The sequence below is a fragment of the Hoyosella subflava DQS3-9A1 genome (genome assembly GCF_000214175.1).
In the GTDB taxonomy this organism is placed as follows: Bacteria; Actinomycetota; Actinomycetes; order Mycobacteriales; family Mycobacteriaceae; genus Hoyosella; species Hoyosella subflava.
Genome location: NC_015564.1, coordinates 1,611,708 through 1,842,393, shown reverse-complemented (window position 1 = coordinate 1,842,393; position 230,686 = coordinate 1,611,708). Strand labels below are relative to the sequence as shown.

Sequence of the window (230,686 nt, the reverse complement as noted above, 5' to 3'; positions counted from 1 at the left end):
TTGAACGAGATAGCGCGCACCGAAGACAAGCACCCACACCCCGGTCGCAAGATCGTAGTACCGCAGCGCGGTCCGATTTCGTCGCCAGGCGGTACCGCGCTCGTTGAGGAAGCTCCACAGGACGCCGACCAGGGGCCAACGCACCAGGACCGACAGCAAAAAGACCGAGCCGTACACGAGGCTCGTGTAGATACCAAAGAGGAAGAAACCCCGCGCCTCCCCTGTGCGGTGCGCGATGAACGCACAGATGCCCACGCCGATGAAGCCGGAAATGGCGGGCTGGATGGCGTCCTTGCGCACCATTCGCCACACCAGCACCGCCACCGCCGCGCCCAGCGCGACCCAGATCGCGGCGGTGAGGCCAGCGATGGTGTTGGTGACGATGAAAACCACGATGGGCACCGTCGACTGGATGAGACCACTGACCCCACCTAGCTGGTCGAGCCGTGACTGCTGCTGATCGAACACACTATGAGGGTGCCACATCTCGGGCACACCGCGCGCCATCCGATCGGCCGAACTGCAAGACAAGGCACGATAGACAGGTGTCCAACGCACAAGAATGCCAGCCTCAAGCCCCAGACAGGGTGCAAGCGGACGTCGCTGTGCTACTTCCAGGCTCGGGGTCTCGGGCGGATTTTGTCCGGAGAGCCTTCGGACCCGCGCTCGCTGAAGCAGGAATCCCGCTAAGAGCGGTGCAGCCGGACCCACGGCGACTCATTGCATCGTCGCTCGAAGCGCTCAGTCACGCGACTCAGGGCGGCCGTCGCGTGCTCGCTGGGGGCGTGTCCATCGGCGCTGCTGTCGGCGTGCTTTGGGCATCCCAGAATCCGCATAGCGCTGCAGGCGTGGTCGCCGCATTGCCCGCCTGGACCGGTTCTCCCGACGCCGCGCCGGCCGCGCGAAGCGCCCGCCATACTGCCGCGCTGCTCCGAGAGCACGGAATTGACTCCGTAATCAGAGAAATGCGCGCGTCAAGTCCGGACTGGCTGGCAGATGAACTCGAGGCTTCGTGGCGAGATCAGTGGCCCGCGCTTGCCGACGCACTGGACGAGGCGGGCCGGTTTGGCGCTGTGACCGGCGATGTGCTGCGCTCGGTGTCGGTGCCGGTAGGCATCGCCGCGGCTCCGGACGACCCAGTACACCCGTGGGAAGCGGCCACACAGTGGCATGCACAGCTCGCGCGGGCGCATATCACCCCAGTCACTCTCATTGACGCGGGCCGTGACCCAGCGATGCTCGGTCACGGCTGCCTCAACTCACTGCGGGCGCTCGGCGCCCTCTGACGCATTACCCGCGTCCGCTTCGCCCGATTCCGGAGAATCTATCACTGGCGCTGCCTGTTGGGGCGATTGCTGCGGAGATTGCTGGGCTGCGCTAGCTTTGGCCGCCTGCATAGCCTGCTGCTGCTGCATCGCCGCTAGTTGCTGCTGGAGCGCCTTAGGCAGCGTGATTGGCAACGGTGTACGGACAGGGAGCGGCGCGTCACCGCGGGAGACGATGGTGCCCGACAGTACTTCGCGCGCCGTTCTGGCGAGATCACCGTTATGCACGCCTGCCCCCGGGGGTCCTGCGGCTACGAGCCGGATCATCCAGCGTGGCCCATCTACCCCGATGAAACGGATGTCGGCAGACTTCGTTACCCCGGTCACTTCCGGTCCCCACGGGCCAGAGTCGGTCGTCACCTCAGCGCCGTCGCGACGCAACGACTCGCTCAGTTCGCCCGACACCTCCCGCCACATTCCCGACGACCGTGGTGCCGCGTAGGCGGCGACGGTAATCCGGCCGAACTGGGTGGCGAGGTGAATACCCTGCACACCACCGCTTTTAGCCATCTCGACCTGGACCTGCGCACCTGCGGGCAGAGGCAAGGAAAACGCTCCGAGATCGAGGCGCTTCTCACCTGCTGCAGGCTGCTCGACCTCGCCCGAGTCGAATGGACCGTTCGAGCGGTCGGATTCACGACTCCCCGGCACATCGCCTTCGCTTATCCCCGTTTCGGGAGGCGCTTCTGATTCGGGGTTCACTTCTGAGTTTTTGTTGCGACGAAGAAAGCCCACTTCACTTCCCTTCCTGATGCCTCGCGCGCAACCCGGTGAGGCGCACACGCCGCGAGTTATGCATCGGCAGCCAGACTTGCGTGTCCACCACTCGAGCCGTAGCCACCGTCGCCCCGCGCTGTTTCGCCCAGCGACTCGGCTTCCACGAACGCGGGAAGTTCCACCCGCTGCACCACCAGTTGCGCGATCCGATCTCCGCGCCGGACGTGTATGGCCGTGCGGGGATCGTGGTTGATGAGACAAACTTTGATCTCACCCCGGTATCCGGCATCCACAGTACCTGGGGTATTCACGATCGAGAGACCGGTGCGAACGGCGAGACCCGACCGGGGATGAATGAGTCCAACAGTGCCCTCCGGGAGGGCAATGGCAATGCCAGTCCCGACGAGAACACGCTCGCCGGGTTCGATCGTCACGTCAATCGCCGAGAACAGGTCGGCTCCAGCATCGCCTGGGTGAGTTCGCGATGGGAGCGGCAAGCCCGGATCGAGCCGCACTACGGGGATCGCTAGATCAGTCATGTTTTCGGTGCGCACGTTCGGCGAGACTACTCTTATTCTCGTGCCCGAACACGCTTCACAGTCCCCCAAAGAACAAACGCAGGCGGAATTCACCGAGCAGCTGTGGGTCCCTTGGTGGTGGTGGCCCCTAGGACTTGTTGCATCTTCCCTGGTAGCAACCCAGTTTGCGCTAGGCATCAGCGCTCTGCCCGCCTGGCTGCCCTATGTGATCCTCGCGCCTGTCCCGCTCTGGGTGCTGTGGTATCTCTCCCGTACCACGCTGCGGGTTACTCACCACGGGCCAGAAGGTCCCGCGCTGCACGTGGGGGACGCTCACCTCCCCACGAGCGTCATTGCCCGGACCGCGGTGATCCCGCCCTCAGCGAAGCGGGCAGCAATGGGTCGGCAACTGGACCCAGCGGCGTACGTTCAGCACAGGAACTGGGTGCGGCCAATGGTGCTTGTTGTCCTCAACGACCCTGAGGACCCCACGCCCTACTGGCTCGTCAGCACCCGCCGCCCCGAACGTCTCGTTGAGGCAATCGACTCCGCCATCCGCCGCTAATTACTGGCGGGCCGAGCAGCGCGACGCTCGGCGCGCCGACGCACGTCGGTTCGCTCACCTGTTCCTCACGGCGAACTGGTGTGACTCACACCCGTCACTGGCGAAGCCGTCAGATGCAATCCTGGCACACCAGCGGACCGCCCTCACTGCTCGCAAGCCGGCTTCGGTGGAAGACCAGGAAGCACTGCGAGCAGGTGAATTCATCGGCCTGCTTCGGGATCACCCGGACCGAGAGTTCTTCACCGGAGAGGTCTGCCCCAGGAAGTTCGAAAGACTCGGCAGTGTCCGAGTCGTCGATATCGACAGCTGACGATTGAGCCTCACGGCGCGACGTCAGCTCGTCCAGCGAGTCCTCGGACAAGTCGTCCGCTTCGCTGCGCCTCGGCGCGTCGTAATCAGTCGGCATTTACTTTCATCCCCTATCCACGTGCGCTGTTACCAGGCGCTTGTGCCATATTCTCAATAACACGCCGCCGCGACCGGACATTTCCGGCCAGGCCCTCGAGAGGGACTGCTCCGGCAGGCGGGCACAGAGTACGTGTGCGGGTGGGTAACGTACCAGTCGGGCATTTTATGCCCGACCTCAGCGCCCTGTGGTTTGTGACATACCTCTCACATCGCGCGTCGCCGAGAACAACCAGCCGCCAGACAATAGCGAACCTACCCAGAACTCCGACGGCAAACCGACAGGGTGCAACCAAATCGCTATTCTTCTGTTCCCCGTGCACGCTTCCTCCGGGCGCTTTTCTCGAAGGCTGCGGTGGGCCGCACCGCGACTAGCGCAATTTTCCCGGCCTGTCGGCATGCCACAATGCAGCCGGGCGCAGTCTAATGGCTAGACTCCCCCACAACGAACTGCGCTGCAGAGTTGTTCCGCTTAAGGAAGGACCCACCAGACTGTGGTCTCGCTGATCACCGAAGGGCACGCCACCGATCCCCACGGCAAGCCGTACAGGCGCCGACGGCCCCTGCCCATCCTCATCCTTGTAGCTGTGCTGGGCGCCGCGGCAGCGATCGTCTGGATTCAGGTTCTTTCGATTGAGAAAGCGCCCGTCAGCGCGATTGACTGCAATGATCCGCCACCCGGATCGCCGCCCCTCGGAGAACGATTCGCGAGATCTGAGATGGTGAAAGTTCCGCCCGCCCCATTGCCCCAGACTCAGGTGCGGGTCTTCAACGCGAACGGCGAAGCTGGTCAAGCGTCGGCGGTAGCGGCCCAACTCAGCGATCTCGGCTACGAGTCAGCTCCTGACGTCCAGGCTGGGAACGATCCCATTTACACGGATCAGAACCTTCAGTGCCACGGTCAGATCAGGTTCGGACCTGGAGGTCTCGCCGCCGCGAGCACGTTGTGGCTGGCAGCCCCGTGCGTCGAGCTCATCGAGGATGAGAGGGGCGACGCTACGGTCGATCTCGCACTTGGTACCTATTTCCGGAATATCTCCCCGTCACCTGACGCTGAGCTTGCACTCCAACTGCTCCGCGGAGGCGACGGCCCGGAGAAGGAGACCATCGACCTGGCACGTGCAGCACTTTGCTGAACGGGTGCTATAGCGGCTCTAGCGCCCCTTTGTCCTCGAGCAGGCTCAGGAACTCCGTCGCTATGCCCGGAGCCGCAGCAACGGTGACGTGGGACGTCCCGGACTCCGTGGCTGCGGGTACCTTGACCACGGCGCCAGCCTCGGTCGCGATCAGACTCCCCGCGGCCCAGTCCCACGGATTCAGGCTGTGCTCGTAGTGCGCGTCGACCTGACCCGATGCCACCATGCACAAGTCCAGGGCCGCTGACCCGATCCTGCGGATGTCGCGGACCACAGGGAGGATCGAGGCGACAAGTTCACCCTGCCGGCGCCGGTGTTGCGCCGAGTATGAGAAGCCTGTGGCAACGAGGGCGTGGCTCAGGCTGGTTTCTGCGCTGCAACTGAGGGGATCGGCAGCACCGCTGCTTCCCTGCCGACATGTCGCGCCCTGCCCGGTCGCAGCGGAATAAAGCAGGTCCGCCGCGACGTCGACCACTGCGCCCGCAACCGACCGCCCGTCAATCTGCGCGGCGACGGACACCGCATACGCGCGGATGCCGTACATGAAGTTAACTGTTCCATCGATAGGATCGACCACCCAGCGGACGCCGACAGTGTCCTTCGCGTCCCCGCCGCCTTCCTCACCAAGGATCGCGTCGTCGGGACGGTACTTGCGCAGCAGCTCTCGGATGAGCTGTTCCGATTCCGAATCGACGATAGTGACCGGGTCCGTAGGCGTGGATTTCGATTGCACGGCACCGGTGGCGACGCAGCCGCCTGGGGCGCCAAACACTTCCGGCCGACGCCGCCGCACGAACGCGGCAGCTTCCATAGCTACTTCTTCGGCCACAACACGGAGATCGGTTGCGAGGTCGGCGATGTTGCTGTCTTCCGGCACGCGTCCATCGCAGCACATGCACGCCTTCCGCGCCACCGAGGGCGCTAAGGTGACACGAGTACTAGCTGGTGCCAGCCAAACCGCAGCAAGGGGGCGCACTAATGCACACCGAGCCACAGACACCGTCCGCCGACAGCCCGCCACCCCGGCTGGGTCTGGGTGTTGATATCGGCGGCAGCGGCGTCAAAGGTGCCGTCGTGAACCTTGAAACCGGAGTGCTGGCCACTGAGCGTATCCGGATTGACACCCCTCAGCCCGCGACCCCCGGAGCGGTCGCAGCAACTGTGGCGGCGATCGTGAAGGAGTTCGACTGGGACGGGCCCGTTGGCGTCACCGTTCCCGCGGTCGTCAAACATGGCGTGACATACAGCGCCGCAAACATCGACCCCACATGGATAGGTACGGACGCTCGGGCTCTCTTCACAGCAGAACTCGACGGGCGGAAGGTCACTGTCCTTAACGATGCCGATGCGGCGGGACTCGCCGAACAGAAGTTCGGATCTGGCCGTGACGAGAACGGCCTCGTCATCCTGTTGACTTTCGGGACAGGTATCGGTTCAGCGCTGCTCTACAACGGAATTCTGATTCCGAATAGCGAGCTGGGCCATCTGGAAGTCGGCGGAAAAAAAGCGGAGCACCGTGCCGCGGCATCTGTTCGTGAACGCAATGATCTGAGCTGGACGGACTGGGCCGCGGAGGTATCCACCGTGCTCAGCACCTACGATGCGCTCTTCTCCCCGGACCTCTTCATCGCGGGCGGCGGCGTGAGCAAAAAAAGTGACAAGTGGATCCCGCTCCTGACAACGCAAACGCGCATCATCCCAGCCCAGTTGCGTAACACCGCGGGAATCGTGGGCGGGGCCGTTGCCGCATATTCGGATTAATCGGGCTTTTTGGGAGGCTCAACGCCGATCGCTCACTCGTCACTCTCGCAGGATCGTTACAATGGAACGCGGCCTGTTCACTGCGGGCCACTCCGAAGGACTTTCCGCCAGCACGGTTCTCCCGACGAACCTGGCTCAACGCCGCACGACGAAGTCACGAAAGGGCGTACGTGGCATCTACCGAGACCCCGGGCACTGCCGGCTCAGATTCCGACTCTGGGACTGGTGCAGTTACCGCTCCCCAGCGCACTGCAGCCCGCAAGGCCCCCGCTAAGAAGTCGCCAGCGAAGGCCGCCAAGCAGGCGACTGCCGCGAAGACTGCTCCCGAGCAAGCAGCCCAGGAGGAGGCGCTGACCGCTGGCACGGCACCTGCTGCCGAGAACGGCGCAGCGGCTCCCGCTAAGACAGCGCGCCGGGCAGCCAAGAAGACGACACGTTCCGAGGGCGCCACGAAGAAGGCGCCGCGCAAGACTGCGCAAAAAGCTGCACCGTCGGCAACCGAACCCGCATCCGTCGATGCTGATGCCGAGGCAGAAGAAAACGGTCTTCCCGATATCGAACCGGGCGAGGACTTAGCCGACGCGGAGATCGAACTCAGCGATGCGGAACTCGACGCGTCGGACGCCGCGACTGCCGCGCAGGGCCGCCGCCGCCGCAGCCAAGCGCCGGATAAGGACGAGAAAGATCCGTCCGGGGACTTCGTCTGGGACGAGGAGGAGTCGGAAGCCCTGCGCCAGGCGCGCAAGGACGCCGAGCTCACCGCCTCCGCGGACTCCGTTCGTGCTTACCTGAAGCAGATCGGCAAGGTTGCACTTCTCAACGCCGAAGAGGAAGTCGAACTCGCCAAGCGGATCGAAGCTGGCCTCTTCGCGGCAGAGAAAATGCGCCGATTCGCCGAGGCCGGTGAGAAGGTAGCGCCGCCGCTGCGTCAGAACCTCAGCTGGGTGGTGCGGGATGGAAACCGTGCGAAGAACCATCTCCTCGAAGCAAACCTCCGGCTCGTCGTGTCGCTGGCAAAGCGATACACCGGCCGCGGAATGGCCTTCCTCGATCTGATTCAGGAAGGCAACCTGGGCTTGATCCGTGCAGTCGAGAAATTCGACTACACGAAGGGGTACAAATTCTCGACGTACGCCACGTGGTGGATCCGGCAGGCCATCACCCGGGCCATGGCCGATCAGGCTCGCACCATCCGTATACCGGTGCACATGGTCGAGGTCATCAACAAACTGGGCCGCATTCAGCGTGAACTTCTGCAGGATCTGGGTCGCGAGCCCACTCCTGAGGAACTCGCCAAAGAGATGGACATCTCCCCGGAGAAGGTCCTCGAGATTCAGCAGTATGCTCGCGAGCCCATTTCGCTCGATCAGACGATTGGCGACGAAGGGGACAGCCAGCTCGGCGACTTCATCGAAGATAGTGAAGCCGTCGTCGCTGTCGACGCCGTGAGCTTCACATTGTTGCAGGATCAGTTGCAGTCGGTGCTTGAAACCCTTTCTGAGCGCGAAGCCGGTGTGGTGCGGTTGCGATTCGGCTTGACAGACGGCCAGCCCCGCACACTGGACGAAATTGGGCAGGTGTACGGGGTGACCCGTGAGCGCATCCGGCAGATCGAGTCAAAGACCATGTCGAAGCTGCGTCACCCTAGCCGCAGCCAGGTGTTGCGGGACTACCTCGACTGATTTCCTGGTTAACGCCCGGACAACCATTAGTTGTCCGGGCGTTTACTGTTGGATAAACCACATCCGGGCATGATGCGGGAACAAGATGGTCGCCCCGTTCGTATATTCGGGTAAGGGATGCGGGTTATGGCCCTGAGCCACGGACTGACCGCGTGTCCACACACAGGGAGCCTCCGGGCACCGGAATGGAGGAGACATGACCGCAACAGCGACCACCGTCCGGCTAACTGCGACTGATCGCTGCGACCGGTGCAGCGCCCGTGCCCGGGTAATGGCGACACTCCCGTCGGGCGGCGAACTCCTCTTCTGCAACCATCACGCGAATGAGTTCCAGCCAAAGCTCACGGAACTTGAAGCCATCGTCGCGGTAGCAGCAGACGACGACTAGAGGTCCCAACCGCCAGAAACGTTCACAGTGGAGCCCCGATCGGGGCTCCACTTTTTTCTTCCTGAACTGGCTACCAGTTGCGTAGCAGCGCGATCCGGTCACGGATCTGCTCTGCAGTCGCCATAGCCGTGGGCGGGCCCCCACATGTCCTGCGCAGCTCACCGTGGATCGTGCCATGCGTTTTGCCCGTACGGTGGTGATGCAGTGCAACCAGCGTGTTCAGTTCCCGCCGCAGGTGCGCGAGCTGCTCGGCGGTCGACTCGCTTCGCTCCGGCACGGGCCCGGCAGCATCCGGCTCTCGCACTGGCGCAGTTTCCTGGGCCCGCTTCTTGATCTGACCGCTCTGACGCTGCTGCAGCAGCGCGCGCATCTGGTCAGCGTCGAGCAGACCGGGCAACCCTAGATAGTCGGCCTCTTCATCACTGCCCGCAAACGTCGCGGTGCCGAACGACGAACCGTCGTAGATCACCTGATCTAGTTCGGCTTGTGCCCCGAGTGACGTGAAGGCTTTTTCGTCTTCCCCTGGTTCATCCTTCTGCTGGTTGGCCTGCGCAAGGAGTTCGTCATCAAAGCCCTCTTTATCGCGGTGGGGCTTGCCGAGCACATGGTCACGCTGAGCCTCGAGCTTGCTCGCCAGATCGAGAAGGACCGGCACTGATGGCAGGAAGACGCTCGCCGTCTCCCCTGGTGTCCGGAGCCTCACAAAGCGTCCGATGGCCTGCGCGAAGTACAGCGGCGTCGAAGCGCTCGTGGCGTATACCCCGACAGCGAGTCGGGGGACGTCAACGCCCTCCGACACCATGCGGACCGCGACCATCCACATGTCGCCGCTCGCGTTGAACTCAGCGATGCGGCCTGACGATGCAGGGTCGTCCGACAGGACGAGGACAGGCTTCTCCCCTGTGATCTCCTCAAGTGCCTGCGCATACGCACGGGCCATTGTTTGGTCGGACGCGATGACCAGTCCACCTGCGTCCGCCATGCCGCGTGCGCGTAACTGACCGAGCCGAGTGTGCGCCGCAGAGAGTACGGAGGGGATCCAGTCTCCGTTCGGGTCGAGGGCGGTGCGCCACGCCCGGGCGGTTTGTTCCGCATTAAGCGGCTCCCCGAGTCGCGCGGCGAACTCCTCGCCCGCGTTGTTTCGCCACCGGGCTTCACCCGAGTAGGCGAGAAACACCACTGGGCGCACCACGCCATCGCCGAGAGCGTCTGAGTACCCGTAGGTGTGGTCTGCCTTGGATCGCGAGAGACCACCGCCCTCCGGTTCATAGGTAACGAAAGGGATGGGACTGTCGTCGCTGCGAAACGGTGTTCCGGTGAGCGCAAGGCGCCGCGTCGCATCCGAGAAGGCCTCATGCATGGCCTCACCCCAGCTTTTCGCGTCGCCCGCGTGGTGAATCTCATCGAGGATCACAAGCGTCTTGCGGTTTTCGGTGCGGACGCGATGCTTGAACGGGTGCGACGCGACCTGCGCATAGGTAACAGCGACACCGTGGTAGTCGCGCGAGGTCTGCCCGGTCGAGTTGCTGAACCGCGAATCGATCGAGATTCCGAGCCTGTGCGCGGCATCTGCCCACTGATGCTTCAGATGCTCGGTGGGCGCGACGATCGTGATCTGGTCAACGGTGCGGTCCTCGAGCAGTTCAGCGGCGACGCGCAGGGCGAAGGTCGTCTTACCCGCACCAGGCGTTGCCACGGCCAGGAAATCCCGGGGCTTGGTTGCCAGGTACTTCGTCAGAGCGCGCCGCTGCCAGGCACGCAGCGTCACCACTGACGCCCTGACGCCGGACTGCACCGTTTCCGCCTGCACACACACTCCTTGTCAGCTCACACTTTCGCCGCAGACTCTGCGCGGCAGTCACGTTGCACGCTAGCCGCAGCGCCGCACACAGAACGAACATGGTCTCATCACGTGGGCACCACCACACTGGCGCAGTGGGCGGGACGCTAGCGCGACCCATATTATTTCACCGGACCGCCTATCCTCCGCCGCAGACACGACAGACCGCTTCCCCGCTCTGCTCCGGCCCGTCGAGCATCCTAGAGAGGCCATGAGCGAACAAGAAACGCCAACACGCGGTGACGGCCCCGCCCGGGCCCACCGCTGGCACCCGATACGCCGCACCGGTCAGGTGATCGGGCGTACCACGGTGAAGGCATGGGACGACTCGATCTTTTCCCACTCCGCCACCGCTGCTTTCTGGCAGGTGCTATCGCTGCCGCCCCTCTTCCTCGGGGTGCTCGGGATGCTTGGGTATGTCGGCGACTGGTTCGGCCCGAACACAATCGATATCATCGAGGGCAAGATCATCACCTTCAGTGGCGCCGTGTTCAATGAGAGCGTCGTTGACCAGATCATCCAGCCCACCGTCAACGATGTGCTCGTCCGCGGCCGCCTCGAGTTCGTGTCCGTGGGCTTCGTGCTGTCGCTGTGGGCGGGTTCCTCAGCGATTTCCGCATTCGTCGACGCAATCGTGGAGGCGCACGGCCAGAACGAGCATCGCCATCCGGTGTGGCAGCGCCTTTTCGCGCTGCTCCTCTACGTCGTGTTTCTATTCCTCGCGGTCTTCACCATGCCACTCGTTGCGCTCGGACCTGCGCTGATCATGGACCTCATTCCTGATTCGTGGGATCACCTGGGTTCGGAGATGGTGCGCACGTTCTACTACCCGGCGGTTGCGGTTCTGCTGCTGTTTGGCCTGACCACGCTCTATAAGGTCGCGCTGCCCCGCAGCTTGCCGTGGCACAGGCTCCTTGCGGGCGCGGTCCTCGCCGGTGTGGTCTTCTACGCGGCGAGTACCGGCCTGCGCGTATACCTCGGAGCGATCACACGAACCGGTTACACGTATGGCGCACTGGCAACGCCAATCGCGTTCCTGCTTTTCGCGTTCTTCCTTGGCTTTGCCATCATGCTGGGCGCGGAGTTCAATGCGACGATCCAGGAGATCTGGCCGGCACGCGCGACACGAATCGAACAGGTGAGGCGGTGGCTCGCGAACCAGGCGCAGGCAGCATCGGAGCGTCCCGACGAACAACGGCCCGTCACGTCTCAGTTGCTGCGGCTCGCGTCCGGGTCGATCAGAGTGGTCACCGATCAGCCGGCCAGCGAGCTGCGCAGCCACCATGGCAGGCACGAGGCTGATCCGGCTGAGGACGACGAAGTGGTCGAACAGCTCAAAAAACCCTAGGGCGTTCCCGCATGGAGCGCCCCGCCGAGGCAAGCGCGCCTCGCCCACCTCTGAGCGACAATCTATCCGGGAATCGCGATTGTCGCTCAGAGGTGGGCGAAGCAGAACTCGAGCCAGGTGGTCCAGCTATTGCGAGCGCATACGCTCATAGATCTTTTTGCACTCCGGGCACACAGGCGATCCAGGTTTGGCTGACCGGGTGACGGGGAATACTTCTCCGCATAACGCCACGACGTAGTTACCTGTCACGGCACTTTCTGTAATCTTGTCCTTACGCACGTAGTGGAAGAACTTGGGTACATCGTCGCCGGTTGTCTCATCGGTCCGCGTATCGGGACGTTCCTTCGTTTCGGTGCTCACATTCCTAATAATGCCGTACTCGGATTCGAGGCCGAAGTGGCTTCGTTCTCACCGGAGTGGGAGAGTAGAAGCATGACGAATCATCCGCGCAGTTCCCAGGGCGGATTCTTCACCGGGGACGAATCCACGGCGAAGGCATTTGGCAAGCCTTCCAAGCCGTTGCTGATCACGGGCGCAACAGAGTCGTTCGAACAGCAGCACCGGGCCAGAGTGCGGAAGTACACGATTCTCATGTCGTTCCGCATCCCCGCATTGATACTTGCGGCGATCGCCTACTCGGTCACGGGCACTGGCTGGGTTCCCCTGCTTATCATTGCGCTGTCGATCCCTCTTCCATGGGTTGCTGTCCTCGTCGCCAACGACCGTCCGCCCCGGCGGAAAGGTGAACCAGACCGCTACGACGCGCGCAGGCGCGCCATCAAAGAGGAGCAGCGCGCGATCGAACAGCAAAAGCACGAGACAATCGACGGGTGACGCACGAAAACACCACTGCGGTCTGGACCACGCTGCGCGAAGTCTTTGAGAGCATCAGTTTTACTGCCGACGGCGTGATCGAGGTTCTAGGCGACTCCGGACTCGCTGCGCTCGACCGGGGTGAGCCTGGAGCAGTCCGCCGATACTGCCGTGATGCCGGGCAACTCGGGTTGCTCATCAGGTACTTCATGCTCGGCGATCCGCTGCCTGCAGACGATGTCATACACGCCCTCGCCCCTCTTAGTGCGCGTGAGCTTATTCGTGCGGGCCTCTTCGCGCCGAATGAGGCAGGGGTTGCGGAATCACCAATCGATATCCGTCCACTCGACACCGGCAGCGGTACGCGTTGGATAGTTTCGGACTTCGACGCGTCGATGAGCGACCGTGAACTCAGTACGGATCACGTACTCGGCGTCGGTGCAGCTTCCCTGTCGCTCCTGAGGGCAACCCCGGTGGGGCCCGCAGAGCGAGTCCTAGATCTGGGAACTGGCTGCGGGATTCAGGCAGTCCACGCCGCAACCTACGCGGGCTCGATCACTGCCACAGACATCAGTGCCCGCTCGCTCCGTCTCGCTGAAGCAACCTTCGCGCTCAACAACATCGATGTCGACGTGCGCGCTGGCTCGTGGTTCGAACCCGTCGAGGGTGAGCTCTTCGATCAGATCGTCGCGAATCCGCCCTTCGTAGTCAGCGGACCGTCCGTGGAACTCACCTACCGTGATTCGGGTCTGGAACTCGACGGTGCGAGCGCTTTGGTGGTCCAGAAGAGCGTCGAACATCTGCGGCCTGGCGGCACTGCCGCTCTGCTCGCATCCTGGGTGCATCAAGAGGGGGCCGATTGGCGTGCCCGTGTCGCGTCGTGGTTGCCCGACGAGGGTGTCGACGCTTGGTTCGTCCAGCGAGACATCGCCGACAAGGATCTCTATGTGTCCACCTGGCTTCGTGACACCGACGTTGACTTGCGCACTCCAGCAGGGATCGCTCGCCAGGAACAGTGGCTCACACATCTCGACCACGCAGGGGTCGATGCGATCGGTTTCGGGTTCGTCTTTCTGCGTCGCACCGACGCACCTTCCGACATTCTTTGCGAGGACCTACGCCACTCGTTCGACGACCCTCTCGGCGATGAAGCGTCTCAATACCTGCAGCGCGTCGCATGGTTGCGGACACATGACCTACTGACCGAACGCCTGGTCCTGAATCCCAACAGCGCGCTGGAACGAGTGTCGGTGCCCGGCGCAGACGGCTGGGATTCAGTGGTGACGCGCATTCACCGCACAGAAGGGCCACGCTGGCAGCACGAGATAGACGATCTCGGCGTGATGCTGCTCGGGGGTCTGCGCGGCGTTGAGGGCCTGCCCTTCGGCGACGTGCTCGAACTGCTCGCGGCGACGACTGATGAGGCTTCGGAGGAGATGGTGGCCAGCGGCCTCGCGCTCGCGGAGGCGCTAATCCGGCACGGCATCGTCCTCCCTGCAGAAATCTTCTCCAACCGAGGTGGAGCAGCGTGATCGCCGTGATCTCTCGTGTCACTCGAGCGTCTGTCACCGTGGCCGGCGACGTCGTCGGTGAAATTCAGTCACCTGGTTTGCTCGTGCTCCTCGGTGTGGCACGCGACGACGGGCCGACGCAGGTGTCGATCATGGCGCGCAAGATCGCCGAACTGCGAATCCTCCGCGACGAGAAATGCGCGCTGGACATCGGGGCACCGGTATTACTGGTGAGCCAGTTCACGCTCCTGGGAAATACGAAGAAGGGCCGCCGTCCATCCTGGATCGCCGCCGCAGCACCGGACGAAGCTTCGCAGCGTTACAGCGAAGTCTCCCAGGCGCTGCATGCACAGGGGCTGAAGGTCGAGCACGGGGCGTTCGGGGCGGACATGGCGGTCGAGTCTGTCAATGACGGGCCGTTCACCGTACTCGTGCACACCTGAGGCGCAGTCAGCTCCGCAACTAGCCAGTAACTTTGGTTCCGCAGAGGACGCCATTCTCAGCAACTTCTCAGTTCCGAGGAAGATCAACGCAGGTCAGCGTCACCGCACACGAGAGTACCCGGGAACTTTTTCCGGGGTTCCGACCGTTGTTGTTATGTACGACAATCGATGAGGAGGCACGCAATGACCAGCCCCGCGACCACTCGCCGCAGGAATGGAGCTACGGATCTCACCGCAGCTGAGCTTGATTCGCAAAGCCCCGCCGCTGACCTTGTTCGTGTCTATCTCAATGGTATCGGGCGCACAGCACTCCTGACGGCTGCGGACGAAGTGGAGCTGGCGAAGCGCATCGAAGCAGGCCTCTACGCGACGCATATCCTGCAGACCGCACCGAAGCTGACTCCTGCGAAGAAGCGGGATCTCGCCTATATCGTCCGTGACGGGCAGAAGGCTCGCAGCCATCTGCTCGAAGCGAACCTCCGTCTCGTCGTCTCACTAGCGAAGCGTTACACCGGGCGTGGTATGCCGTTGCTGGATCTCATCCAGGAGGGCAACCTCGGGCTTATTCGCGCGATGGAGAAGTTCGATTACGCGAAGGGCTTCAAGTTCTCGACCTATGCGACGTGGTGGATCCGGCAGGCCATCACCCGCGGCATGGCCGATCAGAGTCGCACCATCCGGCTCCCAGTACACCTTGTCGAGCAGGTCAACAAACTCGCTCGCATCAAGCGTGAGCTGCATCAGCAACTCGGCCGCGAAGCGACAGAAGCAGAACTGGCGCGTGAATCCGGCATCCCACAGGAGAAGATCCAGGATCTCCTCGACCACAGCCGCGACCCGGTAAGTCTCGATATGCCCGTCGGAAATGACGAAGAGGCTCCGCTTGGCGACTTCATCGAAGACTCCGATGCGACTGACGCAGAGACCGCAGTGATCACACGACTGCTGCACAGCGACATCCGAACGGTCCTCTCCACCCTCGATGAGCGGGAGCGCCAGGTCATCACCTTCCGCTATGGGCTCGAGGACGGCCAGCCTCGCACACTCGATCAAATCGGCCGGATCTTTGGACTTTCGCGCGAGCGGGTCCGTCAGATCGAACGCGAGGTCATGACGAAGCTGCGCCAGGGTGATCGCGCGGAGAAGCTGCGCGGTTACGCGTCATAACCACCTGTTCACGGCGCGGGACAGACTTGTCGGGAGTCTGGCCCGCGCCTTCGTTTCTCTATCGCAGGCGCCGTGCGCCTGCTGCGTTATCGAGGTCAAGGTACGCGACCTCCTTGCCGATGCGGATCTGAGCGCCGATGACGGACGCTCCCTCCGGCGCCGCGAGAACTGGGTGAAACAGCAATTCCCGCACCTCGGGCAGATCGACCGCGAGGGCCGACACACGCTGGCCCAGTTCAACAAGAGCAGCTTTATTCGCCGGCGGTGCTCCGCGGATACCGTCGAGCAGTGGCGAGGCCTTCGGCGCATTGATGAGGGCGCTGGCCGCTTCTTCAGTAAGCGGCGGTACCTGATAGGCGCGGTCGCCGACTAGCTCGGAGATCACACCCGCGAGCCCAAAAGTAATGAGGGTGCCGAATGAAGGGTCATCCTGGAGGCCAAGTGTGCAGCCGATCCCCTTCGCTGCCATCTTCTGCACCCGCACCATCGATGACCCGGTTATCTCGGCGATTGCCTCATACGCCAGGCGCACCGAAGTTTCCCTCGTCAGGTCCAGGCGAACGCCGAGCAGGTCAGTTCGGTACTGCCACTGCTCCCCGACCGCTTTGACAGCGACGGGAAATCCCAGTTCGCCTGCGGCCACGATTGCCTCTTCCGGGCTATTTACGTCGCGGAACGGGACGACCTCGATTCCGTAGCATTCGATCAGGCGGTTGGTTTCCTCGTCAGTGAGCCAGCGGTGACCTGAGACGGGCAGCCATTTCCGGATCATGTCTCTGGCCTTGTCCGGATCCATCCCGTCTGGCCGCACGACTTTCGATACCGGCTGATTCCGCCACCGCGAGTACCGCCACGCGCGCGCGAGCGCCGCCACAGCGCGCTCCGGGCCAGGGTACGACGGTACGGAACCGCGCAATGGCGCGCCGCTGTCATCAAGGACAGCGAGTTCGTTGGGGATGCCTTCGCTGCCCAGGAAGGTTGTCAGCAATGGTTTCGCCGCTCCCCTCGCCGTCTCACGCAGCGCTGCCGCGTACGGCTCCGCCGGCACCGCGACGGGCGGCACGAAGACTGCGATCACGGCGTCGACGTCTTCAGAACCCAGCGCTGCGGAGATCGCGCTCGCAAATTCCGAGGGCGTTGCGTGCGGTCCGACGTCAACCGGGTCCGCCGCGTCGAGGCCCTCACCCCGCGCCGCATCAACGGTGAGGACACCGAGTGCAGTCGAGTTCCCGACCACGGCCACGCGCGGCCCGCCCGGCAGCGGCTGGTAGCCGAACAGCAACGCGCAGTCGAAAAGGTCGGAGATGCTCGAGACCTGCACGACACCAGTTTGTTCGAACAATGCCGACACACTTGACTCATCAAGCGCGACACCGGTCGCGGCCAGCGCGAACGGTGCGGCATGCCGTCCACTTTTCACAGCGACAACCGGCTTGCTTCGCGCGACGCGGCGAGCGATGCGCGAGAACTTCCGCGGGTTGCCGAAGCTTTCCAGGTACAACAGGACCACGTCAGTTTCAGGATCAGAATCCCAATACTGGAGCAGATCGTTTCCCGAGAGGTCGGCGCGGTTTCCTGCTGAGACGAAGGTGGACAAGCCGAGCTGACGGCGCCGCGCGGTGTCAAGAATTGCGATACCGAGAGCGCCCGACTGACAGAAAAATCCGATTCGCCCCCGCGGGGGCAAGATGGGCACGAGGGACGCGTTCATCGCGACAGCGGGGTCGGTGTTGGCAACGCCGAGCGCGTTCGGGCCGATGACGCGCATCCCGTGCGCTCGCGCCGACTGCACGAGTCGACGTTCAGCATCGACACCATCGAGGCTGGCCTCACTGAACCCCGCCGACACGACCACGAGCGCCTTGACTCGTTTAGCGAGACAATCGTCGAGCACTTCATCGATCGCGGGTGCTGGTACAGCAACCACGGCGAGATCCACCTCATCCGGGATATCACGGACCGTCGGATAGGCGCGCACACCTCGAACCGACACCCGATCCGGATGGACAGGAAACACCGGACCCGTGAAGCCCGCGGCAAGAAGGTTTTGCAGTACCGCGCCACCCACTTTCGACGGATCGGTTGATGCGCCGATCACGGCGATCGACCCTGGGTGCAGCACGTTGCGGACGCTGCGCGCCTCAGACATGCGTTCCCGGGAATCACGGACGGTGAACCGCGCCTCCGTTGGATCAATGTCGAACGCGAGGTGGGCGACGCTCCCGTCGTAGCTGCGTGAGACTTCATACCCAGCTTCTTTGAAGACAGCGATCATGCCGCGGTTTTCCGCGAGCACTTCAGCCTCGAACCGTGTCAGGCCGTTCTGCGCTGCCGCGTCGGCGAGATGCTCAAGCAGAATCGAACCGAGACCTCTACCCTGGTGCGCATCGGCAATGACGAAAGCCACCTCAGCGGAGTTGTCTGTCCCCGAGTAATGGAGGCTTTCGTACAGGCCCACACCGATGATGTCATCCCCGAGTATGAGTACGAACGAGACGCGATCGCGGTGGTCGACGTTCGTGAAATGCTTGACGTCGCGATCAGACATCCGCGGGTACGGACCGAAGTAGCGCAGGTAGCGTGTCCGCTCTGACAGGCCCGCGTGGAAGCGGACGAGCGCATCGCTGTCCGCGGGAGTGATAGGGCGCAGGTGTACCACGCCACCGTCAGCGGCAAGCACGTCGGCTTCCCAGCTGACCGGATAAGACGGTGGTACGCGTGTTTCAGGCAGGTTCTCAGTCACGTGGGTCATCCGGGTCGAGGCCGAGCAGTGGGAACACTGCACGACGGGTTTCGAGAATGGCACTGTCAATTCGCGCTAGTTCACGCTCGGCGCTCGGGGGCCCGGTAACCGGACCGACCACGGAGCCGCTCCACCGGTCGAACTCCACTCTGCCCTCATCGCCCATTCGCTCCGGCGGTCTGATATCGGGCGCGAAACCCCTGGCCCGCTCTTTCCACGAGTCCGGTATCGCCGTCGCAGGATCGATATCGATACCAGCAGCCAGCGCGATGAGATGCGTCCACGATCGTGGCACCACGCGGATCAGCCCGTAGCCTCCACCACCGACCGCGAGCCACCTTCCCTCGCAGCATTCGTCCGCGAGGTCGCGCATTGCACGGAACGCGAGCCGCTGGCCGTCGACTGTGAGTGCGAGGTCCGCGAGAGGGTCCTCGCGGTGGGTGTCCGCTCCGCACTGACTCACAATGATCTGTGGTTCAAAGGCCCTGATGGCACCAGGGACGATCGCATGGAACGCACGTAGCCACAGCGAGTCTGGGGTGCCCGGCAACATCGGCACATTGATAGACGTCCCTTCGGCCGCTCCGTCGCCCAATTCCGCTGGCCATCCGGTTCCCGGCCACAGCGTGGCGGGATGCTGATGCAGTGAGATCGTCATGACCCTCGGGTCGTCGTAGAACGCGTGCTGGACACCATCCCCATGGTGAACGTCGACATCGATATACGCGATCCTGGTGTATCCATGATCAAGCAGCCAGGAGATCGCGATCGCACAGTCGTTGTAGATGCAGAAGCCCGCGGCATAGTTGGGCATCGCATGGTGCATACCGCCCGCGATGGAGACGACCCGCCGGGCCAGGCCGGAGTGAATCTGATGTGCCGCGGCCAGCGTGCCGCCTGCGACGATCATGCCTGCGTCATGCATCGCCGGGAAAACTGGATTGTCATCATTGCCGAGCCCGTGTGCCAGGCCGATGAGGCGGTTCTCCCGGTGCGTGCCTGAATCTGGTGCTGAGACCTTCTGCACGGCAGCGAGATAAGCGGGCGTGTGGACCCGGAGCAACTCCTGCTCGGAGGACCGATCCGGACGGATTATTTCGCTTTCCGCCAGAATTCCAAGGGACTCAGCCAAATCGATTGTCAGCTCAAGGCGGAGGGGGTTCATCGGGTGCGACTCACTGAGCCGGTAGCTGAGGAACTCCGGCGTCCAGATGACGCTGTACGGAACGGGTTCCGGGTGCTGCCTCATAGTGCTCCACGCTACTGCGCACTCAGGAATTGTGCGGCTTTCCGCACCGTTTCGATTGGGGCACGGCACGTAGATACGACCTCCGTTAGCGGCGCGTTGCGTCCACAGGGCACCAGGAGCCCCCAGGAAGGTTGCGGTAAAGGTAAACTCGCGTTCGACAGAGGGGTGTGAGAGTGAGAGAACTAGTTGACACGACGGAGATGTACCTCCGGACCGTCTACGAACTTGAAGAAGAGGGCGTGGTGCCGCTGCGCGCCCGCATTGCTGAGCGGTTAGATCAGAGTGGCCCAACTGTTAGTCAGACAGTCGCGCGTATGGAGCGGGATGGACTCCTGTCCGTCGCTGGAGATCGCCATCTGGAACTCACGCCTAAAGGGCGAGAACTCGCCGTCGCGGTGATGCGCAAGCACCGGCTCGCTGAACGGCTGCTCGTCGATGTCATCGGGCTGAAGTGGGAAAATGTGCATGCTGAGGCGTGCCGCTGGGAACACGTGATGAGCGAAGATGTAGAGCGGCGCCTCGTTTCGGTGCTGAACCATCCCACTACGTCTCCGTATGGCAACCCCATCCCTGGGCTCGAGATGCTCGGCCTCGATCTGCCATTCGAGCAGGAGCCCGCACTCATCAGGCTTTCCGATATCCCGCAAGGCACGTCAGTGCATGTGATGATCCGACGGCTCGCAGAACATGTCCAGGTCGACACAGAGTTGATTGCCAGGCTTCGCCACGCGGGCGTGGTCCCCAATGCTCGCATCACGGCGCAGGCATATCCGGGTGGAATCCGTATCACCACGCCGGGTCATGAGGGTCTCGACATCTCTGATGACATGGCGCACGCGATCCAGGTGGAGAAGGTCTAATCTGTGAATCTCCTCGTCACTGGCGGTGCCGGTTACGTAGGCAGCGTCTGCGCCACCGTGCTCCTAGAGCGGGGCCATCACGTGGTCGTCGTCGATGACGTGTCCACGGGAAACCGGGAAGCGGTACCCGAGGGCGCCGTATTTGTGGAAGCAGATGCGGGTCAGGCAGCCGACGAGATCTTGAGTGGCGGATGTAGCGGCGGCGCTTTCGAAGGTGTGCTCCACTTCGCGGCGAGGTCACTGGTCGGCGAGTCGGTTACCGACCCCGATCTCTATTGGCATGGGAATGTTGTCACCACCTTGTCGATTCTCGAAGCGATGCGCCGCCATTCGGTGCCACGCCTGGTGTTTTCTTCGACCGCTGCGACCTACGGTGAACCCGCCACCGTACCGATCACGGAGGACTGCCCCACGCAACCGACCAATCCGTACGGCGCTTCGAAACTCGCGATCGACCATGCGATTACTTCGTACTGCCACGCCTATGGGCTCGGTGCGACCAGCCTGCGGTACTTCAACGTCGCAGGTGCGTACCGCTCGGCTGGTGAGAATCGCGTCGTCGAGACGCACTTGATACCGTTGATTTTGCAGGTAGCGATGGGTTTCCGGGACAGCATCTCAGTCTTTGGTTCCGACTGGGAGACACGCGACGGTACGGCGGTAAGGGACTACATCCACGTTCTGGACCTCGCCGAAGCTCACCTGCTCGCGCTGGACGCCTCCCAGCCAGGCAGGCACGGCATCTATAACCTGGGCTCAGGCGAAGGGTTTACTGTCCGCGAGGTTATCGAAGCCTGCCGCCGCGTGACCGGTCGTCCCATCCCCGCGAAAGATGCTCCACGCAGGCTCGGTGACCCTGCCGTACTTGTCGCGTCGAGTGACCGCGCGATTACGGAGCTCGGCTGGTCGCCGAAACATACCGCTATCGACAAGATAGTCAGTGATGCGTGGGAGTTCACGCAGCAACTCGGCGATCGCGCACACGCTGCACGAAGTTCCTAGCGTCACCCAAACGGACTGGCCTCCACCGCACCCTCCGTCAGAGGCGGGAGTTCCGCTCCGATTTCCGCCGCGAGGTCCCAGCCGATAGTTGCGATCTCAGCGACTTGACCAGGTGGGAAGCCGACGCAAAGCGCCGATAAGAGCATGTTCGCCATTTTGTGGTCGGGTTCCGATTCGAGTGCAATATCGAATGCTGCCCCCGCACGCGTTCCTTCACCGCGCACGTACGCGGAGTATCCCAGCAGAACAGCAGCCTCCGCGCGCGCTGGCGGAGGCAAGGTGCGTGTCAGATCTAGCCAGAAGTGCTCAGCCTCGTCCGCAGAGTCGGTGAGGGCGAGTGTGAACAAACAGTCGCGGACAGGCACGCGCAGGAGCGCTTCTCCGAACGCCGCATACTCAGCATCGTCAAAACATGCTCCGGACGCCATCGCAGCAATCGCCGAGAGCAGCGTGTCCAGCCGGTCGCTGTCCGTATCCGATCGCGCTCTGCGCGCCCCGTCAGCCGGGACCGTCATCATTTGGTCAATCCTGTGCATCCGGACGCCATCGGCAGTATCCAGTTCGGCAATCATGTCGGCGCGACTTCGCTGAATCACGCGCCCGGCGACAACGAGTTCGGCTGCCACCTCAGAATCGCGCGGGTCGGTGAGCCACCCCGCGTCCTCCACCGGGAAATGGCTGAACCACCGCTCACCCGCTTCGATACGCGCTGTCATGTATGCCGCGCCCACCGAAACACCGGCTTCCTCGAGTCCCGCGCAAATCCACGAGGCCAACTCCGCCTTCACAAGCGGTGCGATGGTGCTGATAACTGTGACAAGTGCTGTTGCAACTTCGTTTCGATAGCAGAATTCACGGAACGAGGCGAGCATCCGTTCGACGGATTCCCAGTCTGGGGTGCCCCCTGTCTCGAGGGGGATGTCCGCGCGAACAAAGCCCTTCATGTCTGTGTTGCGCGGTCCGCCCATGCAGATCACCACCACAGATTCCTCTGGGTAGTACCCCAGCAACGCTGGCAGTGCACTCAGCAGCTCACTCGGGTGGGTTAACCGAACATGTGGACGCGCACGGCGTGAGGAGCTGCCGCGCTCGGCGGAGCCTGATTCTGCTGGCTGCAGGTGATGGGATGTCATGGACACAGCATGCTGGCGCCACGGGCACCGCAACATGCCCCATCCTGGGAATGTGGACAACCCACTCACCTGTGGAAAACCAGCGCCAACAGCCAAGGCACGCACCTCAGCTGTCAGCACCTCGTGGTAATAGGCGAGAGACTCGCTGGGCTACCCGGTCACGCCTGACCGGACTCGCTCTACCGCATTCATAAAGAGAACGTGAAGAAGGGTGCTGTCAGGATCACCGTCGGCAAATTGAGCACCGATGGCCATGATGCGGTAGTCCTCCACCTGGGCGGCGAGGATTAGTTGCGTGCTGCTGGTGCCGACGTCCGCCCGGCTGACGGTCCTTGAGTACGCGAGCGCGTCGTCCCCATTCACTGGCGGCGGCGGAAGCAACTTCGTGCTGATGTCGGTGACACTGCCCGAGGGGTCGACAGCCTTCGCGAACCGGCATTCTGCCAGGAGATCTTCCACTGCCGAGAGTGGCTCGTCCGTCTTACTCAACGTAAAGCTGAGTGACGAGCCGCCGTCGTATGCAGTAGCCGTGCGCACGATCACGGACTCGGCTGGCTCGCCCACCATACAGTTCTGTGGCGTGAGCAGAGTCCCCCGTGGCACCCCCGCGAGTGACGCGAGGACGCGCTGCGCCGCCGGACCGCTGCGGTCACTCATGACGTACGGATCCGGGAACGCCGACACGGGCAGCATGAGTGCCCACAATTCCGGAGCAGCCGGGTGCTCATCGTCAAGCTGAACGAACTGGATCCTGTCCGTATTCAGCGGCACCTCGACGGAAGTGCCGACTGTTCCCTCACCATTGTTTGAGGGATTCGGCTGTGCTGCCGCGCCGGCACCCGCGGTGAGCGACACCACCGAAACGATCAGTGTCACACCGGCCGCGGCACTAACGAAGCGAAGACCGCTGCGAGTGAATCGTGGAATCGAACTCATGACCCTCTACCCCTTCCGAATCACCGAGTTACGCCCGGCTGCTCCGGAGCCAGTTGGCTCTGGGCTGCACAGACCACCTAGTGGTTCTGCCTGCTCACGAAACGGAACCGGCGGTTCGCGGAAGTACACGGCACAAGCCAGCATTCCCAGCGCGCTCCCCTGGTGCGCGCTGTACTGCTCACTGAATTTTACTGCCGTGCAGTTACTTCCGCTTGCTCCCTCACTCCCTGATCTTATCCGCCACCGCAGTATCAAACTCGGGCAAACTAGGCTCCAGCCTTGTCATGCGCCGTCTCGAATTGGTTGCGAATTGATCACTAACCGACGGCTTCGAATCTGTGGAAACATCTCAGCCCCGTCGTGCGTTCTATGAGGTAGCAAGTTGAGTGCCGAGTGGAACACATGGCACCGATCGCGAGATACTGCTGGGGCACGCGGCAGCGCTTGGATGCGCTGCCGCGCGCTATCTGGCACAGGGTCCGAAAGGGGGCACACGGTATGGATGATCAGGCACGGATCTATGAGCTCGAGTTCCCAAGCCCGCACATTGAGGTCAGCGCCGATTCGACGCTGGTGCTCGTTCACGGGCTTGAAGGATTCGCCGACGCTGGGCAGGCAGTACGACTGGCAACTGACCACCTGCGGCAGAGCCTCGAAACAGAACTCGTTGCGTCGTTCTCCGTGGACGACCTGGTTGACTACCGCTCGCGCCGCCCACCGATGACGTTCACGTCGGACCATTTCTCTAGCTACCAGGCGCCGGAGCTCAGCCTGTACGCGGCCAAGGACACCAACGGTGTACCGTTCCTGCTGCTCAGCGGAATGGAACCAGATTTCAAGTGGGAGAAGTTCACCTCGGCTGTGCGGCTGCTCGCCGAACAATTTGGAGTGACTCGCAGTGTGGGGCTGTCCGCCATTCCGATGGCGACGCCGCATACTCGGCCCCTGGGAGTCATTGGACATTCCTCCAACCCCGGCGAGGTGCCGGCCGAGCAGCGTCTGGGCACCGAGGTTCAGGTACCTGGCAGCGCTTCGGCGCTGCTGGAATACCGGATGGGACAGCATGGCTTCGATGCCCGTGGCTTCTCCGTCCATGTGCCGCACTATCTGGCGCAGTCACCGTATCCCGCAGCTGCGGTAACGCTGCTCAAGCACCTCAGTGACGTAAGTGGGCTTTCGGTTCCTCTCGCGGCGCTCGAGGAGGCTGCCGCGGATGTAACCCGGCAGGTCGAAGAGCAGGTTGAGGCAAGCCCCGAGGCGGTCGCGGTGGTGCGTGCGCTTGAGCAGCAGTACGACATCGGGGCCCGGCAATCGGAGGAAACTAATCTCCTGGCCCTCGACGGAGATTTGCCGTCAGGTGATGAACTTGGTGCGCAGTTCGAGCAGTTCCTCGCCGAGCAGAACGCCGAGAGTGACGATGCGGGTGGCCCGAGCCCCGAGGACGACGATCGCCTCGACTAGCGCGATCACGCCCGAGGCCTCACAGTAGGTGATTGTGAGCGCATTCTTGCAGCAGCCTGGTCAGCACGCGGTACCGCGTCGTGATGTGTACTCGCGGATCGAAATGGAGGTCCAGCAGCCCGCGCGAATCTTCGCTCAGATCGCGGTCGCTGAACATCCCGGCGCGGAACTGACCGAGAAGCTCGTCATCACTCGCGATGGGCAACCGATCGAGCCGCAGGTCATTCAGACCCCCCACCGTGGGCGGCTGCATCGGTTTCGTTCTCACCCTGGCCACGTCGTGATCGAATACTCGGCGTCGATTACCGGGCAAGCTGACACGGTGGCCGCCGAACCACTCGACGATGCGCTGTATCTGCGGCCAAGCAGATACGCGGAATCGGACGAGTTGCTCGCCAAGGCATATGAAGAGTTCACCGGTGTCAAAGAGCCACGTGCGATCTTCAGCGCGATCACCGAATGGGTCTCAACGCACCTTAGCTATGTGCCCGGTAGTAGCGGCCCCTCCGATGGCGCTGGCACCACGCTCCTGCATCGGCAGGGCGTGTGCCGCGACTACGCACATCTCACCACGGCGCTGTTACGTGCGCTTGACGTGCCCGCGCGGGTTGTCGGCGTCTACGCCCCAGGCATCAGCCCGATGGACTTCCACGCTGTTACCGAGGCACTGGTCGACGGTGAGTGGATCGTCGCCGACTCGACTCGGCTCGGCCCGCGACAAAGCATGGTCCGGATGGTCACTGGCCGTGACGCGGCCGACACTGCATTTCTGTCGACCTACGAGGGTTTCGTCGACCTGAAATCAACACGCATACTCGCCACCGTCGATGGCGATCTCCCCGTTGACGACCACACAGCCACGATGCAGCTCAGGTAAACGGCCGCGCGCGGCGTCACACCGCCGCAACGGAGCTGGAACACAGTGTTACCACCCTCCGGAGTTGTAAATCGGGCCCAACGCGCTACCGTGTGAAGTGCTCCGTGCCGTACAGCCGCGTTGGTCCGGCCTGTGCAGCCCAACGAGGAGGAGGACCTGTGGCCGCCCTGCCCTTTCGCGCTCTGCGACCGGTTCCCGACGCGGAACCGACGGTGTCGTACCGCGTTATCCACGGTTACCGCCGCGCCTACCGGATCGCTGGCAGCGGACCCGCAATTCTGCTTCTCCACGGCATTGGTGACAACTCGTCGACGTGGACCGACATCATCCCGCACCTCGCAAAGTCCTTCACCGTCATCGCCCCTGACCTTCTCGGGCATGGGCTCTCGGATAAGCCGCGGGCAGATTATTCGATCGCTGCATACGCGAATGGCATGCGTGATCTGCTCTCTGTTCTGGAGATTGACCGTGTCACCGTCATCGGTCATTCACTCGGCGGTGGCGTCGCCATGCAGTTCACCTATCAGTATCCGCAGCTCGTAGAACGACTCATCCTGGTCGGGGCGGGAGGGATCACACGCGACGTGAGCCCCCTGCTCAGGCTGGTATCACTGCCGGGAGCGGCCAAACTGATCGAGATTTTCCGTCTCCCCGGAATTGTGTACGCGGTAGGCGCGCTCGGCAAAGCGCTGAAGCCCATGAGCCCCCATTTCCACGACACTCCGGATTTGCTGCGCATACTTTCGGATCTGCCGGACCCCGTGAACCGAGCGGCGTTCTTACGGACTCTGCGTTCCGTTGTTGACTGGCGAGGGCAGGTCGTCACCGGTCTTGACCGCTGTTATCTCGCCGAAGCGATGCCTGTTCAGATCATCTGGGGTGAGCACGACAACGTCATTCCGGTCGCTCACGCCCACCTCGCGCACGCCGCCATGCCAGGTTCCCGCCTCGAAATCTTCAAGAGTTCCGCGCATTTTCCCTTCCATGACGACCCCATGCGGTTTCTGTCGATCGTGGAAGAGTTCATCGCGTCCACAGCTCCACATACTTTCGATAATGTGCGCTGGAAGCGGCTCCTCAACCGCGGGATCAGCGATTCATCGATCATCGGCAACTCGTGGACCCGCTCCGCCGTTTTCCACGCGATGGGCAGTTCCGAGCGAAGCGCGACGTAAGCTCCGAAGCAGCTAGCCTAGAGCGGTGCTGCTTCCTGACGAGATCCCCAACCAGCCCGAAGTCATCTACGACGCGTTCGAAGCGTGGGCTGGTGAACAAGGTCTCACACTGTATCCCGCACAGGAAGAAGCGCTGCTGGAGATCGTGTCGGGTTCCAACGTCATCCTCGCCACACCAACCGGCTCTGGCAAGTCACTCGTGGCTACGGCAGCGCACTTCACCGCCCTTGTCCAAGGTTCGCGCACGTTCTATACCGCCCCCATCAAAGCACTGGTCAGCGAGAAGTTCTTCGCCTTGTGTGAGGTTTTCGGCGCCGAAAACGTCGGCATGATGACTGGCGATGCCGCCGTTAACGCTTCTGCCCCAATTATCTGTGCCACGGCAGAGATCCTCGCCAACATCGCGCTCCGCGAAGGCGTCGACGCCAATGTCGGACAGGTAGTGATGGATGAATTCCACTTCTACTCAGAACCTGACCGTGGGTGGGCGTGGCAGGTCCCGCTCATCGAGCTCACCGGTGCGCAGTTTCTGCTGATGTCCGCCACGCTCGGCGACGTGAGCTTCTTCGAGAAGGACCTGAAACAGCGTACGGGCCGCAACACGGTGCATGTGACGGGCGCGGAACGCCCAGTGCCGCTGGTGTTCTCCTATGCGATGACGCCGATCCACGAAACGATCGAAGAGCTCGTTGGCACCCATCAGGCACCGGTCTATGTTGTTCACTTCACGCAGGCGGCGGCGCTTGAACGCGCCCAGGCCCTCACCAGCATCTCCGTGGCGAGCCGCGAGGATCGTGACCGAATCGCCGAAACAATCGCGGGCTTCCGGTTCACCACAGGTTTCGGGCGAACCCTGTCACGGCTCATCCGGCACGGCATCGGGGTGCACCACGCGGGGATGCTGCCGAAGTACCGTCGGCTCGTCGAACGTCTCGCTCAAGAGGGGCTCCTGAAGGTGATCTGCGGGACAGACACTCTCGGCGTTGGCATCAATGTTCCCATCCGAACAGTGCTCTTCACCGGCCTGACAAAATTCGATGGCACACGCAACCGGATGTTGCGTGCGCGGGAGTTCCACCAGATCGCGGGGCGTGCAGGCCGAGCGGGATTCGACACCACGGGCAGCGTCGTCGTTCAGGCACCTGATCACGAGGTAGAGAATGCACGAGCGCTAGCCAAGGCAGGGGATGACCCCAAGAAGCGCCGGAAGGTACAGCGCAAGAAGGCTCCCGAGGGTTTCGTCAACTGGAGCAGTCAGACATTCGAGAAGCTCGTCGCAGCGGAGCCAGAGCCACTCGTGTCACGTTTCCGCGTCACAAATGCGATGCTGCTGAACGTCATATCGCGGCCTGGCAACTGCTTCACCGCGATGCGGCACCTGCTTGAGGACAACCATGAAGCCCGCCCTGCCCAGCGCAAATTGATCCGCCGCGCAATCGCCCATTATCGGGGTCTTCTCAACGCAGGCATTGTGGATCGGCTTCCCGAACCGGATGAGCAGGGCCGCTGGGCTCGACTCACGGTCGACTTACAGCGCGATTTCGCGCTGAACCAGCCGCTCTCGCCTTTCGCGCTGGCAGCAATTGAACTGCTCGACCGAGATTCACCTACATATGCTCTCGATGTCGTTTCGGTCATCGAGAGCACACTCGACGATCCGCGCACATTGCTTCTCGCTCAGCAGCACGCAGCACGCGGCCAGGCAATCGGTGAAATGAAGGCCGACGGTATCGAGTACGACGAGCGCATGGAACTGCTCGAGGACATCACCTGGCCCAAGCCGCTTGAAGAGCTTCTCTTCCCAGCGTTCGAAATGTACCGAGCCGGGCATCCTTGGGTAGCGGAGTTCAGTCTTTCCCCGAAGGCTGTCGTGCGTGACATGGTCGAAAAAGGCATGACGTTCTCCGACTTGATTTCGACGTATAGCCTGAACCGCTCAGAGGGTCTCGTCCTTCGCTATATCGCTGATGCCTACCGAGCACTGCGCCAGACGGTCCCCGCTGATGCTCGCGATAGCGAGCTCGAGGACCTCACGGAGTGGCTCGGTGAGCTGATTCGTCAGGTCGATTCCAGTCTGATCGACGAGTGGGAGCAACTGGTCAACCCCGATGCGAAACCAACAGATCAGCGCGCTTTCACAGACGACTCAGCGCGCCCGATAACCGCGAATTCGCGCGCGTTCCGGGTAATGGTGCGAAACGCCATGTTCCGCCGAGTGGAGCTCGCTGCTCGCGGACGGTGGGCCGAGCTTGCTGACCTGGGCGACCTCAGTTCGGAAGAGTGGGCCTCGTCATTCGATCCCTATTTCGACGAGTATGGCGACATCGGAACTGGCCCGGCCGCACGCGGACCCGCACTTTTTCAGGTCGCAGAGCAGCCGGGGCGGTGGGAAGTCCGGCAGATACTCGATGACCCCGAGGGCGATCACGGGTGGGCGCTGACCGCCGCGATCGATCTTGCGGAATGCGATGCTGCGGGTGAAGTTGTCATCGAAGATCTCGCGATTGTGGCGGGATGATCCGCGAGGCGATACCGGATAAGTCGAGAACTGTTGCCCACCACGGCCACTGATGAGGCGTTGTGCAGGATTGCGGCGAGGACGGGTGAGAGTGCGCCTGCTGCGCTGACCAGCAGTCCGGCGGCATTGACGGTAATCGCCATCCCGTAGTTCTGCCTAATCACGTCGACAGTATGGGTGCCGAGTTCACGGAGATCGATGAGTCTGCGTAAATCGTCTGTAGCTAACGCGATGTCCGCCGTTTCCACCGCGACGTCAGTTCCTGAAATCCCCATAGCTATGCCGATATGGGCGCCTGCGAGGGCGGGCGCATCGTTGGTTCCGTCGCCGATCATGGCGACCGTGTGACCTTCCCGTTTGAGGCCCTCGATGAGATCAAGTTTTTCGTCCGGCATCACGCCCGCGCGCCACTCGCGGATACCGAGTTCGCGCGCGACAGCGGCCGCGGTGTCGGGGTGATCACCGGTCAGCATGATGACGCGTTCGACACCCGAAGTTCGAAGCGCATCGAGGACGCCGGGCGCTTCGGCGCGCACCTCGTCCCGCAAGCTGACAAGCCCCACAAGTTCGCCATCGACAGCCAGCAGGAGCGGTGTTTCCGACCCTGACCGCAGGCGCGCCACCCAACTGAGAGCTTCCTCGCTGACTTTAACGTTCTCATTTTCGAGCAACGCGGGGCTGCCGAGCAGCAGAGTGCGGCCATCAGCCCAGGTGCGCATGCCGAGGCCGACGAGCACTTCGCACTGCTCGTGCGGTGGGATGACAATGCGTCGTTCTTCGGTGGAGCGGATGACTGCCTGTGCGAGCGGATGACGCGAGTGAATTTCAGAACTCGCTGCGTAGGCAAGGACTTGGCTGGGATTCCAGTCAGGATGGAAGCTCACGATGTTCGTCACGACGGGCCGGCCGACGGTCAGCGTCCCCGTCTTGTCGAAGACGATGACGTCAACCTTGCCCGCAAGCTCGAGGTGTGACCCGCCCTTGATGAGGATCCCACGGCGCGCACCGTTGCCGATAGCCGCAGAAATTGCGGTGGGAGTGGAGAGACCAACCGCGCACGGGCACGCGATCAGGAGCATCGTCATCGCGCGCCGTACGTCTCGCGTCAGTACGAGCGTTGCGCCCGCGAGCAGGAAGGAGGCTGGCACGAATCGGCGCGAGAAGGTTTCGCCGACTGTCTGGATCGGGGCGCGATCCGATTGAGCCTGCTCAACCCGGCTGATGATGCGGCCAATCGCGGTGTCCTTGCCGACAGCGCGCGCCTCGACGACGATCTCGCCCCGCATCAGAACCGAGCCTGCATGCACGACCGCACCCTTACCCACGGTCGCGGGAAGTGGCTCACCCGTTATCGCGGATTGGTCGATGATGCCGTCACCGTCGATGATCACACCATCAACGGGCAGCGCGATGTGCTCATGAATGACGACACGATCCCCGACTCGCACGGTATCGATATCGACTCGCACTTCCTGACCATCGGGCGTCTGGATCCACGTTGTGTCTTGCGCGCCGCTCAGCAGATCGGAGATCGCCCGGCGTGTGCGCCGAAGTGTCAGGTCCTGAAGGTATTCGCCGATGTTCAGCAGCCACAGCACTGTAAGTGCCACGACGTTCTCACGCAGCAGGAGACTTGCTACGGTCGCTGCCGAAACCAGCGTGTCCGTGCCGCCCACGCGGGACTTCGTCAGCGAACGGACCGCGCCCTTGAGGAAGGGGTAGCCAGTGACAATCGTGACTCCGGTAGCGAACGTGCGACTGGCCGGTCCCAAAACCGGTGGGCGCCTCAAGACATATCTGCGGATCCCGAGCAGCGCAAGGGCGGCACCGCCCAGCGCCATCCGTGTGAGGTCTCCAGTGCTGACCTCCGCGGAATATGGAGCGCGCGGGGGCGCGGCATGGCGTTCGACATCGCTGGTTTCTGAGACTGCATGGAGGATCGTTTCAGCGTCAACGCGATTCGCCGAGTACCACACGACGAGCGATGACGTTCGAGGGTATACGTGAACCGCGCGTACACCGTGCACGACCTCGACTGCATTCTCAACTGCAACCGCCCGCGCCGGACTCCGGTACACCCACGGAACGGTTACGCGCATGCGGCCCGCCGAATTCGATCGGATAACCAGCCCGTCAGCTGGCGCGTGCACCTCTGCCGAAGGATCGCCCATCATCACGCGTTAGTGCGCGTGACCGTGGCCCGCGGGGTGGCTCGGTGGGGGCGGGGCTTCCTCCCCCACTCGGCCGCGGGCCTCGGCAACGATGTCGGCGGCCGTGAGACGCACGTTCTCTGCGCCTTCTTCGGCCTTACGCGCGCCCTTGATGCCCAGCGCCGTTGCGGAAACTGCGATCTCACGGGTGGGTGTCTTTTTGGCGACCCATCGAGCGCCGTTGTATGCCGCGACGCCGACAACACCAGTGACGACCGTTCCCAGCGCCTTTCCGAGTAACACGCCGTGAATCACGATGCCTCCTTACGGTCCTGCTCGAGATGTTCGGGACCTCGCCTTGATTCTGCCCCATTCCGGCGGGTTTGTGGCATGAGAGGGATAACTGGGGCGCAACACCGCCTCCAGCAAGACCGACGGATGACGGCTACGTCCATCGGGCAGTGGTGGCTTCACCCTCGCGGCAGGTGAGTGAATTTCATCTTGACCGTCGAATCGGTAGGAACGCCGACATCAAGCTCTCGCCCACGTCTCGCCCAACTTCCCAGAGAACCGGGTCGGCACCGGTCGAGAACGACCTCGCTGTCGCCGGATTACCTCTGGATGGCATCGACAGGCGGATACGGCCCCGCGATGTGCAGCGATACACACATATCCATCCAAAACCTTGGTGAACGCGCCGAAGCTCACCGGCCGGTGTTCCCTGGACCGATCCGGCTCCACATCCGCAATTGGTGCTAGCAGCCAAACTGCTGGTCTGCTGACGCAAGGCCGGGATCGAGGCCTGGCCTCGCTCAGATCTTGTTGCCGTGATATTGCCCACAGCAACAAATACCTTGGACACCTTGACCCATGTTTATTACCTGGGACATGCTGTCTCAATAAGGATGCGCGTTCAAGCGCAAGGAAGAATCGGGGACTGCAATGGCGCAGAACCATTTGACTCACTCGTCGCCTTGCGCGATCGGCCACAAGTTCCAGCCGAACGCGAGCCGCGTAGCGATGCCAGTTTGCGGCCACGTCCAGTTGTCGGACGCATCGGCACTCATCCCCCACCGTCCTCGGGAACAGAGCGAATTCCCGCGCAGCCGCCGCGGCATAGACTCACCGGTTTCAAGGAGCTTCGATGACAAGCACTGGCCGGAAAACTTCGATTACGTCGGCAAGAAGGTCGTCGTGATCGGTAGTGGCGCAACCGCGGTCACGCTCGTTCCGGCTGTGGCCGACGACGCCGCGCACGGGTTTCCTCAAGGAGCTGCGGCACCGAGCGCTCGCGGACGGCGTGCTCGAACTGACCCGCGGCTGACAACCACCACACATTCAGACGAAGGAGACACAAATGACTCTCACCGATGAACAGGTATACGCTGAGCGACTTCAGACTCTGTCCGAAGGTTCCGTTCACATCAGCTTCGACCCTTACAAGGACATCGACTGGGACAACCCGGACTGGGCCGTCGACCCCACCGACACCCGATGGATCCTGCCGAAAGTCGACCCGCTTGGCAGCCACGCATGGTATCTGTCACAGCCAGTTGAGAAGCAAATTGCGATCGGAATGTGGCGCCAGGCAAACGTCGCCCGCGTCGGACTGCATTTCGAGCAGCTGTTAATCCGGGCCTTTATGCAGTACATGGTCCGCCTCGAAAACAACGACCCGGCGTTCCGGTACATCACGCACGAGGCTGCCGAAGAGTGCAACCACACCCTGATGTTCCAGGAGATGGTGAACCGCATCGGCGCAGACGTGCCCGGCATGGACCCGATCAGCCGCAAGCTGACCCTTGCGATCTGGCCCGCCGTGTCGTTCTTTCCCGAGTTGTTCTTCGTGATGATCCTCGGCGGTGAAGAGCCGATCGACCACCTGCAGAAGGAGATCCTTCGCGGCGGCGACACGATTCACCCAATGCTCACCCGGATCATGCAGATCCACGTGGCCGAAGAGGCGCGGCATATTTCGTTCGCACACGAGTACCTCAAGCTCAACGTGCCGAAAGCGAACTTCGCCAAGAAGGCAGCGCTCTCGGTGGCTACTCCAATCGTCATGCGGCTCATGGCCGAGATGCTCGCGGCGCCGCCAGCGCAGTTCCGCAGGGAATTTGACATTCCGGACTCGGTCATCGAGGAGCTCTACTGGAACAGCAATCAGGGAAAGGACACGTTACGGCGAATCTTCGCCGATGTCCGTGCACTGTCCGAGAACATCGGGCTCATGAACCCCGTGGGGCGACTCGCCTGGCGGCTCTGTGGCATCGACGGCCGCGCATCGCGCTACCGAGGCGAACCCGGCCGCATGCTCGCCAAGCGTGATGCCTTCACCGAGTTGCCCAGAACGGCTTAGGGACGCTCCGAAATTCTCAGCGCACGAGAGGGGCCGAATCCAATGGATGATATTCGAATTGATGCGCCAGCCGGGACGATCGACGGCGCATTCGAAAAGCCGGACGGTGAGGGACCGTGGCCGGGCGTAGTGGTGGTACACGACCTACTGGGATTGAGCACTGACGCTCGCAACATTACCCGGCGGTTCGCCGACGCCGGGTTCCTCGCCGTTGCACCCGACCTCTATGCACGAGGCGGCAAGGTCCGTTGTGTCCAGAGGGTGATGCGCGAGATGCTGATGCGCCGAGGCAACGCCGTGGACGACATACTCGCCGCCCGCGACGCGCTCACCGCGCGCCCGGACTGCTCCGGCAAGGTCGGGGTCGTCGGATTCTGCCTCGGTGGAGGATTCGCACTTCTCATGTCTCCTAAAGGTTTCGGTGCTGCAGCCCCGTTCTATCCGTCCATCCCGCCGCTGTACGACAGCGTCGTTACGGGTGGTTGCGCGATCGTCGCGAGCTACGGAAAGCGTGATCCTCTGAACCCTGGCAACGCTGGCCGGCTCCGGACAGTGCTTGAGCGCAAGGGCATCGAGCATGACATCAAGGTGTATGCCAACGCTGGCCACAGCTTTGCTAACGATGTTCCAGTGCAACCGGTCGCCAGGATCGTGGGCTTTGGATACGACGCCGAAGCAACCGAAGACGCGTTCGCACGCACCTTCGCCTTCTTCCACAAGCATCTCGCAGAAAACTGATGGCCGTAGAGCCCCAACCTGCCAACCGCACATGCAGTCTCGCTTCACTAACCTGACCAAATCACTCTCAATCGACGAACGGAAGTTGGCCGGGACCGACCGAAAGCTAAGCATGGGCTATCTGAAGGAGCTCACCATCGCACTCCTTAAGTCCATTCCGACCGTGCACGGACTGCCCACCACCGGCTGGTGCGCGTCCCCACTGCGATGGGCTTACCGGCACTTCCACTCCGATCTGACCCGACTCGTGCTCGGCAATCGCTGTGCAGACGCGGTAGGCGGGGTCTTCGAGTTGCTCGACATGTCACGGTTTGCCGCAACGCTCGTCGCGCGGCACCCTGTGTCTCCATTTGGAGCCGGGCGCTACCACCCTGAAGCCAGCTGAACCGAACATAATGCTCGAAGAGAGGAATGCACATGAGCCGGAAACCGTGGAGAGTGAGCGACGAGGTGCTCACGCGGGCCGTCGAACTGAATAGAGACTCGCTGACAGTCGACATGCATACGCATGGGCGGAGCATTGTGCCCGAAGCGCTGCGCATGGCCGCCGAGCGCGTCTTCCCGGTTCCTCGCGACCCCTTGGCGAATCTCGCCGCAGGGGCAGTGAATGTCGCGGTCGTTACGGCCATCGGGGACCCGATCGGGACGGCATGGCGTCCCCGTTCAGCGTGGAGCGGGGTGCGCGAGCAGCTTGCGCGCGCACGCGGTGAAGGCGCTGACGCAGCGATATCGGTTATCACGGAGGCTGTCAGCCTGCCCGCTGCCGATTCGACTGTCATTGTGCTCGGCGTCGAAGGCTCCGACGTCGTGGGTGACGATCCTTCTCGGCTGAGCGAACTGCACGAGATGGGTGTGCGCCTGCTCGGCCTCGTCCATTACCGCGACAACGGGATTGGTACCATCAGCACGTCTTTGGCCGGCAAGAGGGGAAGCCGCGCCGTTCGGTCGGGCCGCAGGACAGCAGGCCTGACGCCCTTGGGCAGGGAAGTCATAAGTGAGATGAACCGACTCGGCATGGTCGTGGACCTGGCTCACGCTGACCGGGCCACCACGATCGCCGCATGCGAGCAGTCGAACGCGCCTGTGATCAGCTCTCACACTGCAGCGGCGTCAGTGAAAGAGTTCCCCCGTTACATCGGCGACGACGAGGCCGAGGCCATCGCTGACACCGGTGGACTTGTCGGCCTGTGGCCGATGCGGTTGCGTGACGCCGCCATGGTCGACTTGGACGATTTTGCCCGCCATGCGTCGCATCTGGCAGACCTGATTGGCCCGGAGCATCTCTGCATCGGGACGGACATGAATGGCGTGGTGAGTTATGCCCACGGATTCGGTGGCTCCAAAGACTTCCCCATGCTTGCGGCCGCGCTGCTACAAGCAGGGTTCGCGTCAGGTGAGGTCGCTGCGATTCTGGGAGCCAACGCGCAGCGCGTGCTGGCCAAGGTGCTGTCAACTGGGAACGGTACGCCGTGACGCACAACCGGGCATGATCGCACCACATCACGCAACTGACAGCACCCTACGCGCTGATTCCCGCAGTCAGGATCGACGCGAGTTCCCGATAGGCGCGGGCATCGTCGAGTCCCGTCGTCTGACGCACTCCACCCTGCTGGATACGCACCATCATTGTGGCGACCAAGTCGGCGGCGAATGCGGCGTGTACGTCCCGGAACTCGCCGGCGGTAACGCCTTCAGTGATCAGCGCCTGCACGCGCCGCGCGGCAATTCTCGTATTCTGCTCGTATACCTCGCGGGCTGGAGCGAACGCATCGAGATCTGCCATGAACTGATCTGACGCGGGCGTGAGCACGGCTCCCACACCAGAGAGGTATGCGACGATTCTGTCGCGCGCTCCCCTGACGCCTGTGATCTGCGCTTCGATGCTGTCGGTAGCTCCGCGGAAGTAGTGCACCGTGACGGCGCGGACGAGTTGCTCTTTGCTGCCAGCCAGTGTGTAGAGCGTCGACTTGGAGCAGCGCAGCCGGCCAGCTATTTCGTCCAGCGTGAGGTGCGCGAAGCCCTCTGCGAGGAACAGGGCAAGCAACTCGTCGAAAAGCTCGCTGCGCCGCTTCGTCGCGAAGCTAGAGGGCCGGTTCATGAGGCCAATAGTACTGAGATGCCTGTTGCAGTACTAGTTTGTTCGCAGTACTGTAGCTCGTAACACAGTACTACTTCGCGTTCCAGGGGTGATTTCGTGGCAGTCGACCGACTTTTGCCAACAGAAGAAGCACGAGACCTCATCGCGCTGACTCGCGATGTTGCCGACAAAGTACTCACGCCCCGTGTTGATCAGCACGAGAAGACCGAGACCTACCCCGAAGGGGTCTTCGCTACACTCGGCGAAGCCGGACTGCTGAGCCTCCCCTACGCGGAGGAATGGGGCGGCGGTGGCCAGCCGTACGAGGTCTACCTGCAGATGCTCGAAGAACTCGGGGCGCGCTGGGCCGCCGTCGCGGTCGCCGTCAGTGTCCACAGCCTCGCCTGCCACCCCCTCAACGCGTTTGGTACCGACGAGCAGAAGCAGAAATGGCTGCCGGAATTGCTGGGTGGCAGCACAATCGGCGCCTACAGTCTTTCCGAGCCCCAGGCTGGCTCCGATGCATCCGCGCTGGCATGTAAGGCCACACGAACCGACGGCGGGTACATCATCAACGGCGCCAAAGCCTGGATCACCCATGGCGGGATCGCCGATTACTACAACCTGTTCGCACGCACCGGTGAGGGTTCGCGCGGCATCTCGTGCTTCCTGGTCCCCCGGGACACCCCCGGGCTTACCTTCGGTAAACCCGAGGAGAAAATGGGCCTGCACGCCGTGCCCACAACAGCGGCACACTACGACGACGTGTTCCTTCCGCACGAGTGCCGTATCGGAGCGGAAGGCCAGGGACTGCAGATCGCCTTCAGTGCACTCGATTCCGGTCGGCTCGGAATTGCCGCTGTCGCAACAGGACTAGCGCAGGCCGCTCTTGACGAAGCGGTTGCGTATGCGAAGGAGCGTCAGACTTTCGGCAAGCGCATCATCGACCACCAAGGTCTGGGTTTCGTTCTGGCCGATATGGCAGCGGCGGTGGACTCGGCACGGGCCACATATCTCGATGCTGCGAGACGCCGCGACGCGGGACTCCCGTACTCGCGCAACGCTTCTGTCGCGAAGCTTGTCGCCACCGATGCCGCCATGAAGGTCACCACCGATGCTGTCCAGGTGTTCGGCGGGTACGGCTACACGCGCGAGTTCCGCGTCGAACGCCTCATGCGCGAAGCGAAGATCATGCAAATCTTCGAAGGCACCAATCAGATTCAGCGACTGGTGATCAGCCGGTCACTCGCACAGTAGTTTCAGCGATACAAGGAAGGCCCTCCATGACCAATCCGCAATCGAGCGCGGCGGAATCTCGCACTGCTGTCATCGTCGCAGGCGCGCGTACTCCTACTGCCCGACTGATGGGTGCACTCAAAGACTTCACCGGCGCCGACCTCGGAGCGGTCGCGATCTCGGGTGCGCTGCAGAAATCCGGGGTCGCTCCGGCTGACGTCGAATACGTGATCATGGGGCAGGTACTGACCGCCGGTGCAGGACAGATGCCTGCACGCCAGGCTGCCGCAAAAGCCGGAATTCCCATGAGTACGCCTGCGCTCAACATCAACAAGGTGTGTCTCTCTGGCGTTCAGTCGATCATCCTCGCGGACCAATTTATCCGGTCCGGTGCATACGACATAGTCGTCGCCGGAGGTATGGAGTCCATGAGCCAGGCACCGCACCTGCTCCCCCGCTCCCGCGGGGGGTACAAGTATGGGGACGTCACAATGATCGACCACATGGCGTTCGACGGCCTCCACGACGCGTTCACCGATCAGCCGATGGGTCTTCTCACCGACGCCGGCACCGCCGACAGCATCTCGCGAACCGAGCAGGACGAGTTCGCTGCTCGGTCGCAACAGCGCGCGGCCGCGGCCTGGGAGAACGGAACATTCGACGAAGAGGTCGTTCCCGTCGAAATCCCCGGCCGGAAGGGCACAAGCACCTGGCTCTCGCGCGACGAGGGCGTGCGCGCCGAGACCACCGCCGAGAGTCTCGCGAAACTGCGGCCAGCGTTCAGCGCGAACGGAACCGTCACGGCGGGGAATGCGTCCCCCATTAACGACGGCGCATGCGCGGTTGTCGTCATGAGCAAGCAGCGCGCCGAAGCGCTGGGGCTGACCTGGATCGCCGAGATCGGTGCACACGGAATGGTGTCCGGGCCTGACTCTGGCCTGCACACGCAGCCGTCCCGCGCGATCGCTGCCGCGTGTAAGGCGGAGGGAATCGATCCGTCGGACCTCGACCTCATCGAAATCAATGAGGCCTTCGCCGCGGTAGGAATCGCTTCGACCCGTGACCTCGGCGTCGATGCGGAGCGGGTCAACGTCAACGGCGGGGCGATCGCAATTGGGCATCCGATTGGCATGTCCGGTGCCCGAATCGCCCTGCATCTCGCACTGGAACTGCGCCGCCGCGGCGGCGGATCCGGCGCAGCAGCACTATGCGGTGGTGGCGGACAGGGTGACGCACTGATCCTGCACGTGCCAGCGGTCTAACGGCGAAAGGGAGAGTTCGTGGATATCAACGGTTCTGTCGCGGTGATTTCCGGTGGCGCGTCCGGTCTTGGACACGCCACCGCGAAAGCGCTGAACAAGCTCGGCGCTAAGGTCGTCCTGCTGGACCTGCCCTCGCCCAGGGGTGACGACGCGGCACGTGAGATCGGTGACGGCGCGGTCTTCATTCCCACCGACGTGACGTCTGCCGAGCAGGCTGAGGCTGCCATCGGTCAGGCAGCCGAACTGGGAGACATTCGTGTTGCGGTCAACTGTGCCGGTGTCGCGACTCCCGGTAAGGTACTCGGCCGCAGGGGCGTACTGCCGCTCGAGGACTTCGAGCGGGTCGTGCGCATCAACCTCGTCGGCACTTTCAACGTCATCCGCCTGGCGGCTGAGAAGATGTCCAAGACCGAGCCGATCAACGGTGAACGTGGCGTCATCATCGACACCGCCTCTGTTGCCGCTTTCGACGGCCAGATCGGCCAGGCCGCCTACGCTGCCTCCAAAGGCGGCGTCGCTGCTCTGACGCTTCCCGTTGCGCGTGAGCTCGCGAGCCACCTCATCCGTGTTGTCACGGTTGCACCTGGGATCTTCGAAACCCCCATGCTCCTCGGCCTACCCGAGGAAGCGCAAAAGTCGCTTGGTCAGCAAGTCCCCCATCCTTCGCGGCTCGGGAAACCCGGCGAGTACGCGGCACTCGTCACCCACATCATCGACAACCCGATGCTGAACGGCGAAACCATCAGGCTCGATGGCGCGATCCGGATGGCGCCGAAGTAAGACACCGGCACAATTGATGCGTGGCTACCTTCACGGACGCACTCCTTGCGCGGGCGCTCGTCTGCGACGGTGGTCTCGCCACAGCACTGGAAGCGCGCGGCCACAACCTCGCTGGAGGGTTGTGGTCCGCGCGTTTGCTGTTAGACACCCCCGACGAAATCGCAGCCGTGCATCGCGCCTTCTTCGCGGCCGGCGCCGACATCGCGATAACTGCGAGCTACCAAGCCTCGTTCCGCGGTTTCGCGAACTGCGGCATCGGCCGGCGCGGGACGGAACGTCTGCTGCGCCGCAGCGTCCGGATCGCAGCTGACGTACGGGACGAGTTCGGCCGGGGATTTGTCGCGGCGTCGATCGGCCCCTACGGTGCTGCAGCTGCCGACGGGTCCGAATACAAGGGGCGATACGGGCTGAGCGTTCGGGAACTCCGTGCGTGGCACCGACCGCGATTCGAGATCCTGGCCGACACGGGTGCTGACGTGCTCGCGGTTGAGACTATCCCCGACCTTGACGAGGCCGAGGCACTGGCCTCGTTGATTTCTGAATTCAGGGTTCCGGCCTGGCTGAGTTACACCATCGCCGGTGCAAGGACTCGTGCCGGGCAGCCCGTGTCCGATGCTTTCGAGGTGGCGTCTGAGATCGACTCGATCGTGGCGGTCGGGGTCAATTGCTGCGCTCCCGCCGACGTAATCCCCACAATCGATACCGCGCAGCATTCTGGTAAGCCTGTGATCGTCTATCCGAATAGCGGAGAAGGCTGGGACGCGGAGGCCGGGCGCTGGACCGGAAAATCCGAATTCAGCGTCAAGCTGGCGCGCCAATGGGCTGCCGCCGGTGCGCAGATTATCGGGGGTTGCTGCCGGGTTGGTGCGGGTGACATCGCGCAAGTGGCGAGTGCGCTCTCCCGTCCCACATGACAGGCCCATCAGTTGGGCGCTTTGGTTGCCGACTTCAAGGGAGCGAAAACGCGCGAGACGTTTGACGTATGCCCTTCCGTCAGTGGAGTCAATCTTCTGAACTTGATTCTTCCGTTCACGGCCGACGCTTGGGCATACCTCAGATCCTTCAGCACATTTCGATCGCCGTGACACCGAGCCGTTATCCTTGTCGAAGAATGAATCCCACATCGAGCCAGGCAGACGCCCACAAGGATCTGCCCTCACGTCACGAGCTGCGCACACTCCTCGATTCGCTCACCCTTCGAGATGCGCATCGACTTCACCAGCGGCTTCGGCATGCCAAGAACGCCGCTGATCGCTCGAAGATTGCGGCGGCCGCTCAGAAAGCCCAGCTCCGTGTCAGTGCCCGGCATGAAGCTGTACCCACCATCTCCTACCCACCTGAACTACCAGTATCAGAACGCCGCGATGACATCGCCGCCGCTATCCGCGACAACCAGGTAGTGATCGTCGCGGGCGAGACCGGATCCGGTAAAACGACACAGCTCCCCAAGATTTGCCTCGAACTCGGGCGCGGAATCCGCGGGACCATCGGCCATACTCAGCCGCGCAGACTCGCCGCCCGCACAGTGGCAGAACGCATTGCAGAAGAGCTTGACTGCGATCTAGGCACCGCAGTCGGCTACACCGTTCGCTTCACCGACCGCGTCTCCGAAACCACGCTCGTGAAGCTCATGACGGACGGCATTCTTCTCAACGAGATCCAGCGCGACCGGATGCTGCGCAACTACGACACACTCATCATCGATGAGGCCCACGAGCGCAGCCTCAACATCGACTTCATTCTCGGATACCTGAAGCAACTGCTGCCCCGCAGACCCGACCTGAAAGTGATCATCACTTCGGCGACAATTGACCCTGAGCGGTTCGCCGAGCAGTTCGCGACCGACGGTGTACCCGCGCCTATCGTCGAGGTCTCCGGACGCACCTACCCCGTCGAGATTCGCTATGAGCCCTTGACTGAGGAGCGACAACCGGATGCCCGCGACGATGCAACAGGCGGCAGCAGGACGACCGTGGAGAAGGACCCGGTCGACGCTATCTGCGATGCCGTTTCCGAGCTGTTGAGAGAAGGCCCCGGTGACATTTTGGTCTTCCTTTCGGGAGAGCGCGAAATTCGGGACACGGCCGACGCTCTGCACGACCGGAAGCTTCCGCGGGTCGACGTTCTTCCCTTGTATGCGCGACTTTCCGCCGCTGACCAGCATCGCGTATTCACCAAACACTCCGCGCGGCGTGTTGTGCTTTCCACCAACGTCGCCGAAACGTCGCTGACAGTTCCCGGCATCAAGTACGTCATCGATCCCGGTTACGCGCGTATCTCACGGTATTCGCTCCGGACCAAGGTGCAGCGACTGCCAATCGAACCGATATCGCAGGCATCGGCACGCCAGAGAGCAGGGCGTTGCGGGCGCGTATCCGACGGGATTTGCGTGCGCCTCTATTCTGAGCAGGACTTCGACGACCGGCCACTCTTCACCGATCCTGAAATTCTGCGCACAAACCTTGCTGCAGTAGTCCTGCAAATGGCGTCACTTGACCTCGGCGACGTCGCGGACTTCCCTTTCATCGATGCACCCGATCCGCGCAGCGTGCGAGACGGTGTCCGACTTCTCGAAGAACTCGGCGCCCTCGCCAAGCCCGGGGGCGGAAAACGTGGCCACACGCTCACCGAGGTAGGGCGCCAGCTTGCCGCGCTACCCATCGATCCCCGGCTCGGGCGCATGCTGGTCGAGGCGCACGCCAGTGGCTGTCTGCGTGAAGTGCTCACTGTAGTGGCAGGACTTTCGATTCAGGATGTGCGAGAACGCCCGAGTGAACAGCAACAGAAAGCTGATGAACTACATCGGCGGTTCGCTGAGTCAGGCTCCGACTTCCTTGCCTACCTCGACTTGTGGAATTACCTGCGTGAGACAAGGACCGAACTGTCGTCCAGCCAGTTCCGGAAACTTTGCCGAGGCGAGTTTCTGCACTGGCAGCGTATCCGCGAATGGCAGGACCTCCGCGGCCAGCTGAAACAGATCTGTTCCGGGCTCGGCTGGTTGCAGAATGAGAGCCCCGCGGCACCAGACACTGTCCATCAGGCCCTGCTTTCGGGGCTGCTGTCGCACATTGGTATGCGCGAAGCAGATACGCGTGAGTTCCTTGGCGCACGCGGGGCAAAGTTCATGGTGTTCCCGGGCTCCGCGCTCGCGAAGAAGCCACCCCAGTTCGTGATGGCCGCGGAACTTGTTGAAACATCCCGGCTCTGGGCGCGCACGGTGGCGAAAATCGAACCTGCCTGGGCCGAACGCCTCGCCGGGGACCTCGTCAAGCGCGTGTACTCCGAGCCGCACTGGTCCAGTAGACAAGGAGCGGTGCTCGCCTACGAGCGCGTCACCCTTTTTGGCGTCCCGCTCGCGGCAAAACGCCGCGTGAATTACGGATCAATCGATACGGAAACCTCTCGCGAACTGTTCATTCGTCACGCACTTGTCCAGGGCGAGTGGGACTTTCGGCACGAGTTTTTCACGCGGAATCGCGAACTGCTTGCCGACGTCGAGGATCTCGAAAATCGGGCAAGGCGTCGTGACATTCTCGTTGACGACGACACCCTGTTCGACTTTTACGATGCCCGACTCCCCGACACCGTTGTCTCAGCCCGGCATTTCGACAGCTGGTGGAAGAAGAAGAAACACTCGAACCCTGAACTATTGACCTTCACCACAGAAACGCTGGTGAACACAGATGCTGCAGCGGTGCATGCCCGAGACTTTCCCGATGCATGGAAGCAGGCCGACCTACTATTCCCGCTTTCGTACCACTTCGAGCCCGGCCACCCGCGCGACGGGGTAACAGTACAGATTCCCCTTTCACAGCTGGAACGTGTGCGACCGGTAGGGTTTGAATGGCTCGTACCCGGTCTGCGAAACGAACTTGCGGTCGCACTGATCAAAACACTCCCTAAGGCCGTGCGCCGTCAGGTCGTTCCCGCGCCAGACTTCGCTGCTGCAGCGTTGTCGGCCGTGAAGCCGCGCACGGAACCGATGCCCGTTGCTTTCGCGCGTGAATTGTCCCGACTCGGCGGGTTGCGTATTGAGCCGCATGATTTCACGCTTACTGAACTCCCTGATCACTTGCGGATGACTTTTGCCGTGATTGATGACAACGGCGACACCATACGTGCAGCGAAGGACCTCGATGAGCTGAAAGATGGTCTCGCCACAGCTGTCACGAAGGCGGTAGCGCGGGCCGGTTCTTCGGCAGAACGTCCGCCACGCTGGGCGTGGCCGGATTTTCCTGGCGGCCACATTCCCCGCGTGGTCGACCATCGCTCGCGCGGCAACATTGTCCGTGGCTACCCGGCGCTAGTTCTGGAGCCCCAGGGCATAGCCGTGCGCGTACTGAGCACCGCTGCCGCGCAGGACCATTCGATGGTGTCCGCAACACGTGCGCTCATCGCACATGAAGCCGGGCCCCTGCCAAAATCCGTGTTCAGCGGGTTTCCCGCGGCGCAGCGCCTCATACTGAACTACGCCCCAGCGGGGGGAATCGCACGCATCGCGGAGGACTGTCGTGACTGTGCGATTGATGTGCTTGTCACCCAATTCGGCGGTGTCGCCTGGGATGGCGCCACCTTCGCCTCGCTATCGGCGAAGGTGCGCTCAAATCTCACAGAACATACTCGCCACGTCCTCTTGCGTGTGGTACCGGTCCTGGAGGAGGCACACGCCCTGAGTGTGGTCCTCTCGGGGCGAACAGATGAAGCCGCACAGGACGTTTCCGATCAGCTGGCCGATCTTGTTTACCCTGGTTTCGTCACCGAGAGCGGCGCGGATCGGCTTCCCAGCCTCGTGCGGTACCTCACGGCGGCGCGGCGGCGGGTTGAGGCGCTGCCGGGCAGCGTGTCACGGGATTCTCGCGGGATGGCGGCGCTCGACCGGATCTACGCCCGACTGAGCGACACTCTGGAACGACTTCCACAAGCCGAGCGCACTAGCCCACGTGTGGACGAGGTTCACTGGATGATCGAAGAACTTCGGGTTAGCTTGTTCGCGCAAGCAGTCGGAACGGCGTACGCCATCTCTGAACAGCGGGTCGCAAACGCAATCGATGCTCTTACCGTCCGGTGACCCCGATCAATAGCCGAGGCTGTACCAGGTACGGGGCGGCAGCGGCTGCGGGTTCAAACTGACGGCGCTACCGAATGAGTTACTTGACTGCTGCGTGTAGATCGCCATGCCCGAAGGCGGCAGTGGTTGCGGATTGAGTGCGGCTGCCGCGCCGGCCGCTCCTAGCATTAAGGCTGCCCCTGCAACAAGTACGGTCAGGGCGGCTGGTATACGGGTCATGGCTGCTCCTTATAACGGAAGTGATGCACCCATAATCCGCAATCGACGTTCCCAGATGCAGCCACCCAAGGGGTGGACTCGTGCCACCCTTGCCACAGGGTCAAACCTGCGTCGTTTTATGTCTCTCACGGTGCTCTCGAAGGTCTTCGATCTCCTTCTCGAAGTCGTCAGCGGAGCTGAATGACCGGTAAACGGAGGCGAAGCGCAGATAGGCCACTTCGTCGAGGTCGCGCAGCGGCCCGAGGATTGCCAGCCCGATTTCATGACTGGGTACCTCGGCTGCTCCTGACGCACGGACGGTGTCTTCGACTTGCTGTGCGAGCTTGTTCAGAGCATCATCGTCCACCTGGCGGCCCTGGCAAGCGGAGCGCACCCCACGAACAACCTTTTCCCGACTGAATGGTTCGGTGACACCGCTGCGCTTCAGTACTGCGAGCACGGCCGTCTCGACCGTTGTGAACCGTCGGCCACATTCAGTGCAGGATCGCCGACGGCGAATTGCTTGTCCCTCGTCTGCTTCCCGCGAGTCGACTACGCGCGAACTCGCAGATTTGCAGAATGGACAACGCATATCTTCTCCTCGCTCACACCCAGCTTCGCGGTTTACGAACTGGGCACCGCTCGGGGTCGGTGGCCGAAACGCTTCCTCTATCCTCCCCGCCAGAGGGTCGAGCCGCCAACCACCCACTTCTTGGGCACTGTAGGACAGGTAGATGAATTCGGGCCGCGCTGCCCATTCCGAGTGCTTTCCTTTCCGAAAGTATGCGCTCGGGCGCGCCGCCGCAAGTGCGGTCAAATCGGGCAGGTACAGCAGCGCATCATCACCGTCGTGCTCGGGCAGTGCACTCATTGTGCGGGCTCCGCCGCACATTCCCCACTGCACGGGACGATGGGGGCAAGGAGAGATTGTCCAGGCGACACCATGGAGTTTCTCAGGCCGTTGAGATCGCGGATGCTCGCCACCGATACCTCCATCGGCATTGCGGGCGCTACGCGTCGAGCGACGTCACTTAGGGACTCACCTTGATTCACTGTCACGACGCCGACAGTCCCAGGTACGGAGTCTGGAACACCCCCGGTGGTAGGAGCGAAGACCAGGCCCCACAACGGTACCGCGCACATGGCGGCAACTACGGCCGCGAACATGAGCCTTAGCACGAGAGTGTCCTCGCGTGATTGCGGACGCGAACGCCCGCGTCGCGCTGGCGCACAACCAGGACGGCCGTGCACCTCGCGGTACCGCGGTCCGGGACGGCTCGGACGCCGCCACGTCTCCCGCTGCGTTCTGCGGCGGCGGGGCACAGCTCCCTCACGACGGCTGCCCCAGTCCACAGTCTGGTCGCGATCAAGGTGGAAGTGCGAAGCTCTCACCCCACTGCGCGCGCGGCTGACGCTGGACAAGCCCGACCGCATGCATGGGGCCGGAGAACTGTAGCGGGCGCTGAGGTTTCCCGTGTTGTCAGCGGGAGCAAACCGGACGCTCATAACAACCTCCACTCGATTCGGGCCCACCCACGCGGACCGCAGTTGCGCTCTCGACCATGCCCGGTTATTCGAACATGCGTTTGGCTCGATCGCACGTTCGATTGATATCACGCGACTCTGACAAGTTTTGCTCGAACTACCGAAACAGTCGAACAGGTGTTTGGAAAATCGTCGGGCGTTGACTATGGTCAACATCAGTCACACGTGGCACTGTCAGCCTTGGATTGACGGCCAGGAGGAGTCATCAACATGAGCGCTCGCCGGAGCACACGGACACCAGAGCCTGAGGCCGAGAACGCACTTCCGCCGTTGACTGCGCGGCAGCGCGAGGTGCTCAGCGTGATACGTGCATCCGTGATGGAGCGTGGTTATCCCCCTAGTGTGCGCGAGATTGGGGAAGCGGTCGGGCTGACTTCAACCTCGTCGGTGACGCATCAACTCCGGGCGCTCGAGCGCAAAGGCTACCTGCGGCGGGACCCGCATCGTCCTCGTGCCGTAGATGTGCGCGGCTCAGAGGACGACAGTTCCTCGAGCAACAGCACTAAGGCCTTCGGAAGTGGCGGCCGCGCCTCGCACGAAGTCGGCAGCTTTGGCGGCCACACGGTAACCCCGGTCTACGTACCTGTGGTGGGACGAATCGCTGCTGGCGGGCCGATTCTGGCAGAGCAGCAGATTGACGATGTGTTTCCCCTCCCCTCCGAACTGGTGGGCCAGGGTTCCCATTTTCTGCTGAAAGTTGTCGGGGAGTCCATGATCGAAGCGGCGATCTGCGATGGTGACTGGGTAGTTGTGCGTCAGCAGGAAGACGCGGTGAACGGCGATATTGTCGCGGCGATGATCGAGGGCGAAGCAACGGTCAAGACTTTCAAACGAACGAAAGATCACGTATGGCTGCTGCCGCAGAACCCAATCTTCGAGCCGATAGCAGGCGATGACGCCACGGTGCTCGGCAAGGTCGTGTCCGTGATCCGAAAGCTCTGAGCACGAGCTACTTTCGCCTCCACCAGAGAACTGTCGCACCAGCAATCAGCACGGAGATAAACAGCCCCACACCCACTGCCGCGACGCGCACACCGAAACTGTCCAGCGCGTCGTCGTCTGGCGGTGGCTCTGCAACGGTGCCTGCACCCGCTGGGTCTGATTGCGTCGGCACAGCCACGTCATCAGCGGGTTCCGGCGTAGCGGCGCGCTGAGCAACCTGAGACCACACATAGTCCTCGACGCCGCGAAGGATCTGGATCGGCGGAAGCGGTTCATTCGCATCCGGCGGACGTGCGGGATCGCCGGTGATGGGAAAGCCCAACTCCGATGCGGTGAGCAGATCACCGTCAGCAGTAAAGGCGATCGCTTCCCCCTGAGGCTCATTCGGGATCGGCAGGACGACAGGGTCCCGAGTGAGTGCATCGAGCAGGTCGCCGTCTTCGTCCGCGTAGAAGTAGACGTCGGTGTACGTTCGGACCGCTGCGATCGTTCCTTCGGCGTTCACCGCGCCGCCAGTGGCAAGGACTGAGCCGAATGGTCCAATGGGGCCGCCCGGGGTTTCTGTCATCGAAAATGTCAGTTCCCCCGCCTTCACGAGGTCCACGGGCCCAGGCGAGGGGAGGTCGTCAACAGATGTGCCGCCTTCTGGAACGTACACCTCTCCGACACCGACGCCTTTCGTCACGATGATCGGCATCCCAACACGGTCAAGCAGGATGGTCTCGGCGTCACGAGCGCCTTCCGGGTAACGCAGCCGATGGAGCACCGCGTTGGCACCATCGCGGTCCACGCTGAGCAGTGCAATTGTTTCGCGCGCCGCCCGGTTGTCCCCGACATCCGCTATCCACAGGCGGTCGCCTCGGGCGGTGAGGTCTTCCGGATCAAACGGATTGAGCTCGCTGCGCAACCATCTCGTCACCGTACAGTCGCCAGCGAGGACGTTCGCGAGCTCGGCCACGGCCACGCTGCTGCCGCCGTCCGGGATGGCGTACACAACCTCGTCAGCCACGATGAGTCCCGAGAGCTCCTCAAGTTCGCGATCAACGGGCACGCAGAGCGATTCCACGCTCGGCGGTCCGTCGGTTTCCTGCGCCCCCACCGGTGCAGCGAGCAACCCTGCCGCCAGCACAGCAGCAATACCGGCGCCCACAATGGATGAGCGCCGGTAGCTGGACCGAACGGGAATGTGGCGCATCCGCTAGAGTGCGAACTCCTGCAGGCTCGCCGCGAGTGAGTACGGTACGTGCGCCCGAATCCGGGTGCCTTCAGCCTCGTGCGTTTCGCCGGTGACCGTTCCCTCTGTGTGGATTCGTGCGACGAGCTCTCCACGTGCGTATGGCACTTCGACGAGCACCTCAACATCCTTGCGACCGAGTCTGTCAGCGAGTTGTTCCCGCAACGCGGTAAGCCCCGCACCAGAATGCGCCGAGACGAATACCGCGCCTGGCAGCGCCCGGCGGAGCTGCGCAAGCGCCATCGGGTCCGCGGCATCTGTCTTGTTAATCACGAGGAGCTCAGGAGGCGGCGTCGTGCCCTGCTCTTCAACAACCTCATTGATCACTTCGCGTACGGCCTTGATCTGTCCTAGCGGGAACTCGTCAGATCCGTCGACGACGTGCACCAGTACGTCAGCGTCCGTGACTTCCTCGAGTGTCGACCTGAACGCTTCGACGAGCTGGGTGGGCAGGTGCCGTACAAAACCTACGGTGTCAGTCAGCACGTACTCTCGACCGTCGTCCAGTGATGCCCGCCTGGTAGTCGGATCGAGTGTCGCGAACAGCGCGTTCTGAACGAGCACTCCCGCGCCGGTCAATGCGTTGAGCAGGCTCGATTTGCCGGCGTTCGTGTAGCCGACGATCGCTACCGACGGAACTTGGTTGCGCTGACGGCGCGCGCGCTTGGTGTCACGCGCACTTTTCATCGCCCTGATCTCCCGCTTGAGCTTCGCCATGCGTTCGCGGATCCGGCGACGGTCGGTTTCGATCTTCGTTTCACCAGGCCCGCGCAAACCTACGCCGCCATTACTGCCGGCGCGCCCGCCGGCCTGCCGCGAAAGGGCCTCGCCCCAGCCGCGCAGCCTCGGCAGCATGTATTCCATCTGCGCGAGCGTCACCTGAGCTTTGCCTTCACGCGAAGTCGCGTGCTGAGCGAAGATATCCAGAATCAAGGCCGTACGGTCGATCACCTTGACCTTGACGATCTTCTCCAGCGCGGTGAGCTGCGCAGGGGTGAGCTCGCCATCGCAGATCACGGTATCGGCGCCGGTCGAGAGCACGATCTCCCTAAGTTCAGCGGCTTTACCCGAGCCCAGGTAGGTCGCGGCGTCCGGCTTGTCACGTCGCTGGATGACGCCGTCGAGAACGGCGGAACCCGCAGTTTCCGCGAGTGCTGCCAGTTCCCGAAGACTTGCCTCAGCTTGGGCCGATGTGCCTTGCGTCCATACCCCAGCGAGCACGACTTTTTCGAGCCGTAGTTGCCGATATTCGACTTCTGTGATGTCGGTGAGCTCGGTCGATAGACCCGCAACGCGCCGCAGCGACGTGCGGTCTTCAAGTTGGAGTTCACCAACGGAGACGTCGGTGCGGGCGTCGCTCGCTTGTCCCCCAGGTTCCGCGAGCGGATCACCGTTGAGTTCGATCGCGCCGTCGTCCGGCGTGAAATCGTTATGTCCTAATGAATTCGTTGATTGCCGCAAACGCGCGGTCACCTTCCCCAGGTTCTGATGCGACTTTGTCAGTCCTTGTCACCGATGATACGGCGGTTCGTGACAATGGGCGATCGAGTTTCGTTCTAGGTAGCCTGCGCAGGGACGGCACCGACTTCTTTCTTATCGCCTGTCCCCACTACATCCCACCACTGACCTGCGATTTCTCCAGATGCGACGAGAACCGAAGGCCCCCGCAGAAATGAGGACTCGGCAGTGATAGTGACTGTTACTTCGCCGCCGGGGATCCGTACCACGACGCTGCCGGTGGATTCTCCGGTGGCAGCGAGCGCAGCAGCCGCAGCAGCCACGGTGCCGGTTCCGCATGAGCGTGTTTCACCAACGCCACGCTCATTCACCCGCATTTCGACTACCCCGTGCCGCAACGCGGTCAGAATTTCAATATTGACGCCGCGTGGAAAGAAGGACTTGTCGAACACCGGTTCCGAGACATCCAACTGCTTGAGTGATTCTGCTGTCAATGTGTCGTCGACACAGGCGAGATGTGGATTTCCCACGTCGATTCCCAGTCCCGTGAAGGTGCGTCCGCCAAGGGTCGCTTCGCTCTGCCCGAGCGACGTAACAGGACCCATCTCGACTGTCACTTCACCCAGGTAGGGACCTGCTTGATGCACAGTGACAGGGCGCGCGCCCGCGCGGCTGCCAACCGTGAATTCCGCCCTCGTTTCGAGGCCTGAAGTGCGGAGATAGTGCGCAAAGACGCGGACACCGTTCCCGCACATTTCAGCGATCGACCCGTCAGCGTTTCGGTAGTCCATGAACCAGTCGTCCGGCGCCACCCCAGCGGGAAGGTGACTCAGCACGCGCTTCTCGGCAAGGTCACCCGCACGGGCCACCCTGAGGACGCCGTCCGCTCCCAGACCCCGCTGACGGTCGCACAGCGCAGCTGTACGACTGACTGTCAGGTCAAGACGAACATCAGTGTCGCGCAAGATGATGAAATCGTTCTCGGTTCCGTGTCCCTTGGTGAAGGGGACTGCGTCCGCGAAATCACGCATCGTCATACCGCATAGGGTACTGACTTGCTTCTCGCCGGCCTAGGACGAGGTTCACGCCCGCTAGTCCTTGGGGCCACCGGCGACGTAGATGACCTGTCCGGACACGAAGCCTGCACCTTCACTCACAAGGAACGAAGCGGTGTGCGCGATGTCATCGGGCACGCCAACGCGGCCGACGGGGATTTCCTTCGCGGCGAGTTTCTTGAACTCGTCGAAGTCCATTCCCACCCGCGCGGCGGTCGCGGCTGTCATTTCTGTCGCGATGAAACCTGGGGCAATGGCGTTGGCGGTCACACCGAACTTGCCGAGCTCAATCGCGAGGGTTTTCGTGAATCCCTGCATTCCTGCTTTCGCTGCGGAATAGTTCGCCTGGCCACGGTTACCGAGCGCCGACGTGCTCGACAGGTTGACCACCCGGCCGAAACCCGCATCGACCATGTGTTTCTGCACGGCCTTGGTCATGAGGAACGCGCCACGCAGGTGGACACTCATCACAGCGTCCCAGTCGCTCACGGTCATTTTGAAAAGGAGATTGTCGCGAAGGATCCCCGCGTTGTTGACGAGGACTGTCGGCGAACCCAGTTCGGCGACGATCCGCTCCACGGCCTGTTGCACCGCTACTTCGTCGGATACGTCAGCTCCGACGGCGATCGCGCGGCCGCCACCGCTCGTGATCGCTGTGACCGTCGATTCACATGATTTTTCATCCAGGTCAACCACCGCCACTGCGAGTCCATCTTTCGCCAGTCGCTGAGCGACGGCAGAACCGATGCCGCGCGCCGCGCCTGTGACAATTGCTACCCGTGCTTCCGCAGCGGCCATGTATCACTCCTCCTCGTTGAAACGATCCGGTTAGAAACGTAGCGCAATCGCCGAATACCTCGAGCGCTAGCTAACTTGGGCGGCAGCGTCTGCGATCTCTCCCACGACCTTTTCGATCACGTCTTCCAGCATTGCAGCTCCAATAACTTGACCAGATTCGCCAGTGACGAGCGCGACGTGCGTGCCCAGTGATTGCATGTCGGCGAGCACATCGTCAAGACTCGTGGATGCGGCCACGCTGGTGATCCGCCGGATGCGGTCTGCGGGCAGTCCGGCTTCGGGCCCGAGGTCCAGTATGTCTTTGATATGCACGTAACCCTCAACAGTCTCCGACTTACTTACTGGGATCCGGGAGAATCCTGTATCGAGACATAGCTGCTGCAGCTCCCCGACGCTGGTGTCGTCCGCGGCGGTGACGAGGTCCGATATCGGCACCATAATCGAGGCGACGGTGTCCCCCGCGATCGCAACCGCACCTGACAGCAGCTTGTGCGTGTTCTCATCGAGCAGACCTTCGCGTTTCGCCTCATTGATGAAGCCTGCGACTTCGTCAGCTGTGAATGCAGAAGCGACCTCTTCGCGGGGCGTGACCCGGATCAGGCGCAAAACGTTGTTTGCGATCCAGTTGATGATCACGAGCAGCGGTTTGAACACGAACACGATGGCATACAACGGCGGGCCAAGCAGCAGCGCTGAGCGTTCGGGGCCGGCAATGGCAATGTTCTTAGGAACCATTTCGCCGATGGTCATATGCAAGGCGAGCACGATCGTTAGCGCGATAACGAGCGCGATAGGGTGCAGCATCCCGGAAGGCACGCCGAGAGCCTCAAGGGGTATTTCGAGAGCGTAGGCGACGGCAGGCTCGGCCACAGCGCCCAGGCCGAGTGAACACATCGTGATGCCCAACTGGGCGCCAGCCATCATCAGGGAGACCCTTTCGAGTGCACGCAGGGTGATACGCGCACTCCAACTACCGGCGGCCGCCCGTGGTTCAATTTGTGTTCGCCTCGCTGCGATGAGCGCAAATTCTGCGCCGACAAAGAAAGCGTTTCCAACCAGCAATATGATGCCGATCAGCATTCCGGTGAGGTCAACCATTCTGGTTCTCCGTCCCCGTGCCACTCGTGCGTGCAGGTTCGGAAACACCGCTCAGGCGCGTAAGGCGCACCCTTGCGATGCGGCGCCCGTCCACTTGGGTCACGCGCAGTCGTGCGGTAACGGGGGTTGCCATGCCGTCGCCGTCGCGCTGGGTGAGATCCAAGGCGCTGATATCTATCGTGTCGCCAGGCTGAGCGAATCGGCCAAGTTGCTCCGTGGCAAGCCCGCCGAGCGTGTCACTGTGCTCCGCCTCGGGGAGCCCGATACCTGTGATGTCTGCAGCCTCATCGGGACGTAGCAAGCCAGGCAGCGACCACGAACCGTCTGAAAGGCGCCGCGGGCGGCCACCAGGGCGGTCATGCTCATCATCGATCTCGCCGAGAACCTCCTCTACCAAGTCCTCCAACGTGACAATTCCCGCGGTACCCCCGTATTCATCGATGACCATCGCGAGCTGCAGTCCACTGCGCAGTTCTTCCAGCACGCCCCCCAGGCCCATCGACGCCGGTACAGCGCGTACTCCCGTCATGATGTCGGCAGCTGTGACCTGTGAACGATCCTTAGCGCTCACAGCGAGCGCGGATTTGAAATGGACGATACCCACAACGTCATCGACAGAGTGCCGCAGAACGGGGAACCGGGCATGACCCGTTTCCGTCACCATTGCCAGGAGTTCCTCAACGGAAGTGGTTCTGTCCACGAAGGTCACACGCGGACGCGGGGTCATCACGTCAGCGGCTGTACGCCGTGCAAACTCCGCGCCCTCTTCGACACGCCGTGCGACTGACTGGTCAAGTAGCCCTTGTTGTGCCGAACGTGCAGCGAGCGCCCCTAATTCTTGCGCTGACCTCGCGGATGCCAATTCCTCGCGTGGTTCGATGCCGAAGGCCCGCACAATCCGGTTAGAGATGCCGTTGAGGACGGAGATAAGGGGTTTAGCGGCAGCGGTGAAACCCCGCTGAGCGCCAGCAACGGCGCGTGAAACCCGAAGCGGTTGCGAAATCGCCCAGTTCTTCGGGACAAGTTCACCGAAGACCATCTGGGTCACCGTTGCGATCACGAACGCTGCACCGAGGGCAACCCCGAGGCTGGCTTCCTCAGGTACACCGACAGATGCGATGGGGCCCCGCAAAAGCGCCGCGATCGACGGCTCAGCGATGAAGCCCACGAGCAGACTGGTGGCCGTAATTCCGAGTTGGGCCCCGGAAAGCTGAGTCGATAGGCTGCGCAAAGCTTTTTGGACCGAGCTCGCACGTTTGTCTCCGAGTGACGCGGCCTCCGCGACTGTCGGCCGATCAACAGTGACGAGTGCGAACTCAGCCGCTACAAAGAGTGCGTTTGCAGAAATCAGCAGAAGAACAAGCAGAACAAGAAGCCATTCCGTTACCACCGAGGCGCCTCCGCGCGAAGCAGCAACGGCCAGGGTCTGTCACTGGGGTCATCCACGCACACGACTCTACCGAAAAAGCAACCTGCCGGTACAGCACCTGGTCCGGCCATCTCTCTCGGGTCCACCCTGGGCAGGTGAGGGCACAATGGCCCGATGACGGATCACGGCGACTCCGGCTCCACCCTGGGTGACCCGTGACCGGCTATCGTCAGACCAGTCGCTCCCCCGTCTTCGCGGAGAACGTATGGACCTCGTCCGGACGGATCCGTAGCCGGATCCGGTCTCCCTTCGCGGGGGGCATCCGGGGATCTACCCGGGCGATCACTTCGCCATCTTCAGGCTGGTTTCCGTCCGTCTCGACGAGCGTGCCGTAACAAAAGGCTTCAGAACCTAGCTCTTCCACGAGGGTCACCGACACTTCAAACGCACCGGTTCCCGCGTCAGCGGGTTCGAACGATTCGGGCCGGAACCCGACGGTCACTGAATCGCTTCCTTCGGCGGTGACCGCCGCACGCACCTGCGGTGTCAGAGGGAGCAGTTCTGAACCAAGGCGGACGCCCTCGCTCGTCAGCGGGAGCGTTTTCAGGTTCATCGCCGGTGAACCGATGAACCCCGCGACGAAAGCGTTTCGCGGTGTCTCGTACAGCGCTCGCGGGGTGTCACATTGCTGCAGTACACCATCCTTCAAGACGGCAACCCGGTCCCCCATCGTCATCGCTTCCACTTGATCATGGGTGACGTAAACGGTGGTGACACCGAGCCTGCGCTGCAAGGCGGCGATTTGGGTTCGCGTCGAAACGCGAAGCTTCGCATCCAGATTCGACAGCGGCTCGTCCATCAGGAATACCTTGGGTTCCCGGACGATTGCGCGCCCCATGGCGACCCGCTGCCGCTGCCCGCCTGACAGTGCCTTTGGCTTTCGCTCCAGGAACTGTTCCAGGTCCAGGAGCTTTGCGGCCTCAGCTACCCGGCGGCGAATTTCTGCCTTCGGCGCCTTCGCGATCTTCAAGGCAAATCCCATATTGTCGGCGACCGACATGTGCGGGTACAGCGCATAATTCTGGAACACCATCGCAATGTCCCGTTCCTTCGGAGCGAGATGCGTGACGTCCCGGTCTCCGATGCGGATTGAGCCTGACGTCGCTTCCTCGAGACCCGCAAGCATCCGCAGCGTGGTCGATTTGCCGCAGCCAGATGGGCCGACGAGAACAAGGAACTCGCCGTCTGCGATGTCGAGATTGAGCTCATTGACCGACGGTGTCTCCGCGCCGGGGTAAAAACAGGTTGTCTGGTGGTAGGTAACTGCGGCCATGGCTGGGTCCTTAGTCGAATCAGAGGGTGTCACTCGCGGCGGTGAGCCCGCCGTCAAGGTACTGAACAGGGATGGGGTCAGTGAGTTCCCCGATGAAGGCGCCGTTCTCGGTGTCGCGGAATCCGATGAGCGACCATTGATCGTCATTCTGGACAAGCCGCGCCGCATACAGACTCGGGTGGGGGAACGGTTGTGCGCGTCCGATATCGAAGGGGCCTGTGATGCTGTCGGCGGCAACGGCCCAGACCGAGCCGCTTGGCCGGGGTTCCCGCAGACGCGGCGAAAGTTCTGGCGGGTTGCAGCAAAAGATCAGCAAGGGCTGTCCGTCGACGACGGCGACCTGCGGCACCTCGAGCTGGCCAAACCCATCGGGTTTGCTGAGCGGCGGCTGCGACTCCCAGTTCAGCAGATCCGCGCTTCGTGCGTGCCCAATCACGCCACGTTCCTCGGGCACGCCCTCGTTCGATCGAGCGGTGATGAGCATGTGCCATCCGTCGCCGCGTGGATCGGCGAACACCCACGGGTCACGCCAGGCCTCATCAAACCACGCTGTCCCGTCGTACTTTTCGTACCACCGCGGATCTGCCTCGAGTAGCGGAACGTCACCGTAGCGTGTCCACGTGATCAGGTCTTCCGACGTCGCAAGACCTATCCGCTGCACGACACCACGCTCCGCGCGGCTGACGCCCGTGTAATACATGTGCCAGGTTCCGCCTGGGCCCCGAATGACCGAGCCCGTCCACGTCGCCATATCGTCCCAGGCAGGAGAGTCCGCGGCGACCAGCGCATCTGGCTGTAGGGTCCATTGTCGAAGATCAGGCGACACAGCGTGACCAACGCTCGCACGCAGATGCCGGCGATCCGGGTCGATGAGTGCGCGCGAAGCGCGGAGGAAGAATGCGTGGTGCTGGGCACCGTCGTGGGCATACCAGCTGTCCCACACCCAATGGTCAGGAAGGCGGAGCATAATTAGCCTTTCATTCCGGTCGAGGCAATCGAGTTGACGAATGCGCGCTGGAAGCAGAGGAACAGCAGCAGAACTGGCAGGGTGATGATCGAGGTGTATGCCATGATCTCGCCCCACGCGGTGTCGAGCTGGAAGAAGTACTGCATACCGACCATGACGGGTCGAAGTTCCTCCTGCTGCGCGACCATCAGTGGCCACAGGTACGCGTTCCAGGCGCCTGGGGAACTGACGAAGGTCAAGATTGCCGCGGTCGCGAAGACCGGGCCAGACAGCGGCACAATGAGCTTCCAGTAAATCTGGAACCAGCTGGCGCCGTCTACACGCGCGGCTTCATCGAGTTCCCGTGGGATTGATTTGAAGTATTGCGCGAACAGGAAGATGAAGAACGCGTTCGCGACGAACGGAAGAATCTGCACATGGTAGGTATTCAGCCATCCTTGACTGTAGGTCGGCATCAGCCCGTTGAACTCCACCGAAGGCAGCTGCGCAACCCAGTAGACGAGCGGAATCGCGACAGTCTCGAACGGGACGATCAGGGTTGCGATAATGATCGCGAAGATGATTTTCTGACCGCGCCATTTCATCCGTGAGAGCGCAAACCCGCACATGCTGTTCACGATCAGTCCCAGCCCGACAATCGCGGTCGTGATGAAGACAGAGTTGAACAGGAATCGCAGCACGGGCACTCGGTCGAAGACACCGACGAAGTTGGCGAACGACAACTCCCCTATGGGCAGGAATGCGCGTGGCGAACGCAGGTCGGCGAATATCGCGGAGTCGGTCTTGAATGCGGAGACAAACATGAACACGATCGGGAACAAGAAGAACAGCGCAAGGACAACCATGGGTATGTAGCGCGGCCAGGTTCTGCGGATCGGACGTTTGTCGTCGGTGTCAGGCGTGATTGCGGTAGCCATGATCAGTCCTCATCTCGGGTCATGTAACGCTGGATCAGCGAAACCGCGAGAACCAGCAAGAAGAAGATCAGTGAAATCGCAGCGCCGTAGCCCATCTCCTGTTCGCGGTAGCCTTTGCGCACCGCATAAAAAACGAGGGTGCTCGTGGAGTCGAGCGGACCGCCTTGCGTCATCACATCGATCTGAACGAATAGAGCGAACGCTGCGATTGTGATCGTCACGAGGACGAACACCATTGTGGGCTTCAGTCCGGGCATGGTCACGTAGCGAAAACGCTGCCACCTGTTTGTGCCATCAAGCTCAGCTGCCTCATAGAGGTACTGAGGAATTGTCTGAAGCCCCGCGAGCCAGATGACCATGTGAAAACCGACACCCTGCCAGATGGAGAGGACCATGATCGCCGGCATCGCGGTCGCGGGGTTGCTGAGCCACGCGGTCCCCTCAACTGCTCCCGCGGTGATAGTGCTGATCATCGAGTTGATCAGCCCATCCTCCTGGTACATGAAGCGCCACAGGATCGACACCACAACCATGGACGTCACGACTGGGATGAAGTAGATCGTCCGGAAGATGTTGCGGCCCTTGATCTTCTGATTTACCAGAAGGGCAAGAATCAGTCCGAGCCCCGCCTGCACGGGCACAACTACCGCCGCGAAATAGAACGTGTTGAACAAGGATGCGCGGAAGACGTCATCCTCGAACAGAGCTCGAACGAAGTTGTCCAGTCCGAGAAACCGAGGCGGATTCGGCGAGATCAGCCGCATGTTCGTGAACGCCATCGCGAAAGCGAGAATGACCGGGATGATCAGGAACAGCGACAGCAAAAACATCGCCGGGGCGGCGAGCCCCATCGCTGAACGCTGGTCCTCACCCCGGACTCGCCACGGGCGTCGCGGCGCTGGACTGCCCTTGGCAGTAGTCGCAGGAGTGCCTGAAGCAGGCGGAATGTGTGTAGTAGCCATGTCAGAATCCGTAACCGTCGTTGGACCTGATGTTGGTGTCGATGTCGCGGACAGCCCGATTTAAGACGGCTTCCACATCGGCGCCATGCATGATGTCCTTCAGAGTCTTCTCAAAAACGCTCGAAATCACCTGGTACGCAGGTGTTTGTGGCCGAACCATCGCGAACTCACGCGAGAGATCCACGGCCGGCCTCAGCTGTCCGTCCTCACTGAACTGAGGTGTCAGCTCCGTCGCTGCCTGCGTCGCGGGGATCACGCCCAACTCTTCGCTGAACCGCGCTAGGTATTGCGGCTGGAGGGTGAACTCGAGATACTCGAACGCGCCCTCAGGGTTTTCGCATGAGGTTGACACGCCCCACTGCCAGCTCGCACCACCGATCACCGGCCCAGCGCCGAAGTCCGGCGGCGGAAGCTGGAGCATGTCGTCGCCCCATTCTTCGTACGCCTTCAGCGCTTCCCAGCTTCCTTGCCAGCTCAGAGCAACCGAACCGTCGAAAAACTCAGGCCGCGCTGGGTTTCCCTCCCGACTGACGAGTCCACGCGCGAACAGGCTCTGAAACCACTCACCGAAAGCAACTGCCTCCGGACCGTTCAGTGCACCTTCAGCGGTGAGGTAGGTGTCGCGATCAATCTGATCCCCACCGAAGCTCTGCAGAAACGGAGAGTACGCGTAGGACCACCATTCGCCATCAGCGATACCAGTTCCCAGATCGAGCGGATACCGGAACTCGCCACCTTCCGCGATAGTTTCGAGGGCCGCGTCGAACTCTTCTCCGGACCAGGGCTCCTCGATGCTGGGAATGCGGATTTCGTACCGTTCAAGGACAGACTGCCGCGCATGGATTCCGAGGGCGACATCGTAATAGCCGACCGAATATGTCTCGTCCTGGTATTCACCGAGCGTGGACGGGAGCATCTGATCCAGTGTCTCCTGGCTTATTTCAAGCGGGCGCAACAATTCGGCCCATGCCCAGTTCGGCACGATCGGCCCGTCGATGTCGACGATGCACGGAAGATCTCCGGTCAGCGCTGCTGCGGTGATTGCGTCGCCGTACACCAGCTGCGGGAACGCTTCCTGCCGGACAAAATACTGATCCTGAGACGCGTTATAGGCATCGATCACCTCGCTGATTGTCGCGAGTTCCTCAGGATTTCCGGCAGCGTGATTCCACATCACAATTTCTGTCCGGCTGTCGGGGATATTCGCTGACGAACAACCTGCGAGCAGCAGAGCGGACGTCGTGAGCGCGGCTGTGAAGGCTTGTCGTGGTCCTGATCTGACCGTCGAGTGGCGTCGCCGGTAACGCTGACGCATCGCGGTTCCTTCCCCACCCTGAGGTCCCCAGGGTGATGTGTCGTCGTGTTGTGTCCGCGAAGCGCTAGCGGCGCGGCGGAGCGATGGAGTGGCGCCGGACCAGTGGGCACGGCATCAAATGAGCTTGTGGCTCAATCGGTTTCGTAGATGAGAGAGTCGCGAGCAGCGTCTCTACGGCCCACACTCCCATGTGGTAGTGCGGAAGCGCAGCGGTGGTGAGACCGGGTGAAAGCGCATCAGATATCAACTGTTGATTGTCGTAGCCGGCGACGGAGAGATCTTCGGGGATCTTCAGGCCCCGTTCGGCTGCCGCGCGGTACGCGCCCATCGCCATCCGGTCGTTGTAGCAGAAGACGGCGGTGGGCGGGTCTGCTGAGTCGAGTAGCCGAAGTACAGCTCGGTAGCCACCGTGGGCGTTTGCCTCATCCTCTTCGATGAGCGCCGGATCCTCAGGAAGTGCGTTCTTGCGGAGGGACTCTCGATAGGCCTGTAAACGCAGGCCTTTAGCAATTGGTTCGTTCCGCTCGGTTACGTGCCCAATACGGTGATGACCAGCGGCGATCAGCTCCCCCATGACTGCGGTTGCCCCACCCGCCTCGTCGGGAACCACATAGGACACCGCATCGTTCTGCGGCTTCGCGTCGAGGACGACGCGAGGGGTGCTGGCGAGCTCGGTCGGCACCTCCACCATCTGGTGGTACATGGTGGCGACTATCGCTCCGTCGATCTGACGCTGGACGAGCGCTTGCGCAGCCAGGTGCTGCTCGTCCGCACTCTGCCCAGTGTTGATCATCAGGAGCAGGTAGCCCGCTTTATGCGCCGCATCGTGCGCACCCTGGATCATCTGTCCCGCGAAAGGCGTGGTCGCGATCTCGTCACTGATGAAACCGATCATCTGGGTGCGCTGGGTGCGAAGGCCCCGGGCCACCGTATTGGGCCGGTAGCCCAGTTCCTTCGCAGCAGCTCGGATCCGGTCTCGGGTTTCCGGCGCTACACGTGCCCCCTCAACGTCATTGAGCACAAAAGAGACAGTGGCCGCCGAGACACCAGCGCGTTCTGCAACGTCTTTGATCCGGGGCTTCGCGGCCATCCGAGCTCCTTGGTTAATCGTTTTGCCAAACCGATTAACCAAGTATGTGATGGCGCTCACGCAAAGTCAATAGGGTGTGAGACGCCAGTTGTGATTCGCCCGCCTAGCAGCGACAAGCACGTGCCCCAGGTCGTCGCTGTCGCTTGGAGGTGGGCAAACGGCATACGACCTTGACTACTTAGCCGCGAATTGCTTGCAAGGCCGTTCCAAGCATGTCTGCATCGGCACCATCGATCCACTGGATGCGATGATCGCGCTTGAACCAGGATCGTTGCCGCCGCACATATCGTCTGGTGCCCTGCAGGGTGAGATCTTGGGCCTGCTGGAGGCTGTATTCGCCATCGAGTGCCGCAAGCGTCTGGGCGTAGCCGATCGCCCGGGAGGCGGTGACGCCCTCTCTCAGGCCCACACTGATGAGATCTTTCACTTCCTCTACCAGCCCGCCGCGGAACATTGCCTCCGTCCGCTGGGCGATGCGCTCGTCGAGTTCTTCAGTATCGCGATCCACCCCGAGAATGATTGTTCCCCATTGTGGTTCACCAATTTGAGGGGCCGACGCCGCGAAAGGCCGACCGGTGAGTTCAATGACCTCAAGCGCCCGCACAGTGCGCCGGGGATCTGTGGGAAGAATCGTTGTCGCCGCCGCCGGATCGATCCGCGCTAGCTCGGCGTGCAGCGTGCGTACACCTACTTCATCCAGGCGTGCTTCCCATTTCGCGCGCACAGCTGGATCCGTCGCGGGAAACTGCCAATCATCGATGAGCGCCTGGATGTACATCATCGAGCCACCCACGATAATCGGCGTGATGTCGCGGCTGACCAAGAGCTCGACGTCTCTCGCGGCAGCAGTTTTGTAGTTCGCGACCGTCGCGATCTCCGTGACGTGGAGCGTATCGATCTGATGGTGCGGGATACCTCTGCGCTCTGCCAGTGTCAGCTTTGCGGTGCCGATATCCATACCGCGGTACTGCTGCATTGCGTCGATGTTCACGATCTCGCCGCCAATGCGCTCGGCAAGATCAAGTCCCAGTGCTGACTTTCCCGAAGCGGTGGGGCCGATGATCGCGACAGGCCGGATCATGGCAGCCACATCCCAACGTGGTAGCCAACACCGTAGGGCGCCGAGTCGAAACGGTGCGTCACCCTTCCTGGCTTCGTCCCGGTGAACAACGACGCCAGAACCTGCCATGCCGCTCGGGCTGTAACTCCAAGCTCACAGCAGAGTTGCACGTCAAGAGTCGCGAGTATGCCGGTCTCCCCAGAGTCCAGCGCCTCCGAGAGGGTGCGTTCAAATTCTTCCGCCCTGGGATCAAAGGCTCCCGGGGCGCGATCAGTGAGCGTTGTTGCGCCATCAGCGACGATCAGTGCGCCGACCCGCTCGGGTACAGCGTCGAGTTGCCGGCGGAGTTGCTCACCCCGGGAGAGCGCGGATGCGGCGGGGGTGTCTGGCTGGAGGTACTCCAACTCGCACCGCTGCGCGGGAGCGCTCTGCCCTCTCACCCAGGCGGCAATCAGCGCAGGCAACGGCATGTCAGCGTCGATGGACCCATCGGGTTCAGGTCCGAGTGACACCATCACGTCGACACCGAACCCGCGAAACGTTCCCGACTCGTTCGACGCGTTCCTCAACGCCGAAGTGTCAGTGCCCACTGCGATCCATTGGTCACAAGTTTCCGCAAGCGCAGAAGCGGCATCAAGCACTGCACGCCGTAGATCTGCCGTTTCTGACGCGGCCTCGTTCGCCAGTTCGGGGACCAGCAGCGGCGGGCCTGGGATGAATGCGGCAGCGGTGAACACAACTGCAAACGGTACCCGCGACGATCACGTCCCTGCCGGTCGCATAGGTGTCTGAACGGCCACAATGCCGCCGCATTCGAACACTCCCGCAGGTTTTCATAGCTATATCGGCTTTCTCGCGGTTGAATGGAGCGTGTGCCGAGTTCAGGTGCGGCACCCGCACGCAGCTTGGGCAGGTTCGCCTGTGCGAGCACGGCAGCCGTGACGCGCGGCAGAGATGAGGAACGATGACCGACAGCACACCACCACAGCCCGCCAGCCCGGCTTCCGCCCCGAAGTCCGTAAGCCCCCCTCACCCCGGGACCGCAGCGGCCGCCCATCATGTGCCGCCCGTCCACCCCGTCGCCCATCCCTCCAGCGATCCGCATAAGTTCGGACGTATTGACGACGACGGCACCGTCTGGCTGATCACGGCTGACGGCGACCGCGAGATCGGCTCATGGCATGCCGGTGACCGCGAGGAAGGGCTCGCGCACTTTTCGCGGAGATTCGACGACCTCGTCACCGAGGTTGAACTCCTCGAGGCGCGCCTGCACACCGGCGCTGGAGATCCCCGGAAGACCCGCGAAGCGGCTCAGCATCTGGCGGAGGCACTTACAACAGCAGCCGTGATCGGGGATGTCGCTGCACTGTCCGACCGGATCCAGGCTGTTATCAGCGGAGCGGACGATGTCGCGGCGCAGGCTCGCCAAGCGAAAGAAGCCGAACGCGCGAGGCAGATTGAACGCAAGGAAGCTTTGTGTGCGGAAGCCGAGGAGATTGCCGCCAACTCCACACAATGGAAGGCCGCGGGTGACCGGCTCCGGCACATCTTCGACGAGTGGAAGACCATTCGCGGGGTGGACCGGAAGACGGACGACGGCCTTTGGAAACGCTTCTCCAAGGCCCGTGACGCCTTCAATCGCCGCAGGGGTTCGCATTTCGCGGAACTCGATCGGGAACGTGCCGCGGCAAAGTCACGCAAAGAGGCGCTCGTCGCGCGGGCCGAGGAACTCGCCAGTTCGACGGATTGGGGCCCCACAGCTGGAGCCTTCCGTGACTTGATGGCGGAATGGAAAGCGAGCGGACGGGCGCCGAAGGACGCCGACGACGTGCTCTGGAAGCGCTTCAAGGGCGCACAGGACACGTTCTTCGCTGCGCGAAACGCCGCCGCGTCGGAGCGCGATGCAGAATATGTCGAAAATGCCGCGGCGAAGGAGAAACTGCTCAACGAAGCTGAGAGCCTCGACCCGTCTAAGGATCTTGAAGCTGCACGCGCTGAGCTTCGGGGCTTTCAGGAGCGGTGGGAAGCGATCGGGCGGGTGCCGCGCGAACGCGTTCAGGAACTCGAGGGACGATTCCGGGCCGTGGAGAACCGCATTCGTGATGCAGTCGACTCGCAGTGGCGGCGCAGTGATCCAGAAGCCGAAGCGCGGGCCGCCCAGTTCCGTGAACGCGTCCATCAGTTCGAGGAGCAAGCCGCCAAGGCAGACGCCGCGGGCCGCCCTAAAGATGCGGAGAAGGCACGAGCACAAGCACGGCAGTGGGCTGAGTGGGCAGCAGCCGCCGAGGGTGCGCTGTCCTCACGGTGAAAGCGGAAGCCGGTTAACGCAACCGGTTATCCGGAATCGGGCTGTGGCTGAGAGCGATCGTTAGCCACGTGAGGAACAGCAGGATCATCGCGATCAGCCCGACCACGAGCCCGGCTCCTGGGCCTCCGCCCGCTTCGAGCGGAGCCAGCGTCTGGCGTGACCAGATCGCCAGCACGCCGAGGAATGAACCAACGAAGCATCCGCCCGCCGCGATGAGGGAGAAAACCCACCGCCGCGTCACTAGTGCCAGGACCGCGAACCCCACTCCGAACACGGCTGCGAACCACCCAAACAGCTGCGACGTGATCTTGATTGATTCATCGTTGGCTGCTTCGGAGCTGACGAGGACGTCCCATCCATTCGCCGTTCCGGCATGCGGGAGGGTGAAGGACAGCAAAAGCGCCAGGACCAGTACTGCAGCGAAAACCGCACCCTTGCCAGGGTCGATCTCACCTGCAACGCGACGTTCCGCGGCCGCAAAGTCACGACGGAACGCGTCTGTCGGATCCGGGATACGGGGTTCGTTCGACGACATATTTCAGCAGCATCCTGACGTGTGAGGTATGGGGGCGGGCGCACCGAGCCGGGGCATTCCCAGTCCGACACCGGAAGAGACAGTACCCAGGTCGCCCGAGTCAACTGGCGCGGTTTTCGGCGTGAGGCCCTTCTCTACCGCGTCGCCTGCACGCGTGCGGCGGTGGGTGAGCACCTGACCATCTGCGATGAGGTGGTGCGGCGCCGCCGACGTTATCACCGTGGTCACGACATCACCCGGGCGGATGTTTCCATCCAGTTCACCCTCCGGCTGAAAGTGGACGAGTCTGCCGTCGCGTGCACGGCCGCTCATTCGGTGGGTGGCGGAATCCTTACGGCCCTCGCCGACCGCCACGAGCAGTTCAGCTTTCGTGCCAACGAGGCTTTCGTTTTCCTGCAGGCTGATCTTTTCCTGCAGTGCGATCAGGCGCTCATACCGCTCCTGCACGACCTTTTTGGGAATCTGATCTTCCATGTCGGCCGCAGGAGTCCCTGGGCGCTTCGAGTACTGGAACGTGAACGCGCTAGAGAAACGTGCTTTACGCACAACATCCAGAGTGTGCTCGAAATCTTCTTCTGTCTCACCGGGAAAACCGACGATGATGTCGGTTGTGATAGCCGCGTGCGGCATAGCCGCGCGTACCCGGTCAATGATGCCGAGGAACCGCTCCTTGCGGTACGAGCGGCGCATCGAACGCAGAATCCGATCGGATCCTGACTGCAGCGGCATGTGGAGCTGGGGACACACGTTCGGCGTCTCGGCCATCGCGGCAATCACGTCATCGGTGAATTCCGCTGGATGCGGTGACGTGAACCGGACCCGTTCAAGACCTTCGATGCCCCCGCATGCGCGCAATAGCTGAGCGAACGCCCCGCGATCGCGCGGGATCGAAGGGTCAGCGAACGACCTTCCGTAGGAGTTGACGTTCTGGCCAAGCAGCGTCACTTCCAGGACGCCCTCTGATACGAGAGCCTGAACCTCAGCAAGAACATCGCCGGGCCGCCGGTCTACTTCCTTGCCGCGCAGCGCGGGGACGATGCAGAACGTGCACGTGTTGTTGCAGCCCACCGAGATCGAAACCCAGCCCGCGTAGGCAGAGTCACGTTTCGCCGGGAGCGCGGAGGGGAACACCTCGAGAGCATCGAGGATCTCAACCTCAGCCTGTTCGTTGTGGCGCGCCCGCTCGAGCAGCGCCGGCAGCGAACCGAGATTGTGTGTGCCGAAAACAACATCAACCCAGGGCGCCTTCTTGACGACGACGTCGCGGTCTTTCTGCGCCAGACACCCCCCGACCGCTATCTGCATGTCCGGGTTGGCGTCTTTAAAGGGACGAAGATGCCCGAGGTTGCCGTACAGCTTGTTGTCGGCGTTCTCGCGCACCGCGCAGGTATTGAAGACCACGAGGTCAGGCGCATCTTCTGCGTGCGTCTTGACGTAACCCGCGTCTTCCAGGAGGCCCGCAAGCCGTTCGGAGTCGTGCACGTTCATCTGACAGCCGTAGGTGCGGATCTGGAAGGTTTTCGAACCATGGTCGGTACTGCTCACGGCTCCCGAGTCTACCGGTGACGCGGGGCCACTACTTCCGCGGAGATTCGTCAGCGAGGACTCCGAGGAGTTCCCCGACGAGTCGTTCGTGCTCCAGTTCGTGACGAAGTGGCTTGTCAGGGTTGATGACGTAGTTGTTGCGCCGCCCTACCCGGGTTCGCGTGACATATCCCTCACTGATGAGGTCCGAGAGGATGCTTTGTGCCGCCCTCTCAGTAATCCCGACGGCTTGAGCGATGTCGCGCATGCGCATCCCGGAGTCACGAGCGATGCAGACGAGCACGTGCGCGTGGTTGGTCAGGAACGTCCAATGTCGTGACTCGTCCGCCATCCGTACCTCCAGGTTGCTCTGATCTGAAAGTAACGCATTCGGGAGGCGAGATGACAAATCATAACTCGCGAACTATATTACCTGAAGTTGTATTCCGGTATTCAAAGACAGGAAACGATTGTGCCGATCGACGTTCTCTCTGCCAACCTCGCGTCGCCAGCGCTTGGTTTTTTCGCCCTTGGCGTCATAGCGACACGCATGAAGTCCGACCTCTCCTTCCCCGAGCAGGCAGCGAAGGCACTGTCGATCTACTTACTGATCGCGATTGGTTTCAAAGGCGGCGTGAAGCTCCGCGCTGAGGGCGTCACCAGCGAACTCATGCTCGGCGTGACCGCTGGGCTTTTCCTGGCCATTACGCTGCCCCTCGTCGCCTACGCCATATTGAGGTGGTTCACACCGGTTTCCAAGATCGATGCTGCGGCAGTCGCGGCCCACTATGGCTCCGTTAGTGTCGTCACCTTCGTCGCCGCGACTGCCTTTCTCAGCGCGATGGGCGAATCGAGCGAGGGTTTCATGATCACCCTGCTCGCGATCATGGAAGTCCCCGCCATTCTGATCGGGATCTACCTCGCGCGTCGCGGCGGCGCCAATACGGGGAACCACCGGTTCATCGATAGCCTCACGCACGGGCCCGTCATCCTCCTGATCGGCGCAGCAGCGGTCGGGTGTGCCACGGGAGAGGCCGGAATGGCTCAGCTCGAAGGGTTCCTTGTAACGCCTTTCCTCGGGGTGCTCGCACTGTTCCTCCTTGACATGGGCATTGTTGCCGCGCGCCGGATCGGGGAACTGAAGAAAGCTGGATTGCGGCTCCTCGCTTTCGGGATGATCATGCCGCTGATCGGCGGCTCGCTCGGAGTCCTCACCGGCACCGCTATCGGACTCACGGTAGGCGGCGTGACACTCCTTGGCGTCCTGGCGGCGAGCGCCTCTTACGTCGCGGCCCCAGCAGCGATACGTGAGGCTGTACCCGACGCCAACCCCGCACTCTCACTCGGACTCGCGCTCGGAGTCACCTTCCCCTTCAATCTCATTGTCGGTATCCCACTGATTTACACCGCTGCACAGCTTCTCGCGTGACGGACTGCGTAACAGTTCGCGTCACCGGGTTGTTACGCAATCCGGACACCAGCGCAGGCTGAAAGTCGGCTAGCTGCGATAAGTTTATGACTTGAGACACACCCGGGTTCAGATCGTCGCTTCTGACTGACTGCCAAGGTGTGTGGGCCGAATCGGAGAGGAAAGACTTATGAGCAATCCGCACCGTAGAGGCGGACGTTTCGGGGGCCGGGCGGCGGCAGCACTTCTCGCTGCCGGAGCGCTCACGATGGCGGGCTGTGCAGCAGACGGAGCCGGAGACCTCACACTGGCTACGGGCTCCACTGGCGGTACCTACTATCCGCTCGGTGGCGAGATCGCGAGCGTGTGGAGCAGCGAACTCGAGGACGTCGATGTCACAGCCACGGTCGGCGGCGCCTCTGTCGAAAACCTGAGGGCGCTTGATCAGGGCGAAGTCGAACTCATCATGTCCGTCAACGCAACTGCTGCAGAAGCGTTAGACGGCGCCGGCGATTTCGCGGACCAGCCACTATCCAGCCCAGAGAACATCCGCGTGCTCGGAAACATTTACCCCGAGATTCTGCAGATCGTGACTACCGAAGCCAGCGGCATCACGTCGATCGAGGACTTACGGGACCGCCGTGTCGAGATGGGCCCAGCAGGAAGCGCCACCTACACGATGGCGGAACAGGTCCTTCGTGCCTACGGGATCGACCCCGCCACCGATCTAGCAGCAACGCTCGACAGCAGCTTTGGTGACGCCGCAACAAACGTCGGCGATGGCGTCGTCGACGCTGCGTTCGGAATCCTCGCCGCGCCCACTGGCAGCATCGAGCAACTGGCAACCACACACGACCTCGTGATGCTCGACGTCAGTGGCCCTGAGCTCGAGACCGTTCTCGCGGAGAACGAACTTCTCAGCGCGCATGAAATCCCAGCAGGCACCTACTCCGGTGTCGACGTGCCAAACGCCACGATCACCTCGTGGGCAACGTTGTACACCACAGCTGATCTTGACGAAGAGACCGCCTACGACCTCGTCCGCGTGATGTATGAGCATGGCGACAGAGTCCAGCATTCAGCCGCTCGTGACATGATTCTCGAAACCGCGGTCGATGGCCTCGGCCCGGTCGAGCTGCACCCCGGCGCGCTGCGGTACTACGAGGAACAGGGCGTCGAAATTCCGTGACGCTGCTATCCCTGTCACACTTCACGAGCCTGCGGGGCGCCCGGTCTTTCCGGGCGCCCCGCTTGGCGCGAATGACGCGGACTCCCGTGGTGGTTTCGCTGCTTCTGGCGATCAGCACCACCGGGGCCATAGCCGCATGCACATCAGGACCGGACCAGTTGCAGTTTCAGGTGGTGAGCGCCGCCGACGGGTCAGTACTTTTCACACACCCGATAGAGCCTGGTGGCATCATCACGATGGACCACGTGCATTCTGTTCATAAACGTCCGGTCCGCGAACTCTTCTCCGTCAACACCGACGGCGAACTCACGATGGAAGAAATGATCTTCGACCGGATGGGCGCTAACCTGCCTTTCGGGCCCGAGACGATTAACGGTGTCACCACGACGTTCCTCGAGGAAGATGGTCATTACCGGGTAGTGCACCACAGCCGTCCCCTCGGCGCGGTGCAGTTGCTCGTCGGCGGCCCCGGCGTGGACCACACACTCACCATGCCGGACGGGTCCACTGTCCGGCTGCTCGAACTGACCCGCCCGCGCGCACGTGTCGAACTGCGCACGAGCCAGTCAGAATAGATACCTGATCTGACGAGAGGCGAGGCAATGGCAACCACACCGGCGGGCGGCGCCACCGCTTCACCAGCGAGTGTGAAAGACCTCGAAAAGGATCTTCTCGAGCTCGAAGAACATAGCTTTGCGGAAGCCGCGGAAGCCACCCGCGTGGACAGGCGAGCCGTGTGGCGCTGGCTCGTATTCTTCATCGCGCTGGGCTTCGCACTGTTCCACATCATCACATCACCGGTGTTCGAAGGCTCACTGCCTTCTCGTCAGCAAGGCCCCTTCCACCTCTCGCTCGCTCTATGCCTGATCTTCCTGCTGTATCCAGTCAAACCACGGAATTCCAGGAAGCAGCGGTACTTCGGGTGGTTCCTTACAGCATCCGGGCTGATTGCGCTCGCTGCGATTGCAGCGCAAGGCATCGCGGGATGGCATGTGGTGCTGCCTGCGCTGGGAGTGCTGTTGCTCGTGCAGGCGGCGCGCTATGTGCCGCTGCGAGCGTGGGGCATTCCTTTCGCAGATCTGATCCTCGCCGGGCTCAGTGTCTTCACCGGCTACTACGTTTTCACCAACTACGAAACGATCATCCGGACCGCCGGAATTCTGAACCCCACAAACATAGCTGTCGGCACGGTGGCCCTACTCCTCATCCTCGTCGCAGCGCAACGAGTCCTGGGAAGCGCTCTCGTCATCCTTGCGACGCTGATGCTGGCCTACGCCTACTACGGCCCGATGTTGCCGGGATTCCTGCGCCACCCTGGATACAGCGTCGACCGTATCGTGAATACGTCGTTCTTCACCGATGAGGCAGTGTTCGGAACTCCCATTCGGGTGTCCGCTACCGTCATCTTCCTGTTCCTCATCTTCGCGGCGATGCTGCAGCGCACAGGAATGGAACGCTTTTTCACCGACGGAGCGTTAGGCGCCACAGGGTGGTCGACGGGTGGCACAGCGAAGGTCGGTGTCGCGACCAGCGCTTTCTCGGGGACGATCACTGGTTCGTCGGTGGCGAACACTGTCAGCAACGGCGCCTTCACAATCCCGATGATGAAGAAGTCCGGTTACAAGCCCAACTATGCGGGTGCGGTTGAAGCAGCATCGTCGACTGGTGGCCAGATCGCGCCGCCCATAATGGGTGCGGGCGCCTTCATCATGATGGAGATCACGCGGATCCCCTACTCGGAGATTCTGAAAGCGGCGATCATTCCTGCGGTCCTGTTCTTTACCGCTCAGTTTGTGGTGATCCACTTTGACTCGAAACGCCTCGGTATCGGTGGAATACCTAAAGCTCTGCTGCCCAGTGTCCGGCAGTTGATGGCCGCGAAAGGCTACTTGCTAATCCCGATCGTGGCGATCTTCATGCTTCTCTCGATGGGGTTCAGTCCTGGTTTCGCAGCGATGGCGTCGATCGGCATTGCCATCGGTATCAACATTCTGATCCAAGTCTTCGCACCTGCCGTCGTCGCGGTTGCTCCCGCGCACGGGGAGATGAAACCGCCTCCCCCGCCGACGTCCAGCAGGCTAGCTGGCAGTGCGCAACTGCTCGGGTTCTTCGGCATCGCGGTGGGTGTCGCGTGGCTCGGATTCCAGGCGGTTGCCGCAATCGCGCCGGACATGTCGCGCCTGAACAGAATGACCGTTGTCGCATTGTCTTTGGGTGTGCTCGTCGCGCTGACGGTTCAGATCACGGCGAGGCGGAAAGGTTACGAGATCGATCCGGACCTGAACGCACCGCTGAAGACTGTCGCCCACCGGACCGGTCAAGTTCTTGTGCCTTTTCTCGTCACGTTCCTGGCGTTGTGGCTTGTCAAGACGCTTGTCGAGGCGCTGCTTCCTGACGTTGGGCGGGCTTGGACGATCGTGATACTCGCGTTCGCGTATGCGGCGGTGACTACACCGCTTGTCGCGCTGTTCGCGAAGTGGCGCAACGAATCAGAGGACAAACTTTCGCTCGCGACGTTCGCGGAGGGGCTTGTCAGCGCGACGCGGATCGCGCTGCCCATTGTGGTCGCATGCGCGACCGCAGGGATTCTCGCGGGCATGATTACTTTGACGGGGCTAGGCCATAAGCTCGCTGATGGGCTCATCAGTCTCGGTGGCGGGCATCTCATTCCGGTTCTCGCGTTGTCGATGCTTGCATGTCTGATTCTCGGGATCGGGTTGCCGACGACAGCGAACTATGTCGTCACCGCGACGCTCGCCGCTCCCGCAATCATCGTTCTTCTGCAGGGTGACCTATCTGAACCCACCATGGCGATCATCTTGTCAGCGCATTTGTTCGTCTATTACTTCGGTGTGATGGCGGACATCACGCCGCCTGTGTGTCTGGCAGCGTATGCAGCGTGCGGGGTTTCTGGCGGCGACCCGATCCGCACTGGCGGCAATGCTGTTCGTATCGCAGTTTCAGGCTTCGTGGTGCCTTTTATGTTCGTGATCAGCCCTGAGTTACTTCTGCAGAATGTGACGTGGATTCAGGGCATCCAAGCCGCGGCAACGTCTCTTGCTGGCGTGTTCTTCCTCGGAATCGCGGTAGTGGGCTTCTTCCGGACGAAGATCAGCTGGGCTGAGCGCATCGCTCTGGCAGTTTCCGGCATCCTTCTGCTGCATTTCAGCTGGACTGCTGACCTGGCTGGGCTCGCTATTGGCCTCACAATCACCGTCATTCACTACCGGCGAGGAAAGGCGAGCGAAGCAGCTTCGGCAGACAAAGAGAAGAGTGAGGTCCCGACCTCAGAGATCTGACGAAGTCGTTTCCGGGTCCGGAAGTTCAATTTCGGCCCCGCAACGTTCGGCGATGACCTGCGTGACCACGCTGTAGGCCAACCCTGGCGCATAACCTCGGCGTGACAGCATGCCGATGAGTTTCCGCGTTGTGCGCTCCTGCTCCGCGCGATCGGACCAATTGATCGTGTTTGTGCGCTCGATACGCTGCGCGGCGAGTGCGTACGCGCGGGAGCGTTCAGCATCGTCACTGATGGTGGATAAGGCCTGATCAACGTGCTCGTCCTCGACGCCTTTCCGGCGCAGCTCTACGGCGAGCGCCCTGCGCCCGCGTCCCGCGTGGGTGTGGCGGGAGCGCACCCAGGCTTCCGCAAATTCCGCATCATCAATAAGACTTACAGCAGTGAGCCGATCGAGGACCGACTCACTTACGTCTTCGGGAATTCCTTTGCGCGCGAGCTTTTCACGCAGCTCGACGCGGGTGTGCGGCCGTGCGCCGAGCCATCGTAGGCACAAGTTTCGAGCGTGTGCCTGCCATTCCTCCGGGGAACGCTGCCCCTCAGCGTCCTCCGGAGTGTCGCGTTGGTGTCCCCTGGTGCTCATTGGTCAGTACTCGACAGTTAGAACTCGACGGGGGTGGATTCTGCTTCCTCGCTGACTACAGCACCGATACCCAGCTTTTCGAGGATCTTCTTTTCGACCTCGTTGGCGATATCCGGATTCTCGATGAGGTATCGACGTGCATTTTCTTTGCCCTGTCCAAGCTGGTCGCCGTCGTAGGTGAACCACGAACCTGACTTCCGGATAAAGCCCTGATCGACGCCCATGTCGATGAGCGATCCTTCACGGCTGATGCCCTTGCCGTAAAGGATGTCGAACTCTGCCTGCTTAAACGGCGGTGAAACCTTGTTCTTCACAACTTTGACCCTGGTGCGGTTACCGACAGCGTCGCCACCGTCCTTGAGTGTTTCGATCCGGCGCACATCGAGTCGAACGGAAGCGTAGAACTTGAGCGCCTTACCGCCGGTGGTGGTTTCGGGAGATCCGAACATGACTCCGATCTTCTCGCGCAGCTGATTGATGAAGATCGCGGTAGTACCAGAACTGCTGAGGGCTGACGTCATCTTCCGCAAAGCCTGGCTCATCAGTCGAGCCTGAAGGCCGACGTGACTATCCCCCATCTCACCTTCGATCTCCGCACGCGGCACAAGCGCCGCCACCGAGTCGATAACGATGATGTCCAGCGCGCCGGAACGTGTCAGCATGTCCGCAATCTCGAGCGCCTGCTCCCCCGTGTCAGGCTGCGAAACGAGTAAGGCATCAGTGTCAACACCAAGCGCTTTCGCGTACTCCGGATCAAGCGCGTGCTCGGCGTCGATGAACGCCGCTATGCCCCCGGCTCGCTGTGCGTTCGCGACAGCATGGAGCGCCACCGTGGTCTTGCCAGAAGATTCCGGGCCGTAGATCTCAATGACTCGTCCTCGTGGCAGCCCTCCAATACCCAGCGCAACATCCAGTGCGACTGATCCCGTAGGTATTGTTGAGATAGGTGGCCTGACCTCATCACCAAGGCGCATGACCGAACCCTTACCGAAGTTCTTGTCGATCTGCGCGAGCGCGAGTTCAAGTGCCTTTTCCCGATCGTATGCCGGTGCCATCGTTGCTGCTCTCCTCTTCCCGCGCTGATTCCGCAGACTCAGCGCCACGTTCCGTTCCCGGAGTTACCGCTACAGTACGACCGAGCACTGACAATTTTTGTCTCCCGCGCCCGCATTGTGGATAACACGCACTACGCACACATCCTGTGGACAGTCAGCGCGCTTGCACGAACATGACTATACCGAACACCTGTTCGAATCAATACGCAACACGCGCGGATTCGTCCTCACCAGCGATCGCGCGGAATGTCGAAATCGTCACACAACGCCCACCACACGTCGCGCAAGCTTTTGCCCTGGCGAAGGGCTACCGTCGCGGTCACACCGCCCATGGCGATAAGAACATGGTCGCGCAACACAGAGTCACCCAGCACTGGACCGAACTCGGCTCGAACACGATCGTGAAACTCTGTGAGACGCACTCCACCACCGTAGCGCTCTTCCGCACACCCTCCTTGCCCACGCCAAGAGGCCACCTCATGGTGAATTAGGACGAGAACTGGCCTGAACAATCTCTAATTTGGACTGCATGACCACCTCGCACGAACCACCACGGGTAATGCCAGCCCCTTTCCGCATCAACATTCGGCAGGACCAGATCGACGATCTCAATGATCGCCTGGCGCGCACGCGCTGGCCTGATGACCTGCCCGGCTCTGGGTGGAAGTACGGGGTACCTGGGTGGTATCTCAAGGAACTTGCGGACTACTGGCTCAGTTCGTACGACTGGCGGACGCACGAAGCCCAATTGAACGAACACCCCCAGTACCTCGCAGAGATCGATGGCCAGCAGATCCATTTCATGCACATCAGATCTCCCGAATCCGATGCGCTGCCGCTGTTGCTGATACACGGATGGCCGAGCTCGATCGTCGACTTCGCAGCCATGATCAGTCCGCTGACCAGCCCCCGTACACACGGCGCCGCTCCTTCGGACGCGTTTCACCTGGTGATTCCGTCGCTGCCGGGGTTCGGATTCTCCGGTCCGACCCGAAACCAGGGCGAGGCATCGACTAGCAACTACGCCGCGGTTCTCAAGAAGTTGATGAAGCAGCTGGGGTACGACCGTTACGGCGCGCATGGCGGTGACCTCGGCTCGCTTGTAGCGCCTGAGTTGGGCCGGATAGATACGGGACACGTAGTCGGCGTGCACATGAACGGGCCACTCACGGTGCCGGCTTGGGATGCTGACCCTGCGATGTTCCCTGAGGAGGAACAAGAGCCACTGGCACAACTCATGTCGTGGGCAGAAGGTGAGGGCTCGGGGTACGCAGCCATTCAGGGTGACCGTCCACAGAACATCGCTTACGGACTTGTCGACTCACCGGCCGCGCAGCTGGCATGGATCACCGAACACTTCAGGAACCTGACCGACCCTGCGAAAGAACTGCCCGAGGACGCGGTCAACAAGGATCAGTTGCTCACCAACGTCAGCATTTACTGGTTCACCGCCACCGCCGGCTCGTCTGCACGGATCTACAAGGAGTCAACAGACTGGGGCGAGCCGAAGGAGAGTTCTGGCGTGCCCACCGGGGCCGCCATCTTCCCCGGAGACGTAACACTCCGCAGCATTCTTGAGCGCGAAAACAACGTGGTGCACTGGTCGCGATTCGAGCGTGGCGGACATTTCGCGGCGATGGAGGCTCCCGACCTGCTGACGGAAGACATCCAGGCATTCTTCCGCCCGCTCCGCTCATGCGCCCATTCAGCTAGGCAGCCCGGCCTGTCAACAGGCGATGGCACACACTGACGACATCAGTGACACCCTCTACCGAATGGGCAGCCTTGCGCGCCGCTTTTGCGAATGACGGATCGGAAGTGACCTGCTTGATCGCATGAGCCAGTTCCTGAGGATCTGGCACACCATCCCGGCCAGGCCACACCGCAACCCCCGCACCCATGCGAATGACACGGTTCGCGAGCTCGCGCTGGTCTCCTCCCCCTGGGACCAGGACGAGTGGACGGCCCGCCAACAATCCGCGCGCGATGATGCCATGCCCAGCCCCACACACCAGCACTTCAGCCTGCGCGAGCAAGACATCCTGGCGTCCCACGCCCGCTGATACCCAAGGGGGCAGGTCTCGCGGAGCGTCTCCGAGCATCGCCGCAGCGACGCGAAAGTCAGGCACCGCTTCAGGGGTTTCTGACCTTCGCAGTCCGGCGACTACCCCCTCGAGGACACCCGCCGCTCCACCCTGTGACGCTGTGGAAGGCGACACCATGACCACCGGTTTGTCCCCTGCGGGCAAGGGAAGCTCCTCGGTGGCTGGTTCCCAGATCAATGGTCCAACAACGTACGCATTGTCTGGCCAGTCCGGTCTAGGCAATTCGAGCGACGGCAGCGTGGCAAGTACTCGGCCGAGCGGTCCAGGGTCGTGTGCGGGCAACCCAATCGAGGCCCGCGCGTGCGCGCGCTGGCGACGGCCCCTGCGCAAATCCCGGTTTACGAACGCCCGGAGAGTGATGTCCCGAGCCCGTCCCGTCAGCCCGCGACCTGGCTCCAGCCCACTGCCGATAGGCGGCAGGCCGCGCGACGGCAGATAGAGCGGATGGGGCGAGAGCTCCACCCACGGAATCCCGAGGCGCTCGGCAGCAAAAGCTCCAGCTACGGTAATGACGTCCGACACAACGAGATCCGGCATCAGCCGGTTCAGATCGGGGAGCATCGCGGTGGACATCGCCGCGGCTCGCTCATTAATTCTGCGGCCCGCATCGTCGTCCTCAACCCCTGTCGGCAACATCAGCCCGGCGAGTTCCACTGCTTCGAGCCCTGCATTCTTTGCATGCTCAAGCCAGCGCCGCCCAGTGATCAGGACTGCGTGATCACCTGCCTTTTCGAAGGCACGGCACAAAGCCATCGCAGGGAACGCATGACCGGGATCTGGTCCTGCGATGACGGCGATACGCATAGTGCCTTCCGGATAGATCTGCGAGTGCGACGAAGATCAGTAGCGGCCGATGACGTCGTTCTGCTTGTCATCGTTGGAGAATGCCTTGTACAAGAAGTACACGATTGCCGCGACAACCGCGATCGTGGCAAGAGTGGAGAGCGTCGAGAAGAACGCGCCTATGAGCCAGCCGAGAATCGCTAGTCCAACCCAGATGACCACGATCGCGCCGATAATTTTGAGAACCATTTCTCCTCCGGTGTGTCAGCCTCACAACCTGCGTTTGCGAGGTCCTGGTTCTAGCCTTCCACCGGTAGTCACCTCATGTCAGCCCTGAAGCGCGAAGATCAGGGGAAGTTCGGGGAGCACCCCGAGTCGCTGGGCGCACCGAGAGAGGAGAAGCGTACTGCTGGGAGAGACCGTGAAGTTCCTGCAGAGCTGAGGTCAGGCCGGCGACGCGGTCCGTCACTGACAGCAGATCGTCGCGTTGCTGATCGAGGCCTGAGAGCACACCCTCGCGCGACATCCCCAGGGCGGCGTCCGTCATGCGAGCGGCAGCGGCTGTGAGGTCTTCGACTTCTGCCACGCCACGGTTTATGTGCGCGGTCAGGTTCCGGATCGGTTCTGCGAGATCCGCGGCAGCGCCCGTCCTATCCCCCGCCGCGTGCAAGCGTGTTCTCGCGTACTCCATGCCCACGGTGTCGCGCGCTGCGGTCTCCAGAGCGTCGCCAGCAGCCATTGCTGCGCGCAGAATCTCATCGGCCTCGCCACTCGGTATCGCATTCGAGCGGTTCAGCACCAAGACCAAGCGGTACAGACTCTGTTCAGCAGCGCTCATACGCGTCATCGCCGAGTGAACGGCCGAGGCATGGTGCGGCTCAAATCGTCGGGCGGGACGACGCGGCGGCAATGGGCGGGCACGGTACTCGCGGAACTTACGCCACGCGACTACCGCCGGTACTGCGGTAAGGAGGGTCACACCTCCACCGGCCACTATGGTCCATTCGGGGGCGGAACTAAGTGCCAATGTGCCAGTCCCCGCGGCGGAGAACGCGCTCAACCCTCCGAACCTTGCGGTTCGGCGGCGAGCGCGACGCGTCTTGCGGAGCAATTTCTCGCGCGGGTCAGTCCACTTGCGGGCCGCGTCCGTGACGCGGCCCTGCAGTTCGGACCACACTCTGCGCGCGTCCCCACCCATTGCCATCGGGGAAGCCTATTCGGGAGTCAGCTCGCCGGGTTCTGCTCAGACTCGCCCTGAGGCTGAGCAGGCTTCTGCGCAGGAGCGACCTGGGGCTGCTCTGGCTGTGCGCCCGAACCGATCTGTCCGCCCTTCATTGACGCGCGGATCTGCTCGAGGCGGCTGTGGCCTGCCATCTGAACGGTTGCCTGCTGGACCTCCATCATGCGGCCCTGCACCGAGTTCTTGGCCAACTCGGAGGAACCGAGAGCGTTCGCGTAGCGACGCTCGATCTTGTCCCGCACTGCATCGAGGCTGGGGGTATTTGTCGGTGCGGCAAGTTCTGTCATCGACCGCAGCGAGTTGCTGACTTGCTCCTGCATCTTGGCCTGTTCGAGCTGGCTGAGGAGCTTAGTCCGCTCCGCGATCTTCTGCTGGAGCATCATCGCGTTCTGCTCGACCGCGCGCTTCGCCTGCTTCGCCGCCTCCATCGACTGATCATGGAGGGCCTTGAGGTCCTCGATGTTGGCCTCAGCGGTGACGAGCTGCGCAGCGAACGCCTCGGCAGCATTTTCATACTCCTGCGCCTTCGCCGCATCACCCTGTCCGATAGCCTTTTCCGACATCTGCAGAGCCTGACGGGTGCTCGCTTGCAGCTTCTCCACCTCGGCGATCTGCCGGTTCAGCCGCATCTCGAGCTGGCGCTGATTGCCGATAACGGCCGCAGCCTGTTGCGAGAGCGCTTGATGCTGCCGCTGTGCCTCTTCAATCGCTTGCTGAATCTGGATCTTGGGATCGGCGTTTTCGTCGATGGAGGCATTCATCTTGGCTTTCATGTAGTTCCACCATTTGACAAAAGGATTCGCCATCTCCCCTACCTCCGTGTCGCTTTGTCGTCGCGGTTCTCGCGACTCTATGTCGGCCCAATATCAGTCCAGTGTCAGCACCGCTGGCCAGATAAAGTACCCTGCCGCTCAATTGCCTTGTGGCATGTCAACGCAGACCCGAAGGTCTTCCTCTGAATCTATCCGCTAATTGGGCACGGCGCATCAGGGATCGCCCTGACGGGTGAGCAGAAAAACAAGCTTATGTTCAGGCCGCAACGAGCGCACCGGCGGGTGCCTTCTTTGATGTCTGCGAGTCCGCCATGCCCTCCGAGCTTGCTTCTTGCGGGATGACCATGCGCGAACGGCCTCTGTCAGCGCCGTCAGCAGCGCTACCGCCGCTGGCGCGCCCTTGAGTCGCGCCTACGGGATCACCTGACCGCGTAGCCACCCCATCGGCGAGTAGCGAGCTCACATCGAACAGCACATCAGCGAGTTCAACGTCGAGGGCGTCACAGATCGACGCGAGGAGTTCGCTCGACGCCTCTTTTCTTCCGCGCTCCACTTCCGAGAGATAACCTAGGCTGACTCGCGCCAGGCTCGATACCTCGCGCAGCGTCCGGCTCTGAGACACACGGACGCGCCGCAAGCTGTCGCCTAGTGCCTCACGTAGCAGCAGCGCCATGTCGCTCCTCCATCCAATCCTTGCACACACAGCCTGGAGCACTCACGCCAGACTGCGCGCTTCCTGCCATACAACGTCCCAGAATCGCTGATGGTTCCCAGCCAGTACTTCCGGATCGTTCGCGGCGCTTGGTACTGACTCTAGACGCGTTCCTCACTCAGTTCGATAAGGACCTCACCAAACGCGCGTGCGACCGCCATGAGCCGGACATTCCAGCGGTCGCCCTGCAGGGCAAGTTTCGTCGAGCGAGACACCCCGGCGCCACTAATCCCGACATACACCGTTCCCGGGAGCACACCTTCCTGAGGATCAGGGCCGGCCACACCAGTCAGCGACAAACCCCAGGTGGCATCAAGCTTCAGCCGGATTCTTTCCGCCATGAGTTCGGCAGTAGCCGCAGACACAGCACCTTCGGCATCAAGTGCCTCTTGAGACACGTCAGCCAGGATGCGCTTCGCGTCGGTCGAGTAGACGACCACCCCACCGCGGAGTGCGTCGCTTACCCCCGGGATGCCGGCGAGAGCAGCACTGGCCAGACCGGCGGTCAGCGACTCAGCGCACGCAATTGTTTCGTGTCGTCGCAGCAGCGCAGCGACCAGCAGATCGGCGCCAGTGCTCTCGGCGAGAATGTCATAGGCGATCATCGATGTGCGTGTTTCCTGCCATGCCGCCGGAGTTGAAGCGCCTGAACGACGTAATCGAGGCCGGTGACCACGGTGATGATGACAGCAAGCGCCATGAGCGTCATGCTGATCGGCGACACCCAGTCGGGCAAGGGGAACAGATAGAAGCCGATTGCGATGGTCTGGACGAGCGTCTTGAGCTTCCCGCCTCGACTCGCGGGGATCACGCCGTGGCGAATTACCCAGAATCGCAGCACGGTAATTCCGAGTTCACGAAAGAGAATGATCCCCGTAATCCACCAGCTGAGGTCTCCGAGAATAGACAAACCGACGAGCGCACCGCCCATCAGCGCCTTGTCGGCAATCGGGTCTGCAATTTTGCCGAAGTCGGTGACCAAGCCGTATTTTCGGGCTACTTGCCCGTCAATCCGGTCGGTCACGGCAGCAATGACGAAGAGCAGCGCCGCCGTCACGCGCCAGACTGTCGACTGGCCGCTGTCGACCAGTAACGCTACGAGGAAGAGCGGAACTATCAGGATGCGGATCATTGTCAGAACATTGGCGGCATTCAGCACCGGCACAGCACCGTGCTCCGCAGGTGGATGCGGCAGGCTGTGTGTGCCGCCGCCCACGCGCGAATTACCCGGCTGTGCGGAAGATCCTGAATCGTCACTGATTGCCACATGCTCAGCGTATCTGGCAGCTTTCCCGCTAGTCTTGCCGACATGGAAAATTACGGTCGCAGGGAGCCTGAGGTGTCTCGATATCCGGAGTTCATCGTGCGCCGCGCCCGTACCGCAGACGTACCCAAGATCAAGCGCCTTATCGACATTTACGCACCCAAGATCCTCCTGGAAAAGAACCTGGTCACCCTCTACGAATCGGTGCAGGAGTTCTGGGTCGCCGAACGCGAAGACGACATCATTTCGTGTGGGGCGCTGCACGTACTCTGGTCCGACCTCGGGGAAGTGCGCACCGTCGCGGTCGATCCAGCGCATAAAGGCTGTGGTTCCGGGCGTGCCGTCGTGTCCCAGCTCATCGAGACCGCCCGCGACCTCGGCCTGCAGCGTGTCTTTGTATTGACGTTTGAAGTGAAGTTCTTCTCCCAGCTGGGGTTCACCGAGATCGATGGAACCCCTGTCACATCCGAAGTATTCACAGAAATGCGCAGGTCTTACGACACAGGTGTCGCCGAGTTTCTCGACCTCAGTTACGTCAAGCCCAATACGCTAGGCAACACGCGCATGTTGCGGGAACTCTGAGCGGAGGCGAAACCTATATGCGGATGTTCGCAGTGGAATACACCTACTCGGGAGAGGACGCGGATGCTCGGCTGGCCGCTCGTCCTGACCACCGCTCATGGCTGTCAGGGCTCGTTTCAACCGGTGTCGTTGTGTCCGCTGGGGCTTTCGCGGACGGCACGGGCGCGCTCATCCTCGTCGCCGCCGACAAGATCGGTGACGTTGATGCGCTGCGCAAACTGCTCGCCGATGATCCTTTCGCGACCGGTGGTTTCATCCATGGCGTTCAGATCCGTGAGTGGTCCCCTGTGCTGGGCGCACTGTCCGACTGAACCTCCTGGAGGCGCCGTTCCAGGAAGGCCCGCACGGCTGAGTTCTTGACGGCACGAAGCGCTTCTTCGTAACTGCGTGCCGCGTCAGTGTTCCGCCCCGCGCGACGGCAAAGGTCGGCCCGCGCCGCGTGGAATATGTGTGACCGCGCCAGTCGCGTGTCTGCGGCGAGCGTGTCGAGCTCCTCAAGACCAGCGGTGTAGCCATCTCGAAACCCAAGGGCGATGGCGCGGTTCAGCCGCACCACGGGGGAGTCCTGGTGATCGAGCAGCTGATCGTACGCCGCGACGATTGTCGCCCAGTCGGTCTGACTGAACGACGGAGCCATCGTGTGCGCACAAGCGATCACCGCTTGAAGCAGGTAGGGGCCGTGACCGCGGACCGCAGCAGATCTGAGGTGCGCTAGCCCCGCCTGGGCCTTCATCTTGTCCCAGGAGTCCCGATCCTGATCTTCAATCGGAATGACACTCCCCGCAGAATCCATCCGGGCAGCCCGGCGGCTGTCCTGGAGAAGCAATAGGGCGAGCAGCGCTTCGGCTTCGCTATCCTCCGGCGTCACGCGATGAACGAGCCGCGCGAGCCGAATACTCTCACGGCACAGGTCAGCCCGGATTACGGCGTCGCCCGCTGCAGGTGCGTAACCCTCAGTGAATGTCAGGTAAATGCATGACAGGACCGAGGGCAGTCGCTCGGCAAAGAGCTCACGTGGCGGGACCCTCAATGGGATTCCAGCAGTCCGGATCTTTGCTTTCGCCCGGCTGAGACGCTGCGCGACTGTCGACTCTGCATCGAGGACGAGCCGTGCAATTTCTTCTGCTGACAGGCCGAAAACGAGGCGGAGTGTCAGCGCTATCCTGGCTGGTCGTGCAAGGGCCGGATGACAGCACGTGAAGAGCAACTGGAGTTCGTGGTCTTCCGCGGACTCCGGCCCGGCCCCAGCCATCTCAGCAGCAGCGGTCAGCTGCGCTAATTGTTCCCGTTGTGGCCGCTTCGACTCGCGTCGCACCCGATCGATAGCCCGATTCCGCGCGGCAGTCGTGATCCAGGCGCCGGGGCGCTCGGGGATACCCTCATCAGCCCAGGACCGCAAGGCATCCACGAACGCCTCCTGCACCGCGTCTTCAGCAAGGTCAAGACTGTGCGTAATCGCCGCGACAGTCGCGAGTGCCCGGCCGCTCTCGGCCCGAAACACCGACTCGATCAGACTCTGCACCACACCTGCCTCAGAATGAGACGACCTTTCGCATCTCAATTCCGCCCCGCGGACCCGTTGGTACGCGGGCCGCGAGCGCGCGGGCCTCTTCCTCGTCGCACTTGAAAAGGTAGATCCCATTCACGACTTCGGCCGACTCGATGTAGGGACCGTCACTGAGCAGCAATTTCCCGTCTCGCACGCGGATCGTTGTCGCGGCGGACGACGGGTAAAGCGCACCGCCGCCGCGTAGCCATTCACGTGCGGCGCTACCGAACTTCTCGTGTTCGGCAACACCACTGTCCCACGCGCTGGTGCCGGGATCTGGTGTATCGCTCGCGGGTTCCCTGATGAGTGCGACCCAGTTTTCGCTGTAGCTGTTGTCCGAGAGCGTCCATTCCGCCATCGGCCACATTTCAATCGCTCCATCCATCGCAGCTGGGATTCGGCGCGCGATTTCGATTGCATCATCGAGATTTTCGGCAGCCAGGACGTAGAGGCCACCCACCACTTCGGCGGATTCGGTGAACGGGCCGTCCGTGATCATGCCGTCTGGCTTCCTGCGCATCCCCTCGTTCACGGAATGCAGCGCGACTCCCCAGACCACGGAGTCTCCGGCCCACCGATCAAACTCCTCGTAGCCAGCTACCGCCGCCTCGAATTCTGGTGTACCGGGAACCTCGTTCTCGTTCTCCGCACCGATGAGTAGGGCAAAGTAATGCATGATGATCTCCCTCGTCGGTCTTCCTGTCACTATGGCGACGAACGAATAGACCGCGTTTTCGACAACTTTGCCATACGACTTCACCGGAGATCAGCTGAGTTCGCTCACCTTCTCGTGCCGAGTTTTGATGAGGCTCGCGATGGTCACGATGGCAAGCACCGACACGATGAAGATCATCGATATGCCTGTGGTCACTTCCGGGACATGTACGGGCTCACCGCTGTTGATGAACGGGAGCTCGTTCTCGTGCAGAGCATGCAGAACGAGCTTGACGCCGATGAAACCAAGGATGATCGACAGGCCGTGGGAAAGGTAGACCAGACGTTCAAGCAAGCCACCGATGAGGAAGTACAACTGACGCAGGCCGAGTAGCGCAAAGGCGTTCGCGGTGAACACAATGTACGGCTCGCGCGTGAGGCCGTAGATAGCGGGGATCGAATCGAGGGCGAAAAGCAGATCCGTGAAGCCGATGACGACCAGCGCGAGCGCTAGCGGTGTGAAGAGCCGTTTACCATCAACTTTGGTGACCAGCTTGTCGCCGTCGTATTCCTCCGTTGTCGGGAGGAACCGCCGTGAGAATCGGATGATCTTCGAGTCTCGTTGTTCGGTGACCTCTTCCTCGTGGCCAGCGTCCTTCATCAGCTTGTATGCAGTGAACAGCAAAAACGCGCCGAAGATGTAGAACACCCAGCTGAAGTTGTTGATCGCCGCGGCACCGACAGCGATAAAACCGGCACGCATAACTAGTGCCATCGCAATACCGATGAGCAGTACCTTCTGCTGATATTCGCGCGGAATCGAGAACGTCGCCATGATGATCACGAAGACAAACAGGTTGTCGACCGACAGCGCCTTCTCGGTGATGTAGCCCGCGAAGTATTCGCCACCGTACTGGGTGCCCCATACTCCCATCACGATGAACCCGAAGATCACAGCTAGCGTGATGTAGAACGCCGACCAAAACCCCGACTCCCGCAGCGACGGAGCGTGCGGTGTCTTCACGTGAGCATAGAAGTCGAAGACAAAAAACCCGATGATGGCAACAATGGTTGCTGCCCATATCCACAATGGAACATTCATTTCCGAAACCTCCGGTTCACACGACTGAACTCCGGAGGTCTCTCCCGCCAGCTGCCGTAGCGCTCGACGGAAATCCGCCAGCTAGGCAACTAACCGATGGCGCCGGACCTTGCGGTCGTGATGACGACACCAACGCGTGAGGGATACTCCCCTTCGGTGGGTCCATTGAACCATCCCCGGCGAGATTGCGCTCGCCGGGGATGAACATTTACCCCTGTGATGTTTCTCCTACGTCCCCGCCACCATTCAGGGCTGCCAGTACGGAGTCGAGCTCGTCCGGCTTGATGAGAACCTCCCGGGCCTTCGAACCTTCACTCGGACCGACGATCCCCCGTGTTTCCATCAGGTCCATCAGGCGCCCAGCCTTGGCAAAGCCGACACGGAGCTTGCGCTGGAGCATCGAGGTGGACCCGAACTGACTGCTCACAACAAGTTCGACCGCCTGCAACAGATGGTCGAGGTCATCACCAATGTCGGAATCGATATCCTTCTTGTCCCCAGGTTTCGCGGTGGTGACACCCTCCTGGTACTCGGGTTCCGCCTGCGTCTTCGAGAAGTCGACTATCCCGTGAATTTCCTCGTCGGTGACGAACGCACCCTGTAAGCGAACAGGCTTACCGGCACCCATCGGCAGGAACAGTCCATCACCCATGCCGATGAGCTTCTCGGCGCCAGGCTGATCCAGGATGACCCGCGAGTCCGTGAGTGACGATGTCGCGAATGCCAGCCGCGACGGCACGTTCGTCTTGATAAGGCCGGTGACAACGTCCACTGACGGACGCTGGGTGGCGAGCACGAGGTGGATACCTGCCGCGCGGGCTTTCTGGGTGATCCGGACGATGGCGTCCTCCACGTCTCGCGGCGCCGTCATCATCAGGTCCGCCAACTCGTCGACGATAGCGAGAATGTACGGATACGGGCGGTATTCTCGTTCACTCCCGAGGGGCGTCGTAATATCGCCCGACCGCACTTTGGCATTGAAATCGTCGATATGACGCACCCGGCTCGCCTGCATATCCTGGTACCGCTGTTCCATCTCTTCGACCAGCCAAGCGAGCGCCGCAGCGGCCTTCTTCGGCTGCGTGATGATCGGCGTAATCAGGTGCGGGATGCCCTCGTAGGGCGTGAGCTCGACCATTTTCGGGTCGATAAGGATCATGCGCACTTCGTCCGGCGTCGCTCGGGCGAGAAGCGAGACGAGCATGGAGTTGACGAAACTCGACTTACCCGAACCGGTGGAACCAGCGACGAGCAGGTGCGGCATTTTCGACAAGTTCGCCGAAACGAACTCACCTTCGATGTCCTTGCCCAGGCCGATAACGAGCGGATGATGGTCCTTGCGCGTCGACGGCGCAGCCAGCACATCGGCCAGACGCACCATCTCACGGTCAGTATTCGGCACCTCGATACCCACAGCTGACTTGCCAGGTATCGGAGCGAGCAACCGCACATTGTCGGTCGCGACTGCATACGCGATATTGCGCGCAAGCTGCGTGATCTTCTCGACCTTCACCCCCGGGCCAAGTTCAACTTCGTAGCGGGTGACGGTCGGACCGCGCGTGTATCCCGTCACCGCGGCATCGATCTTGAACTGCTCGAGCACGCCGGTGATCGCCTCGATCATCGCGTCATTCGCGGTGCTGCGCAGCTTGGGCGGGTCACCCTTGGTCAACAGTTTTCCGGGTGGCAGCTTGTAGTTGCCTTCGGGCTTCCGGTCGACGATTTTTCCGAAACCCTTGTTTTTACCCGAGTCCTTGGGCGCCGGTTCAGCCTCGCCTTCAGCTGAAGTCTTCATCGGGATAGGCAACCGCAGTGGACGGCGTTTCGGCTCCGGCATCGGAGGCTCGTCTGTCGCCGGTAGTGGCTCCGGCGTCACGTCGTCCAGAGTTGGCTGACTGTCACCGCTGGCGGCGGACTTGCCCGACGCACCCGACGACTGGCGCCTGCGGGATGGCCGTCGCAAACGCTCAACCGGCGCTTCGTCGTCAAGGGTGATCTGATCAGCCCCTTGATGCAGATCATGAACAGGGAACATGCGCTCCCGGGCCCGGGCGAGCAGTGCGGGCAGTTCCCGCACGGTAGTTCCTGTCAGCAACAGGACACCGAACACCACAGCGAACACGAGCAGCGGTGTCGCGAGCCACACGGTGAGGCCCTCACTGAGCGGGCCACCCGCGATGAATCCGAAGAAGCCACCCGCGTTTCTCCGAGCGGCGGCTTCGTCGGGGGCACCGGACAAAACGTGCCATAGCCCCAGAACTCCTGCTCCGAGCATTACTGCCCCAAGGACCAGCCGCGGCCGGACGTCAGGCTTCGGCTCAGTACGCATCACCGTGACACCAATGACGAGGAGAACGAGAGGAAGAAGAGCCGCCGGCGAACCGAAGGCTGATCGCAGGCCCGTGTTGACCCACTCCCCTACCGGGCCGCCGGCGGATACCCACACGCTCGTGGCGATGATCAGCCCCATCGCGATAAGCGCTAGGCCCGCGCCGTCGCGACGGTGTCCGGTGTCGATATCGCCTGCACGTCCCACTGTTCGCGCGGTCGCGCCTACGCCGCGGGCGATCATCGTCCAGCCCGATCCGATTCCGCGACCAACTACGCGGACTGCTGACATACCGCCACCTCCACGCGGCCGGCTGTTCTTGCGCCGGGGTGCTCTGCCCCGCGAGGCAGGCTTGCGGGGTGACTGACGTGCCGATCTCTGGGTCGATGTCCCTGAAGTGGACTTACGGGCAGGGCTGCGTGACGCACGCGATGACGACCCGCGTGGAGCGGATTGTGTGCGCGTGGTGCGTGTCTGAGTCCTGGCTGGCATGGGTGTCAGGTTAGTCGCAATGACACCATCCTGACCATACGCATCAGTTGTCACAACCAAGTCGTAATCCTGGCTGTGGCAGGGATCACCGATACCAGGAGGGCGAGTGCCTACGAGCGATCACCGTGGTAGCCGCCCACGCCTTCGTCGTCGACGCCTGCCCACAACGAGTCGTCGTAGGGCGTGTCAGGAACGGGAATCTTCTCCTGCTTTGCGGCCGCGGACGCGGAAACTGGCGCCGGTCGCGACTGCTCGAAATCGTCGACATCGATACTCAGGCGCTCCAGGTCAGTTACGAGCCGGCGGACGCTTGGCGCGTCCCCGTACTTCATCATCAGCGTCCTCACGGACTGACGTAACTGCCCGATGCCCCTGCGCAGTTCAGACGTCTCGGTAGTCATCTCAGCACCTCCATGTCCGCTCAACACTGAGCGCGCATTCTCCCGGCCCGATCTCGGGCGTTAGTTCGAATCTGCTCCTTCCCCCACTATGTGTCAAGCGTCACACTTTGAGTGGTTTAATCAGACATCAATTCGGTATCGGTCTCTGGCTGACGCTTGGTAAATAATCGTCGGTCATCCGAGAGACATCCACGCTGCCGCGACGGAGCGGCGCACGGCACAGGAGCGAACTTTCATATGCGTCAATGCTCGTACCTTCGCTTCCAGAAGCACTTCACGGTCTGCTGACAATGAACAGCAGCGCGAGCGAACCCGAACACGTCGTGCAGCGCATCGCGACGGTGGCTTGGCTGGCCATCGGCCTTGGCCTCGCCGTGCAGATACTGATTGTGGTTACGAAACTGGTTTTCGGCAGCGACCTCCCGGGGGTGGGATTCCTCGCGAGTCTCGCCCAGGGCGTTACCTGGTCGGTAGTTGTCTGCGTGGGTATCGCAGTGGGCACCGTAATCATGCGTGCCTCAGTGACAATCGCCGGCGTCCTCGGATTCGTTTGCGCACCCCTGGCTCTGGGCCTTGCCCGGGGCGCGCAACGCGGCGTGAATGAGCTAATAGGTGAACCCGTCGGCACAGTGACTGCGTCCCTCGCACTGATCGCGCTCCTCAAAGCGTTTCAATACGGACTGCTCGGTTTCCTGCTCGCGCGTCTGGTGCGGCGACACGTCGACCGTGCCCGGCCTTACCTGATACTCGGCGCAATCTCGGGCGTCGTTTTCGGTGGCATCATCGTCACAGCGACTGCGCTGAGCGCCACGTCGAGTGGAGCGGAACTGACGATGCCCGACCTCGCCGGACTGACAGTGAACGAGTTGTTGTTCCCCATCGGCTGCGCGATGGTGGTGTTCACCGCTCAGTCCGTCGCGAGGTTCGCACGGCCCGCTAGCTGAGGTGATGGACTTCCTGCAGTCCGTACACCGGCGTCGGAAGGCCCTCGTAGCGCGCTTTGAGCTGTAGCGCCAAATAAAGCGAGTAGTGCCGCGACTGGTGCAGATTGCCGCCGTGGAACCAGAGTGCTTCCTGCTGGGTGGGCTTCCACATGTTGCGCTGCTCACCCTCCCACGGGCCCGGGTCCTTCGTCGTGTCCGAGCCAAGCCCCCAGCACTTGCCGACCTTGTCGGCGACTTCCTGTCCTATCAGGTCCGAAGCCCACCCATTCATCGAGCCGTATCCCGTCGCGTAGACAACAACGTCGGCTTCGAGTTCGGTTCCATCTTCGAGAATCACACTGTTCTCTGTCAGCTCGCGAACGTTACCGTGTGCGAGTTTGATCTCGCCGTCCGCAACGAGCTCCGAAGCGCCAACATCGATGTAGTAGCCCGAACCTCTTCGGAGGTACTTCATGAACAGACCGGATCCGTCGTCACCCCAGTCATGCTTGAAGCCGGCTTTCTCCAGACGATCGTAGAAGTCCGAGTCGCGCTCCCGGATCTTGTCGTAAACCGGAATCTGGAACTCGTGCATGATGCGGTACGGAATTGACGCGAAGGTCAGATCGGCCTTCTGGGTCGTCATGCCTTCTGCCAGGGCCCGCTCCGAGTACAGATCGCCGAGGCCGATTTCCATCAGCGAGTCAGACTTCACGATGTGTGTCGACGAGCGCTGCACCATCGTCACATCGACGTCCGATTCCCACAGCGCAGCGCAAATGTCGTGTGCTGAGTTGTTGGCGCCGATGACGACCGCCCGTTTGCCCGCGTACTTGTCCGGACCTGGATGCTGACTCGAATGATGCTGGTCGCCCTGGAATTTTTCCTGGCCGGGGAATGTAGGGACGTTCGGTTTCCCTGACATCCCTGTCGCGAGAACCAGCTGTTTGGGACGGAGGACGAGATCCTCGCCATCGCGGTTGACGTGTACCGTCCATTCCTTTGTCTCTTCGTTGAAGGCAGCTGATGTGCACGTCGTCGAACTCCAGTACGGCACCTCCATAACGCGTGTGTACATCTCGAGCCAGTCACCGATCTTGTCTTTCGGCGTGAACACCGGCCAGTTCTCCGGGAAGGGCATGTACGGGAGATGGTCGTACCAGACCGGATCGTGCAGGCACAGCGACTTGTACCGCTTTCGCCACTGGTCGCCGGGACGTTCATGTTTGTCTACGACAATGGCTGGCACGCCGAGTTGCCGCATCCGGGCGCCGAGGGCGATGCCCCCTTGTCCTCCACCGATGATCAGGACGTACGGCTGGGCCGTGTAGCCCAGTTCCTTCTCCTCGATCGCGCGTTGTTCCGCCCAGGTCACGCGACTCTTATTGGCGCCGTGCACTACTCCCTTTGGTCGACGCTGCCCTTTGCCTTCCTCATAGCCTTTGAGTTCCTGCGCCGCAGTCAGGAGCGTCCAGGCACCTTCTTCTTTTAGGCGCAGATGTCCAATGCCGCGCCCAGTCGCGGTCTCGAAACTGATCCAGGCGCTGACCACCCCGTCGGCTTCGGCCGGAGTGTCGGTTGTCCGGAAGTTCGATGGGCTGGCCGCATCTAGCTGGCTGGTGAGCATGTCCGTCACGCCCTCCCGCCCTTCCACCGTCTTGATATTCCAGGTGAAGGCAACGAGGTCGCGCCAGAAGCTGTCAGTTGCGAACATTCCTGCGGCCCTGCCGATGTCGCGAGCAGCGAGTGCGGCTTCGAATTCGATGAGCCACGTGTCGACGCGGTCCTGCGGGCTGAGGTCAAGTTCCGGCCATACGGCGCCGCGAGAGATGAGTTCGGTCATCATGACTCCTTCTTCGTGAATGAGCTTGTGACCTAGAGCACACTCCTTCCCTGGACTGGGGACAAGGGTTGCGGAGGGTTGCATGGTTTGAGCCGGCGTGAGGCGCCGATACGCTTGCCACGAGGCGGGTTCTTCATGGGGTGAGAAGGATTGCCAGCGCGTACCGGGCGTAGCGAGATGCGACTTCTCTTGCATCCTTGGGGCCGTCGGCCTTGAACCACGAGGGCAACGAGGTGCACATGGTCGCGATGGCGCGAGTGGCTACGCGCACCTCGTCCGGTGTGAGCCTTGACTCCTTGTTGGCATCGATCACGGCGAGTGCCTGGCGATCCAGGGCGTGTTGCACGGCGTCCCGCAGTGCCGTGACCCGCGCCCGTTCCGGACGTCCGAGCCCGCGCATCTCGCTTGCTCCGAGGAACGCCAGGTCGCCTTGGACAGCGTGGAACAGCGCGAGCGACTCCACCATGAGGGCGAACGAGTGTGCGGCGTCCCTGCCCTCCGCGCGAGCAGCTTCGATTCGCCAGGCGATCTCGCTCATGGTGAAGTCGAGCAGCGCCACGAGGATCCGCTCCTTGCTCGGGTAGTGGTGGTAGACGCCAGCCACGCTCATGCCCGCCGCCGCGGCGATGTCACGCACAGTGGTGGCGTGGAAGCCATGTACCACGAACAAGCGTGTGGCGGCCTGAAGGATCGGATCCGTCTCGACGCTGTCGAACACCCGCCACGACGGCGTCCCCTGCCGACGCTGCGGGAGCGGGCGACCCGGCCGAGTCGGCCCAGGTGATCGTCCCGGTCCTACGGCGGTCGTCGACGACGTCAGCAGCTCGCTGGTGTCAACGTCAAGTACGGCGGCAACGTGCTCCAGCCGCTGCACGGTGATCGGCGTGAGATCCCTCTCGACGGCACTGAGAGTCGCGGGACTCACGTCAAGACGGGCCGCCAGGGCACGGAGGGACAGGCCCCGGGCCTCACGGGTCGCCCGGATGGCCGCGCCGACCGCAGGTTGGCTCGCCGCAGATTGTTCAGTCATACCGAACATACTAGCCGAGGACTAGCGCTAACTGAACAATTTCGATACGATCGCTCGGTCTGTTCAGTAAGGAGTCACACATGTCCACGGACCTGCTCGGCCTGCTACCGCTCTCGGCACTGGCCCCCGCTTTGGTGGCCGCCACGAATGACACCCGATGGACAGAGGTGGACGCTGAGCTGATCACCGGAGGCAAGTCGAACCTCACGTTCGGCCTGAGCTGTCCTGCTGGCGAGCTGATCCTCCGGCGCCCACCGACGGGCGAACTTCTCCCGCGTGCACATGACATGGTCCGCGAGGCCAGGGTCCAGGAGGCTCTCGCGGGCACTGCGGTACCGACTGCGGCCATCGTGCTGGTCGACGACGGCAATCTCCTGGGCTTCCCGTTCTACGTCATGGAGAAGGTCCCGGGACATGTGGTGCGAGGCGACCTTCCGGCCGGCTACGCAACGGAAACTGACGAACGTCGCGCGATTGGTGAGGGCTTCGTGGACACACTCGCCACGCTTCACGCCGTCGACTACGAGGCGATCGGACTCGCGGACTACGGCCGCCCCGAAGGCTTCATGGCGCGGCAGGTACGCCGCTGGACCGGCCAATGGGAGGCATCGCGATTCGAGCCCGTCGCCGAGATCGAGGAGCTGGGTGCACGGCTGGCCGCCGCGGTCCCCGCTCAGCAACGGACCGCCATCGTGCACGGCGACTACCGACTCGACAACGTCGTCCTGGATTCCACGGCTCCGGGCCGAATCGCGGCGATTCTGGACTGGGAGCTCTCCACGCTGGGCGACCCGCTCACCGATCTGGGCCTGCTGCTCCTCTTCTGGCGCGAGGAGGGTGAACCCGAGCTGTCCCTGATCCCCGGCGTCAGCCATCTGCCGGGATTCCCCTCGCGCACCCAGATGCTGGCGCGTTACGCCGAGACTGCTGGCGTCGACCTGTCCGACATGGACTGGTACCTCGCCTTCGCGCACTTCAAGTTCGCCGTCATCGCCCAGGGCGTTGCTGCACGGTCGCGCGCCGGCGCAATGGGCGGCCAGGACTTCGGCGATCTCGATGCGGAGATCCTCGGCCTCGGCCAGCGCGGCCTTGCCCTCCTCTGAACCTCTCCCTACCTCCCCCAGGAGCACACACCATGGACTTCTCCCTCTCCCCCAAGGCCCAGGAAGCCTGCGAGAACATGTGGGACTTCATGCGCTCGCACGTGTTCCCGGCCGAACCGGCCTGGGCGCAGTACCTGCGCGAGCATGGCGAGCATGCCTATCCACCGGTGATGGAAGACCTCAAGCGCGAGGCACAGCGGCGCGGCCTCTGGAACCTCTTCCTCCCCAAACTCTCCGGCCTGTCGAACCTCGAGTACGCGGCGGTCGCCGAGATCTCCGGCTGGTCGCCCGTCATCGCGCCTGAGGCGATCAACTGCCAGGCGCCTGACACCGGCAACATGGAGACCCTGGAGCTGTTCGCCACGACAGAGCAGCGCGAGCGCTGGCTCGCGCCACTGCTCGCCGGCGAGATCCGGTCGGCCTTCGCCATGACCGAACCCGAGGTGGCCTCCTCCGACGCCACCAACATCACCACCCACATCAGCCGGGACGGCGACAGCTACGTCATCAACGGCCGCAAGTGGTGGATCACCGGGGCAGCCGACGCACGCTGCCAGCTCTTCATCGTCATGGGCAAGACCGACCCGACGGCCGAGACCCACCGCCAGCAGTCGATGATCCTCGTTCCCCGTGACACCCCGGGGCTGACCATCGAGCGGAACCTGCCGATCTTCGGCTACAACGACCAGCACGGCCACTGCGAGATTGAGTTCCGCGACGTCCGGGTCCCTGCGAGCAACCTCCTGGCCAACGAGGGCGACGGGTTCCGCATTGCGCAGGCCCGTCTGGGTCCCGGGCGCATCCATCACGCGATGCGTGCCATCGGCATGGCGGAGCGCGCCCTTGCCCTCATGGTGGTCCGTGCCCGGTCCCGCGTTGCCTTCGGGCAGCCACTGTCGGACTACGCCAACGTGCAGGATCTCATCGCGCAGTCGCGTATCGAGATCGACCAGGCGCGTCTGCACGTCTACCACGCCGCCTGGCTCATCGACCAGTACGGCGCCAAGGGAGCGCGCAGCGAGATCTCGGCGATCAAGGTTTCCGCTCCGGCCATGGCGACGCGGGTCATCGACCGGGCCATCGAGGTCTTCGGCGGCATGGGGGTGTCGGACGACTCACCGCTCGCCTACTTCTACGCGTGGGCCCGGGTCCTGCGCATCGTCGACGGCCCCGATGCGGTGCACCGACGAACGGTGGCGGGCATCGAGCTGAAGAAAACGCCGCCGCACGTCGGCTGAAGGAGAACCTGATGAACCTGATCGACCGATTCAGCCTCGAAGACAAGGTCGTCGTCATCACCGGCGCAAGCTCCGGCTTAGGACTCGGCTTCGCCCGTGCCTTGGCCACGGCGGGTGCCACGCTGGTCCTTGCCGCGCGACGCGAAGAGAAGCTTGAAGCCCTCGCGGCGGAGCTCCGGCAGCAGGGGACGCCCGTGCTCATCCGTCGCACCGATGTCTCGGTGCAGGAGCAGTGCGAGGAGCTGGCCGCAGCAGCGGCCGACGAGTTCGGCCGCATCAACGTGCTGGTCAACAACGCCGGCGTCGGCCCGGCCGGGAGCGCTTTGAGAGAGGACCCCGCGGTCTTCCGCAGCACCATCGACACCAACCTGAACGGGGTGTACTGGATGGCGCGCGCCTGCGCGCCGCACATGCCGGAGGGGTCCTCGATCGTGAACGTTGCCAGCGTGCTGGGCTGGGTTGCCTCCCGCTTCCCACAGGCCGGGTACTGCGCCAGCAAGGCTGGCGTACTCGGTCTGACCAGGGACCTCGCCCAGCAGTGGTCGCGCCGCCGCGGCATCCGTGTCAACTCCCTGTGCCCGGGCTACTTCGACTCCGAGATCACCAACTCGGAGGGCGCGGAGGCTCTCCGGACGATGGTCACCGACAACAGCGTCCTGGGGCGGTTCGGGGAGCAGGCCGAACTGGATGCCGCACTGCTGTTCCTGGCCAGCCCCGCCTCGTCGTACATGACCGGCGGCTCACTGGTGATCGATGGCGGTCTCAGCGCCATCGTGTAAGTCCCGCCGCGACCTGCGGTGCCCAGTTGTCTTCGCCGGGGAACGGCGGTCAGCCCGCCGGGGACGTGGGTGCCTCATCGAGGGTTTCGTCCGGGGGAAGCCCGAGGATGCGGTGGATGCAGCCGATGCAGGCGTGGACCGCGCGCCGGCTCAACGCGAAGCGGGCACGGCGGTGCTGGAGCGCACAATAAAGTCGGTCTCCACGACGACGCTCTGGGGGGCCATCGGTCGCTCGCCAGCGGCCAGATGTTCGAGCAGAATCTTCGCCGCTTGGCTCCCCTGCCGGGCGGGACACTGAGCGATCGTGGTCAGGCCGACGGCTTCGCCGATCGGATTGCCGTCAATACCGATGACAGAGAGGTCGCCGGGCACGGTGAATCCGAGATCGCGGGCCGCGAAGATTGCACCTACTGCCATCTCGTCGGACGAACAGAAGAGCGCTGTGGGGCGGGGGCCCGGCCCTGCGAGGAGAGTCTTCACTTTTCTGTACCCATCCGCGACGGTGTAGTCAGCAGCAATGTCCCAGCGTGGACTGATCTCGCACCCTGCATCACGCAGGGCAGAGTAAAAGCCTTCGCGACGGTCTGTCGACATGGGGAAATAGTCGGGGCCCGTTTCGGCGGTGCCACCGAGGTGCGCGATCTGACGATGGCCGAGTCCGATCAGATGCTCCGTAGCGAAGCGCGCAATAGCGTGTTCATCGAGGTGAATACTCGGCACCCCGGGCACCAGCCCCCCGATTTCTACGATCGGTTTACCCACATCGAGCAGTTGCTTGAGTTCTGATTCGTCTAGACGCAGCGAAGCGGCAACAACAGCGTCGAGCCGTTTGCGCAGCAGGTAGTCGGCAAGAACACGCTGGCGCTGTCCTTGCCGGTCAAAACTGTACAGCGACAAGTCGTAGCCCTCGCTCATGAGCGCCGACGTGATGCCCTCGAGCAATTCGGAGAAGAACCACCGATTGATAAACGGCACGATGACTCCCACCGTGCGACTGCGGCCGGAAGCCAGGCTTGACGCGGCATAGGACATGACGTAGCCGAGATCTTTCGCTGCTGAGAGAACGCGCTCCCGCGCGGCGGGCGATACGTGGCCCCGACCACTGAGCGCGCGGGAGGCTGTCGCCGTGGAAACTCCGGCGCGCTCCGCGACTTCTTTGATCCCAGCCACTGTCCGCCTTCAGTCACTTGTCATGTGAGCTTCACCCATACCGTATGGCCCGGCCGCAGCGAGCCGTCCCGGATGCTGTCCGGCGCACTACTGAGCAGGACATTCGGTGTAGGCAGGCGCACATCGGTGTCGCCAGTATTCACCATAACCAGGACGTCACCATTCGCGAACGCAAGGCACGCCGTATCCAGGTATTCGGGGAGCCACTTCAGCGACCCGTGGCCGAGCCCATGGTGACGCCGGAGCCTGAGAGCCTCGGTGTACATCGCAAGCACCGAATCCGGATCATTTCGTTGCACGTCGCGCGCGAACGACTCCCACCCTGTCGGCTGAGGCAGCCACGCAGCACCGCTTTCGCTGAAACCTGCTGCAGCAGCGCGGCTCTCCCAAGGGAGGGGCACCCGGCTTCCATCACGGCCTAACCGCTGGCCATCTGTGCGGGCATAGGTCGGATCCTGTCTGCATGAATGCGGCATGAGAGTGTGGTCCGGGAGCCCTAGTTCCTCACCTTGGTACAAGTACACACCGCCCGGAAGTCCGAGCATCAATAGCGAGGCTGCACGTGCAAGGGTCTGGCCACGGGCCAGGTCGGGCTGCGGATCGTCAGGGCCGAGTCCATCTCCGGGACGATCTGGCCGCTCGGTGATCCCGAACCGAGTGACGTGGCGCTGCACGTCATGGTTGGACAGCACCCACGTCGTCGGCGCACCGACCGCATCGAACGCACGCAGCGAATCCTCGATTACAGTGCGGAATCTGGTTGCGTCCCAGGGGCAACTGAGAAACGCAAAATTGAAGGTCTGGTGCATCTCATCGGGTCGCACCCAGTCGGACAGGCGTGGCAGCGGATCGATGCCAGCCTCGGCGCATAACACCCGGTCATCACCGTACTCAGCCAGTATCTGGCGCCATTTCCGGTAAATGTCATGCAACGCGGGCTGACCAAACATCGGCGCGAGGTGCCCTGGGTAATCGTCAGTACCGACGCCGTCAGGCCGGCCGTGCCAGTCAGGCAGGTCCTGCTTCTTGACGAGTGAATGCGCAACGTCGACCCGGAACCCCGCGACTCCGCGGTCGAGCCAGAATCGCAGAATGCGCTCGAACTCGCCATGCACCGCAGCGTTATCCCAGTTGAAGTCGGGCTGAGATGAGTCAAACAGGTGGAGATACCACTGCCCCGGTGAGGCATCTGCCTCAACGACTCTCGTCCAGGCGGATCCACCGAAGTGGGACTGCCAGTTATTCGGTGGTTCAGCGCCTCCCGGCCCCTTGCCGTCACGGAAAATGAATATGTCCCGCTCCCGGCTGCCGGGACCTGCGGCCAATGCCTTCTGGAACAAGGGGTGCTCTTCGGAGCAGTGGTTCGGTACAAGGTCGATGATCACACGGATACCGAGAGCGGTCGCGCGTTCGACTAGGTGGTCGAACGCGGCGAGTGACCCGTACATCGGGGCGACATCGCAGTAGTTGCTGACATCGTATCCACCGTCGCGCTGTGGTGAGGGGTAGAACGGCGACAGCCACACGGCATCGATATCCATCTCGGCCAGCTGTCCGAGCTCGGCGGTAATGCCTGCAAGATCACCGTTGCCGTCACCGTCGAGGTCACGGAACGAGCGTGGATAGATCTGATAGATCACCGATGAGCGCCACCACTTCGCCGCCTCGTCCGGCGGGTCAGCGGGATGTACCGCGAGGAGCGGACCCGATGAGTCGCTAGTGGTCGTCGCATCAGAGTCATATGCAGCACGAGTAGCAGTCATGTCTCACATCGTACGAAATATGGAAGCGCTTGCATAGACCCTGAGCACGTATTCTATTTTTTCACGCCGTAGTCTAGACACCTTCTCTGCAATCGCTTACTATTGTGATTCACTTCACCTCTGACCTTCTGCGCGCATCCGATCACACGGAGAATTCGAATGAACAGACGTACCCGCCTCACTACAGGCGCGGCTGCGGCCCTGGCGACCACGCTGCTCGCGTCGTGCGCCTCCGGCGAAGGACAGGGCGAGGCTGTACAGCAGTTCCTCGGCCAGTCCGGCGGCCCGATCACCATCTGGGCCGGCGAAGAAGCGATCGCCGGTCTCACCGAGATCGCAAACGAGTACGAGGCGGACACCGGCGTTCCGGTGCGCATTGTCCAGCGCGACGCCAGCCCACAGACCATGAGTGAATTCATCACCCAGTCACCAATGGGGCAGGGTCCTGACCTCCTCATGTCTCCGCACGACAATCTGGGCCAACTCGTCGCCAACGGCCTGCTCATGCCCATCGAACTCGGGGACCAGGGCGAGGATTTCCTTGACGTCGCGATGCAGGCAGTTACATATGAAGGCGCCGTCTACGGCGTGCCCTTCGCTGTGGAGAACGTCGCGGTTCTCCGCAACAACGAACTCACCACGCACACCCCTGAAACCTTCGACGATCTCATTGCGGACGGCCAGGCTCTGGTCGAAGCAGGCCAAGCAGATTTCCCCATCTCAATCCCGCAAGACCCAAGCCTGGGAGATCCCTACCACCTCTACCCGCTCCAGACATCCTTCGGAGCCCCCGTTTTCGGCATGGATGACGACGGCTCGTACACCACCGAACTGGCTATGGGCGGAGAATCCGGCGAGGCGTTCGCTGAATATCTCGCCGGTCTTGGCGCTGCCGGTGTCCTCAAAACGTCGCTCACACCGGATATCGGGAAGGATGCGTTCGTCTCCGGACGCGCGCCCTACATCATTTCCGGCCCGTGGAACCTCAATGATTTCGAGGCCGCGGACATGGACCTCACGCTGATGCCGGTGCCGACAGCTGGCGGACAGACCGCTCAGCCGTTCGTGGGCGTACAGGCCGTCTTCATGAACGCAAATTCTGGAAATGCGTTGCCCGCCAATGACTTCCTCGTCAACTATCTCACGCGGCTCGACACCCAGCTCGCCATTTTCGAGTCCGTCGGACGCCCACCTGCCCTCAACGACGCAATCGACGCGATCGCAGACAGGCCGCTGCTGAGTGCCTACGCCGAACTCGCGGAAGCAGGCGCACCCATGCCCGCGATCCCGGAAATGCGCTCCGTGTGGACGTTCTGGGGCACCACTCAGAACGGCATCGTCGAAGGCCAGGGTGAACCCGCCCTGCTCTGGCGCCGCATGATCGCGAACATCGAGAACTAAGGACCCCCATGAACTCGCAGATCACAGCTTCCCTGAAACCCGGGACTCCGGCGGCGCGGCCCGAAAGCACATACTCCAGGAAGAGAACTTCACACAGCCACGGATTCAGCGGTGGCTTCGTCGTCAAGCTCATACTGATGGCACTGATCAACGCGTTCGGGCTGTACGGCATCCTCGCGTCGTGGGCGGTGGGCAACAACGGAATCCTCTGGTTCCTCGTCGCCGCCCTCGCCGTCGTCAACATCGTCTACTTCGCACCCACGCGGAAACTTCTTCCGGCCAAATACCTCGCCCCTGGTCTGATCTTCCTGCTCATTTTCCAGGTGTTCGTGGTGATCTACACGGCGGGCGTGGCGTTCACCAACTACGGCGACGGTCACAACTCTTCGAAAGAAGATGCGATACGGGCTCTCGTGCAACAGCATGAGCGGCGTGTTGACGGGACCCCTCAGTTCCCGATTTCCGTGGTCCAGAGTGAGGGCGGCGAACTCGGCTTCGCCACCGCCGGATCCGGTGAAACGGTGCTGGTAGGCACTGGTAACGCCGCTTTCCAGCCCGTCGCGGGTGCCGAAGCGGGCGCCAACGGGCTCCCCGTTTCGGTTCCTGGCTACGAGGTGCTCGATTTCCCGGACGTGATCGCGCGGCAGGACTCGATCAGTGAGCTCCGTGTCCCGATGGACGGTGACAGCTTCCTTCGCACCAACGACGGACGGGTTGCGTTCGTCTACGAACAGGGACTTGTCTACAACGAGGCCACAGACACGATGACGGCGGCCGACGGGACCGTCTACACTGCGACCGAAACGGGCAATTTTGTTTCCGCCGATGGGGAGGAACTGTCTCCAGGCTGGACGGCGAACGTCGGATTCGCCAACTTCGGTGCAATCTTCGACAAAGACGTGCTGGGCGGACCGTTCCTCTCTGTCACCTTGTGGACCTTTGCCTTCGCGGTACTGGCGGTGGCCACGACTTTCTTCCTCGGCCTCTTCATCGCGATGCTCTTCAATGACGCGTCGATGCGAGGGAGAAGCATTTACCGGGCGATCATCATCCTCCCGTACGCATTCCCGGGGTTCTTGTCGATCCTGATCTGGGCCGGACTGCTCAACCGGGACTTCGGTTTCATCAACGACATCGTGCTCGGCGGTGCTGCTATACCTTGGCTAAACGATCCCTGGCTAGCCAAGCTCAGCCTGGTGCTGGTGAATTTATGGCTGGGGTTCCCGTACATGTTTCTGATCGCGACGGGTGCGCTGCAGTCGATACCCGCGGAGCTCTACGAGTCCGCGCGCATGGACGGCGCTGGCAGGTGGCGCGCATTCAAGTTCGTCACGCTGCCGCTGCTACTGGTTGCTGTCGGCCCCATGCTGATCGCCTGCTTCGCAATGAACTTCAACAACTTCAACCTCATCTACCTGCTGACTTCAGGCGGCCCGCGCGACCTGGATTCGACTACCGGGGTGGGCTCGACGGACATTCTCATCACGTTCGTCTACAAGCTCGCGTTTGAGACCGGCGCGAATCAGTACGGGCTCGCGAGCGCGGTTTCCATCCTCATATTCATCATGGTCGCGGTGGTCTCCGCGATTGCGTTCCGCCGCAGCAAAGCACTCGAGGAGATCAGCTGACATGTCCACCACTACGTCTACCGAATCACACATTGTCTACAACAAGCGACCTGCCTGGGAAACCTTCCGCCGCAGCGGATGGCGTCACGCAGTCGCGGCAGTCATCGTCGTCTACGCTGTCTTCCCGCTGCTATACGCGTTCTCAGCCTCAGTCGGAGACGCCGGTACGCTGCTCGGCTCCAACCGGCTCTTCGCCACCTTCTCCCTCGAGAACTTCCGTGAACTGTTCTCCGACCCCCAGAACCCGTTCCTGCGCTGGTTCGCGAACTCCCTGATTGTTGCGTCCACCACCGCGATCGGCGCGGTGATGATGGGCGCAGCCGCCGCATACGCGTTCTCACGGTTCCGGTTCAAGGGCCGCAAGACCGGTCTGATGAGCCTTCTCATTATTCAGATGTTTCCGCAGCTCCTGGCATTCGTAGCAATCTTCCTGCTCCTCGCCACACTGTCTGACATCTACCCGTTCCTCGGCCTCAACTCGCTCCTCGGCCTGATCATGGTGTACCTCGGCGGCGCGCTCGGCGCGAACACGTTCCTCATGTACGGCGTCTTCAACACCGTCCCCCGTGAACTAGATGAAGCCGCACGCATGGATGGCGCGACACACGCACAGATCTACTGGACGATCATTCTTCGGCTGATCAAACCAATCCTTGTGGTGGTCGGCCTGCTGTCCTTCATCGCGGCGTTTTCCGACTTCCTGATGGCGCGCATCATCCTTCAAGACCCCGATCGCTGGACCGTCGCAGTTGGCCTCTACCAGTTCGTATCGGTCGAGTTCGGTGAAAAATGGGGCGTCTTCACCGCAGGCGCAGTGGTCTCGGCGCTACCCGTAGTCCTGCTCTTCCTGTTCCTGCAGCGCTTCATCGTGTCGGGCCTCACCGGCGGCGCCGTCAAGGGCTGACTCACACCACACCAGAGATTGGAATCCACATGGCACCTATCGTTTTCGACAACACGACCCGCTTGTATGCGGGGTCAGAGCAGCCCGCGGTCGACCGACTCAACCTCCATATCGAGGACGGGGAGTTCCTCGTGCTGGTCGGCCCGTCCGGGTGCGGCAAATCGACCTCGCTGCGTATGCTCGCAGGGCTTGAGGAAGTCAACGCCGGACGAATCCTCGTCGGTGGCCGCGACGTCACTCACACCGATCCGAAAGACCGCGACATCGCGATGGTCTTCCAGAACTATGCGCTCTACCCACATATGTCTGTCGGGGAAAACATGGGCTTCGCCCTCAAACTGGCGAAAGCACCCAAGGCGGAAATCGCAAAGCGGGTCGCGGAGGCTGCTGCACTTCTCGACTTGAAGGACTACCTCGACCGTAAGCCGAAAGCGCTCTCAGGTGGGCAGCGTCAGCGCGTCGCGATGGGACGGGCCATAGTGCGTGATCCGCAGGTCTTCCTCATGGACGAGCCCCTGTCGAACCTCGATGCCAAACTGCGCGTACAGACCCGCACCCAGATCGCACAACTGCAGCGCCGCCTCGGCACTACCACCGTTTATGTCACCCACGACCAAGTTGAGGCGATGACAATGGGTGACCGTGTTGCGGTCCTGAAAGGCGGTGTGCTGCAACAGTGTGCGCCACCGCGTGAGCTCTACCGGTCCCCCGCCAACGTTTTCGTCGCCGGCTTCATGGGCTCGCCCGCGATGAACCTGATGACCCTGCCGCTGAGTGACCGCGGCGTAATGCTCGGAGAGCAGATCGTTCCGGTTCCCCGCACCGCCCTCGCGGGCGTCGATGGCACCGAGATCACGTTCGGAATTCGCCCTGAACATGTTGAGCTCAGCGACAGCGCGGCTGGTTTGCCGCTCGAAGTGGACGTTGTCGAAGAACTCGGGTCCGAAGCCTTCATTTTCGGCCGCACCTACATCAACGGGGCACAGCAACAGCTCGTGGCGCGCGTGGACTGGCGAAATCCGCCGAGCAAGGGCGAGGTCATTCACGTCCGGATTGACGAGTCACACGCCCACATGTTCGACAGCGCTGGCGACGGCGCACGCATCACTGCCTAAGCACACGATTGGAGCAGCATGGAGAACTGGTGGAAATCCGCCGTTGTCTACCAGGTGTACATCCGCAGCTTCGCTGATGGCAACGGTGACGGGATCGGCGACCTGCCGGGCCTGCGGGAAAAACTTCCTTACCTGTCATCTCTGGGCATCGACGCGATCTGGATCACGCCGTGGTACACCTCGCCGATGGTGGACGCCGGGTACGACGTCGCAGATTTTCGTGACATCGATCCGTCATACGGAACCTTGCATGACGCAGAAGCCCTGATCCGCGACGCGCACGCGCTCGGTATCAAGGTGATCATCGACATCGTCCCCAACCACACGTCATCCGAACACAGATGGTTTCACGCCGCGTTGCGGGACGAAGCAAACGCGAAGCAGCGCTACATCTTCCGGGACGGGCAAGGAACCGACGGAAGCAGCCCGCCCAATGACTGGACCAGCGCATTTGGCGGGCCGGCCTGGACGCGATTGCCGAACGGCGAGTGGTACCTCCACATGTTCGCGCCCGAACAGCCTGACCTCAACTGGGAAAATCCAGAGGTCCGGGCAGAGTTCGAAGACATCCTTGCCTTCTGGTTTGCCCGCGGCATCGACGGTTTCCGGATCGACGTCGCGCATGGCCTTGTCAAACATCCCGAGCTTCCCGACGCGGGACCGCGCCCGGAAGACTGGCGGACTCAACCGCACCCTGCGCGCGACCAGGATGGGGTGCACGACATATATCGCACCTGGCGCAAGGTCGCGGAAACGTTCACCCCAGAACGGATCTTCGTGGCGGAAGCGGTCGTCCCCACCAACGAGCGACTCGCCCGCTATCTACGGCCTGACGAACTTCACACCGCGTTCCAGTTTGACTTCACACGAGCGCCGTGGCGGGCTAACTCACTGCGGGACGTGATCGACGATGCCGTCTCCCAGGCTGCAACGGTCGGGGCGCCAGCGACATGGGTGTTATCGAGTCACGACATTCCGCGGCCCGTCACCCGCTACGCCCGCTCGCAGCCGGAGTTCGACGTGCAGCCTGAGTGGGATCGGGCGCGGTGGTCAGCGGAGGAACCGGATCTCGAACTTGGGAAGCGGCGCGCACGCGCCGCCGCACTGCTCCAACTCGCTCTTCCCGGCACGGCCTACATCTACCAGGGCGATGAACTCGGTCTAGATGAGGTGGAGAGTCTGCCCCCTGAGGTACGGAACGACCCGACGTGGGCACAGTCCGGCTACACAGATGTGGGCCGTGACGGGTGCCGCGTACCGCTGCCCTGGTCTGGAACATCACCACCATTTGGATTTTCACCCGAGGCATCGCACGCTGACCCCTGGCTCCCGCAACCGGAACACTGGGAGTCGCGGACGGTGCTAGACCAGCAGAATGACAATGCGTCCTTTGTATGGCTGTATCGATCTGCGATCCACCTTCGGACGGCGCTCTTTCCAGCCGAGACCGAACTGGAGTGGCTGGGGTTCGCCGGGCAGGTGCTCGCATTCCAGCGGGGCGACTCGCAGTGCTGGGTGAACTTGGGTGACGAGCCGGTAGACCTGCCTGCCGGGTGGGACGTCGTCCTGGAATCGTCGCGGACTCATGGCGACAGCTTGCCCTCTGATACGGCTGTGTGGATGACGCGCTCACCCTTTTAGAGATCCGCCGCCCCATTGCCCCGGCGCATCGGGAAGTGGGACGATTGGGGATGCCGGGGCCAACCCTCGACGCTCGATTGCTCAGCAAGGAAGTGACGGAAATGGCATGGCGAATCAAGGCGAATTATTACGAAGGATGTAACTGTGCGCTGGGATGCCCGTGCAATATGAATGGCTTCCCCTCGCACGGCTACTGCGAAGGCGTGGTGGGGTTCAAGATCAAAGAAGGTGATCGGGAAGGAACCGACCTCGCGGGAGCGAAAGTCGCGAGTGCGGTGAAGTGGCCCGGAGCCATCCACGAAGGCAACGGCACGATGGTGCTCTTCATCGACGCCACCGAAGCGCAGCGCGAAGCACTCATCCCCATTCTCACCGCGGAGGATCCGGGGCTGCCCTGGGAAATACTCGCCGCCACAGTGAGCGAGGTTCACGGCCCATTCTTCGAGACAATCGATATCGATGAAAAAGCCATCGACTCGCAGCTGCGAGTGGGTGACAAGTTGTCCATGAACATGGAGAGCTTCCGGGATCCTGTGAGCGGCGAGAAGCACGTCCCTCACATGATCCTCAAAGACGGGTTCATCTTCCAGGATGGGGCGATTGGCACAACATCAGTTCTGACGCTCAACGCTGATGGAGTGACCTTCGACCACGCGGGCAACAACGCGTACTACTCCGAAGTGGAGTGGTCCAGCGACAACCGGATGGCCCCTGTGATAACGCAGCAGACCTGAAATCACCCTGGAAACCACACCAGATGACCGAGGTTCACAAGGTCCCCAGAACCGATTCTCCGCGCATGGCGTACAGCGTCCTCGAGCGCAGAGCAACTGTCACGATCGTCGGGATGCTGCTCGTGCTCGCGGGCGCCGCGTGGTGGTGGACCGTCCGTACCGCGCACGACATGCAGTCGATGGCTCAGGGCCTCGCTTCAATAGGCGCGCCCATGGCTTTCGACATGGGCGTCCTCATCTTTCTGGTCATGTGGACAACAATGATGGTCGCGATGATGTTCCCCACCATCGCACCGATCGTCCTGCTCCATCGCCTGGTGATGCGGCGCCAGAATCGTGGGGGCGCCCCCACAGCGGCATTCGTACTGGGGTATCTCTGTGTGTGGACCGCTGCCGGGCTCGTTCCGCTGGCGCTGCTCCTCGCGTTCCGCAATGTCGCGCACGACGCGGGGTGGGTGACGGTCGCTGCGGGTGGCGTGCTGATAGTTGCGGGCGCGTACCAATTCACGCCATGGAAACAGACATGCCTGCGCGCGTGCCGTACCCCGTTGTCTTTCCTGGCGACGCACGACTTCGGTAACGGACTGCGGGGAACATTCCGGACTGGCGCGGCACATGGCCTTTACTGCCTCGGGTGCTGCTGGGCTCTCATGTCCGTTCTCCTGGTTGTCGGCCTGATGAACCTAGTCTGGATGGCGGTCCTCGCAGCCGTATTCCTGGCTGAAAAGCACTCGAGCCGGGGCGTTCTGCTTACCCGCATAGTCGGAACCGCGGTAGTCGCCCTCGGAATCGCGATCATGGTCCATCCCCCTGTTCTGGAGTCCATCGCGCCCACATCCGACGTGACGGAACCGATGCCGGGTATGTGACACCACTAGGTCAACTGGTCATTCCTCGCCGTGCTCCGTGAAGCCGACCGCAGTTACGTCGTGGGGAAGGCTTGTCCGCGTGGCACGCAAGAAGGCGTAGGGAGTGTGCTGGCCGAAGTTAGACACTCGTGAGGTGTAGACGTCCGCAAACTTCTCGACCTGCCGGGCGAATAGGCTCTTGTCGTTCCCCGCGCGCATTAGCGGGCCCCACGTAGGGTTGCCAAGAGCGCCTGCTGCTTGCGCGAGAGGGGCGATCTGCTGATCGAGTTCGCGGATAGCGTCATAGAGGGAACTCATCGTTGCGTCGGCTTCCCTCGCAGGTTCAGCGCTCGCCGCAGCACGCGAGCGAGCGAGGCGCGCATGGGACAATTCGTCCTCAAGGCTTTCCTTAATGACCATGAGTTTGCGTAGCTGCATCTCGTCGTCAGCGAACCTAGCGGCGTCCGCGATCTCTGCTTCGAGTTCGCTCATAATCAGCGCGGTACGCCACCGCAGAACCGATTTCGAGACATGGACGTCACCGAACAGGTGGTCGCCAACGTAGAGAATCTGGGCACCGTCGAGTTCGAGGCTCTGCTCCACTAGTCGTGCGCATCCGCCGTAGTAGACACCTCCCGGTTCCATCAAGCCCTGGTGGGGCTCGAGAAGGTTCCGCTCCGGGTCGACGACGCGGAAGACGGGAGGGCTTTCCGAAAAGAAGCGAGGTTTGGCCGCCGCGACAACTACGATGTCGAACAGATCACGCCAGTTCCCACTGGGGACGTGCCGATCGAATGCATAGCTCATCATTGCCCGGGTGTAGGTCCACTCGCTGTTCGTGATGAGAAGAAGCCTTTTGCCCGCAAGACGCTGGTCCATCAGCGTCTCCGCGATGGCGGGATCGAAATCACAGAATCGATCGGGGTCAGCGGTGATCTCCGCTTTGAGCTCACCCATCGTATGGGACACATCCAGCGCCGACGAGACGACCTTGAACAGTTCGTCGTAACCGACCGGCCCCTTTATGTGTCCAGCGTCGAGAAGGTCGACGAGCTGTGCGTACAACGCTGCCTCGGATATGGAGAAGAGCGTGTTGAGGAAGCGGAAACGCGGTTCGGACAAGTCGATGAACACGCCGTTGTACGTGCGCCTCAGTTCATTGAAATTCAGTTTTTTGGTACCGTGCTGCGCCTGGATGACGTAGCCAAACCGCGTGGCCTTCACGAGGTTCCCAAGATCCAGGTCAAGTACGAGCCCCTGCAGATACCGATCGGTTTCGAAAACGAGGTCCTGGACCGGGTAGCCGCGCTTCGCGAGTACCCGGCGCGCATGCTCGAAAGCAGCACCTTCCCACTCTGCTGTTCGGTAATGCAGCAACGTGTAATCCATGTCGTACCCGATCGCCTCGACCGAGCGTAGGTTCAGTGTCCGGTTCGCGTACACACGACGAGCAGGTTCTGTCACGCCTCGAAAGCCTACTGGGCTCGTGTGGGTTCGCTTTCATTTTCATGACCCCAGCACTCGACACCCTTCAGCTCCGGCATTTCAGCTACGGCGAACGTGGGATCCAAGCCCTGCTTACGCTGTGCGACGTAGTGATCGAGCAGCCGGAAAGTGATCACTGCGAGCGGTGCAATGGCAAGCAAGTTGATCAGGACCATGATTCCCATCGTGAGGTTCGCCATCTCCCAGACGAGATCGAGAGCCGCGATCGAACCGAGAAACGCGCATCCGATGATCGCGAGACGGAACCACAACAGCGCTCGCGGTGACCTCGTCAGGAACTCGAGGTTTGCATACCCGATGTAGTAATTCCCGAGGAGCGAACTGAAAGCGAGAATGAAGATCACGACAGTCAGGAAGTGGATTGCCCAGTCACCGAACTGTACCGATAGCGCGTGCTGAGTCAGCGTAGCGCCTTCACGCTCACCGAAATCAGGTTCCGCGAGGAGGATGATGAATGCCGTCATGCTGCAAATCAGCAAGGTGTCGAAATAGACGCCGAGTGACTGCACCAGCCCTTGCTTAGCCGGGTGGGACACCGCGGCCGTCGCGCTCACATTCGGAATGGAGCCCATTCCGGCCTCATTCGAGTAGAGACCACGCTGCATGCCATGCAGGAGTGCGGCGCCGAGACCACCCGCAACGACTTCCCGGAAACCGAATGCGTTCTCGATGATGAGCCACACCATGCCCGGCACCTCGGGAATGTTGAGTGCGACGACGACGAGCCCGAGACCAACATAAGACAGTGCGAGTACGGGCACCAATACCTGAGTGACATGGGCGATCCGGCGCACACCGCCGAAGATGACGAGAGCCAGTAGTGCCGCGACCGCAACGCCGATCCCCGCGAGGAAAAGCGGCTCAGTATTTCCCACGGAGTTCGAGATCGAGTCAGCGATCGTGTTCGCCTGCACCGTGTTGAAAACAAGACCGTAGGTGATGATTGTGACAACCGCAAAAAGCACTGCTGGCCAGCGCTTTCCGAGCCCTCGGGAGATGTAATACGCAGGCCCACCACGGTAGCTGTCGCGATCTTTGAACTTATACAACTGCCCTAGCGTCGACTCAACGAAGGAGGTGGCAGCACCGATCAGTGCAAGCATCCACATCCAGAACACCGCGCCCGGGCCACCGAGGGTGATGGCGATAGCGACGCCAGCCACGTTGCCTGTACCTACGCGCGCGGCAGCCGAAATCGTGAACGCCTGGAAGGACGACAGGCCTTTGCGGCCATTTTCCATCACCAGGGAGGGTTCTTTGATGACGCGCACCATCTCGCCGAACAGCCGAATCTGGGCGCCTTTCGACCAGATTGTGTAGACGATGCCCGAGAGCACCAGAATCGTCAGCGGGAGGTACCAGTACCACTCGTTGACGGTCGTAATGACGTCAATAGTCCGTTCCATTGCACTTCCTGCCAAACATGTGATGCCTGAGCGATTATCTGCACACGTTATCGCGGTTGGTCTTCACCGGCAGCGAATCTGCTTGATCTCTCATCGCCACAGCAAGAGCGCCCCAAGTACCGCCAATTCAAAATGGACAATACCGCCATTTCAGCGGCGTCACTGATTTATCTGGCATTTAAAGCCTGCTAGATCACAATGTGACATCTATCATGTCTTTATCGACGCGAATGCCGATGTAAGGCTACTAAATTAGCTGTCCTGCCTGGGGTTTTACCGACACCTCCAGGCGTCTCGGCACACAGTCTTCGTTATGTGTCCGTTATGAAGCGAGCCACAAAGTGTAGAAACCGCCGCGGTACAGCCGCGAGACTTTTCAGCGTTATGAAACTTCCTGCAATTTTCGCCGCATCCGCAATCGTCACTCTTGGCGCCGCCGCCACCATCCATCAGACGTCGATGGCAGATACATCAGCGCCGTCGGCTGACGTTGCAGCAAACGAAACCCTCCCCGAGGGCGAGAGTCCGAATGGTGAAGCCGGCCCCGCGAGCGCTGTAGAGGACGACGCCCCTCCGCTTCCCGCACCCGTTCCCGCAGAATTCGCCGAATGGATTATCAAAGCGAGTGGTGAGTGCGAGGGCGTCACTCCCGGCCAGATCGCCGCGCAACTGTTTGCGGAGTCAACCTTTCGCGTAGATGCAGTCAGTTACGCGAATGCACAGGGCCCTGCCCAGTTCACGCCCGAGACATGGGAGGCGTGGGGCACCGACGCCGATGGCGATGGGGTCAAGGATCCCTTCAGCATCCCCGACTCTGTGATGGCGCAGGCGAAATACATGTGCCACAACCTCGAAAGCGTCGAGCAGGCAATCCACGATGGGAAAGCCGAAGGCGACGCTGTGGACCTAGCACTCGCGTCCTACAACGCCGGATTTGGCGCCATCCTCCGGTTCGGCGGGATGCCCAGCGGCGGCGACTACACCACCCAGACACAGCCCTACGTCGAAAAGATCCGGGACCTCGAGCAGGCATTCAACGCTTACTTCGAAGCCAGGGTCTGATCGCTACTGCTTGACAGCCGCCTCCATCTCCGAGAACTCCGTCTCGATATCCGCGTGCGGCCGGGGCACAGTCAGAGACACGACAACGGACACCACCTCGCATCTGCAAAGCCCGGCACGATCTCGTACATCACGCTCGCGAGTGCATCGATGTTGCCCCAAATGCCGACCACAACCACGCCGGTGAGCATGCCAGCGAGAGCTCCGGTCGAGGTGAATTTCCGCCAGAACAGCGAAAGAATGATGATCGGGCCGAAAGCGGCGCCGAAGCCCGCCCACGCGAACCCGACGAGTTCGAGAATCGTACCCCGCGGGTTGATTGTGATCAGCATGGCAACTATCGCGACAGTCAGGACGCCGAGCCGCCCTAGCAGTACGAGGCGCTGACTGGTGACGTCCTTGCCGAATATCCGGTAGATATCCTCGACCAGCGCCGAGGAACACACAATCAGCTGCGATGAGATAGTCTGATGCCGATCCGGCGACCGGATTTGGCGTCGGCAGAGGACCTCAGCGCCATGAAGCGCACGATGATATGCGGCTGACCGAAGTACCCGAGGCCCCAGGCCGCAGCCGAGATGACCGCGAGGAAGCTACCAGAGGCTCGCGAGATCCCGCGCGGTTTCTTCCAACGCATTGCGAATTGCACGCACCGCAGGGTGCCGCGCGCTCGAAGCCCGGATGGCGGTGAAGATTGTGCGCCGTGGGTCGCCTTCAAGCCCGAGCAGCCGGGCACGCGGCTCCCTGCCGACCCACACAAGATCAGGGAGAAACGCGACCGCGTTCCCGGACTCCACGAGCCGGACGTGCGCCTGCAAGTCGGCGGTTTCGAAGCGGACGTCGGGTTCAAATCCCGCCTGCCTGCATGCTTGCTCGGCCCAATGGCGGGACGCGGAACCACTTGGCTCCATCACCCACGGCAGTTCACTTGCGGCATCGAGTCCGCGAACGGCGCCGAAGTCCGCGGCGGCACTGTCGACCGGCGGCAGCGCGAGCCGAATCGCATCCCCCGTAAGCAATTGACGATCAAGGCCTGCGTAGTGCGGCGCGGCGTGCCCCGGGTACTGCTCTGCAACAACGAGATCGAAATCCCGGGCCCAGGTTTCGTGCAGTGCCGTTTCAGGCTCGTGCTGCACCATTTCGATGCGGACGTTTGCATGACGTTCACGGAGCAATTGAAGGGCCTGCGGAATGAGTGCAAGCGCCGCGGTCTGAAACACCGCCAGCCGCACGGTGCCAGTGACAGTAACGCTCGAAGCTGCCAGTGCCGCCTCGGCGCGCTCCAGGCAGTCGAGAAGTTCGGTGGCGTGGTCGACGAGAAGAACAGCCTGAGGGGTCAACTGCAGGCGCCGGCCAGATTTGCGCAACAGCACGACACCGGCCTCCCGCTCCAAGATCGAAAGCTGCTGTGACACAGAGGAGGGACTGTAGCTCATGGCAGCTGCGACCTCGGAAATCGTGCCGCGAATGCTGAGTTCCCTCAACAAGCTCAGACGGTGAACATCGAGCATGCGTCGCTCCATTCTTCCGGTTTTTCCGCACAATACCCTTCGGAAAACGTCGCTATACCTGAAGGGATGACCGGGGTCATACTCAGAAGACAATGACTGACGCACCCTCAAGGAGGTCCTCGCGGTGAGCACGATCAAGGACAACAGCGCAGCGGTTCTCCCGCAGGACCTCACTGACGAAGCTATTCAGCTCGTTCGCCATTGGCTCACGGAGGGCGCGAAATATCCCGTTGACCGGTCTGCCGAGCAACTCGCCGGGGTTCTTAACGACCCGAACGGCCTCGACTTCACCGTCGGGTTCGTTGACGGTGTCATTCGCCCAGAAGATCCGCGCGTCGCGGCGGCGAACCTCAAAGCTCTCGCACCGAAGGTTCCCGCCTTCTTGCCGTGGTACATGAAGCTTGCGGTTACGCTTGGCGGCATACTTGCGGTTCTCGCGCCGAAGCTCGTGATTCCAGTAACGCGGAAAGTTCTGCGGCACATGGTCGGCCATCTGATCGTCGACGCCACCGATGCCAAACTCGGCAAAACTATCGGGAAGATCAAGCGGGACGGGATCCATCTCAACATCAACCTTCTTGGTGAGGCCATTCTCGGCGAGTCAGAAGCCGCCCGTCGTCTCGACGGGACACGTCGTCTCCTTGCCCGAGATGACGTCGACTATGTGTCGATCAAGGTGTCCTCCACCGTCGCGCCGCACAACCATTGGGCCTTCGATGAGGCTGTCACTCATGTTGTCGAAAATCTGACTCCCCTCTACCGCCAAGCCGCGAACGCGTCCCCTAAGCGGAAGTTCATCAACTTGGATATGGAGGAATACAAAGATCTCGACCTGACGATCGCGGTCTTCACCGAGCTTCTCGACAAGCCCGAGTTTCGCGACCTCGAGGCGGGAATCGTCCTACAGGCCTATCTGCCCGATGCGCTTCCAGCCATGATCCACCTCCAGCAGTGGGCATCTGACCGCGTCGCCACGGGGGGCGCTCCCATCAAGGTCCGCGTCGTTAAGGGCGCGAACCTTCCCATGGAAATGGCTGACGCGGAACTGCACGGCTGGCCGCTCGCCACCTGGCACACCAAACGCCAGTCCGATACGTCATACAAGGCTGTGCTCAACTATGCGCTGCGTCCCGAACACACTCGCAACGTTCGCATCGGAGTTGCCGGGCACAACCTCTTCGACGTAGCGCTCGCCTGGCTGCTCGCGCAGGCCCGTGGAGTCACTGACGGCATCGAATTCGAAATGCTGCTCGGCATGGCGACAGGTCAGGCGGAGGCAGTGCGGAAAGACGTCGGTTCCCTCCTTCTCTACACCCCTGTGGTCCACCCTCGCGAGTTCGACGTCGCGATCGCTTACCTGATCCGCCGTCTCGAAGAGGGCGCGTCCAAAGAGAACTTCATGTCCGCCGTATTCGAGCTCGACAAGAATGAAGCACTGTTCGAGCGGGAGAAGCAGCGCTTCATCGCATCCGTCAACGAGCTCACCGACGACATTCCTGAACCGCACCGAATTCAGGATCGTCGCGAGCCTCAGGCACCGGGGCTGCGCGAAGGCTTCAAGAACACTCCTGACACCGACCCGGACTTGCCTGGGAACCGGGCGTGGGGCCGCGACATCGCAGAAAGAATGCAGACTTCCCAGCTCGGTATCGCGACCTCCGAAAATAACTGGGTAGGTTCAGCTGAAGAGCTCGACACCATCATGTCGCGCGGCGTGTCGGCTGCTGAAGAATGGCAGTCACTCGGAGCGAATGAACGCGCCGCGATCCTGCACCGCGCCGGTGACGTTCTCGAGTCGAAGCGCGCAGACCTCCTTGAAGTCATGGGCGCAGAGTGCGGCAAGACGATCGATCAGGGCGACCCTGAGGTGTCTGAAGCGATCGATTTCGCCCACTACTATGCCGAGCGGGGCCGCGACCTCGAACACGTCGACGGCGCCCAGTTCGTGCCATCGAAGCTGACGGTCGTGACGCCGCCGTGGAATTTCCCCACAGCCATTCCAGCGGGATCCACGCTGTCCGCCCTCGCTTCCGGATCCGCCGTCGTCATCAAGCCAGCACATCAGGCGAAGCGCACCGGCGCCGTGATGGTCGAAGCGCTCTGGGAAGCGGGCGTGCCGCGCGACGTGCTGCAGTATGTCCAGCTAGGTGAGCGCGAACTAGGTGCTCAGTTCGTGTCACACCCGTCAGTGGATCGGCTGATCCTCACCGGCGCATACGACACCGCGAAGTTGTTCCGCTCCTTCCGGCGTGACCTCCCCTTGCTGGCGGAGACCTCCGGAAAGAACGCGATCATCGTGACGCCGTCTGCTGATTACGACCTCGCCGCGAAAGACGTCGCCTACTCGGCCTTCGGGCATGCTGGACAGAAGTGCTCAGCCGCCTCGCTGGTCATTCTGGTGGGGTCTGTCGCGACCTCGCAGCGTTTCCGGAACCAGCTGCTCGACGCGGTGCGCTCGCTTAAAGTCGGCTCTCCGTGGGACCTCCAAACACAGGTCGGGCCAGTTATCGAACCCGCACAAGGGAAACTGCTGCGGGGTCTGACCACATTGGGCGAGGGCGAGTCGTGGGTCATTAAGCCCAAACAACTCGACGAATTGGGCAAGGTCTGGAGCCCCGGTATTCGGGAGGGCGTTAAGCGCGGGTCCGAGTACCACATGACGGAGTACTTCGGCCCCATCCTTGGCATTATGACGGCGCCGTCCCTGGAAGAAGCCGTGAACTTCGTGAACGATATCGAGTACGGCCTCACCTCTGGCCTCCATTCGCTGGACCGCGACGAGGTCGCCTACTGGCTCAGCACCGTTGAGGCCGGCAACTTGTACATCAACCGTGGCATCACGGGAGCGATCGTGCAGCGTCAACCGTTCGGCGGATGGAAAAAGTCCGCAATCGGGGCCGGGACGAAAGCGGGTGGACCGAACTACCTGATCGGCATGGGCACGTGGCTCGACAGTCCCGTCAGCACAACTGGGGACCTCGGCGATACGCAGGCCGCACTACTGTCAGCCGTGCGGAACGCCCTGTCGGCTGAAGACGTGGACTGGCTGCGCGACGCGCTGTCGACCGACGCGGCGATCTGGACCGCTGAGTTCGGAAGGGCGCAGGACAAGACCGGATTGCAGTGCGAACGCAACCTGCTGCGTTACCGGCCGGTTCCCGTCACCGTCCGGTACGAGGCCGCAAGCTCCGGCCACGGTGCAGCAGAACTTGTGCGTGTTGTAGCAGCGGGACTGCAGGCCGCGTCAGTGGTAACCGTAAGCAGTTCGTCAGCCCTGCCTGAGCAGGTGAAGCTGGCTCTCACCGCGCGCGGTGTCACTGTTGAGGTCGAGGACAATGACCAGTGGGCTGCGCACGTTGCACGCCTGGCCGCACGGACGGGACCGCATTCCAGTGTCCGCATCCGTCTCATCGGTGGCGACTACCAGGCCGCTGCAGAAGCCGCCGAAGGTAAGCCCGACGTGGCGATCTATGCGGCACCCGTGGTGTCAGCAGGACGAGTAGAGCTTCTGCCGTTCTTACACGAGCAGGCCGTGTCGATCACGGCACATCGCTACGGGACGCCAAACCATCTGACCGAGGGATTGATCTGACAGGCCACGCTCCGCGACCTGCTTACGATCAAAAGTGATACACATCTCCCCCCGACCAGTGAGACTAGAGGGAAGCCTGCGGCGTCTGTGGTGACGCCGCAGGTGGCCACGTCCACCGCGGAAACGGGATTGGAGTGTCATGGCTTCAGACGGCGCCACCCAGACAGCACGCACAGCGGCCGCCAGTGATCGGCAGGAGGTCGGCTTCGCACCAGCAGTACCTCAACAACCCGTCTCACCGGGACGGTTATGGACTGGGCGGATCCTCGGCCCCGGGCTTGCCCTGCTGGCGTATTTTCTGATCCCGGCCCATGAAGACTTGTCAACCGCAGGCCGGACAGCTGCCGCTGTCGCAGTGCTCATGGCGGTCTGGTGGATGACCGAGGCTATCCCTCTCGCCGCGACCGCGCTGATTCCGATCGCCGCGTTCCCGGTCCTCGACGTCGTGGCTATCGGCGACGCGACGGCACCCTATGCGTCACCGACGATCTTCCTTTTCATGGGTGGCTTCATGATCGCACTCGCGATGCAGAAGTGGAACCTGCACAAGCGGATAGCGCTGCACACTGTACGCATCGTCGGAACGCACCCGCGGCAGGTCGTGCTGGGGATGATGATCGCGACTGCATTCCTCAGCATGTGGGTCAGCAACACCGCCACCACTCTGATGATGCTGCCGATCGCAATCAGTGTGCTCGCTCTTGTTACCAGCGGAACAGACGCCGCCGAGGATAAGAACATCCGGAACTTCGCTGTGTGCCTCATGCTGGCAATCGCGTATGCGGCCTCCGTGGGAGGTCTCGCAACAATCATCGGCAGCCCGCCCAACGCCATCATGGTCGGATTCGTCGACGAAAACTACGGCATCACGATCAGCTTCGCCGACTGGATGAAAATCGGTGTACCGATCGGGGCGGTCTTCCTGATCATCGTGTGGGTGCTCCTGACCTACGTCATCTACCCGACCAAACTGAAGGAGATCATCGGCGGCAAAGAGATGATCCACAAGGAAATCCACGAACTCGGGCGGATGTCACACGGCGAGTGGAATGTCCTCATTGTGTTCGCGGTGACAGCCTTGCTGTGGGTTTTCCGGGACCTCATCGCCGACTTCGACGCACTGACGTCGATTCTGCCGTTCATGGCGAACCTTTCCGATGCGGGAATCGCGATCGCGGCAGCTATCGTGCTTTTCCTCTTGCCCGCGTCGGCCAACTCCGACCGCAGTGACGCTGAGGCAGAAGGTGGGGCCAAACTGCACGGCACCCTCGACTGGCGGACGGTCCAGAACGGCCTGCCGTGGGGCGTGCTCCTCCTATTCGGCGGCGGTCTGAGCCTCGCCGGTGCCGTGCAAGAGACCGGCCTGGACGAGTACATCGGCACACAGGTCGGTGGCCTCGGTGCGTTGCCGATCGTGCTGCTCGTCGCGGGTACCTGCGGCATCGTGCTGCTGCTTACCGAACTGACGTCGAATACCGCGACAGCAGCCACCTTCTTGCCGGTCCTCGGCGGTGTCGCGCTGGGGCTGGGAATGGATCCGATGCTTCTGCTACTCCCCGCAGTGCTCGCCGCATCGTGCGCGTTCATGCTCCCCGTCGCCACTCCGCCGAACGCGATCGTCTTCGGTTCTGGCCAGGTCACCATCGGCCAGATGATCCGTGCGGGAGTCTGGCTGAACATCGTGGGAATCGTGCTGATCACGATCGCGGTGTTCGCGCTCGGATCCTGGGCGATGGGAATCTCGCTGTAATCCGTCTCAGTCGAGGTTGAAGAGAGTGGCCAACTCCGTTTCGGCCGCTGTCACGAGTTCCGCGAGACCCGGAATATCGGGCAGTTCGATCGAGAGGTTGCCGCCGTCGCTCAGTGTGGTGGGTCGCGGCCAGCTGGCATCAGGCACCATGGGTGGACAAATACCACCAGGCACGGTGGCCAGTTCGAAATGCCACCACTCGTTTTCGTAGGTACGGCACAGCCCGTACCTGGCGCCATTTCGCTCGAGCCAGCGCGCCCCTTCGACCGGGCCAACATCGATCGCGTGCCCACTGACGTGAGCTGATTCATCGGGGGGAAGGACCCACCTGCGGGCAGCGTCAGGGCTGCCATGACTGCGAACGCCGTTCTCCCACAACTGCTGCTGCTCAGCATGCGAACGTTTGCCGGACGTGATCCACAGCGGCACACCTTCTCGGCTGGCGTCCGCTTGGGCCGCGAGAAACGCGCGCGCAAGGACCGGATCAAGGCCTGACGTGCCACTAGCCGATGTGAGTCGCACAGACACTGGGGCGACCTCGTGATTGTGTCCCGTGAGAGCGAGGACTCCCCCAGCGAACAACATCAGCATTAGCCCCGCAGCAATCCTTCGGCGGTAGTTTCCGCCATTGATCGTGGGAATAGTCATCTGCACCCTTGCCTTTTACTGAGCAGCGGCCATGCCGACCATCTCCGAGTCGATGGCGCCTTGCGGGTAGGTCTGTTCACGTTATGACACCACCCCAGGCGCTGGAAGGAGCGCGCTATGAACAAAATTCGCAGCGACTTGTGGGAAACCGAACCGGAATATCCTGCACCAGGATTGAGTACCCATGCCTACTTGTGGACACCGCCGGAAGGCAACGTCCTGTTCTACAACACCACCCACACACACGAACTCGACCACATCGCTCAACTCGGCGGTATCCGCCACCACTACCTCAGCCACCAAGACGAGATCGCCTCCTCAGTTCGCACCATCAAGGAACGCTTCGGCTCCCAACTACACATTCATCGCGCAGAAGCACATCTCGCCGCTGAGACGGCACCCGTCGATGACCCCTTCTCTGATCGGCACACGGTCGATTCCATCCTCGAAGTCATTCCCACGCCCGGACATACGCCTGGCAGCACCTGCTACTTAGCTCAGGGCGCCGAAGGTGCGTACCTGTTCACGGGCGACACGATTTACCGCGGAGCTGATGGACGCTGGTTCGCGGGATACATCAAGGGCTTCAGCGATGCGGTTGCGCTCGCTCACACACTCTCGGTCCTCGCCACGCTCGAGCCGGACGTTGTCGTGTCAAGCGCATTCGCTGGAGACTCAGGGGTGACAGAGCTCGGAGACGCACGGTGGGCGGATATCGCCCATAGCGTTAAGGAGCGGTTAGTTAACCACACTCGCAGATCTGAAGAATCGTGAAAGATTTACCCTTCTGAGGAGGGAAAAACCTTCACGATCATCACGCGGCGTGACGTAGCGCCGCAACGATTTCCGACAAGACGCGGCTTGGCTCATTTTTGAGGTGATGCCAGGAGAACCGCAGAACTCGCCAGCCCGCGTTCACCAGAACATTCTGCCGCTCCATGTCTGCCCGGAACCGGTGCGCATCGCGGTGCCACGCCCAGCCGTCCACTTCGATGGCGAGACGCGCCCTGACGAACGCAACGTCAATTTCGTAGCCGCAGCTCCAGAGATGCGACTGCCACCCGACAAGGCCGGCACGGTTCAGTAGCTGATGCAGCATTCGTTCAGCCGCCGACGATCCGCCCTGTTCTGCCGCGTCCATCAGATGTCGCGCGGCCACCGCTCCTGTCCTGCCGCTGTTCCGCTCGTGCACCGCGCGCAGAATCGGCAACGCTGTGTGCTTCTGAAGCGCGCGGTCCAGGAAGACTGATCCCTCGCGCAGTTCTACCGCGGTTTCCAGGATGGTGAGCGGAATATCAGTGACACCGAGCCGCCGCACGTGTGATACATCGAGTCGATGCAGATCGCGGTACCGAACAGCGAACTCAGGCCGCTTCACCCGCCGGTTCCGCGGCACCGTGACCGAAGGCTTCGGTGGAGCGCTCGTGAGCAGACCGTGCCACCATGCTGCACTCGGACCACTCGCGACCGCTCCCGGACCCGCACCGTAGACAGCTGCGCGCAAGACGGCGGCTGCGCTGTGCGCATGTTCTGCACGCTGGTATACGCCCCATCCGAGACGCCTGAATTCCTGTCTTCGGACCTGCCCGTCAATGGCTTTCGGCGTCATCCCCGCAGCCAGCATCTGCTGGCGTGTGACAACTCCATCTTGCCTGGCACACAACGCTCTCACTTCTCGCGGTAGCACGAGAAATGTAGACGCATGCGGCGCAGCGTTCGGTTCCCCGCTTGTGATCGTGAAGGAATTTCCTTCCTGAGGAGGGAGAATCCTTCACGATCACGGTTAATACTGATTGATCGCGGTGGTGAGGAGCACTGCCGAGTCATCGAGCGCGTCGAGACTGTGGCGAGCATGTGGAAGGACGAGAAAGTCCCCTTCGCCGAGCTCCGCCGCCACGCCCTCAGTCTGCAACTGAACCCGGCCCTTGATGACGTAGAGCGTTGCCTCTCCCGGGTTCTCATGCTCGCTCAGTTCCTCGCCCGCCGTGAGAGCGATGACCATCTGGCGGAGCGTGTGCCCACTCCCCCCGTGCAGGATCTCGGTGTTGCGACCGTGCGGGGCTTCCGCGGCGCGCGCGATCAGTTCCTGCGCGAGTTCTCGAAGCGATGCCGTCTCCACCGTGAACTCCCATCGGCTGTAACCAGGCGTGCTGCCTTCTTCCCGATCACAGATTAGCGGAACCAACCGTGTCGCGAGCGCGTCTGAACTCTCCAGTGCAGCTGAATAGGGGGTCCTCGCGCTCGCTCGCCACTGAAATAACGGGGTTCCGTCACCATGACGTCGCCCCCCGTCCCGGCGGTCGCTGCACGAAATGAGAGAAAGCGCACTCCATACCAAACGAAAACGGAAACAGCCGACCGGGGAACTGCGGCACATCTGGCGTCATGACCAGCAGTTGCGCGTGATCGGATCGATACAAAAAGTCAGCACCGCATCGCCGCCGGGATGATCGAATGCCGGTTCCGGAAAGTTTGTCCCCATTGACGGCGACATGGGCACAAAATCACATGTCACAGCGCCTTTTTCCTTTTTGATTGCAAAAGGTACGCGACACCGTGGGCGAATTCACACATTCCCGAATGAGAACTGGGCCACAGCCAGATTCGATATCTGTTCGTAATCTGTTTTGAGACAGAGCGAAGTTGTTTCCGAGCATTCAACTCTCAACCCAAATCCCTAGAACTGGGCGCGAGCGTCACCACTGACCACTCAGGACCGACGGGCAGCCGAAAGTCCGCGCGCGGCCAATGGAACAAGGAGATAACCAAACCTCATGGCTACCACTCTGAAGCGAACCGCACGCACGGCAATGATCACCGGGATCCTGTCAGCAACCGCACTCATTCCCGCGATGCACGCGTCCGCAGACCCGGTCACAGTACCGGGCGTCGGTACCTTCGACGTTCCTCCCCAGGCTGCCGCCCAGTTCACCGGGAATGCCGCCGTTGATATCGCAGCACCCGCGGTTTCACAAGGCCAGGCAATTGCGGATTCCGCTCTCAGCAAGGTCGGCGCGCCGTACTCGTGGGGCGCCGCTGGCCCCGACTCGTTCGACTGCTCCGGACTCGTCCACTGGGCACACGCACAGGCCGGGAAGCCAGTGCCCCGCACCAGCCATGACCAGGCATCGGGCGGCAGCCCCGTAAACATCAATGACCTGCAACCCGGTGACGTCGTGCTCATGTATAGCGGAGCGTCACACGCCGCGATCTACATCGGCGGCGGACAGGTCGTACACGCACTCAACTCGTCGACCCCCGTCAAGGTCGACAACCTCGGCGACTTCCCCTTCCACAGCGCGCGCCGCTACCACTGACACGCAACGAGTTCGACGCGTCATTCAATTGAGTTACCCCCTGTCATTATTTATGGCAGGGGGTAACTGATTGCGCTGAAATTGCGTTTTCATAACGGAATTATCAAAACAGAGAGTTGAAAAGTAAATACGTTAGTTAGCCATAGCAAGCTAACGCCCCAATTGGGATAATTGAGACAGGTCATCAATAGATGGCTGATCAGGGGACATCGTCCGAGTGGCGAAGGGATGCGCCTGCCATGTCAATCAACATCGGCGCCGACATATCAGTGGCAATCGCTACGATGCTGAGCTTACTCTTCGGCTTCCCACCGCCGAAGAAGCGTCACCATCGTCGTCATCACCGGCCGAAGAAGCACTGGTAGATCGAACAACGCAAGAATCACACACACACGCTGCGCCCGGGCCGGATCCGGCGCAGCGTCTGTCTGCATCGGCACCCTCAGCACCGCCTCGCGGCTCCGCCCGAAAGCCCCTATATGCCATCAAATCACGGTAGATTTGTGACTACCATCACATTGGGAGGCACTGTGGACGGATTGGGTATCGACCTGGGGACCGCTAACACTGTCGTGGGTAGCCCGTCGGATGGAATCATCCTGAATGAGCCATCCGTGATGCTCGTGAAATCGAAGGATCCATATCGCGCGATGCTGGTCGGCGCGGAAGCGCGAGAATTGGTGGGGCGCACACCTGCTGGGCTCAGTACAGTGCGCCCGATGCGCGACGGTGTCATCGTCGATCTCGATTCCGCACGCGCCTTCCTCAAAGCGATTATCAGGAAGGTTGTTCCCCCGTGGCAGCTCGCGCTTCGCCCGAAAGGAGTGATCGCCGTCCCCGCGGGTGCCACACCGCTGGAGCGCCGCGCGCTCCTGGAAGTGGGCCAGGAGGCGGGACTTCGGAAGGTGGCACTGGTTCCTGAGCCGGTTGCGGGTGCACTCGGCGCGGGAATCAACCCGCTTGAGCCGCGCGTGCACTTGGTAGTCGACATCGGCGGCGGCACAGCGGAAATGACGGCATTCTGCTACGGCGGTATTCTCGCCCACCAAAGCTGCAAACTCGCCGGTGACGAATTAACAAGCGCGCTTTACCACTACCTTCGCGCCGAGCACGGAGTGGTTGTTGGAGAACTGACTGCAGAGAACGCAAAGATCCACATGCACGACGCTGGCGAACAGTCACTCATTCTCGAAGGCCGCGACGCGTCCACGGGTCGCGTCCGCCTCGTCACGCTCAGCACCGACGAAGTGGCGGAAGCTCTCCGCCCGACAACAACCGAGATCGTCCATGCACTCGCCGCGTGCCAGGAAGAGTTGCCAGCTCAGGCAGTGTGCGATGTGCTCGCTGAGGGGCTCATCGTCATGGGTGGCGGCGCACTGCTTGGCGGACTCACACAATTGCTCGAGGAGGCCTCGGGCTTTCCTGTCAAGGTCGCTGACCGTCCGCTGACGTGTGTTGCTGAAGGCGCTACCCGTTGCTTGTCTCAGCCGGAGGTTCTTTCCGCGTTCGCGGCGTGATCGCCATCATGGCAGACCTGGCGGCGCGGAAGCGTGCCAGTTGTCGGCGTAGAACTGGAGGAGGTCCTTGACGACCGGCCCGGAGGCTGCTGACCCGAAGCCGCCACCGCGCACGAAAGCGGTAACCACTATCTCTGGCTCCTCGTAGGGGGCAACGGCGGAGAACCAGGCGTTTGTGCCTTTACCAGGGGCGGAAGGGTCTTCCGCCGTTCCTGTCTTCGCGGCGGAGCTGATCGGCAGGTCCGCCAGCTGTCCGGCAGTGCCGCCCGTGACTGCGGCCCGCATGCCGGCCCGGACGGGGCCGAGGCTGTCTGCGAACGCCAGCCGCTGAGGTGCGGGAGCAGGTAGACGGATGTACTCGTCGGTCCCGTACGCATCGGCGATCCTCGGTGTCACCATCGCTCCGGTGGAGATTCCGGCTGTCCATCTCGCGACCTGCATCGGTGTCACGCTGACTGTCCCCTGCCCGATCCCCATCAGCACCGTCGATCCTCCGTACCAGGTGCCACCGATGCGGGCTACCGTCTCCGGTGTTCCCAGAAAACCGCTGATCTCCCCCGGAAGGTCGATACCGGACCGCTCCCCAACCCCGAGCGATCGGGCAACCTCTGCCATTCGGTCAGGGCCTAGCATCACCCCGAGCCGGTAAAAGTACACGTTGTCGGACCATTGGAGAGCTTGCACCAAATTGTGTGGGCCCATTGGCTGCCAGTTGCGGAACGTGTGTCCGCCGTAAACGTAGGCTGCGCCCGTCGGCATGATGTATGCGGGTGAGAGCGCCTGATAGTGAGCGTTCGCGGCAGCGACGACAATCTTGAATGTTGAACCGGGAGGGCCTGCGATCTGCGTGACTTTGTTCAGCATCGGATGGCCCGGAGCGTCAGCAAGAGACTGAATCGCACCGAGATCGGCAGGAGGGCTGTACACGTTGTTGTCGAAGCCCGGCACACTTGCCATCGCGAGCACCGCCCCAGTTCGGGCGTCCATGACTTGCGCTGCACCCAAGTCACCCCCATTGGTGCGGATCGCGTCAGTGAGCGACTGCGTCGCCAGGCGCTGCATCTCAAGATCTAGGTGCAAACGCAGATCATGACCATGCACGGGGTCAATACGCTCAGCCGGTGCGACGGGAAGGCCAGCGGGGTCGACGAAGAGACACTGCCTGCCATCAACGCCACGCAAAAGTGCATCATACTGGCGCTCGATACCTGCGGCACCTACCACCGCTCCGAGAGCGAGCTCAGGCCATCGCTCCAAGTCATCGGTGCCGCCAATCCGCACGAAACCCAGTATCTGCCCGAGGATCTCACCATGCGGATATTCACGGTCACCCGAAGGGATTACTAGCACGCCGGGCAATCCCGCATCGATGATTTCCTGGGCGCGGGCGGCTCCCACAGCCCCTGCACTCGCGCTCAGTTCCTCACCACGCGCGCTGATCATCTCAGTGAGTTCGTCTGGCGGCGTCTCCACTAGTGCCGCCAGACCGTCGACGTCATGTGCACTGAACATCCCCGGCACAACCTGAACCCGATACTCGTGCGAATTCGTCGCGAGCGGTACGCCGTTCCGGTCGAGAATCACTCCGCGTTCGGCAGGAATCCGGATGCAGCGCGTCATCTGCGCGTCACTGAGCGCCAGCAACTCGTCCCCGCGATTGTTCTGAAGTTCCCAGATGAAGCCCGACATCACGATCAGCAGTGCGCTCACCACGAGCGCGCCTGCGCGCGCGCCGCGCGGTTGAGGATGCGCCTTACCTGGCGGTATCCACAACGGCCGTCGCACGCCGTCACGGCGCACAGCCAGCACGAGACCGATTGCGGCCAGGTGCACTGTCATCACAGATCCGCCGTAACTGAACAACGGAATCGGCAGGCCAGTGTGGGGCAGCAGTGAGAGATTTGCCGCGACGGAGACCAGACCGTGCACTCCGAAGAGCACCGCCACGCCGGACGCGATCAGGGCGCCCTGCGGCGTCCGCGCCACGCGCGCCGCCAGAGCGCAGCGCCACACCACAATCAGGAGCGCAAGAATGACCGCTAGCCCCGCCAGCAGACCCCACGCATAGACGAGGCTGACAAAAGCGAGGTCGTGTTCACGCTCTGGGACGTAGCTGGCACGCAATGGGTAAAGGGGGTCCGAAGCGAGACCGAATAGACCGCCTGCGCCGATGGCGATTTCAGCTTGCACAGCCGCCCATCCCGAACCTGCTGGATCGTGGTCACCGCTAAGGAAAACCTGAATCCGCTCGAGTTGGTAAGGACGCAGTGCAAGGACCGCGAGCGGCACCGCAGCTATCCCGATACCAAACAGCGGCAGCAGCGGCAGCAGCGGCACACGGCCGAGAATCAGGAGCATCACCGATGTTGCGCCCAATACAAGCGCCGTAGATAGATCAGGCTGCATTGCCACCAGCCCAATTGGGACACACGCGACGCCAAGCGCAATGACTAGCCGCCATGGCCGGTAACCGCGTCCGAGAACAGTCGCGATCGCCAGCACAACGGCGAGCTTTGCCAGATCGGCGGGCTGCATACTGATCGGTCCGAGTTCGAGCCACCGCTGGGCGCCCTTCACCGTGACCCCCACGACGGGGACCGCAAGCAGCAACCCAACCGCTGCCCCGTACAGACTCCAGGCAAGCAGAGTCAGATCGGCGAGCTTGATTCGCGAAAGCGCAAACACGAGAACGAATCCGACTACAGCGAAAACTGCGTGCCGGAGTGCCGTGGTGTCCATCCCCAGAGTCAGGAGATTGAGAAGCCCGAACAGCACCAGCACCGCCGCGCTGCCCACCAGCAGCGGATCAGATGCGTTCTTTCGCTCTCCTTGATGCATCGCGAGCGCCTTTCAGCACGAGCCACCGTCAGCGGGCACGAGCAGCGGCGCGGAGGCCACCCGATCCGGAGCGCCGGTCACGGCGGTGAGCGCGATTGCCGGACTATCGGGCAGCATGAGCTGGCTGAGACCGTAGACCTGTCGAGAATTGGCGGGCACCGGCATTGCGACACCCGGATGTTCCACCATCTCGCCCGAGCACCGGTCGGCGACGTGCAATATCCAGCTGCTCAAGCTGACATCCGCATCAGGCTCGAACCGCAAATCCACACGCACAGAACAGGTCTGAGCTTGCTGGCAACCGCCATCCGCAAATGATGCCGTAACGAGCTCAACTGACCCGCCCGCAGGAGGTGCCAGCTCAGGAATCGGCCCCGGCGGAATCCCACCGCCGCGGTCGATTGGTGGTGAAACCGGCTCCAGCAGCTGAGCTGGCGGTTCCGGGTTCATGACCGTATCCCATGTCGCACGAAGGTCAGACACAACGCGAGGAATCAAGAGGAGACCCGCCACGAGAATGGCGGCGACCAGCAGGGTGAGCAGAACGAGGCGGCGCGAAGGCAGCCGCATCTTCCGGTGCCATACTTTGCCGTGCCGGGGCCGCCGACCCAATGGCTCGAGGACCGCGGCAGGCTGGATTGACGCTGACTGCGATTTGCCCTGCGCCGCACGCACCACTGCCCCGAGCTCTGCTCGCAGCCGCGTCTCATCGGCGAGACGCAGTTCCCTCTCAACAAACGTCAGGACACCCTGGCGGGCCTCTGCGGTGCCGCCTCCGCTCCGCACCGCTGCGGCAACGACGTCTGTGAGCGCGGACGTTCGACGAGTACGGTTCAGGATTACGCGAGCTAGCTGGAGCGCGGCACTGTCAAGCTCGCATGTTGGCGCGGGCTTCATGGTGCCCGCTTCTGTTGTCGCCAGGGTGCCATTGACTGGTGGATGCGTGGGCGTGTGGCCACCCGCGTGGGCACTGGGACGCTGCACAGCAGGCAAGACGGCGCTTCGGGGTGAGAGCTCTTTGTGACTGCGCGGTGACACCGGCACGCCAGAAAAGTCGAGTGTGCCGTCCTCGGCGATCCGAATCCGCTTCTCCGACAGCGCAGCGGCTTCCTCAGCGCCGAGTGGCTTCACGCGCTCGACGTGCCTGGTGAGGTCCCTGAGCAGGAGCGCTGCTTGCTGTGGAGTCAGGAGTGCGACCGCAAGGAATCGCTGGAGCCGCATTGCTCGTGGCCTGGCGTCAGTTTCTCCAGCTTCGGCTGTAATCGCCGGATCCCCACCCACAACGACCCCCTTAAGACGAGTGTGACCTACGTCATACAACTACGCTAGCCCAGAAACGATCATGGCGGTAGGGAGACGGAATCGCGGGAGTTTCAACGATTTCGGCGACGCTCCAGTCGGCTGGCACCACGAACCCACGGCCACGTCATCAGCGCCCAGATAGCAACAATGAGTGCGCCCGCGACAACGATGTACCACGGCCACGGCCCAAACGCATCCAGAAGCGACGGGGTACTGGGCTTCGCGTTCAGGAAACCGTAGTTCGTGCCCGCGAGAGAATTGAACGTCATCGTCACCGCCGCCCAGGTCAGCGTCACCACGACCACGGTGCGGAAGCTCCCCCAGTCTGGTCGCATCCCTACTCCCCAGGTCAGGTATATCGCAGCCCAGACAACAACGAGGTGAATGGCCCAGAAGGCCAAGAAGTGCGGGTGCGGAAAATCCGGGCTTTCCAGCGCGGGAGTCACCAACGCCTGAGTGCTCAGCACGAGGCACCAGTAGTAGGTCAGCGCGTAAGCCCACTGTCGCCGCGACCATAATGCGTAAGCGGCGACCAGGGTCGCAAGGTCAGTCAGACGCAGAGGTACAGATTGGTCGATCGCCGGTGGCAGAAAAAGTACGGTCATCATGCCGAGGTAAAGGATGAAAACCGTGAGCCCGAAGCCTCGGCTGAAAAGCGAACTCTTTTCGCCCCGTTCACGACGTCCAATCCAGACGGACAGCACCGCCCCGAGTGCAAAGATTCCCAGCACGATCCAGTGCGAAGGCCCGTAAGCGGTGAAGTCGTCCGTCGCCCCGTCACCCACATTTCCACCTTAGTACCTGCGCCATTCTCCTGAATCCGCAAACCGGTTTTTATACGGTGGTGCAGACGATCGTTTTTCCACAGCGGTTCGAGAAAAGTCGGTGGGTGCTTTGCGCGCAGTTCGAAATCTAATCGCGTTGGCCGTGGGTGCCGCTGTCGTGGCTGGTTGCACGTCACCGGACGATCCGGGGTCCTCAACGCAACCGGGTCCGGGCGGAGACCAGCCAAGCGAAGTAGACTTTGCCAAGCAGCCTGAACTCGTCTGGACGGCAGCCATCACCGACATTCAGCCAGGTGAACGTTTCCTTTCTCCGCATCGCATGGCAGCAATGTACGAAGTGGCCGACGCGTATGAAGTCGATGGCACCGTGATCGCGGCAGTCAGAGAAGGGCCTTCTGTCCGCCTCGTCGGTCTCAACGGAGACGACGGTGCACTCCGATGGAATGTAGCGCTTGAACTGGAGATTCCCGACCAGCCCCAGCCCGCATCTGATGACCCGACCCTCCTCGTCCCGGTACCTCAAGAAACGACTGGAATCACCGAGGTGACATGCGCTGCAGCCTCCCTCGACGGGGCACTGCCGTGCGTGATCTCCGTATTTGATACCGAAGCGCAGACAAGAACAGCGAGCATCCACTACTTCACCCTCAGTGAGGGCGATGTGGTTGAAACTGTTACTGCTGATCATGCCGATGCTGTGCGCGTCGTCGATGACACGATCCTCACCGCTGGCTGGGCCCCAGAGCGCGAGGACCAGGACATCAGCGGCACGATCACCATCGCCCGGGGGACGGTTGCCGATCCGGCGGCTGACTGGATCCGGGAATACCCCATTGCAGGAATCTGCTTCGGCTCGGGTGACGGATTCACTCTGGGAGCTTTCGGTGGTTTCGTGCACTTCAGTAGCGTCAGCACCGTATTCGTCGATGCCGATACGGGCGAGCCAGTAGTCGACGGTGAGTTGAGCAGCATCAGCGAGTTATCTGCCGATCGTTTCATCGGCACGCGGTGTGAACCATCTCAGTTGTCGCCGCAGCAGTCACCCGACCGGATCGCAATAGTCGGAGATGGAACAGGCCAGTTACTGCATGAACATCCTGGACTGCATTCATGGAATGAACCACGAATCAGAACTGCATCCGATGCGCCGTACATCGCTAGCTACTCAGTGTTTGATACAAGTACCGGTGAGGAGACATGGCGCCTCCCCGCGGGCGATACCAGTCAGGTCGTAGCGGTGACGGGTGAGACGCTCATCGCGTTCCACGACTCGGTCGACGAGCGGCAAACCGTGGGCTACGACCTGCATACCGGCGATGAGCGGTGGCGTGTTCGTGGTGACGACTTCTATCAGTACGAAGGGGCGGATGGCACCCGGGTCCTCGGCCGTGGGGGTGCGGACATGAACATGGTCAGTGCTTTTGATGCGGCAAGCGGCGAAATCGTCTGGTCACTCGAGGTACCAGATGGTGCGAATCTCCGGATCGTTTCCGCTGGCCTGCTTGTAGCGACTCACGAGGAGATCCGCTACTACGCGTTCGACTGAGGCGGAACGAGCTAGGCCGAATGGCTCAAGTATGTGAGCACCGCCTTCACACGCCGGTGCTAATCGTCGTCTTCCATTCGCAGATTGAGCTTGGTGAAGATATTGCGGATGTGCTTTTCCACCGCCCCCTCACTGATAACGAGGAGACGGCCAATCGCCCGGTTGGACCGCCCTTCGGCCATACGCGCGAGCACTTCCCGCTCACGGCTGGTCAGCGCTGCCACAGGATCATCTTTGCGTCGCCGGACCATTAGCTGTGCCACCACTTCCGGGTCGAACACAGTGCCGCCTGAGGCAACCCGCTGAAGGGACTCAAGGAAGTCCTCGACATCCATCACCCGATCCTTCAGCAAGTACCCGACACCGCCACGAGTGTCAGCGAGCAGATCGTCAGCGTAGGAAACCTCCACGTACTGCGAAAGGATCAGGATCGGGGTTCCAGAAACCTGAGCTCGGGCGCGTACGGAGGCTTGCAAGCCCTCATCGGTGAACGATGGCGGCATACGGACGTCAACAATCGACACGTCCGGCTTATAGGTGGTGACAGCGTCGACGAAACTGTCACCGTCCCCGGCCTCGGCGACCACATCGTGGCCGAACTCCTGCAGCAAACTCACCAGTCCTGCGCGGATCAGGACCGCATCGTCGGCAACTACAACTCGCACGGAACCTCCGCCACTATCACGGTCGGCCCGCCCGGCGGCGAGTCGACCACCAACTCCCCCTCCACAGCGCGTACCCGGTCGACGAGGCCGGCGAGGCCATGACCCTTGGCGATGTGTGCACCGCCGAATCCGTTGTCGCTCACCGATATAAGGACGCTGCCACCGTGTTGTGAAAGCGCCACGGCGGCGCGGGTCGCCCCGGAGTGCTTCGCGATGTTCGTCAAACATTCAGCAGCCACGAAATACACGGCGTTCTCCACTGCCGGGGGGTAGCGGCGTTCTGTCTCGACCGCCAGATCTACGGGCACTATCGAACGTGCCGTGAGTGAAGCGAGCGCGCCGGGCAGCCCACGATCAGTAAGGATCGGCGGCGCAATTCCCCGCGACAGGTTCCGCAGTTCGCCGAGGGTATCGCGGGTTTCCACGATGGCCTCACTGATGGTCGCATGCGCTGCCTCCGGGTCTGTCGCGAGTTGCCGCTGCGCTTTGGACAACTCCATTCCCAGGCGCACAAGTCGTTGCTGTGGGCCATCATGAAGGTCACGTTCAAGGCGACGCAGGGCGCTCGCCTCCGCGGATGTGGCGGCGGCCCGGGATTTTGACAGGTCGCTGATCCGGCCCTGCAGCTCCCCGTAGGTCGTCAACAGCACTCTGCCCAGTTGCGCTTGTGCATGTGCACAGCCCCGCACAACAAACGGGAGGGTCACCGCGAAGAGAAGACCGAGCGCGAAGTTCAAAGGTTCGGCCAGCCAGTGGCCGCCTGAGATACCCAATGCGCTCGCCGGGCCCATCGCGATATCCGGGTCACTGAAGTCGACCATCCACGACCAGAACGGGTACGTCAGGCCGAACAGAGCCACAGACCACCATACAGTTGCGAGCACGAAGGTCGCCGTCGCCACGGGGAAAATCACTATGCACCAGACGACATCGAACCACGACTGGGTGCAAGTCAGTGGGCTCAAGGCGCGGAACAACGGGGAGCTTTGCTGCTGGTGTACCTTGTACCGCGGCTCCGGCAACGAGAGCCCGAGCAGGCCGGTGGATCCTCGTCGACCTACCGTCGCGAACCCGCGCGCCACGACGAGCGTGAAAACCAGGATCGGTATCCCCACCCAGATAATGAGCGTTCCGGCGCCGAGGGACAGTCCAGTAACCATCACAACAAAGCTCGCGACTGCCAGCGGGAACGACACCAGCAAGAATGCACTATCGCGGAGCGTCTGGCGCAGGATCGTGTTCATGACTCCATGATTGTGTCGCACGCAGGCCATTTCGATCCGGCAGACGGGCGTCTTCGACGTGGGGGTGGCCCTACCTCGCCACGATCCGGTAAGGATTGTTGTGCATGGCGCGGCTTCCGCTTCAGGATTGTGCCCAAGCGCGCTCCTGGTGCCAGGTCTGCTAGCCGCCGCCGACTTCCATGATCGTCGGAATGATCATCGGGCGCCGCCGGTACTTCTCCGCGACCCAGCGGCCGACTGTCCGGCGCACACCCTGAGCGATGCGATGAGCGTCGGTGACCCCTTCCGCCTCTAGGCGGGCGAGTTCTGCCTCGACCAGTTCGACCGCATTTTTCAATGCGGCCGGATCGTCGGAGAACCCACGACCGGCCACCTCTGGTGTGCTAACCGCTTTTCCGGTATTAACATCTATCGCAACCGTGATCGCGATGAATCCACCTTCACCGAGAATCAGCCGGTCAGACAGCGTAGACTCGCCCACGTCGCCGACAGACAACCCGTCGACGTAGACATGACCGACCGGGTGCCGCCCGGAGATCCGGGCAACGCCATCAACCATGTCGACGACGACGCCATCTTCAGCGAGCATGATCTGGTCGGTGGGAACGCCAGTCGCCTCGGCAAGCGCGGCGTTCGCCCGGAGGTGTCGCCATTCTCCGTGAACGGGCATTACATTCGAGGGCCTGACGGCGTTGTAGATGAACAACAGCTCACCTGCAGAGGCATGGCCGGACACGTGGATCTTTGCGTGCGCTTGTGTCACCACTGTCGCGCCCCGTTTAGCGAGACCGTTGACGACGGCGAAAACGGAGTTCTCGTTACCTGGGATCAGGGACGACGCGAGCACGACGAGATCGTTGGCCCGAATGTTGATTTGGTTGTGTTCGCCACGTGCCATCCGGGAGAGCGCCGAGAGGGGTTCTCCCTGAGAGCCCGTGGATACAAGCACCAGCTTGTCATCAGGCAGCTTTGACGCGGTATCCATATCGACTTCCACACCGTCCGGCATGGACAGGTAGCCGAGGTCCTGCGCAATTTTCATGTTCCGCACCATGGACCGGCCGACGAACGTGACCTTGCGGCCATAGCGGTGCGCGACGTCAACGACCTGCTGAATGCGGTGGACATGGCTCGCGAATGACGCCACAATGACTCGCTGTTTCGCCTTGCCGATCACCGTGTCGAGCGCGGTACCAATTTGCCGTTCGGGCATCACGAAGCCCGGGACTTCTGCGTTCGTGGAATCGACGAGCAGAATATCGACGCCTTCATCCCCGAGGCGTGAGAAGCCAGCAAGGTCAGTGAGTCGCCCATCTAGGGGCAACTGATCGAGTTTGATATCACCGGTGTGGAGTGCAAGGCCTGCGGGGGTGCGAACCGCGATCGCAAGCGCGTCCGGAATAGAATGATTGACGGCGAAGAACTCGAGGTTAAATGGCCCGTAGGTCGCGTGTTCCCCTTCCGTCACCTCGATTAGATTGGGCTTCAGCCGGTGTTCACGCGCTTTCGCTGACACCAGCGCCAGCGTGAACCTTGACCCGACGACGGGAATGTCCTGCCGCAGCCGCAAGAGGAAGGGCACGGCACCGATGTGATCCTCATGCCCATGTGTCAGCACAACCGCCACTACATCATTGATGCGATCTTCGATTGGCCGGAAGTCCGGGAGGATAAGGTCAACGCCGGGCTGCTGATCTTCCGGGAACAGCACGCCGCAATCGATAATCAGTAGCTTCCCGGCATGTTCAAAGACCGTCATGTTGCGGCCAATTTCACTGATTCCGCCCAGTGCATAGATCCGCAGACCGTCGCGGGGCGCGTCGGGCGGCAAACCAAGTTTGGCGGTTGGATCGAAAACAGGTGTCGCAGACTTCGCGGATGCTTGTGACACGGACGTCCCCCTCTCCGGAACTGCTGGCGGCTGTGGTGGTCCTGCGGACCGCGTCACTCGGCGTCCACGCTCCACCCTTGACTCGCTCACTGCAAAACCCCGGCCGCTCGCATTTCGGCGGCGAGAGCCTGTACTTGTTCGTGGGTGGGCCCGACCTGCGGCAGTCGCGGGTCGCCCGCCTCGATATTGAGCAAACGCAAACCAGACTTCGATGCGGAGACCCCGCCGAGCGCAGCGATGGCACGGAACAGCGGGAACATCGACGCGTTCAGCCGACGAGCACGCGCGTAGTCGCCGATGTTCGCCGCGTCGAGCATTTTGCGCAGTCGGCCAGCAACGAAATGCCCGGCGACGCTAACGAATCCCACAGCTCCAACGGAAAGCCACGGGAGGTTCAGCGGATCGTCACCGGAATAGTACTCAAGGCCAGTTGTCGCAATGATTTCCGCACCGAGATTCAGATCACCCTTCGCATCTTTCACGGCGATGATTCGCGGATGCTCCGACAGCGCGAACAAGGTGTCGCGGGCGATCGGCACGATCGAACGCGGCGGAATGTCGTAGAGCATCACCGGAAGGTCTGTTGCGTCCGCGACCGCGCGGAAATGCGCGAGCAGACCAGTCTGCGGCGGTCGCGAATAGTAGGGCGTAACGACGAGAAGACCATGGGCACCGGCTTGAGCGGACGCGCGCGCGAGTTCGATGCTGTGCGACGTGTCGTAACTTCCGGCGCCAGCGATAACGCGTGCACGGCCACCCACTGCATCGACGACGGCGCGGAGCAGCGTCGACTTCTCGTCGTCGGTGGTGGTTGGCGACTCACCGGTGGTGCCCCCGAGAACGAGTCCGTCACAGCCCTCATTGACGAGATGGTCCGCGAGCTTCACGCCTGCGTCAACGTCCAGCTTGCCGTCGGGTGTGAAGGGCGTGACCATCGCGGTCACAACGGTGCCAAACGCGCGCGCCGCGTTCGACGACGGAACACCAGTGGTCATGGTGCTTACGCTACCTTTCAGCTTGCCAGATACCGAATAACCGTGGCCGGACAGACGGCACGAGATCAGGAAACTTCGTTTAGTGTCACTTATCCTTCGGTGACAAAGGGGCTCGTTGCAACTTCACTCCCGTCGGACAACGTGCCGATATCGAAATCGCCGAAGATATTCGGGGCAATCTTCTGGAGCTGCCGCAGACACTCGATCGCTAGTTCCCGGATCTCCACGTCTGCGTGTTCGGTTGCTCGCATTCCAATAAAGTGCCGCCAGGCGCGGTAGTTCCCTGTGACCACGATGCGGGTCTCAGTGGCGTTGGGGAGGACTGATCGTGCGGCCTGACGTGCCTGTTTCCGCCGGAGCAGAGCATTGGGCATTTCCGCGAACTTCTGCTGCAGAGCTTCCAGCAGCTCGACATACGCCTCGCGAGTTACCTCCGCCGCCTTGCTCAGTAGTGCTTCGAGTTCGGGGTCGCCGGCGATCGCCGGCGGTGCGACGATATTCGCGTCGTCTTCATGCACGAATCGCTGCGACAGCTGAGAGTATGAGAAATGCCGGTGCCGAATCAGCTCATGGGTGCACGACCGCGATATACCGGTGATGTAGAACGTGGCTGAGCCGTGCTCCAATACCGATAAGTGCCCGACCTCGAGGATGTGGCGAAGATAACCGAGATTGGTCGCGGTCCGTGGATTGGGCTTGTTCCAGCTCTGATAACAGGCACGCCCAGCAAACTCCGCCAGCGCCTCACCGCCGTCAGCGTCCGTTTCCCACGGAATGTCACTGGGCGCGAAAAATTCTGTCTTCGCGATGAGCTGCACCTTGAGCGGCACGATCTCCGGCACCGATATCCTCCTACACGTGACTTCACTCGCGGATGCGTGAAGCACATCGATTATCTCTCACAGCGCGACGAGTCAGGAGTTCGGGCACATGCCAGTTAGTGGATCTATCGATTTCGACGTCAAAGCACCACCGGAGAAGGTCATGGAGGCGATCGCTGACGTGGAGTCGCTGCCACTGTGGTCCTCATCGCACCGGAAGGTCGAAGTAAAGTCGCGTCATGACGATGGCCGTCCAGCTCGGGTGTGGATGGCGATCTCCACTATGGGAGTCAGCGACGAGCAACTTGTTGAGTATTCATTCGAGGATAACGCCGTGAGCTGGGAACTGGTCGAGCCCAGTGGCCAGCAGAAGTCCCAGTCAGGCGCCTACGTGTTGACGCCATCAGCAAAGGGCACGTCGGTGAAGTTCGAGCTGACGGTGGATCTCAAAATTCCTATGCCAGGTTTCCTCGTCAAGCGCGGCCAGAAGATGGCTTTGGAGACAGCATCCAAGGGCCTCAAGAAATTCATCGAGGAAGGCAAGTAGGTCCTCGCCGATCCGCATGACGCCAAACTGACATCAAACTTCCCTTGACTGATGTCAGTTATGGCGTCACTGTGGTGTCATGGATCTTTCCCGCTACACCGATCGCTTCCGCGACGACCTACTTTCTGCTGCTTCTCTCGGTGATGACCGAGCCAAAGAGGTGGCGTCGGCCCTGGCCAAAGCGGCAGAGCCGTCCCTGCGGCTCATCTTGATGACCGCGCTCAGCGACCTCGCCAAACAGGTCTCCGACGAAGTCGACGACCGCACAGTCGAGGTGCGCTTGTCCGGTGACAGTCTTGACGTCGTGGTGATCCACGACGCTGATGCTGCAACCCCGGAACCTCCCTACGACCCCATCGCGGACTTCGAGCAGGCGCTCGATGACCTTGGTGGCAACATCTCGCGCGTAACGCTGCGGTTGATGGACAACATCAAGTCACGTGCCGAAGAAGCTGCGAATGCCAACGGCGTGTCGCTGAACTCGTGGGTCTCACAAGCTGTTCGTGGCGCGCTGCGCGACCAGGGCAAGTGGTCCTGGGAGCCGCCGCACTCCCGGCCGCGTCGACCGGCACCGGAGTCCGAGAGCGGCACGGGCACCAGTGACACGGCGGACTCGGGCGGCACTGCCCGGCCGGAGTGACGTCACTCAAGTAGCGTGACAGCAAGCGTCGCGCCAAGTTCGTAGCATCGCTCTCTTAATGACGAGTCAGGCTGGCCCTGGAATTCGAGTGGCTTCGCGACCAATTTCAGCGCCAGCCCCGCAGTGATTTTCTCGACAGACTTCACCGCACCAACCGTGTCCTGATTGCCATGCACCCACAGGCCGAACGGGCGCCCCGCCACCGCATCGAGCGCGGGATAGTAGACGGAATCGAAGAAGTGCTTGAGCGCCCCGGACATGTAGCCGAAATTCGCGGTCGTGCCGAATAGGTAGCCATCGGCGTCAAGAAAATCGCTGACGGTGGCGCCGAGAGCGGGAACGGACCGCACGTCGACGCCCTCTATCTCGGGGTCGCGCGCACCTTCGAGGACCGCCTCGAGCAGTTCCCGCGTGCCGGGAGAGGGCGTGTGGTGCACGACCAGCAAGGTGGGGCTCACAACGTCACTCCTTTAATTCGAGCCTTTCAAGTTCGACTGCACGGCCCATCGCTGCACGTGCCCGCTTACGGTCGCCGGCGATGTCGTACGCGCGCGCGACGCGGTACCAGCACCGCCAGTCGTCTGGCTTCGCATCAAGTTCGGCTTTGACGGACACAAACAATTCATCCGCTGCATCGCGCTTCACCCGTCCCGACGGCATCCTCGGTAAGTCCGAGATGTCGAGTTCCATGCCTTCAGCGCTGATGCGCTGTGCGAGCCGTGAATGCTGAAACCCCGCACGCAGAGTCGTATACCCCACGTACACGCCGAGGAACGGCAAGACGAGGATCGCGACGCCCATCGTGGTTGCTACCGCGTTCCCGTTAGTGATCAGGAGCATTCCCTGGCGGCCCATCAGCACGAGGTAGAAACCGAGCGCGACGGAGATGAATACGATCGCGAGTTTAGTTTTCACAGGTCCATGAGGGGGTCGATGCCGATGGTCAGCCCTGAACGCCGTGCGATACCACGGACGCCGAGCAAGACGCCTGGAGCAAACGAGGTTCTATCGATCGAGTCATGCCGGATTGTCAGCGTCTCCCCCTGTGTGCCGAACAGGACCTCCTGGTGTGCGACGAGGCCGGCAAGCCGGATCGAGTGCACGTGTACCCCTGATACTGACGCACCCCGCGCGCCATAAAGTGCGGTCGAGGTGGCATCCGGCATCGGCGGGCAGCCGGCATTGTCGCGTGCGCTGCCGATGAGATCCGCAGTACGCGCGGCCGTTCCCGACGGAGCGTCCGCCTTGTTGGGATGATGCAGTTCGATGATCTCCGCCGAATCGAAGAACCGTGCGGCCTGTTCCGCAAACTTCATGCACAGGACCGCGCCGATCGCGAAGTTCGGCGCGATGAGCACCCCTACCTCCGGCTGGAGCGCGAGCCATTCCCGGACCTGTTCGAGGCGAGCCTGATCGAATCCGGTCGTCCCGACAACCGCATGGATTCCGTTTCCGATGAGGAACTCAAGGTTTCCCATAACAACATCAGGATGCGTGAAGTCGACCACGACCTGTGCACCGTTGTCCGTGAGATCCGAAAGAGAATCATCCCGGTCCACCGCCGCGACGAGGGTCAGATCTGCAGCCGCCTCGACAGCGTCGCAGATCGCGGTACCGACCTTGCCTTTCGCGCCCAGGACACCCACTCGGATTGTGCCCGTCTCAGTCATCGTGCTCCTCACTCATGGAACCGGCCCGGTCAACTGACCCGGGCAGTCCGGCAGATTCTCTTCAACTGCGCGGGAAGTGCCTCAACTTCACCGTACGGTCCGACAACAGCGGCACCAAACGGACGCCGGAGCAGGTCATTCGCAACGGCGCGAACATCCTCCGCAGACACTGCGCTGATTCTGCCAACAGTATCGGCCACGGAGAGATGGTTGCCGTAGCTGAGCTCGCTGCGCCCGATGCGGTGCATACGTGATGAGGAATCCTCGAGCCCCAGCACTAGCTGGCCCCGCAGATTGCCCTGTGCACGTCGGCACTCGGCCTCAGTGATGCCACGTTCGGCGACCTCCCGTAGCGTCTCCGTGACAAGAGTGATGACGTCACCGAGGTGTTCTGGCTGGCACCCGGCGTAGACCGAGAAGGCGCCCGCGTCAGCGAATGTATCGACGCCCGAGTACACCGAGTAGGCAAGCCCACGCTTTTCGCGAACCTCCTGGAAAAGCCGCGAACTCATGCCGCCGCCGACAGCGGTGTTGAGTACGGACAACGCCCAGCGGCGCGGGTCGTGGCGGCCGAATGCCCGGACCCCCAATGAAATGTGTGCTTGCTCGCTTTCTCTGTCGAGCAGCGCGATTTGCGGGGCGCCTCGCAGCGACAACTTTCCCTCTCGGCGAGGCACTGGCGTGGCCTCTGACCTGAGTGCGTCACCGAAGAACGAGCGCACCAGATCGACAACGGATTCGTGGCGGAGGTTGCCCGCAGCGGCAACAACCATACGATCCGGCCGATAGCGGCGTGTGTGGAAGCCGTGCAACTGGCGTCGCGTCATGGCTTCAACAGACTCCGATGAACCGATCACGGGACGCCCGATTGGATGGTTCGCGAAAAGCGCGGCAAGAAAAGCATCACCGAGCAGGTCCTCCGGGTCATCATCGCGCATCGCGATCTCTTCGAGCACGACACTGCGCTCGATCTCGACGTCCTCGCTCCTGCAGCGGCCGCGTAAAACGACGTCGGACACCAGGTCGAGTGCTAGTGGAAGGTCGTCGTCAATCACATGCGCATAGAAGCAGGTGTGCTCGCGGGCAGTGAACGCGTTGAACTCTCCGCCTACTGCGTCCATGGCTTCGGCGATATCAAGCGCAGACCGCGTCGGGGTGGCTTTAAACAGCAGGTGTTCGAGAAAATGCGCTGCCCCGGCGTGGTCAGGGTGCTCGTCACGTGACCCGACCCCGACCGATAGGCCAACGGACACTGACCGCACACCGGGGATGTGCTGGCTCACCACCCTTAGTCCCCCAGGCAGCAAAGAACGCTGCACCGGACCGGGTTCTCCCTCTGCGAGGTGCAGGCGGCCAGGACCATCACTGGAATCCTGGGCCGCCTGCACGCAGTAACTGTTATTCAGCTGCCCGGAACTATTCGTTCGAGGCTGGCTCGCCGCCACCTGATTCGTTCTGACCATCAGTGCTGGATTCTGCTGTCTCTCCGGTCTCGGACTCCTCATCGAGAGGTACGAGACTGATCTTCCCGCGGTTGTCGATGTCAGTGATCTCGACGCGCAGTTTGCTGCCGACGCTCACTACATCTTCCACCTTAGCGATCCGCTTTCCACCGCCGAGCTTGGAGATGTGGACAAGTCCATCGCGGCCGGGCAGCAGGGAAACAAACGCTCCGAAAGCGGTAGTCTTGACGACCGTGCCGAGGAAGCGATCACCGACCTGCGGCTGCTGCGGGTTAGCGATTTGGTTGATCCGATCGATGGCAGCCTGAGCTGACGGACCATCGGTGGCGCCGACGAAAATTGTTCCGTCGTCTTCGATTGAAATCGACGCACCGGTCTCCTCGGTGATCTGGTTGATGACCTTGCCCTTCGGGCCAATCACTTCACCGATCTTGTCGACGGGGACCTTGATCGTGGTGATCCGCGGCGCATAGGGACTCATGTCGTCGGGGCGATCAATCGCCTCAGCCATCACATCGAGAATCGTGAGGCGTGCGTCGCGCGCCTGGCTGAGAGCACCAGCAAGAACCGACGACGGAATGCCATCGAGCTTCGTGTCAAGCTGCAGGGCGGTCACGAAGTCCTTGGTCCCCGCTACCTTGAAGTCCATGTCGCCGAAGGCATCTTCCGCGCCGAGGATGTCTGTCAGTGCAACGTAGCGGCGCTCTGTCTTCCCGTCCGCGGTCTCGGCGTCCTCGGACACCAAACCCATCGCGATACCTGCGACTGGTGCTTTCAGCGGCACGCCAGCGTTGAGCATCGACAACGTCGCGGCACACACTGACCCCATCGACGTCGAACCATTCGATCCAAGTGCCTCAGAGACCTGACGAATCGCGTAGGGGAACTCCTCGACGCTCGGCAGCACAGGGACGAGTGCCCGCTCCGCGAGCGCACCGTGACCGATTTCGCGGCGCTTCGGCGTGCCCACGCGGCCAGTCTCACCGGTCGAGTAAGGCGGGAAGTTGTAGTGGTGCATGTAACGCTTCGACTTTTCAGGGCCAAGCGAGTCGATCTGCTGCGCCATCTTCACCATGTCTAGCGTGGTGACGCCGAGAATCTGTGTTTCACCACGCTCGAACAGCGCACTGCCGTGTGCCCGCGGGATAATGGCGACCTCTGCGGCAAGTGAGCGAATGTCGGTGATGCCGCGGCCATCGATGCGGAAGTGATCAGTGATGATGCGGCGACGCACCTGCTTCTTCGTCAGCGACCGGAAAGCAGCACCAAGTTCCTTCTCGCGTCCCTCGAACTTCCCGGCGAGCTGGTCGAGGACCTCTGCCTTGATCTCGTCGAGACGCTCTTCACGCTCATGCTTCCCGGCGATCGTCAGGGCCTGGACCAGCGGCTCGGTGGCGATATCCGCGACAGCTGTGTACACGTCCTCCTGGTACGGCGGGAACAGCGGGAAGTCAGCGGTCTCCTTGGCTGCACCGCGTGCCAGTGCCTGCTGAGCTTCGCACAGCTTCGCAATGAAGGGCTTGGCCGCTTCGAGGCCTTCCGCAACGACATCCTCTGTCGGTGCCTGCGCGCCTGCCTCAATCAGCTTGATCACATCGTCGGTGGCTTCGGCCTCCACCATCATGATGGCGACGTCCGCATTGTCTCCGGACCCTGAAACGATGCGACCCGCGACAACCATGTCGAACACCGCGTCTTCGAGTTGCTTCACGGTGGGGAACGCAACCCACTGTCCTTCGATCAGCGCAACGCGCACGCCACCGATCGGCCCCGAAAACGGGAGGCCAGAAAGCTGGGTGGACGCGGACGCCGCGTTGATGGCCACAACGTCGTACATGTGCTCAGGATCGAGGCTCATGACCGTGATGACGACCTGGACCTCGTTACGCACGCCCTCGACGAATGTGGGGCGCAGCGGCCGGTCGATCAGTCGGCAGGTGAGGATTGCGTCAGTTGATGGGCGGCCTTCGCGGCGGAAGAACGAACCGGGGATACGGCCCGCGGCGTACATACGCTCTTCGACGTCGACCGTCAGCGGAAAGAAGTCGAAGTGCTCCTTCGGCTGCTTCGACACGGTGGTGGCCGACAGCAGCATCGTCTCTTCGTCGAGGTACGCGACGACGGCTCCAGCAGCCTGCTGGGCGAGGTGGCCAGTTTCGAAACGAATCGTTCGCTTCCCGAACCGGCCGTTATCGAGCACTACCGAGCTTTCGAAGATGCGCGGTTCGTGATCGGTGTTGTCAGTCATTCAGTATTTCTCACTCTCGAATTTTCTTCCGTACCGCATGCGCGGTATTTGGGTTCTGGCGCAGCTGTTCCAGTACAGCGCGCACATCGCCCAGCCAGACAAGAGAGCACAGACCACGTGCTGCGCACGGGCGTCCGTGCAGCTCACCTCCGCTACCGCGGCCTTCGATCGAAGCGGCCGGAGGACGTCATCCGGCGGCCACTACCGAGGACCGACGCGAGGAGGCAACTCTGCCCAGCAGAGCGTCGTTCACTCCATGAATGAACCTCCAGAAGACTACCAGTCAACGCCGACACATAACGGTCAAGACGCCACACGGACTGACGAATACATCAACGGGCCCGGTCACCGCCCTAGCGGGCAGCGACCGGGCCCGTCACATCCGTCAAGGATGAAAGAGAAACCGGATCAGCGGCGCAGGCCAAGACGCTCGATCAGCGAGCGGTACCGCTGAATGTCGACCTGCTGCAAGTACTTGAGCAGCCGCCGGCGACGACCGACGAGCAACAGCAGGCCACGACGCGAGTGGTGATCGTGCTTGTGCTCTTTGAGGTGCTCAGTGAGGCCAATGATGCGCTTCGTGAGAAGCGCGACCTGTGCCTCGGGGGATCCGGTGTCGCTCTCGTGGAGTCCATACTCCTTGAGAACGTCCTTCTTCGTCTGGGTATCCAGTGCCACGGATAATCTCCTGAATCACGTCCGCGCGATGATTATGAACCCGCAGTGAAATGCCGGTCTAACAGCATTTCCGCGCACGTTCATCGGCACAGCCACCGCGAACCGCAGCCGTACCAGCGATCAATCGTAACAGAACAGAGCGGTCGGCTCGTAACCAGGGATTTCGCCCTTACACACCACCACCGCTGATCAGAGATTGAGTCAGTCCGGTCCCCCACCAAGTGGCGAGAGTGGATGATGGACTGTGAATCCGACCGACTCAGTTAGGTGACCCACCCATGCCACAGTTCCGGCCCGATAACGCGATTATGTATATCGACGCGGGATACCTGTGGCTCACGCTGCAAGAGTTGACGGGAAAAGCGAATCGTCAGCAACTCGGGATCGACCAGGTCGCCCTGATTCGGCTGATCGGCGAACTCGCCCAGCGGCATCATCCAGAGGTACGCGTCTTGCGACAGATGTGGTACGACGCGGAACCCGACAACGGGGCCCCGATTATGCACCATCAGCTTATTCGCGACACTCCCGGCGCATGCTTACGCACCGGCACTCTGTATTTCGTCGATGGCTTCCCTCGCCAGAAGGGCGTCGATACCCGACTGGTTGCGGACGTGGTGACTGCAGCAATAAAGGGGGCTGCGGCTGAAATCATCATTTTCGCCGGTGATGCGGATCTGATTCCAGCGCTCGATGCGGCGGCGAGTGAAGGGGTTCGCACCGGCCTCTGGTACCTCGATGGCGGGGACACCGTATCGCGCAGGCTCAAGGGCGCAGCCGATCATGTACTCGCACTCGACCCGCAGATATTTCTTGATCTCCAGTACCGCGGACGCCCCGCTGAGGGTCCAGCTATCGACTTCTCGCTCGGTGAGCATCACATCACGGACGACGCTCAGGCGGCGCCACCGGCTGCTACCGATGCACGGACCGCGCAGGCCACCCCAGGGGTGAAGGGCGATGCCGGTCATCCCGCAGTATCAGCACGCACAGCGGAGCCAGATCCCGCGGAGGAGTCAGCTGAGGTGCAGGTCGCGGCAGCAGAAGCAAAGCCGCAGCAGCTAGCCGGCACCGACAAGGATTCTGAGCCAGCAGGAGAAGCGGTGTCCAGCCCAATTCCCTCGCCTGTCGCGATGCCACGGTTTATTCCGAGGAAACGCGCCGTCAAAGAGACGGACCTGATCCCGCTATCCGTACTCAGCCGAGTTGGCGCACAGCTGGTTGTGGACACGCAGGGCGAACCCCGCCGGATTGGTGAGCGGTACGCGCAGCGCTGGTGGGATACGTCATCCAAGGAGCAGCGCGCACGCATCGTCCAGTTCCTCGCGGGTACACCGCAGGTGCCCCAGCGAGTGGACTCGGACCTCCTGCACTTGGCGTGTGCCGCAATGAGCGTCGAGTTCGTCACGGAGGAGGCCAGGTTCGCCTTGCGCGACGGGTTTCTCGCCGAGATGAAGATGCGGGTCAGACAGCCCTGAGAACTTCCTGCGTCTGCGCTACATCGCCACCCATCGCCGCAATGAGTTCGTCGACAGACCCGAAGCGCCGCATCCCCCGCAACCGCTGGACGAAGTCGACGGCCGCATGCTGACCGTATAGGTCAGCATCGACGCCTAGGACGTAGGCCTCCACAGTTCGCGCAGTTCCTGAGAACGTGGGATTCGTCCCGACAGATATCGCCGCCATGCACCGCTCCCCTGGGTCTATCGTGCCTTTGACCGCCCCTGGGCCTATCACGGTGAACCAGCCCGCGTAGACACCGTCCGCGGGGATCGCGGTGTACATCGGCGGTGCGACATTGGCAGTCGGGTATCCGAGAGATTTTCCGCGGCCATCGCCACGAACGATGACACCTTCGATCCGGTGCGGGCGGCCCAGAGCCTCCGTGGCGGCGTCCATGTCCCCGGCGTCGACGCACGCGCGAATATACGTGGACGAGAAGGTGACCTCATGTTCGGCAAGCAAGCCGACACCATGCACGTTGAAACCGAAGCGGCTGCCAAGGAGCCGCAGTGTGTCAACGTCCCCGGCTGCTTTGCGCCCGAACGTGAAGTTGTCGCCGACGACAACTTCTGCGACGTGAAGCCGCTCCACCAGAATCTCGTGCACGAAAGCTTCCGGGGAGAGACGCGACAGTTCGACGGTGAACGGCATCACGCAAAAGACGTCGATGCCAAGTTCTTCAACCAGTTCGGCACGGCGCGTCAGGGTTGAGAGTTGCGCCGGATGTGAACCTGGCCGTACGACCTCGGAGGGGTGGGGATCGAACGTCATCAGCACGCTTGGGACCCCAAGGCGCCTTGCCTCTTCGACCGCCTTCTTGATTAGCCTGGCGTGCCCCCTGTGAACCCCGTCGAAGACACCGATTGTGAGCACACATCGGCCCCAGTCCGCCGGAATCGAAGCGAGGCCTCGCCACCGTTGTCCGCCTTGAGCATCTGAAGACCACTTCTGCTGCACGGTGAAAAGCCTACGACGGCACAGTCACACGAGCACACGCGGTCCATCACACAGGGTCTGAGCTTCAGGGCTGGAGTGAGCCGCGACGCGTGAAGCAGCCAGAACCTAGACATCTGCGAGGCAACGGAGTATAAATTTCGGCATGACGAACTTTCCGCTTCGTTCCCCGAAAGTCAGGTTTTGGAGAACACTCATTGCGGCAACAGCCACGATGGGAATTGCAGCGGTAGTGGCATGCAGCGCACCCGCAGCGAGTGACGCTGACGACGAGCGCCCGCTCGTACTGACTACGTTCACGGTGCTTGCAGACATGGGCCAGAATGTGGCGGGTGATCACTTTCGCGTGGAATCCATCACCAAGCCCGGCGCGGAGATTCACGGCTACGAACCGACTCCGTCGGACATGCGCACGGCCGAGAACGCGGCGCTAATTCTCGACAACGGCCTTGGCCTCGAAAGCTGGTTCGAGAGATTTGTCACGACTGTGCGGGCACCCCACGCAGTCGTCACCGAGGGAATAGAGCCAATCGCGATCAGGGGCGGCGAATACGAGGGACAAGCCAATCCACACGCCTGGATGTCACCCACAGACGCGCAGGTCTACGTGGACAACATCGCGCACGCGTTCGCGGACCTCGACCCCGCAAACAGCGAAGATTTCTACCGCAACGCCGAGTCCTACAAGACCGAGATCGCCGCCATTGGCGATGACCTCGTCTCTGCGCTTGCAGAACTGCCCGAGGGCCAGCGCGCGCTAGTCACCTGTGAAGGCGCATTCAGTTACCTCACGCGGGACACCGGCTTACAGGAGGGCTATCTCTGGGCAGTAAACCAGGAGCAGGAAGGCACCCCACGGCAGGTCGCAGACCTCGTGAACTTCGTCCGCTCAAACAACGTACCTGCGGTGTTCTGCGAGTCGACCGTTTCCGATCGCGCGCAGCGTCAGGTCGCCCGCGAGACCGGCGCGGAGTTCGGCGGAGTGCTGTACGTCGACTCGCTATCTGGACCGGACGGGCCGGTCCCCACCTATCTCGACCTGCTTCGTCACAGTGCCGATGTGATCGTGGAAGGACTAACAGGATCATGACCTCCCAGCATGCACAGACACCCCCCTCACCCGCCATTGAGGTCCGTGATCTGACGGTCGCCTATCGTTCGCTCGTCGCCCTGCGCTCAGTGTCGCTGACGGTGCCGTGGGGGCAGGTATACGGGCTGATCGGCACCAACGGATCCGGCAAATCGACGCTCTTCAAGTCGATCATGGGCATTCTGCGCCCAAATAGCGGAACTGTTCTGATCAACGGCGGCAGCGCCGCGATCGCGCGGCGCCGCAGCCTGATCAGTTACGTCCCGCAAAGTGAAGATGTCGACTGGTCGTTCCCCCTCAGTGTCCGCGAGGTGGTGATGATGGGCCGCTACGGGTCATTGAATTGGCTCCGCACCCCTCGCCGCAAGGACCGCACTGCTGTAAGCGACGCGCTTGAGAAGGTTGGGATGGCCGACTTTGCCGATCGGCAGATCGGGCAGCTATCAGGCGGGCAGCGTAAACGCGTCTTCGTTGCCCGCGCACTGGCACAAGGAGCCGCCATTGTGCTGCTCGACGAGCCGTTCACCGGAGTCGACAAAACCAGCGAGGCCACGATCTCCTTCCTGTTGCGCAGGCTGGCAGCCGAGGGAAAGACGATCCTTGTTTCCACGCACGATCTCCATTCGCTGCCCGGTCTCTGCGACGCGGCTGCGCTCATCAACAAGACGGTTCTCCTGCACGGCACGCCTGCGGAAGTGCTGAAGCCGGACAACCTTGCCCTCGCTTTCGGCGCCAATCCGTTCGCGGCCCGTCATGGCGCCACGACAGGTGGCGCAACGTTCGTCCACGCACCGCTGGCAGGCTGACAATGGCCTTGCTGGACCTGATCCTCGACCCCTTGAACTTCGAGTTCATGCGGCGCGCCGTGATCGTCGCCACGGTCGCCTCAATAGTGTGCGCACTGCTCAGCTGCTGGCTGATCCTCATTGGGTGGTCGCTGATGGGTGACGCAATCTCCCATGCGGTTCTTCCCGGCGTTGCGCTCGCGTATCTTTTCGGTGCTCCCTTTGCGCTCGGAGCGCTTGCGTTCGCTCTGGCCGCAGTCGCCATGATCGGCACCATACGCCGAACAAGCAGGGTAAAAGAGGATGCCGCGATGGGGATCGTCTTCACCGCGCTGTTTGCGCTAGGACTGGTACTGATCTCGCGCAACCCTGCGCAGGTCGACCTGATGCACATCCTGTTCGGTAACCTGCTGGGAATTCCCTCCGCTGATCTGTGGCAAGTAGTCATCCTCGGTGCACTCGCCGCAATCGTGCTGATAGCGAAGCGGCGTGACCTCACGCTTTATGCGTTTGACAAGACCCATGCGCAGGCGATCGGGATCTCGGCCGGCAAGCTGGGTGCACTTCTCCTCGGCTTGCTCGCGGTCACGATCGTCGTGGCGCTGCAAGCCGTCGGTGTCATCCTCGTGGTGGCGCTACTCATCACGCCAGGTGCTACCGCCTACTTGCTCACCAGCCGATTCAACAGGATGCTTGTTCTCGCCCCGGTCATCGCTGTGGTGTGTTCCTTCGCAGGGATCTACTCCTCCTACTACTACGACGCGTCCACGGGCGGGATGATCGTCCTGGCGCAGTCCACTGCATTCGCCCTCGCGTACCTGTTCAGCCCCAGCCAGGGGCTCGTCACTGGCCTTGTCACCCATCGGCGCACCGCGCCGGCGCCGAACACTCCTCGCGATCTCGCGCCCGCGACCAACGCGACGGGGCGCGCGGGAGCGGAGAGCTGAACCGACGTGCCCGGCCAGAGTATGACGCGGTGAGTTGGATTGCCTAAGCTCGAAAGCGTGCCCCATGACAGAACGCAGATCGCGAAGCCGGTCGCGACGGATGGCGCTGCGTCATCAGCGCTGCCACCGCTCACCCCTGTCGCGCAGGACTACCTCAAGACAATTTGGTCGTTCTGCGAGTGGTCCGACGAGCGAGTCAGCACCAAGATGCTCGCGGAGAAGATCGGAGTTTCCGCATCGACTGTCTCCGAAGCGATCAAAAAGCTCGGTGAGCAGGGCCTCGTGGACCACGCTCGGTATGGTTCGATCGCACTCACCGAAGAAGGCAAGGCCGCCGCATTATCCATGGTTCGGCGCCACCGGCTGATCGAAACCTATCTCGTCCGGGAACTCGGCTACAGCTGGGATGAAGTGCACGACGAAGCTGAAGTACTCGAACATGCCGTCTCCGAACGCCTCATCGCAAGGATCGACGCAAAACTGGGGCACCCGAAGCGCGATCCGCACGGAGACCCCATCCCCACTGCAGACGGGTCCGTCCCGGCACCCGACGCGCGCCCGCTGAGTGACTACGACAACGGCGAAAGCGGACGGGTCGCACGCATCTCCGATGACGACCCACAGATGCTCCGCTACTTCGATTCAGTCGGCATCAACCTGGACAGTCACATCGAAATCGTCGAGCGGCGAGACTACGCGGGGACCGTCGCTGTCCGAATCGACCGCGCCGACACCACACTCGAACTCGGGAGCCTCGCTACCAACGCAATCTGGCTGACCATCAAGCGACGCTCAGAATCACAGAAGTCTGAGGCAGCAAGTACCTAGTGCCGTCTCAGGCCAGGCCCGACGGCCGGATCACAAAAACCGGGCTCGCACGGCGTCCGCGTTCCTCGAGCAGCGCGATCGCCTGTCCTGACTCAGCAACCGCAGCGTAGACACCACCTATTCCGGTCGGCTCTAGCCACCGTCCATGACGCAGCACACCGGCTTCACTGTCTGAGATCAGGCGCACCGGGAACAATCGGGATGCCGCCTCATCAAGCGACAGGCTTAATTTTGGGACCTCTGCGAGTTCGTCGAGAGTGAGAGCATCCGTTAGCGACAAGTCACCCACGTTCGTGCGTCGCAGTCGCGTGAGGTGCCCGCCGACTCCCAGGGCGGCACCGAGATCACGCGCAAGCGCGCGGATGTACGTTCCGCTCGAGCAGTCCACCGTCACGTCGAGGTCCAGGTAGCCACCGTCGCGATGCTCTCCATGGACGGCAAACCGGCTGACGATGACCTCGCGGGCCGCCAATTCAACTTCCTCACCGGATCGAACGATGTCATAGGCGCGCCTGCCCGCCACTTTGATCGCGCTCACCGCGGACGGCACCTGCTTGATCGTTCCCGTCAACGCCTCGACAGTGGGGCCATATTCGTTGGCAGTGATCAGGCTCGCGTCTGCGGAGCTTGTCACGTCGCCTTCGGCATCATCGGTACTCGTAGACGCACCAAGGCGAATGGTTGCATCGTACGATTTCGTGCTCAAGCTCAACAGTCCGAGCAGTTTCGTCGCGCGGTTGACGCCCAGAACGAGCACACCGGTCGCCATCGGGTCGAGAGTGCCAGCATGGCCGATTTTGCGGGTCTTGAAGATTCGCCGGCACCGGCCAACGACGTCATGACTGGTGAGACCGCCTGGTTTGTCGATGACGACCACGCCACCTAGCGCGTCCACAAGTTCACTCATGCGGCACCACGATAGAGGAGACGACTAGGTCGCCGTCGACGAGCCACTGGCCACGGAGTTCTGTCAGTGGAGCCCCCGAAGCCACGGCGCCATCAATCAGAATCGTGGACGTAAAGCTACCCGACCTGCCAGTGACGTCCACACTGAAGGTGATGTGAGCGTCTTCAAAACCCAGCCAGCGCCTCGTTATCGGGAACCACGCTTTGTACGTCGATTCCTTCGCGGAGAAAAGCAGCTTGTCGAAGTGAACATCCGGGCCGTGCTCACGTGCGGCTGATGCCAGCCACTCGCGCTCCGCGGCGATACTCACACTCGGCAGTACCCCCGACGGCAACGCGCTGTGAGGTTCTGCGTCAATCCCCACCGATCGGACATCAGAAAGCAAACCGACCACGGCACTGCGGTATCCCGTGCAGTGAGTCATGCTTCCGATCACTCCATCCGGCCATGTGGGTGCGCCTCTCTCGCCCTTCAGAATGGGCATTCTGTCACCTCCGGGTACGCCCAACTGCACCATCGCACGGCGGGCAAGGTGACGGACTGTGAAGAACTCACGCTGCCTTGTGGGAACCGCGCGAGCCACAGCCGCCCGCTCCGCAGTGGGAACGAAGGCACCGTCATGATCGGCGAACGCCTCAGCCGTCACCAGCGGAGCGGAAACGATGCGGTCGATCACGTGGACTCCTCACGCCGGAAGCTCGCCGGCAACATCAATGGTGGTGGCGGGTTTTCAGGCGCAGGCAAAATCTGCCGGAGGATCGGCTTCGGCATGCCTCTCCGCTTCCACTCCGGCGGATATCCGACCGAAACCTCCTCGAAGCGGACACCATCGTAGAACGTGCGGCGCGGGATGTGCAGATGCCCGTACACGGCACACATCGCGTTGTACCGAATGTGCCAATCAGCGGTGAGATCCGTGCCGCACCACAGGGCGAACTCTGGATACATCAGCATCTTGGTGGCCGCACGAACAAGGGGCCAATGATTGATGAGCACTGTCGGCAACTCGGGATCGAGTTCGTCGAGACGAGACTGCGTATATGCAACGCGTGCCTGGCACCACGCGTCCCGAGTCAAGTACGGCTCCGAGCTGAGCAGAAACTCGTCAGTGGCCATCACACCACGATCCCGTGCGACGCTCAGCGCCTCACTGCGGCTCGATGTTCCCTCTGGCCGCCACGTGTAGTCGTACAGTAAGAACATCGGGACAAGGGCGACAGGACCTCCCACTCCCTCCCATATGGGGAAGGGATCCTCGGGTGTGAGAACACCCAGCTCCCGGCACATCCGAACCAGATAGTTGTAGCGCGCGACGCCTTTCAACTGGCTAGGGTCGCGGGCGGTAGTCCAGAGTTCATGGTTGCCCGGCACCCAGATCACACGGCCGAACCGCTGTCGGATCCTGGCAAGGGCATTGCGGATGTCGTCAGTGCGCTCGGCAACATCACCTGCGACGATGATCCAGTCGTCCTTGGACTCCGGCTGAAGTTCATCCAGCACATGTCCATTGCCGCGATGGCCCACATGAATGTCGCTCACCGCGAAAACCTTCGCCACTCCGCGTCCTCCTCGTCGACGGTGCCGAATCCTATGCGGACCCTAGCGTTTCTCAACACGACGTGCTGATCACCCATTCCTCACGCGCACTCGGCGTCAGCGCGCTCCCCGCTCCGCACCTGCGATCGCCCAGCGCGCTGACCGCGTACGCCACACCACCGCCCCGGCCCGTAATAGAACGAACGCAGCGAGACCTGACCAGATCCCGTGGAGGCCCCAGTCGAACACCAGTGACAGCCAGATCAGCGGCAGGAAGCCGACAAGAGCCGCGAGCAAGGTCGACGTCCGCAGGAATGCGGCATCCCCGCTGCCCAGCAGCACCCCGTCGAGCGCGAAGACCACCCCTGCCACTGGGATCATGATGACGAAGAACCACCAGATCTCTCCGATGTGGCCCAGTACCCCCGGGTCCGCTGTGAAGATCCCCGGAACCATCGTGCTCCCTGCGGCGAAAGCTCCCGCCAGGCACACAGCAAAAACAATGGACCACCGCATTATCCGCCATGCTGCTTCTTTCGCAGCGATGACCATCCCAGAGCCGAGGAGCGCACCAATAATCGCTTGTGCGGCGATCGCGAGGGAATCAAGTGTCAGGGCAACAAAGTTCCACAAGTGCAGTACGACCTGGTGAGCGCCCACAGCGCCCGCGCCGAATCGAGACGCTACCGCGGCGGCGGAGAGAAAGCACGCCTGGAAGGCGAGGCTGCGCAGAATCAAGTCCCGCCCGAGGATGAGTTGGGCACGAATAACGCCGATATCTGGCCTGATTGGCGTTTGCGCTGGCGCCGCACGTCGCTCCGCCGCGAGTGCCCCGATAAAGAACGCGGCGGTGATCGACTGGCCGACAACGTTCGCGACCGCGGACCCGGGCAGCCCCAGTGCCGGAAAACCGGCGAGTCCGTGTACTAGCACTGGGCAAAGCACAGCTGATGTGCCCAGGCCGGCGACAACGAACCGTAATGGCCGCATCGTATCGTGGACGCCTCGTAGCCAGCCGTTGCCGGCCATGGCGATCAAAATAAGTGGTGCCCCGAAAATCCCGATGCGCAGCCAGCTTTCGGCTGCAGCCGCAATGTCAGCATCTCCGGTGAGGACGCTGAGCACAGGGCGGGCCACCGCTAACACCAGCACCACTACCGTGATTCCTGCCGCGATCCCGAGCCAGGTCGCTTGTATGCCTTCCCGAACGGCGGCAGCTCGGTTGCCAGCACCGTGATAGCGCGATGCGCGCGCCGTCGTACCGTACGTCAGGAACGTCAGTTGTGTGGTGACCTGCGCGAGTACGAGACCCCCGACCGCGAGTCCAGCAAGTGCTAGCCCACCGAGTCTGCCGACAACCGCAAAGTCATACAGCAGGTAGATCGGCTCCGCGGCGAGCACCGGAAGCGCAGGTAACGCAAGGCGCAGCACCGCGCGAGGTGTTGGCGGGTGGGCCTCAGGCGGTTTATCCGAGTTCACGGACGATAGAGGCGACGATGTGCTCAACAGTGTCGTCGTCCGCCGTGAAGCCCGCCGAGCGCGCGTGCCCGCCACCCCCAAGGGCCTTCGCGACCTTGGCGACATCCACCGACTGCTTCGACCTCAGGGACACCGACCACCGGCCTGGACCGAGTTGTTTGAGAACTGCGGCAACTTCAGCCTCACCAGTGGTGCGGACGATATCGACGACCGTCTCACGCTCATCCTCTGGTAACCCAGCCATGTCCTGAACGCGGACGACCGTGTAAACCAGTCCCCGGCCCTCTGCCGCCTCTGGAACGAGTTGCGCTTCGCCGAGTACCGCGGAGAGCATGGCAAGCCGACCGAACGGATGTGTATCGAGCAGCGCACGCGTGATTGCAGGTGCATCGATGCCCGTTCCGATCAGTCGGGCAGCGAGAAGGTGCGCTTCAGGCCCACACCAGCGAAATGAACCGGTGTCGGTGACGAGTCCCGCATACAGGCAATGTGCGACATCAGAGTCGATCGTCTCGCCCAAGCAATCATAAAGACGCGCGATGAGCATGCTGGTCGAATCCGCGGACGGATCGACGTAGTTGACCGACCCGAACCTCGTATTCGACCGGTGGTGATCGATGACGATGGAGGTCCGCGCACCACTCATCCGGTCAGCGAGGACCCCCAGACGGTCGGCACTGCCGGAGTCGACGGCGATCACAACGTCGGCCTCGGTCGCGACAGCATCGGGGCTGACGATGAGGTCCGCATGCGGCAATTCCGAGAAAACTTCAGGCAGCCCGAGCGGCTCACCGAACGAAACTTGCACAGGCACGCCCCACCGCTTCAGCGCTATGGCCACTGCGAGCCCGCTGCCGAGCGTGTCGGCGTCTGGGAAAACGTGACAGAGAACCGTTGCGGTGCTCGCACCGCGCAGCTCCCCGGCGATCTGCTCGAGCGCCTGCTGGTTGTCTGCTTCGGGGTGTGCGCCGCTGCTGGCCATCACCGCTGCCACTAGTTCTGCCGATCGTCAGGGAAGACTTCCGCGGGTCCCTCTTCCTCATCCTCATCATGGCTGCGATAAGGATCGGGATCGCCCGCATAGGTCGCATTCTCCCGCACTTTCGCGACTTCCTCATCGGCGGCACGCGCCTTGGCTAACAACTCCTCCATATGGCGGGCAGCGTCAGGGACAGAATCCAGCTTGAACGCCAAGGTGGGTGTGAACCGCACACCGGTACCGGCCCCGACTCGAGTACGTAACTGACCGCGAACCTTCTCGAGTGCGATCGCTGCGCCTTCAAGGTCCGGTTCAGTATCTAGCCGCGGCCCGCGCACCGTGTAGAACACGGTCGCATCACGCAGATCGTTCGTCACACGCGCATCAGTGATGGTGACAAACTCAAGGCGCGGATCTTTCACTTCATGCTCGATGGCGGTGGCGACGATGGCCATGATCCGCTTCGCGAGACGGCGCGCACGGGGTGGGTCAGCCATGGTGACCATCCTTCCTAGCTCGATCGGAACTCTGACAAATCCATGAGACACCATGCTGTAGGCCTGCGCCGTTCGCGGGATCAGTCCTCCGGTCCGAGGATACGGCGTCGGACCGACAACAAATCTAGCTCGGGTTTGGCCGCGACGTGGCGTTCGCACCGGTCCAGTACTTCGTGCACGTGGCCGATCTCGCCGCTCACGGCTGCAATACCGAAACTGGCACGGCGCAGCCGGTTGGCATCACCGACCTCGCTCGCGGCGACCGCGAACTTCTTCAGCTCAGCGAGGATGGGCTTCACCTGAGAGCGTTTTTCCTTCAGCGAGCGGATATCGCCAAAGAGCACGTCAATTTCCAGTGCGCCGACGTACATGACTCCCCTTTTGGCGTGACGTGAGGTATGTGAGGGGGCACCCGACGGCGCCCCCTCACATTGCACATCAATCGCGCGGCTTCTCGCGCATCTCGTAGACCTCGATGACGTCGTCGACCTTGATGTCCGAGTACGAGAGGGTGAGACCACACTCGAAGCCCTCGCGGACCTCAGTAACATCGTCTTTCTCTCGACGCAAGGTCTGGATCGACATCGTCTCAGCGACGACTGCGTTGTCCCGAAGGAGCCTCGCCTTGGCGTTGCGGCGCACGACACCTGACTGGACCATGCAGCCCGCGATGAGACCGATCTTGGACGACTTGAAGATCGCACGGATCTCCGCCCGGCCAAGCTCAACCTCTTCGTAAATCGGCTTGAGCATGCCCTTGAGAGCCTTCTCAATCTCATCGATCGCCTGGTAGATCACCGAGTAGTACCGGATCTCCACGCCTTCGCGGTTCGCGAGCTCCGTCGCTTTGCCCTCGGCCCGGACGTTGAACCCGATGATGATGGCGTTCGATGCCGATGCCAGGTTGACGTTGGTCTCGGTCACGCCACCGACACCACGATCGATCACGCGAAGTTCGACTTCATCACCAACGTCGATACCCAGAAGCGCCTCTTCGAGGGCCTCCACCGTTCCGGAGTTATCACCCTTGAGGATGAGGTTCAGCTGATGAGTTTCCTTCAGTGCTGAATCAAGATCCTCGAGGCTGATTCGCTTCCGGCTCTTCGCCGCGAGCGCGTTGCGCTTGCGTGCGTTGCGCCGGTCGGCGATCTGCCGGGCGATACGGTCCTCGTCCACAACGAGGAGGTTGTCGCCCGCACCAGGCACGGACGTAAAGCCAATGACCTGGACCGGACGTGAAGGCAGCGCCTCGTTGACGTCGTGACCATTCTCGTCGAGCATTCGCCGCACGCGGCCATATGCATCGCCAGCAACGATCGAGTCGCCAACACGCAATGTGCCGCGCTGGATGAGGACTGTCGCGACAGGTCCGCGGCCACGGTCGAGGTGAGCTTCGATCGCGACACCCTGTGCGGGCATGTCCGGATTGGCCCGCAGATCCAATGTGGCATCTGCGGTCAGGAGGACCGCTTCGAGCAGCGCGTCGATGTTGAGACCCTGCTTCGCCGAAATCTCGACGAACATGGTTTCGCCACCGTATTCCTCGGCAACTAGACCGTATTCGGTCAACTGCTGACGAATCTTGTCCGCGTTGGCACCCTCGACATCGATCTTGTTCACCGCGACCACGATCGGCACGTCAGCGGCCTGCGCGTGGTTCACCGCTTCAACGGTCTGCGGCATCACACCGTCATCCGCCGCGACCACGAGGATTGCCACATCCGTCGCCTTGGCACCACGGGCACGCATCGCGGTGAACGCTTCGTGACCTGGGGTGTCAATGAAGGTAATGAGACGTTTGACGCCTTCAAGATCAGACTCGACCTGGTAGGCACCGATGTGCTGAGTGATGCCACCGGCTTCACCTTCACGCACATTCGTCTTACGGATGGTGTCAAGCAGTCGCGTCTTACCGTGGTCGACGTGACCCATGACGGTCACCACAGGCGGCCGCTGCTCGAGATCCTCTTCCTCGCCGTCATCCTCTCCGTAGGAGAGATCGAAGGACTCGAGGAGCTCCCGGTCCTCGTCCTCGGGGCTGACGACCTGAACGTTGTAGTTCATCTCGCCACCGAGGAGCTCAAGAATCTCGTCGCTCACCGACTGTGTTGCCGTCACCATCTCGCCGAGGTGGAACAGCGCTTGCACCAAGGCTGATGGGTTCGCATCGATCTTCTCAGCGAAGTCAGCAAGTGACGCGCCACGGGCTAGCCGCACCGTCTCGCCGTTGCCCCTTGGCAAACGAACGCCGCCGACGCTGGGCGCCTGCATTGAATCGTATTCCTGGCGCTTCTGACGCTTCGACTTCCGTCCCCGGCGCGGAGCACCACCTGGACGGCCGAATGCACCTGCGGCACCGCCGCGGCCACGGCCACCCCCACCGGGACGACCACGGAAACCGCCCGGTGCGCCACCGGGGGCACCACCTGGAGCGCCGCCACCTGGAGCACCTGCACCCGCGGCAGGAGCGCCGCGGAATCCACCGCGGCCGCCACCGCCGCCGCCACCACCGGGACCGCCACCTGGGCGGCCCGGACGGGCACCGGCTGCCCCGCCACCTGGACGAGGCGCCCGTGAAGGCATCTGTCCTGGGGTTGGACGCGACGGCATGGAGCCGGGACTGGGCCGTGATGGCATCTGGCCAGGAGATGGACGTGGCCCGCCCTGGCCTGCTGGAGGACGGCCCGTTCCGCCGGGAGCTGGTCGCCCACCACCTGGAGCGGGACGCGCGCTCGGGCGTGACGGCATCTGGCCAGGAGTTGGCCGTGGCCCGCCCTGCCCCGGTGCGGGCCTGGCTCCACCGGCGGGCGGCCGCGGTGCGGGACGCCCTGCGCTCGGCGCGGGGCGCGGCGGAGGCGCGTCACTGGGGGCGCTGAATGGATTGTTGCCGACGCGCGGTGCGCGCTGGCCGCCCGGTTTAGGTGCGACCGGTCGCGGGGCACCTGATGCGGGAGCATCTGGCGCAGCATCACTGGGGGCACTCGGCGCGCTGGCTGCCGGAGCCTCCGGCGCGGCGGGTGATGAACTGGCCGCGGCAGGACGAGGCTGTCCTGGCTTGGGTCCACCTGCGGCGTCGACTGGCTTCGGCCCACTTGGTGCCGGTGTCCCGGCATCTCGTGGCGCTGCGGGCTGCGCAGGTGCGGCTGCCGCAGGTGCCTCAGGGGCTGCTTTCGGCGCTGCCGCAGGACCGGGCTTGGGGCCAGGTTTGGCGGCTTCCTCACCGCTGGGCTTCGGAGCAGGCCTGGCGCCACCGGGTTTAGCCGGCTTGCCAGGCGTCTTTGCGGGCGCAGCAGATTCTTTGGATGACGCAGCCTGAGTCGAGTACGCCTCACGCAGCCGACGGGCAACGGGGGCTTCGACGGTTGACGAGGCGGACTTGACGAACTCGCCTTGTTCTTTGAGTTTGGCCAGAAGTTCTTTACTTGTGACCGTATGTCCTGATGTGCTGAGCTCTTTCGCAAGCTCGTGCACGCGGATCTTGCCTGGCACTACTCTCCTCACTAGTGAGGCCGAGCGGTGTCAGGTTCCGCACGACCTCGGGTTATCGCGGATGGTTACTCATCGCGGGTACTTCATGGTCTGCTCATAAGTGCTCGTGCCTACCCTTCTCGCAGGTCATGCTTCATGGTTCGCGCGCGCTCCAGCCGTTACAGCTGAGCTGACAGTTCAGCAGCCTAGCTGAGATGCCCGCCGCGAGTCTCCTCACTGACATGGGCGCCGCTCGCCACAATGATGCTAGCGAGCGCTGCCACGTCAGTCTCACCCGACACTCGGAGTGCTCGACCGAACGCTCGTCGCTTTTCCGCCTTAGCCAGACACTCAGGGTCGAAGTGCAACCATGCACCTCGGCCTGGCATCCGCCGATGCGGATCGGGAAGAACAGTGGTGCGAGATGAATCGCTCTGCTGCGCCACGACCCTTAGCAGATCAGCGGCTAACGCTCGGCGCCGACACCCCACGCAAGTCCGGACCGGTGCTGCAGGTCGCGGGTACGTTTCGGAAATCGAGCGGATACTCACGTTGAACCACCCAACACTCTACCGCGAATTCAAATTGCGCGTTAACCGCCCTGGTGGCGGCACGCCATGCGTTGCTTTGAGCTGCGCCGGCGTGGCGCGTTCCTGCGAACCGCCACGCCTCAGCTATCTAGTGGATTCGCCAGCAACGGAGTCGCTAGCGTCACTTCGAATGTCAATACGCCACCCGGTCAGGCGCGCAGCGAGGCGCGCGTTCTGACCTTCCTTGCCGATCGCGAGCGAGAGCTGGAAATCGGGCACAACCACCCGGGCTGCCCGCGCGGCGAGATCGACGATGGAAACGGAGACCACACGCGATGGCGACAGCGCGTTTGCGACAAACTTCGCCGGATCGTCGTCGTAGTCGATGATGTCGATCTTCTCACCGGCCAGCTCACTCATGACGTTGCGCACCCGCTGCCCCATCGGTCCGATGCATGCACCCTTCGCATTCAGACCGGACACGTGCGAGCGAACCGCGATCTTTGAACGATGCCCTGCCTCGCGCGCTACCGCGACAATCTCAACTGAGCCGTCTGCGATCTCCGGGACTTCCAGCGCGAACAGCTTCCGGACGAGGTTTGGATGAGTTCGTGACAGCGATATCTGGGTACCGCGCGGGGTGCGTGAGACGCCTACGACATAGCACTTCAGGCGGACACCGTGCTCATAACTCTCGCCTGGAACTTGCTCTGCGGACGGAAGTACGCCCTCGGTCTTGCTAATGTCGCTGCCGATCCGCACGATGACGAGCCCTCGGGCGTTCGCGCGTGTATCTCGCTGGACAACGCCGCCGACGATCTCGCCTTCATGAGTGGCGACCTCTCCGTACGTCCTGTCATTCTCAGCGTCGCGGAGACGCTGCAAGATGACTTGCCGGGCCGTGGTGGCCGCGATGCGGCCGAAACCCTCAGGCGTATCGTCCCACTCAGCAACGAGGTTCCCCTCCTCGTCGTACTCACACGCGATAACGCTGACGATTCCTGTCTTACGGTCGATATCGATCCGCGCGTGCGGCTGGTGACCCGCCGTGTGCCGATACGCCGTCAGCAACGCCGTCTGGATGGCTTCAATGACCGTGTCAACGGGGATGCCCTTGTCATCCTCGATCGCGCGCAGGGCTGAGATATCGATGTTCACTTGTTTCGCTCCTTATGTCCGCCGCCCGCTCCACCCGCACCCTGCACCCCTTGTGCGAGTTGAATCTCCCGTGGATCTGGCTCCGAGAACTCTACCTGCACGACGGCTTTCCCAATCTCCGCCAGTGCCACCACTCGGACCTGCGGACCTGGCTTACCAGGCACGACAATTTCCACGCTGTGCGGGTCCAGCTCAGGAATGAGAGCACCGACACGGCCGCGAAGCGATTTGCCGCCAACCGTCATCTGCACTTTCCGGCCCCTGGCGCGGCGCCAGTGGCGTGGCGCCGTCAGCGGACGATCCACCCCAGGCGAGGTGACTTCCAATACGTACGGCGCCTGTCCAAAGGTGTTAGCCGCATCGAGAACCTCGGAAATCTCGCGGCTCAACGTCGCCAGCGCATCAATATCCGGCCTCGAATCCGCGTCCACGACTACCGAGATCATGCTGCGTTTCCCTGCGGGAGCGACACGAACCTCTTCGAGGTCAAGTCCGCGCCGCTCCACATAGGGAGCCACAATTCCGACCACGTCTTCCCGGGACGGCACCGGCATGTATGCACCCTTCGCCTCGATGTTGATGTTTCGCGCGTTCCAGCGTCACGTGAGCGCCCTCGCACCCCGTGGCCACCTAGCTTAACGCGCCAGTGATGGCAGGATGATCGTGTGCACGACGCAGAGGAGTTCCCCGGCCTGTCTCGCCGGGCTGTTGTCCAGGTCACAGCATTACTCCTGGCGGGCGCCGTCATCCCCGGTTGCGCCACCGAAATCAGCGAGCCCGAGCCAGACCCCCTCATCGCGCAGCGTGAACTTGCGCTGCGGGACGCTCGCGCTGCTGCGGCACAGGATTTTTCTGACACCGAGTGGGCCGCCGCCGTCGCTGACCAGCGTGCGGCACACGCGACTGCGCTTGACGCGGAAATCCGGCGACTTGCACGACCCAGCACCGACACCGCCGAAACCGAAGACGGCGAGGACGTACCGGATGGCAGCGCCCCGCCTGTGAGTCCTCCCGAACTTGAGGCCTACCTGGCGGACAGCTCCCGTTCGGCGCGCGGTGCAGTGTCGGCCCTTACTGGCTACCGGGCTGGGCTGCTGAGTTCAGTGGGCGCGAATTGTGCGGCATATCTCGCTCTTGCCACTGAGTTGTCTCCGCCCGCTGCCTCAGTGCCGGATGGCCTCGCCCTTGCCGGCGATCCAGGGATGGATTCGCTCCGCACGGCTCTCGAACGCGAGCATGCGGCAGTGTTCAGCTACGGGGTTGTGGCGGCATTCAGCCTTCCCGAGCGGCGCGCGTTCACTGCGGCCGGGGCCGAGGAGCACCGCGCGCGTCGCGACGCCGTGTCAGGGCTGCTTGCTCGCGCTTTCGGCGAAGCACCTTTGGCAGCCCCTGCGTATGACCTCCCCTTGGATGTGGACTCACCAGTCACAGCGGCGGAACTGGCGGTGTCCGCTGAGCAGGAGTGCGCGGCAGCCTGGCGTGCCGTGACTGAACGGGCTGAGAGTGCCGATTTGCGGGAGTTCGGTGTAGGCGCGCTCACCGAGTGCGCGCTGCGCACCGCACTGTGGCGCGGCGTGCTCGGTGCCGCGCCTGTTCCGGATCCATTCCCGGGCCAGTTGGACTAGAAAGTGCCAGCGCGCCTACGTGACGAGAGCAATCGCGAAGCCATCCCATCCCTTGGAGCCCACCGTCTGAATCGCGGTTGCGGTGAGTCGCGGATGTCGTCCGATCGCTTCGAGACCGCGTCGCACTCCAATCGCTGCTTCGTCAGCAGAGTCGGGATTGAGGATCGCACCGTGCCATACCGCGTTGTCCAGTATCAAAACCGCTCCCGGCCGCGCAAGTTCGACAGCAGCATCGATGTAGGCCGGAATGTTCTCTTTGTCGGCGTCGATAAAGATGAGATCGAACGGGTCCGCACCAGACCTCCCGAGCTCTGTCAGCGTGTCGAGCGCTGGGCCCACTCTGATTTCGGCCCGATCGCGTAGCCCGGCTGCTGCGATGCTTTCGGCCGCCACTTCAGCGTGGCGCGGTTCCAGTTCGAGGGATACGACGGTGCCACCCGGCTGGAGACCGCTGGCCAGCCAAATCGTGCTATACCCGCCCAGGGTCCCAATCTCCAGCACCCGTCGAGCGTGGATCATCTGGACGAGCAGCTCCAGGAGCTTGCCGTGATTAGGCATCACCTCGATGCGGGGCATCCCCTCGTCGTCAGCGCGCTCGACGACAGCACGGAGGTTGCGCGCCTCCGGCACCAGTGTTTCGGTCAGGAACACCTCGACAGCATCGAAATCCGTCTGCGTGCCCGGCGGATGATTATTAATGGCCATAGCCCGATCATGCCTCAGGACGGTTGCGTCAGCTCCGAAACCACTTCCGCAGCGGTCACCTCACGGCTGGCACCAGTAATGCGATCGCGGATCTCGACCAGGCCGTTCGCCCAGCCTCGCCCCACGACGACTACCTGCGGAACGCCAAGCAGCTCGGCATCCTTGAACTTCACCCCTGGAGAGGCTTTCCGGTCATCAAGGATGACGCGCACGCCCGCCGCATCGAGAGCTGCAGCGATCTCCTCGGCGCCGCTCCACGCTGCTGCATCTTTGTTCGCGATCACGATGTGCACATCTGCTGGCGCCGCTTCGCGCGGCCACCGCAGACCCTTCTCGTCGTGCATTTGCTCCGCGATTACGGCTACCAGCCGCGAAACCCCGATTCCGTAGGAACCCATGGTCACCCGTGCGGGCTTGCCATTCTCGGCGAGTACGTCGAGTTCAAAAGCATTCGCGTACTTGCGCCCGAGCTGGAAGATATGGCCGATCTCGATTCCCCGCGCGGAAACCAGAGTGCCCTTGCCGTCCGGGGAGGTGTCACCGTCACGCACTTCCGCCGCCTCGATCGTGCCGTCTGCTTCGAAGTCCCGGCCGGCAACGAGATCGACGACGTGCTTCCCGTCTTCATCCGCGCCCGTGATCCAGCGGGTGCCCGCGACAACGCGAGGATCCACCAAGAAGCGTACTTTGTTGGCGAGCAGCGCTCGTGGGCCGATATAGCCCTTGACGAGGAACGGGTATTTGGAGAAGTCATCGAGGATCTCGAACTCGGCAGGCGAGATCGCCGCCTCAAGACGCTTCAGATCGACTTCACGGTCGCCCGGGACACCCACCGCGAGTAACTCCCACTCGCCGCCTGGCTGCCGCACCCGCACAAGGATGTTCTTCAGCGTATCCGCCGCGGTCACCGGCCTGCCGAGCCGCTCCGAGACCTCCGGTACACCGTTCGCCCACTCCACGAGAGTGGCGATTGTCGGCGTTCCAGGTGTATCGAACACCTTCGCTGTGGGCAGACCGTCGATGGGCTGCGGGGGTGGCGGTGTTGTCGTCACGGCCTCCACATTCGCGGCATAGCCAGATTCTGGGCAGCGCACGAAAGTGTCTTCACCAACTTCACTTTCAGCGAGGAACTCTTCAGAGGCGCTGCCGCCCATCGCGCCAGAGGTTGCCGCCACGATCACGTATTTCAGCCCCAAGCGATCGAATATTCGCTGATATGCAACGCGGTGCTTCCGGTAGGACTCCGCAAGACCTTCATCGGTGACGTCAAAGGAGTACGAATCCTTCATGATGAACTCACGGCCACGGAGAATGCCGGCTCTGGGGCGCTCTTCGTCCCGGTATTTTGTTTGGACCTGGTAAAGGATGACTGGCAGATCCTTGTAAGAGGAGTACTCCCCCTTGACTGTCAGCGCGAAGATTTCCTCGTGGGTAGGGCCAAGCAAGTAGTCGGCCTTCTTACGATCTTTCAGCCGGAACAGTCCGCCACCGTACTCGGTCCACCGATTGCTTGCCTCGTACGGTTCCCGCGGCAACAGTGCGGGCAGGGAGATCTCCTGGCCCCCCATCGCGTCCATCTCTTCTCGCACGACACGCTCGACCTCACGCAATACGCGCAGTCCTAGCGGCAGCCACGAGTAAATACCTGGCGCCACGCGGCGGATGTAGCCCGCACGAACAAGCAGTTTGTGGCTTGGCACCTCAGCGTCGGCGGGGTCGTCACGGAGCGTGCGGAGGAAGAGGCGAGACAAACGGGTGATCACGAGGAGCCAGACTATCGCGTTTCTCTGACAAAACACGAAAGCGAATAACCGATAAGGTGAGTGCCCGTGCTTATCCTGCTTCCGCCGTCTGAGACGAAGGCCACCGGTGGTGAAGGCCCACCGCTGCGCCTTGATCAGTTGTTCCTGCCCTCGCTGACCAAGGTTCGTGAAACGATTCTCAACGCTCTGGTCGAGGTTTCCGCATCGCCAAGTGAAGCGGCAGCCGCTCTGAAACTTGGGCCGAAGCAGTTGAACGAGGTCGAGCGCAATAGTGCGCTGCGAAAAGCGCCCACCATGGCCGCGATCGAGCGCTATACGGGGGTGCTGTATGACGCACTCGATGTTGGTTCGATGACTCTCTCGCAGCGCGGCCGCGCGGGCGAACGCCTCGCGATCGGGTCTGCTCTGTTCGGCGTGGTGGCAGCTGACGACCCGATTCCGTACTACCGGCTGTCGGCGGGATCCCGGCTCCCCGGTCTCACCTCGCTGAGGTCGCTGTGGCGCCCACTTCTCGGCGACGCCATCCAGCGCGAAGACTCGCGGCTCATTATCGACCTTCGTTCAGGCGGCTATGCGGCCCTTGGGCCGGTCGAAGCCGCGATCACCGCGACGGTGCTGACCGAACGACCGGACGGAACGCGTTCGGTCGTCAGTCACTTCAACAAACACCACAAGGGCGTGCTGGCCCGGGCGCTTGCAACAACGCGGTCCGAGCCACGGACAATCCACGCGGTCGCACGAGTCGCTGTACGCGCGGGCCTCAACGTGGAAATCGCTGGCGACCGCGAGCTAGTCGTTCTCACGAGTTGATTTCAGAGACTGGTCGATTCGTTCTGAGCTGAGCCCTGCGCCGCACGGCCCTGAGCGACCTCGACAGGGGTAAACCTCATCCAGACCGCGACAACCACAGCGAGGAGCAGCGCAATCACCGAGCTGATCACCAGGGCGAAGAGATAGCCCTCACCGAGAGCGACGAGCTGCGCCTCATCCATCGCGCTTGCGGGCCCGGTGGACCCGCCCAGCGACAGAGTGCGGGCTGTTGCCAGTGCACCAACTGCCCCCAGACCCAGCGCACCACCCAGCGTCTGCGCGACGAGCGCGATCGCCGTCAGCGGGCCGATCTCCGAGGACCTGACACCAGCGACAGCGCAGAGCGTGAGCGGGACAACGCTCATCCCGACACCGGCTCCGACCATCACGATAGGCACGAACAGGTCAGGGAAGTAAGTCGAATTCTGATCCATTGTCGATGCGTAGGCCAGGCCCGCTGCAACGAGGAGCCCCCCTGTCGCGACCAGCCAGCGCGGCTGGATGCGCATCGCCAGCTTGGACGCGACTTGCGCAGTGAGGCCGAGTGCGAACGCGAACGGAACGAACGAGAGGCCTGCTTCGAGCGGACTGAACAGCAGCACATCCTGGACGAACAAGGCAACGAACACAGCCATACACATGGTTATGGCACCGGCCAGCATGATCGCCACGAATGTGGCGACCCGATCCCGGTTACGGAACAGAACAAATGGGAGCAGCGGATTCTCTGCGGTGCGCTCCACCGCGAGGAAGGCCGTCAGCAGTAGTACACCCAGCACCAGGGCGAGGATTACCAGCGTGGAGTTCCAGCCGCTCTCCGCACCGTGCTGCAGACCGTAGACGAGCGCCGTGCAGCCGGTAGTCGCAAGAATTGCTCCAGGCACGTCGAGACTGCGGCGCGGGCCCTGGGATTCTGGAAGCGACGTGCGCGCCATGAAAAGAATAAATGCGCCGACCGGCAGGTTGACTAAAAAGATCCATCGCCACGAGATTTCGGTCAGTGCGCCACCGAGCAGCAAACCGGAGACAGAACCGAGGCCGGTCATCATCGCGAAAATAGCGAACGCCTGGTTGCGCACGGGACCTGGCGCGAACGTGGTGGCAACGAGGGCGAAAGCGGTGGGCGAGGCGACAGCAGCCCCCGCCCCTTGCAGAACGCGGGCGGCAATCAGGGTGATGTCTGTCGTGGCTAGTCCAGCGATCAGCGACGCGACGGTGAACACTGCGACCCCGTACATGAACATTCGCTTGCGCCCGAATGTGTCGCCCAGGCGGCCGCCGAGCAGCATCAGGCCACCGAAAGCGAGTGCATAACTGGTCACGACCCAGGTTCGGCCGCTATCGCTCAGTGCGAGATCATCCTGGAGGCGCGCGAGCGCGAGGTTAACAACTGTTCCGTCGAGCACGACCATGAGCTGGAGCGCGCTGAGCACGACGATCGCCCAGCCCAGGACCTTGGTCGCGGCAGCTTTCTGAATCACCAGGTCACTGCCTCCGCCCACGCTGGCCTCCGCTGAATCGGCCCTCCCCTGAGTTGGCCCAAGGGTAGCCGACCTCGAGGATCCAGACCCACCGGCATCGTCGTGCCGGTATTTTGCTTCTGAGGAAGCATCCACGGTCCGGGCTCCTTAGTGTCGTAAACGGCGTCTCCTTGATCAATCGTTCACTGAACCGTGATTCGTTTCAGCCAAATTCAGTGCGAGTCCCGCCACAGGGCCGATCACAATGATTGCAGGAGGGCGAATTTCCTCCTGTTTGACCGTTTCTGCAACGTTGCCGAGCAGCGCGTGGGCAACCCTCTGAGTTCGAGTGGTGCCCTCCTGGATGACTGTCACTGGAGTCGTCTCGACGCGTCCGCCACCGATGAGTGCTGCAGCGAATTGATCAATCCGTTCGACCCCCATGAGCAGCACGATCGTGCCTTTCATGCGTCCCAGCGCCGGCCAGTCGACAAGTGATTGAGGATGACCGGGTGGTACGTGTCCGCTGACGACCACGAACTCATGTGAGACACCCCGATGAGTGACTGGAACTCCGGCTGCGGCGGGCACCGCGATCGCACTTGTGATTCCTGGCACAACTGTGACGGATATCCCAGCTTCGGCGCACGCGAGCAGCTCTTCGTATCCCCGGCCGAATACGTAAGGGTCGCCCCCTTTGAGCCGCACGACGAATTTCCCGGCGCGGGCACGCGCGATCAGAGTGTCGTTGATTGCTTCCTGAGCCATCGCCCGCCCATAGGGGATCTTCGATGCGTCGATCACCTCGACGTGCGGGCCCAGTTCCGCCAGAAGCTCCGGCGGCGCCAGCCGGTCAGCGACGACCACATCGGCTTGCGCAAGCAGCCGACGCCCACGCACGGTGATCAGGTCCGGGTCGCCCGGCCCCCCGCCGACAAGCGCGACACCACTGCGCCGTGCGCCGTCCTCTGGGTGGTCATCGATGACGCCGGACTGCAGGGCTTCCAGGATGGCGGACCGGATTGAGGCGGACCGGCGATGGTCTCCCCCAGCAACCACGCCGACATTCAGTCCCTCATAGGACATCGACGCGGGGGTGACAGCAGTGCCCTCGCGAGCGTTGTCGGCCCGCACACAGAAGATCCGCAGCTCCTCCGCCTCAGCGACGATAGCGGCATTGACCTCCGGGTCGTTCGTGGACGCAATCGCGTACCACGCGTCCGAGAGGTCACCTGGTGCGTAGTCGCGCAGCGTGAGCGTGATGTGGCCGGACGCGGCCATCCCCTCGACAGCGGCCGTCGCTTCACGCGTGATGACTTCGACCTCAGCACCAACGGAGACAAGTAACGGCACTCGTCGCTGAGCCACCGATCCGCCGCCGATAACGACCACTCGCCGCCCAGCAAGCGCAAGACCCGCCAGATACACAGGATTGTCCCCGGCCACGCGCGCTCCCTCTTTCCCGCTTATTCGCCACCAACCGCGATTACGTCTGCAACTACGGCTATAGACACTAGTGCGGCGAACAAAGCGTCCCTAATGCGAGGCTCCAGTGTGCGGTCGTGCGCACCCGTCGTGTGCACAGACGTGCAGCACAGCGTGGCGGAGTCTGCGAGTTTGCGCACAGAAGCGTCAGGGGTGCCGCCAGGTCGCGACAGCGACCGCGCCGGTGACGAGGTTTCCCGTAGTTTTCGGGACGCGGACATGGATGCAGGAACGCACCTCTGAGGGCAGTGCCGCCGTCACTGGAATGAGGGCCTTCCGCCACGGCGAGTCGCAACACATTTCATCGACGCAACTCTCACCGAGGGCGTATGCCGTGTCCGTTACCGCCTCCGCGCACCGCAGAGCAGCACAGATGGCCGCGGCCTCGGCAACGCTGGCCGTGCCGGTGTGAGATGCGACCCGCAGACTAGGGTTCGGGACGAGTATGTCGTCAAGGACCGTCGCCGCGAAACCCTCAATTGCGAAAAGCCCGAAGTTCTGCACGCCGTCAACGAAAGCGGGCAAGTGTTTCCGCTGGTCCAGCGTGCCCACCGCGTCAAAGGTAGTGACACCAGCCTGCTCGGCCAAGTCCCAAAGCATCGCCGTGACGTCACCAGTCTGAGCGCGCGGCGATACCCCGAGCCCTGCTGCGGCAATCGCGGCAGGAACGTTCACGGCGCGATCGCTGGCCGCGACTCAACCACAGGCTGCTTAGCACGTGCGGCAGCAACGAAACGCGCAACCGATGACGGATGACCGGCCGGATGAGTGTGGAGATACGACGCATGAACTGAGTTGCCGACGAATCCTTCACGCACTAACGCGCCTGCGTGGTCGCGCCACCCCCACGCTGCGTCGGTTCTCTCATTTTCCAATAGATGCGTCCGGTGGAATTCGTGGCCAGTGACGCGTTCGCCCGCACGGAATGCCACGGAGTCGGACAGCGCGGCCGCGTCCCGATACCCGAGGACGAGGCGCTTCCCGAACACGGCATCAGCGGCGATAACGCCCGCCATCGGATAAAGATCAACCTTGCGAGAGAGGTAGAGCAAGCCTGCGCATTCGGCGACGATAGGCACCTCAGCCGCCGCTGCGTCGCGCACCTGGCTGAGCAATGCCACGTTCTCCGCAAGCGCTGCCGCGTAGAGCTCTGGGAAGCCACCTGGCAGCACGATCCCCGTCGTACCCTCGGGCAGACCATCGGACAACGGGTCGAAAACGGCAATGTCCGCGCCTGCTGCGCGCAGCAATTCGTCGTGCTCCGCGTACCGGAACGTGAAGGCAGGCCCACTCGCTACAGCAATCACGGGCCGGCGCTGATAACCAGCTCCGCTGCTCTCCCCCAGCGCACCACCGGGGCTCCAGGCCTCAGCCAGCACTGCGGATCGGGCGATCTGGCGGAGGCCCGGCAGGTCGATACACGAGCGTGCTAATTCCCCCATTGCACGGATAGCCGCGTCTGCTGCGCCTCCGTGCTCGGCAGCGGTCACGAGGCCCAAGTGGCGAGACGGCAGCGAAACGTTGCCATCGCGCGGTACAACGCCGAGAACGGGCATTCCAGCGCGGTCGCATGCTTCACGCAGGACGTGCTCGTGGCGGTCACTTCCCACCTGATTGAGAATCACTCCAGCGATCCGGACCCTCGGATCGAAAGTGGCGAACCCGTGCAGCAGCGCCGCCAGACTCTGGCTGTGGCCGCGAACATCAACAACCAGTACGACTGGGGCTCCGAGCAGCGCAGCTACCTGAGCGGTGGAGCCTTCGGCCAGCTCAGCGGAACCAATACGGCCGTCGAAAAGGCCCATGACCCCCTCGACGATGGCGATATCGCACCCCGCGGAGCCGTGCTGGAACAGCGGACCAACGAGCTCCGGACTGGTCAGCACAGGGTCGAGATTGCGTCCCGGCCGTCCCGTCGCGAGCGAATGGTACCCGGGGTCGATGTAATCAGGCCCGACCTTGAACGGCGCGACACGTAGTCCTGAAGCGCGCAGCGCCGCCATAATCCCGGTGGCTAGTGTTGTTTTTCCGCTGCCAGACGAGGGCGCAGCCAGAACAACGGCGGGAACGGTCACCACTCGATACCTCGCTGCCCTTTCCGGCCAGCGTCCATCGGGTGTTTCAGCTTCGTCATCTCCGTTACCAAGTCGGCAGCGTCGATAAGTTCCTGAGGGGCGTCGCGCCCAGTGATCACGACATGCTGTCTGCCCGGGCGGCTCCGCAGCGTATCGACGACCTCTCCGACGTCGACCCAGCCCCATTTCAGCGGGTACGTGAATTCGTCGAGGACGTAAAACGCGTGTGTTTCGGCGGCGAGCCGACGCTGGATCTCGCGCCAGCCATCCCGGGCAGCCTCCGCGTGATCAGCGTTGTCGCCGTGCTTCCGGATCCACGACCAACCCTCACCCATCTTGTGCCACTCGACGGGAGCGCCCTGCCCTGTGGTGTGATGAAGATCGCCGAGAGCGCGCAGTGCAGCTTCTTCCCCAACTCGCCACTTGGCGCTCTTCACGAACTGGAAGACCCCAACATTGAAGCCCTGATTCCACGCGCGCAATGCCATTCCGAAAGCGGCAGTCGATTTGCCCTTGCCGGGGCCGGTGTGAACCGCGAACACGGGCAGATTCCGGCGTTCACGGGTCGTCAGCCCATCGTCGGGGACCGTTCCAGCAGCGGGCACACCCTTCGGCATCGGCATCCTTTCGTCACGAGTACTGCCACCTGAGCTGGCTGCCAGACTATGCGGCCGCGCGGACGACACCGGTGACAGCATCCGCTGAAAGCTCAGCCAGCCGCACGTATCCGCCTTGGAGGTGACGAGAAAGGTCGGCCGCGAGCCCGAGGCGAACCATTCCATGTTCACAGTCCACGGTGACGGACGCAATTCCCGCGTCGACCACGAGCCGCGCAGCCCGGTGCGCTCGTTTTACCGGTTCCGCTCCCGCAGTGGCGCGCCCGTCCGTCAGGAGGACCACGAGCGCCCGTCGCTGCGCGTCACGAACACGCTCGCGCAGCACGACCTCGCGTGCTTTGACAAGACCTTCGGCCAGTGGGGTGCGCCCGCCGGTGCGCAGCGAATCGAGCCTGCGAACCGCGATATCGATCGACGATGTCGGGGGCAAGACGAGTTCAGCTTGACGCCCCCGCAAGGTGATCACGGCTACCTTGTCTCGCCTCTGATAAGCGTCACGAAGCAGGGAAACGACCGCCCCGGTGACCGCCGAAAGGCGGTCACGTGCGGCCATCGAGCCCGAGGCGTCAACAACAAATACTACGAGGTTGCCTTCCCTGCCTTCGTGTTCGGCGCCCCGCAAATCTGTGGGCCGCACCGAGAACCGGCCGCGGCTCCGCAGCTGCGCCGCGGCTTCAAGAATGGTCGCCGGAACGTGTAGGGCCCGCCCGCGAAAGGCCGCCGGACGCACGATTCGTCCTCGCTGCGACCGTGCTCGAGATCGACGCCCAGGCGCCCCTTCTCCTGTTCCCGGTATCTCGAGCAGACGCGCCCGGAACGATCCCTGAGGCGGCGCTGACTTGCGCTCGGGCGCGTTGTCTGAGGAGCCACCAGTGCTCTCGTCTGCACTCTCGGCAGCCGAGTCGCCGCTGCCAGGAGGTGTGTGCCCCCCGGAAGTCGGCGGGCCCGGGTCCTGGGGGCCAGGATCGTTAGGGTCCGGATCGTCTGGGCCGGGGTCATCTGGGTCGGGCTCGGGGCCCCCAGAATCCGCGTCCTGGGCTGCCTTCGTCATCGCGTCGTCTAGCTGGTTCTGATCAAGACCGGGTTCGTCGAAGGGGTCCCTGCGCTGTCGGTGCGGCAGGGTCAGTTCCGCTGCAGCACGGATGTCGTCTTCTCCTGCTTCGACCGCGCCGCGCCATGCCGCATGCGCGATCGCGGTGCGTGCCATCACTAGGTCGGCGCGCATTCCGTCGACACCGAACTCGGCGCACAGTGAGGCGATGCGCCGCACCTCCCGGTCAGGCAGAGTGACCGAATCGAGCGCGTCGCGTGCAATTGCGATGCGCTCCGCCAATTGGGTGTCCTGGCCGTCGAATCGAGCGGCGAACCGATCGGGGTCCCGTTCATATTCGAGGCGGCGCCGGATCACTTCCGCTCGCACACCTACATCACGTGAAGCCGAGACATCGACGGTAAGGCCGAATCGGTCCAGCAACTGGGGCCGCAGCTCACCCTCTTCCGGGTTCATTGTCCCCACGAGAACGAACCTGGCGGGATGCGTGTGCGAGAAGCCATCGCGTTCGACGTGCACTCTGCCCATCGCGGCCGCATCGAGCAGAACGTCAACCAGATGGTCGTGCAGCAAATTCACTTCGTCGACGTACAGCACACCTTCGTGTGCGTGCGCCAGCAGACCGGGCTGGAATGCCCGTTCGCCGTCGCGAAGCACGCGTTCCAGGTCGATTGACCCGACCACGCGGTCCTCGGTGGCACCCACTGGGAGTTCAACGAGTCGCGCCGCACGTGGACCCTCTTGTGATCGAACGGGCGGCAGCAGCCTTGCGAGCGCGCGAACCACTGTCGATTTTGCGGTGCCCTTCTCGCCACGTACGAGCACACCGCCGATACCGGGGTGGATCGCACACAGAATCAGCGCGAGGCGCAACTGGTCCTGTCCGACGATTGCGCTGAAGGGGAACCCTCGTTCAGCGCTAACGGCGTGGGTCATAGGGGCACTCACTGAGGACTCGCTCCGACTGCTTTCGTTTGCCTACGATCACGCTTATGTCGCGGGTTCAGCATCTTCGGGTACAGCAGGAACGGTGTCCTCTTGAGTCGTAAGCTTGAGAACCTTGTTGCTGTGGTCCCACACCTCGCGGTAGAGGCTGGCGTTCTCGTTCAGCGACTGACCGATCGATGGGATCGCGCCCTGCAGGTCCTTCTCCCACTTCTGATACCTGTCACCGAAGCAGCGTTCCAGCACCTCGAGCATCGCTGAGACACAGGTCGAGGCACCCGGCGACGCACCCAGCAGGCCAGCGATCGTCCCGTCCTCGGCTGCCACGATCGCAGTTCCGAGTTCGAGGGTGCCCTTCGTTTCTTTGCCCGGACGGATCATCTGAACGCGCTGGCCAGCAGTGATGAGTTCCCAGTCGCTTGCTTCTGCTTCCGGCACGAACTCCGCTAACGCGCCGATACGCGTGTCGTTCGACTGCAGAACCTGCTCGACCAGGTATTTTGTGAGGCCCATTTCGTGCAGACCCACACTCATCATCTGGAAAACGTTGTTGGGCTTAACCGACAGGAACAGGTCAGAAAGGTGGCCTTCCTTGAGGAACTTCGGTGTCCAGCCCGCGTAGGGTCCGAACAGGAGTCCCCGATTGCCGCCAATGACCCGTGTGTCGAGGTGCGGCACTGACATCGGCGGAGCACCGACGGCAGCCTTTCCGTAGACCTTCGCGTTGTGCGCTGCGATGAGGTCCGGGTTGGTGCACCGCAGGAACTGCCCACTCACGGGAAATCCGCCGAAACCTTTGATTTCCTTGATTCCGGATTTCTGAAGAAGTGAGAGCGCGCCACCCCCCGCGCCGACGAACACGAAACGAGCGCGGACGATGCGCTTGTCCCCTGTCCGGATGTTGCGGATGGTCAGCTTCCAGCGTCCGTCGTTTTCCTTACGCACATCGCGCACTTCGTGGCCGAAGCGAATGTCGCAGCCCGCTGTGCCCAGATACGTGAGAAGCTGGCGCGTCAAAGCACCAAAGTCGACGTCTGTACCGAGATCGAACCGGTTCAGTGCGACGGGATCGCTGAAATCCCGCCCCTGCGCCATCAGTGGTACCCACTCTGAGAACGCGTGCTTGTCCTCCGTGTACTCCATGCCTTCGAACAAGGTCTGGCTGGCAAGAGCGTCATACCGTGCGCGCAGGTACTTCACGCTGTCTTCACCGTGCACGAAACTCATGTGCGGGATGGGGTTGATGAAATCCTTGGGATTGCTGAGGATGCCCTTGTCGACAGCGTATGCCCAGTACTGCCGTGAGACTTGGAAGCGCTCGTTGATCTCGACTGCCTTGTCGACGGCAACGCTGCCGTCAGGCTGCTGTGGCGTGTAATTCAATTCGCATAGCGCCGAGTGGCCGGTGCCCGCATTGTTCCAGGGATCGCTACTCTCGGCGGCGGCGGCATTCAGCCTTTCGTACAGAGCAACTGACCAGTTGGGTTCGAGTTCGCTCAGCAGCGCACCTAGCGTGGCGCTCATGATTCCAGCGCCGATCAGCGCTACATCGACCGACTGCTCGGTGCTGGTCGGTGCGCGGTCCGTCGAGTCGTCCCGCTTCCGCTCGTCATGTTTTGCCACTGGACTCAACTTTCTTGTCCGGTCGTTCGGCGCCCGTCGGCCTTCTTCTGACAGTGTGTACTACCGGTGGGTAGGTTTCCCACACAGCGGTACCATCCTGCCCCAAATGTTCCCCTGCAGTATGCGCGATAGGGTGTGGGTGTGACGACATGGCGTGCTGACGTTTTGGGTGAGAATTACGAACAGCACACGATCGAGCTCGGTTCCGATCCGGACGGTGAGGGTGAGATCGTTGCGACGCTTGTTCGATACGTCCCCCCTAAGGGCACTGTTCCTGCACCTCACAGCACTGCCTTGTACATCCACGGGTACTCCGACTATTTCTTTCAGCGCCACTTGGCTGACAGGTTCGCCGCCCAGGGCTACCGCTTCTACGCGCTTGACCTCCGCAAGTGCGGCCGGTCGCAGCGGCCCGGTCTCACGCCCCACTTTGTGACAGATCTCGCTCTCTACGACGAAGAACTGAACGAGGCTTTGCGCCTCATCCGTAAGGATGCGGAAGGCGACGATGCGGGGGATGGAGGAGCGGGAACCCGCGTCATCGTCGCTGCACATTCGACAGGGGGGCTGATCGCGCCGTTATGGGTGGACCGCCTGAACAGAGAGCCCGGCGGTGCCAGAGGGGCAGGAATCCGGGGGCTCGTCCTCAACAGCCCTTGGCTCGACATGCAGGGCTCATGGTGGCTGCGCAGCATCGGCACTGCTGCAATCGAAGCAGTCGGGCGGGTTCAGCCGATGAGGATCGCGCAGGACGCGAAATTCGACGGTTACGGGACCAGCCTGCACGCCGATCGCAAAGGCGAGTGGGAATACAATCTCGATTGGAAACCCCACGGCGGTTATCCCGCCCGGTTCGGCTGGCTGCGCGCCATCCGCCGCGGGCATTTTTCCCTCCAGCGCGGTCTCGATGTGGGTGTGCCCGCGCTGATCTTGAGGTCTTCGAAGACGTGGTTCTCGCCGCACTACGTTTCTGAGATCGATTCAGTGGACTGTGTCCTCGATGTCAAGCAGATTGCGCGATGGGCGGGCTGCATGGGCAATCGCACCTTGATCGTTCCGATCCCGGGTGCACGGCACGACGTGTTCCTCTCACAAAAGGGGGCCCGCGAGGAAGCGTTTCGCGAACTCGGCGAGTTCCTCTCCTGGCTTCCTGCGTACGACGGCCTGGCGCGCACGGCCAGCGCCGCAGTCAGCACGAGCACAGCAGTCGTATCCTGAAGCCTCGCGCGCACCACTGCATTGCGAGAGGGAGCTCTGAATGGACCATTTCGACATCGCCATAATCGGTGCGGGGTCCGGCAACATGATCGTGAACCGCCGCTTCGCCGACAAGGCAGTTGCGATTATCGAAGAGAACCGTTTCGGCGGGACATGTCTCAACGTCGGGTGTATTCCGACGAAAATGTTCGCCTATACCGCTGATGTCGCCGCGTCGATCGACAGCGCTTCCCGATTCGGCATCGATGCGGAGGTACACGGCGTCGACTGGCAAGCGATAGTGAAGCGCGTCTTCTCCAGAATCGACGGCAACGTTGCCGCTGCTGAACAGTTCAGGCAGGACAACCCGAACGTGACGGTCTTCAAGGAACACGCGAGCTTCACCGGCTCCAGCACCGTGGAGTTGTCCAGCGGAGCCCGCATTTCCGCCGATCAGTTCGTGATCGCTACGGGCGCGCGCGCGACGGTCCCCGAAGGTCTCCCGCGCCCCAGCGACTCTCCCAACGACAGGCGCCCGATCTATACCTCAGACACCATCATGCGCGCTGAGACATTCCCGCAGCGTCTGGTGATTCTTGGTGGCGGTTTCATCGCCGCCGAGTTCGCACACATATTCTCCTCGCTCGGCAGCGCCGTCACTGTGATATCCCGTGGCGAGCGGCTGCTGCGCCATCACGATGCGGCGGTCTCCGGTTTGTTCACCGACGTTGCGCGGTCACGCTGGGACGTACGCCTGAGTACGACTGCCGAATCTGTTGAGTCATCAGCGGACGGGGTGAGCGTGGTTCTGGATGACGGCTCGCACGTGCAGGGTGATGCTCTTCTCCTGGCCCTCGGTCGGCGTCCAAACAGCGATAATCTGGGCCTCGAAAACGCTGGCGTGTCGGTCCATCTCGACGGTCGTGTGGTGGTCGACGACTGTCAGCAAACGACCGCTTCCGGCATTTGGGCGCTGGGCGACGTCTGCGCCCCGATCCAGCTGAAGCACCTCGCCAATCACGAGGCTCACGTCGTCGCGCACAATCTGCTCAACCCCGAGTCGCCCAGGGCTGCCAATCACCGTTTCATACCGTCAGGGGTCTTCACCTATCCGCAGATCGCGAGCGTGGGGCTCACCAGTGAACAGGCTGAGGATGCGGGAATTGACGTCGCGGAATCGACTCATGAGTACAAGGACACGGCGTTTGGGTGGGCCACAGAGGACGCCCCTGGATTCTGCAAGGTACTTGCCGATCGTTCAACTGGACAACTGATCGGCGCGCACATCGTCGGCGCGCACGCGACCACCGCCATCCAGCCGCTAATTCAGGGAATGGTGTTCGGTACCACACCCAAGCGGCTGGCCCGCGACCAGTTCTGGATACACCCCGCGCTCGCCGAAGTGGTTGAGAATGCGCTGATCGGACTGCGTATTTAGGGTCTTCCCGGCTCGATGTTTATTTACTATGAGCTTAGTGGTCTTACCACTTGACCTCTTACCATCTGATGACTAATCTCATTTCCATGTTTGAAGCGATCGCTCGAACGTCTACATCCGCCGCCGTGTTTGACCAGATCTCGGCCCGAGTGCTCAGCGGTGAACTCGCCCCTGGGGATGACCTGCCCAGCGAGCGGCGCCTAGCCGAGGCGTTCGGAGTATCGCGGCCCGCGATACGGGAGGCGATCCAGAAACTCTCCCAAGCTGGGCTAGTGGAAGTCCGCCAGGGGGACGCGACTTCCGTGCGTGACTACCGCGCGCATGCGGGCCCCGAATTGCTGCCACAACTTCTACTCCCCCAGGGCGAACCCGATGTTGCGGTCGCGCTGAGTGTGGTCGAGGCGCGCCAGATCGTCGGCGTGAAAGTTGCCGAGCTTGCTGCGCAGCGCGTCACAGCAGACCAGGCTGCACGGCTTCACAACGCTGCTGCCGCGATGGAGTCGCCGAACGCCGACACCATCGACTTGCAGTTCCGCGCACTAGGGTTCTGGGACGCCGTGGTTGATTCGGCCGATTCAATCGCGTTCCGGCTGATCTTCAACAGCCTGCGCAGCGCGTACGAGCCGATGATCACAGTTCTTGCGCCGGTAATGGAGGCCGAAGTAAGCAACGCCGACGCCTACCACAACCTCGCCACGGCGATCGCGGCCAATGATCACCAGCTGACGAGTACACGGGCAGAGGCCCTGCTTTCCGCTGGAACACTCGCCCTCAGTTCAGTTCTCAACTCGATCAAGGACGCTCGATGAGACCAAAAGACCCACGGCCCGCGCTCATTTCCCTGAGCGACGCTGCCCGCACCTTCCGCCAGCAACCCACACCGTGGATGCTGGGCGCGACAATTGCTATTGCACTAGCGGCAAGAATCGCGGTCGGCGAATGGCAGCTAAGTGACATCTTTGTGCCACTCACCGTCGTGGCGGTATTCCCGTTCATCGAATGGGTTATTCACGTATGCGTATTGCACTGGCGACCTCGGAGAATTGCGGGACACACTGTGGATTCGCGGCTGGCTCGCAGCCACCGCGCTCACCACGCCGACCCGAAGAACGTGCCGCTGATTTTCATTCCGTGGCAGACGCTGTCATTCGTGATCCCCACCCTGGTAGCCGCTGCTTTCCTGGCTTTTCCGCGGCCAGGTCTGGCGCTCACGTTCATCCTCACCATGAGCGCAATTGGACTCGTATATGAGTGGACGCATTTCCTCATCCACAGCAATTATCGCCCTCAGTCACGCTTCTACCGTGCGATCTGGCGTAACCACCGCAACCATCACTTCAAGAACGAGCACTACTGGTTCACGGTGACCACATCGGGTACAGCAGATCGGGTCTTGGGGACCTACCCCGACCCGAAAGCTGTGGAAACATCACCCACGGCCAAGAACCTGCACTTCACCAGGGGTTAGAACGCAGAACTACTTCCGTCGCAACAATCGCTGCGGCATCCTGCCCCGAAGCGCCCTCGGAATTCGCCGAGACAATGCGGAGGTCCCCCCGCACAAATGGTCCGCTCGCCTTCGCCTGACCGAGTTCTGCGGGGCTCGTCGAGATGATGGTGGTTCCCACCTCCACCGGAGGACACTCCGGATCCTCAGCAGGGGCACTCGCGGTCGCAGCTGCCGGATGCGCGGCCCCGAGGACAACGAGACTTGATACGCGATTGAAGTGCCGAGCAGCGAATTGCCATGCGACGGTGGCCCCGGCTCCGTAGCCCGCAACGTTGACCCAAGCAGCATTAGCCGCGTCAACCGCTGCGAGCGCGGCCCGATGATCAATGCCTGGACTGTGGGGCAGCGTGATAGTACGAAGACCCGAGTTGTGCAGGCGCGCGCAAAGGTCGTCATATGACTCAGCGGCGACTCCTGCTGATCCGATGATCAGCACGGCGCCACTGCGGTGATCCCCGTCGCAGCGAACCTCATACTCAGTGTCTCCAACTGAGACCGAGACGAGTTCCATGCAGTGCACGTTACGCGACTTCCGCTGCCGCTACCTGCACAGTTGTGCGATATCACGAAGATTGTCCCGCTAGGACCCAGCACACACGGGAGCTCGGCACCTCTTGCACGATGCTTCGCTTACTTCTATAGTTAGTTACATGAGTAATGAACCACTTAAGTGGTTAAGCCGTTCCCCTTACGGAAGGGGGTGACGATGGACGATGGACGCCCGCTGTTTCAGCAAATCGCCGAGATGGTCGAAAACTCGATTATCGATGGGACGCTCGCCGAAGAAGAGCAAGCGCCTTCGACGAATGAGCTCGCAGCGTTCAACCGCATCAATCCAGCAACTGCCGCCAAAGGGCTGAACCAGCTCGTCGCCGACGGGATTCTCTACAAGAAAAGAGGCATTGGAATGTTCGTCGCGGCTGGCGCTCGTGATCAGCTTCGCCGTCGGCGCCAGGAGCGATTCGCGCGCCAGTACGTCGAGCCACTTATCACCGAAGCACGCAAACTAGGCATCTCGCTCACCGACCTCAAGAGCATGCTCGACCAGCAGGAGGTAAACCAATGACCGCACCCGCCGCACGCTGCCGGGCCGTGACCAAGAAATTTGGCTCCGTGCTGGCACTCGACGACGTGAGCTTCGAATTAAAGCCCAACACTATTCACGGACTCCTTGGCCGCAACGGTGCTGGCAAGACCACCCTGATGCGCGTCATGACTGGCCAGGAATTCCTCACCAGCGGTTCAGTGGAAGTACTCGGTGAAACGCCACTCGAGAACGCCGGTGTCCTGTCACAGATCAGCTTCATCCGGGAAAGCCAGAAGTACCCAGACGACTACACCGTCAAGCACGTGCTGTCCACTGCGAGCTACCTACTCCCCCATTGGGACCAGAATCTGGCAGATATCTTGCTCGACGACTTTCAGCTGCCCCTCAAGCGAAAGGTCAAGAAACTATCGCGCGGCATGCTGTCCGCACTCGGTGTCATCGTCGGACTCGCCTCCCGCGCGCCGCTGACATTTTTCGATGAACCGTATCTCGGCCTCGATGCCGTGGCCAGGCACATGTTCTACGACCGGCTTCTCGCCGACTACGCGGAACATCCCCGCACGGTGGTGCTCTCCACGCATCTGATTGATGAAGTGAGCAACCTGATTGAGCACGTCATCGTCATCGACAAAGGGAGAATTTTGCTCGATGATTCGGCCGATAACCTGCGGTCCCGCGCAACGGTGGTTACCGGAGAAGCCTCGTCAGTCGCGGAATTCGTCGGTCCCGCACCCGTTCTGGCCCGGGAAACGCTTGGCACCCAGGCCAGAGTGACAGCCGAACTCTCCTTCAGCGAATTGCGGAAGGCTGACGCGCATCGCGGCGGGCTCACCGTTGAGCCCGTGTCATTGCAGCAACTGGTCGTTCACACCACCACAAAGGGGGCAGCGTAATGACAACTATCACACTCACCCGCACGTCGGCCAACCAGCGCATCCTGCGGTCGATGCACCTGCACACCGCTACCCTGCCGCAGCTGGTTCTGTGGATCGCGGCGATTCTCAGCGCAATCTTCGTGGTCCAGTACGCGATCATTCTCGCAATCAGCGATCCAAGCGCCGAGATCAACACGTCTACGCCGATCGTGCTCTCGATCTTCCTGTTCGTATTCGGGGTGCAGGCGTTAGCGCAGACCTTGCCATTCGCGCTCAGCCTCGGGCTAACCAGGCGTGCCTTCTTCCACAGCACGCTCCTGTACCTCGCCGTGCTGAGCCTGATTCTGTCGCTCGCGACGGGGTTCATGGCTTTCCTTGAGGAGGTCACCGGCGGCTGGGGTCAGGAATTCACCTTCTTCCGGGTGCCCGCGATGGTTCCCGTCGCCCCCATCGCGCAGTGGACACTGGTCCCACTCGTGATCATGACGGGCGGCGTCCTCGGAATGTTCTTCGGCGCCGTCTACCAGCGCTGGAACACCACCGGGGTGTGGAGCGTCGCACTCACGCTCGTGCTGCTTGGCGGTTTGGTTACGGTCGTTACCATCTGGCAGGGCTGGTGGCCCACCATCTGGCAGTGGCTGAACGACATCCCGCTCGAGACGAGTGTGCTGGCTGGCCCAGCGCTGGTCGCTCTGACGGCAGGGATCGCTGCCTACGCCATCACGCGTAGATCGCCCGTCTGAGCTCCTTCGGTCACGCGCTCGGCCGACGAGGGTCCGTTAGCGCATAACCTGCAACGCATGCTCCCGGACTGTCGCCGTTACGGGGAGCGGTGCAAGCCAATCGCCGTCCCCGTATGCGTCGACCGATCCTTCGCACTCAATTGTGACTTCTTTGCCTCGCACCCAGATCACCTCGGGGCGGCCGAGGTGTGTGCCCTTGTACACAGTCGGCATCGCCGCAATGAGCCGTATCCGCGACGAGGCGGCGATCATCACCACATCGAGCAATCCATCGGTGGGATCCGCGCGGGGAGCGACATGCATCCCGCTGCCATAGAATCCTGAGTTCGCCACTACGACAGTGCAACCCGTGAATCGGCTCCGGTTGCCGTCCACTGTCACGACATACCGCTGTGGCGGAAAGGTCGCAAGAGCCCGGACCGCCGCATATGGGTATTGCAGCGGACGCGGCAGCCATTGGGCTCTGTCAACGAGAGCCGACGCGAGAGAATCGACACCGGCGTACACACTGCCGACAACCGTCTCCCCCGCCGCTTCGATGATGTCGACTGGCTGCGGCTTCCCGTCGAGCAGGACGCGGGCGACGCCTTCTGGGTCTTTCGGCAAACCCAACTGCCGCGCGAAGTCGTTCCCGCGCCCGGTGGGGACAATGCCCAGCGTTCCCCCTGTTTTGGCCACCGCCCCCGCAAGGGAACCGACCATTCCATCACCGCCCACCGCCACAATCACCTCTCCGCGCGAGACAGAGTCAGGAATCATTTCCCGGGATCGCGCTTTGCCGGTGCTGTACGTGACGGTGACGTTCGCGCCTGCGTCTCTGAGACGTTCTGCCACCGGCTTCACCGCCTCGATTGCGCTGCCACCACCAGATGCGGGGTTAACAAGCATGTGGAACGACCTCATGGGATGAGTACCCCCGGGTTCAAGATGCCCGCGGGATCGACCCGGCCCTTCACTGCACGCAGGATGTCGACTCCCACTGGTCCGATTTCCTGCGCGAACCATGGCTTATGGTCTCTGCCGATCGCATGGTGGTGAGTGATCGTGGCACCGCTTGCGATCATCGCATCCGACGCTGCCTGTTTCGCTTTTTTCCACTGGGAGAGCGGGTCATCCAGCTGTCGTGCGGCCACTGTGAAGTACAGCGATGCGCCGGTCTCGTACACGTGCGAAATGTGGCATAGCACGATCGCTGGGGTTCCCTGATCGCTGAGCGACGACTCGATCGCTGACTTCACGCTGCTATAGAGGGCGTCCATATTCGACCAGAAGGTGGCGGTCTCGAGCGTCTCAACGAGTACACCGTGGTCGAGTAACACGTCCCGGAGATAGGGCCCGTGGAAGCGGCCGTCCGCCCATTGCTGCCCATCCTCAGCGCCGAGCGCTTCACCGCCGCGCGCCGTGAGTTCGGCTGTGACCGCGCCACGGATCCGCGCCACATGCTCCTCCGCTCCCTCATAACCGGCAACCATCAGACACCCGCCCGTCGAGGAACTGCCAACTTCGGATGGTTTCGCCAAGTTGATCGCTGTCTCGGCCTCGTCCGATAATCGGATCACTGTCGGCCGCAGGCCATCCTGAGTGAGCTTGCGCATGGCGTCGCGGCCCGCAGCGAAGGACCCGAACCGCCACGTCTCGTAGATGCGCACGTCGGGCACGGGATGTACGCGAAGGGTAACTTCAGTAATAACGCCGAATGCACCCTCAGACCCCAGAACGAGTTGGCGGAGGTCGGGTCCGGCAGCGTTCGCCGGCGCCGAGCCCAGAACGAGGGTGCCGATCGGCGTCGCGACTTTGAGGCCCACGACCATCGCGTCGAACCGTCCGTACCCCGACGAGGCTTGCCCACTCGACCGGGTCGCCGCGAAACCGCCGATGCTTGCGTACTCGAAAGACTGTGGGAAATGCCCGAGTGTAAAGCCCTCAGCGGCCAGAAGTTCCTCAGCGCGCGGCCCAAGCAGCCCCGCCTCGAGTGTGGCAACCCCAGCGAGTTTGTCGACACTGACCAGGCGGTCTAGCCGTGCCATGTCGAGTGTGACCACACCGCCGAAACCGTCCCGACGTGCCGCAAGTCCTCCGACCACCGAGGTGCCGCCACCGAACGGAACCACCGCGACGCGGTGCTCAGCGCACAGCTCCAGGACCTTAGTGACGTCGCTGTGACTGCCGGGCCGCAGAACCGCGTCGGGGGCATCGGCGAGGTCGCCACCCCGGATCTTGAGCAGGTCGGGAGTGGACTTGCCGCGTGTGTGCTGCACACGAGCCGTGTCATCGAGAAGGACGTTGCCGGCACCAAGCAACTCCTGAAATGCACTGAGCACTTCTGGCGGCAGCGCCGGGGGCGACAGTGCGAGGGACTCGAACGGTACCGCGGGCGTCTCACGTGGCGGACCGAACGCTAGTTCGAGCAGCTTCCACGCGGACTCGGGGAGTTCGGTGCGGTGGGCTGGGTCGCCCCAGCGGGACCAGTGCATCAATTCTGCCATGTGTTACAGTGTTACACATGACGACCGAACGTCACAAGGTTAAACGAGACCCGCCCGAGCACTCCAGCTCTGACAGACCCCCCCTCGACCGCCAGAAGGGCATCGATGTCGACGCGGTCCTCGACGCGGCTCGCGAGTGCGTCATCGCGGTGGGGTGGCGACGCACGACGCTCACCGATGTCGCCCGTCGCGCCGGGATCTCCCGCATGTCCATCTACCGCAAATGGCAAGACATGACGCGACTGATGAGTGACGTCATGGCGCGCGAGTGGTCGAACTCCTCTGGGGTGCACCTTCTGGCAGGCAACGACGCCGACCGCCTGACGCCTGAAAACGTCAGCGCCGCAGTCGTCGAAGTTGCTACCGCGGTGCGAGAGAACCTCCTTTTCCAGAAAGTCGTGGAAGTCGATCCCGAACTGCTGCTGCCTTACGTCCTTCACCGGCGTGGACGGGCACAGAATTCGCTGCTCTCCGTCCTCGAAGCAGCAGTCAAAGCCGGTCAGGATGCACAAAAACTTCGGCAAGGCGACCCGCGCGGCGTTGCACGCACAGTACTGACCGCCATGCAAGGCTTCGTGTTCAGCGGAAAAACAATGACAGATTCACTCACCGCCAACGAGCTTTCGGAGCAGTATCGCCAGCTCATCGAGAGGTACCTGACGCCATGACGAAAACCGGCCTAGACAGTGCGCTCAACGCCAGCCGCCGGGAGCGCGAACTCAGCGAAGCCACCGACGGCCGCACGGTCGACGTACTCATCATCGGCCTGGGCGTCACCGGCGCGGGAGCCGCACTGGACGCCGCCTCGCGTGGGCTTGCCGTAGTCGCCGTCGACGCGTTCGACCTCGCCTGGGGAACTTCTCGATGGAGTTCAAAACTTGTCCACGGTGGCCTGCGCTACCTGGCGAAGGGACAGGTTGGCGTCGCATATGAGAGCGCGGTAGAGCGTGGCATTCTGATGACGCGAACGGCGCCCCACCTCGTCCGGCCCCTTCCCATGCTCCTGCCACTGCTCCCAGAAGTCACCCGCTCGCAAGGGATGCTGGCCGGAACCGGATTCGTGGCGGGCGATGTGCTCCGCCGGGCAGCGCGCACACCCGCGGCTGTCCTGCCCACGCCGCGCAGGCTTTCCGTCGACGAAACGGTGCTGATGACCCCCGGCATCAACCGAAGCGAACTCCGCGGCGGTCTGCTGTCCTGGGACGGGCAACTCGAAGATGACGCCCGCCTCGTTGTTGGTCTGGCCCGCACCGCCGCGGCGATCGGCGCACGCGTGCTCACCCGCACCCGTGTGCTCTCCGCATCGGGTACCGAGGCCGAGGTTCGTGACGAACTAAGCGGCATCACTCACACCATCAGGGCTCGATCGGTCATCAACGCCACTGGCGTGTGGGCAAGCGATATCGATCCGGACGTCACGCTCCGCCCCTCCCGCGGCACCCACATCGTGCTTCGTTCGGAGACTCTGGGGCATCCCACTGCCGCCATCACCATGCCAGTGCCGGGAGAAACGAATCGCTTCGTCTTCGCGCTTCCGCAGCCCGACGGGCTCGTCTACGTCGGCCTCACCGACGAGCCGACCGATGGCGCGGTGCCCGACGTGCCTGAGCCGACCGAAGACGAGATCGACTTTCTCCTCGACGTCATCGGCCCCGCGTTCGCAGCCAGGCCCCGCCGTACCGATGTCGTGGGAGCGTTCGCCGGCTTGCGGCCTCTGCTTGCCTCTGAAGGAAGAACCGCTGACCTTTCCCGAAAGCACGCGATCCTCGTCTCCGGCACCGGGGTTGTGACGGTCGTGGGAGGAAAGCTCACCACCTACCGGCAGATGGCTGAAGACGCCGTGGATGCGGCGGTCACTAACGCAGCGCTGAATGCTGGACCGTGTCAGACCCGCAACCTCCCACTCGTCGGTGCAGCGAATAGGCGAGCGCTCGCAGCCATGAGCGAACCCTCCCGGCTCGTGAGGCGATACGGGCGAGATGCTGAGATCGTTTCCGCAGATCCCGATCTACTCACGCCGATCCATGATCTGGTACCTGTCACCATGGCGGAGTTGGTGTTCGGTGCTACGCATGAGGGCGCGACGACTGTAAGCGACCTGCTCGACCGCCGCACCCGCATCGGCTTAGTGCCAGCAGACCGGGCCGTGGCGGAGGACGCAGCGCATGACGCGTTCCGGCTTGCGGAACAGTCTCTAGCTGCGAAGCACTGAACTAAGGACGGGCTGCCGCCCCGGGACACCGTCGTCGATCAGGGTGAAGAGCCGACCAACATCGACGTGCTGAGCCAGCGCATCCGCCATCAGGTCTAGCTGAGCCGCACGCTCCGCGGCGGCACTGACGTGAGGCGCCACCACGAAGCCAGTGAGTCCCGCCAGACCCGCTGCGTACGCAAGAAAAGCCCTCCGGTATTCGTCGTTCTCAAGTAGGCCGTGCCAGTGCGTGCCGAAAACTCCGGTCCGCTGGCTACCTTCGAAGTCATCGCCGGAGCGCAGCAGTGGATCCTCGGCGCTGCGGACAGCCACACCGTGATGGATTTCGTAACCCGTCACCGCCAGATCCGCGCCGAATCCTTCTCCGGTGCCCGTAGTGACGGCGAGCGTTTTCACTGGACTGAACTCGATGTCAAGGTCGAAAATGCCCAGACCATCGTGCTTTCCGCACCCCGATTCGACGTCATCGAGGATGGTCTTGCCGAGCATCTGGTACCCGCCACAAATACCGAGGATGGGCATCTCCCTCTGTGCACGCCTGGTGAGCACATCCGCGATTCCGGTCGCTCGCAGCCATTCCAGATCCGCGACTGTGGCCTTCGAACCCGGCAGTACCACCAGATCTGCGTCGTGTATTGAGCCTGGGTCATCGACCCAGCGCACAATCACTCCGGGTTCACTCGCGAGCGCTTCGACGTCGGTCGCGTTCGATACCCGAGGGAGCCTGACGGCAGCGACGCGCAGCCACTGATCCCCGATCGGCGGCTTCGGCATACCAACCACGCGGCCCACCGGACTCGAAAGCGAGTCCTCCGCATCGATCCAGATGTCCTCGAGATAAGGCACCGCCCCGAAGACAGGCCGTCCAGTGCGTTCCGCTATCTGCTCGAGACCGGGCGCGAGCAGCGCAGGATCGCCGCGGAACTTGTTGATCAAGAAACCGCACACAAGCTGCTGATCCTCCGGATCCAAAACGGCCAGAGTGCCGAAAAGATGCGCGAGAACGCCACCCCGATCAATGTCCCCCACCACCACGACCGGGATCTGCGCAGCCTGCGCGAGGCCGAGGTTCGCAACATCAGACGCACGCAGATTGATCTCGGCCGGCGAGCCCGCGCCCTCGCACAGCACGACATCGAAATCGTCGCGCAAATCGCGCAACGTTTCCGCCGCGATTCGGCGAAGGTGCGCACGATGAGTCAGGTAATCCCCCGCCCGCAGCTGTCCTTCTGCTTTCCCCCGAATCACAAGCTGCGACGAGCGATCGCTGCCCGGTTTAAGCAGGATCGGGTTGAAACGAACGCTCGGCGCGAGACCGCACGCCTGCGCTTGCAGACCCTGAGCGCGACCGATCTCGCCACCGTCGAGCGTCACAACCGAGTTGTTCGACATGTTCTGCGCTTTGAACGGCGCGACCTTCACACCTTGCCGCGCAAGGAGTCGGCACAGCCCAGCGACAACAAAGCTCTTACCCGCATCCGACGTCGTGCCGGCGATTAGCAGCGAACCCTTCATGAGCGGACGCCTACGGCTGCGTCAGTACTTCAGCACCTGAGTCGGTGACCACTAGCGAATGCTCGAACTGCGCCGACCAGCTGCGGTCCTTCGTCACCACCGTCCAGCCGTCTGGCCAGATCTCATAATCGATGCCACCGAGATTGATCATGGGCTCGATTGTGAAAGTCATGCCTGGCTCAAGCACCGTGTCGACACTCGGATCGTCATAATGGAGAACGACGAGGCCATTGTGGAACGTCGTGCCGACGCCATGGCCAGTGAATGCGCGGACTGTGCCGTAGCCGAAGCGATTCGCGTACGATTCGATCACCCTGCCAACCACATTCAACTGGCGGCCCGGCTTCACCGCTTTGATTGCTCGGTCGAGCGCCGACTTCGTCCGTTCCACGAGGAGACGGTGCTCATCGGAAACGTTGCCGGCGAGGAAAGTCACACACGTATCACCGTGCACGCCGTCCAGGTATGCAGTGACATCGATCTTCACGATGTCACCGTCTTCGACGACGGTCGAGTCCGGAATCCCGTGGCAGATCACTTCGTTCAACGACGTGCAGCACGATTTCGGGAAGCCCCGGTACCCGAGAGTTGACGGGTAGGCACCGTGGTCGAGCAGGAACTCGTGGACAATCGCGTCCAGTTCGTCCGTGGTCACACCGGGCTGCACCGATTTGCCCGCCTCCTGAATGGCCTGAGCGGCGATTCTGCCGGCAACGCGCATTCCCTCGATCGTTTCAGGGCTCTGCACCCAGGGTTCGCTGCCTTCCTTCGCTGTTTTCTTCCACGCGTATTCCGGTGGCTCAATTGACGCGGGGACGTTCCGCGTCGGCGACACGGTACCGGGGCTCAGCAAAGAACGGGTAGGCATGGTTACGAGAGTAATGTGTGATCAGCCGTGATGCTAAAGCGCGTCAGTCCACCAGCACGGTGGCGAAAGTCGCTACCTGGGTGAACCCGACCTTCGAGTACATTGCCCGTGCGGCGCCATTGAAACCGTTGACATACAGGCTGGCAGTCCTCCCACTACGGATGATCCACTCCGCGACCGTCGCGGTGCCCGCTGCACCGATCCCGCAGCCCCGGAAACTGGGATTGACCCACACTCCATGGATCTGGCCCACTCGATTCGACATCGAACCGACCTCAGCTTTGAACGCGATTGTGTCGCCCTCGATACGAGCCCATGCGCGACCCGATTCGATCAGGCTGCGCACCCTGTAACGGTACGAGCGGCCCCCGTCGTGCGCGCATGGATCAACACCTACTTCCTCGATGAACATCTTCACGGCGGCATCAAGGTATAGCTCGAATTCATCCAAACGGACGCGGCGCGTCTCTGGGTCCGGTGAACACGCCGGGGCGCCCCGCAACATGAGCATCGGCTGGTCAGCACGGATCTCCCGGGGCTGCCCCCAATCCCCCTCGAGCTGCTCCCACAGCGGCAGAACCAGCTCCGCGCGGCCGACAAGCGATGAGCAAGCGCGGGGGCTGCGGCAAGCACGATCAGCAAAAGACCGAATATCGTCTTCGTCGCCGAGCAGCGGTATGAGATTCACTCCGGAAAAGCAGAGGGACTCGCCGGGCTTGCCGCGACTCCACAGTTCTCCGCGCAGAAACCTCGGATCGACGCCGAACTCCTCGATCCGTGAAGCAACCATGCACGAAGCAATGGGGTCCGAGTCCAGCGCGCGTAAGACAGCTGGGGTGTCACGCAACCCCAGCGGCTTCGCACCCAGCAACTTCAGCACATCACCAGATTGCCACGCACAACGCGCCAAGCGGTAGCCCAACTTTGAATCATTCGACGAGAAGACGTGATAGTCCGGTTTCCTAACCGTTACTTAATGCCCGCGGTCATGGTCTCAGCTCACTGTGACTACAGGCGCGCCGGCACCTTCGCCGTCCGATTCCATTTCCTCGGCGATCCGCATTGCTTCTTCGATCAGGGTCTCCACGATCTGCGCTTCTGGGACTGTCTTGATTACCTTGCCCTTGACGAAGATCTGGCCTTTGCCGTTGCCCGAGGCCACACCGAGGTCTGCTTCACGCGCCTCACCAGGACCATTGACTACGCAGCCCATTACTGCGACACGCAACGGCACTTCCATGCCTTCGAGCCCAGCGGTCACTTCGTTCGCGAGGGTGTACACATCGACCTGGGCACGTCCGCAGGAGGGACACGACACGATTTCGAGTTTGCGTGGACGCAGATTCAGTGACTGCAGAATCTGGTGCCCCACCTTTACTTCTTCTGCGGGCGGCGCAGATAGCGACACACGAATTGTGTCGCCGATACCCTTCGAGAGCAGCGCGCCAAAGGCGACCGCCGACTTGATCGTTCCCTGGAAGGACGGGCCGGCCTCCGTCACGCCGAGGTGCAACGGGTAATCCGATTGCTCAGCTAGCAGTTCGTACGCCCGCACCATGACGACTGGATCGTTATGCTTCACGGAAATCTTGAAATCCCCAAAGCCGTGCTCCTCGAACAGGCTCGCCTCCCACAGCGCGGACTCCACGAGTGCTTCAGCGGTCGGTTTGCCGTACTTCGCGAGCAGGCGCGGATCCAGCGAACCAGCGTTAACGCCGATGCGGATCGGCGTGTTCGCCTCAGCGGCGGCCTTAGCGACCTCCTGGACTCGGCCATCGAACTCTCTGATGTTGCCCGGGTTTACGCGCACCGCCGCACAGCCGGCTTCGATCGCGGCGAAGATGTACCGGGGCTGAAAGTGGATGTCCGCGATGACCGGGATCTGGCTCTTCTTCGCGATCGTCGCCAGCGCGTCAGCGTCTTCCTGACGCGGACAGGCAACTCGCACTATGTCGCATCCTGAGGCCGTCAGTTCGGCAATCTGCTGCAAGGTCGCATTGATGTCATGCGTCTTAGTTGTGGTCATCGACTGGACTGATACCGGATAGTCACTGCCGACACCCACGTCGCCGACCATCAACTGCCGCGTCTTGCGCCGCGGAGCCAAAGTTGGCGCTGGACCAGCCGGGATTCCCAGACCCACAGATCCGGACGGCGGAGTGTTCGGATTCGGGGTGGTGTTCAGTTCAGCTGAACTGGGGCCAGTCACAGAAACCTTCCTAACGTGCTCACCGGAACGTGATCGGGTTGACGATGTCAGCGGTGATAGTCAACAGCATAATCCCGGCACCGATCACCATCACAACGAAAGTGATAGGCATCAACTTGGTGTAATCGACGGGTGGCCCGTTGGGCTTGCCCATCAGCCGCCGCAGCCGGTTGCGGATCGCCTCGTAAATCGTGACCGCCATGTGCCCACCATCGAGTGGCAGCAACGGGAGGAGATTGAACAAACCGACGAACAGGTTCAGTACCGCGAGCAGCAGAATGAAAACCTGCCACAGCCCCATATCGACGACCTCGCCGCCGAGACGGCTCGCTCCCACAACGCTGATCGGCGTATCAGGGTCTCGATCCTCGCCCATGATCGAGCGGGCAACAGCAGGCAGACGCTCCGGGAACCTCAGGAGCGCTTCCCAGGTCTGAACCGTCAATTCGCCGGTAAAGACGAATGTGGCTGGCACTGCTCCCAGCGGCCCATACTGCCGGATCTCGGAGGCCTCGGCGCGAGTTTCGAGGTCCTGCGCGACGCCAATAGCCCCCACGGTCGCGAGTTCCGGTTCCGCACCCGCCGAACCAATGACGTACCGCTCGACCGGCTGGACCGCGACCGGGATTTCCCGTGTTTCCCCGTCACGCTCCACAGTCAGAACGGCGGTGCCGTCGGTCGCCTGAACACGCTGAACAACCTCACCAAAGTTGCGTATCCGGTCGCCATTCACGGCAACGATGAGGTCCCCCGGTTCGATACCGGCAGCCTCAGCAGGTCCCCCGCCGCCGCAGGGCGCAAGCTCGCCCGCAACCCACCGTCCGTTGTCCTGCTCTGGCGGGGCTTGCGTGGGCGCTACACATGTGGTTTCTCCGACCACCGCGTCATTGAAGGCGAGTTTCGGCAGACCCCAGCCCAGCGCGAGGATAAAGACCAGCGTGAGACCGATGATCGCGTGGCTGATCGGGCCGCCCAGCATGACAAGAAGCCGTTTCCATGTGGCCTGCTTGTACATTGCCCGGTCATGCTCATCGGGTTCGAGTTCGTCTAGCGCTGTCATTCCGGCGATGTCACAGAAGCCGCCAGCCGGGATCGCTTTGAGGCCGTATTCGGTCTCACCGCGTTTGAACGCGAAGATCTTGGGCCCGAAACCGATGTAGTACCGGCGAACCTTCATCCCGAAGGCCTTGGCCATGGCTAGATGGCCGTATTCGTGGATCGCGATGGAAATACCGATCCCAAGCGCGAACAAGATCACACCAAGGGTGAACATCATGAGCGGGGTCTGGCCTCCTGTGTGATGAGCTCACGGGCACGCGCACGCGCCCAACCCTCGGCGGCGAGTACATCGTCAACGGTACTCGGTGCGCTCGACCATTCGTGCGCACCGTCAAGCACATGCTCCACGATACGGACGATGCGCGGGAAGGGCAGGTCGCGCTGGAGAAACGCAGCCGCCGCCTCTTCGTTCGCCGCGTTGTACACCGCGGGAAGGCAACCACCCCCGGTACCGGCCTCCCGCGCGAGTCGGACAGCCGGGAAGACCTCATTGTCTAGTGGCTCAAAATCCCAGTGGCAGCCCACCGCGAAATCGAGCGGCTTTGCCGCACCGTGAACGCGGTCCGGCCAGCCCAGCGCGAGGGCGATGGGCAGGCGCATATCAGGGGGACTTGCCTGGGCGATCGTCGAGCCATCTACGAACGTCACCATGGAATGCACGATCGATTGGGGGTGGACCACGACGTCGATCCGGTCGTAAGGAATTCCAAACAGCAGATGCGTCTCGATTAGCTCCAGGCCCTTATTGACGAGGGTTGCCGAGTTCAGCGTGTTCATCGGCCCCATTGCCCAGGTGGGGTGCGCACCCGCCTGTTCGGGAGTTACCTCGGCCAGGTCTTCAGCTTTGCAGCCCCGGAATGGGCCACCGGACGCCGTGAGCACGAGACGAGCAACTTCGTCACCGGTCCCGGACCGCAAGCACTGTGCGAGGGCGGAGTGTTCGGAGTCGACCGGAACGATCTGGCCTGGCCTGGCGGCCGCGGTGACAAGCGGGCCACCCGCAACAAGTGACTCTTTATTCGCAAGCGCAAGGCGAGCGCCCGTTTTCAGCGCCGCAAGCGTTGGCTGCAGCCCGAGCGAACCGACCAGCGCGTTCAGGACGACGTCGGCCTCCACTGACTCCACAAGGGCAGTGACCGCATCCCCTCCGCTGCGAACACCGGGTACGTGCAGTTTCGCTGCCGCAGCCGGATCCGCCACCGCCACCGCATCGCCCGGCACCCCGGTCTGTTGGATCTGTTGTTCAAGAAGAGCCGTGTTGCCGCCTCCCGCTGCAAGTCCGGCCACTGAGAACAAGTCGGGGTTAGCGCCGATCACATCGAGCGCTTGGGTCCCGATCGAGCCGGTGCTGCCGAGTATCAGTACACGCTGGGGTGATTGCGGTGAGGACGTCACCGAGTCATTGTCACTGATGAATGCCGCCAACTCACGCGGGGGTGAGGCGCCCACCGTGTGACGTCGCGTTCGACACGAATCGGCGACCCAAATGCACTCAGTCCGCATCAGTATGTCAGGATGATCCCAGTGAGCTGCGTGTGGCGCGGGAGTCGAGATCACCAGCAGCCTGCGCAGGGCGTTTTTTTTGAGGCGATCAGGAGGGATCACAGTGGCCGACGCGAACGTGGATCCAGGTTTGGAACGCGCGATTGCGCGCTCGAACGTCAACCCTGCTGATGAGCCATCAGTAGGCTGGGGCTGGCACGGCGAAGCTCCCAAGGCATTTCAGATTGTTGGCTGGCTCTTCACGATCCTGGTCTTCGCCTACCTGATTGGCAACCACGACGGCAACGTGGAGAACATGTGGATCATCGGCGTGGGCCTGGCACTGGTGTTCTTGCTGGTCCGCTACAACATCAGCACCCGCAAGGAACGGAAACGCCGCATTTAGCGTCTAGTTCTCCGCTGCCAGCTGGCCGCACGCGGCGGCGATTTCCTGACCGCGGGTGTCTCGAACTGTGCACGGAACTCCCTGAGCCTGTACGCGGCGCACGAATTCCGCCTCGACTGTCTTTGGGCTAGCATCCCATTTGCTGCCAGGTGTGGGATTTAACGGTATGACGTTGACATGCACGAGGTGGCCGAGCGCTTTGCGTAGCTTTTTCCCTAGCATGTCGGCGCGCCAGCCTTGATCGTTGATGTCGCGGATGAGAGCGTACTCGATTGAGACGCGGCGGCCTGTGGTGTCGGCATAGTATTTCGCGGCGTCGAGCACCTCAGCGACGGCCCATCGATTGTTCACCGGCACCAACGTATCCCTGAGCTCGTCGTCAGGCGTGTGCAGCGAAACCGCGAGCGTCACGTTGAGGTCTTCCTCCGCAAGTTTCCGGATCGCGGGAGCGAGACCTACTGTCGACACCGTGACGTTCCGCTGCGACAGGCCAAGTCCTTCTGGTGCGGGAGCAGTGATGCGCCGGACCGCCGCAATCACTCGCTTGTAGTTCGCGAGCGGCTCGCCCATGCCCATGAACACAACGTTGGAGAGGCGACCGGGTCCACCTCCCACCTCGCCGTCACGCATGGCCGCAGCTGCGGCACGGACCTGATCCACGATCTCGGCCGTCGATAGGTTCCGCGTCAGGCCGGCTTGGCCCGTAGCGCAGAACGGACAGGCCATACCGCACCCGGCCTGACTCGATATGCACACCGTCGCACGATCCGTGTAGCGCATGAGCACGCTTTCGAGCAACGTGCCATCGTGCGCCTTCCAGAGTGTCTTCCGCGTCTCACCAGCGTCACAAGCCAAATGGCGAACGGTGCTGAGCAGCGGAGGAAACAGTGTCTCCCCAATCTTCTCGCGAACATTGGCAGGAAGATCGGTCATCGCTGCGACGTCAGCTTCGAGCCGACCGTAGTAATGGCGAGCGAGTTGGTCGGCGCGAAAGGGCTGCATGCCCAGGTCCGCGACAGCTTTGCGACGCTCGTCGCGATCGAGATCCGCGAAATGCCGCGGGGGCATCCCGCGGCGCGGCGCATTGAATACAAGTGGAATATCGACGCTCATGATGCGACCAGTGTCCCACGGATGGTGTACATCCGAGAATTCGTGCATGGCAGCGCTAAATGCGTCATGATCATGTCATGGCATCAAAATCAGGCGAGCCGTCCAAGGATCATGGCACATCACAGCCTGACTTGGGCGATACGCAGTCCGCATATGAGGGTTGGTCCGAGCCAAACGACACGGCGGAATTGCCACAGTCAGGCTCGGAGTCGTCGCCCGCCGCGGTAACCTCCTCTCCACCGCATGGGAAGGCGCATTCCACGGCTCTGCCGCACACGCGTGCCGGGGCATGGTGGTCAGCTCTGATCATTGGGGCCCTGCTTCTGATTCTGCTCCTTGTGTTCATTCTTCAGAACTTGGCGACGACAACGATTTTCGTCCTGTTCTGGGAGTGGGACATGCCAGTGGGAGTTGCTCTGCTCGGCGCCGCAATACTGGGCATCTTGATCGCCGCCTGTATCGGCGGTGTCCGCATTCTGCAGCTGCGCCGCACCGCTCGTAAGGGGCTGCGCTAAGGCCAACTCTCCACCCAGAGTCAAGCAATGCCGCCTAGCTCAGTGTGTTGCGCAACCAGTGAATCCGGTATCGCACGTCGAGAGTCACACCCGTTGTTTCGCGGCGGGCGCGTGCCGCCACTCTGGGACTGAATTCAATGGCCAAAACTTCGTCTAGTAACGCGCGCGTGGGGAAGACCCAGCGCGTATCGACGCGACGGAGTGAGAACCCCTGGCGGCGGAAAAAGTCTTCGACCAGGAGCGGCTGATACTTCGGCAGATCGTCACGCATCCATGTCCCGTACGGAAAGGCTGTCGCATCAAGATCAACGATGGCCAGGATGCCGCCATGTCGCAGCACCCTCAGTGCTTCCCGGATGCCTGGTTCACAGCCGGGCCCGAAAAAGTACGCGGTCCTCGCGTGCAGCAAATCTGCCGACCTGGACTCTAGGGGCAACCGCGCCGCCTCGCCCTGGAGGACGTTGACATGATCGAACTCCAAGACACGGTTGCGTGCGTGCCCGAGAAGCGGACTGTGGGGCTCGACGCCGATCACGGACCGGGCGGTCTCGGCGAATCGCGGGAGATGAAATCCGGTACCGCAACCAACATCAACGACGTCACGGCCGATCCAGGGCGCGATTGCCGACAGTTCGGACCAGATCGCGTCACCTGCGTCTTGGGCGTGATTCTCTACCTCGTAGATATCTGGCCACTTCCAGATATTCGGGCTCGCTATGACTGAGTCGCGACGGCTGTCTTTGGAACGCAGCCAGGACATGTCACACCGTCATCTGATATCCAAGCACCGCCACGATCCCCCAGACCACCACAGCTGATATCAGGAGGGAGTCGAGTCGATCCATGAGGCCACCGTGCCCAGGCAGCAACGTCCCCATGTCCTTGATACCAAGATCACGTTTGAACTGCGACTCGATCAGGTCTCCCAGCGTCCCCGACACGACGAGTGCAGCGCCGACGAGTACCCCCAGTAACGGCGATTCGTCGAGGAACACCGAGACGGTAATGACGCTGCCGATGATTCCCGCGATCATCGAACCCGCGAAACCTTCCCAGGATTTCTTCGGGCTGATCTGCGGCACCATTGGATGCTTGCCGAAAAGGACACCCGCGGTGTAGCCGCCAATGTCCGAGCACACGACGGCGATCATCAATACCCAGATGGGTCCGGCACCCTGCTCCGTGAGGACAAGGAGTGCACCGATGCCACCGAAAAGGATCACCCAGGTTGCAACAAAAAGGGTGATCGCCGCGTCACGCACGTAGTTCTCGGGCTTGCCGCCGAGTCCGTTGTGGAATAGGCGCCACACCATGGAGACCACCGCCGTGGTGGCGAAACCCGTGAGGACACCCTGAACACCGAAAGGCAGCGCCGAAAGCGTCGTCAGTGGAGCCCCGACAATGAGTGGCACCAGGGGTAGATGGAAGCCCTGTTGCCGCAGACGTTTGTACAGTTCCCAGATCGCGAGGGTGAGGGCCGCGGCAACAAGAACCACCCACCCTCTGGACTCGACCAAGAGGATCGCGATGATCAGCGCGCCCAGGGTCACTCCGACACCTATGGCGGCTGGGAGGTTTCGGCCGGCGCGGGACTTCTTCTGCGGCGGTTCTGCGGCGGAGGCGTTGGTGGGTTGCCCTGACCCCGTCATAGGATGACTGGGCTCACGGTCTTCTGCCACAACTTCTCCTATCTCCACACCGAGGTTTCCAAAATATTACTTAGCTGTTGAGGCTAGACCTCCATGAGCTCAGATTCTTTGTGTTTCACCAACTCGTCAACCTGGGCGCTGTACTTCGCGGTGAGTTTATCGATCTCTTTTTCCGCGCGACCCACTTCGTCCTCGCCAGCCTCGCCATCCTTCTGAATACGAGACAACTCGTCCATTGCTTTCCGCCGGACGTTACGAACCGCGACTCGGGCGTCCTCGCCCTTCGAGCGCGCCTGCTTAGCCAGGTCGCGGCGTCGCTCCTCTGTCAGTTGAGGGACCGCAATGCGAATTATCGCGCCGTCATTTCCCGGGTTGACACCGAGATCTGAATTGCGGATCGCGGTTTCGATAGCGCTCAACTGCGACGTATCGTACGGCTTGATGACGACAAGCCGCGCTTCCGGGACGTTGATACTCGCGAGTTGCGTAATCGGGGTTGGCGCGCCGTAATAGTCGATGACGATGCGTGAGAACATCCCCGGATTAGCACGACCCGTTCGAATGGAGCCGAGTTCGTCCTTCGCTACCGATACAGCCTTTTCCATCTTCTCTTCGGCGTCGAAGAGCGCTTCATCAATCACGGCACACCTTCTTCTGGTCTTTTTGCCTAATCTCCACTATCGCATCACGCCTAAACAACAAATCTACCTGGCGTGAGCGCAACGATTTCTAGGGTCTCACGAGGGTGCCAACGTGCTCCCCCGCCACCGCACGGGCGATATTGCCGTGCTTGAGCAGATTGAAAACAATAATCGGCATGTCGTTGTCCATACAGAGGCTGAAGGCCGTCGCGTCGGCAACCTTCAGGCCACGCTCAAGCGCCTCCCGATGCGTTATCTCGTCAAACATGGTGGCGTCTGGATCTAGTTTCGGGTCAGCGGTGTAGACGCCGTCAACTGACTTGGCCATCAGCACGACCTCCGCGCCAATCTCGAGAGCGCGTTGCGCGGCAGTTGTGTCGGTGGAGAAGTACGGCATTCCCATGCCAGCTCCGAAAATCACCACTCGGCCCTTTTCGAGATGTCGTATGGCGCGCAATGGGATGTACGGTTCGGCCACTTGGCCCATGGTTATCGCGGTTTGCACACGAGTGTCCACACCTACCTGCTGCAGGAAGTCCTGCAGTGCCAGGCAGTTCATGACGGTCCCGAGCATGCCCATGTAGTCAGCCCGTGAACGGTCGAGGCCGCGCTGCTGCAATTCAGCGCCGCGGAAGAAGTTTCCACCACCGATTACGATGGCGACTTCAACTCCGTCCCGGACGATTTCCCCGACCTGCTCCGCAACCATATGGACAACATCCGGATCGACGCCGATCTTGCCGCCGCCGAACATTTCACCGCCGAGCTTGAGCAAGACCCGCTTGTACTTCTGCCGCTCCGAAAGTGTGTCTTCAGCCATTTCTCTCCTCGCTGGTCACCGAGTGCAGTGTCGCCGCTGGACACGCGAATGCGGGGCTGCCCGATGGTTTATTGCCATCTTGCAACCCCGCATATCTTGCCTCATCGTTCTCGTTCGGTTTGGTGAGGCGCTCCGGTCAGGACTGGCCGACTTCGAATCGCGCAAAGCGCGTGATCGTTGCGCCAGCCTCGTCGAGGAGAGACTTGACGGTCTTCTTCGAGTCCTTCACGTACGCCTGCTCCGTGAGAACCATGTCCTTGAAGAACCCGTTGACACGGCCTTCGATGATCTTCGGCAGCGCCTGCTCAGGCTTGCCTTCTTCACGGGCGGTCTGCTCGGCGATGCGCCGCTCGTTCTCGACGACGTCCGCGGGGACATCGTCGCGGGTGACGTAACGCGCCTTCAGCGCTGCGACCTGCATCGCAGCTTCGCGGGCGGCGTTAGCAGCGCCGTCACCTTCACCGGTGTACTCAATCAGGACACCCACGCCCGGAGGAAGATCACCGCTGCGCTTGTGCAGGTAGGTTGCGACCTGACCGTCGAAAGCGACGACGCGGCGCAGTTCAAGCTTCTCACCGATACGCGCGGCGAGTTCCTGAACAGCGGCATCGACAGTACGACCGTTGACGTCCGTTGCCTTCAGTGCTTCGAGGTCAGCTGGCTGAGACGCGGCGGCAGCGGCCACGATCTCGTCCGCGAGGCCCTGGAAGTCCGCGTTCTTCGCGACGAAGTCTGTTTCGCTGTTCAGTTCGATCATGACGCCGCCGGATGCCGCGACGAGACCTTCAGCGGTGGCGCGCTCAGCGCGCTTGCCGACGTCCTTCGCACCCTTGATGCGCAAGATCTCAACTGCCTTGTCGAAGTCGCCGTCAGTTTCGACCAGAGCGTTCTTACAGTCAAGCATTCCGGAGCCGGTGAGCTCTCGCAGCCGCTTCACATCTGCGGCGGTGAAATTCGCCATGGTGGGGCGAGCCTCCTCTATTTCACTTCTCACGTGTCTGGCGGGACTGGCCCCGAAAGGTGTTCGGGGCCAGCGCTCAAGTCAGTTTTCGGTGGTGGTTGCTTCCGCAGCCGGTGCCTCGGCAGGAACCTCGGCAGGCGCCTCTGCAGGAACCTCCGCACCTTCCGCTGCCGGCGATGCTGACTCGAGAAGTTCCTTCTCCCAATCAGCGAGCGGCTCTGCCTCGCCCTTTTCGTCACCGGAGGTATTCAGGCCAGCGCGCGCCTGAAGACCATCAGCAACCGCCGCCGCGACGACGCGAGTGAGCAGTGCAGCCGACCGGATCGCGTCGTCATTGCCCGGAATCGGGTAATCAACGAGGTCCGGGTCGCAGTTCGTGTCGAGGATCGCGACAACCGGAATGTTCAGCTTCCGCGCCTCGCCGACGGCGATGTGCTCCTTGTTGGTGTCAACGATCCACACCGCGCTCGGAACCTTGGCCATGTCACGGATGCCGCCCAGGGTGCGCTCGAGCTTGGTCTTCTCACGGGTCAGCATCAAGATTTCCTTCTTGGTGCGCCCCTCGAAGCCGCCGGTCTGCTCCATGCTCTCAAGTTCCTTGAGGCGCTGAAGCCGCTTGTGGACGGTCTGGAAGTTCGTAAGCATGCCACCGAGCCAGCGCTGGTTCACGTACGGCATACCAACGCGGGTTGCCTCGCCTGCGATCGACTCCTGGGCCTGCTTCTTTGTGCCAACGAAAAGGATTGTGCCGCCGTGCGCGACTGTTTCCTTGACAAACTCGTATGCCTTGTCGATGTACGACAGGGTCTGGCGCAGGTCGATGATGTAGATACCGTTGCGGTCGGTGAAGATGAAGCGCTTCATCTTGGGGTTCCACCGACGGGTCTGGTGTCCGAAGTGCACGCCGCTGTCAAGCAGCTGCTTCATGGTTACAACAGCCATAGCGATTATCAGACCTCCGTGAGAGGTCTTCGCTCCTTCTCTCGTGTTCCGGTTGATGCGGCAAGCCACGTTGGCTTCCGCCCTGGTCCCCGTCCGGACACCCAACCCGTTCAGCACGGGACCGAAGGGCGCCTGGCCGCCTCACCATTGAATACCGCGAGAACCGGATGGTTCAGGCCGTACCCTCGGTGCGGCTGCACGCGGGGACGCGAAGTACGGTGCGCTCACAGCACACCGCCAAGCAGTGTACGCCGAGTTGGGGTCAACTAGGTAACCGAGATTCTCGGCAAGTTCAATCCGCCCCTGTAACCCTGTGGATAATGCCTCCCAGCCGCCGCTTTATCCACATTCTCCCTCGCGGAGGCCACCTGTTCAGCGGGAGCGGCATCCTCTATGGCATGCGCCCTGACCACCGTCCCACGCTTCCCTGCCTGCTACTCGCCGCATTGCTGTGCCTAGGTGGGGCGGCAGGGCTGCCTCATGAACCGGCTAACGCCACGCCCACCACCACACCCCGGCAGGAAAGGCACGAGTGGCCCATCCAGCCTGCCCCCGAAGTTGCGCGCGACTTCGACCGGCCAACGCATCCTTACGGCCCAGGGCATCGCGGCGTTGATCTCGCTGCTGCACCCGGCGCAACCGTGTATGCCTCGTACGAGGGTGTGGTTGCGTTCGCGGGGCCAGTAGCGAGTCGAGGGGTCGTGTCGATCGACCACCAATCTGGTGTGCGCACCACGTACGAGCCCATTCAGCCGCTGGTGCATAGAGGCGACTACGTAAGAAAGGGAACACCGATCGGCACGCTCGATGCATTGCACGCTGGTTGCACCGCGACCGCGTGCCTGCATTGGGGCGCGCGCTGGGGAAATGACTATCTCGATCCCCTTCTCCTACTCGGCTTACTGAAAATCGTACTCAAGCCGGTGGAGACCGAACACGCCGCGCTCATGCCCTCGGGTGGGCTTGCTCGTGGACTGCCCGCAGTCGGCCGATAGAGACGTGCGTGTAGAGCTGTGTCGTCGCAAGACTGGCGTGCCCAAGCAACTCTTGAACGACTCGCAGATCTGCACCACCTTCCAGAAGGTGGGTCGCTGCGGAGTGCCGGAGGCCGTGCGGGCCCAGGTCAGGGACATCCGCGGCCGCAGCAAGGACGCGGTGGACTGCCCTGCGAGCCTGCCGTTGATCCAGTCGGCGGCCCCGCTTCCCTAATAGCAGTGCGTCCCCAGATGCAGGCACAGCAAGCAACGGCCGTCCCTCCCGCAGCCACATGTCCAGCGCGTCCCGTGCAGGCCGCCCGTAGGGCACCACCCGCTCTTTGTTGCCTTTCCCAAGCACCCGAAGCACATTGTTCCCAAGATCGAGGTCAGCTATGTCGAGGCCACACAGCTCGCCGACCCGTATCCCACATGAGTAGAGCAGTTCAACGATCAGTTGATCCCGAATTTCGATCGCGTCCGCCGAACCCTCGGTCCGGTCTTCCGCACGCTTCTTCGCCTGGTCAAGGGCGGATGCTGCCTGCTCCTTGCGCAAAACAGCGGGGAGCTCGCGATACGGCCGGGGGCTCTGAAGCCTGGCCGCTGGGTCGTCCGCGATCAGCCCCATGTGCTGCGCCCAGGCTGTGAAGGTCTTCACTGACGACGCCCGCCGCGCCAGTGTTGACCTCGCAATACCGGTCGCCGATTGTGCAGCCTGCCATGATCGCAGCGCCCGCAGATCAAGATCTGTGAGGCTGCAGCGTCCAGGATCCGCGAGGAGGTGGGCTATAAGGGACCGCACATCCGAGCGGTATGCGCGGATCGTGTGCTCCGAACGGCCTTTGCGCAGCCGAAGGTACTCCTCGAATGTCCGCAATACACGCTCGAATTCCTCGGGGAGTTGCGCGGTATCGTCCTGGGCGGCCACACCCTCAGCGTGCCCAGGAGGATAGGGGTGCGCAAGCGATGACACCAAACAGTGACCCCGAGAGCCGGCGAAACTGCTAGCAGGCTTTCTTCGCTCGCCTCCAGCCAGCATCGCCGCGCTGCGCAAGACCACTGATTTCGAGCACCGCCAGTGCTGCCTGCACGGATGCCGCGGGCACGCCGGAAGAGACAGCGATCTCGGCAAGGCCCGCACCCCCACGCATCGGGAGGCTGTCGAACACGCGCAGCTGGGTCCGGTCGAGGCCGTCGGTCACGCGGTCGAGCCCATCTGCGGGTTCGATGCCCGACCCCACCAGCACGCGCTGCGCCGCACGCTCACGCAGACCAGTGTCTGAAAGCACCTCGCTACCACACGTGACCAGACTTGCCTCGCCAGTACGGATCATCTGATGACATCCAACCGAACTCACGGAAGTTACCGGGCCCGGCATCGCATAAACGGGTTTGCCGAACAATCGCCCCCAGCGTGCCGTGTTGCGTGCACCGCTGCGTTTCCCGGCTTCCGTGACAAGAACAGCGTCAGACAGCGCCGCGACGAGTCTGTTGCGTGCGAGAAAGCGGAAGCGGGCCGGGCGCGTTCCAGGCGGATACTCAGTCACGACAGCACCCTTCCGAACGATTTCACCTAGCAACCTGTCGTGACCTGATGGGTACACCTGGTCGATCCCACACGCAAGGACAGCAACTGTGGGCTTCTGTCCTGCGAGCGCAGCACGATGTGCGCACGCGTCGATTCCGTATGCTGCGCCTGACACAATCGTGCAGCCTGCCGCGCTGAGTTCGCACGCCATGTCAATCGTGCATTGCTCGCCATACGAACTTGGTGCACGCGTCCCAACGACAGCGACGGCGGAGGAAGATACCTCGTCGATCGAGACCGCACCACGTTTCCACAGCGCGATCGGGGCTACAGCGTCGAGATCCTGGCGCACTTCCTGCTGATCGAAGGTCAGCATTCGCCATGCGGGCCACTCCCGACTATCCGGCGTGACTAGTTCACCTCCCATATCAATCAGCAATTCGAGGTCCCGAGCGGAGTGATCATCCTGACGCCGTGCCCGCGTTGGGCGGTCCAGCACCTGCGGCAACCCGCCGCTTTGGACGGCTCGGGCCGCGTCTTCCGGCCCAACCTGATTGATCAGGGCGAGCAACTGGCGGCATGGTCCCTCCACGACGCGTGAGAGGTATGCCCACGCGCGCAGCCGGGGATCACGCGGGTCTTGCAGATTCGTCGTCATCACGGTTTCGCTTTCTGAAAGGAGCAGGTGTCACTCAGAGATCTCGGGACAATCGATACGAGAGCGCTGTCTGCACGTCCTCGACATTCGGACTGGTCCGGCCGTGCAGATCAGCGAGCGTCCACGCGACGCGGAGAGCTCGGTCGGCGCCGCGAGCGCTGATGGCTCCGCGTTCGATCGCGAAGTTGATTGGGATCATTGCCTCGGCGAACCGGCCGAGTTTTGCGCGCAGCTTGGGCCCAGGCACTTCACCGTTCGTGGCGCACCCGAGTTGCACCCACCGCTCGCGTGCGGCCTGCCGGGCGGTGACGACACGTTGTCTGACGACAGCTGTGGATTCGGGGTTGTCCCCCATCGTGGTTGCTTCTCGCGCACGACTAGTCTCCATTTCCACGCACAGATCGACGCGGTCCAGCAACGGACCCGACAATCGGGAGCGGTAGTGACGGCGCACTCGAGAGGAGCACTCACAGTCGATCGCTCGCACGGCGGCACATGGACACGGATTCGTGGCCAGCACCATCAGAAATCGAGCCGGATAGGTCGCCAGCCCGCACCTGCGGCTGATGCGCACTTCGCCTTCTTCCAGGGGAGTCCGCAGCGAGTCCAGAACCCGTGGCGGCATCTCGGTGCACTCGTCGAGGAAGAGAACGCCTCGGTGCGCCCGGCTGACAGCTCCCGGCTTGGCATAGCCCGCTCCCCCGCCGATCAGAGACACAGCTGTCGCAGAGTGGTGCGGCGCCACAAAGGGTGGATCGGCGATGAGGGGGCAGTCACGTGGCAGTTCCCCCGCGATGGAATGTATCGCTGTGACTTCAAGTGATTCGTCCTCAGTCAACGGTGGCAGCAGCCCCGGAAGCCGATGGGCAAGCATTGTTTTACCCACACCTGGCGGTCCTGTGAGGAGCAAGTGATGACCGCCTGCGGCTGCCAGCTCCACAGCGCGACGTGCCACAAACTGCCCTTCTACATCACCGAGCTCGGGTGCTACCCGCCTCGGTGGCGGCGGAACTGGTAGGGGCGCAATGAGATTCCCGCTTCGGTTCAGCCACCTCACGAGGTCTCGCAGTGTCGCGGCGCCAACGACTGCCACGCCCGACACAAGCGACGCTTCAGCCAGGTTGGCCGCAGGCACGACGATTCGCTTCCACCCTTGATCCCGCGCAGCGAGAACCGCCGGCAAAATGCCGTTAACCGCGCGAAGGCGGCCGTCCAGAGCCAACTCGCCGAGCAGAACCGTGCTGTGAAGCCGCGCGCAACTTGCGAGTCCACTTGCGTTGAGCACCGCACACGCTAGTCCAACGTCGTACAGGGATCCGACTTTGGGGAGATCCGCCGGAGAAAGCGATAACGTCGTTCTCCCGGGCGGCCAGCGATATCCCGAGTTCACAATGGCCGCACGAACACGATCCCGGGCTTCCTGCAACGTGGTGTCGGGCAATCCGACCAGATGCATTCCGGGGAGGCCGCGTCCCACATCGGCTTCGATCTCAACGATCGAACCAGTAATGCCCGTGACAGCCACGGCAAAAGCACGCCCAAGCGGCATCAGACCACCCGCTCAACATGATCAAAGGTTGGACCGTCAGGCCCCCAGAGAACACCGATGACATCGAACTGCACGACCGCGACGGGGTGCGGATGCTGGCTGAGCCATTCCACCGCCGCCAGCCGCATGCGGTGCAGCTTGATCGGAGTGACGGCTTCGACAGGTTCACCGAATGCATCACCGCGGCGAGTTTTGACCTCGACGAATACCGTCGCTCCGGAGGGGTCACGGCATATCAGATCAATTTCGCCGTTCCGGCAGCGCCAGTTCCGGTCGAGCACCGTATATCCATGTGCACGAAGATAATCCGCTGCCGCCTGTTCCCCGCGCCGGCCCAGCGCAATACGTGTACTGATGACATCCTCCGCAAGTAATGAGAGCGATCACGACGATCGCGCAGCACCCTCAACAATGCGGAGATCAAGCGCGGGCCAACAGCGGCAATCCGCGAAATGTGGACAACTACGATCCTGTGGACAACTCACCCTGGAACGGTGGTGCCGGAACGCTTCTGTCAGTGTCCCGAGCTAGAGTCGCGGGGGGCGCTCTGAGTCTCCTGCGACGCAGGACCGCCCCAGGGCCGCGCCCAGTTCACACTGATCGAACTCAGCCCGGACCGCTCACCGATTCGGAAGCGCAGGTCGACCAGGCCGAGTATCCGCCGCTGGTAGTCCATGTGACTCCTACCCGAAGTGTCCGCCACCAGGCGGAAGATTGATGTCTGGCTTCTCGAGCTCTTCAATGTTGACGTCTTTGAAGGTGAAGACGCGCACATGGCTGACGAAGCGCGCCGGGCGGTACATGTCCCACACCCAGGCGTCCGACATGCGGACTTCGAAGTAGACCTCGCCCTCTGCGTTACGAGGAATCAACTCGACGGCGTTAGCCAGGTAAAAGCGGCGCTCGGTCTCGACGACATACGCGAACTGTCCCACAACGTCGCGGTACTCCCGATACAGCGACAGCTCCATCTCGGTGTCGTACTTTTCGAGATCCTCGGCACTCATGGGAAGTCCTTCCTTCTCTTCTCAGCGATCCTCGCATGTTTCAGCCGAGGAGGACCGCATCGCGCTCACCGCGCGGGGCGGCAGCGCAAGCAACGTTGGCAAATGACAGCCTGTGCTCAGGACATGGGCCCCTCATCGTGAGCGCTGCAGTGTGCGCCGCGGTGGAGTACCCCTTATGGATAGCGAATCCGTACCCCGGCAATTGTGCATCGAGTGCGACCATAAACCGGTCACGCGTCACCTTCGCCAGAATGCTCGCTGCTGCGATACACGCGGCGGATGCGTCCCCGCCGATAACAGGCAGCGATGGGCACGGCATGCCTGGCACGCGAAACCCATCCGTGAGCACATATCCTGGCCTATCGCGCAGACCCGCGACCGCACGCCGCATACCCTCGATGTTGGCCACATGGACGCCACGCGTATCCACCTCAGCGGCGGGGATTTCGATGATGCAGAAATCTTCCGCGTGGCGGAGTATCAGCGGAAAGAGCTCCTCACGCGCCCGCGCAGTTAATCGCTTTGAATCGTCAAGCCCGGCGAGAGTGCGGTGTGGCTTCGCGCCAAGCACACATGAGGCGACCACGAGCGGGCCCGCACACGCTCCGCGCCCTGCTTCATCGACCCCCGCTACGGGACCAAGCCCTCTGCGGTGGAGTGCTGATTCGAGTGCCCGCAATCCGGTGTCACGCCGGACCAGGGCCCGCGGTGGCCAACGTGTCATTCTCGTGAAGCTACCGGCTCTTGAATCTCCGGCGCACTGATCGATCCCCATCGCGCCGGCGGAAGAATGATCCATCGCGCTTTCCCGACTACGTTTTCGACGGGCACTGCGCCGTCGCTCTCATCGCCAACGTACCAGCGAGAGTCCTTCGACTGGTTCCTGTTGTCGCCCATCATCCATATGTGGTCCTCAGGGATGCGGACCGGACCGAAGCAGCGCCCGGAGCGCACGTCGGTGTCGCAGTCGATCTGCCCGGGTGTGTACGGGAAATCCGAGACAACGTACGGCTCCTCTACTGGCCGACCGTCAACGAGGACACTTCCGTCATCGTCACAGCACTCGACGGTTTGGCCACCCACGGCGATCACACGCTTCACGAGATCGTTCTCATCCGGAGGAACGATGCCGACCGCAGAACCGATCTCCTGGAGCCCGCGGACTACAACATTCTCCGAGCGGGTCGACACATAGTCCTCCGCCCAAGGGCCCGTTCCGCGGAACACCAGAACGTCACCAGGCCGGGGATCAGAGAACCGGTAGCTCACCTTTTCCACCAAGATCCGGTCGCCCGTGCATCCCGGGCATCCATGCAGCGTCGGCTGCATAGATTCGGACGGGATGAGATATACCCGCGCGATGAAGGTTTGGATGACGAAACTCAGGACCAGCGCGACGAGAATGAGAATCGGCAGTTCGCGCCAGAAGGAACCCCCGTCTTTCTTGCTGGATTCCTTCGCGGCGGCGTCCTGCCGATCTGCAGTCTCTGTCTTGCTGGCGGGCTCGTCGCCCTGTCCCTCGTCGGCTCCCCGCGGCTCAGTCACGAGACCAGGTTAGTCACGTTGGGAGTCAAAACGCGGTAAGCCTCAGCGCTTTTCTTTGATCTTCGCTGCCTTGCCGCGGAGATCGCGCAGGTAGTACAGCTTCGCGCGACGCACGTCACCACGAGTGACGACCTCGATTTTGGCCACGTTAGGGCTGTGGACGGGGAACGTACGCTCGACACCAACACCGAAAGACACCTTGCGCACGGTGAATGTTTCGCGGATGCCACCGCCCTGGCGGCGGATAACGACGCCCTTGAACTGCTGGATTCGTTCCTTCTGGCCTTCAATAACCTTCACGTGGACATTCACCGTGTCGCCGGGACGGAAGGCGGGGATGTCATCACGTAGGGACTGCGCGTCAAGTGCGTCCAGGGTGTTCATTACTGTCTAATTCCTCGCGTTTTCGCGTTTTCGAGCAGAGGAACCGAGTGGCCTGACGACTCGTCTGGTTCGTACTCCCTTGTTGGTGCACCTAGACCTTATGGTCCGGGCAACCCTGCCATCATGCCAGATGCGGTCGCTGACAGGAAATCCGGCATCAGCGCCTACTTGGAGTAACCCGCGCGCCGTAATGCGTCGGCAAGGGAACCGGATGCGGTGCTACCACCGCCTTGACTCCGCTCGCCTTTCGCTTGCTGTTTCGGTGACTTGCCTAGTTGCTGATTCTTGGGCGGCTGCCTCTTCGGAGGCTGCTTCTTGGGGGGCCGCCCTTCACGACGCGGCTGGTCCGAGCCGCTGCCAGCCGTCTCGTCGTCGAGTCGCAGCGTCAACCCGATTCGCTTACGGTCAACGTCTACTGTCACGACCTTCACCTTGACGATGTCACCGCTCTTCACGATCTCGCGCGGATCCGATACAAAGCGTGACGACATCGCCGAAACGTGCACGAGCCCATCCTGGTGCACCCCTACGTCAACGAACGCACCGAAAGCTGCGACGTTTGTGACTACACCCTCCAGAACCATCCCTGGCTTGAGGTCGCTGACACGCTCAACACCTTCCGCGAACTGGGCGGCACGGAACTCCGGGCGTGGGTCACGGCCAGGTTTGTCGAGCTCAGCAAGAATGTCACTCACCGTAGGGACTCCGAAGGTGTCATCGGTGAAGTCGCTGGGCCGCAGTCCGCCCAGCACCTGCGAGTTGCCGATCAGTTCCCGCACGCGCAGCCCACACGAACTGACAATCCGGCGAACCACTGGGTACGCCTCCGGGTGCACGGCGCTCGCGTCGAGCGGGTCATCACCGTCAACGATGCGGAGGAACCCCGCGCACTGCTCGAACGCTTTCGGACCGAGCCTCGGTATGTCCTTCAGCGCCGTGCGCGAACCGAACCTTCCGTGACTGTCCCGGTGTGCCACGATGTTTTCGGCAATGGTGGCACTGACGCCAGAGACTCTGGCCAGCAAAGGCACCGACGCGGTGTTGACATCGACGCCCACGGCGTTCACCGCGTCCTCCACGATCGCATCGAGCGACCTCGCAAGCAGTCCCTCGGCAATGTCATGCTGATATTGACCCACTCCGAGCGACTTTGGATCAATCTTCACGAGTTCCGCGAGGGGATCCTGCAACCGTCGGGCGATCGACACCGCCCCACGCAGCGAAACATCAAGGTCCGGTAACTCGCGGGAACCGTATTCGGACGCTGAGTACACGGAAGCTCCCGCCTCAGAAACCACCATCTTCGTGAGTTTCGTTTCCGGCATGCGCTTCAGCAGTTCGGCAGCGAGTGCGTCCGTCTCACGGGAAGCTGTCCCGTTACCGATCGCAACGAGGTCTACGTTGTGGCGAGTCACCAGTTCTGCGAGGGCACCGAGTGCGGCGTCCCACTGTGACTGGGGCTTGTGCGGGTAAACGGTTGCAGTTTCGAGCAGCTTCCCCGTGCCATCCACCACGGCTACCTTGACCCCGGTGCGGTACGCGGGGTCAAGACCCATCGTGATCCGCGGGCCAGCAGGCGCAGAGAGCAGCAAATCCCGAACGTTCCGGGCAAACACGTCCACAGCATCAGCCTCAGCGGCCTGCCGCAATCGTGCGCGCACATCGATGCTCGAACTGACTTGCAGCTTAGTCTTCCACGCCCACCGGACCGTGTCGGCGAGCCAGCGGTCACCCGGCCGCCCCTGGTCGCGCACACCCAGCGCAACCGCGATTTTCTGTTCGTAGAGAGAGGGGCCTGGAGGGCCCTCGGCGTCCGGTTCAGGATCGAACTGCACCGACAGAAACTCTTCTTTCTCACCCCGTAACAGGGCAAGGACACGATGTGACGGGAGCGAACTGAAGGGTTCCGCGAAGTCGAAGTAGTCAGCGAACTTCGCGCCCTCAGCTTCTTTTCCTTTGCGAGCCGAGGAGACAATCCGTCCGCGCCGCCACATCAACTCTCGCAGTTCACCCACAAGATCGGCGTCTTCGGAAACCCGCTCAATCAGGATCGCGCGTGCGCCGTCAAGGGCGGCCGCAGCGTCCGCGACGCCTTTCTCCTCATCTACGAATTTCGTAGCCACCGACGCGGGATCGTGGGAGGGGTCGGACAGCAGTCGTTCGGCCAGTGGTTCCAGGCCCGCTTCCCGGGCAATTTGAGCTTTCGTCCGGCGCTTGGGCTTGAACGGCAAGTAGATGTCTTCGAGTCGGGATTTCGTCTCGGCTCCGACCAGCTGCGCTTCGATTCCGTCGTCGAGTTTGCCCTGCTGCTTGATCGACGCGATGATCGCGCTCCGCCGCTCATCGAGTTCTCTGAGATACCTCAAGCGCTCCTCGAGCTGGCGAAGTTCAGCGTCATCGAGCCCGCCCGTCGCTTCTTTCCGGTAGCGGGCGACGAACGGTACCGTTGATCCCCCGTCGAGAAGCGCAATGGCAGCGGCTACTCGCCACTGCGCCACGTTCAGTTCTTCCGCGATCCGGTCAGTCACAGGCCTCACAGCGATACTCACGGCGGGCAGAGTACTCCGTGGCACCGACACAATCGAGTGTGGCGGGGATTTAGTCCTCGAATTCGCTGTGACCGCTACGGTGCGCGTCGAGAACCGCCGAGTCCGCTTGCGCGAGGTCGATCTGGCCGAGAAGTGCTGGGCGGCGGTCTGCGGTCCGCTTGAGGGCTTGATCTCGTCGCCATCGCGCGATTCGCGCATGATCGCCCGACAACAGCACCGCCGGAACGTCAAGTCCCCGCCAGGACGCTGGGCGTGTATAGGAGGGGCCCTCGAGCAGGCCGTCGGAGAATGAATCCTCTTGATGCGATAGCTGGTTTCCCAGCACGCCAGGCAGGAGGCGCACCACAGCCTCCGCCATCACGAGGACCGCGACTTCCCCACCTATCAGGACGTAATCGCCGAGGGAGACTTCCGCGACCCGGACTCGGCGCCTCGCGTCATCGACAACGCGCTGGTCTATGCCCTCGTAGCGCCCGCATGCAAACACGAGGTGCGATTCTTCCGCCCATCGTTCGGCTGTCTCCTGCGTGAAAGGCACGCCGCTCGGCGTGGGGAATACGAGCAGCGCGTCATCAGGGCAGACGTCATCGAGCGCCGGTCCCCACACGGTGGGTTTCATGACCATGCCAGGGCCACCGCCGTACGGCGAATCGTCGACCGACTTATGGACATCATGGGTCCAGTCCCGTAGGTCATGGACACTCACGTCGATGAGGTCCTTCTCCCGGGCTTTACCGAGGAGGGAGACGCGCAGCGGCTCGAGATACTCGGGGAAGATGGTGATGACGTCAATCTTCACCGCGGTGGTCAGAGCTCCAGCAAGCCGTCGGGGGGCGTCACTTCGACGAACCCGCCAGGCACATCCACGACGGGCACAAAGTCGGTAATGAAGGGAATCAGCACTTCCCTACCGTCAGTAGCCTCAATGGAAAGGGTTTCCCCTGCCGCTGTGTGCAGAACCTCACGGATCACACCCAGATCTCCACCCGACGCGAATCGGACAACCAATCCTTCAAGTTCGTGATCGTAATACTCGTCGTCCCCACTCGCTGGCAGTTCAGAGGAATCCACGACGAACAGCATTCCCCGCAGTGAGTCGGCGGACTCTCGGTCCGCAACGCCCGCCAAGCGCACAAGAAGCCGCCCGGAATGCTCCCGGGCGGCTTCTACGGTAAACGCTGTGACGGCACTTGAACGCGGTGCACGGGCCCGGAGCTGCGCGCCCACGGCGAAGCGCTGCTCCGGCTCGTCCGTACGGACTTCCACGACGATTTCGCCCCGGATGCCGTGTGACTTCGCGATACGACCGACCACGAGTTCCATGTGGATGCCTGGCTCAGTCAGTTATCCGTGTCGACAACGTCGACCCGGATGCCCCGGCCACCGATTCCCGAAACAAGCGTTCGCAGTGCAGTCGCAGTGCGTCCCCCGCGGCCGATGACCTTACCCAGGTCATCTGGGTGCACATGAACCTCGATCGTGCGACCACGCCGCGTGGTGCTCATGCCAACACGAACATCGTCAGGGTTGGAAACAATCCCCCGCACGAGATGCTCGACAGCATCGATGAGGACTGAACTCACTGCTGTGCAGCCTCATCCGACGCAGCGGCAGCTTCTGCAGCTGGGGCTTGCTCGGCCTCATCCTTCTTAGCTGCCTTCTTCTTCGGCGCCGCAGTAGGAGCGGGCGAACCGCCGTCGGCTTCCGCGAGGGCAGCCTGGAATAGCTCGAGCTTGGTCGGCTTCGGTGCCTTGACCTTCAGCGTTCCTTCGGCACCGGGGAGGCCCTTGAACTTCTGCCAGTCACCGGTGATCTTCATGATCGCGAGGACCGGTTCGGTCGGCAGGGCGCCAACCCCGAGCCAGTACTGAGCGCGCTCCGAGTCGAGTTCGATGAAGCTCGGCTCTTCCTTTGGCCGGTACTTGCCGATCGTCTCGATGGCACGACCGTCACGACGGGTGCGCGAATCAGCTACGACGATGCGGTATTGAGGGGTGCGGATCTTGCCGAGCCGCTGAAGTCTGATTTTGACAGCCACGAATGTAGCGCTCCTTGTTCTGTTCACGGTGCAATTCAGCGACGCACACGGTTTAGTGCACCCGGTTTTGCGGTTTCGTGGTTCGCTGGGCAGCGCGCAGTGAGACACCACGCAAGTTGCTGCGGCGAACAGCGGATCATTCTGCCAGATACCGGCGAGTTGCGGAAATCTGCCTCCCACATCCCGGTTGCCGTGCCGTCACGGCATAACCTCCGGCAGGAAAAGCACGCTGAACGCGGGCAGGGTGTTGTTCACAATATGCGCGACTGTCGAGGACAGGACAGAACCCGTGTAGAGGCGAGCGAGTCCGAACATCGCGCCCGCAAATAAAAGGATGGCCAGGCGCCAGAACTCCACATGCCAGAGCGCGAAGACGACCGTCGTGACGGCGAGAACTGACCAGTTACTGCTGAGAGCAACCAGTATGCCGACCCTGCGCCTGACGAATCGGTACCGCTCGAGCGCCCCCCACAAGATGCCGCGGAAGATGACCTCTTCAGCGATCGGTGCGCCGATCCACACCCACATCACGAGCGCGATGCGCACACTGACGGGCATGGAACCCGTTTCCTCGAGTACCGACGAGGGCACGTCATCGACCACGAGGAAGAGGAGGAACGCGAGAATAATCCCACCGACCACCGCTCCGCCACCAAACGCGAGTCCAGTGGCGCACTGCCTCGTGAACTCGCGCATCTTGGTGGGCAGACCGAAGTCGACGACCGGGCCGTTTCCGCGCGCGAAAGTGATCAGGACAGCTACCAGCGCCGCAGAGAACGTGGGGAGGATGATCGCGAGAAGGATCGCGGGCGATGCGGGATCCTCGACGAGAAAGGCGCCGATGACAAAGCCGAACAGGTTGACAGCAAGGACGACTGCCGCCGCCCCTAGTCCCCATCGCTGACCAGGCTGTCTGCGCAGTGCCGCTTCGTCGGATCGCCACCAGCGACTGCGCTGGGAGGACATTTCGCGCCCGGTGGGAGCGCCCCCTACCGTCGACTCGACCTTAGCTGTGCTTCCGGTGCTCGTCGGGTACCACCAGTCAGTAGGCACCGGCGGAAAGGGTTCACGGGGCTCGTCGTGAGGATCGGGAGTATCACTGCCGTCATCGGCACGCCTCACGCAACCACCTTGCCGGCGCACACCACGCGAACTGGGTCACGGAGAGTGTCGAGGTTTACCCGAGGATCCTCTCGATAGACCACGAAGTCAGCACGCTCGCCAGGCATGTAGTTCTGCACCGCGCCAAGCCAGCTCCGAGCGCCCCACGAACCTGCCGCGATCGCATCTTCCGCGGTCATACCCACCCGCACCAGAGACGCGATTTCGTCGACAATCCGGCCATGCTCGATCATCCCGCCGGCATCGGTCCCGGTGTAAACATGTACCCCAGCGTCGATAGCTGCGCTTATCGTGGCATCTCCACGCGCGTGAAGGGCGCGCATATGGTCGGCGTACATCGGGAAGCGCGCCGCGCTGTCCGCGATTTCGGGGAAGTTCTCGATGTTGATCAGGGTCGGCACCAGGGCAATCTGGTTGCGTGCCATGAATTCGATCGTTTCTTCGGTGAGCCCCGTGCCATGCTCAATGCAGTCGATCCCCGCAGCAAGCAGGCCGGGGAGCGCGTCACTTCCGAAGACGTGCGCAGTCACCCGTGCCCCTTCATCATGTGCGGCGGCGATGGCTTCTTTCAGGACGACGTCACTCCAGAGCGGAGTCAGATCACCGACTTCCCGGTCGATCCAGTCGCCAACGATTTTGACCCAGCCGTCACCAGATTGAGCCTGACGACGAACTTCACCGGGCAAGTCCGCTTCGTCATCCAGGTCGACCCCAAGGTCTCGGATGTAGCGTTTGGGAGCTGCGATGTGGCGTCCGGCCCGGATGATGCGCGGCAGTCCTGGTTCCCCGTCCAGAAATCGGGTCGGAACGGGCGCTCCCGCATCACGTGCCAGCAGAACACCGGCGCGTGCCTCGGTTTTTGCCTGCCAGCGCGCACCGTCTGGATTTTCGTGTCCACCGCCGTAGCGGATGCCCACATGGCAATGCGCATCGACCAGGCCCGGGAGAATCCAGCCCTCGTCTGTGAGAGTTTCCGCACCGGAAACCGGGCCGTCCTGGAAGACCCCGTCACGGACCCAAAGCTCCTGAGTCACCTCTCCGGGGAGCACGACCCCGCGCACAACCAACGCACTCATGGATCGCTACTTCTTCTTCCCCTGGTTCGGGAGGTTCAACTGAGACAAATCGAGACCCTCGAGCCCTGGTGGCAGCTCATCGAGACCTTTGGGCATGCCCGACAGATTCGGCATGCCAGCGGGGAGGCCACCGGGCATACCACCGCGCACCTTCGGCGGAGTCGGACCGCGCCCGCGGCCCTTGCCCTTCTTGCCTTTTTTCGTTCGCCTGCGCTGCGAGCCGGGGAGACCCATACGTCCAGCCATCGCAGACATCATTTTGCGAGCTTCGAAGAAGCGATCAACCAGCTGGTTGACATCGGACACCTTGACGCCTGAACCGTTTGCGATCCGCAGACGCCGGGACGCGTTGATGATCTTGGGATTAGCCCGCTCAGCTGGGGTCATGCCCCGGATGATCGCTTGGATTCTGTCGAGCTGCTTCTCATCGACCTGGTCGAGCGCATCCTTCATCTGCCCGGCACCAGGGAGCATGCCCATCAGATTTGCGATGGGGCCCATCTTGCGGATCGCCATGAGCTGGTCGAGGAAGTCCTCTAGCGTCAGCTCACCCGAACCGATCTTCTGGGCAGTGGCCTCAGCCTCCTGCGCGTCGAAAACCTGTTCCGCTTGCTCGATGAGGCTCAGTAAGTCACCCATGCCGAGGATTCGGCTCGCCATGCGGTCAGGGTGGAATACGTCGAAGTCCTCGAGCTTCTCGCCCGTCGACGCGAACATGATCGGACGGCCGGTGACCTCACGAACGCTGAGCGCTGCACCACCGCGAGCGTCGCCGTCGAGCTTCGTCAGGACGACACCGGTGAATCCGACGCCCTCAGCGAACGCGTTAGCGGTGCTCACCGCGTCCTGACCCACCATCGCGTCGAGGACGAAGAGCGTTTCGTCAGGCTGAACCGCGTCCCGGATGTTCGCAGCCTGCTCCATCAACTCTTCATCGATGCCCAGTCGCCCAGCGGTATCCACAATGACGACGTCGTACTGCTTCGTCCGAGCCTCCGCGACCCCGTCGCGAGCGACATTCACCGGGTCGGAAGCGGTAATACCGAGCGGGTTCGCTCCCCCGCCGATTGAGGTGCCCGGATGCGGCGCGAAAACGTTCACTCCCGCCTTCTCACCCACGATTTGCAACTGGGTGACGGCACCGGGCCGCTGTAGGTCGCACGCGACAAGCATCGGGGCATGGCCCTGTGCTTTGAGGTATTTCGCGAGTTTCCCGGCCAGCGTGGTCTTACCCGAGCCCTGCAGACCTGCGAGCATGATCACAGTCGGCGGGTTCTTAGCCAGGGACAGGCGACGGGTTTCCCCACCGAGGATCCCGACGAGTTCCTCATTGACGATCTTGATGACTTGCTGCGCGGGGTTCAGAGCGCCGTGTACCTCAGCGCCTTTCGCCCGTACCTTGATTTGTTTGATGAACTCACGCACGACGGGAAGCGCGACATCAGCTTCGAGCAGCGCGAGCCGGATCTCACGGCAGGTGGCATCAATATCCGCGTCAGTCAGCCGCCCCTTCCCGCGCAGACCCTTCAGCGCGCCGTTCAATCTGTCAGAAAGGGAATCGAACACCGAGTGCACTCCTTTACGCGGTTCTCGCCGAACGTCCATACGGATGCTGAGCGACCAGCATGACCGACGATCTGTACCAGGGTAACGGCAGCGGACGCACGGCGGTGCCGCGTGGTGCCCTCAGCGTGCCGACAACCTTACTGCCCTGTTTTCCTGGGCGCGGGCTGCGGCAGCACCATACGGACTGCCGCGTCAGCACGAGACCGGCCGTAATCTCCCGCCCCCCGCACAAATCGCACCGAGAAGACGTCGTCGACGTACGCCCCCATCGTAGCTACCTTCGCCCACTTGATGTCCGCACCCGCCCCCTCGAGTGCGAAGGCCACGCGGCAGAGGAGCCCCAGACGGTCCACGGAACGAATCTCGAGCAACCCTTCGTCCGTTGCGGCCGCGGGCAGCCATCGCACAAGTGGCGGTGCGTCTGGATACTGGATCGGGACTGCGGCGGGAAGCGTCCCCAGCACAGTCGAGCCGGGAACCGTCAGTCCAGCAGCGATGGGGTCCGAAGCCAGTTCGTCCGCGAGGACACGCGTCGCCAGATCCTGCCGCTCGTCAAGCATCCTCAGCACATCGATGCCACCGCTCAGCGCGCGGATCAGCTCCTGACGGAGGAACCCTGCATCGGGCGGTGTGCCGAATCTCGGTGACACCATGAATACGTTCACGACGCTTCCGTTCACCCCGGACACCGACGCGGCGTGGACGCGCAGCGAATGCAGCGATAGCAAACCAGCTGCCTTGGCTAACAGCCCTGGCTCGTCGGGTCCGCTGATCGTCAGCTCATACATGTGATGACCGTCAGTGGGCTTCAGCGAGACACGCAAAGGCACCTTGCCGGTCTCGTCCGGCTCCAATCGCTCCAGGAGACCCTCGGGCACCGGATCTTGCACGGGCAACTCTTCGCCGTCGAGAACGCGCTCACATCGGCGTACGAGCTCCGCTATGAGTGACGCCTTCCACTCGCCCCACACGCCGGGGCCAGTCGCATGGGAATCGGCCTCCGCGAGTGCATGAAGCAGTTCGAGGAGGACGCGCGATTCGCCGAGCATGTCGACCACTGCATGAATAATGTCGGGATCATCGAGGTCGCGGCGAGTGGCAGTCTGCGGCAGCAGCAAATGATGCCGCACCATCTCGCTCAGAAGCCGCACGTCCGACTGGGGCAGACCCATGCGCGTTCCCACCTGGATCGCAAGTTCGGCTCCAACGACACTGTGGTCGCCGCCGCGCCCCTTACCGAGGTCGTGCATTAGCGCACCGAGTAGCAGCAGGTCGGGCCGGGAAACGCGCGTGCTCAGCGAGACCGCATACGCCACCGTCTCGACGAGGTGTCGGTCAACGGTCCACGTGTGGATCGCATCCCGCGGCGGCAGGTCCCGCACCGGTCCCCATTCGGGGAGGATGCGCCCCCACAAACCCGTGCGATCCAGCGCCTCGACAACGGGAATCATCTGACGACCAGACCCAAGAAGTACGAGAAGATCATGGACCGCCTCTTGCGGCCACGGCGCTTTCAGTTCCGGCGCCGTATCGGCAAGCCTCCCCAGAGTCCCCGCGCTGAGTGGGAGTCCGCTCACGGCCGCGGCCGCTGCAGCGCGCACGACAAGCGCCGGGTCTCGTTGCGGACGCGCGTCTCGAGCGAGGACGACTTCACCTGCCTGTTCGACCACACCTTCATCGAGAGGCCGCCGGGACGGCAGCTTGCGCAAGCCTCCGAGAATCCCGCGGGGCAGCGCATTACGTGCGGTGCGCACACCAACCTCGACCGAAAAACTGATGGTGCGTGCGCAATCGCTCAGCGTGCGCGCCAAATCGAACCGGTCGCCGATATGCAGAGCTGCCGCGACTTCGTCCGCGTCCTGCGCTCGGAGCTGATCTCGCGCCCGGCCAGCGACCCGATGCTGCTCAGTCCTGATGTCGAGCAGCCGACGGTGCGCAGCCTGCACACGGCCTGCGTTACCGCCGCTACGGAAGCCAGGGGCGGCGTCGGTCAGCTGCGCGGCCGCGAGCGCGTTGAGCAACTGGATATCCCGCAGCCCGCCGCGGCCGCTTTTGAGATCCGGTTCCGAACGATGCGCGATCTCGCCGTTGCGTTCCCAGCGCTGTTCGGCCTGGCGGACGAGTTCGTCGAATCGCACTTTGATGTTGTCACGCCAGCTCTGCCGCACACCGCTGAGCAGCTGACTGGAGAGTTCGCTGTCTCCGACGATGTGGCGCGCTTCGAGCATGCCGAGCGCAGCTGTCATATCGTTTCCGGCGACGTCAAGCGCCTGGGCGACCGTGCGAACACTGTGATCAAGTTTGATGTGCGCATCCCACAGGGGATACCAGAGGCTATCGGCGACCGTCGAAAGCATGCGTGGATTGGCATCGTCGTGGAGCAAGATGAGATCGAGATCGGAGTAGGGCAGCATTTCGCGGCGGCCGAGGCCACCGACAGCGACCACGGCGAACCCGCTGTCAGGCTTGATTCCTAGCTCAGCGCCTTTTGTGTGCAGCCAGACTTCGTAAAGATCGACGAGGACGTCACGCAGTGCCTGCGAGTCGAGTTTCGTACCGGCCGAGAGAAGCTGTTGTTTTGCCCGCGCCAAGTCGGCAGCGCCGGTGGAGACACCGGCCGGGGCCGCGGACGGGCGTGGCCCCGCACCCGCGGCTGACACCGCCGGCACAGGGCCACCCTTTGGCCTCGTGGGCTCAGATCGCATCCGTGCCACGTTCTCCTGTCCGAACCCGGATTACCGAGTCGACGGAGGTAACCCAGACCTTTCCGTCACCGATCTTGCCGGTACGAGACGCCTCGACGATGACATCCACAACCTTGTCGACTGCGGATTCGTCGACGACGACCTCCACCTTGACCTTGGGGACAAAGTCCACCGAGTATTCCGCGCCGCGATAGACCTCGGTGTGGCCCTTCTGGCGGCCATAACCCTGGACCTCGCTGACGGTCATGCCAAGCACGCCCGCCTGCTCGAGACCTGACTTGACGTCCTCCAAAGTGAACGGCTTGACGATTGCCGTAACCAGCTTCATTTCATTTTCCTCCGGGGCGATGAGTGGCGAGTAGTGGGTGTAGGGCTGACAGGCATCCTGCATCGCTAGGAGCGAATGCGTGTCGCGGATGCCTGTCAGCCGTAACTAGATTCCATCAGACAGTCAATCAGACGAGGTCGTATGCCGTTTCAGCGTGTTCAGCCTCATCGATTCCACTGTGCTCTTCCTCGATCGTGACTCGCCAGCCGAAGGGCTTGAGGATGAGCGCGATGACCAGGGTGACCACCGCCGCGAAGACCACTGCCACGATCGCGATCAGGGTCTGAACGACTAGCTGACCAATTCCACCGCCGTAGAGGAAGCCCGTCTCGGTAGCGAGTGCACCAATCGCGACGGTGCCCCACAGACCGGCGACGAGGTGGACGCCCACAACATCGAGCGAGTCGTCGTAGCCGAACTTGAACTTGAGCCCGACAGCCAGTGCGGACAACGCGCCAGCGATGACACCCAGCGCGATCGCGCCGACGGGGCTGATCGAACCTGCTGCAGGAGTCACTGCGACAAGACCCGCGACGATACCGGAGGCGGCACCAAGGCTCGTGGCCTTGCCATCGCGGATCCGCTCCACCACAAGCCAGCCGAGGATTGCCGCTGCGGTCGCAGTCGTGGTGTTGACCCATGCTAGGCCAGCCATGCCGTCCGCGGCGTACGCCGAGCCAGCATTGAAGCCGAACCAGCCGAACCACAGCAGTGCTGCACCGAGCATGACGAACGGGAGGTTATGCGGACGGAAAGCAGTCTTGCCGAAGCCTTGACGCTTCCCGATGATCAGCGCGAGCACAAGGGCAGCGACACCAGCATTGATGTGAACGACTGTGCCACCAGCGAAGTCGATCGGACCGACGCCCTCGAACATGTCAGCGAACGGGCCATCATCGGACAGGAGACCCCCGCCCCAGACCATGTGAGCGAGTGGGAAGAACGAGAACGTCACCCAGAGTGCGGCGAATGCCAGCCACGTGCCGAACTTCACGCGTTCGGCGAGCGCGCCGCTGATCAGCGCAACGGTGATGATGGCGAAGGTCGCCTGGAAGCCCACATCGACAATCACGGGCAGACCGTCGGCGAGGAGGAATTCTCCCTCGCCATCGTAAATCGCCCCGTTCAAGCCGAACTGCTCAAACGGATTACCGAAGATCCCGCCGATGCTCTGCTCCGCGTACGACATCGACCAGCCCCAGAGCACGTAGATCACGCTGACTACGCCCAAGGTTCCAAATGACATCATCATCATGTTCAGCACTGACTTCTGCCGGGACATGCCGCCATAGAAGAACGCCAGGCCCGGGGTCATGAGCAGGACCAATGATGCGGACACCAGCATCCATGCTGTGGTGCCGTAATTGATCTCTTCCACCTAATTCCTCCTCCCGGCGCGCCCGTCAGCACGCCGCTTGGGGAAAGACTGCTCACCCGTTGTTTCCACGGGGGCGCCGCCGTGTTTCGTTGACGTGAACGAACGCCCAGAATGTGTTACTTCGACATTGCACCTGGGGGTATTCGTCCGGATTACTGCACATCCTCGAAGGTGTCGACGCGCGGAATCATGTGATCTGGATCATCGAGTACGTGCTCGATTTCAGGTTCCACTTCACTTTCTGGCACCCCGACCGCTTCATGGAGGCCGGAATACTCCCCGACCGGTTCTTCCGGGAAAGCTGGTGAGCCGATGCCCAGCCACGCTGGCACCCGGCGGCTTTCACCATCTGGACTAATTCCGGGACTACATACAGCGTCTTCGAGTTCTGGACATGCCCCGGCTGGGGCTGCCCCGTCATGCACGCCCTGTCCCGCCCAGAACACTCCACTGTGCCGGTGCACCAGCAGCGCCGACGAGCCTCCACTGTCGAGCTGAACACCCATCGCTGCCCCAAGGCCTCGCAGCAAGTCACCCAGCTCCGCCTGGGTCAGACCCGATTCTGGGTCCATGTTCGAGCCCGCCTGTATCAGGAAGAGCCGATCGTACTTTGGGCTATAGCCAATCGCACTCCGGCCAGTCCTAGCTTCATCCGGCATGTCCACATCCCCGGAGGGATGCAGGAGCGACAGGCCCGCGAATGCGACGAACGCCCTCCCCGACGCCTCGAGTTCATCAAGGCGCTGCTCAGCCGCGGGGTTCTCGAAGGGACGGGGCGCTACCAGCATCTCGATGGTGCTCGCGCCAGAGCCATCACCACTAATAAGGAAAGTCGCTAGCCGGCCCCACCCGTTCTCGAGTTCGCCTGTCAGCCCCATCGGCCCGCGATAGAAGCGGCCCGTGCCGTCGGACCGGATCGCCTCGTCAAGACGCTCGCGCCCCGGATCGTCGTGGTTGTCGTAATACACCCCAAACGGAGTGCTGCAGTTCGTGTCGCGCCAACCCTGGCCGCCAAGCTGGGGACGCACGTCGAAGAAGTTGGTATTAATCAAGATCGCTGGGCGTTCCAGCGCATCCCACGCCTCCCGCGCTGTGAAGAGCGCTGACTGCTGCACTGTTCCGTCGGCCGTCTGGGCGTTCGGGTTGCTCGCGCACCGGTCTGCTCCGCCATGTGCGTCGAGAAGCAGCCGCCCGGTTATCGACTGTGATGCATGTGGAACGACGACGATACGGACATCGTGCGCCGTCGAATACCAATTCAGGTCCGACGATTGCATCGGTGCGGGGAACTCGGGCCCCGCTTGGTAGGCCACGACGCGCCCGCCCGCGTCATCAATCGCCGCAGCTACGAGGGTGCGGGCATCTGGCTCCTGCGCGAGTGCCGGACCTGGCGCCATCACGGTACAAGCGGCGACAGCGAGACAGGCAGCAACAGCGGGGTAGCGACGAGACCAAGTACGCACAGGTCAACCTCCAGCGCTGGGCACTATGAGAGGGCAATTCCTCTTGCCTGTCCAATCTCGGCCGGAAGTCCACATCCGCGCGCGCGTGACACTCATCGCGCTTACTTTGTCGTTCGATCGTGACCGGGGCTTTACCGGAAACGCCACACGGTGGCCCCGGAGGTCGATCCGGTGAAGAAAACCGCGCTATCCGCGTCATTCTCCACCGAATCGACAGGCAACTCCCCTATAGCAGCGCATCAACGAACGCGTTCGGCTCGAACGGGGCGAGGTGGTCCGCGCCCTCTCCGAGGCCGACGAGCTTCACTGGCACACCGAGTTCATGCTGCACCTGGAAGACAATCCCACCCTTCGCGGTGCCATCCAGTTTCGTGAGAACCACACCCGTAATGTCCACGACGTCGGCGAATACGCGCGCCTGAGCCAGGCCGTTCTGGCCGATCGTCGCGTCGAGCACAAGCAGCACCTCATCGACGGGCGCCTTCTTCTCGACGACGCGCTTTACCTTGCCGAGTTCGTCCATCAGGCCTGTTTTCGTGTGGAGACGCCCGGCGGTGTCGATCAGGACCGAGTCAACACCAAGCTCGATTCCGCGGCTGACGGCGTCGAACGCCACCGACGCTGGGTCTGCTCCCTCACGGCCGCGTACTACCTCGGCACCAACGCGCTCGGCCCATGTCTGCAACTGGTCGGCCGCAGCAGCACGGAATGTGTCGGCGGCGCCAAGCAGGACACGGCGGCCATCAGCCACGAGCACCCGGGCGAGTTTACCGGTGGTCGTCGTCTTACCTGTTCCGTTGACTCCAACGACAAGTGTCACCGATGGGCGATCACCGTGCGGCAGGATACGAATGGAGCGATCTAGCTCGGGCCGAAGTGCGTCGACGAGGACTTCCTTCAGCAGTCCGCGCGCTTCGGCCTCGGTCCGGATCGTTCGGGCCGCCATCTCTTCCCTCAGTCGGTCCACAATCTTTGTGGTGGTCGCCGAACCGAGGTCCGCGATAAGGAGTGTGTCCTCAACTTCCTCCCACGAGTCTTCGTCCAGATCGCCGCCGCCGAGCAGGCCGAGCAAGCTCTTTCCGACAGCATTCTGCGATCGCGACAGCCGTCCGCGCAGCCGGTCGAGGCGGCCCTCAGTGGGTTCGATTTCCTCGATTTCGGTGACGCGAGCCTCTTCCGCAGGCTCAGCCTCAGCGGGTTCGACCGGGGCGGGCGCGGCGTTCGAGGGTGTTTCCGGCTTTTCGGCGGCGGTTTTCTCAGTCGGTTCCGTGACAGGGCGAGGTGTGGGCGCTTCCGGGATCTCCACATCGCGAATCAGCCGTTTGGGTGCGTCACGAGGAACGGCGGCGTCGTCTCCGACGTGTGGTTGGCCCTCGGTGTCAGTGCGTTCAATGAGCGGAGGTTCCGGCGGAGCTGCAGGGCCTGATGGTTTCCCGGGAGGCGGTTTGAGTGCGGTCGAGCCAGACGGGCCCGTCGTGAAACTGAAGCCTCCTTTCGCCTGGTAACCGCCAGACTTGTCTTTCTCGACTTCAGGCGGCTTCGTGAGCGAGATCTGCCGACGCCGATAAAGGACAGCGCCAGCAACCAGCGCCACGAGGATGATGGCGGCAATAGCCGCAACGACAATCCAGAGTTCGGTGGTCACCCGGGCAGTATTCCAAACCTCAGGCCGAAGTGCCGCATGCGTTCACCGGGGAGCCGCAATCAGGGAGTGAAGCCGTCGAACTGAACGATCTCGCTGAGCGGTGCCCGCTCAGCCATGAATGCGTTCGCGGGGTCTGCCGTGTCGGCATACCGATCCCATTCCGCAGAACAGCATGTGTTTCGTCTGGCGGGGCGAGGACCTCAGCGACGGAGCGATGGTAGATCGACCATGCGCGCCGTACAACTGCTCCCCCAGCCGGAACCGGCGATCCCGGTTCAGCCGCTTCACGACGACTGAACGGAGCCGGTTTCCTCGCTCGATCACGACCGAGGTTATGCGGGCGCGAAGCGGTCTGGTGAGTCGCCGCCTTGAGGGCGTCGGACATCAAGGGGCCGCGTCAGGCTGTGTATTGGGGCTATTGACCGAATCCGCACCAAACCCGTCGGGACGATGGGGCATCAGCACAGACACCGCGACGATCCCGACCCCGAGGATCGCACCGACGCCGAAGGCCCACTGCATACCGCCGACCTGGGCGGCGGTGTCGTTCGCCCCGGTGTCGGCGAGTGCTTGCGAACGTACCGCCAGGACCGTCATGGCGATGGCGGTGCCCATCGCCGCTGCTACCTGTTGCAACGTTGCCAGCAGTGAACTGCCATGCGAGTACAGGTGCTGTGGGACGGCGCTCAGGCCCAGGGTGAAAACCGGAGTGAATAGGCACGCAAGTGAAACCATCAAAACAATGTGGACCGCGAGGATCATCCACATCGGCATTACCAGGCTGACCTGAGTGAGAGTGACCAGCGCGGCCAACACACCTATCGCTCCAGGAACGACCAGCGGACGGCCACCGAAACGGTCGAAGCAGCGGCCGATCGTAGGCCCGAGAAGACCCATCGCGAGGCCGCCAGGCATCATCAACAGCCCCGTCTGCAGCGCGGACAAGTCGCGCACGTTCTGCAGGAACAATGGGAACAGCACCATTGCGCCGAGCATCGCCATGAATGCAAAAACCATGAGAACGAGCGCCAGAGCGTAGGTGCGGTAAGTGAGGGTGCGCAGGTCGAGCAACGGCGAGCTCCTCCGCTGCAAGCTCAATTGCCGTACAACAAACAGCCCAATACCCAGCACGCCAAAGCCAATTGTCAGCGCGGGTGACAGGAATGGATCAGGCGCCCCGATCTCACTCAGGCCGAATACAAGTACCCCGAATCCGAGTGCGGCGAGAACGACACTGAGCTTGTCGAGAGGCACCTCACCGGTCTCGCCAACGTTGTTCAGGTATCGCATGCCGACGGCCGTGATCAACGCAGCGATGGGGAGCACAGCGACGAATACAAATCGCCACGAACCCACTTCGAGTATCAGGCCGGAGACCGCTGGGCCCATCGCAGGGGCTACAGAGATCGCCAACATCACGTTGCCCATGACTCGGCCCCGGTCGCGCTCCGGAACGACCGTCATCAGTGTCGTCATCAGCAGGGGCAACATGACCGCGGTGCCTATCGCCTGGATGATTCGTCCGGCGAGCAGGATCTCGAAGGTAGGCGCCAGTGCGGCCACCAGAGTGCCGACAAAGAACACGGACATCGAGAGTCCGAATGCGATGCGTGTGGTGACGCGCTGCAAGAACCAGCCAGTAGTTGGGATGACTACCGCCATGGTGAGCATGAAGGAAGTCGACAGCCACTGAGCTGTCCGCTCGGTGATGTCGAAGGCGACCATCAACCGCGGCAGCGCGTTGATCAAGATCGTCTCGTTGAGAATCACGATGAATGTCGCCGCCACCAGCCAATGCAGCACCTTCGGTGTGCCGGTGCGCTCGGCCGCCATAGCTGTTGTGGACTGCAACGCAGAATTGCGCACGACGCAACCTTTCTGGGTACAGGCGTGACACCCAAATCCACTCACGAGGAGCCGCGGAGGCACATCCGCCCCGAGGGGGCGGCGGCACGGAGAAGAACTTACGTCCCGCGTCCTGAGGCCCGCAACATCTTTTCTACGGGATGTTCCTTTTGCGAAAGTTGCCGGAGCCCCGCCACTTCCAGGACGAGTGAAGCCAGTCGGTCCGTGTCAGCCGACGAGGGTCGATAGGCGTTGTTCGAGCTCGGCGAGTTGCTCACCCGTCCGCATTGAGCGATCGAGTACATGTACATAAAGCTCTGTGCCTTCTAGGTTTACGGAAAGCGTGCCCGGCATCAATGAGGTGATAGCGGTCAGCGCAACCCGGCTCATATCGTCAGGCAGCGTCGTGTGGTGTGTCACCATGCCAGGGTCCAGATCGACGGGACGTCGCAGCGCACGCACTGCGACGTCCGCACCACCGCGGAAAGACTGCCACAGAAACCAGAGCAGCAGCGTTGTTCCGGCCAGTAGTCGGCGCGGCAGCGGACCACTCCGCCTCCTCGGAGGAAGCAGCATCAGCGAAAGCGCGGCCGAGAGAGGCACGACGACGAACCCGTACTGGAGCATGTCGGAGGCACCCTCAGTCAGCACCCACCACATCAGCGCGAAAACTGCGGCCCGAGGCAGGGCGCCCCGTGCCCTGTCCCAGAACGCCACAGCGCCGGTGCCGGACAGACGATTCATCGCAGCACCACCATGACGATCATCGCGCCACCGAGCAGAAGGACAACGATGCCGGACGCGGTCCAACTGGCGAGCCGCCGCTCGATGTTCTCGAGTGCTGCCATAGGAGGCGGTATCCGGTGTGTGGTGGCGGCGATCCCGGCCGCCCACGCGGAACTCCGCCCCGTCACATACTCTGTCCCGTGCATGACCGCGCCGCCGATGCTGCGAGCCAGCCGCTCTTCTGGCACGAGAAGGTCGCCAGGCGGGACGGTCCAGCGCCGCACAAGGGACGCAATCCCGGCCGTCTGATTCCAGCGTGTAAGCGACCATGCAAACACTGCTAGCCCGAGTCCCAACAAGATCGGCCAGCTCGCATCCCACAGTGCTGACCCCTCGCGGCTGGGAACAGAAATGAGAGGCGTCCACTGCACAGCAAGCAGCCACGTCAGCACAGTTCCTCCGACAATCAGAACCGACCAGCTCAGCAAAGCGCCGTCCACACCCCACGCCCGGTCTCGGCTGCCCGTCAGCAGCAGCCAGCCTGCACGCAGAAGCAGCAAGGTTGACACAGTTCCCACCAGCGGCAGCAGGTCAGCAAGCTCCACACCGAGTAGCCCCACAGGCTCGATCGCCTCTTTGGCCGCGTACTTGGCGACGGCACCTGAACCGAACGGCGCGCCCGCAACGGCAAGAGCTAGCAGACACAGCCCGCCGATGACCCACCAGCGGACCCAGCCGTCACCGTGTGTCCGCCACACGGTGACACCCAGGAACAAGCCTCCCTTAGCCATGCCGTGGTGCACCGCATAAACCACTGCGGCGAGCACGCACGCTGACGCGATCTCCGGCTCAGCAAGCGCCGCTCCCACGAGGACCGCGAGAAACCCCATCTGGCTGATACTGCTGTACGCGAGCGCAACTTTCGTATCGTTCTGCAACAGACCTGGTACTAGCGCGGCGAATGCACCGACCAGTGCGAGCACAACGAGGGCCTGTCCCCAGCCGGGCATAGCGACTTCGCCCAGTGGGAGGAAACGCAACCAGCCCACCAGACCAGCTTTGATCATCGTTCCGCTGAGCACGGCGCTCGCGGGGGGTGGAGCGGCGGGGTGTGCGAGCGGAAGCCACACGTGCAAGGGGACCGTCCCGGCCTTCACGCCGAACCCGACGAGGAGCAACAGGACTATCAACTCAGTGTGACCCGATTCCGCCACCGCCGAGGGCGCATCGGCGAGCAGCATCCCGCCCGCATCCACCACCATCATCAGCGCGGCCAGCGTCGCCATCTCGCCCAGCAACGTCAGCACGATATAGATACGGCCGGCGCGGACGGCTGCCGCGGTCCCTTCGTGAATTACCAACCCATATGCGGACAGACTCATCACCGTGAACCCCAGGTAGAAAGTCACGGTGTCTGCTGCGACGAAAACCAGCGCGTTGCCCAGGAAACTGGCTAGGAGGAATCCGGCCAGGACAGGAGCCCGTTCCGTACGTGAACTGTATGTCGCGATCAGTGCGGCAGCATAGAGCAGCACGGCGACCAGCAAGAGTGGGCGGCCGACGTCATCGACCGTGAGGTGCGTACCAAGAAGTAGCCACGGCAGCTCAATGGGCCCGGCACGTGGGCCTAGGAGGGCGAGCGCCCCGAACGGCAGCAAGGCGAGTGCTGCGTACTTGGTAATGAATTCGCGTCCCTTTTCGGAGCTGCGCGCGCCACCGAGACCGGCCAGTCCAAGCGCAGCGACAGTCAGAACTGGAACCAGAATCGCGGAAACCCACAGCACACTCATTAGGCGTAGAACCTCTCCGCGATGACGCGCGCCAGTTCCACTGAAGACACATCAAGCCCAGCGAAAACACCAACTGCGACAGCAAGTCCGGCGGTTGCCATCGTCGGGATCAACAGCGCGGGCGCCGCCTCAAGTCGGGTGCGCTTAACCGCGACGCTGCTGTTCCATCCTGGGTCAGTCTGCGGCTCACCCCACCACATCGAGTAGACAGCGGGAAGGAAGTATGCGGCGTTGAGGATGCTGCTCAACAACAGAATGCCGAGAATCCACGCTTGGTCTGCTTCCAGTGCCCCCAACCCCAAATACCATTTCGACACGAATCCCGCGACCGGCGGGAGACCAATCATCCCGAGAGCACCGACAGTGAATGCAGCACACGTCAAAGGCATTCGGCGCCCCAGGCCACTGAGCTGGCTGAACTTCTTCACGCCCAGTGTTTCTGCGAGAAGCCCTGCACAGAAAAACAGGGTGATCTTCATCAGGCCCTGGTTCACGATATGTGCGACCGCGCCCGTCATAGCAATCACGCTGGGTATCGTGAGACCCAGCGCAATGTACGAAAGCTGGCTGACTGTGGAATACGCGAGCCGCGCTTTGATTCCGTCCTGGCGGAGCGCCTGAACGGAACCGTAAACAATTGTGATCGCTGCGATTGCGGACAGTGGAGCCAGAACACCGAGTTCGCGAGCGACTTCGACCCCGAACACTCCGTTGACCACCAGAGCGATTCCGAACACGCCGGCCTTCACGACGGCCACAGCGTGCAGAAGCGCGCTGACCGGTGTGGGAGCAACCATAGCTTTGGGCAACCACGTGTGCAGCGGAACCAATGCAGCCTTTACGGCAAGTCCGGCTATGAGCAGACCGAAGATCAGCGCGGCGGTACCGGGCTGCTCATGAGCCAGTTCAGCTACTTGAGGACTGCCACGGTCGGCGAATTCAACGGGACCTGCTACAGCTGTGAGCCAGACCACCCCAAGCAGGAGCACCACACCCCCGGCCATTGTGTAACGCAGGTAGGTCCGCGCGCCCGCAAGAGCCTCAGGCGTCTGCCGGTGCGCAACTAAGGGGTACGTGGCCAGTGTGAGTAGTTCATAGAAGACGAGGAACGTCACGAGGTTGCCTGACAGTGCAATTCCTGACGTCGCGGTGACGCAGAGGCTGAAGAACGCAAAGAACCTGCTGCGGTGCGGCGAGTTTTCCAGGTATCCGATGGCGTAAATCGTGGTCAAGAACCAGAGCACTGAGGAGAGAGTCAGAAAATACAGGGCAAACGGATCTATCCGCAACAGAAAGTCGATGCCCGGCACAAACGGTGCTCGAAACTCGATCGTCTCGCCGGCAACCGCGAACGGAATGAGCGCGAATACGAGCACCACCTTCAAAGTCGCACCTGCCATATTGACGCCAGTGCGCGGTCGATGCTGATCGTCACGGAGAAAGAAGATGATGGTGGCAGGCACCAGTGAAAGCGCCAGGATTACGAGAGGGATCCACTGATAGATCACGTTACAAACCTCCCATTGCAGCGCCTGCCTGGAGGAGTTCCGTGAGATCAATTGACCTCAGGCCCAGAACGATCGTGAGCACGGCGAGCAGCAGCGCGGGATACTGCATGCGCTGAGGAATTGGGTGGTAATCAGTACGCACCGTGGTGAATTTTCCTTGCTCTACCTTCGCTTGCTGATCGTCGGCGTCCTCAGTGTCGAGCAAGATTCGCAGGACTCGTGCTGTGTACGCAAAAGTGAGAAGTCCGCCGATGAGAAGCACCGGGATCCACCACCACTGTCCGGATTCTATCGACGCGTGAAGCAACTGCCATTTACCTACGAAGGCCAAAGTCGGCGGCAGACCCGCAAGGCTCACCCCGGCGATGGCCATCGACATGGAGGCCACCGGCATTCGGGCCGCAGCGCCGCGCAGCTGCTCAAGCTCGTCGGTTCCGTGCGCGTGGGCGAAGCTGCCCGCCGCCATGAACATCGCGGCTTTGGCCAGTCCATGCGCGAACAGGAACACCAGCGCGCCTTCCCAGGCCAGCGCGCTAGCAGCACCGTCACCAGCTATGACGAGCGGAAACAATAGGAAGAAGTACCCCACCTGAGCGACGGTCGAGTACGCGACCACACGTTTCAGCTTGCTTTGCCGAAGCGCCAGAGCAGCGCCCCAGAGCGCGGCGACAGATCCCACCGCACCCAGAACATAGGCAAGTTCTGTGGGTGCCGAGCCTTGCGACAGATTGATCCACATTCGGGCCAGCACAAAGAATGCCGCCTTGATCACCAGCGCTGACATCAGCGGACTCACCGCTGCCGGAGCACCCGCGTGTGCGGGCGGTAACCAGGAATGCAAGGGGAAGAGCGCCACCTTGATCGCGAGACCGAGCGTCATCACCCCAAGCGCGACCAGCAGAACCAGTCCCCCGGTTGTCTCCTCTGCAGCACCGAACGTAGCTAAGGTCCCCGTCTCCGCGTACACCAGTGCGACACCGAGCAGGAAGAGAAGGGAGCCAAGGACCGCAATGAGAAGGTACCGGAGAGCCGGGAGCAGCGCGGCACGACCACCGAGAGCAACAAGTGCGACCGCGGCGACAGTGAGAAGTTCGAGCGCCACGTACGTATTGAAGAGATCGGCAGACACGTACACCGCGTTGAGTCCCGCCAAAAGGAACAGCCACAGCGGCCAGAACCAGTAGCCGCCAGTGATTTCCGGCGTCGCGGATGCGAATACGCATACGACGAGCCCAACGCCGGCCGTCATCAGAAGCATGGCCGCGCTGAATCCGTCACTCATGAGCGCGATGGCGACGGGTGTCTCCCAGCCGCCGAGCACGAGCATCAGGGGGCCCGACGAACCAACCTGGAAGGCGACAGCACAACCAGCAGCCAGCACTAAGGCCGTTGTCACCGTGCTGATCAACGGCGTCAGCCGCCGTGGCCCCAGATGGGTCGTCAGCGAAGTAAGGATCGCGCCCACCAAGGGCAGCAGCACGACTACGGGCAGCAGATTAGCCATCTGACTCCCGTGGGCCGGATCGTACGATCTCGGTTCGTTCAATCCGGCGGATGAGCGCGAGGGCAAAACCCGTGATACTCACCGTGATTACGATGCCTGTGAGCACGAGAGCATGCAGCACCGGATCAGGTTCGCTGGCGTCCCGGACCGTCGCAAGAGACATGAGGATCAGGAACACCCCGGCCCCTGCAACGTTCAGCGCAACTACTCGTCTTATCAGGTCTCCGGTTAGCAGCATTCGCGCCGCCCCGAAGACAAACAGCGCGACACCAACGATGATGAACAACTCCGCTCGGCTCACGCGCGCTCCGGATTTCCGGCGATGAAAAGCGCCGCTAGCCCCGCACCAATGCTCACCGTCAGGGCCGCCTCAATCAGCAGGACGACAACGCCTCCCCATCCGTCTGCCACATCCAGCCACTCTCGGCCAGCGGCAAATGTGCCCACACCTGCAGCCACGAAAACTGCCAAACCGATAAGGGCAGCCGGAACCAGCCATTTTCCGGTCACCATGCTCCGCGCCCGCCCCGAGAGGTACAGCAGCAAAAACACGCCGGTCAGCATCGCGCCGGCCTGGAACGCGCCTCCTGGCCGCGTGGATCCCGCGACAAGCAACCACCCCGCCAGCATGACAACGACTGGGGCTATGAGCCGTACAAAACCAAGCACGACAGGGCGGGTTTCGGTCACCCAGGCGACACGCGTCAAACGGCTATCGCACAGCAGCGCCAGCGCGGCGACCACAGCCGCAGCCAGGACGGCTATCTCCAGCAGCGTGTCATAGGCACGGAAATCCAGCAGCACCGCCGTAATGGGGTGGTCAACAACCGCGTCGGCTACCGCGGCACTGGCTTGCACCTCAAGCGGGTCGGCCGGGGCAATCCGGGCAGCGGAGACAGCAGCTACACCCACGAGTGTGACGGCACTCACTCCAATGGCAGCCTCCAGAACCATCAGAGTTCGCCTTCCCACGTTGCCTTCTTCATGCGACGTTTCAGGATGGTCAGTCGCCGCGGCGAGAAGAAAAGCGCCAGTGACGCCCGAGGCGATCGCAGCT

General features: G+C 62.2%; 215 protein-coding genes (2 of these 215 only partly in view). 74 read left to right on the top strand and 141 right to left on the bottom strand.

Annotated elements, in window-relative coordinates; all coding sequences use genetic code 11:
* A protein-coding gene (locus AS9A_RS08545; protein ID WP_041451717.1) for a DUF3159 domain-containing protein crosses the window boundary here: on the bottom strand, window positions 1–486 show its 5' portion. 222 nt of this gene lie to the left of the window's left edge; the window shows 486 of its 708 coding nt (coding positions 1–486); its start codon is at window positions 484–486; its stop codon lies beyond the left edge, outside the window.
* A 59-nt stretch (window positions 487–545) separates the two neighbouring features.
* Here AS9A_RS08545 and AS9A_RS08540 point away from each other — a divergent pair, with 59 nt between their 5' ends.
* Window positions 546–1,286, top strand: a complete 741-nt coding sequence (locus tag AS9A_RS08540; RefSeq protein WP_237707892.1) for an alpha/beta fold hydrolase — start codon at window positions 546–548, stop codon at window positions 1,284–1,286.
* Here AS9A_RS08540 and AS9A_RS08535 read toward each other — a convergent pair.
* Window positions 1,260–2,060, bottom strand: coding sequence for a DUF3710 domain-containing protein (locus AS9A_RS08535; protein WP_013806569.1), 801 nt, complete (start codon window positions 2,058–2,060; stop codon window positions 1,260–1,262). The two genes, AS9A_RS08540 and AS9A_RS08535, sit on opposite strands and share 27 nt — an antisense overlap.
* Before the next feature lie 56 nt (window positions 2,061–2,116).
* Complete coding sequence (dut, locus tag AS9A_RS08530; RefSeq protein WP_013806568.1) at window positions 2,117–2,581, bottom strand: dUTP diphosphatase; 465 nt, start codon at window positions 2,579–2,581, stop codon at window positions 2,117–2,119.
* On the opposite strand from dut, the gene AS9A_RS08525 reads away from it, so the two are divergent.
* Window positions 2,580–3,125 (top strand): DUF3093 domain-containing protein, encoded by a 546-nt coding sequence (locus AS9A_RS08525; protein ID WP_013806567.1) that lies wholly within the window; start codon window positions 2,580–2,582, stop codon window positions 3,123–3,125. The two genes, dut and AS9A_RS08525, sit on opposite strands and share 2 nt — an antisense overlap.
* A gap of 109 nt (window positions 3,126–3,234) precedes the next feature.
* Here the strand turns inward: AS9A_RS08525 and AS9A_RS08520 are convergent, their stop codons facing one another.
* Entirely contained in the window at window positions 3,235–3,531 is a 297-nt protein-coding gene (locus AS9A_RS08520) for a DUF4193 domain-containing protein (protein WP_013806566.1), read from the bottom strand.
* 493 nt (window positions 3,532–4,024) lie between these two features.
* Between AS9A_RS08520 and cei the strand changes: the two genes are divergently transcribed.
* Window positions 4,025–4,666, top strand: coding sequence for an envelope integrity protein Cei (gene cei, locus AS9A_RS08515; RefSeq protein WP_013806565.1), 642 nt, complete (start codon window positions 4,025–4,027; stop codon window positions 4,664–4,666).
* 7 nt (window positions 4,667–4,673) lie between these two features.
* Here the strand turns inward: cei and AS9A_RS08510 are convergent, their stop codons facing one another.
* On the bottom strand, window positions 4,674–5,561 hold the full coding sequence (locus tag AS9A_RS08510; RefSeq protein ID WP_013806564.1) for an inositol monophosphatase family protein: 888 nt from the start codon (window positions 5,559–5,561) through the stop codon (window positions 4,674–4,676).
* An 83-nt stretch (window positions 5,562–5,644) separates the two neighbouring features.
* Here AS9A_RS08510 and ppgK point away from each other — a divergent pair, with 83 nt between their 5' ends.
* From ppgK to AS9A_RS08495, 3 genes are all read left to right on the top strand, one after another.
* Complete coding sequence (ppgK, locus tag AS9A_RS08505) at window positions 5,645–6,427, top strand: polyphosphate--glucose phosphotransferase (protein WP_013806563.1); 783 nt, start codon at window positions 5,645–5,647, stop codon at window positions 6,425–6,427.
* 170 nt (window positions 6,428–6,597) lie between these two features.
* Window positions 6,598–8,109, top strand: a complete 1,512-nt coding sequence (locus tag AS9A_RS08500) for an RNA polymerase sigma factor (RefSeq protein WP_013806562.1) — start codon at window positions 6,598–6,600, stop codon at window positions 8,107–8,109.
* 196 nt (window positions 8,110–8,305) lie between these two features.
* Window positions 8,306–8,497, top strand: a complete 192-nt coding sequence (locus tag AS9A_RS08495) for a DUF7455 domain-containing protein (protein WP_041450962.1) — start codon at window positions 8,306–8,308, stop codon at window positions 8,495–8,497.
* Window positions 8,498–8,567: 70 nt separating this feature from the next.
* Here the strand turns inward: AS9A_RS08495 and AS9A_RS08490 are convergent, their stop codons facing one another.
* Window positions 8,568–10,307 carry a DEAD/DEAH box helicase gene (locus AS9A_RS08490; RefSeq protein ID WP_013806560.1) on the bottom strand — a complete coding sequence of 580 codons (1,740 nt, stop codon included), beginning with the start codon at window positions 10,305–10,307 and terminating at the stop codon, window positions 8,568–8,570.
* Between the two features lie 241 nt (window positions 10,308–10,548).
* Between AS9A_RS08490 and AS9A_RS08485 the strand changes: the two genes are divergently transcribed.
* Window positions 10,549–11,685, top strand: coding sequence for a YihY/virulence factor BrkB family protein (locus tag AS9A_RS08485; protein WP_013806559.1), 1,137 nt, complete (start codon window positions 10,549–10,551; stop codon window positions 11,683–11,685).
* Window positions 11,686–11,811: 126 nt separating this feature from the next.
* On the opposite strand, the gene AS9A_RS23235 is transcribed toward AS9A_RS08485, so the two are convergent.
* Window positions 11,812–12,045 carry a DUF3039 domain-containing protein gene (locus tag AS9A_RS23235; RefSeq protein WP_013806558.1) on the bottom strand — a complete coding sequence of 78 codons (234 nt, stop codon included), beginning with the start codon at window positions 12,043–12,045 and terminating at the stop codon, window positions 11,812–11,814.
* 72 nt (window positions 12,046–12,117) lie between these two features.
* On the opposite strand from AS9A_RS23235, the gene AS9A_RS08480 reads away from it, so the two are divergent.
* The 4 genes from AS9A_RS08480 (at window position 12,118) to AS9A_RS08465 (ending at window position 15,619) form a co-directional block, all read left to right on the top strand.
* Window positions 12,118–12,519 carry a DUF3099 domain-containing protein gene (locus AS9A_RS08480; protein ID WP_013806557.1) on the top strand — a complete coding sequence of 134 codons (402 nt, stop codon included), beginning with the start codon at window positions 12,118–12,120 and terminating at the stop codon, window positions 12,517–12,519.
* On the top strand, window positions 12,516–14,030 hold the full coding sequence (locus AS9A_RS08475) for a N5-glutamine methyltransferase family protein (protein WP_013806556.1): 1,515 nt from the start codon (window positions 12,516–12,518) through the stop codon (window positions 14,028–14,030). The genes AS9A_RS08480 and AS9A_RS08475 overlap by 4 nt, the downstream gene beginning before the upstream one ends.
* Window positions 14,027–14,452 carry a D-aminoacyl-tRNA deacylase gene (gene dtd, locus AS9A_RS08470; RefSeq protein ID WP_013806555.1) on the top strand — a complete coding sequence of 142 codons (426 nt, stop codon included), beginning with the start codon at window positions 14,027–14,029 and terminating at the stop codon, window positions 14,450–14,452. Before AS9A_RS08475 ends, dtd begins: the two co-directional genes overlap by 4 nt.
* Window positions 14,453–14,635: 183 nt before the next feature.
* Window positions 14,636–15,619: a sigma-70 family RNA polymerase sigma factor gene (locus tag AS9A_RS08465; protein ID WP_013806554.1), complete on the top strand. Its 984-nt coding sequence runs from the start codon at window positions 14,636–14,638 to the stop codon at window positions 15,617–15,619.
* Window positions 15,620–15,677: 58 nt separating this feature from the next.
* On the opposite strand, the gene AS9A_RS08460 is transcribed toward AS9A_RS08465, so the two are convergent.
* Together AS9A_RS08460 and AS9A_RS08455 are read right to left on the bottom strand one after the other, a co-directional pair.
* Window positions 15,678–18,371, bottom strand: coding sequence for a bifunctional acetate--CoA ligase family protein/GNAT family N-acetyltransferase (locus AS9A_RS08460; RefSeq protein ID WP_041450961.1), 2,694 nt, complete (start codon window positions 18,369–18,371; stop codon window positions 15,678–15,680).
* Entirely contained in the window at window positions 18,355–19,611 is a 1,257-nt protein-coding gene (locus tag AS9A_RS08455; RefSeq protein WP_013806552.1) for an acetoin utilization protein AcuC, read from the bottom strand. The genes AS9A_RS08460 and AS9A_RS08455 overlap by 17 nt, the downstream gene beginning before the upstream one ends.
* A gap of 173 nt (window positions 19,612–19,784) precedes the next feature.
* On the opposite strand from AS9A_RS08455, the gene AS9A_RS08450 reads away from it, so the two are divergent.
* Both AS9A_RS08450 and galE read left to right on the top strand, forming a co-directional pair.
* Window positions 19,785–20,471 carry a metal-dependent transcriptional regulator gene (locus AS9A_RS08450; protein ID WP_041450960.1) on the top strand — a complete coding sequence of 229 codons (687 nt, stop codon included), beginning with the start codon at window positions 19,785–19,787 and terminating at the stop codon, window positions 20,469–20,471.
* A 3-nt stretch (window positions 20,472–20,474) separates the two neighbouring features.
* Window positions 20,475–21,473: a UDP-glucose 4-epimerase GalE gene (galE, locus tag AS9A_RS08445; RefSeq protein ID WP_013806550.1), complete on the top strand. Its 999-nt coding sequence runs from the start codon at window positions 20,475–20,477 to the stop codon at window positions 21,471–21,473.
* 2 nt (window positions 21,474–21,475) lie between these two features.
* Here the strand turns inward: galE and AS9A_RS08440 are convergent, their stop codons facing one another.
* Window positions 21,476–22,606 carry a DUF4192 domain-containing protein gene (locus AS9A_RS08440; RefSeq protein WP_158307355.1) on the bottom strand — a complete coding sequence of 377 codons (1,131 nt, stop codon included), beginning with the start codon at window positions 22,604–22,606 and terminating at the stop codon, window positions 21,476–21,478.
* A 150-nt stretch (window positions 22,607–22,756) separates the two neighbouring features.
* Entirely contained in the window at window positions 22,757–23,542 is a 786-nt protein-coding gene (locus tag AS9A_RS08435; RefSeq protein WP_013806548.1) for a hypothetical protein, read from the bottom strand.
* Window positions 23,543–24,040: 498 nt separating this feature from the next.
* Here AS9A_RS08435 and AS9A_RS08430 point away from each other — a divergent pair, with 498 nt between their 5' ends.
* The 4 genes from AS9A_RS08430 to AS9A_RS08415 all read left to right on the top strand — a co-directional run bounded on the left by AS9A_RS08430 (window position 24,041) and on the right by AS9A_RS08415 (window position 29,573).
* Complete coding sequence (locus tag AS9A_RS08430; protein ID WP_041451713.1) at window positions 24,041–25,003, top strand: proteasome assembly chaperone family protein; 963 nt, start codon at window positions 24,041–24,043, stop codon at window positions 25,001–25,003.
* A 34-nt stretch (window positions 25,004–25,037) separates the two neighbouring features.
* Window positions 25,038–25,880, top strand: coding sequence for a transglutaminase-like domain-containing protein (locus tag AS9A_RS08425; RefSeq protein ID WP_013806545.1), 843 nt, complete (start codon window positions 25,038–25,040; stop codon window positions 25,878–25,880).
* A 158-nt stretch (window positions 25,881–26,038) separates the two neighbouring features.
* Window positions 26,039–27,055, top strand: a complete 1,017-nt coding sequence (locus AS9A_RS08420; RefSeq protein ID WP_013806544.1) for an alpha/beta fold hydrolase — start codon at window positions 26,039–26,041, stop codon at window positions 27,053–27,055.
* A 25-nt stretch (window positions 27,056–27,080) separates the two neighbouring features.
* Window positions 27,081–29,573, top strand: coding sequence for a DEAD/DEAH box helicase (locus tag AS9A_RS08415; RefSeq protein ID WP_013806543.1), 2,493 nt, complete (start codon window positions 27,081–27,083; stop codon window positions 29,571–29,573).
* Here the strand turns inward: AS9A_RS08415 and AS9A_RS08410 are convergent.
* The 3 genes from AS9A_RS08410 to AS9A_RS24780 form a co-directional block, all read right to left on the bottom strand.
* On the bottom strand, window positions 29,480–31,747 hold the full coding sequence (locus AS9A_RS08410; RefSeq protein ID WP_407636566.1) for a heavy metal translocating P-type ATPase: 2,268 nt from the start codon (window positions 31,745–31,747) through the stop codon (window positions 29,480–29,482). The two genes, AS9A_RS08415 and AS9A_RS08410, sit on opposite strands and share 94 nt — an antisense overlap.
* 6 nt (window positions 31,748–31,753) lie before the next feature.
* Window positions 31,754–32,038 carry a DUF1490 family protein gene (locus AS9A_RS08405; protein ID WP_013806542.1) on the bottom strand — a complete coding sequence of 95 codons (285 nt, stop codon included), beginning with the start codon at window positions 32,036–32,038 and terminating at the stop codon, window positions 31,754–31,756.
* A gap of 816 nt (window positions 32,039–32,854) precedes the next feature.
* The gene (locus AS9A_RS24780) at window positions 32,855–32,980 is read right to left on the bottom strand and encodes a hypothetical protein (RefSeq protein WP_272942037.1); all 126 of its coding nucleotides are present in this window, start codon (window positions 32,978–32,980) and stop codon (window positions 32,855–32,857) included.
* Window positions 32,981–33,080: 100 nt separating this feature from the next.
* Here AS9A_RS24780 and AS9A_RS08395 point away from each other — a divergent pair, with 100 nt between their 5' ends.
* The 4 genes from AS9A_RS08395 to AS9A_RS08380 are packed head-to-tail and all read left to right on the top strand — an operon-like array spanning window position 33,081 to window position 36,293.
* Window positions 33,081–34,082: an AurF N-oxygenase family protein gene (locus AS9A_RS08395; protein ID WP_013806538.1), complete on the top strand. Its 1,002-nt coding sequence runs from the start codon at window positions 33,081–33,083 to the stop codon at window positions 34,080–34,082.
* Window positions 34,083–34,124: 42 nt separating this feature from the next.
* Window positions 34,125–34,820, top strand: a complete 696-nt coding sequence (locus AS9A_RS08390) for a dienelactone hydrolase family protein (RefSeq protein ID WP_013806537.1) — start codon at window positions 34,125–34,127, stop codon at window positions 34,818–34,820.
* A 31-nt stretch (window positions 34,821–34,851) separates the two neighbouring features.
* Window positions 34,852–35,205: a hypothetical protein gene (locus AS9A_RS08385; RefSeq protein ID WP_041450956.1), complete on the top strand. Its 354-nt coding sequence runs from the start codon at window positions 34,852–34,854 to the stop codon at window positions 35,203–35,205.
* A gap of 32 nt (window positions 35,206–35,237) precedes the next feature.
* On the top strand, window positions 35,238–36,293 hold the full coding sequence (locus AS9A_RS08380) for a dipeptidase (protein WP_013806535.1): 1,056 nt from the start codon (window positions 35,238–35,240) through the stop codon (window positions 36,291–36,293).
* 46 nt (window positions 36,294–36,339) lie between these two features.
* Here the strand turns inward: AS9A_RS08380 and AS9A_RS08375 are convergent, their stop codons facing one another.
* Window positions 36,340–36,918 carry a TetR/AcrR family transcriptional regulator gene (locus AS9A_RS08375; protein ID WP_013806534.1) on the bottom strand — a complete coding sequence of 193 codons (579 nt, stop codon included), beginning with the start codon at window positions 36,916–36,918 and terminating at the stop codon, window positions 36,340–36,342.
* Between the two features lie 96 nt (window positions 36,919–37,014).
* On the opposite strand from AS9A_RS08375, the gene AS9A_RS08370 reads away from it, so the two are divergent.
* The 5 genes from AS9A_RS08370 (at window position 37,015) to hrpA (ending at window position 45,243) form a co-directional block, all read left to right on the top strand.
* Window positions 37,015–38,154 carry an acyl-CoA dehydrogenase family protein gene (locus AS9A_RS08370; protein ID WP_013806533.1) on the top strand — a complete coding sequence of 380 codons (1,140 nt, stop codon included), beginning with the start codon at window positions 37,015–37,017 and terminating at the stop codon, window positions 38,152–38,154.
* 26 nt (window positions 38,155–38,180) lie between these two features.
* Window positions 38,181–39,395 carry an acetyl-CoA C-acetyltransferase gene (locus AS9A_RS08365; RefSeq protein ID WP_013806532.1) on the top strand — a complete coding sequence of 405 codons (1,215 nt, stop codon included), beginning with the start codon at window positions 38,181–38,183 and terminating at the stop codon, window positions 39,393–39,395.
* 18 nt (window positions 39,396–39,413) lie between these two features.
* Complete coding sequence (locus tag AS9A_RS08360) at window positions 39,414–40,175, top strand: 3-hydroxyacyl-CoA dehydrogenase (protein ID WP_013806531.1); 762 nt, start codon at window positions 39,414–39,416, stop codon at window positions 40,173–40,175.
* Between the two features lie 20 nt (window positions 40,176–40,195).
* Entirely contained in the window at window positions 40,196–41,089 is an 894-nt protein-coding gene (gene mmuM / locus AS9A_RS08355) for a homocysteine S-methyltransferase (protein WP_013806530.1), read from the top strand.
* A gap of 197 nt (window positions 41,090–41,286) precedes the next feature.
* Window positions 41,287–45,243, top strand: a complete 3,957-nt coding sequence (gene hrpA / locus AS9A_RS08350; protein ID WP_013806528.1) for an ATP-dependent RNA helicase HrpA — start codon at window positions 41,287–41,289, stop codon at window positions 45,241–45,243.
* A gap of 6 nt (window positions 45,244–45,249) precedes the next feature.
* Here hrpA and AS9A_RS08345 read toward each other — a convergent pair whose 3' ends face one another.
* Both AS9A_RS08345 and nrdR read right to left on the bottom strand, forming a co-directional pair.
* Window positions 45,250–45,462 carry a hypothetical protein gene (locus AS9A_RS08345; protein ID WP_041450955.1) on the bottom strand — a complete coding sequence of 71 codons (213 nt, stop codon included), beginning with the start codon at window positions 45,460–45,462 and terminating at the stop codon, window positions 45,250–45,252.
* A gap of 100 nt (window positions 45,463–45,562) precedes the next feature.
* Complete coding sequence (gene nrdR / locus AS9A_RS08340) at window positions 45,563–46,033, bottom strand: transcriptional regulator NrdR (protein WP_041451708.1); 471 nt, start codon at window positions 46,031–46,033, stop codon at window positions 45,563–45,565.
* Window positions 46,034–47,196: 1,163 nt separating this feature from the next.
* On the opposite strand from nrdR, the gene lexA reads away from it, so the two are divergent.
* Complete coding sequence (gene lexA / locus AS9A_RS08335; protein WP_013806525.1) at window positions 47,197–47,928, top strand: transcriptional repressor LexA; 732 nt, start codon at window positions 47,197–47,199, stop codon at window positions 47,926–47,928.
* A 7-nt stretch (window positions 47,929–47,935) separates the two neighbouring features.
* On the opposite strand, the gene AS9A_RS08330 is transcribed toward lexA, so the two are convergent.
* The 14 genes from AS9A_RS08330 to AS9A_RS08265 form a co-directional block, all read right to left on the bottom strand.
* Window positions 47,936–49,123: a hypothetical protein gene (locus AS9A_RS08330; RefSeq protein WP_013806524.1), complete on the bottom strand. Its 1,188-nt coding sequence runs from the start codon at window positions 49,121–49,123 to the stop codon at window positions 47,936–47,938.
* A gap of 3 nt (window positions 49,124–49,126) precedes the next feature.
* Window positions 49,127–50,566: a GTPase HflX gene (gene hflX / locus AS9A_RS08325; RefSeq protein ID WP_049793869.1), complete on the bottom strand. Its 1,440-nt coding sequence runs from the start codon at window positions 50,564–50,566 to the stop codon at window positions 49,127–49,129.
* A 152-nt stretch (window positions 50,567–50,718) separates the two neighbouring features.
* Window positions 50,719–51,657, bottom strand: coding sequence for a diaminopimelate epimerase (dapF, locus tag AS9A_RS08320; RefSeq protein WP_013806522.1), 939 nt, complete (start codon window positions 51,655–51,657; stop codon window positions 50,719–50,721).
* 54 nt (window positions 51,658–51,711) lie between these two features.
* Window positions 51,712–52,473 carry an SDR family oxidoreductase gene (locus AS9A_RS08315; protein ID WP_013806521.1) on the bottom strand — a complete coding sequence of 254 codons (762 nt, stop codon included), beginning with the start codon at window positions 52,471–52,473 and terminating at the stop codon, window positions 51,712–51,714.
* A 66-nt stretch (window positions 52,474–52,539) separates the two neighbouring features.
* Window positions 52,540–53,571, bottom strand: coding sequence for a hemolysin family protein (locus AS9A_RS08310; protein WP_013806520.1), 1,032 nt, complete (start codon window positions 53,569–53,571; stop codon window positions 52,540–52,542).
* A complete protein-coding gene (locus AS9A_RS08305) occupies window positions 53,564–54,961 on the bottom strand; it encodes a hemolysin family protein (RefSeq protein ID WP_013806519.1) in 1,398 nt (465 codons plus the stop codon). Before AS9A_RS08305 ends, AS9A_RS08310 begins: the two co-directional genes overlap by 8 nt.
* Before the next feature lie 208 nt (window positions 54,962–55,169).
* Window positions 55,170–56,273, bottom strand: coding sequence for an ABC transporter ATP-binding protein (locus AS9A_RS08300; RefSeq protein WP_013806518.1), 1,104 nt, complete (start codon window positions 56,271–56,273; stop codon window positions 55,170–55,172).
* 19 nt (window positions 56,274–56,292) lie between these two features.
* On the bottom strand, window positions 56,293–57,240 hold the full coding sequence (locus AS9A_RS08295; protein ID WP_013806517.1) for a glycoside hydrolase family protein: 948 nt from the start codon (window positions 57,238–57,240) through the stop codon (window positions 56,293–56,295).
* A 2-nt stretch (window positions 57,241–57,242) separates the two neighbouring features.
* Window positions 57,243–58,157 (bottom strand): carbohydrate ABC transporter permease, encoded by a 915-nt coding sequence (locus AS9A_RS08290; protein ID WP_013806516.1) that lies wholly within the window; start codon window positions 58,155–58,157, stop codon window positions 57,243–57,245.
* Window positions 58,158–58,159: 2 nt separating this feature from the next.
* Window positions 58,160–59,119, bottom strand: coding sequence for a carbohydrate ABC transporter permease (locus tag AS9A_RS08285; protein ID WP_083826498.1), 960 nt, complete (start codon window positions 59,117–59,119; stop codon window positions 58,160–58,162).
* Between the two features lies 1 nt (window position 59,120).
* Window positions 59,121–60,434, bottom strand: coding sequence for an ABC transporter substrate-binding protein (locus AS9A_RS08280; RefSeq protein ID WP_013806514.1), 1,314 nt, complete (start codon window positions 60,432–60,434; stop codon window positions 59,121–59,123).
* 64 nt (window positions 60,435–60,498) lie between these two features.
* On the bottom strand, window positions 60,499–61,524 hold the full coding sequence (locus AS9A_RS08275) for a LacI family DNA-binding transcriptional regulator (RefSeq protein WP_013806513.1): 1,026 nt from the start codon (window positions 61,522–61,524) through the stop codon (window positions 60,499–60,501).
* Window positions 61,525–61,702: 178 nt separating this feature from the next.
* Window positions 61,703–62,605 (bottom strand): tRNA (adenosine(37)-N6)-dimethylallyltransferase MiaA, encoded by a 903-nt coding sequence (gene miaA / locus AS9A_RS08270; RefSeq protein WP_013806512.1) that lies wholly within the window; start codon window positions 62,603–62,605, stop codon window positions 61,703–61,705.
* Window positions 62,602–63,321 (bottom strand): class III extradiol ring-cleavage dioxygenase family protein, encoded by a 720-nt coding sequence (locus tag AS9A_RS08265; RefSeq protein WP_013806511.1) that lies wholly within the window; start codon window positions 63,319–63,321, stop codon window positions 62,602–62,604. Before AS9A_RS08265 ends, miaA begins: the two co-directional genes overlap by 4 nt.
* Window positions 63,322–63,548: 227 nt before the next feature.
* Here AS9A_RS08265 and AS9A_RS08260 point away from each other — a divergent pair, with 227 nt between their 5' ends.
* Window positions 63,549–64,892, top strand: a complete 1,344-nt coding sequence (locus tag AS9A_RS08260) for a DUF349 domain-containing protein (protein WP_041450954.1) — start codon at window positions 63,549–63,551, stop codon at window positions 64,890–64,892.
* A 13-nt stretch (window positions 64,893–64,905) separates the two neighbouring features.
* Here AS9A_RS08260 and AS9A_RS08255 read toward each other — a convergent pair whose 3' ends face one another.
* The 3 genes from AS9A_RS08255 to AS9A_RS08245 are packed head-to-tail and all read right to left on the bottom strand — an operon-like array spanning window position 64,906 to window position 67,303.
* A complete protein-coding gene (locus AS9A_RS08255) occupies window positions 64,906–65,427 on the bottom strand; it encodes an Rv2732c family membrane protein (protein WP_013806509.1) in 522 nt (173 codons plus the stop codon).
* A gap of 3 nt (window positions 65,428–65,430) precedes the next feature.
* The gene (miaB, locus tag AS9A_RS08250) at window positions 65,431–66,972 is read right to left on the bottom strand and encodes a tRNA (N6-isopentenyl adenosine(37)-C2)-methylthiotransferase MiaB (RefSeq protein ID WP_013806508.1); all 1,542 of its coding nucleotides are present in this window, start codon (window positions 66,970–66,972) and stop codon (window positions 65,431–65,433) included.
* 31 nt (window positions 66,973–67,003) lie between these two features.
* Window positions 67,004–67,303, bottom strand: a complete 300-nt coding sequence (locus tag AS9A_RS08245) for a helix-turn-helix transcriptional regulator (RefSeq protein ID WP_013806507.1) — start codon at window positions 67,301–67,303, stop codon at window positions 67,004–67,006.
* A 120-nt stretch (window positions 67,304–67,423) separates the two neighbouring features.
* Here AS9A_RS08245 and AS9A_RS08240 point away from each other — a divergent pair, with 120 nt between their 5' ends.
* From AS9A_RS08240 to AS9A_RS24415, 4 genes are all read left to right on the top strand, one after another.
* Entirely contained in the window at window positions 67,424–68,380 is a 957-nt protein-coding gene (locus AS9A_RS08240) for a sodium-dependent bicarbonate transport family permease (RefSeq protein ID WP_013806506.1), read from the top strand.
* Between the two features lie 169 nt (window positions 68,381–68,549).
* On the top strand, window positions 68,550–69,548 hold the full coding sequence (locus AS9A_RS08235; RefSeq protein ID WP_013806505.1) for a TAXI family TRAP transporter solute-binding subunit: 999 nt from the start codon (window positions 68,550–68,552) through the stop codon (window positions 69,546–69,548).
* Window positions 69,549–69,619: 71 nt separating this feature from the next.
* Window positions 69,620–70,123: a DUF1850 domain-containing protein gene (locus AS9A_RS23225; protein ID WP_202798189.1), complete on the top strand. Its 504-nt coding sequence runs from the start codon at window positions 69,620–69,622 to the stop codon at window positions 70,121–70,123.
* A gap of 27 nt (window positions 70,124–70,150) precedes the next feature.
* Complete coding sequence (locus AS9A_RS24415) at window positions 70,151–72,847, top strand: TRAP transporter permease (RefSeq protein ID WP_013806503.1); 2,697 nt, start codon at window positions 70,151–70,153, stop codon at window positions 72,845–72,847.
* Here the strand turns inward: AS9A_RS24415 and AS9A_RS08220 are convergent.
* The 3 genes from AS9A_RS08220 to AS9A_RS08210 form a co-directional block, all read right to left on the bottom strand.
* Window positions 72,836–73,429 carry a regulatory protein RecX gene (locus AS9A_RS08220; protein ID WP_049793695.1) on the bottom strand — a complete coding sequence of 198 codons (594 nt, stop codon included), beginning with the start codon at window positions 73,427–73,429 and terminating at the stop codon, window positions 72,836–72,838. The two genes, AS9A_RS24415 and AS9A_RS08220, sit on opposite strands and share 12 nt — an antisense overlap.
* A 17-nt stretch (window positions 73,430–73,446) precedes the next feature.
* Window positions 73,447–74,484, bottom strand: a complete 1,038-nt coding sequence (gene recA, locus AS9A_RS08215) for a recombinase RecA (RefSeq protein ID WP_041450953.1) — start codon at window positions 74,482–74,484, stop codon at window positions 73,447–73,449.
* 227 nt (window positions 74,485–74,711) lie between these two features.
* Window positions 74,712–74,906: a DUF3046 domain-containing protein gene (locus tag AS9A_RS08210; RefSeq protein ID WP_013806499.1), complete on the bottom strand. Its 195-nt coding sequence runs from the start codon at window positions 74,904–74,906 to the stop codon at window positions 74,712–74,714.
* Window positions 74,907–75,013: 107 nt separating this feature from the next.
* On the opposite strand from AS9A_RS08210, the gene AS9A_RS08205 reads away from it, so the two are divergent.
* Window positions 75,014–76,234 carry an epoxide hydrolase family protein gene (locus AS9A_RS08205; protein ID WP_148262426.1) on the top strand — a complete coding sequence of 407 codons (1,221 nt, stop codon included), beginning with the start codon at window positions 75,014–75,016 and terminating at the stop codon, window positions 76,232–76,234.
* Here AS9A_RS08205 and AS9A_RS08200 read toward each other — a convergent pair.
* The 7 genes from AS9A_RS08200 to pgsA all read right to left on the bottom strand — a co-directional run bounded on the left by AS9A_RS08200 (window position 76,194) and on the right by pgsA (window position 81,313).
* Window positions 76,194–77,393 (bottom strand): glycosyltransferase, encoded by a 1,200-nt coding sequence (locus AS9A_RS08200; RefSeq protein WP_013806497.1) that lies wholly within the window; start codon window positions 77,391–77,393, stop codon window positions 76,194–76,196. The genes AS9A_RS08205 and AS9A_RS08200 overlap by 41 nt on opposite strands.
* A gap of 36 nt (window positions 77,394–77,429) precedes the next feature.
* The gene (locus AS9A_RS08195; protein WP_013806496.1) at window positions 77,430–77,621 is read right to left on the bottom strand and encodes a hypothetical protein; all 192 of its coding nucleotides are present in this window, start codon (window positions 77,619–77,621) and stop codon (window positions 77,430–77,432) included.
* Window positions 77,622–77,694: 73 nt separating this feature from the next.
* The gene (pspM, locus tag AS9A_RS08190; protein WP_013806495.1) at window positions 77,695–78,576 is read right to left on the bottom strand and encodes a phage shock envelope stress response protein PspM; all 882 of its coding nucleotides are present in this window, start codon (window positions 78,574–78,576) and stop codon (window positions 77,695–77,697) included.
* Window positions 78,577–78,596: 20 nt separating this feature from the next.
* On the bottom strand, window positions 78,597–79,418 hold the full coding sequence (locus tag AS9A_RS08185) for a PspA/IM30 family protein (protein ID WP_013806494.1): 822 nt from the start codon (window positions 79,416–79,418) through the stop codon (window positions 78,597–78,599).
* A gap of 223 nt (window positions 79,419–79,641) precedes the next feature.
* Window positions 79,642–80,058: a helix-turn-helix domain-containing protein gene (locus AS9A_RS22655; protein ID WP_049793694.1), complete on the bottom strand. Its 417-nt coding sequence runs from the start codon at window positions 80,056–80,058 to the stop codon at window positions 79,642–79,644.
* 140 nt (window positions 80,059–80,198) lie between these two features.
* The gene (locus AS9A_RS08175; RefSeq protein ID WP_013806492.1) at window positions 80,199–80,702 is read right to left on the bottom strand and encodes a CinA family protein; all 504 of its coding nucleotides are present in this window, start codon (window positions 80,700–80,702) and stop codon (window positions 80,199–80,201) included.
* A complete protein-coding gene (gene pgsA, locus AS9A_RS08170) occupies window positions 80,699–81,313 on the bottom strand; it encodes a CDP-diacylglycerol--glycerol-3-phosphate 3-phosphatidyltransferase (protein WP_013806491.1) in 615 nt (204 codons plus the stop codon). The genes AS9A_RS08175 and pgsA overlap by 4 nt, the downstream gene beginning before the upstream one ends.
* 93 nt (window positions 81,314–81,406) lie before the next feature.
* Between pgsA and AS9A_RS08165 the strand changes: the two genes are divergently transcribed.
* Window positions 81,407–81,943, top strand: a complete 537-nt coding sequence (locus AS9A_RS08165; protein ID WP_049793867.1) for an amino-acid N-acetyltransferase — start codon at window positions 81,407–81,409, stop codon at window positions 81,941–81,943.
* Between the two features lie 17 nt (window positions 81,944–81,960).
* The gene (locus tag AS9A_RS08160) at window positions 81,961–82,254 is read left to right on the top strand and encodes a YciI family protein (protein ID WP_013806489.1); all 294 of its coding nucleotides are present in this window, start codon (window positions 81,961–81,963) and stop codon (window positions 82,252–82,254) included.
* Here AS9A_RS08160 and AS9A_RS08155 read toward each other — a convergent pair.
* The 5 genes from AS9A_RS08155 to AS9A_RS08135 all read right to left on the bottom strand — a co-directional run bounded on the left by AS9A_RS08155 (window position 82,209) and on the right by AS9A_RS08135 (window position 88,470).
* Window positions 82,209–83,468, bottom strand: a complete 1,260-nt coding sequence (locus tag AS9A_RS08155; protein WP_013806488.1) for an RNA polymerase sigma factor — start codon at window positions 83,466–83,468, stop codon at window positions 82,209–82,211. The two genes, AS9A_RS08160 and AS9A_RS08155, sit on opposite strands and share 46 nt — an antisense overlap.
* A gap of 7 nt (window positions 83,469–83,475) precedes the next feature.
* A complete protein-coding gene (locus tag AS9A_RS08150) occupies window positions 83,476–84,168 on the bottom strand; it encodes a YciI family protein (RefSeq protein WP_041451698.1) in 693 nt (230 codons plus the stop codon).
* Between the two features lie 90 nt (window positions 84,169–84,258).
* Entirely contained in the window at window positions 84,259–85,248 is a 990-nt protein-coding gene (locus AS9A_RS08145) for a TerC family protein (RefSeq protein ID WP_013806486.1), read from the bottom strand.
* Between the two features lie 208 nt (window positions 85,249–85,456).
* Complete coding sequence (locus AS9A_RS08140) at window positions 85,457–88,069, bottom strand: DNA translocase FtsK (protein ID WP_083826669.1); 2,613 nt, start codon at window positions 88,067–88,069, stop codon at window positions 85,457–85,459.
* 110 nt (window positions 88,070–88,179) lie between these two features.
* A complete protein-coding gene (locus AS9A_RS08135) occupies window positions 88,180–88,470 on the bottom strand; it encodes a hypothetical protein (RefSeq protein ID WP_013806483.1) in 291 nt (96 codons plus the stop codon).
* Window positions 88,471–88,760: 290 nt separating this feature from the next.
* On the opposite strand from AS9A_RS08135, the gene AS9A_RS08130 reads away from it, so the two are divergent.
* Window positions 88,761–89,414 (top strand): hypothetical protein, encoded by a 654-nt coding sequence (locus tag AS9A_RS08130; RefSeq protein ID WP_148262425.1) that lies wholly within the window; start codon window positions 88,761–88,763, stop codon window positions 89,412–89,414.
* On the opposite strand, the gene AS9A_RS08125 is transcribed toward AS9A_RS08130, so the two are convergent.
* A complete protein-coding gene (locus AS9A_RS08125; protein ID WP_013806481.1) occupies window positions 89,407–91,236 on the bottom strand; it encodes an NAD(P)/FAD-dependent oxidoreductase in 1,830 nt (609 codons plus the stop codon). The genes AS9A_RS08130 and AS9A_RS08125 overlap by 8 nt on opposite strands.
* A 133-nt stretch (window positions 91,237–91,369) precedes the next feature.
* On the bottom strand, window positions 91,370–92,266 hold the full coding sequence (locus AS9A_RS08120; protein ID WP_158307353.1) for a TetR family transcriptional regulator: 897 nt from the start codon (window positions 92,264–92,266) through the stop codon (window positions 91,370–91,372).
* A gap of 80 nt (window positions 92,267–92,346) precedes the next feature.
* On the opposite strand from AS9A_RS08120, the gene AS9A_RS08115 reads away from it, so the two are divergent.
* The 3 genes from AS9A_RS08115 to AS9A_RS08105 are packed head-to-tail and all read left to right on the top strand — an operon-like array spanning window position 92,347 to window position 95,386.
* A complete protein-coding gene (locus AS9A_RS08115) occupies window positions 92,347–93,369 on the top strand; it encodes a phosphotransferase family protein (protein ID WP_013806479.1) in 1,023 nt (340 codons plus the stop codon).
* 32 nt (window positions 93,370–93,401) lie between these two features.
* On the top strand, window positions 93,402–94,607 hold the full coding sequence (locus AS9A_RS08110; RefSeq protein WP_013806478.1) for an acyl-CoA dehydrogenase family protein: 1,206 nt from the start codon (window positions 93,402–93,404) through the stop codon (window positions 94,605–94,607).
* A gap of 11 nt (window positions 94,608–94,618) precedes the next feature.
* Window positions 94,619–95,386 (top strand): SDR family NAD(P)-dependent oxidoreductase, encoded by a 768-nt coding sequence (locus AS9A_RS08105; RefSeq protein ID WP_013806477.1) that lies wholly within the window; start codon window positions 94,619–94,621, stop codon window positions 95,384–95,386.
* A gap of 150 nt (window positions 95,387–95,536) precedes the next feature.
* Here AS9A_RS08105 and AS9A_RS08100 read toward each other — a convergent pair whose 3' ends face one another.
* Together AS9A_RS08100 and AS9A_RS08095 are read right to left on the bottom strand one after the other, a co-directional pair.
* A complete protein-coding gene (locus tag AS9A_RS08100) occupies window positions 95,537–96,556 on the bottom strand; it encodes a LacI family DNA-binding transcriptional regulator (RefSeq protein WP_013806476.1) in 1,020 nt (339 codons plus the stop codon).
* A 20-nt stretch (window positions 96,557–96,576) separates the two neighbouring features.
* The gene (locus AS9A_RS08095) at window positions 96,577–98,319 is read right to left on the bottom strand and encodes a glycoside hydrolase family 13 protein (protein ID WP_013806475.1); all 1,743 of its coding nucleotides are present in this window, start codon (window positions 98,317–98,319) and stop codon (window positions 96,577–96,579) included.
* A gap of 159 nt (window positions 98,320–98,478) precedes the next feature.
* Between AS9A_RS08095 and AS9A_RS08090 the strand changes: the two genes are divergently transcribed.
* The 7 genes from AS9A_RS08090 to AS9A_RS08060 all read left to right on the top strand — a co-directional run bounded on the left by AS9A_RS08090 (window position 98,479) and on the right by AS9A_RS08060 (window position 106,611).
* Complete coding sequence (locus AS9A_RS08090) at window positions 98,479–99,720, top strand: sugar ABC transporter substrate-binding protein (RefSeq protein WP_013806474.1); 1,242 nt, start codon at window positions 98,479–98,481, stop codon at window positions 99,718–99,720.
* An 8-nt stretch (window positions 99,721–99,728) separates the two neighbouring features.
* Window positions 99,729–101,348, top strand: coding sequence for an ABC transporter permease subunit (locus AS9A_RS08085; protein ID WP_013806473.1), 1,620 nt, complete (start codon window positions 99,729–99,731; stop codon window positions 101,346–101,348).
* A gap of 1 nt (window position 101,349) precedes the next feature.
* Complete coding sequence (locus tag AS9A_RS08080) at window positions 101,350–102,252, top strand: sugar ABC transporter permease (RefSeq protein ID WP_013806472.1); 903 nt, start codon at window positions 101,350–101,352, stop codon at window positions 102,250–102,252.
* Between the two features lie 29 nt (window positions 102,253–102,281).
* Window positions 102,282–103,367 (top strand): ABC transporter ATP-binding protein, encoded by a 1,086-nt coding sequence (locus AS9A_RS08075; protein ID WP_013806471.1) that lies wholly within the window; start codon window positions 102,282–102,284, stop codon window positions 103,365–103,367.
* An 18-nt stretch (window positions 103,368–103,385) separates the two neighbouring features.
* Window positions 103,386–105,008, top strand: a complete 1,623-nt coding sequence (locus AS9A_RS08070) for a glycoside hydrolase family 13 protein (RefSeq protein WP_013806470.1) — start codon at window positions 103,386–103,388, stop codon at window positions 105,006–105,008.
* 50 nt (window positions 105,009–105,058) lie between these two features.
* On the top strand, window positions 105,059–105,742 hold the full coding sequence (locus AS9A_RS08065) for a DUF1326 domain-containing protein (protein ID WP_083826496.1): 684 nt from the start codon (window positions 105,059–105,061) through the stop codon (window positions 105,740–105,742).
* Between the two features lie 65 nt (window positions 105,743–105,807).
* Window positions 105,808–106,611, top strand: a complete 804-nt coding sequence (locus AS9A_RS08060) for a DUF2182 domain-containing protein (protein WP_158307352.1) — start codon at window positions 105,808–105,810, stop codon at window positions 106,609–106,611.
* Window positions 106,612–106,629: 18 nt separating this feature from the next.
* Here AS9A_RS08060 and AS9A_RS08055 read toward each other — a convergent pair whose 3' ends face one another.
* On the bottom strand, window positions 106,630–108,054 hold the full coding sequence (locus AS9A_RS08055) for an HAD-IG family 5'-nucleotidase (RefSeq protein WP_013806467.1): 1,425 nt from the start codon (window positions 108,052–108,054) through the stop codon (window positions 106,630–106,632).
* Between the two features lie 11 nt (window positions 108,055–108,065).
* Window positions 108,066–109,502 (bottom strand): alanine/glycine:cation symporter family protein, encoded by a 1,437-nt coding sequence (locus tag AS9A_RS08050; protein ID WP_013806466.1) that lies wholly within the window; start codon window positions 109,500–109,502, stop codon window positions 108,066–108,068.
* A 384-nt stretch (window positions 109,503–109,886) separates the two neighbouring features.
* Here AS9A_RS08050 and AS9A_RS08045 point away from each other — a divergent pair, with 384 nt between their 5' ends.
* The gene (locus AS9A_RS08045) at window positions 109,887–110,564 is read left to right on the top strand and encodes a lytic transglycosylase domain-containing protein (protein WP_013806465.1); all 678 of its coding nucleotides are present in this window, start codon (window positions 109,887–109,889) and stop codon (window positions 110,562–110,564) included.
* 71 nt (window positions 110,565–110,635) lie between these two features.
* On the opposite strand, the gene AS9A_RS24955 is transcribed toward AS9A_RS08045, so the two are convergent.
* From AS9A_RS24955 to AS9A_RS08035, 3 genes are read right to left on the bottom strand one after another with little or no spacing between them, the layout of a single operon-like run.
* On the bottom strand, window positions 110,636–111,010 hold the full coding sequence (locus AS9A_RS24955) for a sodium:solute symporter family transporter (protein ID WP_013806464.1): 375 nt from the start codon (window positions 111,008–111,010) through the stop codon (window positions 110,636–110,638).
* Window positions 111,011–111,012: 2 nt separating this feature from the next.
* Window positions 111,013–111,201, bottom strand: coding sequence for a sodium:solute symporter family transporter (locus AS9A_RS24950; RefSeq protein WP_407636565.1), 189 nt, complete (start codon window positions 111,199–111,201; stop codon window positions 111,013–111,015).
* Window positions 111,158–112,075, bottom strand: coding sequence for a LysR family transcriptional regulator (locus AS9A_RS08035; protein ID WP_041450951.1), 918 nt, complete (start codon window positions 112,073–112,075; stop codon window positions 111,158–111,160). The genes AS9A_RS24950 and AS9A_RS08035 overlap by 44 nt, the downstream gene beginning before the upstream one ends.
* Window positions 112,076–112,199: 124 nt before the next feature.
* On the opposite strand from AS9A_RS08035, the gene AS9A_RS08030 reads away from it, so the two are divergent.
* The gene (locus AS9A_RS08030; protein ID WP_013806462.1) at window positions 112,200–115,667 is read left to right on the top strand and encodes a bifunctional proline dehydrogenase/L-glutamate gamma-semialdehyde dehydrogenase; all 3,468 of its coding nucleotides are present in this window, start codon (window positions 112,200–112,202) and stop codon (window positions 115,665–115,667) included.
* Between the two features lie 139 nt (window positions 115,668–115,806).
* Complete coding sequence (locus AS9A_RS08025; protein ID WP_013806461.1) at window positions 115,807–117,417, top strand: SLC13 family permease; 1,611 nt, start codon at window positions 115,807–115,809, stop codon at window positions 117,415–117,417.
* A gap of 6 nt (window positions 117,418–117,423) precedes the next feature.
* On the opposite strand, the gene AS9A_RS24870 is transcribed toward AS9A_RS08025, so the two are convergent.
* Window positions 117,424–118,065, bottom strand: a complete 642-nt coding sequence (locus AS9A_RS24870) for a M15 family metallopeptidase (protein WP_013806460.1) — start codon at window positions 118,063–118,065, stop codon at window positions 117,424–117,426.
* Window positions 118,066–118,182: 117 nt separating this feature from the next.
* On the opposite strand from AS9A_RS24870, the gene AS9A_RS08015 reads away from it, so the two are divergent.
* A complete protein-coding gene (locus tag AS9A_RS08015; RefSeq protein WP_013806459.1) occupies window positions 118,183–118,839 on the top strand; it encodes an MBL fold metallo-hydrolase in 657 nt (218 codons plus the stop codon).
* A gap of 40 nt (window positions 118,840–118,879) precedes the next feature.
* Here AS9A_RS08015 and AS9A_RS08010 read toward each other — a convergent pair whose 3' ends face one another.
* Window positions 118,880–119,674: a DUF559 domain-containing protein gene (locus tag AS9A_RS08010; protein ID WP_237707889.1), complete on the bottom strand. Its 795-nt coding sequence runs from the start codon at window positions 119,672–119,674 to the stop codon at window positions 118,880–118,882.
* 174 nt (window positions 119,675–119,848) lie between these two features.
* Entirely contained in the window at window positions 119,849–120,184 is a 336-nt protein-coding gene (locus tag AS9A_RS24585) for a cupin domain-containing protein (RefSeq protein ID WP_013806457.1), read from the bottom strand.
* A gap of 655 nt (window positions 120,185–120,839) precedes the next feature.
* Between AS9A_RS24585 and AS9A_RS08000 the strand changes: the two genes are divergently transcribed.
* Complete coding sequence (locus AS9A_RS08000) at window positions 120,840–121,382, top strand: NlpC/P60 family protein (protein WP_013806455.1); 543 nt, start codon at window positions 120,840–120,842, stop codon at window positions 121,380–121,382.
* Between the two features lie 293 nt (window positions 121,383–121,675).
* On the opposite strand, the gene AS9A_RS24080 is transcribed toward AS9A_RS08000, so the two are convergent.
* Window positions 121,676–121,822, bottom strand: a complete 147-nt coding sequence (locus AS9A_RS24080; RefSeq protein WP_158307351.1) for a hypothetical protein — start codon at window positions 121,820–121,822, stop codon at window positions 121,676–121,678.
* 90 nt (window positions 121,823–121,912) lie between these two features.
* On the opposite strand from AS9A_RS24080, the gene mreB reads away from it, so the two are divergent.
* On the top strand, window positions 121,913–122,899 hold the full coding sequence (gene mreB, locus AS9A_RS07995; protein ID WP_013806453.1) for a rod shape-determining protein: 987 nt from the start codon (window positions 121,913–121,915) through the stop codon (window positions 122,897–122,899).
* Between the two features lie 6 nt (window positions 122,900–122,905).
* Here the strand turns inward: mreB and AS9A_RS07990 are convergent, their stop codons facing one another.
* From AS9A_RS07990 to AS9A_RS07980, 3 genes are all read right to left on the bottom strand, one after another.
* Entirely contained in the window at window positions 122,906–125,737 is a 2,832-nt protein-coding gene (locus AS9A_RS07990; RefSeq protein ID WP_013806452.1) for an FtsW/RodA/SpoVE family cell cycle protein, read from the bottom strand.
* A gap of 12 nt (window positions 125,738–125,749) precedes the next feature.
* Window positions 125,750–127,018 carry a hypothetical protein gene (locus AS9A_RS22645; RefSeq protein WP_148262424.1) on the bottom strand — a complete coding sequence of 423 codons (1,269 nt, stop codon included), beginning with the start codon at window positions 127,016–127,018 and terminating at the stop codon, window positions 125,750–125,752.
* Between the two features lie 92 nt (window positions 127,019–127,110).
* Complete coding sequence (locus tag AS9A_RS07980; RefSeq protein WP_013806450.1) at window positions 127,111–127,824, bottom strand: YwaF family protein; 714 nt, start codon at window positions 127,822–127,824, stop codon at window positions 127,111–127,113.
* Between the two features lie 142 nt (window positions 127,825–127,966).
* Between AS9A_RS07980 and AS9A_RS07975 the strand changes: the two genes are divergently transcribed.
* Window positions 127,967–129,370, top strand: coding sequence for an outer membrane protein assembly factor BamB family protein (locus tag AS9A_RS07975; RefSeq protein ID WP_237707888.1), 1,404 nt, complete (start codon window positions 127,967–127,969; stop codon window positions 129,368–129,370).
* 59 nt (window positions 129,371–129,429) lie between these two features.
* On the opposite strand, the gene AS9A_RS07970 is transcribed toward AS9A_RS07975, so the two are convergent.
* From AS9A_RS07970 to thyX, 5 genes are all read right to left on the bottom strand, one after another.
* Complete coding sequence (locus tag AS9A_RS07970; protein WP_013806448.1) at window positions 129,430–130,035, bottom strand: response regulator; 606 nt, start codon at window positions 130,033–130,035, stop codon at window positions 129,430–129,432.
* The gene (locus AS9A_RS07965) at window positions 130,023–131,279 is read right to left on the bottom strand and encodes a sensor histidine kinase (protein WP_013806447.1); all 1,257 of its coding nucleotides are present in this window, start codon (window positions 131,277–131,279) and stop codon (window positions 130,023–130,025) included. Before AS9A_RS07965 ends, AS9A_RS07970 begins: the two co-directional genes overlap by 13 nt.
* A 160-nt stretch (window positions 131,280–131,439) precedes the next feature.
* Window positions 131,440–133,170 (bottom strand): ribonuclease J, encoded by a 1,731-nt coding sequence (locus AS9A_RS07960; protein WP_013806446.1) that lies wholly within the window; start codon window positions 133,168–133,170, stop codon window positions 131,440–131,442.
* An 86-nt stretch (window positions 133,171–133,256) separates the two neighbouring features.
* Window positions 133,257–134,165, bottom strand: coding sequence for a 4-hydroxy-tetrahydrodipicolinate synthase (dapA, locus tag AS9A_RS07955; RefSeq protein ID WP_013806445.1), 909 nt, complete (start codon window positions 134,163–134,165; stop codon window positions 133,257–133,259).
* Between the two features lie 89 nt (window positions 134,166–134,254).
* Window positions 134,255–135,007: an FAD-dependent thymidylate synthase gene (gene thyX / locus AS9A_RS07950; protein ID WP_013806444.1), complete on the bottom strand. Its 753-nt coding sequence runs from the start codon at window positions 135,005–135,007 to the stop codon at window positions 134,255–134,257.
* A gap of 88 nt (window positions 135,008–135,095) precedes the next feature.
* On the opposite strand from thyX, the gene AS9A_RS07945 reads away from it, so the two are divergent.
* Window positions 135,096–135,533 carry an SRPBCC family protein gene (locus AS9A_RS07945; RefSeq protein WP_013806443.1) on the top strand — a complete coding sequence of 146 codons (438 nt, stop codon included), beginning with the start codon at window positions 135,096–135,098 and terminating at the stop codon, window positions 135,531–135,533.
* A 79-nt stretch (window positions 135,534–135,612) separates the two neighbouring features.
* Window positions 135,613–136,173 carry a toxin-antitoxin system HicB family antitoxin gene (locus AS9A_RS07940; RefSeq protein WP_013806442.1) on the top strand — a complete coding sequence of 187 codons (561 nt, stop codon included), beginning with the start codon at window positions 135,613–135,615 and terminating at the stop codon, window positions 136,171–136,173.
* A gap of 2 nt (window positions 136,174–136,175) precedes the next feature.
* Here the strand turns inward: AS9A_RS07940 and AS9A_RS07935 are convergent, their stop codons facing one another.
* The 6 genes from AS9A_RS07935 to rpsO form a co-directional block, all read right to left on the bottom strand.
* Window positions 136,176–136,631, bottom strand: coding sequence for a flavodoxin family protein (locus tag AS9A_RS07935; RefSeq protein WP_013806441.1), 456 nt, complete (start codon window positions 136,629–136,631; stop codon window positions 136,176–136,178).
* A 4-nt stretch (window positions 136,632–136,635) separates the two neighbouring features.
* Window positions 136,636–137,088, bottom strand: a complete 453-nt coding sequence (locus tag AS9A_RS07930; protein WP_013806440.1) for a hypothetical protein — start codon at window positions 137,086–137,088, stop codon at window positions 136,636–136,638.
* A complete protein-coding gene (dapB, locus tag AS9A_RS07925; RefSeq protein WP_013806439.1) occupies window positions 137,085–137,843 on the bottom strand; it encodes a 4-hydroxy-tetrahydrodipicolinate reductase in 759 nt (252 codons plus the stop codon). The genes AS9A_RS07930 and dapB overlap by 4 nt, the downstream gene beginning before the upstream one ends.
* Before the next feature lie 29 nt (window positions 137,844–137,872).
* Entirely contained in the window at window positions 137,873–139,192 is a 1,320-nt protein-coding gene (locus AS9A_RS07920) for a M16 family metallopeptidase (protein ID WP_041451687.1), read from the bottom strand.
* A 67-nt stretch (window positions 139,193–139,259) separates the two neighbouring features.
* Window positions 139,260–141,554 carry a polyribonucleotide nucleotidyltransferase gene (locus AS9A_RS07915; protein ID WP_013806437.1) on the bottom strand — a complete coding sequence of 765 codons (2,295 nt, stop codon included), beginning with the start codon at window positions 141,552–141,554 and terminating at the stop codon, window positions 139,260–139,262.
* A 408-nt stretch (window positions 141,555–141,962) separates the two neighbouring features.
* Window positions 141,963–142,232: a 30S ribosomal protein S15 gene (rpsO, locus tag AS9A_RS07910; RefSeq protein WP_013806436.1), complete on the bottom strand. Its 270-nt coding sequence runs from the start codon at window positions 142,230–142,232 to the stop codon at window positions 141,963–141,965.
* Between the two features lie 278 nt (window positions 142,233–142,510).
* Here rpsO and AS9A_RS22640 point away from each other — a divergent pair, with 278 nt between their 5' ends.
* A complete protein-coding gene (locus tag AS9A_RS22640) occupies window positions 142,511–143,710 on the top strand; it encodes an NYN domain-containing protein (RefSeq protein WP_013806435.1) in 1,200 nt (399 codons plus the stop codon).
* On the opposite strand, the gene AS9A_RS07900 is transcribed toward AS9A_RS22640, so the two are convergent.
* A complete protein-coding gene (locus AS9A_RS07900) occupies window positions 143,697–144,692 on the bottom strand; it encodes a bifunctional riboflavin kinase/FAD synthetase (RefSeq protein WP_013806434.1) in 996 nt (331 codons plus the stop codon). The genes AS9A_RS22640 and AS9A_RS07900 overlap by 14 nt on opposite strands.
* Window positions 144,693–144,834: 142 nt before the next feature.
* Between AS9A_RS07900 and AS9A_RS07895 the strand changes: the two genes are divergently transcribed.
* The 4 genes from AS9A_RS07895 to AS9A_RS07880 all read left to right on the top strand — a co-directional run bounded on the left by AS9A_RS07895 (window position 144,835) and on the right by AS9A_RS07880 (window position 148,339).
* The gene (locus AS9A_RS07895; protein ID WP_013806433.1) at window positions 144,835–145,779 is read left to right on the top strand and encodes a metal ABC transporter substrate-binding protein; all 945 of its coding nucleotides are present in this window, start codon (window positions 144,835–144,837) and stop codon (window positions 145,777–145,779) included.
* A complete protein-coding gene (locus AS9A_RS07890; protein WP_013806432.1) occupies window positions 145,776–146,585 on the top strand; it encodes a metal ABC transporter ATP-binding protein in 810 nt (269 codons plus the stop codon). The genes AS9A_RS07895 and AS9A_RS07890 overlap by 4 nt, the downstream gene beginning before the upstream one ends.
* Window positions 146,586–146,587: 2 nt before the next feature.
* Entirely contained in the window at window positions 146,588–147,511 is a 924-nt protein-coding gene (locus tag AS9A_RS07885) for a metal ABC transporter permease (protein WP_013806431.1), read from the top strand.
* 78 nt (window positions 147,512–147,589) lie between these two features.
* Window positions 147,590–148,339 carry a metal-dependent transcriptional regulator gene (locus AS9A_RS07880; protein WP_049793866.1) on the top strand — a complete coding sequence of 250 codons (750 nt, stop codon included), beginning with the start codon at window positions 147,590–147,592 and terminating at the stop codon, window positions 148,337–148,339.
* 7 nt (window positions 148,340–148,346) lie between these two features.
* Here AS9A_RS07880 and truB read toward each other — a convergent pair whose 3' ends face one another.
* From truB to rimP, 11 genes are all read right to left on the bottom strand, one after another.
* Window positions 148,347–149,246, bottom strand: a complete 900-nt coding sequence (truB, locus tag AS9A_RS07875) for a tRNA pseudouridine(55) synthase TruB (protein ID WP_041450949.1) — start codon at window positions 149,244–149,246, stop codon at window positions 148,347–148,349.
* Window positions 149,239–149,922, bottom strand: a complete 684-nt coding sequence (locus AS9A_RS07870; protein ID WP_013806428.1) for a 4'-phosphopantetheinyl transferase family protein — start codon at window positions 149,920–149,922, stop codon at window positions 149,239–149,241. The genes truB and AS9A_RS07870 overlap by 8 nt, the downstream gene beginning before the upstream one ends.
* Window positions 149,919–150,803 (bottom strand): metallophosphoesterase family protein, encoded by an 885-nt coding sequence (locus tag AS9A_RS07865; protein WP_013806427.1) that lies wholly within the window; start codon window positions 150,801–150,803, stop codon window positions 149,919–149,921. The genes AS9A_RS07870 and AS9A_RS07865 overlap by 4 nt, the downstream gene beginning before the upstream one ends.
* Window positions 150,804–150,899: 96 nt before the next feature.
* On the bottom strand, window positions 150,900–152,213 hold the full coding sequence (locus tag AS9A_RS07860) for an MATE family efflux transporter (protein WP_013806426.1): 1,314 nt from the start codon (window positions 152,211–152,213) through the stop codon (window positions 150,900–150,902).
* 34 nt (window positions 152,214–152,247) lie between these two features.
* Complete coding sequence (locus tag AS9A_RS07855; protein WP_049793865.1) at window positions 152,248–153,243, bottom strand: DHH family phosphoesterase; 996 nt, start codon at window positions 153,241–153,243, stop codon at window positions 152,248–152,250.
* An 11-nt stretch (window positions 153,244–153,254) separates the two neighbouring features.
* Window positions 153,255–153,737: a 30S ribosome-binding factor RbfA gene (gene rbfA / locus AS9A_RS07850; RefSeq protein ID WP_013806424.1), complete on the bottom strand. Its 483-nt coding sequence runs from the start codon at window positions 153,735–153,737 to the stop codon at window positions 153,255–153,257.
* Window positions 153,738–153,817: 80 nt separating this feature from the next.
* Window positions 153,818–154,108 carry a DUF503 domain-containing protein gene (locus tag AS9A_RS07845; protein WP_013806423.1) on the bottom strand — a complete coding sequence of 97 codons (291 nt, stop codon included), beginning with the start codon at window positions 154,106–154,108 and terminating at the stop codon, window positions 153,818–153,820.
* A 67-nt stretch (window positions 154,109–154,175) separates the two neighbouring features.
* Window positions 154,176–157,226, bottom strand: coding sequence for a translation initiation factor IF-2 (gene infB, locus AS9A_RS23215; RefSeq protein ID WP_083826491.1), 3,051 nt, complete (start codon window positions 157,224–157,226; stop codon window positions 154,176–154,178).
* A 185-nt stretch (window positions 157,227–157,411) separates the two neighbouring features.
* Window positions 157,412–157,756 carry a YlxR family protein gene (locus tag AS9A_RS23210; protein ID WP_083826490.1) on the bottom strand — a complete coding sequence of 115 codons (345 nt, stop codon included), beginning with the start codon at window positions 157,754–157,756 and terminating at the stop codon, window positions 157,412–157,414.
* 123 nt (window positions 157,757–157,879) lie between these two features.
* Window positions 157,880–158,893, bottom strand: a complete 1,014-nt coding sequence (gene nusA / locus AS9A_RS07835) for a transcription termination factor NusA (protein ID WP_013806419.1) — start codon at window positions 158,891–158,893, stop codon at window positions 157,880–157,882.
* Entirely contained in the window at window positions 158,890–159,447 is a 558-nt protein-coding gene (gene rimP / locus AS9A_RS07830; protein WP_013806418.1) for a ribosome maturation factor RimP, read from the bottom strand. Before rimP ends, nusA begins: the two co-directional genes overlap by 4 nt.
* Before the next feature lie 111 nt (window positions 159,448–159,558).
* Between rimP and AS9A_RS24580 the strand changes: the two genes are divergently transcribed.
* Window positions 159,559–160,518, top strand: coding sequence for a ferritin-like domain-containing protein (locus tag AS9A_RS24580; protein WP_013806417.1), 960 nt, complete (start codon window positions 159,559–159,561; stop codon window positions 160,516–160,518).
* Between the two features lie 15 nt (window positions 160,519–160,533).
* Here AS9A_RS24580 and AS9A_RS07820 read toward each other — a convergent pair whose 3' ends face one another.
* Both AS9A_RS07820 and AS9A_RS07815 read right to left on the bottom strand, forming a co-directional pair.
* On the bottom strand, window positions 160,534–161,223 hold the full coding sequence (locus AS9A_RS07820) for an O-methyltransferase (RefSeq protein WP_013806416.1): 690 nt from the start codon (window positions 161,221–161,223) through the stop codon (window positions 160,534–160,536).
* A gap of 14 nt (window positions 161,224–161,237) precedes the next feature.
* Complete coding sequence (locus AS9A_RS07815; RefSeq protein WP_013806415.1) at window positions 161,238–162,986, bottom strand: proline--tRNA ligase; 1,749 nt, start codon at window positions 162,984–162,986, stop codon at window positions 161,238–161,240.
* A gap of 66 nt (window positions 162,987–163,052) precedes the next feature.
* Between AS9A_RS07815 and yaaA the strand changes: the two genes are divergently transcribed.
* Window positions 163,053–163,796 carry a peroxide stress protein YaaA gene (gene yaaA / locus AS9A_RS07810; protein ID WP_013806414.1) on the top strand — a complete coding sequence of 248 codons (744 nt, stop codon included), beginning with the start codon at window positions 163,053–163,055 and terminating at the stop codon, window positions 163,794–163,796.
* A 2-nt stretch (window positions 163,797–163,798) separates the two neighbouring features.
* On the opposite strand, the gene AS9A_RS07805 is transcribed toward yaaA, so the two are convergent.
* From AS9A_RS07805 to mqo, 7 genes are all read right to left on the bottom strand, one after another.
* The gene (locus AS9A_RS07805) at window positions 163,799–165,274 is read right to left on the bottom strand and encodes an MFS transporter (protein WP_237707941.1); all 1,476 of its coding nucleotides are present in this window, start codon (window positions 165,272–165,274) and stop codon (window positions 163,799–163,801) included.
* A gap of 177 nt (window positions 165,275–165,451) precedes the next feature.
* Window positions 165,452–166,702 carry a uroporphyrinogen-III C-methyltransferase gene (gene cobA / locus AS9A_RS07800; protein WP_013806412.1) on the bottom strand — a complete coding sequence of 417 codons (1,251 nt, stop codon included), beginning with the start codon at window positions 166,700–166,702 and terminating at the stop codon, window positions 165,452–165,454.
* 186 nt (window positions 166,703–166,888) lie between these two features.
* Entirely contained in the window at window positions 166,889–167,416 is a 528-nt protein-coding gene (locus AS9A_RS22620; RefSeq protein WP_013806410.1) for a cobalamin biosynthesis protein, read from the bottom strand.
* A complete protein-coding gene (locus AS9A_RS07790; protein ID WP_013806409.1) occupies window positions 167,413–168,816 on the bottom strand; it encodes a cobyrinate a,c-diamide synthase in 1,404 nt (467 codons plus the stop codon). The genes AS9A_RS22620 and AS9A_RS07790 overlap by 4 nt, the downstream gene beginning before the upstream one ends.
* Window positions 168,813–169,433: a cob(I)yrinic acid a,c-diamide adenosyltransferase gene (gene cobO / locus AS9A_RS24575; protein ID WP_013806408.1), complete on the bottom strand. Its 621-nt coding sequence runs from the start codon at window positions 169,431–169,433 to the stop codon at window positions 168,813–168,815. The genes AS9A_RS07790 and cobO overlap by 4 nt, the downstream gene beginning before the upstream one ends.
* A 46-nt stretch (window positions 169,434–169,479) precedes the next feature.
* Entirely contained in the window at window positions 169,480–171,420 is a 1,941-nt protein-coding gene (locus AS9A_RS07780; RefSeq protein WP_013806407.1) for a magnesium chelatase subunit D family protein, read from the bottom strand.
* 54 nt (window positions 171,421–171,474) lie between these two features.
* Window positions 171,475–173,052, bottom strand: coding sequence for a malate dehydrogenase (quinone) (mqo, locus tag AS9A_RS07775; protein ID WP_013806406.1), 1,578 nt, complete (start codon window positions 173,050–173,052; stop codon window positions 171,475–171,477).
* Between the two features lie 141 nt (window positions 173,053–173,193).
* Here mqo and AS9A_RS07770 point away from each other — a divergent pair, with 141 nt between their 5' ends.
* From AS9A_RS07770 to AS9A_RS07755, 4 genes are all read left to right on the top strand, one after another.
* Window positions 173,194–174,270 carry an alpha/beta hydrolase gene (locus AS9A_RS07770; RefSeq protein ID WP_013806405.1) on the top strand — a complete coding sequence of 359 codons (1,077 nt, stop codon included), beginning with the start codon at window positions 173,194–173,196 and terminating at the stop codon, window positions 174,268–174,270.
* Between the two features lie 40 nt (window positions 174,271–174,310).
* Window positions 174,311–175,687 (top strand): mycothione reductase, encoded by a 1,377-nt coding sequence (locus tag AS9A_RS07765; protein ID WP_013806404.1) that lies wholly within the window; start codon window positions 174,311–174,313, stop codon window positions 175,685–175,687.
* Window positions 175,688–175,773: 86 nt separating this feature from the next.
* Entirely contained in the window at window positions 175,774–176,496 is a 723-nt protein-coding gene (locus tag AS9A_RS07760) for a FadR/GntR family transcriptional regulator (protein WP_013806403.1), read from the top strand.
* A complete protein-coding gene (locus AS9A_RS07755; protein WP_013806402.1) occupies window positions 176,493–177,155 on the top strand; it encodes a sterol desaturase family protein in 663 nt (220 codons plus the stop codon). Before AS9A_RS07760 ends, AS9A_RS07755 begins: the two co-directional genes overlap by 4 nt.
* Here the strand turns inward: AS9A_RS07755 and AS9A_RS07750 are convergent.
* Complete coding sequence (locus AS9A_RS07750; RefSeq protein WP_041450948.1) at window positions 177,142–177,708, bottom strand: hypothetical protein; 567 nt, start codon at window positions 177,706–177,708, stop codon at window positions 177,142–177,144. The genes AS9A_RS07755 and AS9A_RS07750 overlap by 14 nt on opposite strands.
* Window positions 177,709–177,903: 195 nt before the next feature.
* Between AS9A_RS07750 and AS9A_RS07745 the strand changes: the two genes are divergently transcribed.
* The 3 genes from AS9A_RS07745 to AS9A_RS07735 are packed head-to-tail and all read left to right on the top strand — an operon-like array spanning window position 177,904 to window position 179,863.
* A complete protein-coding gene (locus AS9A_RS07745; RefSeq protein WP_013806400.1) occupies window positions 177,904–178,263 on the top strand; it encodes a GntR family transcriptional regulator in 360 nt (119 codons plus the stop codon).
* The gene (locus tag AS9A_RS07740) at window positions 178,260–179,138 is read left to right on the top strand and encodes an ABC transporter ATP-binding protein (protein WP_013806399.1); all 879 of its coding nucleotides are present in this window, start codon (window positions 178,260–178,262) and stop codon (window positions 179,136–179,138) included. The genes AS9A_RS07745 and AS9A_RS07740 overlap by 4 nt, the downstream gene beginning before the upstream one ends.
* A complete protein-coding gene (locus AS9A_RS07735; RefSeq protein ID WP_013806398.1) occupies window positions 179,138–179,863 on the top strand; it encodes an ABC transporter permease in 726 nt (241 codons plus the stop codon). The genes AS9A_RS07740 and AS9A_RS07735 overlap by 1 nt, the downstream gene beginning before the upstream one ends.
* A 36-nt stretch (window positions 179,864–179,899) precedes the next feature.
* On the opposite strand, the gene AS9A_RS07730 is transcribed toward AS9A_RS07735, so the two are convergent.
* Both AS9A_RS07730 and AS9A_RS07725 read right to left on the bottom strand, forming a co-directional pair.
* Entirely contained in the window at window positions 179,900–180,751 is an 852-nt protein-coding gene (locus AS9A_RS07730) for a diacylglycerol/lipid kinase family protein (protein ID WP_013806397.1), read from the bottom strand.
* An 11-nt stretch (window positions 180,752–180,762) separates the two neighbouring features.
* Entirely contained in the window at window positions 180,763–182,349 is a 1,587-nt protein-coding gene (locus AS9A_RS07725) for an FAD-binding oxidoreductase (RefSeq protein ID WP_013806396.1), read from the bottom strand.
* Window positions 182,350–182,366: 17 nt separating this feature from the next.
* On the opposite strand from AS9A_RS07725, the gene AS9A_RS07720 reads away from it, so the two are divergent.
* A complete protein-coding gene (locus AS9A_RS07720) occupies window positions 182,367–183,017 on the top strand; it encodes a TetR/AcrR family transcriptional regulator (protein WP_013806395.1) in 651 nt (216 codons plus the stop codon).
* Window positions 183,014–184,561, top strand: coding sequence for a glycerol-3-phosphate dehydrogenase/oxidase (locus tag AS9A_RS07715; RefSeq protein ID WP_013806394.1), 1,548 nt, complete (start codon window positions 183,014–183,016; stop codon window positions 184,559–184,561). The genes AS9A_RS07720 and AS9A_RS07715 overlap by 4 nt, the downstream gene beginning before the upstream one ends.
* Here the strand turns inward: AS9A_RS07715 and AS9A_RS07710 are convergent.
* The 6 genes from AS9A_RS07710 to dxr form a co-directional block, all read right to left on the bottom strand.
* Entirely contained in the window at window positions 184,544–186,076 is a 1,533-nt protein-coding gene (locus tag AS9A_RS07710; RefSeq protein ID WP_013806393.1) for a cobyric acid synthase, read from the bottom strand. The genes AS9A_RS07715 and AS9A_RS07710 overlap by 18 nt on opposite strands.
* A gap of 10 nt (window positions 186,077–186,086) precedes the next feature.
* Window positions 186,087–186,944 carry a type I methionyl aminopeptidase gene (map, locus tag AS9A_RS07705; RefSeq protein ID WP_041450946.1) on the bottom strand — a complete coding sequence of 286 codons (858 nt, stop codon included), beginning with the start codon at window positions 186,942–186,944 and terminating at the stop codon, window positions 186,087–186,089.
* Between the two features lie 43 nt (window positions 186,945–186,987).
* Window positions 186,988–187,824 (bottom strand): GNAT family N-acetyltransferase, encoded by an 837-nt coding sequence (locus tag AS9A_RS07700; RefSeq protein ID WP_013806391.1) that lies wholly within the window; start codon window positions 187,822–187,824, stop codon window positions 186,988–186,990.
* Window positions 187,825–187,938: 114 nt separating this feature from the next.
* Window positions 187,939–189,075 (bottom strand): flavodoxin-dependent (E)-4-hydroxy-3-methylbut-2-enyl-diphosphate synthase, encoded by a 1,137-nt coding sequence (gene ispG / locus AS9A_RS07695; protein WP_049793863.1) that lies wholly within the window; start codon window positions 189,073–189,075, stop codon window positions 187,939–187,941.
* Between the two features lie 97 nt (window positions 189,076–189,172).
* Complete coding sequence (locus tag AS9A_RS07690; RefSeq protein WP_013806389.1) at window positions 189,173–190,429, bottom strand: M50 family metallopeptidase; 1,257 nt, start codon at window positions 190,427–190,429, stop codon at window positions 189,173–189,175.
* Window positions 190,426–191,661 (bottom strand): 1-deoxy-D-xylulose-5-phosphate reductoisomerase, encoded by a 1,236-nt coding sequence (gene dxr, locus AS9A_RS07685; RefSeq protein ID WP_013806388.1) that lies wholly within the window; start codon window positions 191,659–191,661, stop codon window positions 190,426–190,428. Before dxr ends, AS9A_RS07690 begins: the two co-directional genes overlap by 4 nt.
* Before the next feature lie 157 nt (window positions 191,662–191,818).
* Between dxr and AS9A_RS07680 the strand changes: the two genes are divergently transcribed.
* Window positions 191,819–192,100, top strand: a complete 282-nt coding sequence (locus AS9A_RS07680; RefSeq protein ID WP_013806387.1) for a DUF2631 domain-containing protein — start codon at window positions 191,819–191,821, stop codon at window positions 192,098–192,100.
* Window positions 192,101–192,103: 3 nt separating this feature from the next.
* Here the strand turns inward: AS9A_RS07680 and rlmN are convergent, their stop codons facing one another.
* Window positions 192,104–193,213, bottom strand: coding sequence for a 23S rRNA (adenine(2503)-C(2))-methyltransferase RlmN (gene rlmN, locus AS9A_RS07675; protein ID WP_041451673.1), 1,110 nt, complete (start codon window positions 193,211–193,213; stop codon window positions 192,104–192,106).
* 77 nt (window positions 193,214–193,290) lie between these two features.
* Here rlmN and AS9A_RS23810 point away from each other — a divergent pair, with 77 nt between their 5' ends.
* Entirely contained in the window at window positions 193,291–193,728 is a 438-nt protein-coding gene (locus AS9A_RS23810) for a LapA family protein (protein ID WP_041450945.1), read from the top strand.
* Between the two features lie 34 nt (window positions 193,729–193,762).
* On the opposite strand, the gene AS9A_RS07665 is transcribed toward AS9A_RS23810, so the two are convergent.
* The 6 genes from AS9A_RS07665 to rpsB form a co-directional block, all read right to left on the bottom strand.
* Complete coding sequence (locus AS9A_RS07665) at window positions 193,763–194,488, bottom strand: class I SAM-dependent methyltransferase (protein ID WP_013806384.1); 726 nt, start codon at window positions 194,486–194,488, stop codon at window positions 193,763–193,765.
* A gap of 1 nt (window position 194,489) precedes the next feature.
* A complete protein-coding gene (locus tag AS9A_RS07660; protein ID WP_041451672.1) occupies window positions 194,490–195,377 on the bottom strand; it encodes a phosphatidate cytidylyltransferase in 888 nt (295 codons plus the stop codon).
* 83 nt (window positions 195,378–195,460) lie between these two features.
* On the bottom strand, window positions 195,461–196,018 hold the full coding sequence (gene frr / locus AS9A_RS07655) for a ribosome recycling factor (RefSeq protein WP_013806382.1): 558 nt from the start codon (window positions 196,016–196,018) through the stop codon (window positions 195,461–195,463).
* An 88-nt stretch (window positions 196,019–196,106) separates the two neighbouring features.
* A complete protein-coding gene (gene pyrH / locus AS9A_RS07650; RefSeq protein ID WP_013806381.1) occupies window positions 196,107–196,838 on the bottom strand; it encodes a UMP kinase in 732 nt (243 codons plus the stop codon).
* 136 nt (window positions 196,839–196,974) lie between these two features.
* Window positions 196,975–197,799 carry a translation elongation factor Ts gene (gene tsf, locus AS9A_RS07645; protein WP_013806380.1) on the bottom strand — a complete coding sequence of 275 codons (825 nt, stop codon included), beginning with the start codon at window positions 197,797–197,799 and terminating at the stop codon, window positions 196,975–196,977.
* A gap of 81 nt (window positions 197,800–197,880) precedes the next feature.
* Entirely contained in the window at window positions 197,881–198,741 is an 861-nt protein-coding gene (rpsB, locus tag AS9A_RS07640; RefSeq protein WP_013806379.1) for a 30S ribosomal protein S2, read from the bottom strand.
* 320 nt (window positions 198,742–199,061) lie between these two features.
* Here rpsB and AS9A_RS07635 point away from each other — a divergent pair, with 320 nt between their 5' ends.
* Complete coding sequence (locus AS9A_RS07635; protein ID WP_158307350.1) at window positions 199,062–199,736, top strand: murein hydrolase activator EnvC family protein; 675 nt, start codon at window positions 199,062–199,064, stop codon at window positions 199,734–199,736.
* Here AS9A_RS07635 and AS9A_RS07630 read toward each other — a convergent pair.
* The 28 genes from AS9A_RS07630 to AS9A_RS07495 form a co-directional block, all read right to left on the bottom strand.
* Window positions 199,687–200,754: a tyrosine recombinase XerC gene (locus AS9A_RS07630; RefSeq protein WP_013806377.1), complete on the bottom strand. Its 1,068-nt coding sequence runs from the start codon at window positions 200,752–200,754 to the stop codon at window positions 199,687–199,689. The two genes, AS9A_RS07635 and AS9A_RS07630, sit on opposite strands and share 50 nt — an antisense overlap.
* Window positions 200,720–201,901 carry a DNA-processing protein DprA gene (gene dprA, locus AS9A_RS07625; RefSeq protein ID WP_041450943.1) on the bottom strand — a complete coding sequence of 394 codons (1,182 nt, stop codon included), beginning with the start codon at window positions 201,899–201,901 and terminating at the stop codon, window positions 200,720–200,722. The genes AS9A_RS07630 and dprA overlap by 35 nt, the downstream gene beginning before the upstream one ends.
* Before the next feature lie 34 nt (window positions 201,902–201,935).
* Window positions 201,936–203,450, bottom strand: coding sequence for a YifB family Mg chelatase-like AAA ATPase (locus tag AS9A_RS07620; protein ID WP_013806375.1), 1,515 nt, complete (start codon window positions 203,448–203,450; stop codon window positions 201,936–201,938).
* Window positions 203,450–203,794 (bottom strand): YraN family protein, encoded by a 345-nt coding sequence (locus AS9A_RS07615; protein WP_407636570.1) that lies wholly within the window; start codon window positions 203,792–203,794, stop codon window positions 203,450–203,452. The genes AS9A_RS07620 and AS9A_RS07615 overlap by 1 nt, the downstream gene beginning before the upstream one ends.
* 339 nt (window positions 203,795–204,133) lie before the next feature.
* Window positions 204,134–204,457, bottom strand: a complete 324-nt coding sequence (locus AS9A_RS07610; protein WP_013806372.1) for a DUF2469 domain-containing protein — start codon at window positions 204,455–204,457, stop codon at window positions 204,134–204,136.
* A gap of 40 nt (window positions 204,458–204,497) precedes the next feature.
* Window positions 204,498–205,181 carry a ribonuclease HII gene (locus AS9A_RS07605; RefSeq protein WP_041451670.1) on the bottom strand — a complete coding sequence of 228 codons (684 nt, stop codon included), beginning with the start codon at window positions 205,179–205,181 and terminating at the stop codon, window positions 204,498–204,500.
* Window positions 205,178–206,002, bottom strand: coding sequence for a signal peptidase I (gene lepB, locus AS9A_RS07600; protein WP_013806370.1), 825 nt, complete (start codon window positions 206,000–206,002; stop codon window positions 205,178–205,180). The genes AS9A_RS07605 and lepB overlap by 4 nt, the downstream gene beginning before the upstream one ends.
* Before the next feature lie 42 nt (window positions 206,003–206,044).
* Window positions 206,045–206,386, bottom strand: coding sequence for a 50S ribosomal protein L19 (gene rplS, locus AS9A_RS07595; RefSeq protein ID WP_013806369.1), 342 nt, complete (start codon window positions 206,384–206,386; stop codon window positions 206,045–206,047).
* A 164-nt stretch (window positions 206,387–206,550) separates the two neighbouring features.
* On the bottom strand, window positions 206,551–208,929 hold the full coding sequence (locus AS9A_RS07590; protein ID WP_202798206.1) for a Tex family protein: 2,379 nt from the start codon (window positions 208,927–208,929) through the stop codon (window positions 206,551–206,553).
* Between the two features lie 55 nt (window positions 208,930–208,984).
* The gene (gene trmD / locus AS9A_RS07585) at window positions 208,985–209,734 is read right to left on the bottom strand and encodes a tRNA (guanosine(37)-N1)-methyltransferase TrmD (protein ID WP_013806367.1); all 750 of its coding nucleotides are present in this window, start codon (window positions 209,732–209,734) and stop codon (window positions 208,985–208,987) included.
* 8 nt (window positions 209,735–209,742) lie between these two features.
* Window positions 209,743–210,258, bottom strand: a complete 516-nt coding sequence (rimM, locus tag AS9A_RS07580; protein ID WP_013806366.1) for a ribosome maturation factor RimM — start codon at window positions 210,256–210,258, stop codon at window positions 209,743–209,745.
* 17 nt (window positions 210,259–210,275) lie between these two features.
* Window positions 210,276–210,518, bottom strand: coding sequence for an RNA-binding protein (locus AS9A_RS07575; protein ID WP_013806365.1), 243 nt, complete (start codon window positions 210,516–210,518; stop codon window positions 210,276–210,278).
* Complete coding sequence (gene rpsP, locus AS9A_RS07570; RefSeq protein ID WP_013806364.1) at window positions 210,515–210,973, bottom strand: 30S ribosomal protein S16; 459 nt, start codon at window positions 210,971–210,973, stop codon at window positions 210,515–210,517. The genes AS9A_RS07575 and rpsP overlap by 4 nt, the downstream gene beginning before the upstream one ends.
* A 198-nt stretch (window positions 210,974–211,171) precedes the next feature.
* The gene (locus AS9A_RS07565; RefSeq protein ID WP_013806362.1) at window positions 211,172–212,095 is read right to left on the bottom strand and encodes a CPBP family intramembrane glutamic endopeptidase; all 924 of its coding nucleotides are present in this window, start codon (window positions 212,093–212,095) and stop codon (window positions 211,172–211,174) included.
* Entirely contained in the window at window positions 212,092–213,171 is a 1,080-nt protein-coding gene (locus tag AS9A_RS07560; protein ID WP_041450940.1) for an amidohydrolase family protein, read from the bottom strand. Before AS9A_RS07560 ends, AS9A_RS07565 begins: the two co-directional genes overlap by 4 nt.
* A 6-nt stretch (window positions 213,172–213,177) precedes the next feature.
* Complete coding sequence (gene ffh, locus AS9A_RS07555) at window positions 213,178–214,737, bottom strand: signal recognition particle protein (protein WP_013806360.1); 1,560 nt, start codon at window positions 214,735–214,737, stop codon at window positions 213,178–213,180.
* A 137-nt stretch (window positions 214,738–214,874) separates the two neighbouring features.
* Window positions 214,875–217,442: a [protein-PII] uridylyltransferase gene (locus tag AS9A_RS07550; protein WP_041450939.1), complete on the bottom strand. Its 2,568-nt coding sequence runs from the start codon at window positions 217,440–217,442 to the stop codon at window positions 214,875–214,877.
* Entirely contained in the window at window positions 217,432–217,770 is a 339-nt protein-coding gene (locus AS9A_RS07545; RefSeq protein WP_013806358.1) for a P-II family nitrogen regulator, read from the bottom strand. The genes AS9A_RS07550 and AS9A_RS07545 overlap by 11 nt, the downstream gene beginning before the upstream one ends.
* A 127-nt stretch (window positions 217,771–217,897) precedes the next feature.
* Window positions 217,898–219,115 (bottom strand): ammonium transporter, encoded by a 1,218-nt coding sequence (locus AS9A_RS07540; RefSeq protein ID WP_202798205.1) that lies wholly within the window; start codon window positions 219,113–219,115, stop codon window positions 217,898–217,900.
* A gap of 185 nt (window positions 219,116–219,300) precedes the next feature.
* Complete coding sequence (locus tag AS9A_RS07535) at window positions 219,301–220,611, bottom strand: phosphodiester glycosidase family protein (protein ID WP_013806356.1); 1,311 nt, start codon at window positions 220,609–220,611, stop codon at window positions 219,301–219,303.
* A 226-nt stretch (window positions 220,612–220,837) separates the two neighbouring features.
* A complete protein-coding gene (ftsY, locus tag AS9A_RS07530) occupies window positions 220,838–222,256 on the bottom strand; it encodes a signal recognition particle-docking protein FtsY (RefSeq protein ID WP_013806355.1) in 1,419 nt (472 codons plus the stop codon).
* 384 nt (window positions 222,257–222,640) lie between these two features.
* Window positions 222,641–224,122, bottom strand: a complete 1,482-nt coding sequence (locus AS9A_RS07525) for a DHA2 family efflux MFS transporter permease subunit (protein WP_013806354.1) — start codon at window positions 224,120–224,122, stop codon at window positions 222,641–222,643.
* Window positions 224,123–224,329: 207 nt separating this feature from the next.
* Window positions 224,330–224,845 (bottom strand): Na+/H+ antiporter subunit E, encoded by a 516-nt coding sequence (locus tag AS9A_RS07520; protein ID WP_013806353.1) that lies wholly within the window; start codon window positions 224,843–224,845, stop codon window positions 224,330–224,332.
* Window positions 224,842–226,617 (bottom strand): proton-conducting transporter transmembrane domain-containing protein, encoded by a 1,776-nt coding sequence (locus AS9A_RS07515; RefSeq protein WP_013806352.1) that lies wholly within the window; start codon window positions 226,615–226,617, stop codon window positions 224,842–224,844. The genes AS9A_RS07520 and AS9A_RS07515 overlap by 4 nt, the downstream gene beginning before the upstream one ends.
* On the bottom strand, window positions 226,617–228,125 hold the full coding sequence (locus AS9A_RS07510) for a proton-conducting transporter transmembrane domain-containing protein (RefSeq protein ID WP_013806351.1): 1,509 nt from the start codon (window positions 228,123–228,125) through the stop codon (window positions 226,617–226,619). Before AS9A_RS07510 ends, AS9A_RS07515 begins: the two co-directional genes overlap by 1 nt.
* 1 nt (window position 228,126) lies before the next feature.
* Window positions 228,127–229,629, bottom strand: coding sequence for a complex I subunit 5 family protein (locus AS9A_RS07505; protein WP_013806350.1), 1,503 nt, complete (start codon window positions 229,627–229,629; stop codon window positions 228,127–228,129).
* Window positions 229,622–229,930, bottom strand: a complete 309-nt coding sequence (locus AS9A_RS07500) for an NADH-quinone oxidoreductase subunit K (RefSeq protein ID WP_013806349.1) — start codon at window positions 229,928–229,930, stop codon at window positions 229,622–229,624. The genes AS9A_RS07505 and AS9A_RS07500 overlap by 8 nt, the downstream gene beginning before the upstream one ends.
* A protein-coding gene (locus AS9A_RS07495; RefSeq protein WP_013806348.1) for a Na(+)/H(+) antiporter subunit B crosses the window boundary here: on the bottom strand, window positions 229,927–230,686 show its 3' portion. The gene runs 167 nt beyond the window's last position; 760 of the gene's 927 nt are visible here — the last part of the coding sequence; its start codon lies off the right edge, out of view; it ends in the stop codon at window positions 229,927–229,929. The genes AS9A_RS07500 and AS9A_RS07495 overlap by 4 nt, the downstream gene beginning before the upstream one ends.

Excerpts from the sequence above, each read along its gene's own strand:
- pspM (WP_013806495.1), bottom strand. The coding sequence starts at position 78,576 with ATGGCAATGGGTGGGGACGCGCGCAGAGTGTGGTCCGAACTGCAGGGC.
- dut (WP_013806568.1), bottom strand. The coding sequence starts at position 2,581 with ATGACTGATCTAGCGATCCCCGTAGTGCGGCTCGATCCGGGCTTGCCG.
- AS9A_RS07630 (WP_013806377.1), bottom strand. The coding sequence starts at position 200,754 with ATGCTGGCTGGAGGCGAGCGAAGAAAGCCTGCTAGCAGTTTCGCCGGC.
- AS9A_RS07690 (WP_013806389.1), bottom strand. The coding sequence starts at position 190,429 with ATGATGTTCACCCTTGGTGTGATCTTGTTCGCGCTTGGGATCGGTATT.
- AS9A_RS07885 (WP_013806431.1), top strand. The coding sequence starts at position 146,588 with ATGGCCTTGCTGGACCTGATCCTCGACCCCTTGAACTTCGAGTTCATG.
- AS9A_RS23225 (WP_202798189.1), top strand. The coding sequence starts at position 69,620 with ATGACGCGGACTCCCGTGGTGGTTTCGCTGCTTCTGGCGATCAGCACC.
- AS9A_RS08050 (WP_013806466.1), bottom strand. The coding sequence starts at position 109,502 with ATGGAACGGACTATTGACGTCATTACGACCGTCAACGAGTGGTACTGG.
- AS9A_RS08285 (WP_083826498.1), bottom strand. The coding sequence starts at position 59,119 with ATGGCTACTACACACATTCCGCCTGCTTCAGGCACTCCTGCGACTACT.
- AS9A_RS08455 (WP_013806552.1), bottom strand. The coding sequence starts at position 19,611 with ATGAGGCAGCACCCGGAACCCGTTCCGTACAGCGTCATCTGGACGCCG.
- AS9A_RS08165 (WP_049793867.1), top strand. The coding sequence starts at position 81,407 with ATGGAAAATTACGGTCGCAGGGAGCCTGAGGTGTCTCGATATCCGGAG.
- AS9A_RS08510 (WP_013806564.1), bottom strand. The coding sequence starts at position 5,561 with ATGTGCTGCGATGGACGCGTGCCGGAAGACAGCAACATCGCCGACCTC.
- AS9A_RS08410 (WP_407636566.1), bottom strand. The coding sequence starts at position 31,747 with ATGATGGGCGATCCTTCGGCAGAGGTGCACGCGCCAGCTGACGGGCTG.
- AS9A_RS08160 (WP_013806489.1), top strand. The coding sequence starts at position 81,961 with ATGCGGATGTTCGCAGTGGAATACACCTACTCGGGAGAGGACGCGGAT.
- AS9A_RS08495 (WP_041450962.1), top strand. The coding sequence starts at position 8,306 with ATGACCGCAACAGCGACCACCGTCCGGCTAACTGCGACTGATCGCTGC.
- AS9A_RS07990 (WP_013806452.1), bottom strand. The coding sequence starts at position 125,737 with ATGCATCAAGGAGAGCGAAAGAACGCATCTGATCCGCTGCTGGTGGGC.
- AS9A_RS08290 (WP_013806516.1), bottom strand. The coding sequence starts at position 58,157 with ATGGCTACCGCAATCACGCCTGACACCGACGACAAACGTCCGATCCGC.
- AS9A_RS08175 (WP_013806492.1), bottom strand. The coding sequence starts at position 80,702 with ATGATCGCCTATGACATTCTCGCCGAGAGCACTGGCGCCGATCTGCTG.
- AS9A_RS22640 (WP_013806435.1), top strand. The coding sequence starts at position 142,511 with ATGCCACAGTTCCGGCCCGATAACGCGATTATGTATATCGACGCGGGA.
- AS9A_RS07895 (WP_013806433.1), top strand. The coding sequence starts at position 144,835 with ATGACGAACTTTCCGCTTCGTTCCCCGAAAGTCAGGTTTTGGAGAACA.
- AS9A_RS08075 (WP_013806471.1), top strand. The coding sequence starts at position 102,282 with ATGGCACCTATCGTTTTCGACAACACGACCCGCTTGTATGCGGGGTCA.
- ppgK (WP_013806563.1), top strand. The coding sequence starts at position 5,645 with ATGCACACCGAGCCACAGACACCGTCCGCCGACAGCCCGCCACCCCGG.
- AS9A_RS08440 (WP_158307355.1), bottom strand. The coding sequence starts at position 22,606 with ATGACATCCCATCACCTGCAGCCAGCAGAATCAGGCTCCGCCGAGCGC.
- rplS (WP_013806369.1), bottom strand. The coding sequence starts at position 206,386 with ATGAACACCCTGGACGCACTTGACGCGCAGTCCCTACGTGATGACATC.
- AS9A_RS23810 (WP_041450945.1), top strand. The coding sequence starts at position 193,291 with ATGGCATCAAAATCAGGCGAGCCGTCCAAGGATCATGGCACATCACAG.
- AS9A_RS08130 (WP_148262425.1), top strand. The coding sequence starts at position 88,761 with ATGAACAGCAGCGCGAGCGAACCCGAACACGTCGTGCAGCGCATCGCG.
- AS9A_RS07515 (WP_013806352.1), bottom strand. The coding sequence starts at position 226,617 with ATGAGTGTGCTGTGGGTTTCCGCGATTCTGGTTCCAGTTCTGACTGTC.
- AS9A_RS08025 (WP_013806461.1), top strand. The coding sequence starts at position 115,807 with ATGGCTTCAGACGGCGCCACCCAGACAGCACGCACAGCGGCCGCCAGT.
- rbfA (WP_013806424.1), bottom strand. The coding sequence starts at position 153,737 with ATGGCTGACCCACCCCGTGCGCGCCGTCTCGCGAAGCGGATCATGGCC.
- AS9A_RS08280 (WP_013806514.1), bottom strand. The coding sequence starts at position 60,434 with ATGCGTCAGCGTTACCGGCGACGCCACTCGACGGTCAGATCAGGACCA.
- AS9A_RS07635 (WP_158307350.1), top strand. The coding sequence starts at position 199,062 with ATGCCTCCCAGCCGCCGCTTTATCCACATTCTCCCTCGCGGAGGCCAC.
- AS9A_RS07745 (WP_013806400.1), top strand. The coding sequence starts at position 177,904 with ATGGACGATGGACGCCCGCTGTTTCAGCAAATCGCCGAGATGGTCGAA.
- AS9A_RS07720 (WP_013806395.1), top strand. The coding sequence starts at position 182,367 with ATGACGACCGAACGTCACAAGGTTAAACGAGACCCGCCCGAGCACTCC.
- AS9A_RS07965 (WP_013806447.1), bottom strand. The coding sequence starts at position 131,279 with ATGAACACGATCCTGCGCCAGACGCTCCGCGATAGTGCATTCTTGCTG.
- AS9A_RS07545 (WP_013806358.1), bottom strand. The coding sequence starts at position 217,770 with ATGAAGCTGGTTACGGCAATCGTCAAGCCGTTCACTTTGGAGGACGTC.
- AS9A_RS08105 (WP_013806477.1), top strand. The coding sequence starts at position 94,619 with ATGAACCTGATCGACCGATTCAGCCTCGAAGACAAGGTCGTCGTCATC.
- rlmN (WP_041451673.1), bottom strand. The coding sequence starts at position 193,213 with ATGAGCGTCGATATTCCACTTGTATTCAATGCGCCGCGCCGCGGGATG.
- AS9A_RS08000 (WP_013806455.1), top strand. The coding sequence starts at position 120,840 with ATGGCTACCACTCTGAAGCGAACCGCACGCACGGCAATGATCACCGGG.
- AS9A_RS08070 (WP_013806470.1), top strand. The coding sequence starts at position 103,386 with ATGGAGAACTGGTGGAAATCCGCCGTTGTCTACCAGGTGTACATCCGC.
- AS9A_RS07620 (WP_013806375.1), bottom strand. The coding sequence starts at position 203,450 with ATGCCGCTTGGGCGTGCTTTTGCCGTGGCTGTCACGGGCATTACTGGT.
- AS9A_RS07550 (WP_041450939.1), bottom strand. The coding sequence starts at position 217,442 with ATGCGATCTGAGCCCACGAGGCCAAAGGGTGGCCCTGTGCCGGCGGTG.
- AS9A_RS08245 (WP_013806507.1), bottom strand. The coding sequence starts at position 67,303 with ATGGCGGACGAGTCACGACATTGGACGTTCCTGACCAACCACGCGCAC.
- AS9A_RS08065 (WP_083826496.1), top strand. The coding sequence starts at position 105,059 with ATGCCGGGGCCAACCCTCGACGCTCGATTGCTCAGCAAGGAAGTGACG.
- AS9A_RS07505 (WP_013806350.1), bottom strand. The coding sequence starts at position 229,629 with ATGGCTAATCTGCTGCCCGTAGTCGTGCTGCTGCCCTTGGTGGGCGCG.
- AS9A_RS08390 (WP_013806537.1), top strand. The coding sequence starts at position 34,125 with ATGGATGATATTCGAATTGATGCGCCAGCCGGGACGATCGACGGCGCA.
- AS9A_RS07755 (WP_013806402.1), top strand. The coding sequence starts at position 176,493 with ATGAGACCAAAAGACCCACGGCCCGCGCTCATTTCCCTGAGCGACGCT.
- AS9A_RS08520 (WP_013806566.1), bottom strand. The coding sequence starts at position 3,531 with ATGCCGACTGATTACGACGCGCCGAGGCGCAGCGAAGCGGACGACTTG.
- rpsB (WP_013806379.1), bottom strand. The coding sequence starts at position 198,741 with ATGGCTGTTGTAACCATGAAGCAGCTGCTTGACAGCGGCGTGCACTTC.
- AS9A_RS08460 (WP_041450961.1), bottom strand. The coding sequence starts at position 18,371 with ATGACCCACGTGACTGAGAACCTGCCTGAAACACGCGTACCACCGTCT.
- AS9A_RS08145 (WP_013806486.1), bottom strand. The coding sequence starts at position 85,248 with ATGAATGTTCCATTGTGGATATGGGCAGCAACCATTGTTGCCATCATC.
- AS9A_RS08095 (WP_013806475.1), bottom strand. The coding sequence starts at position 98,319 with ATGACTGCTACTCGTGCTGCATATGACTCTGATGCGACGACCACTAGC.
- AS9A_RS07890 (WP_013806432.1), top strand. The coding sequence starts at position 145,776 with ATGACCTCCCAGCATGCACAGACACCCCCCTCACCCGCCATTGAGGTC.
- AS9A_RS08115 (WP_013806479.1), top strand. The coding sequence starts at position 92,347 with ATGTCCACGGACCTGCTCGGCCTGCTACCGCTCTCGGCACTGGCCCCC.
- AS9A_RS24950 (WP_407636565.1), bottom strand. The coding sequence starts at position 111,201 with ATGCGTTGGAAGAAACCGCGCGGGATCTCGCGAGCCTCTGGTAGCTTC.
- AS9A_RS07715 (WP_013806394.1), top strand. The coding sequence starts at position 183,014 with ATGACGAAAACCGGCCTAGACAGTGCGCTCAACGCCAGCCGCCGGGAG.
- AS9A_RS08525 (WP_013806567.1), top strand. The coding sequence starts at position 2,580 with ATGTTTTCGGTGCGCACGTTCGGCGAGACTACTCTTATTCTCGTGCCC.
- cobO (WP_013806408.1), bottom strand. The coding sequence starts at position 169,433 with ATGCCGAAGGGTGTGCCCGCTGCTGGAACGGTCCCCGACGATGGGCTG.
- AS9A_RS07845 (WP_013806423.1), bottom strand. The coding sequence starts at position 154,108 with ATGTACGTCGGCGCACTGGAAATTGACGTGCTCTTTGGCGATATCCGC.
- AS9A_RS07945 (WP_013806443.1), top strand. The coding sequence starts at position 135,096 with ATGCCAGTTAGTGGATCTATCGATTTCGACGTCAAAGCACCACCGGAG.
- AS9A_RS24870 (WP_013806460.1), bottom strand. The coding sequence starts at position 118,065 with ATGACTATTCCCACGATCAATGGCGGAAACTACCGCCGAAGGATTGCT.
- AS9A_RS08310 (WP_013806520.1), bottom strand. The coding sequence starts at position 53,571 with ATGGTTGACCTCACCGGAATGCTGATCGGCATCATATTGCTGGTTGGA.
- AS9A_RS07665 (WP_013806384.1), bottom strand. The coding sequence starts at position 194,488 with ATGTCCTGGCTGCGTTCCAAAGACAGCCGTCGCGACTCAGTCATAGCG.
- AS9A_RS08060 (WP_158307352.1), top strand. The coding sequence starts at position 105,808 with ATGGCGTACAGCGTCCTCGAGCGCAGAGCAACTGTCACGATCGTCGGG.
- AS9A_RS08090 (WP_013806474.1), top strand. The coding sequence starts at position 98,479 with ATGAACAGACGTACCCGCCTCACTACAGGCGCGGCTGCGGCCCTGGCG.
- dapA (WP_013806445.1), bottom strand. The coding sequence starts at position 134,165 with ATGACCACTGGTGTTCCGTCGTCGAACGCGGCGCGCGCGTTTGGCACC.
- AS9A_RS07820 (WP_013806416.1), bottom strand. The coding sequence starts at position 161,223 with ATGGCCATTAATAATCATCCGCCGGGCACGCAGACGGATTTCGATGCT.
- AS9A_RS07540 (WP_202798205.1), bottom strand. The coding sequence starts at position 219,115 with ATGCTGGTGTCCGCATCATTGGTCCTGCTCATGACCCCGGGCCTGGCG.
- AS9A_RS07710 (WP_013806393.1), bottom strand. The coding sequence starts at position 186,076 with ATGAAGGGTTCGCTGCTAATCGCCGGCACGACGTCGGATGCGGGTAAG.
- AS9A_RS08255 (WP_013806509.1), bottom strand. The coding sequence starts at position 65,427 with ATGTCGTCGAACGAACCCCGTATCCCGGATCCGACAGACGCGTTCCGT.
- AS9A_RS08485 (WP_013806559.1), top strand. The coding sequence starts at position 10,549 with ATGAGCGAACAAGAAACGCCAACACGCGGTGACGGCCCCGCCCGGGCC.
- dapB (WP_013806439.1), bottom strand. The coding sequence starts at position 137,843 with ATGACTGAGACGGGCACAATCCGAGTGGGTGTCCTGGGCGCGAAAGGC.
- map (WP_041450946.1), bottom strand. The coding sequence starts at position 186,944 with ATGCCTACCCGTTCTTTGCTGAGCCCCGGTACCGTGTCGCCGACGCGG.
- AS9A_RS07560 (WP_041450940.1), bottom strand. The coding sequence starts at position 213,171 with ATGAGTGCGTTGGTTGTGCGCGGGGTCGTGCTCCCCGGAGAGGTGACT.
- rimM (WP_013806366.1), bottom strand. The coding sequence starts at position 210,258 with ATGGAACTCGTGGTCGGTCGTATCGCGAAGTCACACGGCATCCGGGGC.
- AS9A_RS07855 (WP_049793865.1), bottom strand. The coding sequence starts at position 153,243 with ATGGCCAGCAGCGGCGCACACCCCGAAGCAGACAACCAGCAGGCGCTC.
- dprA (WP_041450943.1), bottom strand. The coding sequence starts at position 201,901 with ATGACGACGAATCTGCAAGACCCGCGTGATCCCCGGCTGCGCGCGTGG.
- pyrH (WP_013806381.1), bottom strand. The coding sequence starts at position 196,838 with ATGGCTGAAGACACACTTTCGGAGCGGCAGAAGTACAAGCGGGTCTTG.
- AS9A_RS08375 (WP_013806534.1), bottom strand. The coding sequence starts at position 36,918 with ATGAACCGGCCCTCTAGCTTCGCGACGAAGCGGCGCAGCGAGCTTTTC.
- AS9A_RS08315 (WP_013806521.1), bottom strand. The coding sequence starts at position 52,473 with ATGGCCGCTGCGGAAGCACGGGTAGCAATTGTCACAGGCGCGGCGCGC.
- AS9A_RS08365 (WP_013806532.1), top strand. The coding sequence starts at position 38,181 with ATGACCAATCCGCAATCGAGCGCGGCGGAATCTCGCACTGCTGTCATC.
- AS9A_RS22655 (WP_049793694.1), bottom strand. The coding sequence starts at position 80,058 with ATGGCGCTGCTGCTACGTGAGGCACTAGGCGACAGCTTGCGGCGCGTC.
- AS9A_RS08150 (WP_041451698.1), bottom strand. The coding sequence starts at position 84,168 with ATGCATTACTTTGCCCTACTCATCGGTGCGGAGAACGAGAACGAGGTT.
- AS9A_RS07730 (WP_013806397.1), bottom strand. The coding sequence starts at position 180,751 with ATGCTTGTTAACCCCGCATCTGGTGGTGGCAGCGCAATCGAGGCGGTG.
- AS9A_RS08380 (WP_013806535.1), top strand. The coding sequence starts at position 35,238 with ATGAGCCGGAAACCGTGGAGAGTGAGCGACGAGGTGCTCACGCGGGCC.
- AS9A_RS08480 (WP_013806557.1), top strand. The coding sequence starts at position 12,118 with ATGACGAATCATCCGCGCAGTTCCCAGGGCGGATTCTTCACCGGGGAC.
- AS9A_RS08045 (WP_013806465.1), top strand. The coding sequence starts at position 109,887 with ATGAAACTTCCTGCAATTTTCGCCGCATCCGCAATCGTCACTCTTGGC.
- AS9A_RS07740 (WP_013806399.1), top strand. The coding sequence starts at position 178,260 with ATGACCGCACCCGCCGCACGCTGCCGGGCCGTGACCAAGAAATTTGGC.
- AS9A_RS07760 (WP_013806403.1), top strand. The coding sequence starts at position 175,774 with ATGTTTGAAGCGATCGCTCGAACGTCTACATCCGCCGCCGTGTTTGAC.
- AS9A_RS07605 (WP_041451670.1), bottom strand. The coding sequence starts at position 205,181 with ATGACACGTTGGCCACCGCGGGCCCTGGTCCGGCGTGACACCGGATTG.
- AS9A_RS07750 (WP_041450948.1), bottom strand. The coding sequence starts at position 177,708 with ATGGAACTCGTCTCGGTCTCAGTTGGAGACACTGAGTATGAGGTTCGC.
- AS9A_RS07610 (WP_013806372.1), bottom strand. The coding sequence starts at position 204,457 with ATGAGTGCCGAGGATCTCGAAAAGTACGACACCGAGATGGAGCTGTCG.
- AS9A_RS08125 (WP_013806481.1), bottom strand. The coding sequence starts at position 91,236 with ATGACCGAACTCATCTCTCGCGGCGCCGTATGGCCGGAACTTGACCTC.
- AS9A_RS08330 (WP_013806524.1), bottom strand. The coding sequence starts at position 49,123 with ATGCGCCACATTCCCGTTCGGTCCAGCTACCGGCGCTCATCCATTGTG.
- AS9A_RS08260 (WP_041450954.1), top strand. The coding sequence starts at position 63,549 with ATGACCGACAGCACACCACCACAGCCCGCCAGCCCGGCTTCCGCCCCG.
- AS9A_RS08110 (WP_013806478.1), top strand. The coding sequence starts at position 93,402 with ATGGACTTCTCCCTCTCCCCCAAGGCCCAGGAAGCCTGCGAGAACATG.
- AS9A_RS07735 (WP_013806398.1), top strand. The coding sequence starts at position 179,138 with ATGACAACTATCACACTCACCCGCACGTCGGCCAACCAGCGCATCCTG.
- AS9A_RS08345 (WP_041450955.1), bottom strand. The coding sequence starts at position 45,462 with ATGACCCGTATACCAGCCGCCCTGACCGTACTTGTTGCAGGGGCAGCC.
- AS9A_RS08085 (WP_013806473.1), top strand. The coding sequence starts at position 99,729 with ATGAACTCGCAGATCACAGCTTCCCTGAAACCCGGGACTCCGGCGGCG.
- truB (WP_041450949.1), bottom strand. The coding sequence starts at position 149,246 with ATGAGTGAACTTGTGGACGCGCTAGGTGGCGTGGTCGTCATCGACAAA.
- tsf (WP_013806380.1), bottom strand. The coding sequence starts at position 197,799 with ATGGCGAATTTCACCGCCGCAGATGTGAAGCGGCTGCGAGAGCTCACC.
- AS9A_RS08395 (WP_013806538.1), top strand. The coding sequence starts at position 33,081 with ATGACTCTCACCGATGAACAGGTATACGCTGAGCGACTTCAGACTCTG.
- AS9A_RS08220 (WP_049793695.1), bottom strand. The coding sequence starts at position 73,429 with ATGAGCACCAGGGGACACCAACGCGACACTCCGGAGGACGCTGAGGGG.
- AS9A_RS07765 (WP_013806404.1), top strand. The coding sequence starts at position 174,311 with ATGGACCATTTCGACATCGCCATAATCGGTGCGGGGTCCGGCAACATG.
- AS9A_RS07780 (WP_013806407.1), bottom strand. The coding sequence starts at position 171,420 with ATGACCCACGCCGTTAGCGCTGAACGAGGGTTCCCCTTCAGCGCAATC.
- AS9A_RS07940 (WP_013806442.1), top strand. The coding sequence starts at position 135,613 with ATGGATCTTTCCCGCTACACCGATCGCTTCCGCGACGACCTACTTTCT.
- lexA (WP_013806525.1), top strand. The coding sequence starts at position 47,197 with ATGAGCGCTCGCCGGAGCACACGGACACCAGAGCCTGAGGCCGAGAAC.
- AS9A_RS08430 (WP_041451713.1), top strand. The coding sequence starts at position 24,041 with ATGGATGATCAGGCACGGATCTATGAGCTCGAGTTCCCAAGCCCGCAC.
- AS9A_RS08035 (WP_041450951.1), bottom strand. The coding sequence starts at position 112,075 with ATGCTCGATGTTCACCGTCTGAGCTTGTTGAGGGAACTCAGCATTCGC.
- AS9A_RS08195 (WP_013806496.1), bottom strand. The coding sequence starts at position 77,621 with ATGGTTCTCAAAATTATCGGCGCGATCGTGGTCATCTGGGTTGGACTA.
- AS9A_RS07520 (WP_013806353.1), bottom strand. The coding sequence starts at position 224,845 with ATGAATCGTCTGTCCGGCACCGGCGCTGTGGCGTTCTGGGACAGGGCA.
- hrpA (WP_013806528.1), top strand. The coding sequence starts at position 41,287 with ATGAATCCCACATCGAGCCAGGCAGACGCCCACAAGGATCTGCCCTCA.
- dapF (WP_013806522.1), bottom strand. The coding sequence starts at position 51,657 with ATGACGATGCGTGATTTCGCGGACGCAGTCCCCTTCACCAAGGGACAC.
- AS9A_RS08465 (WP_013806554.1), top strand. The coding sequence starts at position 14,636 with ATGACCAGCCCCGCGACCACTCGCCGCAGGAATGGAGCTACGGATCTC.
- rimP (WP_013806418.1), bottom strand. The coding sequence starts at position 159,447 with ATGCCGGTGCCGTCCCGGGAAGACGTGGTCGGAATTGTGGCTCCCTAT.
- AS9A_RS08435 (WP_013806548.1), bottom strand. The coding sequence starts at position 23,542 with ATGAGTTCGATTCCACGATTCACTCGCAGCGGTCTTCGCTTCGTTAGT.
- AS9A_RS08200 (WP_013806497.1), bottom strand. The coding sequence starts at position 77,393 with ATGCGTATCGCCGTCATCGCAGGACCAGATCCCGGTCATGCGTTCCCT.
- miaA (WP_013806512.1), bottom strand. The coding sequence starts at position 62,605 with ATGATCCGGCCTGTCGCGATCATCGGCCCCACCGCTTCGGGAAAGTCA.
- AS9A_RS08140 (WP_083826669.1), bottom strand. The coding sequence starts at position 88,069 with ATGCCAGCCAGGACTCAGACACGCACCACGCGCACACAATCCGCTCCA.
- AS9A_RS07725 (WP_013806396.1), bottom strand. The coding sequence starts at position 182,349 with ATGGCAGAATTGATGCACTGGTCCCGCTGGGGCGACCCAGCCCACCGC.
- recA (WP_041450953.1), bottom strand. The coding sequence starts at position 74,484 with ATGGCACCGGCATACGATCGGGAAAAGGCACTTGAACTCGCGCTCGCG.
- AS9A_RS07915 (WP_013806437.1), bottom strand. The coding sequence starts at position 141,554 with ATGACTGACAACACCGATCACGAACCGCGCATCTTCGAAAGCTCGGTA.
- AS9A_RS07660 (WP_041451672.1), bottom strand. The coding sequence starts at position 195,377 with ATGACGGGGTCAGGGCAACCCACCAACGCCTCCGCCGCAGAACCGCCG.
- AS9A_RS08205 (WP_148262426.1), top strand. The coding sequence starts at position 75,014 with ATGACCACCTCGCACGAACCACCACGGGTAATGCCAGCCCCTTTCCGC.
- AS9A_RS08080 (WP_013806472.1), top strand. The coding sequence starts at position 101,350 with ATGTCCACCACTACGTCTACCGAATCACACATTGTCTACAACAAGCGA.
- AS9A_RS08185 (WP_013806494.1), bottom strand. The coding sequence starts at position 79,418 with ATGGCGAATCCTTTTGTCAAATGGTGGAACTACATGAAAGCCAAGATG.
- nrdR (WP_041451708.1), bottom strand. The coding sequence starts at position 46,033 with ATGCGTTGTCCATTCTGCAAATCTGCGAGTTCGCGCGTAGTCGACTCG.
- AS9A_RS08295 (WP_013806517.1), bottom strand. The coding sequence starts at position 57,240 with ATGCTCCGCCTTCCTGACCATTGGGTGTGGGACAGCTGGTATGCCCAC.
- AS9A_RS08385 (WP_041450956.1), top strand. The coding sequence starts at position 34,852 with ATGCAGTCTCGCTTCACTAACCTGACCAAATCACTCTCAATCGACGAA.
- AS9A_RS08275 (WP_013806513.1), bottom strand. The coding sequence starts at position 61,524 with ATGGCCGCGAAGCCCCGGATCAAAGACGTTGCAGAACGCGCTGGTGTC.
- AS9A_RS24415 (WP_013806503.1), top strand. The coding sequence starts at position 70,151 with ATGGCAACCACACCGGCGGGCGGCGCCACCGCTTCACCAGCGAGTGTG.
- AS9A_RS08015 (WP_013806459.1), top strand. The coding sequence starts at position 118,183 with ATGAACAAAATTCGCAGCGACTTGTGGGAAACCGAACCGGAATATCCT.
- AS9A_RS08300 (WP_013806518.1), bottom strand. The coding sequence starts at position 56,273 with ATGGCCGCAGTTACCTACCACCAGACAACCTGTTTTTACCCCGGCGCG.
- AS9A_RS08235 (WP_013806505.1), top strand. The coding sequence starts at position 68,550 with ATGAGCAATCCGCACCGTAGAGGCGGACGTTTCGGGGGCCGGGCGGCG.
- AS9A_RS08135 (WP_013806483.1), bottom strand. The coding sequence starts at position 88,470 with ATGACTACCGAGACGTCTGAACTGCGCAGGGGCATCGGGCAGTTACGT.
- AS9A_RS08010 (WP_237707889.1), bottom strand. The coding sequence starts at position 119,674 with ATGACGCCGAAAGCCATTGACGGGCAGGTCCGAAGACAGGAATTCAGG.
- AS9A_RS08120 (WP_158307353.1), bottom strand. The coding sequence starts at position 92,266 with ATGACTGAACAATCTGCGGCGAGCCAACCTGCGGTCGGCGCGGCCATC.